General features: G+C 45.2%; 223 protein-coding genes, 18 tRNA genes, 7 rRNA genes, 1 other RNA gene, 3 pseudogenes and 1 riboswitch (2 of these 253 cut by a window edge). Of the genes and pseudogenes, 107 read left to right on the top strand and 145 right to left on the bottom strand.

The features are described 5' to 3' along the window. Both relA and rlmD read right to left on the bottom strand, forming a co-directional pair. Positions 1-1,802 carry the 5' portion of a GTP diphosphokinase gene (gene relA, locus AB8613_RS11210; RefSeq protein ID WP_060982689.1) on the bottom strand. Its footprint begins 421 nt before the window's first position, so only the first 1,802 of its 2,223 coding nucleotides appear in the window; its start codon is at positions 1,800-1,802; the stop codon falls past the left edge of the window. A gap of 135 nt (positions 1,803-1,937) precedes the next feature. Then, positions 1,938-3,257 (bottom strand): 23S rRNA (uracil(1939)-C(5))-methyltransferase RlmD, encoded by a 1,320-nt coding sequence (gene rlmD, locus AB8613_RS11205; protein WP_372383826.1) that lies wholly within the window; start codon positions 3,255-3,257, stop codon positions 1,938-1,940. A 165-nt stretch (positions 3,258-3,422) separates the two neighbouring features. Between rlmD and barA the strand changes: the two genes are divergently transcribed. Then, complete coding sequence (gene barA, locus AB8613_RS11200; protein ID WP_372383825.1) at positions 3,423-6,236, top strand: two-component sensor histidine kinase BarA; 2,814 nt, start codon at positions 3,423-3,425, stop codon at positions 6,234-6,236. 122 nt (positions 6,237-6,358) lie between these two features. Here the strand turns inward: barA and acpS are convergent, their stop codons facing one another. The 11 genes from acpS to rpoE all read right to left on the bottom strand — a co-directional run bounded on the left by acpS (position 6,359) and on the right by rpoE (position 15,630). Beyond that, complete coding sequence (gene acpS / locus AB8613_RS11195) at positions 6,359-6,739, bottom strand: holo-ACP synthase (RefSeq protein WP_048659396.1); 381 nt, start codon at positions 6,737-6,739, stop codon at positions 6,359-6,361. Between the two features lie 78 nt (positions 6,740-6,817). Next, positions 6,818-7,555 carry a pyridoxine 5'-phosphate synthase gene (gene pdxJ, locus AB8613_RS11190; RefSeq protein WP_048664490.1) on the bottom strand — a complete coding sequence of 246 codons (738 nt, stop codon included), beginning with the start codon at positions 7,553-7,555 and terminating at the stop codon, positions 6,818-6,820. Further along, the gene (gene recO / locus AB8613_RS11185; protein ID WP_372383824.1) at positions 7,552-8,280 is read right to left on the bottom strand and encodes a DNA repair protein RecO; all 729 of its coding nucleotides are present in this window, start codon (positions 8,278-8,280) and stop codon (positions 7,552-7,554) included. The genes pdxJ and recO overlap by 4 nt, the downstream gene beginning before the upstream one ends. Positions 8,281-8,382: 102 nt before the next feature. Continuing rightward, a complete protein-coding gene (era, locus tag AB8613_RS11180) occupies positions 8,383-9,354 on the bottom strand; it encodes a GTPase Era (RefSeq protein ID WP_017059042.1) in 972 nt (323 codons plus the stop codon). Next, positions 9,347-10,024 (bottom strand): ribonuclease III, encoded by a 678-nt coding sequence (gene rnc / locus AB8613_RS11175; protein WP_017059043.1) that lies wholly within the window; start codon positions 10,022-10,024, stop codon positions 9,347-9,349. The genes era and rnc overlap by 8 nt, the downstream gene beginning before the upstream one ends. A 26-nt stretch (positions 10,025-10,050) precedes the next feature. Next, on the bottom strand, positions 10,051-10,947 hold the full coding sequence (gene lepB / locus AB8613_RS11170; protein ID WP_017066013.1) for a signal peptidase I: 897 nt from the start codon (positions 10,945-10,947) through the stop codon (positions 10,051-10,053). A gap of 97 nt (positions 10,948-11,044) precedes the next feature. After that, positions 11,045-12,838: a translation elongation factor 4 gene (gene lepA, locus AB8613_RS11165; RefSeq protein ID WP_017059045.1), complete on the bottom strand. Its 1,794-nt coding sequence runs from the start codon at positions 12,836-12,838 to the stop codon at positions 11,045-11,047. 137 nt (positions 12,839-12,975) lie between these two features. After that, positions 12,976-13,446, bottom strand: coding sequence for a SoxR reducing system RseC family protein (locus tag AB8613_RS11160; RefSeq protein ID WP_048605807.1), 471 nt, complete (start codon positions 13,444-13,446; stop codon positions 12,976-12,978). Further along, positions 13,443-14,405 (bottom strand): sigma-E factor regulatory protein RseB, encoded by a 963-nt coding sequence (gene rseB / locus AB8613_RS11155; protein WP_327783509.1) that lies wholly within the window; start codon positions 14,403-14,405, stop codon positions 13,443-13,445. The genes AB8613_RS11160 and rseB overlap by 4 nt, the downstream gene beginning before the upstream one ends. Next, positions 14,402-15,025: an RseA family anti-sigma factor gene (locus AB8613_RS11150; protein WP_372383823.1), complete on the bottom strand. Its 624-nt coding sequence runs from the start codon at positions 15,023-15,025 to the stop codon at positions 14,402-14,404. The genes rseB and AB8613_RS11150 overlap by 4 nt, the downstream gene beginning before the upstream one ends. Positions 15,026-15,051: 26 nt before the next feature. Continuing rightward, complete coding sequence (gene rpoE, locus AB8613_RS11145) at positions 15,052-15,630, bottom strand: RNA polymerase sigma factor RpoE (RefSeq protein WP_008223963.1); 579 nt, start codon at positions 15,628-15,630, stop codon at positions 15,052-15,054. A gap of 389 nt (positions 15,631-16,019) precedes the next feature. Here rpoE and nadB point away from each other — a divergent pair, with 389 nt between their 5' ends. Beyond that, positions 16,020-17,636 (top strand): L-aspartate oxidase, encoded by a 1,617-nt coding sequence (gene nadB, locus AB8613_RS11140; RefSeq protein ID WP_048605812.1) that lies wholly within the window; start codon positions 16,020-16,022, stop codon positions 17,634-17,636. Between the two features lie 101 nt (positions 17,637-17,737). On the opposite strand, the gene AB8613_RS11135 is transcribed toward nadB, so the two are convergent. Both AB8613_RS11135 and AB8613_RS11130 read right to left on the bottom strand, forming a co-directional pair. Further along, positions 17,738-18,157, bottom strand: a complete 420-nt coding sequence (locus AB8613_RS11135) for a protein YgfX (RefSeq protein ID WP_315897542.1) — start codon at positions 18,155-18,157, stop codon at positions 17,738-17,740. Then, positions 18,105-18,365 (bottom strand): succinate dehydrogenase assembly factor 2, encoded by a 261-nt coding sequence (locus AB8613_RS11130; RefSeq protein ID WP_004735374.1) that lies wholly within the window; start codon positions 18,363-18,365, stop codon positions 18,105-18,107. Before AB8613_RS11130 ends, AB8613_RS11135 begins: the two co-directional genes overlap by 53 nt. A 166-nt stretch (positions 18,366-18,531) precedes the next feature. On the opposite strand from AB8613_RS11130, the gene ygfZ reads away from it, so the two are divergent. The 3 genes from ygfZ (at position 18,532) to AB8613_RS11115 (ending at position 20,738) form a co-directional block, all read left to right on the top strand. Next, complete coding sequence (gene ygfZ, locus AB8613_RS11125; protein ID WP_372383822.1) at positions 18,532-19,503, top strand: tRNA-modifying protein YgfZ; 972 nt, start codon at positions 18,532-18,534, stop codon at positions 19,501-19,503. 4 nt (positions 19,504-19,507) lie between these two features. Continuing rightward, positions 19,508-19,969: an aminoacyl-tRNA deacylase gene (locus AB8613_RS11120; RefSeq protein ID WP_372383821.1), complete on the top strand. Its 462-nt coding sequence runs from the start codon at positions 19,508-19,510 to the stop codon at positions 19,967-19,969. A gap of 562 nt (positions 19,970-20,531) precedes the next feature. Beyond that, the gene (locus AB8613_RS11115; RefSeq protein ID WP_009847660.1) at positions 20,532-20,738 is read left to right on the top strand and encodes a DUF1107 domain-containing protein; all 207 of its coding nucleotides are present in this window, start codon (positions 20,532-20,534) and stop codon (positions 20,736-20,738) included. 99 nt (positions 20,739-20,837) lie between these two features. Here AB8613_RS11115 and AB8613_RS11110 read toward each other — a convergent pair whose 3' ends face one another. Genes AB8613_RS11110 through AB8613_RS11100 form a run of 3 tightly spaced genes read right to left on the bottom strand, consistent with a single transcriptional unit; the run spans position 20,838 to position 23,851 of the window. Then, positions 20,838-22,061, bottom strand: coding sequence for an FAD-dependent 2-octaprenylphenol hydroxylase (locus AB8613_RS11110; RefSeq protein ID WP_123285262.1), 1,224 nt, complete (start codon positions 22,059-22,061; stop codon positions 20,838-20,840). Between the two features lie 11 nt (positions 22,062-22,072). Continuing rightward, the gene (ubiH, locus tag AB8613_RS11105; protein WP_123285263.1) at positions 22,073-23,251 is read right to left on the bottom strand and encodes a 2-octaprenyl-6-methoxyphenyl hydroxylase; all 1,179 of its coding nucleotides are present in this window, start codon (positions 23,249-23,251) and stop codon (positions 22,073-22,075) included. Between the two features lie 24 nt (positions 23,252-23,275). Then, complete coding sequence (locus tag AB8613_RS11100) at positions 23,276-23,851, bottom strand: YecA family protein (protein WP_019826273.1); 576 nt, start codon at positions 23,849-23,851, stop codon at positions 23,276-23,278. Positions 23,852-24,159: 308 nt separating this feature from the next. On the opposite strand from AB8613_RS11100, the gene zapA reads away from it, so the two are divergent. From zapA to serA, 5 genes are all read left to right on the top strand, one after another. Further along, a complete protein-coding gene (gene zapA, locus AB8613_RS11095; protein WP_004735366.1) occupies positions 24,160-24,468 on the top strand; it encodes a cell division protein ZapA in 309 nt (102 codons plus the stop codon). A gap of 11 nt (positions 24,469-24,479) precedes the next feature. Further along, positions 24,480-24,662: non-coding RNA, 6S RNA (gene ssrS, locus AB8613_RS11090), on the top strand. A gap of 6 nt (positions 24,663-24,668) precedes the next feature. Next, the gene (locus AB8613_RS11085; RefSeq protein ID WP_123924172.1) at positions 24,669-25,268 is read left to right on the top strand and encodes a 5-formyltetrahydrofolate cyclo-ligase; all 600 of its coding nucleotides are present in this window, start codon (positions 24,669-24,671) and stop codon (positions 25,266-25,268) included. Positions 25,269-25,369: 101 nt separating this feature from the next. Next, positions 25,370-26,026 carry a ribose-5-phosphate isomerase RpiA gene (gene rpiA / locus AB8613_RS11080; RefSeq protein WP_048605825.1) on the top strand — a complete coding sequence of 219 codons (657 nt, stop codon included), beginning with the start codon at positions 25,370-25,372 and terminating at the stop codon, positions 26,024-26,026. Between the two features lie 258 nt (positions 26,027-26,284). Next, the gene (gene serA, locus AB8613_RS11075) at positions 26,285-27,514 is read left to right on the top strand and encodes a phosphoglycerate dehydrogenase (RefSeq protein ID WP_050646169.1); all 1,230 of its coding nucleotides are present in this window, start codon (positions 26,285-26,287) and stop codon (positions 27,512-27,514) included. 112 nt (positions 27,515-27,626) lie between these two features. Here the strand turns inward: serA and AB8613_RS11070 are convergent, their stop codons facing one another. Both AB8613_RS11070 and AB8613_RS11065 read right to left on the bottom strand, forming a co-directional pair. Further along, positions 27,627-28,340, bottom strand: coding sequence for an oxidative stress defense protein (locus tag AB8613_RS11070; RefSeq protein ID WP_048611414.1), 714 nt, complete (start codon positions 28,338-28,340; stop codon positions 27,627-27,629). A gap of 111 nt (positions 28,341-28,451) precedes the next feature. Next, complete coding sequence (locus AB8613_RS11065) at positions 28,452-29,348, bottom strand: LysR family transcriptional regulator ArgP (RefSeq protein WP_055319632.1); 897 nt, start codon at positions 29,346-29,348, stop codon at positions 28,452-28,454. A gap of 142 nt (positions 29,349-29,490) precedes the next feature. On the opposite strand from AB8613_RS11065, the gene AB8613_RS11060 reads away from it, so the two are divergent. After that, positions 29,491-30,120 (top strand): LysE/ArgO family amino acid transporter, encoded by a 630-nt coding sequence (locus tag AB8613_RS11060; protein WP_372383820.1) that lies wholly within the window; start codon positions 29,491-29,493, stop codon positions 30,118-30,120. An 82-nt stretch (positions 30,121-30,202) separates the two neighbouring features. On the opposite strand, the gene mscS is transcribed toward AB8613_RS11060, so the two are convergent. From mscS to tkt, 5 genes are all read right to left on the bottom strand, one after another. Beyond that, positions 30,203-31,069: a small-conductance mechanosensitive channel MscS gene (gene mscS, locus AB8613_RS11055; RefSeq protein ID WP_146490594.1), complete on the bottom strand. Its 867-nt coding sequence runs from the start codon at positions 31,067-31,069 to the stop codon at positions 30,203-30,205. Positions 31,070-31,446: 377 nt separating this feature from the next. Beyond that, positions 31,447-32,523, bottom strand: a complete 1,077-nt coding sequence (gene fbaA / locus AB8613_RS11050; RefSeq protein WP_010435694.1) for a class II fructose-bisphosphate aldolase — start codon at positions 32,521-32,523, stop codon at positions 31,447-31,449. A gap of 155 nt (positions 32,524-32,678) precedes the next feature. Beyond that, positions 32,679-33,842, bottom strand: coding sequence for a phosphoglycerate kinase (locus AB8613_RS11045; RefSeq protein ID WP_048659410.1), 1,164 nt, complete (start codon positions 33,840-33,842; stop codon positions 32,679-32,681). A gap of 166 nt (positions 33,843-34,008) precedes the next feature. Further along, positions 34,009-35,058 carry an erythrose-4-phosphate dehydrogenase gene (epd, locus tag AB8613_RS11040; protein ID WP_032545610.1) on the bottom strand — a complete coding sequence of 350 codons (1,050 nt, stop codon included), beginning with the start codon at positions 35,056-35,058 and terminating at the stop codon, positions 34,009-34,011. Between the two features lie 214 nt (positions 35,059-35,272). Then, entirely contained in the window at positions 35,273-37,267 is a 1,995-nt protein-coding gene (tkt, locus tag AB8613_RS11035) for a transketolase (RefSeq protein WP_372383819.1), read from the bottom strand. A gap of 357 nt (positions 37,268-37,624) precedes the next feature. On the opposite strand from tkt, the gene metK reads away from it, so the two are divergent. The 9 genes from metK to AB8613_RS10990 all read left to right on the top strand — a co-directional run bounded on the left by metK (position 37,625) and on the right by AB8613_RS10990 (position 44,662). Beyond that, positions 37,625-38,779, top strand: a complete 1,155-nt coding sequence (gene metK / locus AB8613_RS11030; protein WP_017062234.1) for a methionine adenosyltransferase — start codon at positions 37,625-37,627, stop codon at positions 38,777-38,779. A 368-nt stretch (positions 38,780-39,147) separates the two neighbouring features. After that, entirely contained in the window at positions 39,148-39,945 is a 798-nt protein-coding gene (locus AB8613_RS11025; protein WP_017067802.1) for a DUF2189 domain-containing protein, read from the top strand. An 80-nt stretch (positions 39,946-40,025) separates the two neighbouring features. After that, a complete protein-coding gene (locus AB8613_RS11020; RefSeq protein ID WP_285954962.1) occupies positions 40,026-40,526 on the top strand; it encodes a SprT family zinc-dependent metalloprotease in 501 nt (166 codons plus the stop codon). Between the two features lie 151 nt (positions 40,527-40,677). Then, the gene (locus AB8613_RS11015) at positions 40,678-41,409 is read left to right on the top strand and encodes an endonuclease (protein ID WP_050644132.1); all 732 of its coding nucleotides are present in this window, start codon (positions 40,678-40,680) and stop codon (positions 41,407-41,409) included. A gap of 153 nt (positions 41,410-41,562) precedes the next feature. Beyond that, a complete protein-coding gene (gene rsmE / locus AB8613_RS11010; RefSeq protein WP_060982711.1) occupies positions 41,563-42,294 on the top strand; it encodes a 16S rRNA (uracil(1498)-N(3))-methyltransferase in 732 nt (243 codons plus the stop codon). A gap of 9 nt (positions 42,295-42,303) precedes the next feature. Next, positions 42,304-43,254: a glutathione synthase gene (gene gshB / locus AB8613_RS11005; RefSeq protein WP_061018824.1), complete on the top strand. Its 951-nt coding sequence runs from the start codon at positions 42,304-42,306 to the stop codon at positions 43,252-43,254. Positions 43,255-43,370: 116 nt separating this feature from the next. Next, positions 43,371-43,934: a YqgE/AlgH family protein gene (locus AB8613_RS11000; protein ID WP_048611435.1), complete on the top strand. Its 564-nt coding sequence runs from the start codon at positions 43,371-43,373 to the stop codon at positions 43,932-43,934. Positions 43,935-43,982: 48 nt separating this feature from the next. Further along, entirely contained in the window at positions 43,983-44,405 is a 423-nt protein-coding gene (gene ruvX, locus AB8613_RS10995; protein WP_048659417.1) for a Holliday junction resolvase RuvX, read from the top strand. Between the two features lie 98 nt (positions 44,406-44,503). Further along, on the top strand, positions 44,504-44,662 hold the full coding sequence (locus AB8613_RS10990) for a hypothetical protein (protein WP_186728038.1): 159 nt from the start codon (positions 44,504-44,506) through the stop codon (positions 44,660-44,662). Between the two features lie 70 nt (positions 44,663-44,732). On the opposite strand, the gene AB8613_RS10985 is transcribed toward AB8613_RS10990, so the two are convergent. Next, positions 44,733-45,842: a PilT/PilU family type 4a pilus ATPase gene (locus AB8613_RS10985; RefSeq protein ID WP_372383818.1), complete on the bottom strand. Its 1,110-nt coding sequence runs from the start codon at positions 45,840-45,842 to the stop codon at positions 44,733-44,735. 14 nt (positions 45,843-45,856) lie between these two features. Continuing rightward, a complete protein-coding gene (locus AB8613_RS10980) occupies positions 45,857-46,894 on the bottom strand; it encodes a type IV pilus twitching motility protein PilT (RefSeq protein WP_060982714.1) in 1,038 nt (345 codons plus the stop codon). Between the two features lie 26 nt (positions 46,895-46,920). Here AB8613_RS10980 and AB8613_RS10975 point away from each other — a divergent pair, with 26 nt between their 5' ends. From AB8613_RS10975 to hemW, 7 genes are all read left to right on the top strand, one after another. Next, positions 46,921-47,625 (top strand): YggS family pyridoxal phosphate-dependent enzyme, encoded by a 705-nt coding sequence (locus AB8613_RS10975; RefSeq protein ID WP_146490588.1) that lies wholly within the window; start codon positions 46,921-46,923, stop codon positions 47,623-47,625. Positions 47,626-47,707: 82 nt separating this feature from the next. Next, complete coding sequence (gene proC, locus AB8613_RS10970; RefSeq protein ID WP_146490587.1) at positions 47,708-48,526, top strand: pyrroline-5-carboxylate reductase; 819 nt, start codon at positions 47,708-47,710, stop codon at positions 48,524-48,526. A gap of 58 nt (positions 48,527-48,584) precedes the next feature. Then, on the top strand, positions 48,585-49,142 hold the full coding sequence (locus tag AB8613_RS10965; protein ID WP_017067798.1) for a YggT family protein: 558 nt from the start codon (positions 48,585-48,587) through the stop codon (positions 49,140-49,142). Positions 49,143-49,171: 29 nt separating this feature from the next. Then, positions 49,172-49,462, top strand: coding sequence for a DUF167 family protein YggU (gene yggU, locus AB8613_RS10960; RefSeq protein WP_372383817.1), 291 nt, complete (start codon positions 49,172-49,174; stop codon positions 49,460-49,462). 28 nt (positions 49,463-49,490) lie between these two features. Further along, on the top strand, positions 49,491-49,922 hold the full coding sequence (locus tag AB8613_RS10955) for a DUF4426 domain-containing protein (protein WP_372383816.1): 432 nt from the start codon (positions 49,491-49,493) through the stop codon (positions 49,920-49,922). Between the two features lie 48 nt (positions 49,923-49,970). Further along, the gene (locus AB8613_RS10950) at positions 49,971-50,570 is read left to right on the top strand and encodes an XTP/dITP diphosphatase (RefSeq protein ID WP_146490584.1); all 600 of its coding nucleotides are present in this window, start codon (positions 49,971-49,973) and stop codon (positions 50,568-50,570) included. Further along, entirely contained in the window at positions 50,570-51,757 is a 1,188-nt protein-coding gene (gene hemW, locus AB8613_RS10945) for a radical SAM family heme chaperone HemW (protein WP_372383815.1), read from the top strand. Before AB8613_RS10950 ends, hemW begins: the two co-directional genes overlap by 1 nt. 118 nt (positions 51,758-51,875) lie before the next feature. Here the strand turns inward: hemW and glsB are convergent, their stop codons facing one another. Further along, the gene (gene glsB / locus AB8613_RS10940; protein ID WP_146490582.1) at positions 51,876-52,796 is read right to left on the bottom strand and encodes a glutaminase B; all 921 of its coding nucleotides are present in this window, start codon (positions 52,794-52,796) and stop codon (positions 51,876-51,878) included. Positions 52,797-52,983: 187 nt separating this feature from the next. Next, positions 52,984-53,703: a tRNA (guanosine(46)-N7)-methyltransferase TrmB gene (gene trmB, locus AB8613_RS10935; RefSeq protein ID WP_004735468.1), complete on the bottom strand. Its 720-nt coding sequence runs from the start codon at positions 53,701-53,703 to the stop codon at positions 52,984-52,986. 165 nt (positions 53,704-53,868) lie between these two features. Here trmB and mutY point away from each other — a divergent pair, with 165 nt between their 5' ends. The 16 genes from mutY to AB8613_RS10855 all read left to right on the top strand — a co-directional run bounded on the left by mutY (position 53,869) and on the right by AB8613_RS10855 (position 60,117). Continuing rightward, positions 53,869-54,930 (top strand): A/G-specific adenine glycosylase, encoded by a 1,062-nt coding sequence (mutY, locus tag AB8613_RS10930; RefSeq protein WP_239716691.1) that lies wholly within the window; start codon positions 53,869-53,871, stop codon positions 54,928-54,930. 28 nt (positions 54,931-54,958) lie between these two features. After that, positions 54,959-55,231, top strand: coding sequence for an oxidative damage protection protein (locus AB8613_RS10925; RefSeq protein ID WP_010435637.1), 273 nt, complete (start codon positions 54,959-54,961; stop codon positions 55,229-55,231). A 69-nt stretch (positions 55,232-55,300) separates the two neighbouring features. Beyond that, positions 55,301-56,434, top strand: a complete 1,134-nt coding sequence (mltC, locus tag AB8613_RS10920; protein ID WP_060982721.1) for a membrane-bound lytic murein transglycosylase MltC — start codon at positions 55,301-55,303, stop codon at positions 56,432-56,434. 103 nt (positions 56,435-56,537) lie between these two features. Continuing rightward, a tRNA-Phe gene (locus AB8613_RS10915) sits at positions 56,538-56,613 on the top strand. A gap of 74 nt (positions 56,614-56,687) precedes the next feature. Further along, positions 56,688-56,763 (top strand) — tRNA-Thr (locus tag AB8613_RS10910). A 7-nt stretch (positions 56,764-56,770) separates the two neighbouring features. Then, positions 56,771-56,846: transfer RNA gene (locus AB8613_RS10905), tRNA-Phe, on the top strand. 56 nt (positions 56,847-56,902) lie between these two features. Further along, positions 56,903-56,978: transfer RNA gene (locus AB8613_RS10900), tRNA-Asn, on the top strand. A 71-nt stretch (positions 56,979-57,049) separates the two neighbouring features. Continuing rightward, positions 57,050-57,125 (top strand) — tRNA-Thr (locus AB8613_RS10895). 7 nt (positions 57,126-57,132) lie between these two features. Then, positions 57,133-57,208, top strand: a tRNA-Phe gene (locus tag AB8613_RS10890). 57 nt (positions 57,209-57,265) lie between these two features. Then, positions 57,266-57,341: transfer RNA gene (locus AB8613_RS10885), tRNA-Asn, on the top strand. Between the two features lie 390 nt (positions 57,342-57,731). Further along, positions 57,732-59,357: a methyl-accepting chemotaxis protein gene (locus AB8613_RS10880; RefSeq protein WP_061018839.1), complete on the top strand. Its 1,626-nt coding sequence runs from the start codon at positions 57,732-57,734 to the stop codon at positions 59,355-59,357. Positions 59,358-59,592: 235 nt separating this feature from the next. Further along, a tRNA-Phe gene (locus tag AB8613_RS10875) sits at positions 59,593-59,668 on the top strand. 56 nt (positions 59,669-59,724) lie between these two features. Continuing rightward, positions 59,725-59,800 (top strand) — tRNA-Thr (locus AB8613_RS10870). 24 nt (positions 59,801-59,824) lie between these two features. Further along, positions 59,825-59,900 (top strand) — tRNA-Asn (locus AB8613_RS10865). Between the two features lie 36 nt (positions 59,901-59,936). Then, a tRNA-Thr gene (locus AB8613_RS10860) sits at positions 59,937-60,012 on the top strand. A 29-nt stretch (positions 60,013-60,041) separates the two neighbouring features. Next, positions 60,042-60,117 (top strand) — tRNA-Asn (locus AB8613_RS10855). Positions 60,118-60,462: 345 nt separating this feature from the next. On the opposite strand, the gene AB8613_RS10850 is transcribed toward AB8613_RS10855, so the two are convergent. The 16 genes from AB8613_RS10850 to AB8613_RS10775 all read right to left on the bottom strand — a co-directional run bounded on the left by AB8613_RS10850 (position 60,463) and on the right by AB8613_RS10775 (position 76,191). Then, positions 60,463-60,858: a DUF2391 family protein gene (locus AB8613_RS10850; RefSeq protein WP_146491327.1), complete on the bottom strand. Its 396-nt coding sequence runs from the start codon at positions 60,856-60,858 to the stop codon at positions 60,463-60,465. 1,104 nt (positions 60,859-61,962) lie between these two features. Continuing rightward, a tRNA-Asp gene (locus AB8613_RS10845) sits at positions 61,963-62,039 on the bottom strand. Positions 62,040-62,069: 30 nt separating this feature from the next. Beyond that, a 5S ribosomal RNA gene (gene rrf, locus AB8613_RS10840) occupies positions 62,070-62,185 on the bottom strand. A gap of 41 nt (positions 62,186-62,226) precedes the next feature. Next, positions 62,227-62,303, bottom strand: a tRNA-Thr gene (locus AB8613_RS10835). 73 nt (positions 62,304-62,376) lie between these two features. Next, positions 62,377-62,492 (bottom strand): 5S ribosomal RNA (gene rrf, locus AB8613_RS10830). Positions 62,493-62,628: 136 nt separating this feature from the next. Further along, positions 62,629-65,522: ribosomal RNA gene (locus tag AB8613_RS10825) — 23S ribosomal RNA — on the bottom strand. Between the two features lie 366 nt (positions 65,523-65,888). Beyond that, positions 65,889-65,964, bottom strand: a tRNA-Ala gene (locus AB8613_RS10820). A gap of 14 nt (positions 65,965-65,978) precedes the next feature. After that, positions 65,979-66,055: transfer RNA gene (locus AB8613_RS10815), tRNA-Ile, on the bottom strand. A 67-nt stretch (positions 66,056-66,122) separates the two neighbouring features. Continuing rightward, positions 66,123-67,677, bottom strand: a 16S ribosomal RNA gene (locus tag AB8613_RS10810). Positions 67,678-68,085: 408 nt separating this feature from the next. Next, a 5S ribosomal RNA gene (gene rrf / locus AB8613_RS10805) occupies positions 68,086-68,201 on the bottom strand. Between the two features lie 112 nt (positions 68,202-68,313). Beyond that, a 23S ribosomal RNA gene (locus tag AB8613_RS10800) occupies positions 68,314-71,207 on the bottom strand. 346 nt (positions 71,208-71,553) lie between these two features. Further along, positions 71,554-71,629, bottom strand: a tRNA-Glu gene (locus AB8613_RS10795). Positions 71,630-71,695: 66 nt separating this feature from the next. Continuing rightward, a 16S ribosomal RNA gene (locus AB8613_RS10790) occupies positions 71,696-73,264 on the bottom strand. The 16S, 23S and 5S rRNA genes sit together here with 5 tRNA genes alongside, the layout of an rRNA operon. Before the next feature lie 624 nt (positions 73,265-73,888). Continuing rightward, positions 73,889-75,142, bottom strand: a complete 1,254-nt coding sequence (locus AB8613_RS10785) for an HD-GYP domain-containing protein (protein WP_285953147.1) — start codon at positions 75,140-75,142, stop codon at positions 73,889-73,891. Positions 75,143-75,225: 83 nt separating this feature from the next. Then, positions 75,226-75,633 carry a VOC family protein gene (locus tag AB8613_RS10780; protein ID WP_048605864.1) on the bottom strand — a complete coding sequence of 136 codons (408 nt, stop codon included), beginning with the start codon at positions 75,631-75,633 and terminating at the stop codon, positions 75,226-75,228. Positions 75,634-76,106: 473 nt separating this feature from the next. Next, positions 76,107-76,191 (bottom strand) — tRNA-Leu (locus tag AB8613_RS10775). 194 nt (positions 76,192-76,385) lie between these two features. Here AB8613_RS10775 and AB8613_RS10770 point away from each other — a divergent pair. Beyond that, a complete protein-coding gene (locus AB8613_RS10770; protein WP_048659251.1) occupies positions 76,386-76,862 on the top strand; it encodes an RDD family protein in 477 nt (158 codons plus the stop codon). A 63-nt stretch (positions 76,863-76,925) separates the two neighbouring features. Here the strand turns inward: AB8613_RS10770 and lptG are convergent, their stop codons facing one another. Together lptG and lptF are read right to left on the bottom strand one after the other, a co-directional pair. Beyond that, positions 76,926-77,996 (bottom strand): LPS export ABC transporter permease LptG, encoded by a 1,071-nt coding sequence (gene lptG / locus AB8613_RS10765; RefSeq protein WP_060983499.1) that lies wholly within the window; start codon positions 77,994-77,996, stop codon positions 76,926-76,928. Positions 77,997-77,999: 3 nt separating this feature from the next. Then, complete coding sequence (lptF, locus tag AB8613_RS10760; protein WP_146489810.1) at positions 78,000-79,100, bottom strand: LPS export ABC transporter permease LptF; 1,101 nt, start codon at positions 79,098-79,100, stop codon at positions 78,000-78,002. Between the two features lie 192 nt (positions 79,101-79,292). On the opposite strand from lptF, the gene pepA reads away from it, so the two are divergent. The 5 genes from pepA to AB8613_RS10735 all read left to right on the top strand — a co-directional run bounded on the left by pepA (position 79,293) and on the right by AB8613_RS10735 (position 85,505). Further along, entirely contained in the window at positions 79,293-80,813 is a 1,521-nt protein-coding gene (gene pepA / locus AB8613_RS10755; protein WP_017058936.1) for a leucyl aminopeptidase, read from the top strand. Positions 80,814-80,912: 99 nt separating this feature from the next. Continuing rightward, positions 80,913-81,362, top strand: a complete 450-nt coding sequence (locus AB8613_RS10750; RefSeq protein ID WP_372383814.1) for a DNA polymerase III subunit chi — start codon at positions 80,913-80,915, stop codon at positions 81,360-81,362. Between the two features lie 102 nt (positions 81,363-81,464). Further along, a complete protein-coding gene (locus AB8613_RS10745; RefSeq protein WP_372383813.1) occupies positions 81,465-84,338 on the top strand; it encodes a valine--tRNA ligase in 2,874 nt (957 codons plus the stop codon). A 220-nt stretch (positions 84,339-84,558) separates the two neighbouring features. After that, positions 84,559-84,963: a DUF2061 domain-containing protein gene (locus tag AB8613_RS10740; protein WP_017058933.1), complete on the top strand. Its 405-nt coding sequence runs from the start codon at positions 84,559-84,561 to the stop codon at positions 84,961-84,963. A gap of 47 nt (positions 84,964-85,010) precedes the next feature. After that, positions 85,011-85,505 (top strand): GNAT family N-acetyltransferase, encoded by a 495-nt coding sequence (locus AB8613_RS10735; protein WP_136979705.1) that lies wholly within the window; start codon positions 85,011-85,013, stop codon positions 85,503-85,505. A 49-nt stretch (positions 85,506-85,554) separates the two neighbouring features. Here AB8613_RS10735 and AB8613_RS10730 read toward each other — a convergent pair whose 3' ends face one another. Beyond that, on the bottom strand, positions 85,555-86,382 hold the full coding sequence (locus tag AB8613_RS10730) for a hypothetical protein (RefSeq protein ID WP_372383812.1): 828 nt from the start codon (positions 86,380-86,382) through the stop codon (positions 85,555-85,557). A gap of 125 nt (positions 86,383-86,507) precedes the next feature. Continuing rightward, positions 86,508-86,924, bottom strand: a complete 417-nt coding sequence (gene rraB, locus AB8613_RS10725) for a ribonuclease E inhibitor RraB (RefSeq protein ID WP_017058930.1) — start codon at positions 86,922-86,924, stop codon at positions 86,508-86,510. A 576-nt stretch (positions 86,925-87,500) separates the two neighbouring features. On the opposite strand from rraB, the gene arcA reads away from it, so the two are divergent. From arcA to AB8613_RS10700, 5 genes are all read left to right on the top strand, one after another. After that, positions 87,501-88,721, top strand: coding sequence for an arginine deiminase (gene arcA, locus AB8613_RS10720; RefSeq protein WP_019821481.1), 1,221 nt, complete (start codon positions 87,501-87,503; stop codon positions 88,719-88,721). A 156-nt stretch (positions 88,722-88,877) separates the two neighbouring features. Continuing rightward, positions 88,878-89,882 carry an ornithine carbamoyltransferase gene (locus AB8613_RS10715; protein WP_372383811.1) on the top strand — a complete coding sequence of 335 codons (1,005 nt, stop codon included), beginning with the start codon at positions 88,878-88,880 and terminating at the stop codon, positions 89,880-89,882. Between the two features lie 266 nt (positions 89,883-90,148). After that, the gene (pyrB, locus tag AB8613_RS10710) at positions 90,149-91,078 is read left to right on the top strand and encodes an aspartate carbamoyltransferase (RefSeq protein WP_004738679.1); all 930 of its coding nucleotides are present in this window, start codon (positions 90,149-90,151) and stop codon (positions 91,076-91,078) included. A gap of 12 nt (positions 91,079-91,090) precedes the next feature. Further along, positions 91,091-91,552 carry an aspartate carbamoyltransferase regulatory subunit gene (gene pyrI, locus AB8613_RS10705; protein WP_285953145.1) on the top strand — a complete coding sequence of 154 codons (462 nt, stop codon included), beginning with the start codon at positions 91,091-91,093 and terminating at the stop codon, positions 91,550-91,552. 136 nt (positions 91,553-91,688) lie between these two features. Then, a complete protein-coding gene (locus AB8613_RS10700) occupies positions 91,689-92,078 on the top strand; it encodes a RidA family protein (protein ID WP_004738682.1) in 390 nt (129 codons plus the stop codon). 112 nt (positions 92,079-92,190) lie between these two features. Here AB8613_RS10700 and AB8613_RS10695 read toward each other — a convergent pair whose 3' ends face one another. The 8 genes from AB8613_RS10695 to mlaF all read right to left on the bottom strand — a co-directional run bounded on the left by AB8613_RS10695 (position 92,191) and on the right by mlaF (position 97,670). Beyond that, complete coding sequence (locus AB8613_RS10695) at positions 92,191-92,916, bottom strand: 1-acylglycerol-3-phosphate O-acyltransferase (RefSeq protein WP_017058926.1); 726 nt, start codon at positions 92,914-92,916, stop codon at positions 92,191-92,193. Positions 92,917-93,068: 152 nt separating this feature from the next. Continuing rightward, complete coding sequence (gene murA, locus AB8613_RS10690; RefSeq protein WP_017058925.1) at positions 93,069-94,334, bottom strand: UDP-N-acetylglucosamine 1-carboxyvinyltransferase; 1,266 nt, start codon at positions 94,332-94,334, stop codon at positions 93,069-93,071. Positions 94,335-94,342: 8 nt separating this feature from the next. Continuing rightward, positions 94,343-94,597 (bottom strand): BolA family iron metabolism protein IbaG, encoded by a 255-nt coding sequence (gene ibaG / locus AB8613_RS10685; protein ID WP_017058924.1) that lies wholly within the window; start codon positions 94,595-94,597, stop codon positions 94,343-94,345. A 13-nt stretch (positions 94,598-94,610) separates the two neighbouring features. Next, on the bottom strand, positions 94,611-94,919 hold the full coding sequence (locus AB8613_RS10680; RefSeq protein ID WP_004735315.1) for a lipid asymmetry maintenance protein MlaB: 309 nt from the start codon (positions 94,917-94,919) through the stop codon (positions 94,611-94,613). Next, complete coding sequence (locus AB8613_RS10675) at positions 94,919-95,551, bottom strand: ABC transporter substrate-binding protein (RefSeq protein WP_372384818.1); 633 nt, start codon at positions 95,549-95,551, stop codon at positions 94,919-94,921. Before AB8613_RS10675 ends, AB8613_RS10680 begins: the two co-directional genes overlap by 1 nt. A 49-nt stretch (positions 95,552-95,600) precedes the next feature. Further along, positions 95,601-96,092, bottom strand: coding sequence for an outer membrane lipid asymmetry maintenance protein MlaD (mlaD, locus tag AB8613_RS10670; RefSeq protein WP_019821466.1), 492 nt, complete (start codon positions 96,090-96,092; stop codon positions 95,601-95,603). Between the two features lie 2 nt (positions 96,093-96,094). Continuing rightward, entirely contained in the window at positions 96,095-96,874 is a 780-nt protein-coding gene (gene mlaE, locus AB8613_RS10665; RefSeq protein WP_146489816.1) for a lipid asymmetry maintenance ABC transporter permease subunit MlaE, read from the bottom strand. 1 nt (position 96,875) lies between these two features. Next, on the bottom strand, positions 96,876-97,670 hold the full coding sequence (gene mlaF / locus AB8613_RS10660; protein ID WP_371714911.1) for a phospholipid ABC transporter ATP-binding protein MlaF: 795 nt from the start codon (positions 97,668-97,670) through the stop codon (positions 96,876-96,878). A 264-nt stretch (positions 97,671-97,934) separates the two neighbouring features. On the opposite strand from mlaF, the gene AB8613_RS10655 reads away from it, so the two are divergent. The 12 genes from AB8613_RS10655 to mgtE all read left to right on the top strand — a co-directional run bounded on the left by AB8613_RS10655 (position 97,935) and on the right by mgtE (position 107,208). Continuing rightward, a complete protein-coding gene (locus AB8613_RS10655; protein ID WP_019821462.1) occupies positions 97,935-98,900 on the top strand; it encodes a calcium/sodium antiporter in 966 nt (321 codons plus the stop codon). A gap of 34 nt (positions 98,901-98,934) precedes the next feature. After that, positions 98,935-99,906 carry an arabinose-5-phosphate isomerase KdsD gene (kdsD, locus tag AB8613_RS10650; protein ID WP_146489818.1) on the top strand — a complete coding sequence of 324 codons (972 nt, stop codon included), beginning with the start codon at positions 98,935-98,937 and terminating at the stop codon, positions 99,904-99,906. Beyond that, positions 99,906-100,463: a 3-deoxy-manno-octulosonate-8-phosphatase KdsC gene (kdsC, locus tag AB8613_RS10645; protein WP_372383810.1), complete on the top strand. Its 558-nt coding sequence runs from the start codon at positions 99,906-99,908 to the stop codon at positions 100,461-100,463. Before kdsD ends, kdsC begins: the two co-directional genes overlap by 1 nt. Next, on the top strand, positions 100,460-101,023 hold the full coding sequence (gene lptC / locus AB8613_RS10640) for an LPS export ABC transporter periplasmic protein LptC (protein WP_004735306.1): 564 nt from the start codon (positions 100,460-100,462) through the stop codon (positions 101,021-101,023). Before kdsC ends, lptC begins: the two co-directional genes overlap by 4 nt. Next, positions 101,004-101,498 (top strand): lipopolysaccharide transport periplasmic protein LptA, encoded by a 495-nt coding sequence (gene lptA / locus AB8613_RS10635; protein WP_060983516.1) that lies wholly within the window; start codon positions 101,004-101,006, stop codon positions 101,496-101,498. Before lptC ends, lptA begins: the two co-directional genes overlap by 20 nt. A 3-nt stretch (positions 101,499-101,501) precedes the next feature. Continuing rightward, positions 101,502-102,227 carry an LPS export ABC transporter ATP-binding protein gene (lptB, locus tag AB8613_RS10630; protein WP_061019134.1) on the top strand — a complete coding sequence of 242 codons (726 nt, stop codon included), beginning with the start codon at positions 101,502-101,504 and terminating at the stop codon, positions 102,225-102,227. Positions 102,228-102,281: 54 nt separating this feature from the next. Next, complete coding sequence (locus AB8613_RS10625; RefSeq protein ID WP_017058913.1) at positions 102,282-103,742, top strand: RNA polymerase factor sigma-54; 1,461 nt, start codon at positions 102,282-102,284, stop codon at positions 103,740-103,742. Between the two features lie 62 nt (positions 103,743-103,804). Beyond that, positions 103,805-104,092, top strand: coding sequence for a ribosome hibernation promoting factor (gene hpf, locus AB8613_RS10620; RefSeq protein ID WP_009847742.1), 288 nt, complete (start codon positions 103,805-103,807; stop codon positions 104,090-104,092). 1 nt (position 104,093) lies between these two features. Continuing rightward, positions 104,094-104,555, top strand: coding sequence for a PTS IIA-like nitrogen regulatory protein PtsN (gene ptsN, locus AB8613_RS10615; RefSeq protein WP_004738707.1), 462 nt, complete (start codon positions 104,094-104,096; stop codon positions 104,553-104,555). Between the two features lies 1 nt (position 104,556). Further along, on the top strand, positions 104,557-105,426 hold the full coding sequence (gene rapZ / locus AB8613_RS10610; protein ID WP_146489820.1) for an RNase adapter RapZ: 870 nt from the start codon (positions 104,557-104,559) through the stop codon (positions 105,424-105,426). Positions 105,427-105,428: 2 nt separating this feature from the next. Next, complete coding sequence (locus tag AB8613_RS10605; protein ID WP_017066670.1) at positions 105,429-105,704, top strand: HPr family phosphocarrier protein; 276 nt, start codon at positions 105,429-105,431, stop codon at positions 105,702-105,704. A 148-nt stretch (positions 105,705-105,852) separates the two neighbouring features. After that, positions 105,853-107,208: a magnesium transporter gene (gene mgtE, locus AB8613_RS10600; RefSeq protein ID WP_048605905.1), complete on the top strand. Its 1,356-nt coding sequence runs from the start codon at positions 105,853-105,855 to the stop codon at positions 107,206-107,208. A 125-nt stretch (positions 107,209-107,333) separates the two neighbouring features. Here the strand turns inward: mgtE and pmbA are convergent, their stop codons facing one another. Then, positions 107,334-108,677, bottom strand: coding sequence for a metalloprotease PmbA (gene pmbA, locus AB8613_RS10595; RefSeq protein ID WP_061019135.1), 1,344 nt, complete (start codon positions 108,675-108,677; stop codon positions 107,334-107,336). 118 nt (positions 108,678-108,795) lie between these two features. Here pmbA and yjgA point away from each other — a divergent pair, with 118 nt between their 5' ends. Continuing rightward, positions 108,796-109,320: a ribosome biogenesis factor YjgA gene (gene yjgA / locus AB8613_RS10590; protein WP_017069408.1), complete on the top strand. Its 525-nt coding sequence runs from the start codon at positions 108,796-108,798 to the stop codon at positions 109,318-109,320. Between the two features lie 102 nt (positions 109,321-109,422). Here yjgA and thiQ read toward each other — a convergent pair whose 3' ends face one another. The 5 genes from thiQ to mpl all read right to left on the bottom strand — a co-directional run bounded on the left by thiQ (position 109,423) and on the right by mpl (position 115,082). Continuing rightward, positions 109,423-110,127, bottom strand: coding sequence for a thiamine ABC transporter ATP-binding protein (gene thiQ, locus AB8613_RS10585; RefSeq protein WP_210446773.1), 705 nt, complete (start codon positions 110,125-110,127; stop codon positions 109,423-109,425). Then, positions 110,127-111,740 (bottom strand): thiamine/thiamine pyrophosphate ABC transporter permease ThiP, encoded by a 1,614-nt coding sequence (thiP, locus tag AB8613_RS10580; RefSeq protein WP_285953140.1) that lies wholly within the window; start codon positions 111,738-111,740, stop codon positions 110,127-110,129. The genes thiQ and thiP overlap by 1 nt, the downstream gene beginning before the upstream one ends. 112 nt (positions 111,741-111,852) lie before the next feature. Then, entirely contained in the window at positions 111,853-112,845 is a 993-nt protein-coding gene (gene thiB, locus AB8613_RS10575; protein WP_210446775.1) for a thiamine ABC transporter substrate binding subunit, read from the bottom strand. Between the two features lie 53 nt (positions 112,846-112,898). After that, a riboswitch (TPP riboswitch) is annotated at positions 112,899-113,018 on the bottom strand. Positions 113,019-113,061: 43 nt separating this feature from the next. Further along, positions 113,062-113,685: a flavin prenyltransferase UbiX gene (locus AB8613_RS10570; protein WP_099165086.1), complete on the bottom strand. Its 624-nt coding sequence runs from the start codon at positions 113,683-113,685 to the stop codon at positions 113,062-113,064. A gap of 38 nt (positions 113,686-113,723) precedes the next feature. Then, positions 113,724-115,082: a UDP-N-acetylmuramate:L-alanyl-gamma-D-glutamyl-meso-diaminopimelate ligase gene (gene mpl, locus AB8613_RS10565; protein ID WP_285953139.1), complete on the bottom strand. Its 1,359-nt coding sequence runs from the start codon at positions 115,080-115,082 to the stop codon at positions 113,724-113,726. A 270-nt stretch (positions 115,083-115,352) separates the two neighbouring features. On the opposite strand from mpl, the gene fbp reads away from it, so the two are divergent. After that, a complete protein-coding gene (gene fbp / locus AB8613_RS10560; protein WP_060983522.1) occupies positions 115,353-116,363 on the top strand; it encodes a class 1 fructose-bisphosphatase in 1,011 nt (336 codons plus the stop codon). A 92-nt stretch (positions 116,364-116,455) separates the two neighbouring features. Here fbp and AB8613_RS10555 read toward each other — a convergent pair whose 3' ends face one another. The 4 genes from AB8613_RS10555 to AB8613_RS10540 all read right to left on the bottom strand — a co-directional run bounded on the left by AB8613_RS10555 (position 116,456) and on the right by AB8613_RS10540 (position 122,767). Beyond that, positions 116,456-116,812 carry a DUF2799 domain-containing protein gene (locus AB8613_RS10555; protein WP_372383809.1) on the bottom strand — a complete coding sequence of 119 codons (357 nt, stop codon included), beginning with the start codon at positions 116,810-116,812 and terminating at the stop codon, positions 116,456-116,458. An 81-nt stretch (positions 116,813-116,893) separates the two neighbouring features. Further along, positions 116,894-117,250: a gamma-glutamylcyclotransferase gene (locus AB8613_RS10550; protein ID WP_285953138.1), complete on the bottom strand. Its 357-nt coding sequence runs from the start codon at positions 117,248-117,250 to the stop codon at positions 116,894-116,896. Positions 117,251-117,299: 49 nt separating this feature from the next. Next, a complete protein-coding gene (locus AB8613_RS10545) occupies positions 117,300-121,058 on the bottom strand; it encodes a translocation/assembly module TamB domain-containing protein (protein WP_285953137.1) in 3,759 nt (1,252 codons plus the stop codon). Further along, complete coding sequence (locus AB8613_RS10540; protein WP_146489827.1) at positions 121,055-122,767, bottom strand: autotransporter assembly complex family protein; 1,713 nt, start codon at positions 122,765-122,767, stop codon at positions 121,055-121,057. Before AB8613_RS10540 ends, AB8613_RS10545 begins: the two co-directional genes overlap by 4 nt. A 195-nt stretch (positions 122,768-122,962) precedes the next feature. On the opposite strand from AB8613_RS10540, the gene msrA reads away from it, so the two are divergent. After that, the gene (gene msrA, locus AB8613_RS10535; RefSeq protein WP_372383808.1) at positions 122,963-123,592 is read left to right on the top strand and encodes a peptide-methionine (S)-S-oxide reductase MsrA; all 630 of its coding nucleotides are present in this window, start codon (positions 122,963-122,965) and stop codon (positions 123,590-123,592) included. 109 nt (positions 123,593-123,701) lie between these two features. On the opposite strand, the gene AB8613_RS10530 is transcribed toward msrA, so the two are convergent. Next, the gene (locus tag AB8613_RS10530; RefSeq protein WP_019821424.1) at positions 123,702-123,902 is read right to left on the bottom strand and encodes a DUF1107 family protein; all 201 of its coding nucleotides are present in this window, start codon (positions 123,900-123,902) and stop codon (positions 123,702-123,704) included. Positions 123,903-124,155: 253 nt separating this feature from the next. On the opposite strand from AB8613_RS10530, the gene AB8613_RS10525 reads away from it, so the two are divergent. The 7 genes from AB8613_RS10525 (at position 124,156) to AB8613_RS10495 (ending at position 129,808) form a co-directional block, all read left to right on the top strand. Then, positions 124,156-124,707: a YtfJ family protein gene (locus AB8613_RS10525; RefSeq protein WP_372383807.1), complete on the top strand. Its 552-nt coding sequence runs from the start codon at positions 124,156-124,158 to the stop codon at positions 124,705-124,707. A gap of 90 nt (positions 124,708-124,797) precedes the next feature. Beyond that, on the top strand, positions 124,798-125,088 hold the full coding sequence (locus tag AB8613_RS10520; RefSeq protein ID WP_372383806.1) for a DUF2607 family protein: 291 nt from the start codon (positions 124,798-124,800) through the stop codon (positions 125,086-125,088). A 41-nt stretch (positions 125,089-125,129) separates the two neighbouring features. After that, positions 125,130-125,906 (top strand): DUF2796 domain-containing protein, encoded by a 777-nt coding sequence (locus AB8613_RS10515; protein ID WP_372383805.1) that lies wholly within the window; start codon positions 125,130-125,132, stop codon positions 125,904-125,906. Positions 125,907-126,045: 139 nt separating this feature from the next. Further along, positions 126,046-126,762, top strand: coding sequence for an ABC transporter ATP-binding protein (locus AB8613_RS10510; RefSeq protein WP_146489831.1), 717 nt, complete (start codon positions 126,046-126,048; stop codon positions 126,760-126,762). Beyond that, positions 126,759-128,018 (top strand): ABC transporter permease, encoded by a 1,260-nt coding sequence (locus AB8613_RS10505; protein WP_146489832.1) that lies wholly within the window; start codon positions 126,759-126,761, stop codon positions 128,016-128,018. The genes AB8613_RS10510 and AB8613_RS10505 overlap by 4 nt, the downstream gene beginning before the upstream one ends. 14 nt (positions 128,019-128,032) lie before the next feature. Then, positions 128,033-128,548, top strand: a complete 516-nt coding sequence (locus AB8613_RS10500) for a DUF3299 domain-containing protein (protein WP_061019147.1) — start codon at positions 128,033-128,035, stop codon at positions 128,546-128,548. Positions 128,549-128,899: 351 nt separating this feature from the next. Next, positions 128,900-129,808, top strand: coding sequence for a TIGR03899 family protein (locus tag AB8613_RS10495; protein WP_146489833.1), 909 nt, complete (start codon positions 128,900-128,902; stop codon positions 129,806-129,808). A 166-nt stretch (positions 129,809-129,974) separates the two neighbouring features. Here the strand turns inward: AB8613_RS10495 and cysC are convergent, their stop codons facing one another. From cysC to cysD, 4 genes are all read right to left on the bottom strand, one after another. Then, positions 129,975-130,595 (bottom strand): adenylyl-sulfate kinase, encoded by a 621-nt coding sequence (gene cysC / locus AB8613_RS10490; protein ID WP_146489834.1) that lies wholly within the window; start codon positions 130,593-130,595, stop codon positions 129,975-129,977. A gap of 24 nt (positions 130,596-130,619) precedes the next feature. Continuing rightward, positions 130,620-132,344 carry an SLC13 family permease gene (locus AB8613_RS10485; RefSeq protein ID WP_285953132.1) on the bottom strand — a complete coding sequence of 575 codons (1,725 nt, stop codon included), beginning with the start codon at positions 132,342-132,344 and terminating at the stop codon, positions 130,620-130,622. Between the two features lie 65 nt (positions 132,345-132,409). Then, positions 132,410-133,840: a sulfate adenylyltransferase subunit CysN gene (cysN, locus tag AB8613_RS10480; protein ID WP_372383804.1), complete on the bottom strand. Its 1,431-nt coding sequence runs from the start codon at positions 133,838-133,840 to the stop codon at positions 132,410-132,412. An 18-nt stretch (positions 133,841-133,858) separates the two neighbouring features. Next, the gene (cysD, locus tag AB8613_RS10475; protein ID WP_146489837.1) at positions 133,859-134,767 is read right to left on the bottom strand and encodes a sulfate adenylyltransferase subunit CysD; all 909 of its coding nucleotides are present in this window, start codon (positions 134,765-134,767) and stop codon (positions 133,859-133,861) included. Between the two features lie 450 nt (positions 134,768-135,217). Here cysD and AB8613_RS10470 point away from each other — a divergent pair, with 450 nt between their 5' ends. From AB8613_RS10470 to AB8613_RS10420, 11 genes are all read left to right on the top strand, one after another. Beyond that, positions 135,218-137,194, top strand: coding sequence for a bifunctional 2',3'-cyclic-nucleotide 2'-phosphodiesterase/3'-nucleotidase (locus tag AB8613_RS10470; protein ID WP_372383803.1), 1,977 nt, complete (start codon positions 135,218-135,220; stop codon positions 137,192-137,194). 327 nt (positions 137,195-137,521) lie between these two features. Next, positions 137,522-138,109, top strand: coding sequence for a DedA family protein (locus AB8613_RS10465; RefSeq protein ID WP_146489839.1), 588 nt, complete (start codon positions 137,522-137,524; stop codon positions 138,107-138,109). Then, positions 138,106-139,239 (top strand): ATP-grasp domain-containing protein, encoded by a 1,134-nt coding sequence (locus AB8613_RS10460; protein WP_146489840.1) that lies wholly within the window; start codon positions 138,106-138,108, stop codon positions 139,237-139,239. The genes AB8613_RS10465 and AB8613_RS10460 overlap by 4 nt, the downstream gene beginning before the upstream one ends. 19 nt (positions 139,240-139,258) lie before the next feature. Then, positions 139,259-139,801 (top strand): DinB family protein, encoded by a 543-nt coding sequence (locus AB8613_RS10455; RefSeq protein ID WP_146489841.1) that lies wholly within the window; start codon positions 139,259-139,261, stop codon positions 139,799-139,801. A gap of 2 nt (positions 139,802-139,803) precedes the next feature. Next, positions 139,804-140,553, top strand: a complete 750-nt coding sequence (locus tag AB8613_RS10450) for an NRDE family protein (protein ID WP_372304276.1) — start codon at positions 139,804-139,806, stop codon at positions 140,551-140,553. Positions 140,554-140,565: 12 nt separating this feature from the next. Beyond that, positions 140,566-141,003, top strand: coding sequence for a YHS domain-containing (seleno)protein (locus tag AB8613_RS10445; RefSeq protein WP_372383802.1), 438 nt, complete (start codon positions 140,566-140,568; stop codon positions 141,001-141,003). Positions 141,004-141,013: 10 nt separating this feature from the next. Beyond that, a complete protein-coding gene (locus AB8613_RS10440) occupies positions 141,014-141,457 on the top strand; it encodes a hypothetical protein (protein ID WP_372383801.1) in 444 nt (147 codons plus the stop codon). A gap of 12 nt (positions 141,458-141,469) precedes the next feature. Further along, positions 141,470-143,224, top strand: coding sequence for a lysophospholipid acyltransferase family protein (locus AB8613_RS10435; protein ID WP_372383800.1), 1,755 nt, complete (start codon positions 141,470-141,472; stop codon positions 143,222-143,224). A gap of 71 nt (positions 143,225-143,295) precedes the next feature. Continuing rightward, the gene (locus tag AB8613_RS10430) at positions 143,296-143,862 is read left to right on the top strand and encodes a Crp/Fnr family transcriptional regulator (protein ID WP_372383799.1); all 567 of its coding nucleotides are present in this window, start codon (positions 143,296-143,298) and stop codon (positions 143,860-143,862) included. A 57-nt stretch (positions 143,863-143,919) separates the two neighbouring features. Next, complete coding sequence (locus tag AB8613_RS10425; RefSeq protein WP_146489847.1) at positions 143,920-144,372, top strand: GNAT family N-acetyltransferase; 453 nt, start codon at positions 143,920-143,922, stop codon at positions 144,370-144,372. Further along, a complete protein-coding gene (locus AB8613_RS10420; RefSeq protein WP_372383798.1) occupies positions 144,372-145,250 on the top strand; it encodes a DMT family transporter in 879 nt (292 codons plus the stop codon). Before AB8613_RS10425 ends, AB8613_RS10420 begins: the two co-directional genes overlap by 1 nt. A 28-nt stretch (positions 145,251-145,278) precedes the next feature. On the opposite strand, the pseudogene AB8613_RS10415 reads toward AB8613_RS10420, so the two are convergent. Continuing rightward, positions 145,279-145,862, bottom strand: a pseudogene (locus AB8613_RS10415) (LysM-like peptidoglycan-binding domain-containing protein). Between the two features lie 213 nt (positions 145,863-146,075). Between AB8613_RS10415 and AB8613_RS10410 the strand changes: the two are divergent. Both AB8613_RS10410 and AB8613_RS10405 read left to right on the top strand, forming a co-directional pair. Beyond that, a complete protein-coding gene (locus tag AB8613_RS10410) occupies positions 146,076-146,696 on the top strand; it encodes an FKBP-type peptidyl-prolyl cis-trans isomerase (RefSeq protein ID WP_008220519.1) in 621 nt (206 codons plus the stop codon). A gap of 134 nt (positions 146,697-146,830) precedes the next feature. After that, complete coding sequence (locus AB8613_RS10405) at positions 146,831-147,325, top strand: DUF2780 domain-containing protein (RefSeq protein WP_327785114.1); 495 nt, start codon at positions 146,831-146,833, stop codon at positions 147,323-147,325. A 132-nt stretch (positions 147,326-147,457) separates the two neighbouring features. Here the strand turns inward: AB8613_RS10405 and AB8613_RS10400 are convergent. The 38 genes from AB8613_RS10400 to fkpA all read right to left on the bottom strand — a co-directional run bounded on the left by AB8613_RS10400 (position 147,458) and on the right by fkpA (position 170,379). Next, positions 147,458-148,629, bottom strand: a protein-coding gene (locus AB8613_RS10400; protein ID WP_210446792.1) for an IS3 family transposase whose coding sequence is annotated in 2 segments (ribosomal slippage) — positions 147,458-148,347 and positions 148,347-148,629 — 1,173 coding nt in all. Because the reading frame shifts where the segments join, the coding sequence is not laid out codon by codon here. A 197-nt stretch (positions 148,630-148,826) separates the two neighbouring features. Next, positions 148,827-149,207, bottom strand: coding sequence for a 50S ribosomal protein L17 (gene rplQ / locus AB8613_RS10395; protein WP_004729812.1), 381 nt, complete (start codon positions 149,205-149,207; stop codon positions 148,827-148,829). Positions 149,208-149,231: 24 nt separating this feature from the next. Further along, complete coding sequence (gene rpoA / locus AB8613_RS10390) at positions 149,232-150,224, bottom strand: DNA-directed RNA polymerase subunit alpha (protein ID WP_004729813.1); 993 nt, start codon at positions 150,222-150,224, stop codon at positions 149,232-149,234. A gap of 22 nt (positions 150,225-150,246) precedes the next feature. Beyond that, the gene (gene rpsD, locus AB8613_RS10385; protein ID WP_004738777.1) at positions 150,247-150,867 is read right to left on the bottom strand and encodes a 30S ribosomal protein S4; all 621 of its coding nucleotides are present in this window, start codon (positions 150,865-150,867) and stop codon (positions 150,247-150,249) included. A 31-nt stretch (positions 150,868-150,898) separates the two neighbouring features. Continuing rightward, a complete protein-coding gene (gene rpsK, locus AB8613_RS10380; RefSeq protein ID WP_004738778.1) occupies positions 150,899-151,288 on the bottom strand; it encodes a 30S ribosomal protein S11 in 390 nt (129 codons plus the stop codon). 19 nt (positions 151,289-151,307) lie between these two features. Next, positions 151,308-151,664 carry a 30S ribosomal protein S13 gene (gene rpsM / locus AB8613_RS10375; protein WP_004738779.1) on the bottom strand — a complete coding sequence of 119 codons (357 nt, stop codon included), beginning with the start codon at positions 151,662-151,664 and terminating at the stop codon, positions 151,308-151,310. Positions 151,665-151,812: 148 nt separating this feature from the next. Next, on the bottom strand, positions 151,813-151,926 hold the full coding sequence (gene rpmJ / locus AB8613_RS10370) for a 50S ribosomal protein L36 (protein ID WP_000868186.1): 114 nt from the start codon (positions 151,924-151,926) through the stop codon (positions 151,813-151,815). A 41-nt stretch (positions 151,927-151,967) separates the two neighbouring features. Beyond that, complete coding sequence (gene secY / locus AB8613_RS10365; RefSeq protein ID WP_004738781.1) at positions 151,968-153,302, bottom strand: preprotein translocase subunit SecY; 1,335 nt, start codon at positions 153,300-153,302, stop codon at positions 151,968-151,970. Between the two features lie 20 nt (positions 153,303-153,322). Next, on the bottom strand, positions 153,323-153,757 hold the full coding sequence (gene rplO / locus AB8613_RS10360) for a 50S ribosomal protein L15 (protein WP_004736758.1): 435 nt from the start codon (positions 153,755-153,757) through the stop codon (positions 153,323-153,325). A 5-nt stretch (positions 153,758-153,762) separates the two neighbouring features. Continuing rightward, positions 153,763-153,939: a 50S ribosomal protein L30 gene (gene rpmD, locus AB8613_RS10355; RefSeq protein ID WP_004736756.1), complete on the bottom strand. Its 177-nt coding sequence runs from the start codon at positions 153,937-153,939 to the stop codon at positions 153,763-153,765. A 7-nt stretch (positions 153,940-153,946) separates the two neighbouring features. Further along, on the bottom strand, positions 153,947-154,447 hold the full coding sequence (rpsE, locus tag AB8613_RS10350) for a 30S ribosomal protein S5 (RefSeq protein ID WP_017061307.1): 501 nt from the start codon (positions 154,445-154,447) through the stop codon (positions 153,947-153,949). A gap of 14 nt (positions 154,448-154,461) precedes the next feature. Further along, complete coding sequence (rplR, locus tag AB8613_RS10345) at positions 154,462-154,815, bottom strand: 50S ribosomal protein L18 (protein WP_004738784.1); 354 nt, start codon at positions 154,813-154,815, stop codon at positions 154,462-154,464. Positions 154,816-154,824: 9 nt separating this feature from the next. After that, complete coding sequence (gene rplF / locus AB8613_RS10340; RefSeq protein ID WP_017061308.1) at positions 154,825-155,358, bottom strand: 50S ribosomal protein L6; 534 nt, start codon at positions 155,356-155,358, stop codon at positions 154,825-154,827. Positions 155,359-155,368: 10 nt separating this feature from the next. Continuing rightward, positions 155,369-155,761, bottom strand: a complete 393-nt coding sequence (gene rpsH, locus AB8613_RS10335) for a 30S ribosomal protein S8 (protein ID WP_017061309.1) — start codon at positions 155,759-155,761, stop codon at positions 155,369-155,371. Between the two features lie 29 nt (positions 155,762-155,790). Then, complete coding sequence (rpsN, locus tag AB8613_RS10330) at positions 155,791-156,096, bottom strand: 30S ribosomal protein S14 (RefSeq protein WP_004738789.1); 306 nt, start codon at positions 156,094-156,096, stop codon at positions 155,791-155,793. A 16-nt stretch (positions 156,097-156,112) separates the two neighbouring features. Beyond that, complete coding sequence (gene rplE, locus AB8613_RS10325) at positions 156,113-156,652, bottom strand: 50S ribosomal protein L5 (RefSeq protein ID WP_004738790.1); 540 nt, start codon at positions 156,650-156,652, stop codon at positions 156,113-156,115. 24 nt (positions 156,653-156,676) lie between these two features. Beyond that, complete coding sequence (rplX, locus tag AB8613_RS10320) at positions 156,677-156,994, bottom strand: 50S ribosomal protein L24 (protein WP_004738792.1); 318 nt, start codon at positions 156,992-156,994, stop codon at positions 156,677-156,679. Between the two features lie 11 nt (positions 156,995-157,005). Then, entirely contained in the window at positions 157,006-157,377 is a 372-nt protein-coding gene (gene rplN, locus AB8613_RS10315; protein WP_004736740.1) for a 50S ribosomal protein L14, read from the bottom strand. Positions 157,378-157,539: 162 nt separating this feature from the next. Then, complete coding sequence (gene rpsQ, locus AB8613_RS10310) at positions 157,540-157,794, bottom strand: 30S ribosomal protein S17 (RefSeq protein ID WP_004736739.1); 255 nt, start codon at positions 157,792-157,794, stop codon at positions 157,540-157,542. Next, positions 157,794-157,985 carry a 50S ribosomal protein L29 gene (gene rpmC / locus AB8613_RS10305; RefSeq protein ID WP_004736737.1) on the bottom strand — a complete coding sequence of 64 codons (192 nt, stop codon included), beginning with the start codon at positions 157,983-157,985 and terminating at the stop codon, positions 157,794-157,796. Before rpmC ends, rpsQ begins: the two co-directional genes overlap by 1 nt. Then, a complete protein-coding gene (rplP, locus tag AB8613_RS10300; protein ID WP_004736736.1) occupies positions 157,985-158,395 on the bottom strand; it encodes a 50S ribosomal protein L16 in 411 nt (136 codons plus the stop codon). Before rplP ends, rpmC begins: the two co-directional genes overlap by 1 nt. A gap of 11 nt (positions 158,396-158,406) precedes the next feature. Beyond that, positions 158,407-159,105 carry a 30S ribosomal protein S3 gene (gene rpsC, locus AB8613_RS10295; protein WP_004736734.1) on the bottom strand — a complete coding sequence of 233 codons (699 nt, stop codon included), beginning with the start codon at positions 159,103-159,105 and terminating at the stop codon, positions 158,407-158,409. Between the two features lie 18 nt (positions 159,106-159,123). Next, positions 159,124-159,456 (bottom strand): 50S ribosomal protein L22, encoded by a 333-nt coding sequence (gene rplV, locus AB8613_RS10290; RefSeq protein ID WP_004736732.1) that lies wholly within the window; start codon positions 159,454-159,456, stop codon positions 159,124-159,126. A gap of 10 nt (positions 159,457-159,466) precedes the next feature. Then, positions 159,467-159,745 carry a 30S ribosomal protein S19 gene (rpsS, locus tag AB8613_RS10285; protein WP_004736729.1) on the bottom strand — a complete coding sequence of 93 codons (279 nt, stop codon included), beginning with the start codon at positions 159,743-159,745 and terminating at the stop codon, positions 159,467-159,469. Positions 159,746-159,764: 19 nt separating this feature from the next. Further along, a complete protein-coding gene (gene rplB, locus AB8613_RS10280; protein ID WP_010435149.1) occupies positions 159,765-160,589 on the bottom strand; it encodes a 50S ribosomal protein L2 in 825 nt (274 codons plus the stop codon). A 14-nt stretch (positions 160,590-160,603) separates the two neighbouring features. Continuing rightward, a complete protein-coding gene (gene rplW / locus AB8613_RS10275) occupies positions 160,604-160,906 on the bottom strand; it encodes a 50S ribosomal protein L23 (protein ID WP_004736765.1) in 303 nt (100 codons plus the stop codon). Continuing rightward, the gene (rplD, locus tag AB8613_RS10270) at positions 160,903-161,505 is read right to left on the bottom strand and encodes a 50S ribosomal protein L4 (protein ID WP_004738803.1); all 603 of its coding nucleotides are present in this window, start codon (positions 161,503-161,505) and stop codon (positions 160,903-160,905) included. The genes rplW and rplD overlap by 4 nt, the downstream gene beginning before the upstream one ends. 16 nt (positions 161,506-161,521) lie before the next feature. Further along, positions 161,522-162,151, bottom strand: a complete 630-nt coding sequence (rplC, locus tag AB8613_RS10265; protein ID WP_004736763.1) for a 50S ribosomal protein L3 — start codon at positions 162,149-162,151, stop codon at positions 161,522-161,524. A 14-nt stretch (positions 162,152-162,165) separates the two neighbouring features. After that, positions 162,166-162,477 carry a 30S ribosomal protein S10 gene (gene rpsJ, locus AB8613_RS10260; protein ID WP_004736761.1) on the bottom strand — a complete coding sequence of 104 codons (312 nt, stop codon included), beginning with the start codon at positions 162,475-162,477 and terminating at the stop codon, positions 162,166-162,168. 446 nt (positions 162,478-162,923) lie between these two features. After that, positions 162,924-164,108 carry an elongation factor Tu gene (gene tuf / locus AB8613_RS10255; RefSeq protein WP_010435158.1) on the bottom strand — a complete coding sequence of 395 codons (1,185 nt, stop codon included), beginning with the start codon at positions 164,106-164,108 and terminating at the stop codon, positions 162,924-162,926. Positions 164,109-164,255: 147 nt separating this feature from the next. Further along, a complete protein-coding gene (gene fusA / locus AB8613_RS10250) occupies positions 164,256-166,352 on the bottom strand; it encodes an elongation factor G (RefSeq protein WP_017061101.1) in 2,097 nt (698 codons plus the stop codon). A 165-nt stretch (positions 166,353-166,517) separates the two neighbouring features. After that, positions 166,518-166,988 carry a 30S ribosomal protein S7 gene (gene rpsG / locus AB8613_RS10245; protein ID WP_010435163.1) on the bottom strand — a complete coding sequence of 157 codons (471 nt, stop codon included), beginning with the start codon at positions 166,986-166,988 and terminating at the stop codon, positions 166,518-166,520. A gap of 106 nt (positions 166,989-167,094) precedes the next feature. After that, complete coding sequence (gene rpsL, locus AB8613_RS10240) at positions 167,095-167,469, bottom strand: 30S ribosomal protein S12 (protein WP_004737194.1); 375 nt, start codon at positions 167,467-167,469, stop codon at positions 167,095-167,097. Between the two features lie 182 nt (positions 167,470-167,651). Next, positions 167,652-167,927 carry a sulfurtransferase complex subunit TusB gene (tusB, locus tag AB8613_RS10235; protein ID WP_371713414.1) on the bottom strand — a complete coding sequence of 92 codons (276 nt, stop codon included), beginning with the start codon at positions 167,925-167,927 and terminating at the stop codon, positions 167,652-167,654. 8 nt (positions 167,928-167,935) lie between these two features. Further along, positions 167,936-168,292, bottom strand: coding sequence for a sulfurtransferase complex subunit TusC (gene tusC / locus AB8613_RS10230; protein ID WP_146492449.1), 357 nt, complete (start codon positions 168,290-168,292; stop codon positions 167,936-167,938). Then, the gene (gene tusD / locus AB8613_RS10225; RefSeq protein WP_146492448.1) at positions 168,289-168,678 is read right to left on the bottom strand and encodes a sulfurtransferase complex subunit TusD; all 390 of its coding nucleotides are present in this window, start codon (positions 168,676-168,678) and stop codon (positions 168,289-168,291) included. The genes tusC and tusD overlap by 4 nt, the downstream gene beginning before the upstream one ends. Beyond that, entirely contained in the window at positions 168,672-169,397 is a 726-nt protein-coding gene (locus AB8613_RS10220; RefSeq protein WP_004729851.1) for a transcriptional regulator, read from the bottom strand. Before AB8613_RS10220 ends, tusD begins: the two co-directional genes overlap by 7 nt. Before the next feature lie 205 nt (positions 169,398-169,602). Then, the gene (fkpA, locus tag AB8613_RS10215; protein WP_017061105.1) at positions 169,603-170,379 is read right to left on the bottom strand and encodes an FKBP-type peptidyl-prolyl cis-trans isomerase; all 777 of its coding nucleotides are present in this window, start codon (positions 170,377-170,379) and stop codon (positions 169,603-169,605) included. A gap of 131 nt (positions 170,380-170,510) precedes the next feature. On the opposite strand from fkpA, the gene AB8613_RS10210 reads away from it, so the two are divergent. Together AB8613_RS10210 and AB8613_RS10205 are read left to right on the top strand one after the other, a co-directional pair. Next, entirely contained in the window at positions 170,511-171,488 is a 978-nt protein-coding gene (locus tag AB8613_RS10210) for a WD40 repeat domain-containing protein (protein WP_372384817.1), read from the top strand. Between the two features lie 5 nt (positions 171,489-171,493). Further along, positions 171,494-171,721, top strand: coding sequence for a SlyX family protein (locus AB8613_RS10205; protein WP_009848930.1), 228 nt, complete (start codon positions 171,494-171,496; stop codon positions 171,719-171,721). 145 nt (positions 171,722-171,866) lie between these two features. Here AB8613_RS10205 and AB8613_RS10200 read toward each other — a convergent pair whose 3' ends face one another. The 5 genes from AB8613_RS10200 to kefG all read right to left on the bottom strand — a co-directional run bounded on the left by AB8613_RS10200 (position 171,867) and on the right by kefG (position 176,443). After that, positions 171,867-172,832 (bottom strand): isoaspartyl peptidase/L-asparaginase family protein, encoded by a 966-nt coding sequence (locus AB8613_RS10200; protein ID WP_372383797.1) that lies wholly within the window; start codon positions 172,830-172,832, stop codon positions 171,867-171,869. A 200-nt stretch (positions 172,833-173,032) separates the two neighbouring features. Continuing rightward, positions 173,033-173,623 carry a peptidylprolyl isomerase gene (slyD, locus tag AB8613_RS10195; RefSeq protein WP_017061108.1) on the bottom strand — a complete coding sequence of 197 codons (591 nt, stop codon included), beginning with the start codon at positions 173,621-173,623 and terminating at the stop codon, positions 173,033-173,035. A gap of 94 nt (positions 173,624-173,717) precedes the next feature. Then, positions 173,718-173,918, bottom strand: a complete 201-nt coding sequence (locus AB8613_RS10190) for a YheV family putative zinc ribbon protein (RefSeq protein ID WP_019825339.1) — start codon at positions 173,916-173,918, stop codon at positions 173,718-173,720. Between the two features lie 157 nt (positions 173,919-174,075). After that, the gene (gene kefB / locus AB8613_RS10185; RefSeq protein WP_086715746.1) at positions 174,076-175,872 is read right to left on the bottom strand and encodes a glutathione-regulated potassium-efflux system protein KefB; all 1,797 of its coding nucleotides are present in this window, start codon (positions 175,870-175,872) and stop codon (positions 174,076-174,078) included. Beyond that, positions 175,859-176,443: a glutathione-regulated potassium-efflux system ancillary protein KefG gene (kefG, locus tag AB8613_RS10180; protein WP_086715748.1), complete on the bottom strand. Its 585-nt coding sequence runs from the start codon at positions 176,441-176,443 to the stop codon at positions 175,859-175,861. The genes kefB and kefG overlap by 14 nt, the downstream gene beginning before the upstream one ends. Before the next feature lie 174 nt (positions 176,444-176,617). Here kefG and AB8613_RS10175 point away from each other — a divergent pair, with 174 nt between their 5' ends. The 6 genes from AB8613_RS10175 (at position 176,618) to crp (ending at position 182,436) form a co-directional block, all read left to right on the top strand. Beyond that, on the top strand, positions 176,618-178,540 hold the full coding sequence (locus AB8613_RS10175) for an ABC transporter ATP-binding protein (RefSeq protein ID WP_146492444.1): 1,923 nt from the start codon (positions 176,618-176,620) through the stop codon (positions 178,538-178,540). After that, on the top strand, positions 178,537-179,007 hold the full coding sequence (locus AB8613_RS10170) for a TIGR02444 family protein (protein ID WP_048605369.1): 471 nt from the start codon (positions 178,537-178,539) through the stop codon (positions 179,005-179,007). The genes AB8613_RS10175 and AB8613_RS10170 overlap by 4 nt, the downstream gene beginning before the upstream one ends. A gap of 275 nt (positions 179,008-179,282) precedes the next feature. After that, a complete protein-coding gene (locus tag AB8613_RS10165) occupies positions 179,283-180,275 on the top strand; it encodes a hydrolase (RefSeq protein WP_146492443.1) in 993 nt (330 codons plus the stop codon). Positions 180,276-180,404: 129 nt separating this feature from the next. After that, on the top strand, positions 180,405-180,617 hold the full coding sequence (locus AB8613_RS10160; protein WP_146492442.1) for a YheU family protein: 213 nt from the start codon (positions 180,405-180,407) through the stop codon (positions 180,615-180,617). Positions 180,618-180,694: 77 nt separating this feature from the next. Beyond that, positions 180,695-181,564: a phosphoribulokinase gene (locus tag AB8613_RS10155; protein ID WP_010435210.1), complete on the top strand. Its 870-nt coding sequence runs from the start codon at positions 180,695-180,697 to the stop codon at positions 181,562-181,564. 239 nt (positions 181,565-181,803) lie between these two features. Next, positions 181,804-182,436 carry a cAMP-activated global transcriptional regulator CRP gene (gene crp, locus AB8613_RS10150; protein WP_004729651.1) on the top strand — a complete coding sequence of 211 codons (633 nt, stop codon included), beginning with the start codon at positions 181,804-181,806 and terminating at the stop codon, positions 182,434-182,436. Positions 182,437-182,613: 177 nt separating this feature from the next. Here crp and AB8613_RS10145 read toward each other — a convergent pair whose 3' ends face one another. The 18 genes from AB8613_RS10145 to pilM form a co-directional block, all read right to left on the bottom strand. Next, entirely contained in the window at positions 182,614-183,405 is a 792-nt protein-coding gene (locus tag AB8613_RS10145; RefSeq protein ID WP_136974328.1) for a DUF1338 domain-containing protein, read from the bottom strand. A 264-nt stretch (positions 183,406-183,669) separates the two neighbouring features. Next, the gene (astD, locus tag AB8613_RS10140; RefSeq protein ID WP_285953314.1) at positions 183,670-185,127 is read right to left on the bottom strand and encodes a succinylglutamate-semialdehyde dehydrogenase; all 1,458 of its coding nucleotides are present in this window, start codon (positions 185,125-185,127) and stop codon (positions 183,670-183,672) included. Positions 185,128-185,166: 39 nt separating this feature from the next. Next, the gene (gene astA, locus AB8613_RS10135) at positions 185,167-186,186 is read right to left on the bottom strand and encodes an arginine N-succinyltransferase (RefSeq protein ID WP_123285401.1); all 1,020 of its coding nucleotides are present in this window, start codon (positions 186,184-186,186) and stop codon (positions 185,167-185,169) included. Positions 186,187-186,293: 107 nt separating this feature from the next. Then, positions 186,294-187,505 (bottom strand): aspartate aminotransferase family protein, encoded by a 1,212-nt coding sequence (locus AB8613_RS10130; protein WP_048662993.1) that lies wholly within the window; start codon positions 187,503-187,505, stop codon positions 186,294-186,296. A 464-nt stretch (positions 187,506-187,969) separates the two neighbouring features. Further along, positions 187,970-188,548, bottom strand: a complete 579-nt coding sequence (locus tag AB8613_RS10125; RefSeq protein WP_009848915.1) for an aminodeoxychorismate/anthranilate synthase component II — start codon at positions 188,546-188,548, stop codon at positions 187,970-187,972. Between the two features lie 200 nt (positions 188,549-188,748). Further along, on the bottom strand, positions 188,749-191,343 hold the full coding sequence (locus AB8613_RS10120; RefSeq protein WP_372383796.1) for an ExeM/NucH family extracellular endonuclease: 2,595 nt from the start codon (positions 191,341-191,343) through the stop codon (positions 188,749-188,751). A gap of 385 nt (positions 191,344-191,728) precedes the next feature. Further along, on the bottom strand, positions 191,729-192,745 hold the full coding sequence (gene trpS, locus AB8613_RS10115; RefSeq protein ID WP_210446805.1) for a tryptophan--tRNA ligase: 1,017 nt from the start codon (positions 192,743-192,745) through the stop codon (positions 191,729-191,731). A 151-nt stretch (positions 192,746-192,896) separates the two neighbouring features. Continuing rightward, positions 192,897-193,583 carry a phosphoglycolate phosphatase gene (locus AB8613_RS10110; protein ID WP_146492437.1) on the bottom strand — a complete coding sequence of 229 codons (687 nt, stop codon included), beginning with the start codon at positions 193,581-193,583 and terminating at the stop codon, positions 192,897-192,899. Between the two features lie 118 nt (positions 193,584-193,701). Further along, entirely contained in the window at positions 193,702-194,376 is a 675-nt protein-coding gene (gene rpe / locus AB8613_RS10105; protein WP_017068835.1) for a ribulose-phosphate 3-epimerase, read from the bottom strand. A gap of 204 nt (positions 194,377-194,580) precedes the next feature. Next, on the bottom strand, positions 194,581-195,426 hold the full coding sequence (locus AB8613_RS10100; RefSeq protein WP_017632098.1) for a Dam family site-specific DNA-(adenine-N6)-methyltransferase: 846 nt from the start codon (positions 195,424-195,426) through the stop codon (positions 194,581-194,583). 69 nt (positions 195,427-195,495) lie between these two features. After that, positions 195,496-197,013 (bottom strand): SPOR domain-containing protein, encoded by a 1,518-nt coding sequence (locus tag AB8613_RS10095; RefSeq protein WP_372383795.1) that lies wholly within the window; start codon positions 197,011-197,013, stop codon positions 195,496-195,498. 79 nt (positions 197,014-197,092) lie between these two features. Further along, the gene (aroB, locus tag AB8613_RS10090; RefSeq protein ID WP_017061124.1) at positions 197,093-198,181 is read right to left on the bottom strand and encodes a 3-dehydroquinate synthase; all 1,089 of its coding nucleotides are present in this window, start codon (positions 198,179-198,181) and stop codon (positions 197,093-197,095) included. Positions 198,182-198,206: 25 nt separating this feature from the next. Next, on the bottom strand, positions 198,207-198,725 hold the full coding sequence (gene aroK, locus AB8613_RS10085) for a shikimate kinase AroK (RefSeq protein WP_017061125.1): 519 nt from the start codon (positions 198,723-198,725) through the stop codon (positions 198,207-198,209). Positions 198,726-198,901: 176 nt separating this feature from the next. After that, on the bottom strand, positions 198,902-200,620 hold the full coding sequence (locus AB8613_RS10080) for a type IV pilus secretin PilQ (protein WP_372383794.1): 1,719 nt from the start codon (positions 200,618-200,620) through the stop codon (positions 198,902-198,904). Positions 200,621-200,655: 35 nt separating this feature from the next. After that, the gene (locus tag AB8613_RS10075) at positions 200,656-201,174 is read right to left on the bottom strand and encodes a pilus assembly protein PilP (RefSeq protein WP_210446842.1); all 519 of its coding nucleotides are present in this window, start codon (positions 201,172-201,174) and stop codon (positions 200,656-200,658) included. Next, positions 201,161-201,790, bottom strand: a complete 630-nt coding sequence (locus AB8613_RS10070) for a type 4a pilus biogenesis protein PilO (RefSeq protein ID WP_146492434.1) — start codon at positions 201,788-201,790, stop codon at positions 201,161-201,163. The genes AB8613_RS10075 and AB8613_RS10070 overlap by 14 nt, the downstream gene beginning before the upstream one ends. Further along, entirely contained in the window at positions 201,783-202,397 is a 615-nt protein-coding gene (locus tag AB8613_RS10065; protein ID WP_372383793.1) for a PilN domain-containing protein, read from the bottom strand. The genes AB8613_RS10070 and AB8613_RS10065 overlap by 8 nt, the downstream gene beginning before the upstream one ends. Further along, positions 202,381-203,406, bottom strand: coding sequence for a type IV pilus assembly protein PilM (gene pilM, locus AB8613_RS10060; RefSeq protein ID WP_285953307.1), 1,026 nt, complete (start codon positions 203,404-203,406; stop codon positions 202,381-202,383). Before pilM ends, AB8613_RS10065 begins: the two co-directional genes overlap by 17 nt. Before the next feature lie 151 nt (positions 203,407-203,557). Here pilM and AB8613_RS10055 point away from each other — a divergent pair, with 151 nt between their 5' ends. Continuing rightward, complete coding sequence (locus tag AB8613_RS10055) at positions 203,558-206,119, top strand: penicillin-binding protein 1A (protein ID WP_372383792.1); 2,562 nt, start codon at positions 203,558-203,560, stop codon at positions 206,117-206,119. Positions 206,120-206,230: 111 nt separating this feature from the next. On the opposite strand, the gene oxyR is transcribed toward AB8613_RS10055, so the two are convergent. After that, a complete protein-coding gene (oxyR, locus tag AB8613_RS10050; RefSeq protein WP_372057601.1) occupies positions 206,231-207,124 on the bottom strand; it encodes a DNA-binding transcriptional regulator OxyR in 894 nt (297 codons plus the stop codon). Here oxyR and AB8613_RS10045 point away from each other — a divergent pair. The 3 genes from AB8613_RS10045 (at position 207,123) to AB8613_RS10035 (ending at position 209,816) form a co-directional block, all read left to right on the top strand. After that, positions 207,123-207,302, top strand: coding sequence for a hypothetical protein (locus tag AB8613_RS10045; RefSeq protein ID WP_017096544.1), 180 nt, complete (start codon positions 207,123-207,125; stop codon positions 207,300-207,302). The genes oxyR and AB8613_RS10045 overlap by 2 nt on opposite strands. A 44-nt stretch (positions 207,303-207,346) precedes the next feature. Continuing rightward, the gene (locus AB8613_RS10040) at positions 207,347-208,075 is read left to right on the top strand and encodes a glutathione peroxidase (RefSeq protein ID WP_017061133.1); all 729 of its coding nucleotides are present in this window, start codon (positions 207,347-207,349) and stop codon (positions 208,073-208,075) included. A gap of 274 nt (positions 208,076-208,349) precedes the next feature. After that, complete coding sequence (locus AB8613_RS10035; RefSeq protein WP_210446814.1) at positions 208,350-209,816, top strand: dihydrolipoyl dehydrogenase; 1,467 nt, start codon at positions 208,350-208,352, stop codon at positions 209,814-209,816. A gap of 254 nt (positions 209,817-210,070) precedes the next feature. On the opposite strand, the gene AB8613_RS10030 is transcribed toward AB8613_RS10035, so the two are convergent. After that, a complete protein-coding gene (locus AB8613_RS10030) occupies positions 210,071-210,418 on the bottom strand; it encodes a RidA family protein (RefSeq protein WP_004737155.1) in 348 nt (115 codons plus the stop codon). A gap of 87 nt (positions 210,419-210,505) precedes the next feature. On the opposite strand from AB8613_RS10030, the gene AB8613_RS10025 reads away from it, so the two are divergent. After that, a complete protein-coding gene (locus AB8613_RS10025) occupies positions 210,506-210,754 on the top strand; it encodes a DUF3624 domain-containing protein (protein WP_146492428.1) in 249 nt (82 codons plus the stop codon). 253 nt (positions 210,755-211,007) lie between these two features. Here AB8613_RS10025 and argH read toward each other — a convergent pair whose 3' ends face one another. The 4 genes from argH to argC form a co-directional block, all read right to left on the bottom strand. Then, positions 211,008-212,882 (bottom strand): argininosuccinate lyase, encoded by a 1,875-nt coding sequence (gene argH, locus AB8613_RS10020; RefSeq protein WP_048659175.1) that lies wholly within the window; start codon positions 212,880-212,882, stop codon positions 211,008-211,010. A gap of 347 nt (positions 212,883-213,229) precedes the next feature. Further along, positions 213,230-214,441, bottom strand: coding sequence for an argininosuccinate synthase (locus AB8613_RS10015; RefSeq protein WP_017061137.1), 1,212 nt, complete (start codon positions 214,439-214,441; stop codon positions 213,230-213,232). A gap of 113 nt (positions 214,442-214,554) precedes the next feature. Then, entirely contained in the window at positions 214,555-215,343 is a 789-nt protein-coding gene (gene argB, locus AB8613_RS10010; protein WP_146492426.1) for an acetylglutamate kinase, read from the bottom strand. A gap of 12 nt (positions 215,344-215,355) precedes the next feature. Then, positions 215,356-216,360 carry an N-acetyl-gamma-glutamyl-phosphate reductase gene (argC, locus tag AB8613_RS10005; protein ID WP_372383791.1) on the bottom strand — a complete coding sequence of 335 codons (1,005 nt, stop codon included), beginning with the start codon at positions 216,358-216,360 and terminating at the stop codon, positions 215,356-215,358. 153 nt (positions 216,361-216,513) lie between these two features. Between argC and argE the strand changes: the two genes are divergently transcribed. The 3 genes and pseudogenes from argE to AB8613_RS09990 all read left to right on the top strand — a co-directional run bounded on the left by argE (position 216,514) and on the right by AB8613_RS09990 (position 221,428). After that, positions 216,514-217,650: an acetylornithine deacetylase gene (gene argE / locus AB8613_RS10000; protein ID WP_372383790.1), complete on the top strand. Its 1,137-nt coding sequence runs from the start codon at positions 216,514-216,516 to the stop codon at positions 217,648-217,650. Between the two features lie 224 nt (positions 217,651-217,874). Then, positions 217,875-220,539: pseudogene (gene ppc / locus AB8613_RS09995) on the top strand (phosphoenolpyruvate carboxylase). A gap of 349 nt (positions 220,540-220,888) precedes the next feature. Continuing rightward, a complete protein-coding gene (locus AB8613_RS09990) occupies positions 220,889-221,428 on the top strand; it encodes a PadR family transcriptional regulator (protein ID WP_010435321.1) in 540 nt (179 codons plus the stop codon). 148 nt (positions 221,429-221,576) lie between these two features. On the opposite strand, the gene metF is transcribed toward AB8613_RS09990, so the two are convergent. From metF to AB8613_RS09975, 3 genes and pseudogenes are all read right to left on the bottom strand, one after another. Beyond that, positions 221,577-222,476: a methylenetetrahydrofolate reductase gene (metF, locus tag AB8613_RS09985; protein ID WP_004729683.1), complete on the bottom strand. Its 900-nt coding sequence runs from the start codon at positions 222,474-222,476 to the stop codon at positions 221,577-221,579. Positions 222,477-222,773: 297 nt separating this feature from the next. Next, a complete protein-coding gene (locus AB8613_RS09980; protein ID WP_372383789.1) occupies positions 222,774-225,185 on the bottom strand; it encodes a bifunctional aspartate kinase/homoserine dehydrogenase II in 2,412 nt (803 codons plus the stop codon). 2 nt (positions 225,186-225,187) lie between these two features. Beyond that, positions 225,188-226,368, bottom strand: a pseudogene (locus tag AB8613_RS09975) (O-succinylhomoserine (thiol)-lyase). Between the two features lie 208 nt (positions 226,369-226,576). Here AB8613_RS09975 and metJ point away from each other — a divergent pair. Further along, positions 226,577-226,897, top strand: a complete 321-nt coding sequence (gene metJ / locus AB8613_RS09970; protein WP_004415993.1) for a met regulon transcriptional regulator MetJ — start codon at positions 226,577-226,579, stop codon at positions 226,895-226,897. Between the two features lie 207 nt (positions 226,898-227,104). Here the strand turns inward: metJ and AB8613_RS09965 are convergent, their stop codons facing one another. Further along, positions 227,105-228,412 (bottom strand): malic enzyme-like NAD(P)-binding protein, encoded by a 1,308-nt coding sequence (locus AB8613_RS09965; protein WP_146492423.1) that lies wholly within the window; start codon positions 228,410-228,412, stop codon positions 227,105-227,107. Positions 228,413-228,744: 332 nt separating this feature from the next. Continuing rightward, positions 228,745-228,963 carry a 50S ribosomal protein L31 gene (gene rpmE / locus AB8613_RS09960; protein WP_076656772.1) on the bottom strand — a complete coding sequence of 73 codons (219 nt, stop codon included), beginning with the start codon at positions 228,961-228,963 and terminating at the stop codon, positions 228,745-228,747. Between the two features lie 331 nt (positions 228,964-229,294). Here rpmE and priA point away from each other — a divergent pair, with 331 nt between their 5' ends. After that, positions 229,295-230,686: the 5' portion of a primosomal protein N' gene (priA, locus tag AB8613_RS09955; RefSeq protein WP_210446818.1), read on the top strand. Its footprint extends 810 nt past the window's final position; the window shows 1,392 of its 2,202 coding nt (coding positions 1-1,392); its start codon is at positions 229,295-229,297; its stop codon lies off the right edge, out of view.

The raw sequence follows: 230,686 nt of genomic DNA, 5'->3' as shown, positions 1-230,686 counted from the left end.
TCAACGCCCTCAACCACTACCGCGTCTTTCTTAGGACGACTCTGCTGTGCTGGCTTGTTTTCCGACTCAAGCAGTTTCTCTAGCGCTTTCTTGTCTTCTTCTTCCGCCGTCGGCTTATTCACCAACGCATTGATGTGATTAACCACTTGGTTAATGCGCAAGTCACCACTGCCAATACCAGCATAGAGTTCATCTGGCGTGTTGACGTTAAAGCGTCTTAGCGCGTATTGGTCTGCATCTTTTAGGGTTGCACCGACTTTCGCTAGTTCAACCTCAAGGATGTCTCGACCCGCTTCGAGGTTCTTCTCTCGGCTTTGCGCACGGAACCAAGCATTGATCTTCGCACGAGCCCGGCTTGAATGAACGAACCCTGTAGTTGGATTTAACCAGTCACGTGATGGGTTCGGTTCTTTTTGAGTGATGATTTCAACCTGATCACCCATCGATAATTTATGGGTAAACGGTACGATACGTCCCGCTACTTTTGCACCGATACAGCGGTGTCCAACCATCGAGTGGATGTGGTAAGCGAAGTCCAACGGAGTTGCACCCATAGGTAAATCGACGACATCACCGCGCGGTGTAAATGCGTATACGCGGTCATCGAATACTTGGCTACGAACTTCATCCAGCATCTCGCCAGAGTCCGACATCTCTTCTTGCCAATCGATAAGTTTACGCAACCAAGTGATTTTCTCGTCGTAACCACTGCGCCCGCTTGAAGCACCTTCTTTGTACTTCCAGTGCGCAGCCACACCCAACTCAGAGTCTTCGTGCATTTGCTTGGTACGGATCTGAATCTCAATGGTCTTGCCTTCAGGGCCCAGAACCACGGTGTGAATCGATTGGTAACCATTTGGCTTAGGGTTCGCCACGTAGTCATCAAATTCACTTGGTAGATGTTTGTATTTGGTATGAACCACACCTAGGCCGGCATAGCAGTCTTGAAGCTGATCGGCGATGATACGCACAGCACGCACGTCAAAAAGCTCATCGAAGTCCAAGCCTTTCTTCTGCATCTTACGCCAGATACTGTAGATGTGTTTTGGTCGACCGCTGACTTCAGCATTGATGTTTGAACGCTGCATTTCTGCTGTTAAATCATCAACGAAATCTGTGATGTATTGTTCACGAACGATACGACGCTCAGACAGCTGTTTCGCAATCTGCTTGTAGGTGTCTGGCTGCTGATAGCGGAATGCGTAATCTTCGATTTCCCACTTAAGTTGACCGATACCTAAACGGTTCGCCAGTGGAGCATAGATGTTAGAACACTCTTTTGCTGCCGCGCGACGTACAGCATCAGGCGCTTTTTTTACTTCAATAAGGTTACAGATTCGCTCAGCTAGCTTGATAACTACGCAGCGGAAATCATCCACCATCGCCAGTAGCATACGACGAACGTTATCAACTTGACCCGAGGCAGCGCTGCCTTCAAGAGTCACGTTTAACTGGCCTAAAGCCGCCATTTCTTCAACGCCATCAATCAACTTTACGGTTTCTTTACCGTAGCTTTCTTCAAACGCTTCGCGCTCAAAAACGCCGCTTGAGACGACGGGAAAAAGTTGTGCTGCAATTAAAGTGGCACGGTCCATGGACAGCGTAACCAAGATTTCGATCATCTCACGGCCACGCCAAAGCAACAGCGATGCTTGCTCGTGATCTTTTAATAGCTCTTCACAGTGACGATAAACTTTGATCAGTTTATTCGAGGTCTTTACGTCTTGATTCAGTGACGCAATCCAACTTTCTAGCTCAAACTGTTCGCTTGGGTTTAAATGTGCGCTTCGTACCGCAACCATCATGCCTTCCTAGTTATTATGTTTTATACCCAACTCAATATGACTAACTGGTTCCAAGTTAGTTCGACCATATTGATATCAGCGCAAGTTTCCCTGCGCCTTTGTGATTCATTTTTAAGCCTTATTTAGAGGCTTCTAAGCCTTAATAAAGAGAGCCATCGATTCTAGATGACTGGTGTGCGGGAACATGTCCAACATACCCAATTTGGCTAACTGATAACCTTGTTTTTCTAAGCTCTCAGAATCTCTAGCTAGAGTAGCAGGATTACACGAAACATAAACCACACGCTTCGCTCCTAACGCTGAAATTTGATCAACGATCCCACTCGCTCCCGCACGTGCCGGGTCAAGCAATACTTTATCGAATTTCTCTTTTGCCCAAGGCTGTGAAGATAAGTCTTCTTCAAGGTTAGTTTGGTAAAATTCCGTATTGCTTAACTGGTTTAACGCTGCGTTAGATGTGGCTTGCTGAACCATTTCATCAACGCCTTCCACACCAACCACAAACGCCGATTGTTGTGCTATAGGCAAACTGAAGTTACCTAGACCACAAAACAGGTCTAGCACTCGCTCATCCGCTTGAGGTTCTAGCCACTCAATCGCTTGAGCCACCATCTGCTGGTTGACCTTCTGGTTCACCTGAATGAAATGGTTTGGCTCGAAAGGTAAGGTAACACCCGTTTCACTATAGGTTGGCGCTTCACCAACCAAACGAACCAACTTATCGGTTTCAGGCATCGAATACAACGTCGCGCCTTCTTCTTTCGCTAACGCTATCAGCGCTTGTTCATCTTTTTCAACCAAAGGTTTGAGGTGGCGTAGCACCATAACAGGGCCAGTATCGCCCAACACCAATTCAACGTGTCCTAAAGACGTAAGGTTGTTGAAAGTGTTTAGTAAATTTTTCAGTTTTGGCAGCAATACATTGAGGCGAGGATCAAGCACGGCACAATCTGTGATGTTTTCAATCTGCTTACTCTGCTTCTTACGGAAACCGAACTGAAGCTGCTGTGTCTTCTTATCAACAAATAGGCTGATACGTGCGCGACGTCGATAACCGGTTTCATCACCTATAATAGGCTGTGCAACTTCAGTATTAGCCGTTTGGTATTGGCTCATCAGGTGCGTCAGAGATTGCGATTTATGCTCAACCTGAGAAGAATAACCGAGGTGCTGAAGGTGACAGCCACCACACTGATTAAAGTGCTTACAAAACGGCTTTAAACGCTGCTCGCTCGGCTTCAATAACTTGATAAGCTTAGCTCGCGAAAACTTACTTTTGCTCTCAGTAAGTTGAATAACCACCTGCTCACCGGGCAATGCGCCATCAATGAAAACTGGTTTATTCTTCTGATAAGCGATACCAGCGCCATTGTGATCCATTCGTTCAACCAAAACCGATTGATGCTTGGTCTCGAGTTGAGTTTTCTTTTTTGGTTGGAAAAAACGTGCCATTGCTTGTGCCTAATGTATCTTTTAATAAGTAATTGGTATCCAGGACTCACTATTATGTCTTGGAATCATTGTCGAACGTCACGGCTTTGATTAAGCTTACCGTTCACTTAACCGCCATTGTGTGCGTTATTTTCCCATATCCAGACCTCGATGTAATTAAAGAACATGACCAGATATGGCTTAAGAGCCCGTGTAATTACCTTAACTCTAGCTCCAACCCTGATTATTGGGTTGCTATTGAGTGCATTTTTCTCATTTAACCGCTATCAAGACCTTGAGGGGCAAGTGGTTAACACTGGTACTAGCATCATTGAACCACTTGCGATTGCGAGTGAATCAGGCATGAAGCTCGAAAGTCGAGAGTCTGTTCGTCAGCTTATTAGCTATGCACATAGGAAGAATTCTAAGTTAGTGCGTAGCATCGCGGTGTTTGATGAACGTCATGAGTTGTTTGTAACCTCAAACTTTCATCCTGACTTTGAAAGCCTGACTTATCCGAAAGATAAACCGATCCCGCATTTGAGCTCATCGAACCTGCTCGATAACACGCTGATTCTGCGAACGCCGATCATAGCCGAAGGCCAATACATCAATTCAGCCAACGGTCAGTCTCAAGCCAACCAAGCGATCGGTTATATTGCGATTGAATTAGACTTATCTTCTCTTCGATTGCAGCAATATCAAGAAGTGTTCTCTGCGTTCTTGGTGTTGATTCTGGGTCTTGGACTTTCTGGGGTATTTGCCTTCCGTTTGATGCACGACGTAACCCAACCGATCACACACATGAAAAACATGGTCGACCGAATTCGTCGTGGTCACCTAGATGTGCGTATCGAAGGCAAAATGCATGGCGAGCTAGACTCACTGAAAAACGGTATCAACGCGATGGCGGTATCGCTGTCAGAGTATCACGTCGAGATGCAGCACAGTATCGACCAAGCAACATCCGATCTACGTGAAACCCTTGAGCAGCTAGAGATTCAAAACGTTGAGTTAGACATTGCAAAGAAACGTGCTCAAGAAGCAGCTCGTGTTAAATCTGAATTCTTGGCTAATATGTCTCACGAACTGAGAACGCCGCTGAATGGGGTGATTGGCTTTACTCGTCAGATGCTCAAGACTCACCTATCGAACAGTCAAACCGATTACCTGCAAACCATTGAACGCTCGGCAAACAACCTGCTCAGCATCATCAACGATATCTTAGACTTCTCGAAACTTGAAGCCGGCAAACTGGCTCTAGAAAACATCCCATTTGAATTCCAAGCTAGCCTTGAAGAAGTAGTAAACCTTCAAGCAACCAACGCTCATGAGAAAGGCCTAGAGCTGACACTTAAGATCGACCCTAAAGTACCACCGGGCGTGGTGGGCGATCCACTGCGTATTCAACAGATCCTGACCAACCTAGTTGGCAACTCAATCAAATTTACCGAACGCGGCAACATTGATATCAGCGTTGAGCTTCGTTCACAAAGCGAAGACAGTATCGAGCTGCAATTCATGGTTCGTGATACCGGCATTGGTATCTCTGAGCGTCAACAAGCTCAGCTGTTCCAAGCCTTTAGCCAAGCCGATGCAAGTATCTCTCGTCGCTATGGTGGTACAGGCTTAGGTCTGGTTATCACCCAAAAACTGGTCAGCCAAATGGGCGGAGAGATCAGCCTAACCAGTCGTCTGCACCAAGGTTCAACCTTCTGGTTCACCTTAAGACTATCAACGACTGATATGCCAATGACTGAGCTAATAGAGACTCAGTGTCTACAAGACAAACAACTGCTGCTTATAGAACCAAATATGCAAGCGGCCTCAATTACTCAGCAAATCCTAACCCAAGAGGGCTTAGTGGTCACGTATCGTTCGGTTATGCCAGACGAGAGCACCTCGTATGACTACGTACTGCTGAACCTAGCCGCGAACCAAGAATATCAATTTGATACTGTGAGTGGTTGGGCGATAGGCGCGAAGAAGATTGCTCAAAACGTGATAATTGGTACACCAAGTACCGAGCTAGCGCTGGGTGAGCAGCTAATGAAAGAGGTCGATGTTCAGTGCATCACTAAGCCTCTTTCTCGTAAGAAGTTGCTGCAAACTCTGGTATCGAATCAAGCACCAACCTTGATTGCACCGGCTATTGAAACACATTCAGAAGAGAAGCTTCCGCTTACGGTATTGGCGGTCGACGACAACCCTGCCAACCTTAAACTGATCACTGCGCTGCTAAAAGAACGCGTAGAAACCGTCATCAGTTGTACCAGTGGTCAGCAGGCGATAGACAAAGCGACAGAGACTCAATTTGATATCATCTTCATGGATATTCAAATGCCACAGATGGACGGTGTGACCGCTTGTCAGAACATCAAAAAGCTGGCGAACAATGCAAACACGCCTGTAATTGCCGTTACCGCTCACGCCATGATGGGGGAGCGTGACCGACTACTTGACGCAGGTATGGATGACTATCTAACCAAGCCTATTGAAGAGCATGTGCTACAACAGGTTCTGATTCATTGGAGCCCAACCTCTGAGGTTGAGCACATCGAAAAAATAGATCCAGACCATCCCGCAGTCTCTGCTGAGATCGATAACGGCTCAGTATCAGAAGCTGAAGCCAGCGTGCACAAAAATATCATCATTGATTGGCAAGCGGCGATGAAACAGGCCGCCAATAAAGAAGACCTCGCACGCGATATGTTGCAAATGCTGGTCGACTTTATCCCAGAGGTTTATGAAGTAGCAGACAAAGCGATAGAAGACAGTGACTACCCAGTTGAAGAACTGATACACATCATTCACAAAATGCATGGCAGCAGCTCGTACAGCGGCGTACCAAGGCTAAAATCGGTGTGTGCGACGATAGAGAAAGAGCTGCGTTCTGGTACTTCTGTTGAAGAGATTGAACCTGAGCTTTTTGAACTTCAGGATGAGCTGGATAAGGTTCAAGCGACGGCTATTCACTACTTGAAACCAGTCAGTGATTAGATTGATTTAGCCTCAAACTCAAAGCAATAAAAAAGCAGAGCATATAAGCTCTGCTTTTTTGTTTAGCAGCGAGTCGAACGCTAGGTTTCGATTAACCTTAATAGGTAGTTATCGATAATCAATTATGATTCGAGCAACACCGTTGCCACAGCGTAGTGACGCTCATCCGAGATAGTCAGATGAATCGATGTTGTACCATTCGCCTCTGCGATTTCACGTGCTTTTTTATGCAGCCTCAGAACTGGCTTGCCATGCTCATCGTTTGAAATCTCAAAGTCGTGGAAGGTCACACCAAGCGCGATGCCCGTGCCTAACGCCTTAGATGCCGCTTCTTTTGCAGCAAAACGTTTTGCAAGGTAACGCCCTTTTTGCTTAAGTTGCTGGAATACTTCAAATTCAGAATCGGTCAAAATACGTTGAGCAAAAGCGTCACCACTTCGTGACAATGCCTTTTCAACACGTTCAATTTCTGCGATATCTGTACCTAATCCAACAACAGCCATGTTTACCCTACTACCAAACTTCTATCTATTAATTCTACTAATTAGTCGCTTACGACTTAACGCTTACTGTTTAGAAAACTAAGCGTTGTTGCGTGCTGTTTCCATCACGGCTTTCATGTCTGCAACGGCCTTGTTCAAACCATCAAACACTGCACGTCCCATGATTGAGTGACCGATGTTCAACTCGTAGATCTCTGGAAGAGCCGCAATCGGTGCTACGTTGTGGTAAGTCAGACCATGACCAGCATTGACTGTGATACCAAGATCGTCCGCGTAGCTTGCGCCTGCAGCAATCTTTTTCAGCTCGTCTTGTTGGTCTTCTTCTGTTTTAGCATCGGCATAATGGCCAGTGTGCAGTTCAATGAACGGTGCGCCACACGCTTTTGCTGCGTCGATTTGCTCACGGTCAGCATCGATAAACAGAGATACTTTAATGCCAGCAGCAGACAGTTTTTCCGTCGCCGCTTTGATCTTTTCAAGTTGACCAACCACGTCCAAGCCACCTTCAGTGGTCAGTTCTTCACGCTTCTCTGGAACCAGACAAACAAACTCAGGATTAGTATCGAGGGCAATTTGAACCATCTCATCCGTTACGGCCATCTCCAAGTTCATACGAGTTTGAAGAGTTTCAGCCAGAATACGTACATCGCGGTCAACGATATGACGACGGTCTTCACGCAGGTGAATAGTAATACCGTCAGCACCCGCACGTTCAGCAATTTCAGCTGCGTGTACTGGATCTGGGTATTTAGTACCACGTGCATTACGTAGTGTTGCAATATGGTCGATATTAACGCCTAAAAGGATTGAGCTCATTTTCCAATACTCCGTGCTCTAGAGAGGGCTATTGTTGGCATAAATAGCTCTCTACTTTTTAATGGTTTGCCGCCAAGATACGGCTTTAAGGCTATGCGTGTAAAGCGTTTTGCCGCTTTTAACTGCTCTTTAGTGATAAACCTACGTTCACTGATTGCGATTAGTTCATCGCCCATAAAAGTCAGGTTGTCTCGACGCACCGAAGCGATGAAACCTTTCTGCTCTCGATAGCGATAAGTCATGCTCGGATCAATCGCTTCACCAGTGCCCGCGCAGTGTAAAAAGTCGACGCCATAACCCATAGCGGATAATAGAGCCAACTCAAAACGACGCAGCGCTGGCTCAGGATTTTCATTATGCGCCAGCTCTGTTAAAGCATGAAGATAGTCGTGAAAAAGTGCTGGCATCGCCACTTCCGCCATCAATACACGACCGATTAGCTCGTTCACATACAGGGCTGAATACAGATTGATACCGGCGAGAGGGAGCCCCAAGCTAATCGGCTCAGCTTGGCGTAAGGTTTTCATCGAACCATTACCAGACCACTTAAGCAGTAGCGGTGTAAAAGGTTGTAATGCACCTTTCAAATTGGAACGCTTGCTGCGAGCGCCTTTAGACATCAACGTCACCCGACCGAACTCTTCGCTGAAGACGTCCAAGATCAGGCTCGACTCACTGTATGGTCGACGGTGCAACACAAAGCATCGCTGTAACCCTTCGCTCAATCACTTACCCTTATTACAGATACAAAAAGAGAGAGTTCGCACTCTCTCTTGGATTTATCTTCAGTTCAACTTTCTTAATCTCAGAAAGTGACGTTCAATATATTATAGATCGTCGATGTAACCTAACGAGCGAAGTGCACGCTCATCATCAGCCCAGCCAGATTTAACCTTGACCCAAGTCTCTAGGTAAACTTTACGGCCGAATAGCTCTTCCATATCGATACGCGCTTCACGACCAATCGTTTTGATCTTCTCGCCCGCTTTACCAATCACCATTTTCTTCTGACCTGTACGCTCAACAAGAATCAGAGCATTAATGTGGAAGCCATCGTTATCTGGGTTGTAATCGAAACGTTCGATTTCAACCGTTACTGAGTATGGTAGCTCGTCACCCGTAAAGCGCATCAGCTTTTCACGGATAATTTCAGAGGCCATAAAACGTTGCGAGCGATCAGTCACGTATTCTTCAGGAAAGTGGTGTGTAGCTTTAGGTAAATGTTCACGTACGTGCTTACGCAGTACATCAATGTTTTTACCTTGCTTCGCTGAGATTGGCACAACATCAATGAAGTCCATCTTCTTAGAGACTTCCATCATGTGTTGCATGACGTTAGTACGGTCTTGAACGTTATCTACTTTGTTGATGCAAAGTACAACTGGGAAGTCAGTCTTCTTCAGTTTGTTCAGAACCATTTCATCGTCGTCAGTCCAGTGAGTACCGTCGACAAGGAAGAATACTAGGTTCACATCACTCAGTGAGCTGTTCGCCGCACGGTTCATCAAACGGTTGATTGCACGCTTTTCTTCAATATGAAGTCCAGGAGTATCAACGAAGATCGCTTGGTAATCACCCTCAGTTTCCACGCCCATAATACGGTGACGTGTCGTCTGTGGCTTACGCGATGTAATTGAAATCTTCTGCCCCAGAATATGGTTCAGAAGCGTCGACTTACCTACGTTTGGGCGACCGACAATAGCGATGAAGCCACAATGTTGGTTTTCCGGTAGGCCTGTTTTTTTGCTATCAGATGAAAAGAATGCATCGATATCGAAATCTTGGTTGTTATCAGACATTGCTTAGTTGCTCTAATGCTGTTTCAGCAGCCGCTTGTTCTGCCTTGCGGCGGCTAGTGCCTTTACCGATAACAGGTTTATCCACACCTGCCACTTCACACTCAACCGTAAACTCTTGGTTGTGTGCTTCACCTTTAATATTAGTCACTGTGTAGACAGGTAGAGGATTTCTTCGACCTTGTAAAAACTCTTGTAGGCGAGTTTTCGGATCTTTTTGAGATACTCCAGGCTGAATAGCATCTAGGCGAGATTGGTACCAGCTTAAAATAATGCCGCGAACCGTCTCTGTATCACTATCTAAATAGACAGCGCCGATGATCGCTTCAACCGCATCCGCTAGAATAGAATCACGACGGAAACCGCCACTCTTCAACTCACCTGGACCTAATTTTAAGTAATCTCCTAGTTCGAATTCACGACCTAGTTCTGCCAATGTATGACCACGTACTAATGTTGCGCGCATGCGGCTCATATCACCTTCGTTTACCTTAGGGAAACGGTGGTAAAGATCATCAGCGATAACAAAACTTAAAATTGAATCGCCCAGAAACTCAAGACGTTCGTTATGTTTACCTGCGGCGCTGCGGTGAGTCAGCGCCAAGTGGATAAGATCGGCATCATTAAACTGATAGCCAATCTTTCTCTCTAGTTTATCAATTGGAGAATTCATGCTCTCTCGATGTGTTATGTGATCGATTAATGAATCCCACCGATGCGATTAAAACGCACACCAGTAGGAATCCATGTTGGAAGTACACTGTCTGAACCGCGTTCGAACTCGAAGCTGATCCAAATAGCAACAGCCTTACCAACAAGGTTTGCTTCAGGGACAAAGCCCCAGTAACGGCTATCGGCACTGTTGTCACGGTTATCACCCATCACAAAGTACTGGCCTTCTGGAACGACCCATTCGTTAACACCATTGCGAGGCTGATATGCTTGCACACGATCACGGCGTAATGGGTTAACTAAAATCTGGTGCTCTACGTCTCCAAGCTGTTCGTTCAGCTGAATCAGAGGCACACCATCTTGAATAAATTGGCTCTCTTCAACATTACTTAGTTTCACTGGTTCACAGCTACTTGTACCCTTCGCCTGAATACAGATCTCTTTACGACTGCTGTAGCGAATCGTGTCACCAGGCATACCAACAACACGCTTAATGTAGTCGATGTTTGGCTGAGGTGGGTACTTAAATACGATTGAATCGCCGCGTTCTGGCTTGCCTGTTTCTACCAATTGAGTGCGCCATACTGGGTCTTTTAGACCGTACGCGTACTTCTCTACCAAGATGAAATCACCAACCAAAAGGGTTGGCATCATCGAGCCAGAAGGGATTTGAAACGGTTCATAGATGAATGAACGCAAGATCAAAACAAATGCAATTACCGGGAAAATGGACACACTGTTCTCAACCCACCAAGGCTGAGCCGTAACTTTTGCGCTAGTTTCAGCGTCTAGGCCATTCGATTGTGCTTCAACGTCAGCAAGTTTTTGCTGGCGCTTCTTCGCCCACACAAACTTTTCCAACGCCCATACAATGCCGGTCACTAGAGTTACGATCACTAAGATAAGCGAAAATGTATTAGCCATTGATATCCCTTAAATTTCATTTCTTTAAAAATAACGAAAGTGAAAGAATAGCGAGCTACTCTTCCACTTTCAATTATTCGTTTACCGCTGGATAAAGTTAATCTTTTCCAACGTGAAGGATTGCAAGGAAAGCTTCTTGAGGCAGTTCAACGTTACCGATCTGCTTCATACGCTTCTTACCTTCTTTTTGTTTCTTAAGAAGTTTCTTCTTACGGCTGATATCACCACCGTAACATTTTGCGATTACGTTCTTACGCAGTTGTTTCACTGTAGAACGAGCAATGATGTGGTTACCAATCGCTGCTTGAATCGCGATATCGAACATCTGACGAGGGATGAACTCTTTCATCTTCTCTACCAGTAGACGACCACGAGACTGAGCAATATCTTTGTGCGTAATGATCGCTAGTGCATCAACTGTTTCGCCATTCAGCAATACGTCTACACGTACCATGTTTGATGGCTCGTAGCGTTGGAAGTTGTAATCCAATGATGCGTAACCGCGAGACGTTGACTTCAGACGGTCGAAGAAGTCGAGAACTACTTCTGCCATAGGAAGATCGTACGTCACAGCAACTTGGTTACCGTGGTAAACCATGTCTACTTGTACGCCACGCTTCTCAACACACAGTGTGATTACGTTACCTAGGTAATCCGAAGGTACCAGGATATTACAGCGTGCAATTGGTTCACGAATTTCTTCTAGGTCATTAACCGCTGGCAGTTTAGCCGGGCTATCAACGTAAAGAACCGTTTTATCTGTTTTTACAACTTCATACACAACTGTTGGTGCAGTCGTGATTAGATCTAGGTCGTATTCACGCTCGAGACGCTCTTGGATGATCTCCATGTGAAGCATTCCTAAGAAGCCACAACGGAAACCAAAACCAAGTGCTGCTGAACTTTCTGGTTCAAAGAACAGTGACGCATCGTTCAGGCTTAACTTGCCTAACGCGTCACGGAAGTTTTCGTAGTCATCAGATGATACAGGGAATAGACCTGCGTATACCTGAGGCTTCACTTTTTGGAAGCCAGGTAGACGTTCAGTGCTGCCGCCCTTTGCAAGCGTCAACGTATCACCAACTGGTGCACCTAGGATGTCTTTAATACCACAAACAACCCAACCTACTTCGCCAGTATTTAGCTCTGTAGTATCGATTTGCTTAGGCGTGAAGATACCTAGACGGTCAACACCCCATACTTGGTCTGTCGACATTACTTTGATCTTATCGTTCTTCTTCAGCTTACCGTTTTTAATACGAACCAAAGAAACTACGCCAAGGTAGTTATCGAACCAAGAGTCAATGATCAACGCTTGTAGAGGCGCTTCAGGATCACCTTCCGGTGGCGGGATTGCCGTTACGATGTTTTCTAGAACATCATCAACACCCAAGCCGGTTTTCGCAGAACAGCGAGTCGCTTCCATCGCATCGATGCCAACGATCTCTTCGATTTCTTCAGCAACACGTTCTGGTTCAGCTGCAGGTAAGTCAATCTTGTTCAAGATTGGCACTACTTCCAGTTCCATTTCAATTGCTGTGTAACAGTTTGCTAGAGTTTGTGCTTCAACACCTTGGCCAGCATCCACTACAAGTAGTGCGCCTTCACAAGCCGCTAGAGAACGAGATACTTCGTAAGAGAAGTCTACGTGTCCAGGAGTGTCGATAAAGTTAAGTTGGTAAGTTTCACCATCTTTAGCTTTGTAATCTAAAGTCACACTCTGCGCTTTAATTGTAATACCACGCTCGCGTTCTATATCCATAGAATCGAGGACTTGAGCTGCCATCTCACGTTCACTTAATCCTCCACAAACTTGGATTAAGCGGTCAGAAAGGGTCGACTTACCGTGGTCGATGTGGGCGATAATCGAAAAATTACGAATGTGCTTCATAGGCTTGGTGTGACTAAACTCTTTGAATAGGGATAATAAGAAAGCCGCGACGCGTCCAATCTACACTCAGCATTGGTGGCGGCATTTCAATCAAGTTGGCAGATTCTACCCAATTTAAGGGCAAGAAGCATCATAAATTAGACGAGAGACTCACCTAGGATTCGAATCAAGACGACTTCTTGCTTGGATTTGTCTTCCATGGGTTTGGCTAACCGCTTCGCTAAGGCAATCCCACCAGCAGTAAACAGTGCTGCACTTAAGATAACAATGCCCTCGCCCCCTTGAAGTAAGGGTTGCAACAAGAGTTGTCCAAAACCAGCACCAATCATCAGCATGAAAAGTGGGATTAGATAAACGATGGCTGCCGACTGAAGTAGGCTTTTTTCAGGAAAGCCAATTTCTACGATTTGCCCAGCTTTGACTAAGCTTTTAGTTTTAAGCTGCCAAAACAAAGATTTATTGCCAACAGCCTTGGTCACAATACCCGTGCCGCAACTTTTTTGAGAAGAGCAACTGCTACAACTGGTTTGTTGTTCGCAGCTCAGTTGAACAAAATATTGCTTACCTTTTTGTTCAACTGAGCTAACGGTCGCCAACGCGGTCATCATTGCGCTTGTACCGATTTATTGAATGTAACTGACTGAGCAATACGCTTTGCAGTTGCAGGCGGAATGTCACCAACCACAGAGATTTCTTTGTCGCCAATCACTAAGCTATGCAAGGTTCTACGCCCTTGACGTACCAACTGCCCTTTCAATGAATGTTCGTCTTTATCGGCGATATAAACCGAAAAGCTAAACAATCCATCACTGAAAAGCTGGCTTTCAACCATTTTATCTGTCGCTGCCATTTGATAACGGCTAAGCTCTTTTGACTTAAACCCTTCAGGAATCCAAGAGGCCTGCCAGTTAGTTTCACTCACTAAGCCTTCCGGCAATGATAAGACTTTCGGCAATTGAGCTTGGTTCAATCCCCCCATTGCCTCTGCAATCTTATCGTTCACCACGTAAGAAATAGTGCGGTACTGTTCAAGCACTTCACCGTCACGATCCAAAAGATCGGCACGCAAAGGAAGACTGGTTTTTTCATCGACCCAAACTACGTAGGAGTAACGAAGGCCATCTTTTGGCACGACGCGTAATACTTGAGTGGTGCTTCCCGCTTCACGAGAGCGTCCAACTTTTACAAAATCGTAGTACTGGTTCAGAGAGTCAATATCTCGGTTAATCATCGGAATAACAGGTGCAACCATACTGCCAGATTGGATAGTAAATGGCTCTGTACCCGGTTCGATGTAGCTAACTTCATTGCCGCGTCGAATAACTTCACGAACAGGACCACTTAGATAAACAAGGTGTGCAAGTTGTTGATCGTCGTTAACGGCATGACGATAAAGTAGAGGTTCAATACTGCTCTTCTTTATCAATATGTAAGAGAGTTCGTAATTTAGATGCTGACTGGCCTCGTTCATTTGATGCAACAAGGCCTTTGCAGTAGGTTCCTCTGCAAAGGCTGTTGGAGACATCAAGCTGAACAGTGTCAGTGCACTGACCAGGATTTTCTTCATTCAATGTCCGATTCTAGATGTGCATCTTGCATTGGCGATGCATCACTGTTAAGTCTTAGCTGCAGCTCATAATCTTCTAGCATTGCATGAACGCGTTTACGCTGCTCTTGCAAGTTAGCTTCCGATGCCGGCTTTTCAACAGAGTCACGCGTTAAGCTTACTGGTTCCGCAGAACCCGCAAATGGAATCGTCTGGAGTACAGGCAACTGCTCTGGTGCTGCAGGGTCGCTGCCACCATATTGTTGAACACCTAATACAACCACTAATGAAACACACGCTGCCACGGCAACTTGTCCAAACTGTTGTAACCAAGCCGGAAGGTGACGCTTCGCTTGCTGAGGTTTAGGCTGCTCTTCAATTGGAGCAACAGTAGGTTCAACATTCACTTGGTGCAGGTTCGGCATTGCACTATGTGCAGGCTCAGCTTCAAGCGCTGCTGCCACATTGTTAGCAATGTTCCAATCTTGAGTTTCTGGCGCATCCCCACGCATAACATCACCAATTAAATGGTAACTCTGCCAGGTATCCATGCTTTCTTGATCGGATTCGAGATCTACAATGAGAACTTTATCGATCGTTTCACCATCCATGAGTGCCGAAAGCTTTTCTTTATCAGCCATTATTTTCACCATAATTATTACAAGTTCTAGCGTTGCAAAAGAGGTTTAATTTTCTTTTCCACCGCTTCACGAGCTCGGAAAATACGCGAACGTACGGTTCCTACAGGGCAATCCATTACTTCTGCAATCTCTTCGTAGCTCAAACCTTCGAGCTCACGCAACGTCATTGCAGTTTTTAAGTCTTCTGGTAGCGCTTCAATCGCTCCAAAAACGACTTGTTTCAATTCTTTTGACAGCGTTAAGTTCTCAGGGTTCGATATTTCTTTTAACGCGCTGCCAGTTTCGTAATATTCTGCATCTTCTGCATCTACATCTGTTGCTGGCGGCCTACGGCTTTGGGCAACGATATGATTTTTAGCGGTGTTCACGGCAATTCGGTACAACCATGTATAGAAGGCACTCTCGCCACGAAAGTTAGGTATCGCGCGGTAAGCTTTAATAAAAGCTTCTTGTGCTACATCAGGTACATCACCGGAATTATTCACGTATCGAGAGATAAGATTACAAACTTTGTTTTGATACTTAACCACTAGTAAGTTAAATGCCTGCTTATCTCCACTCTGAACTCGCTCAATCAACACTTGATCGGTTAGCTGCTCGTTCATTCGAGCGGGTACTCCTATTGTTATAACCCTCACCTTCACAGATATGGGTACTAATTATGCGAAATGTAGTATTGACACCACCGTCTACAAGAGCACTATTGTGACTAAGCCAAATACCGAAAGTTCCAACTTTCTTAAAATTATTTGCCATTATTGTTTCACAATGTGATGTAATAAAAATAGCTATCCCTATCAATTTGGGGAAACTTGAGCAAAAGCAATGGTATTGAGCAATTAAATATTTCTAGATAGCTGTCTATATATTGATTTTGCATAGCGTTTAAGGATGACTCTGGAGAGATTATAACAGTCTTCCCCAAACTCCTAAAACAAGACAAAGTCAATTGAGAGTGGACAACTCGACTATAGCCCGGGATTTAATAAGTTTTATGAACGCAAACCGTGAACATCAGTGTGATGTATTAGTGGTAGGAAGTGGTGCGGCAGGCTTGTCATTAGCCTTACGCGTAGCAGAACATGCAAAAGTAATTGTATTAAGCAAAGGACCACGCAGCGAAGGATCGACGTATTACGCACAAGGTGGTATCGCCGCGGTGTTCGATGAGTCGGACAGTATTGAGTCTCATGTAGAGGATACTCAAATTGCTGGGGCTGGGTTATGTGAAGAAGATACAGTTCAATTCATTGCTGAAAATGCTAAAGAGTGTGTACAATGGCTGATTGATGGTGGTGTTCCATTTGATAAAGATGAGAACAGCACAGAAGGCCAACCAAAATATCACCTCACTCGAGAGGGTGGCCACAGTCACCGCAGAATCCTGCACGCTGCCGATGCAACCGGCATGGCGATGCAAACCTCGCTGCAAGATAACGTCAACAACCACCCAAATATCGAGATCTTCGAGCGCCACAATGCGCTGGATTTAATCACTGAAGATAAGATTGGTGGTTCGAAAGACAAGGTTATCGGAGCCTATATTTGGAACCGCAACCAAGAGCACGTTGAAACCGTGCGCGCTAAGTTTGTTGTATTAGCAACAGGTGGCGCTTCAAAGGTTTACCAGTACACCTCTAACCCAGATGTCTCTTCAGGTGATGGTATTGCTATCGCTTGGCGTGCAGGTTGTCGTGTCGCAAACCTCGAATTCAACCAATTCCACCCAACATGTCTATTCCACCCAGAAGCGCGTAACTTCCTTCTGACGGAAGCATTGCGTGGTGAAGGCGCTTACTTGCGTCGCCCTGATGGTTCAAGATTCATGAAGGACTTCGACGAGCGTGGTGAACTGGCGCCTCGTGATGTGGTTGCTCGTGCGATTGACTTCGAAATGAAGCGTTTAGGCGCAGACTGTATGTATGTAGACATCAGCCACAAGCCTGAAGAATTCATCACTGCGCATTTCCCAATGATCCACACTCGCTTGATGGACTTGGGTATAGACATGACTAAAGAGCCGATCCCTATCGTACCGGCTGCGCACTACACTTGTGGTGGTGTAATGGTTAATAAGCAAGGTCAAACCGATCTCACTAACTTGTATGCGATTGGCGAAGTGAGCTATACCGGCTTACACGGCGCAAACCGTATGGCTTCTAACTCACTGCTTGAGTGTGTGGTTTACGCATGGGCAGCAGCAAAAGATATCGTTGAGAACATCGACCAATCTCAACTGTGTGCAGAACTGCCAGCATGGGATGAAAGCCAAGTCACCAACAGTGATGAAGAAGTTATCATTCAGCACAACTGGCATGAGCTACGTCTATTCATGTGGGATTACATGGGCATTGTTCGAACGGATAAGCGACTAGAGCGTGCACTGCGTCGCATTCAGATGTTGCAGCAAGAAACTCATGAGTACTACAGCTACTTCAAGGTTTCGAATAACCTATTAGAACTGCGTAACTTGCTACAAGTGGCTGAGCTAATGGTTCGCTGTGCAATGCAACGCAAAGAGAGCCGCGGCCTGCACTACACGTTGGATTACCCTGAACTTGCAGAAGACAGTGGCCCAACGATTCTGACGCCAGAGAAACGCCAAGCATAATAATTGGTTAAACGAGCTTAGCGAATTAGTCATCAGCGAAAAGTAATTAAACGAAAGGGAGCCGAGTGCTCCCTTTTCTTTTGTCTAACGTTTTCTTTTATCTAGCGTGCTCGTTGTAAGTTCGCCAGAAAGTGACGATATTCATGCTCGCAACAGCTGTCGCGCCAAAGCAATACCGAGTGCCCGCACTCAAACTGCAATTTAACAAAGAACTGCGCCCAGATCTTATCAACAGACTTGAGTCGGTAAGTTCGCTCATTGAGTCGAATATCACCATCCTCTTTGTAATCAAACTTCCCATGGGCGCTGTTTAGAGTCACATGGTTGTTTCTGAACAAGCGGATCATTAAAGCTAAGCAATAAAGGCTGGCGGCAAGTGGAATAGAAGACAGGACGATGAAAAACAAAAGGCACCCAAAAATAGTGCCTTTTGCAAATAATGCGGAATACGAAGGGTTAAGCTGAAGCTTAACGAACCTTGCTGAGGTTGTGTGCGACAATTTTATCAACCATTGATGCATGACCTAGGTTTTCACTGCGTCCGTGTCCCATTACCCAAGTAAACAAATCTGGGTCATCACACTCTAATAGAGAAACAAACTCGCGCTGCTCCTGCTCTTGCAATGAATCAAAACACTCTTCGAAAAATGGCATGATGACTACATCAAGTTCTAACATGCCGCGACGGCAACCCCATTTAATTCGTGCTTTCTGCTCTGCAGTGTACATTGGCTATCCTCACCTATAATTTTCTTTCTCGGAGTGTAACAAGTCATACGCCCTGCAACTACTATGTGAGTCACAGTCCCTATCTAAGCTCACAAAAAAACCTAGGCTGACAAAGAAACAGAACCGGATTAACATAGAGCCAAATAAAATTCTTAGGAAAGATAAAATGGATTGGAAAAACACATTTCAGCCACTCGCTCATACGCAAAATGAATCGCTTCCAGAACTGATGATGACACACGTGTCAGACTGGAGCGCAATCACCATGATAGGCGATGACAGAAAGTCGTACCTACAGGGTCAAGTAACGTGCGATGTCGTCACTCTTTCTAATGATGAATCCACGTTAGGCGCACACTGTGATGCAAAAGGAAAGGTATGGAGCATCTTCCGCCTGTTCCATCACAATGGCGGTTACGCACTCATGCAGCCTAAATCTGCGATTGAAGTCGAGCTCGTTGAAATCAAAAAATACGCTGTGTTTTCTAAGGTTGATATTGAACAAACGACAGATGTTGTTATCGGTGTGATGGGCGCGTCTGCGGATCAATACATTGATTCTATTTCAGAAAGCCAAGGTAATGTGCGTACTATCTCTGGTGGTAGCGCGGTTAAAGTCTCTGACAATCGTTGGGCGCTGCTTATTACAGAAGAAGCTGCAGCAACCATAATCTCGAGTAGCTCAGCAGAAAAAGTATCAGAAGCACTTTGGCAATATCATGAAATTATTGATGCTCAACCGAACCTATCGAAAGCAGAGCAAAACGAGCACATTCCTCAAGCGCTTAATCTGCAAGCGATTGGCGGTATCTGCTTTTCAAAAGGCTGTTACACAGGTCAAGAAACAGTAGCTCGTGCTAAATACCGTGGCATGAACAAGCGTGAGATGCGCATTGTTTCAGGAACAACAGCAGAAGTATTGTCTCTAGAGAACCCTATTGAACTAGAGCGCAGCGTGGGTGAGAACTGGCGTGGTGCAGGTCGATTATTAAACGTATATCAATTTGCTGATAACAAAGCGATTGGTTTGATGGTATTGCCAAACAACCTTGATAATGATGTTCAGCTTCGATTGACTGCGCAACCTGATCAAGTATGGAATATCCTGCCACTGCCTTACAGCCTCGAAGACGAGTAATCACGTGGAAACACTGATTACACAATGGCTAGATCAACAGCAGGTGGATTATCGCCTGCTGATGCAAAGCAAACCAACCACTAACATTGAAGAAACCGCGCAAGAGCGAGGCATCGCCCCATCTCAAATGGTGAAGTGCATCCTGCTCAAGGATATGGGAAACCAATATGCGTTGGCCTGTACAGCAGGCGATCGCTCTGTCGATCCCAAGAAAGTACGCTCAGTGCTGAATTGCCGTCGAATGACCTGCGTATCACTCACCGATGTGGAATCCATCACCGGCTTTAAGGTTGGTTGTGTCGGTCCGCTTGCTCTAAAGAGGCACATGCCGATCATTTTTGATCCTTCCATTCAGAACAACTCAACCGTGACCATTAGCTCTGGTGATCGAATGGCAGGTGTTGCACTTGATCTCGAGGATCTTATGGCGTTATGCGCGCCAATCGTTGCAGAGATCAGTCGATGATCCATTCTAAGACGTAATTGATCGCAAACCTTCTTTAAATTTTTCATTAGATACATATTTAGTGTGAAGCTCGTCATAAGAAAAACACGCCAACATTAAATAGTTAATCAAAATAAAAGCATAAGTAGTCACAAAGTTAAATTTGCGTTATTGTGAATTTACTGACTAGCTATTAAGCAAATCAGTACAAGTGAATCCACTGAGTAACATCAGTATCCACTTTTGTGTAATGCATCTGTGACTATTCGCCCGTTTTAGACGGGCTTTTTTTTGTCCAAAATTTACAATTTGATTACACAAACAAAAAAATCCCGCCTATTCTTATACTTGTAACATTATCACTGCTTAATACCGAACAGGAAAGTTCACGGCAGTTCACTACTCAGTATTATTTTGGGGAGGAGCTCACGTAAAAATAGATATTTACTGAAGAAAGTGCTTAGAACAGCACAAATATCTAATTAACGTCAACTCTACTGCATATTACTCCATGCTTATCACAATTATTATCTCGGAGTTTTTCTATAATATGCAGGCTAGGTAAATATAAGGATAATTAAGAATGAGACTGTTTAAGCGCTATACACCGAGTATGATTGCTAAACATGTAAGTCGACTTTTCAAAGGACGAATCTACATTTACGGCGTAGGAAAATTTGAGTTTGATAACGGTAAGCTAGTGCTACCAGACCGAGCAGAAAAACGTCACTTTCAAACAGTGAAAGAAATAAATAGTGAAATCATGAAACTGCGCTGCGCGTACGCATGACCTGATTACCTACAGAATTAAAAACAAAAAGGGTTGGCATAATGCCAACCCTTTTTTCGTATCAATGATGATTCGATAAATCACCAGAACACTATGTCACTATCTATGAGTCACTGGTCGCTTAGCTAAGTCAGGAAGATTACCTGACAAACCCAGTGCGCGCTTCATGATCTCATCTTTCGCACCCGGTAATTGGCCAGCAAGCTTCATACCGATACCACGAATCAGCTTCTTAGCTGGGTTATCGCCTTCAAACAGATCTTTAAAGCCCTGCATTGAAGCTATCATCTTCGCAGCCTCTGCTTTTCTCCAGCGCTCGTAGCCGCGAAGATTACGCTTGGTGCCAATGTCCTCACCCGCAGACCATAGCTTTAACAGCTCTTGTGCTAAGCTTGCTGCGTCTAATAAGCCAAGGTTAACGCCCTGCCCTGCTAATGGATGAATGGTATGAGCAGCATCACCAACCAAAGCCACACGCTCTACCGCAAAGTCACGCGCATAACGCATGCGTAGTGGGAAGGCAAAACGCTCACCAACCACTTCGCACAGTCCGAGCTTTGAGTCGAACTCTGACGTTAGCTGTTTATTAAAATCAGCATCTGACATTGATACAAGCTTCTCGGCACGATTAGGCTCCGTAGACCAAACAATCGAGCTCATGTGGCTTGGTTGCATTGGTAGGAATGCCAATGGGCCTTGAGGTGTGAATATTTGACGAGCAACGCTGTGGTGCGGCTCTGTGGTTTTGATGTTCGCGACAATCGCACTGTGGCCGTAATCCCAATGTGTTAATGGGATATCTTGCTGCTTACGAACCCAAGAGTTTGCGCCATCTGCTCCAACAACCAGCTTAGCAGTCAGAGCTTGACCATTGTCCAATGTTAACCAAGCTTCACTTTCACCAATCGCCATCGTTTTACACGTTGCGGGCATATACAGGCTGACATTGTCTTGCTTCTTAACCTGATCAAGCAGCGCTAATTGAATCACACGATTTTCAACGATATGACCCAAGTTCGGCTGAGCCAAGCGTGTCGAGTCAAACTCAATACGAGCGAAGCTGTCTTGCTCCCACACTTCCATCGCTTGATATGGTGCAGCTCGTCTTTGTTCAATGCCTTGCCATGCCCCTAGGTTACGAAGAATAACTTCACTAGAACGACTCAATGCAGACACGCGTACATCAGGCAGCTCGCTCAGTCCTTCACTAGGCGCTCTGCCTTCAATGACAGCAATTCTTAGGTCACTGTCTTTCAAGGCAGCAGCAAGCGCTAGGCCAACCATGCCACCACCAACAATCGCGATATCAACACTTTGCATCATTATTTATTACCTTATCTTTCTACTAGGCCAAGCGTATGACGCAAAAGTGGACCTTTAAGTGGTGGAAGGTTATCTATTACGGCTAACCCAAGATTACGCCCAATGCGAGCGGTCATAAAATCGTTTGAGAACAGATGAACTAAGCTTGAAGTCAGCGTGATCGTTGCGTCTCTGTCTTGTTCTCTACGCTTTCTAAAGTTAACAAGACCATTGTAACGACCCACATCATCCAACTGGTGACATAACTCTTCTGCCAAGGAAGCCACATCTCGGATACCAAGGTTAAAGCCTTGCCCCGCAATTGGGTGGAGCGTTTGAGCGGCATTGCCAACAATAGCAAATCGATGAGAGATATTTTGCTGTCGATGACGAAGAATCAGTGGGTAACTAGCACGCTTGCCGACTTTCTCTAGTCGACCCAATCGCCAGCCAAAATCGTTCTGCAGCTGCTCAAGAAATTCGTTGTCGTTTAGCGTCATCACTTTTTGTGCTTGCTCTGGTGTCAAACACCAAACCAGCGATAAACGGTTGTCACTCATCGGTAATAGAGCAACTGGCCCATGGTGAGTAAAACGCTCAAATGCGCGACCTTGGTGAGGTTCACTCGCCACGATATTGGCAATCACAGCAACTTGCTCAAAGTCGTGCTCACTCAATGAGATATTGAGCTGTTGGCAACAGGTTGAGATTGCACCATCAGCTGCAACCAATAACTTAGTCGTTATGGTTTGCCCACTTGTCAGTTCAATCGTCGTCAACGCTTCTTCACGTTCAACTTTACTGACAGACTCAGGGCAAAGCATGGTAATTGCCGCTTCTGATTCAAGTTTCTGTTGATAGATTCGCCCCACATCGGCTAACTCGACCACGTAGCCAAGCGCATCTACAGCAAGCTCTTCACTGTAGATGTCTGTCATTCCGGCATGTCCTCTATCCGAAACATGGATATCTTTAATCGGGGTCGCTACTGGAGCGATAGATTGCCACAACTGCAAAGAATCCAGGATCTGCACCGTGCCATAGGACAAAGCAATCGAACGAGAATCAAACCCTGGATGAGCTTGATGATCAACCTGATAAGGCTCCACTACCGCAATCGACAATGAACCTTGGCTTAGGTGATTCAAAGCAAGGGCTAAGGTTGCCCCTGCCATTGCGCCACCAGCAATTACAACATCATACTGAGCCATCATAACCTCAAACCGGCCAACTAATTAATGAATGGTTGGCGCCGCATCTTCAGATGGGCGTGCACCGAATTCAGCATGAATCGTTAGTGCACACGCTTTTACGTGCTCAATAACGTGTTCTAGAAGTTGTGCTTGCTCTTCCAGATCATCTTCTTCATCAATGCCTAGCTTCGCCATCTCTTCAAGATCCGCCAACGCTTCTTTGGTGCCTTCAGACGCTTTGTTCAATTGAGCCCCAACAAGCCCCAAACCAGAAATGAAATGGTTAATCCAATCAGACACACCATCAGCAAGATCAAACACGCTCGCGCTTGCATCTTCATCCGGCAGTAACATAGACAGTTCCATACCTGAGCCTGTGATTTCACTGGTTGTAACTTTCAATGTTGCTTCCGCTAGCGTTAGCGCGCGATCTGGCCAGCCCATGCCTTCATTGGTGTAATCGAAGATCAGTGGTTGCCAGCTTTTATCTGCAAGGTTTAAGCCTCCGCTTAACATACCCGTTAATAAACCATGCATCTCAGCAGGGGTTACGGCTAGACTTGCCGATTGAAGTTCAGTCGCAACCGTTAGGTAGTCAGGTAAAGTAGTTTCGCTCATCAGATAGCTCGCTCAGTTATTCTTTATATCGATAGTATAATCGTACCACTTCACCCCAATTCTGGTAAGCATCGATCCCCAGCAATTGAAGGATGACTGACTATCAATTGTTCAATTTGCTGAATTACTGTGTGCTCAAGCTCTCATTTACAAACAGTCACTCTGAAAAGCTTGAATCTTAATAGCGGTTTACCTATAGTTTCTCCCTCAGAGGAGATTGCTTCCTCATCGGTACTTGCACTTTTTCTTTCTCAAAAAATGGCGAAGGGCAACAGCCTTAAAATAGCGCGTTAAAGAGTTCATCCATCATGAGTAATCAAGCGGTAGACGTTGAAATATTAGGAAAACTGACTCGAGTGAATTGTCCACCTGGGCAAGAAGAGTCATTGATTGCAGCGGCGGCCGATCTTGATAATCGATTGAAAGAGATGGCTGAACGTACTAAGGTAACCAATGAAGTGAAGCTGCTAACGATCGCAGCTCTGAATATTTGTTATGAGCTACAAACCAAGAAGTTTGAAGCAAACGACGAACAAAACGCACTGACCGAGCGAATGGAACAGCTCACGACATCACTTTCAGATGTCCTCAGTAAAGTTAAGCACGGACAGCAATAGCGTACACAAAATTTACCCTGGAGTGTTTGTCAGAGGATTCACGTCCCCGAGCCGATAAGCAATCCCTAAGGGTTAGTACTTGAGTGCTATTGAGCATGCTCGGTCCGCCGAGAAGCCTACGGTAATCATTGCTGATCCGCCTTGAACTCGCTGGTTCAAGGGCCATCTATTCTCAACGGCACTTTGGGGTATCCCTTCTTATGAAGACGCTCACACGCAGCGAATTTCGCAAACAGATCCGTATCAAGCGCAATGCCTTATCTGGCGACCAACAAACTCAATCCGGTATAGACTTAGTTAAGCAGTGTTCTCAACTCAATGAGATTCAGTCTGCTCAGCATATCGCTCTTTATATTTCCATTGATGGCGAACTCGATACCCAGCCTTTAATCGAATGGTTATGGGCGCAAGGTAAGCAAACTTATTTACCAGTATTGCACCCCTTCTCTGCCGGACACTTGCTGTTTCTGCACTACTCGCCAACAACACCGACGGTCTTGAATAAATACGGTATTGTCGAACCTCAGCTCAATCAGATGCTGGTTAAACCTTGCCAGCAACTCGACCTTATTCTTACGCCCCTTGTCGGCTTTGACTCTCAAGGGCATCGCTTAGGCATGGGCGGCGGATATTACGATCGCACCTTGGCGAAGTGGTTCGAGACGGGCAATGGCGCAACACCTATTGGCCTTGCTCACGATTGCCAACATGTCGATCGCTTACCAATTGAAGGTTGGGACATTCCGTTACCTAAAATCGTGACTCCGAGTAAAACTTGGCAATGGGAAAACAACCATTAAAGCGCTATAATCTCGCCGCAAACGTTAACCTCGATACCAAACGTTAACTTCAATACGCGAACGATTAATTCAAAGCGCAAGACCTTATTCAGGAGAATGGCATGACTCAAGATGAAATGAAAAAAGCAGCTGGCTGGGCAGCACTTCAATATGTTGAAGAAGGCAGCATTGTAGGTGTAGGTACTGGCTCAACAGTAAATCACTTCATCGACGCACTTGGCACAATGAAAGACAAAATCAAAGGTGCGGTTTCAAGCTCTGTAGCCTCTACTGAAAAACTAGAAGCACTAGAAATCAAAGTATTTGAGTGCAACGACGTATTCAAATTAGACATCTATGTTGATGGCGCAGACGAAATTAACGCTTCACGCGATATGATCAAAGGCGGTGGCGCAGCTTTGACTCGTGAAAAAATCGTAGCGGCTATCTCTGATAAGTTTGTGTGTATTGTTGACGGTACTAAAGCCGTTGATGTGTTGGGTAAATTCCCACTACCGGTTGAAGTAATCCCAATGGCACGCTCGTACGTTGCTCGTGAATTGGTTAAGCTTGGTGGTGACCCAGTTTACCGCGAAGGCTGCACAACAGATAACGGCAACGTGATCCTAGATGTGTACGGCATGGCGATCGAAAACCCGAAACAACTAGAAGATATCATCAATGGTATTGCTGGTGTGGTAACGGTTGGTCTGTTCGCTCACCGTGGCGCTGATGTGGTTATCACTGGCACGCCTGAAGGTGCAAAAATCGAAGAATAAATAATGGAAGATTGAGTTTTTCTGTTACTTCATTACATACGGTGCCCTAGGGCGCCGTTTTTTTTGCTTTATTGCTGTAAAATTATGTCTTATTCCGTAATTTTCTTACCCAAAACATTTTTTTGTTACTTTATTGTTCAGAAGACGCACAGGGAAAACGTTTGTCTCCTAACAAAGTGGTGAATTTGTTCCCCTTTCAGCCATTTTGTAGCACGTGCGCCGCATTTGCCCAACCTTTCCATTTTAAGGACGAGAACAATGGCCAAAGTTTCACTGGAAAAAGAAAAAATAAAAATTCTACTTCTAGAAGGTCTTCACCCTTCTTCTGTAGAAGTACTGCAAGCCGCTGGTTACACAAACATTGAGTACCACAAAGGCTCGCTACCGGAAGATGAACTTCTTGAAGCAGTTAAAGATGCTCACTTCATTGGTATTCGTTCTCGCACTAACATCTCCCAAGAAGTTATTGATGCAGCTGAAAAACTGGTTGCTGTTGGTTGTTTCTGTATTGGTACTAACCAAGTCAACCTTCAAGCAGCAGCAAAACGCGGTATCCCCGTGTTCAACGCACCGTTCTCAAACACTCGAAGCGTTGCTGAGCTCGTTCTTGGTCAGATTTTATTACTACTACGTGGCATTCCAGAAAAGAACGCCCTTGCTCACCGTGGTATCTGGAAAAAGAGTGCAGACAACTCTTACGAAGCTCGTGGTAAGCGTTTAGGTATTATAGGTTACGGTCATATCGGTACTCAGCTGGGTATTATTGCGGAAAACCTTGGTATGCGCGTTTACTTCTACGACATTGAAAACAAACTGTCTTTGGGTAACGCTACGCAAGTTCATACCATGACGGAACTGCTGAACAAGTGTGACGTAATCTCTTTGCACGTCCCTGAAACCAACGAAACAAAAGACATGATGGGTAAGGAAGAATTCGAGCGCATGAAGCCTGGTTCTATCTTTATCAACGCAGCTCGTGGCACGGTAGTCGATATTCCTGCTCTGTGTGGCGCTCTGGAGTCTGGTCACCTTGCTGGTGCGGCTATTGACGTTTTTCCAACAGAACCCAAAACCAATGCAGACCCGTTTGAGTCGCCATTAATGCAGTTCGATAACGTAATCCTAACGCCTCACGTGGGTGGTTCAACTCAAGAAGCACAAGAGAACATTGGTGTTGAAGTTGCTGGAAAATTAGCAAAATACTCTGATAACGGCTCTACACTATCAAGTGTTAACTTCCCAGAGGTATCACTACCACTGCATACTGGCACGTCTCGTTTATTACACATCCACGAAAACCGCCCAGGTATCCTAACTCAGATCAACACCATCTTCGCTGAAGAAGGGATCAACATCGCGGGTCAGTACCTACAGACTGCGGCTGATATGGGTTATGTAGTTATTGATGTAGAAGCCGACCGTTCTGAAGAAGCGCTACTTAAATTGAAAGAGATCGAAGGCACAATCCGCGCTCGTCTACTTCACTAAGTATCGAAGTCTATATACATAAAAAAGGCTCTCATAATGAGAGCCTTTTTAGTATTTGGCCTATCGTAGGTAATTAGATCATCATGATCCAAAACCTACTGTAGCCTTGTTATTACTCTTCGATCTGATAGATCACATTTACGCGATCACGAATGGTGATCGTTGAGTCTTCATAAGAGTTCGATTCTGTTCTTGCATCCATCGCCATTGAACGCATGAGCACTGGCTGAGAAGATTGTGCGTTATAGTCCACGCGCCATACATCACCTAGTTCACGCTCAAAACCACTCGCTAATGATTTAGCTTTTGATGTCGCATCTTTAATGGCTTCTAAGCGCGCTTGCTCTTGATACTTAGCTTGGTCGCGAACTTGAAGCTGGATGTTATCGATCTGATTAATGCCCTGGCCGATAGCAATATCCATATACTCGTTTAGATTGGCGAGTTCATTCACTTGAACGGTCACATTACGCGAGGCGCGGTAGCCAACCAGTTCCGGTTTACCATCTTTTGGATAGTGGTATTGAGGAGATAAATACAGGTTCGAGCTGTGTACACTCGCCTCATCGACACCCGCTTGGTGCAGCTTATTTAGAAAGCCCGTTACCACTTTATCAACAGTATTTTTAGCCTGTTCAGCGGTCATCGTCGATTCCACGACTCTCACAGAAAATGTCGCCATATCTGGTGTCGCGATCACTTCACCATAGCCTGTCGTTGAAATATGCGGAAAGGATGGAGAGTCTGCCAATGATGGAAAACTCACAGCACTCAACGCCGCAGTAAGAGTAAGAGACGTTGCTAACATCTTTGGTACAAGCTTCATTAGGTATGACCTATGCTAAACAAATGTACTTTCATCATAGAGCAATTTATCGTTTAGCCAATCCAGAGCACGCACTTCTAACAGAACTTTGACGCTGAAAAAACCAACAGCTTACTGAGGTAAGTGATTGTGAGCAAAACTTAATATCGCTTGGGATACCTCTTTTAACATCCCACTTTCGAGCTGCCAATGGTGCCAATAGATGCGATAAGACAGCAGAAAGCCAGGGGTAATATCAATCAGAGCACCAGACTCTAGCTCGTCGATGATCTGTAATCGAGGAATCAGACAGTAGGCAACCCCCGATAATGCTAAGCGCACGAATGCTTCTGAACTGCCGACTGTATGATTGATCACACTGTCTCTCGGTACGTTAAAATGATCATGCAGAAACTTCTTATGCAGATCATCGTATTGATCATAGGAAACCGCAGGCGCTTTGCTTAAAGTGGCGTAGTTTACGCCCTCTGCAAAGTAACGCTGATGAAAATCAGGGCTAGCCACACACACATAATCCATCCTACCAAGATAGTCGGCACTGCAGCCTGGAATCGCTTGAGACTCCAAACTGATTGCACCTGCCACCTCGCCACTTTTTATCTTTTCAATGGTTCTCGACTCACCATGAATCGCGAGGTTCAACTCGACTTGGCGAGATTTCATCACATCCGACAAAGCCGGTAGCAGCCATGTCGCCAAACTATCAGCGTTGGTGGCTATGGATATAGATAGTGGCTGAGTTCCTTCTTCATTCATCAACTCAGGTACAAGTTCGTGCTCTAACAACCGAACACGACGATATAAGCCCAGCAATTTTTTACCCGCAGGCGTTGGCCTAGGCGGGCTTTCTCTCACTAAAGCAGGCTGAGCCAACCACTTTTCCAGCTGTTTGATGCGCTGAGATATCGCCGACTGGGATATATATAACTGCTCAGCAGCCCTTTCGAAGCCACGTTGTTTTACTACGGCATCCAGTGCTTCTATCCATTTATAATCCAATCCGCGCATCAATTTGCTTCCTTTTTAAGCTATCTCACCACCACATTAGCAACTCTAATAATAGATTAAAATCATTAATTATACTTATTTAAAGGGGCGGAGTATCTTCGCCATATAGCACGTAAATATCGTTAAATAAGTGGAGGTTAAAATGAGTTTTTGGGTTTTATTACAAGGTTTTGGTCTAGGGGCAAGCATGATTATCCCTATTGGCGCTCAGAATGCGTACGTCCTAAATCAAGGGATAAAGCGCAACCACCATTTAACCACCGCGACAATCTGTAGCCTGCTCGATACCCTGTTTATCTCATTGGGTATCTTTGGTGGCGGTGCGATTCTGTCGCGAAATGAATTGCTACTCACCTCAGTGACGTTAGGCGGCATCGCTTTTCTAACCGTGTATGGTTTGTTATCACTGCGCAGTGCCTTTAAAGCACCCTCAAGCGAGGAGTCGAAAGGAGAGATACTGGCTCGCGGTAAGCGCACCGTTATTTTGGGTGCATTGGCGGTTACAGTATTAAACCCTCACCTCTATTTGGATACCGTGGTGATTCTTGGATCGATTGGCGGGCAGTTTGAAGGTAACGACAGAATTGCGTTTGCTATCGGGACCATCTTAGCTTCGTTCGTCTGGTTTTATTCTTTGTCATTGGGCGCAGCAAAGCTAGGTCCAACACTATCTAAACCGAATGTTAAGAAAGGCATTGATATCGCAGTAGCAACTATGATGTTTGCTATCGCAGCGGTACTCGCCAATGGACTTATTGAGCAGTATTGGTAGAAATAATCTGAAAATATAGCTCCAAGAAAAAAGGCGGATAACCTAAGTTATCCGCCTTTTTATTCAACTTGTCGAAGCTTTATTAGCCCTCAACTTTGTTCATGTGAACATCCATTTGTGGGAATGGAATTTCGATACCCTCTTTATCCAAGCCTTCTTTGATTGCTTGCATTAAGTCGAAGTAAACATTCCAGTACTCTGCAGTGCTAACCCATGGGCGAACCACGAAGTTAACTGAAGAGTCAGCAAGGGTGTGAACACCTACTTGAACGCCTGGTTCTTTCAACACGCGCTCATCAGATTCACAGATCTTAGTCAGTAGTTCTTTGGTCTTTTGTAGATCAGCACCATAAGAAACACCGATCATTAGGTCGATACGACGCGTGTCATGACGAGAGTAGTTCGTGATTGGGCTGCCGATAACGCTGCCGTTTGGTACCACAACCATTTTGTTATCAGGTGTTGTTAGAACAGTTTGGAAGATTTGAATTGAATCAACTGAACCCGCTACACCACCGATTTCCACGTAGTCACCAGACTTGAATGGACGGAATGCAACAATAAGTACACCAGCAGCAAAGTTAGATAGTGAGCCTTGCAGTGCAAGACCAACGGCTAAACCAGCCGCACCAATAACAGCAACTACAGATGCCGTTTGAACGCCTAAACGACCAAGTGCAGCAATTAAAACAATAACAAACAATAAGTAACGAACTAAACCGTGAATAAATTCCACAACCGCTCGGTCCATCTTCTTCTTCTGAAGAACCTTAGCCACGCTATTCGCTACAGCTTTAACAATTAGGTTACCAATAAATAAAATTATCAGTGCTGAAATAATATTTACGCCATATTGGATAAATAGATCTGAATTATTTGTTAACCACTGCTCTGCTTGAGATAAACCATCCACAAGCGGAGTTTCAATTACTGTCGAACTATCAGCCATAATGTGCATCCTCTATATAATATGCTATGGGCTAAACTGCCTTAAGCCTAATTTACCCTGCAATATAAGAAACAGTTCAATTACCGTTAAGTCATTGTGTTAAAAGTAAATTAAAGCCAAGTCCTTTTTATAAACTAAACCAAGTTCAGTTTTTCGGCACGATATCCTATCTTTGATAGATTGCAAAGTCATATTTATGTAAGCTTTTGAATTATTAAAACTTACCGATAAACACAAATACCGATAACTAAAAGACTACGAAATTTATTCACCGCACGCTAGGTTTTTCACATAATTAATACAAGTTTTTATCAGACATAAAAAAACCCGCTCAATGAGCGGGTTTTTAAAACTTAAAGAGTACTTAATTCAAAGAATTATAGTACGTCTACAGCGTTAAGGTCAGCAAATGCTTTCTCTAGACGAGCAACCATTGAAGCTTGACCAGCACGTAGCCATACGCGTGGATCGTAGTACTTCTTGTTTGGAGCAGCTTCGCCAGTTGGGTTGCCGATTTGACCTTGTAGGAAATCGAAGTTGTCAGCAGAGTACTGACGGATACCGTCCCAAGTTGCCCACTGTGTATCAGTATCGATGTTCATTTTGATAACACCGTAGCCGATAGACTCTTGGATTTCTGCTTCAGAAGAACCAGAACCACCGTGGAATACGAAGTTTAGAGCGTTAGGTGCGATACCGAACTTCTCTGCACAGTATGCTTGAGAATCACGTAGGATAGTTGGAGTAAGTACAACGTTACCAGCTTGGTAAACACCGTGTACGTTACCGAAAGAAGCAGCGATAGTGAAACGTGGGCTAACAGCCATTAGTTTCTCGTATGCGTATGCTACGTCTTCTGGAGAAGTGTAAAGCTCAGATGCGTCCATATCAGAGTTATCTACGCCGTCTTCTTCACCACCAGTACAACCAAGTTCGATCTCGATTGTCATGTTCATTTTAGCCATGCGCTCTAGGTACTTAGCACATGTTTCGATGTTCTCTTCTAGAGACTCTTCAGAAAGGTCTAGCATGTGAGAAGAGAATAGAGGCTTACCAGTTTGTGCGAAGAACTCTTCACCAGCGTCTAGTAGACCGTCGATCCATGGAAGAAGTTTCTTAGCAGCGTGGTCAGTGTGTAGAATAACTGGAACACCGTAAGCTTCAGCTACAGCGTGTACGTATTTTGCACCAGCTACAGCGCCAAGAACTTGTGCGCCTTGACCTTCAAGTTTAACGCCTTTACCTGCGAAGAATGCAGCGCCACCGTTAGAGAACTGAACAACTACTGGAGCTTTAACTTTAGCAGCAGCTTCTAGTACTGCGTTTACAGAGTCAGTACCAACAACGTTTACAGCAGGAAGAGCAAATTTGTTTTCTTTTGCTACTTCAAATACTTTCTGTACGTCATCGCCAGAAATCACACCAGGTTTTACAAAATCGAAGATCTTAGACATGGAAATAGTCCTATTTATTCTATCGTTTTAAGATTAAAAAACTTAAGTTCAAAAACTTGCAATCGTTTGCTCACAACTTATGCCATTCTAGCAAAAAAGTGTGATATTCAGCAAACGTTAAAAGGCGAGATTCGCATCTCGCCTTTCTAAATCAATTATGCTTTAGCACGCTCTTCAAGCATTGCTACTGCAGGAAGTACTTTACCTTCAACGAACTCAAGGAAAGCGCCGCCGCCAGTAGAGATGTAAGAAACGTCAGCTTTGATACCGAACTTGTCGATAGCTGCTAGCGTGTCACCACCACCTGCTACAGAGAAACCTGCAGACTCAGCGATTGCTTTAGAGATACCCGCTGTACCCGCTTCGAAGTTTTTGAATTCGAATACGCCTACAGGGCCGTTCCAAAGGATAGTTTTTGCATTGCCGATGATTTCAGCTAGTGCTGCAGTTGAATCTGGGCCAAGGTCGAAGATCATGTCGTCGTCTTGAACTTCAGAAACGTGCTTGATTTCAGCTTCTGCGTTTTCGTCAAATGCTTTAGCACATGCAACGTCAGTCGCTACTGGGATAGCACACTCTTTCATTAGCTTTTGAGCCGTTTCAACTAGGTCAGCTTCGTACAGAGACTTACCTACGTTGTGGCCTTCAGCAGCGATGAATGTGTTCGCGATACCACCACCAACAACAAGCTGGTCAGCAATTTTAGAAAGAGATTCTAGAACTGTTAGTTTAGTAGAAACCTTAGAACCACCAACGATTGCCACTAGTGGGCGAGCTGGGTTGTCCATTGCTTTACCAAGAGCTTCAAGCTCAGCAGCTAGAAGAGGGCCAGCACATGCTACAGGAGCGTAAGTACCAACACCGTGTGTAGAAGCTTGAGCACGGTGAGCTGTACCGAATGCGTCCATCACGAAGATGTCACATAGTGCAGCGTATTGCTTAGAAAGTGCTTCTTCGTTCTTCTTCTCGCCTTTGTTAAAGCGAACGTTTTCAAGAACAACTAGTTCACCAGCGTTTAGCTCTAGGCCATTTACGTAATCTTTCGCTAGCTTAACGTCGCAGTCTAGTGCGTCGTTTAGGTAGTTAACCACAGGAGCTAGAGAGAACTCTTCGTTGTATTCGCCTTCAGTAGGACGACCAAGGTGAGAAGTAACCATAACTTTTGCGCCAGCTTCTAGGCAAAGTTTGATAGTTGGTAGAGATGCTAGGATACGTGCATCTGAAGTTACTTTACCGTCTTTTACTGGTACGTTTAGGTCAGCACGGATAAATACGCGTTTACCTGCAAGTTCCAGGTCAGTCATCTTGATCACAGACATGATTTGTCCTCTCAAATTTAAATAAAAATAAAGTTTTGGAAACTCAGCAACCCTGCTAAGCCTATAAATTATTCAACTGGTAATTCTTTAACTACTAGTAATATGTGGACTCTTAGTATTTATTTCAAGCTAAAAAATAAATAATCCGCACATTTGCTTCTAGGTCTTACTTCTTGCCTTCAGAAGCTTGCATTGCGAGAACCGTATCCAGCATTCGGTTCGCAAAGCCCCATTCATTATCACACCACACTAGCATTTTTACTAAGTGGCCGTTGCTCACTCGAGTTTGTGAACCATCGACGATTGCGCTATGGGGATCGTGATTAAAGTCGATGGAAACGAGCGGCGCTTCAGTATAGTCAACTATATTGTGTAATGTACACTGGGACGCATTAACAATGGTTTGATTTACGTCATTAACTTTCACATTTGTATTAATTGTGACACTTAAATCCATCGCTGTTACGTTTACCGTTGGCACACGCACAGATATCGCTTCGAACTTGTTAGAAAATTTCGGGAAGATTCTTTCAATACCTTTATGCAATTTGGTATCGACAGGAATGATGGATTGGCTCGCAGCTCGAGTACGGCGAAGGTCGCTGTGGTACGCGTCGATCACTTGCTGATCATTCATTGAAGAGTGAATCGTTGTAATGGTACCGGACTCGATGCCAAAGGCGTCATCAAGAACCTTAATGATAGGAACAATACAGTTGGTGGTGCATGAACCGTTGGAAACGATTCGATGGTCGGCTTCGATGGTATCGTGATTCACACCATAGATAATGGTGTTATCAAGATCATTAGCACCAGGATGTGAAAACAGTACCTTTTTCGCCCCAGCAGCTATGTGCGCTAGACCGTCAGCTCGGCAACCGTAAACACCGGTACAGTCGAGTACAATATCCACCTCAAGATCACGCCAAGGCAACAACTCAATATCAGCAAGGTGCAAGATACGAATTGTGTCGAAGTCACCTTTATCTTCCGCACCAATGCCGTGATGGACATAGATGTGCTCTTGGTCGTTGGAGATCTTCTTACCGAAGCGGCCGTGACTGGTGTCGTACTGCAATAGGTGAGCCATAGCGTCAGGCTGAGCAAGCTCATTGACAGCTACTACTTTGATTTGTTGGCTTTTGCCACTTTCATAAACAGCGCGTAATACATTACGCCCTATTCTTCCAAATCCGTTTATCGCGACTTTTAGCATAGTTCCGTACATCTAACCAAAATTTCGTGCGACAGATGATAACTTAATCCTACCCAAAAGGCATTACTTGAATAACTCAGCCTACTTAGGACAGATTGTTCTGCTGCGTATAAAGATGAGTCTAGGAGAAAACAAATCCCAGAGACAAAAAACCGAGCTCAGCGCTCGGTTTTTTCCTTCATTTAACTGTTAGCACAAGGCCATCAGTCAATGATTATGCAAGAAGCTCTTTCGCAGTGTTTACTACGTTTTCAGTAGTGAAACCGAACATCTTGAATAGCTCGCCTGCTGGTGCAGATTCGCCGAACGTTGTCATACCGATGATCTTGCCACCGAAACCAACATACTTGTACCAGAAGTCAGCGATGCCAGCTTCTACTGCGATACGAGCAGTAACGTCAGATGGAAGCACAGACTTACGGTATTCAGCGTCTTGCTTATCAAACGCGTCGGTTGCAGGCATAGAAACTACGCGTACTTTCTTGCCTTCAGCTGTTAGTTCAGCAGCAGCGTTAACCGCTAGTTCAACTTCAGAACCTGTTGCGATAAGGATAAGCTCTGGCTTGCCTTCACAATCTTTCAGGATGTAACCACCCTTAGCGATGTTTGCTACTTGCTCAGCGTCACGATCTTGTTGTGCAAGATTTTGACGAGAGAAGATCAGAGATGTAGGGCCATCTTTGCGCTCGATTGCCAGTTTCCAAGCCACTGCAGACTCAACTTGGTCACATGGGCGCCATGTGCTCATGTTTGGAGTCAAACGTAGAGAAGCGATCTGCTCAACCGGTTGGTGAGTAGGACCATCTTCGCCTAGGCCGATTGAATCATGAGTGTAAACTTGGATATTCTGAACTTTCATCAGAGCAGCCATACGCATTGCGTTACGCGCGTATTCCATGAACATTAGGAATGTTGCGCCGTATGGTACGAAACCACCGTGCAGAGCGATACCGTTCATGATCGCCGTCATACCGAACTCACGTACACCGTAGTGGATGTAGTTACCAGAGAAATCAGCTGCTTCAAGAGACTTAGAACCAGACCACATGGTTAGGTTCGAAGGCGCAAGGTCAGCAGAGCCGCCCATGAACTCTGGAAGCATTTGACCAAACGCTTCTAGTGCGTTTTGAGATGCTTTACGTGAAGCGATGTTTGCTGGGTTAGCTTGAAGATCAGCAATGATTGCGTTTGCTTTCTCTTCCCACTCAGCTGGTAGTTCGCCGTTAGTACGACGTTTGAATTCTGCTGCTAGCTCAGGGTAAGCCGCTGCGTATGCGTCAAACTTAGCATTCCACGCAGCTTCTTTAGCCGCGCCTGCTTCTTTTGCATTCCACTCAGCTGCGATATCTGCTGGGATTTCGAAAGGACCGTGTTCCCAACCCAACGCAGCTTTAGTTGCTGTGATTTCATCAGCGCCTAGTGGAGCACCGTGACAGTCATGCGTACCCGCTTTGTTTGGCGAACCAAAACCGATAATAGTTTTAGTACAGATAAGTGTTGGGCGAGGATCTGCTTTAGCCGCTTCAATAGCAGCGTTGATAGCATCAGAGTCGTGACCATCTACTGCTGGGATTACATGCCAGCCGTAAGCTTCAAAACGCTTAGGTGTATCGTCAGAGAACCAACCTTCAACTTCACCATCGATAGAGATACCGTTGTCATCCCAGAAAGCAACCAGCTTACCAAGACCAAGCGTACCTGCTAGAGAACATGCTTCGTGAGAAATACCTTCCATCAGACAGCCATCACCCATGAATGCATAAGTGTAGTGGTCTACGATGTCGTGGCCTTCTTTGTTGAACTGCGCAGCCAGTGCTTTCTCAGCCATTGCCATACCAACAGCGTTAGTGATGCCTTGACCTAGAGGACCAGTCGTTGTCTCGATACCAGGAGCGTAACCGTACTCTGGGTGACCTGGAGTCTTAGAGTGCAGTTGACGGAAGTTCTTAAGGTCTTCAATTGAAAGCTCGTAACCTGCAAGGTGAAGCAGAGAGTAAATCAACATTGAGCCGTGGCCGTTAGACAGGATAAAACGGTCGCGGTCAGCCCACTCTGGGTTTGCTGGGTTGTGGTTCAAGTGGCCACGCCAAAGAACTTCAGCGATGTCAGCCATACCCATAGGTGCGCCTGGGTGGCCTGAATTTGCTTGTTGAACACCGTCCATGCTAAGTGCGCGGATTGCATTGGCTAGATCTTTACGAGAAGGCATGTCTGCTCCTGAGTACATAAGCGATTTAAAAAAGAGATAATTGCTAAAGTTTTCATTTTTATTAGCGCGGGTATTCTCTCAAACGACTATTGCTACTGCAAACGTTTTACTGGCATTTTAACGGTCATTTTTCGCAATTTTCGAACATTTACATCACTTAGCAATGGCTTACCCTGTTCAAGACGCAAACGTTTAGTTATGACATATCATAAAAAAGAGCTTGTAATTCGACCGCTGGAATTTAGAATAGCCGTCTAGATGTAGAAACACCTACAAAATATACTGTATTTAATGGCGGCGCTTCCTGACTTGCGACGCCATAAACTATTTACACCAAAAACTAAAAGTGGAGCTCTCATGGCTAAGCACCTATTCACTTCTGAATCTGTTTCAGAAGGCCATCCAGATAAAATTGCAGACCAAATCTCTGATGCTGTTCTTGATGCCATCTTGGAACAAGATCCAAAAGCACGTGTTGCTTGTGAGACTTACGTTAAAACCGGCATGGTTATGGTTGGCGGTGAAGTAACAACGTCTGCATGGGTTGATATCGAAGAAATCACTCGTGAAACAGTGCGTGAAATTGGTTACGTTCATTCTGATATGGGCTTTGACGCTGACTCTTGTGCTGTTCTTAACACCATTGGTAAGCAGTCTCCGGACATCAACCAAGGTGTTGATAAAGAAGATCCTAAAGAGCAAGGCGCAGGCGACCAAGGCATCATGTTTGGTTACGCGACTAACGAAACACCTATCCTAATGCCAGCTCCAATTACTTACTCTCACCTTCTTGTTAAGAAGCAAGCTGAAGTACGTAAGAGCGGTAAGCTTGACTTCCTTCGCCCAGATGCAAAATCTCAAGTTACGTTCCAATACGACCAAGGTAAGATCGTTGGTATCGACGCTGTTGTTCTTTCGACTCAACACTGCGATTCAGTAACAACACCTGACCTACGTGAAGCAGTAATGGAAGAGATCATTAAGCCAGTACTTCCTGCTGAGTGGATCAACAAAGACACTAACTTCTTCATCAACCCAACAGGCCGTTTCGTAATCGGTGGCCCAATGGGTGACTGTGGTCTAACTGGTCGTAAGATCATCGTTGATACCTACGGCGGCGCAGCTCGTCACGGTGGTGGTGCATTCTCTGGTAAAGATCCATCAAAAGTTGACCGTTCTGCAGCTTACGCGGCTCGTTACGTTGCTAAAAACATCGTTGCTGCTGGCATGGCCGACCGTTGCGAGATTCAACTGTCTTACGCTATCGGTGTTGCTGATCCAACATCTATCATGGTTGAAACGTTTGGTACTGAAAAAGTAGCTCACGAAATCATCATTGAAGCAGTTCGTCAAAACTTCGACCTACGTCCATACGGTCTTCAAGAGATGCTGAACCTTCTTCAGCCTATCTACAAGCAGACAGCGGCATACGGCCACTTTGGTCGCGAAGAGTTCCCTTGGGAAGCGACTGACAAAGCAGCAATCCTTGCGGACTTCGCTGGCCTAAAATAATTTAGCCACTGCGATTTGTTTCTTTAAAGCCCTTACTTCTTAGTAAGGGCTTTATTTTTATGTACTTACCGAACTCTCATTCACCATACTCTTCTCTAATACCCTTCTTTACCGTTAACCACTTAGTATAAAAAGCCACTGATAATTTGTGTTTTCTAACACTACTGACAATAGTTAAGGTAACTCCTAAGCGATCAAGCTCACATTTAACTTAAATTAATTCAGTCTGATAACGCTCGTTAAATGCACGCTAGAACAAAAACTAGGATGACAAAGAGCAATTTAGCTCAACCCCATAACTCTCACACAAGCCACATCGATGAGCCTTATGGAATTATAACTAGGACGTTATTTAACTAGGGGGATCTATGCCTCGTACCGCGCACCCATCCGAACTGAACGATAAAAAACACAAGGTCAGCGATAAGGATTACGCTCGCACCATTCCTTGCAACCAAATCAGTATTTCTGCACCCTTTCATTGGTTGTCGCTTGCTCTGCATGACTTAGTAAGAATGCCATTAATCAGCGCATTTTACGGATTGTGCTTTATGGGAGCGGCAATTGCGATTGTTCAACTTGTCCAATGGCAAGGAACACACTTGGTCGTAATGCCAAGCCTTATCGTGTACATGCTGATAGGGCCGTTTCTTGCTCTGGGCTTATATGACGCAGCCTGGGAAAGAGAAAAAGGCCACAACGCCAGCCTACTGCACTCGATGAAAGCCATTACTCGCAACTCCACCCACCAATGGGCCTTTGCGATTGTATTGATGGTTGCGATGATATTCTGGATGCGTATTGCTGCGTTATTGCACGCACTCTACCCTTCAGTGCAAGGTGCACCATTGGCTGAGTTCGCTCCCTTCTTAATTACGGGTTCTGTGATTGGTTTTGTTATCGCAAGCCTCATATTTAGCATCTCAGCATTTTCAATTCCGTTAATGATGGAGAGACGCGTTGATGTGATGAGTGCGATTTTCACTAGCTTTAATGCCGTGAAATCGAACATTCCTGCAATGGTGGTTTGGGCAAGTATTATTTGTGCCGGTATTTTGGTGGGTTTTGCCACCTACGGCATCGGAATGATCGTCACCATGCCGCTACTTGGTTATGGTACATGGCACGCTTATCACGAGATAATTAAGAAAAAACATCACGTGTAAAACATCGCTAGATCAACAAGCAATGTTATGATGAGGCCTTAGCTTAAACGCTGAGGCCTTTTATTTGGAGTTAACAACGTTTGTCTTACACCCCGCAACAACATCGAGCAAATAAGAAGTTGGCCGAGTGCCTAGCTATCGCTAATCAACATTTCTCCCGTGAATTCCCATGCCCAACTATCACTTACAAATTAAGAGGAAAGGCAGCGGGAAAGGCCTACCTTCAGCTTAATGAAATTAAGCTCAACCATGTACTCTTCGCCGAAAATGAAGATGCCTTCATTAACGAGGTGCTGCCTCATGAACTGGCACATCTGATCACACATCAAGTATTTGGACGAGTGAGACCTCACGGGAATGAGTGGAAATACGTAATGGAAAAGGTATTCAACGTACCAGCCAAAACAACCCACAGTTTTGAGATCACCTCTGTGCAAGGCAAGACCTTTGAATACCGCTGCAACTGCACGGTTTACCCACTTTCGATTAGACGTCACAACAAGGTATTACGTAACCAATCAAGCTACCGCTGCCAACAATGTAATCAAACCTTGGCCTTTACAGGCACACAACTCAGCTAGCACCCAATACTCGACACACGTGAGATTCAGTAACCTGCTCGTTTTTTTTCAGGAAATTGCACTCCACTGATTGGATGATTGAAATGTAATAGAGAAATCTATCACTTGAGTGCTAGACTGATGTTTATCATACTTTTATCAGTCTTTTTCTATGCAAAAACTCACCTTCAAAGCATTTGGCCTACCTGTGTCTTTTTACTTATCAATAGTATTTGGCCTACTGGTAACCCAAAGCGTTTTCGCCGCACCACCGAGCTCATTCTCCAAAGCAAAAAGAGAAGCGGTGAAGATTTATCTCGACCACCCGACTTCATTTTATTGTGGCTGTGACATTACATGGAAGGACAAAAAGAAAGGGATTCCCGACCTTGACGGCTGTGGTTATCAAGTCCGAAAACAACAAAAGCGAGCGAGTCGAATTGAGTGGGAACACGTGGTTCCAGCTTGGCAATTCGGCCACCAGCGTCAGTGCTGGCAAGATGGCGGGCGCAAGAACTGCACTCGCAATGACAAAATATTCAAGTCCATGGAAGCCGATCTCCACAACCTAACGCCAGCCATCGGTGAAGTAAATGGTGACCGTTCGAACTACAACTTCAGCCAGTGGAATGGAATGGATGGCGTGAGCTATGGCCAGTGTGAAATGCAGGTCAACTTCAAACAGCGTAAGGTTATGCCGCCAGACAGAGCAAAAGGCTCTATCGCGCGTACCTACCTTTACATGAGCCAAGAGTATGGCTTCAAGCTATCTAAGCAACAAACCAACCTGATGATGGCGTGGAACAAGCAATTTCCTGTCGACAAGTGGGAGTGTACTCGTGATGAGCGAATCTATGCCATCCAAGGTAATCACAACCCATTTGTTTACCCTGCTTGTAAATAACGTCGCTCGTACAATCAACATTCCTAACTATCTCAAACAAGAGTTTCAGAATTGCCCCTGAAACTCTTGCTCTACCCTTGTTTTTTCAACTAAAAGCATCCATGTTAGGCAGAGACAAAATACCCAAATGAACATATTTATAGGTTTACCAACATGAGAATCCCTCGTATCCATCACCCAGAACGCATTCATCAGTTAGGTTCACTCGCTTTAGGCGAAGATGCCGCGGGTCATGTTGGTCGTGTCCTTCGCATGAAAGAAGGCCAAGAAGTCCTTCTATTTGACGGCAGTGGCGCTGAATTCCCTGCGACGATAGCTGAAGTATCAAAGAAAAATGTCACCGTTAATGTTTCTGAACGCATCGAGCGCAGCAGCGAATCTCCGTTAGACTTACATTTAGGCCAAGTGATTTCACGTGGCGATAAAATGGAGTTCACGATTCAGAAATCGGTTGAGCTTGGTGTGAACACCATTACCCCTCTAATTTCTGAGCGCTGTGGTGTTAAGCTTGATACAAAACGCTTCGAGAAAAAACTCGCACAGTGGCAAAAGATTGCTATCGCGGCATGTGAACAGTGTGGCCGCAATACGGTTCCTGTCATTCGCCCAATCATGCAACTTGAAGAGTGGTGCAGCGAACCAAGTGAAGCACTAAAGCTAAACCTGCACCCTCGTGCAAAATACTCGATTAACACCCTTCCGGAACCCATCAACAAGGTGCGCCTACTGATTGGTCCTGAAGGTGGACTGTCCGCTGAAGAAATCGGCATGACAGAACAATATAAATTTGAAGAGACACTACTCGGCCCACGTGTACTTCGTACCGAGACAGCTGCTCTAACCGCAATTACTGCCTTACAAGTCCGTTTTGGCGATCTAGGCTAGGAGAAAGAAATGATCAAACTTGGCATCGTAATGGATCCAATTTCATCCATTAACATCAAAAAAGACTCTAGCTTTGCCATGATGCTTGAAGCTCAGCGTCGTGGTTATGAAATCCATTACATGGAAATGGATGATCTACACTTAGATCAAGGCGTAGCCATTGCTGACACTAAGGTTGTAGAACTAAAAGAAGATCCAAACGGTTGGTACGAATTCAAGTCAGAGCAGACAATCGCGCTATCTGATTTAGATGCAGTATTGATGCGTAAAGATCCTCCGTTTGATACTGAGTACATTTACGCGACCTACATTCTTGAGCGTGCTGAAGAAAACGGCGCACTGATCGTAAACAAGCCACAAAGCCTACGTGACTGTAACGAAAAGTTGTTCACGGCTTGGTTTCCAGAGCTAACACCAACTACCATCGTGACTCGTAAAGCTGAAAAGATTAAAGAGTTTCGTGAGAAGCATGGTGACGTGATCCTAAAACCACTTGATGGTATGGGTGGTGCATCTATCTTCCGCGTGAAGGAAGGCGATCCAAACGTATCTGTGATTATTGAAACACTGACGAACCACGGTCAAAACTACGCAATGGCACAAACCTTTGTTCCTGACATCAGCAATGGTGATAAGCGTATTCTTGTAGTTGACGGTGAGCCAATGCCTTACTGCCTAGCTCGTATTCCAGCTAAAGGGGAAACTCGCGGCAACCTAGCAGCTGGCGGTACAGGTGAAGCTCGTCCGCTAAGTGAAACAGACTGGGCTATCGCACGAGCAGTCGCTCCTTCACTAAAAGAGAAAGGCTTAATCTTTGTAGGACTTGATGTTATCGGTGACAAGCTAACAGAAATTAACGTGACTAGTCCTACTTGTATCCGTGAAATTGAAGCTGCTTTTGATATTTCGGTAACAGGTAAATTAATGGACGCTATCGAGCGTCGCATTAACGCTAAATAGCCTAAACTAAAGAAAGCCTTAGCTATTCGCAAACACGAAGTAAATAGGCACAGAATCAATGAGCGGCTTAACGCCGCTCTTTTTCCTTTACTGGGAACACACTGGCAGGAGGCTCTATGAATTTAACGAACCACTTTCTGGTTGCTATGCCCGGAATGAAAGACCCCTACTTTCAAAATTCGGTAATTTACCTTTGTGAACACAACGACGAAGGTGCGATGGGCTTAATGATCAACGCCCCTATTGATGTGACTGTCGGAAGCATGCTTAAACAAGTTGAGGTTGATTCTGAGCAGCCGAAATCCAACCAAGCAAGTCTTGATAAGCCAGTATTGAACGGTGGGCCGGTCGCAGAAGACCGTGGGTTTATTTTGCACAAACCTAAAGGCAGCTATCAATCCAGCATCAACATGACAGATCAAATCTCGGTAACAACCTCAAAAGATATCTTGATGGTGCTGGGCACAGAAGATGAGCCGATGAATTATTTAGTCGCACTTGGGTATGCAGGATGGGAACCGGGACAACTGGAAACCGAACTTACCGAGAACTCATGGTTAACCGTTGAAGCCGACCCGAAGGTCATCTTCGATACACCGATTTCTGACCGCTGGAAAGTCGCCGTGCAGATGTTAGGCATTAATGCGGCTCAGCTTTCAGCTGACGCTGGTCACGCCTAGCTCAAATCAGTATATAAACTCTCAAACACAGATTAATTGGGAAACCCCATGTCACGAACAATTATGGCATTTGACTACGGAACAAAAAGTATCGGTAGTGCGATAGGACAAGAAATCACGGGCACCGCAAGCCCTCTAAAAGCCTTTAAAGCCAAAGATGGCATCCCCAACTGGGACGATATTGAAAAGCAAATAAAAGAGTGGCAGCCGAACCTTATTGTAGTTGGCCTTCCTACCGACCTTCATGGTAAAGATCTAGCAACCATCACACCTAGAGCAAAGAAGTTTGCCAACCGCCTAAAAGGGCGCTTTGGTGTCGATGTTGAACTGCATGATGAGAGATTATCAACCGCAGAAGCAAGAGCTGACCTTTTTGACATGGGTGGCTATAAAGCATTAAGTAAGGGTAATGTGGACAATCAGTCCGCTGTTGTTATTCTAGAAAGTTGGTTTGAAGCACAATATTCTTAACGAAAATTAAGTGAGCAAAAATTGAACTAATTTGTGATCCCGCGCGAATTTCACGTCGTAATGTCGATGCAATTCAAAATCAGAACGTGGGAGTTCAAATGAAAATTTTTCTAGCAATCTTCGCCGCTCTAACCATTTCAGCATGCAGTTCAATGGGTGGTTCAGCGGGTTACACTGGCGAACAATATCCAACTAAAATTAAATTAGAGAAAGAGCGTGGCTACTCGAACGACAACAACCGTTTTGCTAATCACTAATTTATTCACTTTACAAAAAACCCGCATCTTAAGCGGGTTTTTTATTTGCACCAGACACTAGGCATTCAACCTAACCCATGTCTATCTTTACCCCGGCCAAAGCACCAGTCTCGTAGTCATCATCTCCACGTCTGGTTTTTAGCATCAAACGTAAGTCATTAGCAGAGTCAGCACTGTGAAACGCATCCTCTTCGCTGATCTTACCTGCTACAACTAAATCATACAAAGCTTGATCAAAGGTCTGCATACCAATCTCTTTCGATTTCGCCATTGTTGCTTTTAGCTCGTGCAGTTCACCGCGACGAATCAAGTCAGACACTCGGGGGCTGTTAAGTAAAATCTCAAACACACCATGACGCCCGCTGCCATTCTTATCACGGATGAGTTGCTGAGCGACGACACCACGTAGGTTCATCGACAGATCAAACAAAAACTGTTCTTTCTGCTCTTTCGGCACCAAGTGGAGAATACGCTCTAACGCTTGGTTAGCGTTATTGGCGTGCAAGGTTGCCATACACAAGTGACCAGTCTCAGCAAAAGTCATCGCGTATTCCATGGTCTCACGGCTACGAATTTCACCAATCAAAATCATATCTGGTGCTTGGCGTAACGAGTTCTTAAGCGCAACTTCATAGCTCTCAGTGTCAAGTCCAACCTCACGTTGCGTCACGATGCACTTTTTATGTTCGTGGACAAATTCAATAGGGTCTTCAACCGTCAATATATGACCGGAACGATTGGTGTTACGATAGCCTGTCATTGCAGCCATTGAGGTCGATTTACCAGAGCCAGTCGCCCCAACCACCAGCACAAGTCCGCGCTTAGCAATTGAAAGGTCCTGTAGTACATCAGGAAGCTTTAATTGCTCAAAGGTTGGGATGTTAGTCTCGATGCGTCGAATGACCGCTCCTGGTAGCTCTCGCTGAAAAAACGCACTGACACGAAAACGACCAAAATCACGCACAATAGCAAAGTTAGCCTCACGCGTTTGCTGATATTCATCGCGTCGATCTTGATCCATCATCGCGTCAAGCAACTGTCCGACCTGAGCCGAATTCAGCTTATCTCCTTGAGGTCGCAATTCACCATCAACACGAAAAAGGATAGGCGCATCAACGGTGATATAAAGATCCGATGCTTTTTGAGACAGCATCCCTTCAAGGATTTGATTCAATTCCATTTTGTTCACCTTGATTAAAACATTGAGGTTTCAATTTCGATCTTTCTCTCGACCTCTTCCGAATCAACCAAGCCTTGAGCCATTAGCTGCTTCGCATTTTGCTCCATGGTTTGCATACCATGTGCTGCACCCGTTTGAATGATCGAATACATCTGAGCAACCTTGTCTTCACGAATCAGGTTTCGGATCGCAGGTGTCGCCATCATGATTTCATGACACGCGATACGACCGCCACCAACACGCTTTAGCAGCTTCTGAGCAATCACAGAGCGCAACGACTCGGACAGCATTGAACGCACCATGTCTTTGTCGCTACCCGGGAATACATCGATAATACGGTCTATAGTTTTAGCCGCGGAGCTGGTATGCAAAGTACCAAAAACCAAGTGACCAGTTTCTGCTGCGGTTAGCGCTAAGCTAATGGTCTCTTGGTCACGAAGCTCACCCACAAGAATAACGTCTGGGTCTTCACGTAACGCGCTGCGCAGCGCTGCTTTAAAGCTGTGAGTATCACGATGAACTTCACGCTGGTTAACAAGGCATTTATTGTTGGTATGAACGAATTCAATTGGGTCTTCGATCGTCAGGATGTGTTTATTGTGGTTGCGGTTTACGTAATCAACCATCGCTGCGAGAGTCGTCGATTTACCAGAACCAGTAGGGCCAGTGACAAGCACTAAACCTTTTTCGTAGTTAGCAATCTTTTCAAAGATCTCAGGTGCACCTAACTGATCTAAAGTTGGGATCTCTACAGGGATTGTTCGAAAGACAGCTGAGCAACCACGTGCTTGGTTAAAAGCATTCACACGGAAACGGCCAACATTGGGTAATTCAAAAGAGAAGTCGACTTCCAATTTTTCTTCAAACTCACCGCGTTGTGAATCGCTCATGATCTCAAAAACCAAACGATGCACATCAGCATGACTCAAAGCTGGGATTCCAAGCTTCCTTACTTCACCATCTATACGTACCATTGGAGATACACCCGCAGAAAGATGTAGATCTGACGCGTTATGCTTTACACTAAAATCTAGTAACTCAGTGATATCCATTTATTTTCCCTTAAGTAAAGTCAGCTATGAGTAGTATTCAACAAAATATCGAACAAATCACCTCACAGATTCGCAGTGCTGAGCAAAAGTGCGGACGAGCTCCAGACTCCGTGCAACTTTTAGCCGTCAGCAAAACTAAACCTATTGATGCAATTCTAGAAGCCGCACTTGGAGGCCAAGTTGCCTTTGGTGAAAACTATGTTCAAGAAGGTGTTGATAAAGTAAAACACTTTTCAGAACAACATTCTAACCTAAATTTAGAGTGGCATTTTATTGGTCCAATTCAATCCAATAAAACCCGCCCAATCGCGGAAAGCTTCCAATGGGTGCATTCCATCGATCGCGATAAGATCGCACAAAGGCTTAATGATCAACGTCCAAGCGAACTTCCACCTTTGCAAGTTTTGATTCAGGTAAACACCAGTGGTGAAGAGTCGAAGTCTGGAACGTCAGAAGAGACAGTTTTTGCACTCGCGGAGTTGATTTCATCGCTCCCCAACCTCACTTTAAGAGGATTGATGTCGATTCCTGCAAACGTATCTGACTATCAATCTCAGCTTAATGCATTTTCTCAACTGGCAGAGCTTAAAGACAAGCTAGCCGCGAAGTATTCAGACATTGATACCCTTTCGATGGGGATGAGTGGTGATATGGATGCAGCAGTTGAGGCTGGTAGCACAATGGTTCGCATTGGAACGGCTATTTTCGGCGCTCGTGATTACGCGAAATAGCCGTTGTAAGTAACCAACGATAAGTACAAGTATTGATACCGCTTCGCCTTATCCGCGCAGCGACACGCTCAGGATTTTATATATGGAACATAAGAACATCGCCTTTATTGGGGCGGGAAACATGGTTCGCTCAATTGTAGCGGGCTTGGTAGCGAGTGGTTACCCAGCGCAAAAGATTACTGCTACAGCACCTTCAGAAACCAGAAGGCTGCCGTTAGAACAAGAATACGGCATCAATACCACCAGCGATAATATTACAGCAGCAGAGCAAGCAGACGTTGTGGTGTTATCAGTGAAACCACAAATGATGGCTAATGTATGTAACCCCTTACAAGATATCGACTTCAGTAACAAACTGGTTATCTCCATTGCCGCGGGTATTAGTGCGAATCGACTCAATGAGATGTTAAACTGCCAACTGAACCTTGTACGTGTGATGCCAAACACGCCATCACTGCTTGGTAAAGGGATGAGCGGTCTTTATGCTGATTCAACGGTCAGCCAAGATGATAAAGACTTCGCTTCTCAACTAATGCAAGCTGTAGGTGAGGTAAGCTGGGTTGAACAAGAGTCTGGCATCAACAGCATCATTGCGGCGGCGGGGAGTGCTCCAGCTTACTTCTTCCTGTTTATGGAAGCGATGCAAGCAGAAGCGGTCAACCAAGGCTTCGACCAAGAAACCGCTCGTAAATTAGTTCAGCAGTCTGCATTAGGCGCGGCAGAGATGGTGGTAGCGAATCCAAATACTGAATTATCTACACTGCGTGAACAAGTGACATCAAAAGGCGGCACGACCGCAGAAGCACTGCGCACGTTTAACGAACATCAACTATCAGACATCGTAGCAAAAGCCATGCAAGCGGCGGTTGCTCGAGCTGAAGAGATGGAAAAACTGTTTTAAGCATTTTGTCGCTTCAATTTATACCTAAGCGACAAGTAAATCCGAAAAAGGAAACAATATGAACTCGATGAGCTTTCTGATCTCGACCGTTTTTGATCTTTACATCATGGTTGTGATCTTGCGTATCTGGCTACAAGCATCACGTGCAGATTTCTACAACCCATTCTCACAATTCATCGTAAAAGCGACACAACCGGTTGTTGCCCCACTACGCCGAGTTATTCCATCAATTGGCAGCCTTGATCTGGCGACGGTTGTTTTTGCTTATGTGCTGTGTGTACTTAAGTTCGTTGCTCTAAACCTTATTATCTCTGGCGGCGCTGCCGTTTTCGATATTAGCTTCCTTATCTTTGGCGCACTTTCTCTGCTCAAAGCGGCTGGTGGTTTAATTTTCTGGGTTCTACTTATCCGTGCAATCCTAAGTTGGGTAAGCCAAGGTCGTAGCCCAATCGAGTACGTGTTCCATCAACTGACTGAGCCAATGCTAGTACCTATCCGCCGTATCCTTCCAGACATGGGTGGTTTCGACCTAAGCGTGTTGGTTCTGTTCATTGTTCTGCAATTTGCGAACTTCCTAATGGGCGACATGATTGGTCCTATTTGGTATCAGCTATAATTCAAGTACGAACATTAGGTACTTTGACGATGCCAAAAGCAGTTTGGGCCGAAGAAGAAGATATTATTCTTAGGCTCTATATCCAACCCAAAGCAAGCCGAGACAAGATTGTTGGCTTGCACGGTGAGGAACTCAAAATTGCCATTACTGCTCCACCAGTAGATGGCAAAGCCAATGCCCACTTAGCGAAATACCTAGCGAAACAATTTAAGGTCGCTAAAGGGCAAATTAAGATAGAAAAGGGAGAACTCGGTCGGCATAAGCAAGTTCGAATATGCTCGCCAAGCCAAATCCCAACCGAAGTCAAAGCCATCCTATGATGGCTTTTTGCTATTTATTGGAGTCACTATGCGTCTATGGATTACAGCACTACTCACCTCTCTTGTTGCCCTACCAAGTTCAGCAGGACAATTTAAAAACATTAAGGATGTCGAAGTTCACTACTCGGCTTTTAACTCGACATTTCTAACGGCTCAGGTAGCTAAGCAATACAAGCTTAAGCGAAATGGCTACTCAGCGATTCTGAACATCAGCGTGTTAGACAAAGCTTCCCTTGGCAAGCCTGCAACAACCGCTAAAATCACGGGAACAGCGAAGAACCTTGTAGGTAACACTCGCACGCTTAACTTCCGCGAGATAAAGGAAGGTGATGCGATTTATTACCTAGCTGAGTTCCCTGTAACACACGAAGAAAACATCACTTTTAATATCGATGTTAACGCAGGTTTGAAAGGCACAGGACCACTGCGCTTCACACAAAAATTCTATATAGAAGAGTAGCTTCAACCGTCACTTTTCTGTTCACTAACTTATTAGAGCCACATACCCATGAGTAAGATTGTTTTAGCCACAGGCAACCAAGGTAAAGTTCGCGAGATGGCAGATATTCTGTCTGAGTTTGGTTTTGACGTTGTCGCACAAAGTGAGTTTAACGTTTCAGAAGTCGCTGAAACAGGAACAACTTTCATTGAAAACGCCATCATCAAGGCTCGCCATGCTGCGAAAGAGACAGGGCTGCCAGCGATTGCTGACGACTCAGGTTTAGAGGTTGATTTCCTTAAGGGTGCTCCGGGCATCTACTCAGCGCGCTACTCAGGTGAAGGGGCTACGGATAAGCAAAACATTGAAAAACTGCTTGATGCCATGCAAGGTGTGGAAACTGAAAAGCGTACCGCTCGTTTCCACTGTGTGTTGGTACTCATGCGTCACGAAAACGATCCAACACCATTGGTGTGTCACGGTAAATGGGAAGGTCGTATTCTGACGGAAGAGCACGGTGAGAATGGCTTTGGCTACGATCCTGTATTCTTTGTACCAGAAGATAACTGTGCATCTGCTGAACTCGAATCTACACGTAAAAAGCAGCTTTCACACCGCGGTAAAGCCCTTGCTTCACTATTCGAAGCAATCAAAGAGCAAGCTCTGTAATGCACGATACAGCGCTTATACCACCAGCACTTAGTCTCTATGTACACATCCCATGGTGTGTACAAAAGTGTCCATATTGTGATTTCAACTCACACGCTCTTAAAGCCGAGATTCCTGAAAAAGAATACATTGATGCTCTGCTTGAGGATCTCGATACTGATATCGAGAAATACCAACTCAATGACGCACCTCGTCCACTGCACTCGATCTTTATTGGTGGTGGTACTCCGAGCCTATTCTCTCCAGAAGGAATTGGTCGATTGCTGCAAGGTATTGAACAACGCATCCCGTTCAAACCGGAAATCGAGATAACCATGGAAGCCAACCCTGGCACCATTGAAGCTGAGCGTTTTGCTGGTTATCAAAAAGCAGGGGTTAGTCGAATCTCGGTGGGCGTGCAAAGTTTTGAGCAAGAGAGACTGGAAAGACTTGGCCGTATTCATGGGCAAGATGAAGCGGTTAACGCCGCTCATTTAGCACATAAAATAGGATTAAATAGCTTCAACCTAGATCTAATGCACGGCTTACCGGATCAAAGCATTGATCAGGCCTTGGCTGATTTGGACAAAGCGATCGAGCTCGATCCTCCACATTTGTCTTGGTATCAGCTAACAATAGAACCTAACACCATGTTCTATTACAAAACGCCAAAGCTACCTGACGATGATGACCTTTGGGATATTTTCGACTTGGGTCATAAGAAACTCGCAGACGCAGGCTATGTGCAGTACGAAATTTCAGGCTACAGCAAGCCCGGCTATCAGTGTCAGCATAACCTTAACTATTGGCGCTTTGGCGACTACCTAGGTATTGGCTGTGGCTCTCATGGCAAGCTAAGCTTTGCTGATGGTCGCATTGTTCGCACGACTAAGATTAAACACCCTAGAGGCTATTTAGCGGCTTACCAGAACATGGTGAAGCCTTACCTATCTGATGAGTTTGAAGTGCCAAATGAAGACCGCCCTTTTGAATTCTTTATGAACCGCTTTAGGTTAATGGAAGCGTGTCCAAAACAAGATTTCGTTGATACAACGGGGCTTGATTTTGACGCTGTCCATTCAACGATTGAGTGGGCAAAAGAGCTAGGTTACTTGAATGAAACCGACACGCACTGGCAGATCACAGAAAAAGGGAAGCTATTCCTCAACGATTTGCTGGAAGCCTTTATGGCAGAAGAAGACGAATAGATTCGAGATTTATTGTGTAAGGGTTGGCTTTAGAGTCAACCCTTTTTGTTTTATGAACCCCTCTCGAAACGAAGCGCTCTATAGGACGAAATCTGTACTCGCATCTCGCACCTTTCTTCTAGAAAATAGAACGACCAATTCGCTCTGAAAGCAATTCCAACGCTTTAGTACCAGCAAGAGAGTTACCAGAAGGATCAAGCTCTGGAGACCATACAGCAATTGTCATCTCTCCCGGAACGATAGCGATAATACCGCCACCCACACCCGACTTACCCGGCATACCAACACGATAAGCAAACTCACCAGCTCCATCGTACAAACCACAAGTTGCAAGCAAAGCATTCAACTGCTTAGTTTGAACAGATGTGATGATCTCTTTCTTGGTTTGAACCGACACACCTTTGTTCGCCAAATAGCTAAAGGTTTTCGCCAAATCTACACACGTCATTTTAAGTGCACAAGCATGGAAGTAATTGTTGAGTACCGGAATAACATCGTTCTCAAAATTACCAAATGAACGCATCAAATAAGCAATGGCAGCATTACGATCGCTGTGCATCATTTCTGACGCCGCTACCACCTTGTCATACACAATATGAGTATCACCCGATAGCTGACGCACAAACTCTAATAAACGATGTCTCGGTGCTGACAGGCGGCTTTGTAGTAGATCAGCTACGACAATAGCACCCGCATTGATGAACGGGTTACGGGGGATACCATGTTCCATCTCAAGCTGAATCATAGAGTTAAAGGCTTGGCCAGAAGGCTCTTTGCCTACGCGTTGCCAAATTTCTTCAGGCTTATATAACACCATAGCTAAGGTCAGGCTCAAGGCTTTAGAGATGGATTGCACAGAAAAGGCTTCCTCTGCATCACCCGCTTGAATCACCTCACCTTCGTTTGTGTATACTGCAATCGCCAGTTTCTGGTTCGATACGCGTGCCAATGCAGGGATATAATCAGCGACCTTTCCCTGACCAATTAAGGGACGAACTTCGTCTAAGATCTCGGCCAAAATAGCTTGAGTTGGTTTCATGTGCGCTTACTTCTATATTGTTATTTTTGTAGGGGTGTAACGTTACTTTCTGTCCTTAAGCCTTTATAGCAATAAAAGCCTAAGGACAAAAAAGCCAACATTACAATAATGTTGGCTTTAATCAATCCCATAAAGTGTAGGGGTTAAATCCTAAGTCGGACTGCCCTTCACTTAATTTGATTCGGAGTTACTTAGTACGCTTGAACTTAATGTCCCAAACACCATGGCCTAAACGGTGGCCACGCGCTTCAAACTTAGTTAGTGGGCGCTCATCCGGACGAGGAATGTAATCACCATCTTCAGCGATGTTCTCGAAGCCTGGAGCTACGTTCATCACTTCAATCATATGTTCTGCGTAGTTTTCCCAGTCTGTTGCCATGTGGAAAATACCAGTATCAAGTTGAAGCTTACCGCGAACCATCTCTGCAAACTCAGCCTTAACGATACGACGTTTATGGTGACGAGCCTTGTGCCATGGGTCAGGGAAGAACAGTTGCAGTGTATGCAGGCTGCTATCTGGAATCATGTGTTCAAATACTTCTACAGCATCGTGACACATTACACGCAGGTTAGTTACGCCAGCATCGCGAGCTGTACCTAAACACGCACCAACACCCGGGCTATGAACTTCAATACCTAAGAAATTTTTCTCAGGTGCGTTCTTTGCCATTTCAACCAGTGATGCACCCATACCGAAGCCAATCTCTAGTACAACCGGGTTATCGTTGCCAAATACTTCTTTCCAGTTAAGAAGCTCTGGGTTGTAGTCGATACCCATTGTTGGCCAACATTCGTTCATCGCGTTCTCTTGGCCTTTTGTTAAGCGGCCTTCGCGGCGAACAAAACTACGGATCTTACGAACCAGTTTGCCGTCTTCAGTATATTCGTTAGTGGTCACTTCACTCATTGATTTTTGCCTGCACATTGATTAATCAAAGCGGGGATTATCCAAAGAATTGCCTCCGGTGCAAGTCTTTCCGTGGATAAATTCCCACACAATTTGTCTGTTTTACATCCAACGTTAAGTGTGGTGCAATTTCGCTTCTAATAATAGCAAAGCATAGAGCATGTCGTGACTCCTTTCGCAACCGCCATATTAAAATGGTATGACGCCTACGGGCGTAAAGAATTACCTTGGCAACAAAACAAAACCGCCTACACCGTTTGGCTATCTGAAATCATGCTTCAACAGACTCAAGTCGCCACGGTGATCCCATACTACCAGCGCTTCTTAGAACGCTTTCCAACGGTTATCGACCTAGCGAACGCCGAACAAGATGAGGTGCTCCACTTATGGACAGGGCTTGGTTATTACGCACGAGCTCGCAATCTACATAAAGCAGCCAAGATCGTTGCTGAGCAGTATGGTGGTGAATTTCCGCTTTCTATCGAAGAGATGAACGCGCTACCGGGAATAGGTCGCTCAACTGCAGCTGCAGTGCTGTCTTCCGTTCATAAGCTCCCTCATGCGATTCTTGATGGCAATGTAAAACGAACGCTTGCGAGAAGCTTTGCCGTTGAGGGTTGGCCGGGGCAAAAGAAAGTCGAGAACCAGCTTTGGGAATATGCCGAAGCACATACTCCGAAGAAAGATGTCGATAAGTACAACCAAGCAATGATGGACATGGGCGCGATGGTTTGTACCCGTAGCAAGCCTAAATGTACTCTGTGCCCGATTGAAAGCATGTGTGAAGCCAAGAAACTTGATAGACAACTCGATTTCCCGGGCAAGAAACCTAAGAAAGAAAAACCAGTAAAAGAAACATGGTTTGTGATTCTGTACCACGACAACCAAGTGTGGCTCGAACAGCGTCCTCAGTCTGGTATCTGGGGTGGATTGTTTTGTTTCCCTCAAAATGAAAACGCAGAGATCGAACATCAACTAGATCTTCGTTCGGTCAAAGACACTGAAACAAATTCGATAAAGACCATGATTGCGTTTAGGCACACTTTCAGCCACTACCACTTAGATATCACGCCAGTATTGGTGAAATTAGATAAACAACCAGATTTGATAATGGAAGGGACTAAAGGTCTCTGGTATAACTTATCAAAACCGGAAGAAATTGGCCTAGCTGCTCCAGTAAAGCTGCTTATTGAGAGCCTACCCTTTGAACTGAACGACGACGTTTGAATCAACGAACGCGATAAGAGGAACCACTATGAGCCGCACTGTATTTTGTGCTCGCCTTCAAAAAGATGCTGAAGGCCTAGATTTTCAACTTTACCCAGGTGACTTAGGTAAGCGTATCTTTGACAACGTGTCTAAAGAAGCTTGGGGACAATGGCAAAGCAAGCAAACCATGCTTATCAATGAAAAGAAGCTAAACATGATGGATCCTGAGCATCGTAAACTTCTTGAAACTGAGATGGTTAACTTCCTTTTCGAAGGTAAAGATGTCGTAATTGATGGCTATACTCCACCAAGCGAATAAGACATTTATTTAAGCAATTTTTAATGACATCATGGTTAACGCTGCGATGTCATTTTTGTATGAGGAACTATGAAAAAGCTAAGTTACTTCCTAACAGCCATGTTATTAACTGGCTGCAGCCGTGAATTTGTCGAAAGCATTTATGATGTGAATTACGAGCCGACCAACCGATTTGTAAGTAATTTGGCGGAGCTACCCGGTCAATTTGAAAAAGACACGGGTGCCCTAGATTCCTTGATTAATAGCTTTTCTGGTAACATCCAAAAGCGTTGGGGCAGCAGTGAAGTAAAGATGGCAGGTAAAAGTAACTATGTGAAATACATAGACAATTACCTAAGCCGTTCCGAAGTTAACTTTAGCAAAGGCCTGATAACGGTAGAAACCGTCTCCTCTACTGAGCCTAAAAAACACCTCAAAAACGCGATCATGACAACGCTTTTGACGCCAGATGATCCGGCGCATGTTGACCTATTCTCTTCCAAAAGCATCAAGTTAGAAGGTAAGCCTTTCCTCTACAATCAAGTTGTTGACCAAGATAAAAAGCCCATTCAATGGACATGGCGCGCCAACCAGTTCGCTGATTACCTGATCGCTAACAACCTAAAAACCAAAGAAGTCGACTTTAAAAAATCCTACTACGTTGAGATCCCAATGGTGGCCGATCACGCCAGTCAGCGTAGTTATCAATACGCCGACATCGTTCGACGAGCATCTCAACGTTATGACATTCCTGAAGACTTGATCTACGCGATTATCAAAACAGAAAGTAGTTTCAACCCCTACGCAGTGAGCTGGGCGAATGCATACGGTCTTATGCAGGTGGTACCTAAAACCGCAGGTCGAGATGTCTTTAAGTTAGTAAAGAACAAGCCAGGAGAGCCCAGCCCTGAGTATTTATTCAATCCAGAAAACAACATTGATGCTGGTACCGCATACTTTTACATACTCAAAAATCGTTATTTGAAAGATGTAAAACACCCGACAACGCTCGAGTACAGTATGATTTCAGCATACAACGGCGGCACTGGTGGCGTGCTCAATACCTTCAGTAAGGACAGAAAACGAGCAATGCGAGACTTAAACTCGCTGCAACCTAGCCAAGCGTATTGGGCACTTACTAAGAAACACCCAAACAAAGAGTCGCGCCGATACTTAGAAAAAGTAACAAAATTCAAGAAAGATTTTAACCAAGGCAAAACGTAAGCCTCACTTTTGAATAAAAAAACAACTAACGAACGTTTTTTTTAATTATTTTCAAAAAAGGTGTTGACGGTTATGCAGAAAATCCGTTTAATAGCGCTCCGTTGCCCGGATAGCTCAGTCGGTAGAGCAGAGGATTGAAAATCCTCGTGTCGGTGGTTCGATTCCGCCTCCGGGCACCACAATTTGATTTGTTGGTGTCGAAACTCTTTAACAGGGAGTAGCAACACGGACAAAAGCATAAAGAATTTAGTGTGCCGACTTAGCTCAGTAGGTAGAGCAACTGACTTGTAATCAGTAGGTCACCAGTTCGACTCCGGTAGTCGGCACCATTCTTTTGCCTCGATAGCTCAGTCGGTAGAGCAGCGGATTGAAAATCCGCGTGTCGGTGGTTCGATTCCGCCTCGAGGCACCATTATTTGGTACTTAACAAATAATGGTCTTTATAGACCTGATGTTGAGACAAGTAATTCCCCTTTAGTTCAGTTGGTAGAACGGCGGACTGTTAATCCGTATGTCGCAAGTTCAAGTCTTGCAAGGGGAGCCATTTTTAAAGAACTTCATTTTACATGAGGTTTTAGTTGAAGAGTTTAACTCTTTAAGCAAAGAATTTAGTGTGCCGACTTAGCTCAGTAGGTAGAGCAACTGACTTGTAATCAGTAGGTCACCAGTTCGACTCCGGTAGTCGGCACCATTCTTTTGCCTCGATAGCTCAGTCGGTAGAGCAGCGGATTGAAAATCCGCGTGTCGGTGGTTCGATTCCGCCTCGAGGCACCATTATTTGGTGCTTAACAAATAATGGTCTTTTTAAGACCTGATGTTGACACAAATAATTCCCCTTTAGTTCAGTTGGTAGAACGGCGGACTGTTAATCCGTATGTCGCAAGTTCAAGTCTTGCAAGGGGAGCCACATTCAAGAAAGCCAAGTCGAAAGACTTGGCTTTTTTTCGTTTGAACAAAAGCAAACTCTATTCAATATACACATTAGCCCAACATTAGCTCTTAATCAGTCCCGATAAATTAAGTTATATCCTTCCAATACTCTGACTAAAGTAGCTGATTCTAAGTTCTATAAAGCATCTCTATTTAAATGGAACCAACGCCTCCCAAAAGTTATCCCCCCTTAATTCCGTAAACCGTCATATCAAAACAAACAGAATCCCATTTCATTACTTTTTTTCTTCGAAAATTTAATCTCTATCATGTTTTGATATCTTTCTAATATCTGCCCTACACGACTTAGATTAAGATTCGATGAACTATACCTAATACTAATTATTGAATCGCTGCGCGGGGAAACATGAAACTAAAAACGCAAGCTTACTTATTATCGGGCATCATCTTGATCGCCCTGCTAGCACTGACGGCTACTGGTTTATGGACATTGAGAGTCGCGAGCAACATGGACAACAAAGCTCGCGTGACCGAGCTATTTAAGAGTGCATACAGCATCCTTACTGAAGTCGAAAAAATGGCGATTGATGGCACTCTAGAAGAAGAGCAAGCTAAGCAACTAGCTACTCGCCTTCTACGTAACAACATCTATAAAGATAATGAATATGTTTACGTAGCCGATGAAAACATGACGTTTGTCGCGACACCATTAGATCCTCAATTACACGGAACCAGCTTTAACGACTTTAAAGATGGCAACGGGAATAGTGTTGGTCAGCTAATCCAAAGAGTACTTGGTAATCGTACTGGCCAGATCATTGAGTACACCTGGACACAAAAACTGCCAGATGGAACGATTGAAGAAAAACTTTCTATAGCAGAGAAAACACCACATTGGGGCTGGGTTGTCGGCACAGGTATCGGGTTCAATGAAGTTAACGCTCGTTTCTGGTCTACCGCTCAATGGCAGCTGTTCCTTTGTGTCGTGATTGCTGGTCTTATTCTATCGAGCCTAATTGTATCTATTAAACGCATGCTAGCGCTTCTTGGTGGCGAACCTAAAGATGTAAGAGAAGCTGTACAAGCCGTAGCACAAGGTCGAATTCAAACCTCTTTCGAAACTCAGGCGACAGACGGCAGTATTTACCACGCCGTACAACAAATGAGTAAGTCACTGGCTGAGTTGGTATCAAACCTGGACGCTTCAATGCTAGCATTAAGGGGAGAACTGCAGCGCGTAGAAGACCGTGCTGGATCAATTGCTCAATTGACAGAGACCCAACAGCAATCAACAGAGATGATCGCGACAGCAATGACCGAGATGGCCTCTTCAGCCAATAACGTTGCTGATTCAGCTAGCGATACCGCGCGCAACACCGACGAGGCCGATAAACAGAGCCAGCATACCCAGCAACTGATTCACAACACAGTAGACAACATTCAAGGCCTAGCAGGCCAACTAGGCACAGCAAGTGAAGCTGTCGCTAACCTAGATAACGATGTAAACAACATTGCGAAAGTATTGGATGTGATTGGTGATATAGCGGAACAAACTAACCTGTTGGCACTTAACGCAGCCATTGAAGCAGCTCGAGCTGGCGAACAAGGCCGTGGATTTGCGGTTGTAGCAGATGAGGTTCGTAACCTTGCAGGTCGAACACAATCAAGCACCAAAGAAATTCAGTTAATGATTAATAACCTTCAAGACGGATCTCGCAACGCAATTCAAACTATGGAAGTTTGTGCTGCGACCAGTGAAAGCACCGTAACAGAGTCTCAAAACGCCTCTGAAGCACTACAACAGATTGTTGTCGCATTAGAGTCGATTTCATCAATGAGTCATCAAATCGCAACAGCGGCCGCTGAGCAGACTCAGGTGAGCGATGATATATCGAAGCGTATCAACATGATCGAAGAGAGCGGCAACCAACTGAGCAATGTCGTGACAGAAAGTCATAACAGTACCCAAACTCTCGCCTCCCTTTCTAATGAATTAGAAGCTTGGGTTAATAGGTTTGAAGTAAAACACTAAACTCTCTAGAAATTTTTCAAATAAAAAAGCACGTTTTCATACGTGCTTTTTTTATTTCGGCGCCCATTCAGTGTAGTTAACCGTAGTTTTACTATCTATTAGGGCATGCTAGACCTAGGTTTTTCACCCCAAATGAGCAAAAACAACCCACTAAGTATAGAAAAACATCAAACAATACTTTTTTTGCAATTTAATGTTGACCCAGAACGCGAAAACACGTTTAATACACCTCGTCGCCCGGATAGCTCAGTCGGTAGAGCAGAGGATTGAAAATCCTCGTGTCGGTGGTTCGATTCCGCCTCCGGGCACCACAATTTATTTGTTGGTGTCCTAGACAACAACAGTAAAGCACAAAGAAATATCATGTGCCGACTTAGCTCAGTAGGTAGAGCAACTGACTTGTAATCAGTAGGTCACCAGTTCGACTCCGGTAGTCGGCACCATTTCTTTAAAGCTTTAAGAATAATTCCCCTTTAGTTCAGTTGGTAGAACGGCGGACTGTTAATCCGTATGTCGCAAGTTCAAGTCTTGCAAGGGGAGCCAAGTTAATCATCAAGCATAAGCTTTTTGATTCATGATGCCGACTTAGCTCAGTAGGTAGAGCAACTGACTTGTAATCAGTAGGTCACCAGTTCGATTCCGGTAGTCGGCACCATTCTCTTGATTAGAGACTAAACAATCAATTCCCCTTTAGTTCAGTTGGTAGAACGGCGGACTGTTAATCCGTATGTCGCAAGTTCAAGTCTTGCAAGGGGAGCCAATTAAAAGAAGCCGCATCATTGATGCGGCTTTTTTGCATCTAAAGATCCTAACTTGTCAATACAACTACCTTCACATTTCAAATATCATATTCAATTCAGAAACCAACCGTTTTTATATCCATCCAAAGCTATAAACCTTCGGTACTTAACTCTCTTCAAAATCGCCCAACAATAAACGACACATTCACATAAGAGTCACTCATAGTACGTTACTACTCATTTTGTTATAGAGAAGATCAGTTGAAAAAAATCAATGCTAAGCCTGGAAATAAAAAAGCTAAATAACGAATCAAATAGGCGCTAGAAAAGCTCTGTAAGGCGCTTCAATCCAAATGATAAACAAGTCACTCTTTATCAAAACTATCCACTACAATAGCCCCCATAGAGGCTGGCATTGAAATAACAATCACTCTTTTGAACGATACAACTGGATCACTCAACAGAGGTAATTTGTCCAAGCAAGTCAGTACCAAAGCAACGACCAATGCCGTCATAACATAAGCAATCACTATTCTAAAAATAAACACCGGCAACCGTGTAACAACATCTTTTTGAAAGACATTCTCATACGTATAGAAGCCTAAGAACACCGAAGACAGTAAAAATAACAGCAATAGATTAGCGGTAGGTAAAGTCTCCCCTAACTTCCAAGCCTCTTCAGAAAAAGAAATTGGCACGGCCAAAGCAAAAGATCCCACAAAGATCTGGCTCGCATCTTCAAAGTTAAAACTCAATTTCATAGTTCGACCCATTAGGTTTAAGGCTTTATCTATTTCTTAAAATAATCACAATACTATCCGCCGATGACTTGGGGGATTTTCTATTCTTACTAAGCAAACAGTAATGACCCTTCTAATTTCATATTAGTCGCAATAACTAAAACATGGCTTGAACTAACCAGCAAGAAATCAATATGCTCAGAGCAAAGCGGTCAAACAACTAATTCATATCCAGTCAAATCGAAGAGAGGCCTGTAAACATCCTAAGATACCAACGCCTAAAACCAGAAAATCTCAAGCTGTTGGGTGATAAACATCACTGCACGAATACGAGGGATACTCTATTTCTTACATATCTGTCCAACAGCACTTTGGCACACAACCTAGCGCCTCTCACCTTCAAACTGAATCTAGACCACCTCCCCCTTTGAAATGCTTCGAACAAGACGCTTAATATCATATAGAGTGGTTTTAGCTCAATGCATAACCAATAGGATGAAGTCGACTAATTAAGGGCTATAGCGTTCTTAGCAGAAACATCCATGATAGATTCCTAATTACACATCAGAAATCCCCTCTAGACTCACAGATAAACAGAAGTCAGGTTTCGTAGCGAAGGGCTGTTAACTAATACTTGAAGTACACAAACATCTACAAACTCAAGGCACGTAGGATGAGTTGTAAGGCTTGTATAGTTTCAGATATTGAAATGGATACACTGAACATTAACCTAACTTACAACGTCGCATAGCTCGAGTATTTGAGTACTAAGCTTAAAGCTATATGCGTTTGAAACGCATGCTCGTTTCAAATCACAACTGGTGTTCAAAAAGACAAATGAAAAGACTCTAATCGTAGAGTTAGACTTTCTAATAAATTACAGAGTAATGGGAACACGTTGACTAGGAGTCATGAGTTACGCGCAAATCTTGTGTAAAAGTCATTCAATGGAAGGGCGAAACACTATAATTTAGATGCAAAAAAGCCCCGCTATTTCTAGCGAGGCTTCTTATAAATGGCAGAGGGCCTGGGGTCGCAGGCGAGTGGGGCTCGTTGGTCAAAGACAAAATTATCGACATCCAGAAACGACGAAAGCCTAGTCATAAGACTAGGCTTTCTAATAAGTGGCGGAGTGGACGGGACTCGAACCCGCGACCCCCGGCGTGACAGGCCGGTATTCTAACCAACTGAACTACCACTCCGCAGTGTCTATTCAGCTTAAAGCAATTTGAGCCTGACGATGTCCTACTCTCACATGGGGAAGCCCCACACTACCATCGGCGCTATTGTGTTTCACTTCTGAGTTCGGCATGGAATCAGGTGGGTCCACAATGCTATGGTCGTCAAACAAATTCTGTTGTTAACTTGAATAATCAAATCAACTAAATATGGTGCTGATACCCAGACTCGAACTGGGGACCTCACCCTTACCAAGGGTGCGCTCTACCGGGCTGAGCTATATCAGCAATTCAAGAACCGTTTAAAAACGACTCTGAAAACTTTTTGTCTTCACTTTTTAAAAGTGAAAATAAATTTGGTGCCTGGCGATGTCCTACTCTCACATGGGGAAGCCCCACACTACCATCGGCGCTATTGTGTTTCACTTCTGAGTTCGGCATGGAATCAGGTGGGTCCACAATGCTATGGTCGCCAAGCAAATTTTGCTTTTACTTTCAGCTTTTTAAAAACTGAAGGCAAAATAATCTGGAAAGCTTATCTAAAAGTTATTCTCTTCAAACTCATTCAAGCGTTTGGTATTTCTTTGAGTCCACAAAACCCCTTGGGTGTTGTATGGTTAAGCCTCACGGGCAATTAGTACAGGTTAGCTCAATGCCTCGCAGCACTTACACACCCTGCCTATCAACGTCGTAGTCTACGACAACCCTTTAGGACACTTATAGCGCCAGGGAAAACTCATCTCAAGGCTCGCTTCCCGCTTAGATGCTTTCAGCGGTTATCGATTCCGAACTTAGCTACCGGGCAATGCCATTGGCATGACAACCCGAACACCAGAGGTTCGTCCACTCCGGTCCTCTCGTACTAGGAGCAGCCCCTTTCAATTTTCCAACGCCCACGGCAGATAGGGACCGAACTGTCTCACGACGTTCTAAACCCAGCTCGCGTACCACTTTAAATGGCGAACAGCCATACCCTTGGGACCGACTTCAGCCCCAGGATGTGATGAGCCGACATCGAGGTGCCAAACACCGCCGTCGATATGAACTCTTGGGCGGTATCAGCCTGTTATCCCCGGAGTACCTTTTATCCGTTGAGCGATGGCCCTTCCATTCAGAACCACCGGATCACTATGACCTGCTTTCGCACCTGCTCGAATTGTCATTCTCGCAGTCAAGCGGGCTTATGCCATTGCACTAACCACACGATGTCCAACCGTGTTTAGCCCACCTTCGTGCTCCTCCGTTACTCTTTGGGAGGAGACCGCCCCAGTCAAACTACCCACCAGGCACTGTCCGTAATCCCGATTCAGGGACCAACGTTAGAACATCAAAACTACAAGGGTGGTATTTCAAGGACGACTCCACCACATCTAGCGACGCGGTTTCAAAGTCTCCCACCTATCCTACACATGTAGGTTCAATGTTCAGTGCCAAGCTGTAGTAAAGGTTCACGGGGTCTTTCCGTCTAGCCGCGGGTACACTGCATCTTCACAGCGATTTCAATTTCACTGAGTCTCGGGTGGAGACAGCGTGGCCATCATTACGCCATTCGTGCAGGTCGGAACTTACCCGACAAGGAATTTCGCTACCTTAGGACCGTTATAGTTACGGCCGCCGTTTACCGGGGCTTCGATCAAGAGCTTCGACCGAAGTCTAACCCCATCAATTAACCTTCCGGCACCGGGCAGGCGTCACACCGTATACGTCATCTTACGATTTTGCACAGTGCTGTGTTTTTAATAAACAGTTGCAGCCACCTGGTATCTGCGACTCTCGTCTGCTCCATCCGCAAGGGACTTCACTGATAAGAGCGTACCTTCTCCCGAAGTTACGGTACCATTTTGCCTAGTTCCTTCACCCGAGTTCTCTCAAGCGCCTTGGTATTCTCTACCCGACCACCTGTGTCGGTTTGGGGTACGATTCCTTACAATCTGAAGCTTAGAGGCTTTTCCTGGAAGCATGGCATCAATGACTTCACTACCGTAGTAGCTCGACATCGTATCTCAGCGTTAGTAGCGGTCCGGATTTACCTAAACCACCCGCCTACGTACTTGAACCTGGACAACCGTCGCCAGGCCCACCTAGCCTTCTCCGTCCCCCCATCGCAATTGTAAGAAGTACGGGAATATTAACCCGTTTCCCATCGACTACGCCTTTCGGCCTCGCCTTAGGAGTCGACTTACCCTGCCCCGATTAACGTTGGACAGGAACCCTTGGTCTTCCGGCGAGGGAGTTTTTCACTCCCTTTATCGTTACTCATGTCAGCATTCGCACTTCTGATACCTCCAGCAGCCCTTACAGACCACCTTCAACGGCTTACAGAACGCTCCCCTACCCCACATACCCTAAGGTACGTAGCCGCAGCTTCGGTGTATAGCTTAGCCCCGTTACATCTTCCGCGCAGGCCGACTCGACCAGTGAGCTATTACGCTTTCTTTAAATGATGGCTGCTTCTAAGCCAACATCCTGGCTGTCTGAGCCTTCCCACATCGTTTCCCACTTAGCTATACTTTGGGACCTTAGCTGGCGGTCTGGGTTGTTTCCCTCTCCACGACGGACGTTAGCACCCGCCGTGTGTCTCCCGGATAGTACTTACTGGTATTCGGAGTTTGCAAAGGGTTGGTAAGTCGGGATGACCCCCTAGCCTTAACAGTGCTCTACCCCCAGTAGTATTCGTCCGAGGCGCTACCTAAATAGCTTTCGGGGAGAACCAGCTATCTCCAGGTTTGATTGGCCTTTCACCCCTAGCCACAAGTCATCCGCTAATTTTTCAACATTAGTCGGTTCGGTCCTCCAGTTGATGTTACTCAACCTTCAACCTGCCCATGGCTAGATCACCTGGTTTCGGGTCTAATCCTAGCAACTGTACGCCCAGTTAAGACTCGGTTTCCCTACGGCTCCCCTAAACGGTTAACCTTGCTACTAAAATTAAGTCGCTGACCCATTATACAAAAGGTACGCAGTCACACCACGAAGGTGCTCCTACTGCTTGTACGTACACGGTTTCAGGTTCTATTTCACTCCCCTCACAGGGGTTCTTTTCGCCTTTCCCTCACGGTACTGGTTCACTATCGGTCAGTCAGTAGTATTTAGCCTTGGAGGATGGTCCCCCCATATTCAGACAGGATATCACGTGTCCCGCCCTACTCGTTTTCACTGATGATGAGATGTCGATTACGGGGCTATCACCCTTTACTGCGGCACTTTCCAGAGCCTTCATCTGTCTCATTAAAAGCTTAAGGGCTAATCCAATTTCGCTCGCCGCTACTTTCGGAATCTCGGTTGATTTCTCTTCCTCGGGGTACTTAGATGTTTCAGTTCCCCCGGTTTGCCTCCTGTTGCTATGTATTCACAACAGGATACTTACTTATGTAAGTGGGTTTCCCCATTCAGGAATCCCAGACTCAAAAGGTTATTACTACCTAATCTGGGCTTATCGCAAGTTATTACGCCTTTCATCGCCTCTGACTGCCAAGGCATCCACCGTGTACGCTTAGTCACTTAACCATACAACCCGAAAGGGTTTCTATTTGATTTCACTTTAAAAAGTGAAGACAAATAAGCGTATGGCAACTAACCAAGGTTTTTGGTTGTCATCAAGAAGGGTTAATTCTTGATGACTGTTTGCCGGACTCAATTTCGATTCAAACTAAGTTTGAATCACTCTTTATTTCCACTTTTAAAAAGTGAAGACAAAAAGCCAAGACACTTGAATGTGTTTGTTGTGTTTACCATAAAGGTAAACATTGAGAACTTTTAAATTTGATTGAATTACTCGTAAGTAATCAATCAGTCAGCTTTCCAAATTGTTAAAGAGCTTGATTCAATAAATTGAACCATTTTTAAAGACTCTCTTAAGAGAATACTTAAAGATGGTGGAGCTATGCGGGATCGAACCGCAGACCTCCTGCGTGCAAGGCAGGCGCTCTCCCAGCTGAGCTATAGCCCCATCTAGGTCGATATTGGTGGGTCTGAGTGGACTTGAACCACCGACCTCCCGCTTATCAGGCGAGCGCTCTAACCAGCTGAGCTACAGACCCAATATCGTCTCTTAACTTTTCTAAACCTAATCAATCTGTGTGGACACTTATCGTGAATATCTTCGTATAAGGAGGTGATCCAGCCCCAGGTTCCCCTAGGGCTACCTTGTTACGACTTCACCCCAGTCATGAACCACAAAGTGGTGAGCGTCCTCCCCGAAAGGTTAAACTACCCACTTCTTTTGCAGCCCACTCCCATGGTGTGACGGGCGGTGTGTACAAGGCCCGGGAACGTATTCACCGTAGCATTCTGATCTACGATTACTAGCGATTCCGACTTCATGGAGTCGAGTTGCAGACTCCAATCCGGACTACGACGCACTTTTTGGGATTCGCTCACTATCGCTAGCTTGCTGCCCTCTGTATGCGCCATTGTAGCACGTGTGTAGCCCTACTCGTAAGGGCCATGATGACTTGACGTCGTCCCCACCTTCCTCCGGTTTATCACCGGCAGTCTCCCTGGAGTTCCCGACATTACTCGCTGGCAAACAAGGATAAGGGTTGCGCTCGTTGCGGGACTTAACCCAACATTTCACAACACGAGCTGACGACAGCCATGCAGCACCTGTCTCAGAGCTCCCGAAGGCACACCTGCGTCTCCGCTGGCTTCTCTGGATGTCAAGAGTAGGTAAGGTTCTTCGCGTTGCATCGAATTAAACCACATGCTCCACCGCTTGTGCGGGCCCCCGTCAATTCATTTGAGTTTTAATCTTGCGACCGTACTCCCCAGGCGGTCTACTTAACGCGTTAGCTCCGAAAGCCACGGCTCAAGGCCACAACCTCCAAGTAGACATCGTTTACGGCGTGGACTACCAGGGTATCTAATCCTGTTTGCTCCCCACGCTTTCGCATCTGAGTGTCAGTATCTGTCCAGGGGGCCGCCTTCGCCACTGGTATTCCTTCAGATCTCTACGCATTTCACCGCTACACCTGAAATTCTACCCCCCTCTACAGTACTCTAGTTCACCAGTTTCAAATGCAGTTCCGAGGTTGAGCCCCGGGCTTTCACATCTGACTTAATGAACCACCTGCATGCGCTTTACGCCCAGTAATTCCGATTAACGCTCGCACCCTCCGTATTACCGCGGCTGCTGGCACGGAGTTAGCCGGTGCTTCTTCTGTTGCTAACGTCAAGAGATAGCGCTATTAACACTACCCCCTTCCTCACAACTGAAAGTACTTTACAACCCGAAGGCCTTCTTCATACACGCGGCATGGCTGCATCAGGCTTTCGCCCATTGTGCAATATTCCCCACTGCTGCCTCCCGTAGGAGTCTGGACCGTGTCTCAGTTCCAGTGTGGCTGATCATCCTCTCAGACCAGCTAGGGATCGTCGCCTTGGTGAGCCATTACCTCACCAACTAGCTAATCCCACCTAGGCATATCTTGACGCGAGAGGCCCGAAGGTCCCCCTCTTTGGCCCGTAGGCATTATGCGGTATTAGCCATCGTTTCCAATGGTTATCCCCCACATCAAGGCAATTTCCTAGGCATTACTCACCCGTCCGCCGCTCGACGCCCATTAACGCACCCGAAGGATTGTTAGTGTCGTTTCCGCTCGACTTGCATGTGTTAGGCCTGCCGCCAGCGTTCAATCTGAGCCATGATCAAACTCTTCAATTTAAGATTTTGTGACTCAACGAATACTGACTTCAAAACTAATATTCATTCGCTCTTTTCGAAAAAGGAACATGAACATGTAATTCTAAAGCTATTACCATTCCAACAGAATGGTAATGAATTGACTGTGCCAAATAACCGAAGTTATTTGTATTGGTCACTCAGTTCATTGAAATCAATTTTGATTCCGAAGAATCTGTTTTATCTAACGATAAAACGTTTTGATATTCATCAACGAGTGCCCACACAGATTGATAGGTTTAAATTGTTAAAGAGCTTTGCTTTCAGTGCCTTAGCACTTAAGCAGGACGCGTATAATACGCTTTCTACTTTGAAAGTCAACATAAAATACTAAGAAAACTTAGAACTCTATGGTGACTTGTCTACTTTGTAGACAAAGTCGAAATTAAAGCCTGGCGATGTCCTACTCTCACATGGGGAAGCCCCACACTACCATCGGCGCTATTGTGTTTCACTTCTGAGTTCGGCATGGAATCAGGTGGGTCCACAATGCTATGGTCGCCAAGCAAATTTTAAAATTCGGAAAGCTGCTTCTCTATTTAATAGAGCTATAAAAGTTATTCTCTTCAAACTCATTCAAGGTCTGTCTTTGAGTCCACAAAACCCCTTGGGTGTTGTATGGTTAAGCCTCACGGGCAATTAGTACAGGTTAGCTCAATGCCTCGCAGCACTTACACACCCTGCCTATCAACGTCGTAGTCTACGACAACCCTTTAGGACACTTATAGTGCCAGGGAAAACTCATCTCAAGGCTCGCTTCCCGCTTAGATGCTTTCAGCGGTTATCGATTCCGAACTTAGCTACCGGGCAATGCCATTGGCATGACAACCCGAACACCAGAGGTTCGTCCACTCCGGTCCTCTCGTACTAGGAGCAGCCCCTTTCAATTTTCCAACGCCCACGGCAGATAGGGACCGAACTGTCTCACGACGTTCTAAACCCAGCTCGCGTACCACTTTAAATGGCGAACAGCCATACCCTTGGGACCGACTTCAGCCCCAGGATGTGATGAGCCGACATCGAGGTGCCAAACACCGCCGTCGATATGAACTCTTGGGCGGTATCAGCCTGTTATCCCCGGAGTACCTTTTATCCGTTGAGCGATGGCCCTTCCATTCAGAACCACCGGATCACTATGACCTGCTTTCGCACCTGCTCGAATTGTCATTCTCGCAGTCAAGCGGGCTTATGCCATTGCACTAACCACACGATGTCCAACCGTGTTTAGCCCACCTTCGTGCTCCTCCGTTACTCTTTGGGAGGAGACCGCCCCAGTCAAACTACCCACCAGGCACTGTCCGTAATCCCGATTCAGGGACCAACGTTAGAACATCAAAACTACAAGGGTGGTATTTCAAGGACGACTCCACCACATCTAGCGACGCGGTTTCAAAGTCTCCCACCTATCCTACACATGTAGGTTCAATGTTCAGTGCCAAGCTGTAGTAAAGGTTCACGGGGTCTTTCCGTCTAGCCGCGGGTACACTGCATCTTCACAGCGATTTCAATTTCACTGAGTCTCGGGTGGAGACAGCGTGGCCATCATTACGCCATTCGTGCAGGTCGGAACTTACCCGACAAGGAATTTCGCTACCTTAGGACCGTTATAGTTACGGCCGCCGTTTACCGGGGCTTCGATCAAGAGCTTCGACCGAAGTCTAACCCCATCAATTAACCTTCCGGCACCGGGCAGGCGTCACACCGTATACGTCATCTTACGATTTTGCACAGTGCTGTGTTTTTAATAAACAGTTGCAGCCACCTGGTATCTGCGACTCTCGTCTGCTCCATCCGCAAGGGACTTCACTGATAAGAGCGTACCTTCTCCCGAAGTTACGGTACCATTTTGCCTAGTTCCTTCACCCGAGTTCTCTCAAGCGCCTTGGTATTCTCTACCCGACCACCTGTGTCGGTTTGGGGTACGATTCCTTACAATCTGAAGCTTAGAGGCTTTTCCTGGAAGCATGGCATCAATGACTTCACTACCGTAGTAGCTCGACATCGTATCTCAGCGTTAGTAGCGGTCCGGATTTACCTAAACCACCCGCCTACGTACTTGAACCTGGACAACCGTCGCCAGGCCCACCTAGCCTTCTCCGTCCCCCCATCGCAATTGTAAGAAGTACGGGAATATTAACCCGTTTCCCATCGACTACGCCTTTCGGCCTCGCCTTAGGAGTCGACTTACCCTGCCCCGATTAACGTTGGACAGGAACCCTTGGTCTTCCGGCGAGGGAGTTTTTCACTCCCTTTATCGTTACTCATGTCAGCATTCGCACTTCTGATACCTCCAGCAGCCCTTACAGACCACCTTCAACGGCTTACAGAACGCTCCCCTACCCCACGCACCCTAAGGTACGTAGCCGCAGCTTCGGTGTATAGCTTAGCCCCGTTACATCTTCCGCGCAGGCCGACTCGACCAGTGAGCTATTACGCTTTCTTTAAATGATGGCTGCTTCTAAGCCAACATCCTGGCTGTCTGAGCCTTCCCACATCGTTTCCCACTTAGCTATACTTTGGGACCTTAGCTGGCGGTCTGGGTTGTTTCCCTCTCCACGACGGACGTTAGCACCCGCCGTGTGTCTCCCGGATAGTACTTACTGGTATTCGGAGTTTGCAAAGGGTTGGTAAGTCGGGATGACCCCCTAGCCTTAACAGTGCTCTACCCCCAGTAGTATTCGTCCGAGGCGCTACCTAAATAGCTTTCGGGGAGAACCAGCTATCTCCAGGTTTGATTGGCCTTTCACCCCTAGCCACAAGTCATCCGCTAATTTTTCAACATTAGTCGGTTCGGTCCTCCAGTTGATGTTACTCAACCTTCAACCTGCCCATGGCTAGATCACCTGGTTTCGGGTCTAATCCTAGCAACTGTACGCCCAGTTAAGACTCGGTTTCCCTACGGCTCCCCTAAACGGTTAACCTTGCTACTAAAATTAAGTCGCTGACCCATTATACAAAAGGTACGCAGTCACACCACGAAGGTGCTCCTACTGCTTGTACGTACACGGTTTCAGGTTCTATTTCACTCCCCTCACAGGGGTTCTTTTCGCCTTTCCCTCACGGTACTGGTTCACTATCGGTCAGTCAGTAGTATTTAGCCTTGGAGGATGGTCCCCCCATATTCAGACAGGATATCACGTGTCCCGCCCTACTCGTTTTCACTGATGATGAGATGTCGATTACGGGGCTATCACCCTTTACTGCGGCACTTTCCAGAGCCTTCATCTGTCTCATTAAAAGCTTAAGGGCTAATCCAATTTCGCTCGCCGCTACTTTCGGAATCTCGGTTGATTTCTCTTCCTCGGGGTACTTAGATGTTTCAGTTCCCCCGGTTTGCCTCCTGTTGCTATGTATTCACAACAGGATACTTACTTATGTAAGTGGGTTTCCCCATTCAGGAATCCCAGACTCAAAAGGTTATTACTACCTAATCTGGGCTTATCGCAAGTTATTACGCCTTTCATCGCCTCTGACTGCCAAGGCATCCACCGTGTACGCTTAGTCACTTAACCATACAACCCGAAAGGGTTTCTATTTGATTTCACTTTAAAAAGTGAAGACAAATAAGCGTATGGCAACTAACCAAGGTTTTTGGTTGTCATCAAGAAGGGTTAATTCTTGATAATTGTTTGCCGGACTCAATGTGATTCAAACAAGTTTGAATCGAATACAAGACACTTGAATGTGTTTGTTGTGTCTACCATAAAGGTAAACATTGAGAACTTTTAAATTTGATTGAATTACTCGTAAGTAATCAATCAGTCAGCTTTCCAAATTATTAAAGAGCGAATCACTTCATAACGAAGTAACCATTTTTAAATATTCTCATCGGTTTTGGCTTCAAAGAACGCTTAAAGATGGTATCCCGTAGGGGAGTCGAACCCCTGTTACCGCCGTGAAAGGGCGGTGTCCTAGGCCTCTAGACGAACGGGACACTAAGATGCTCTAACTTTCTAAACCTAATCAATCTGTGTGGACACTTATCGTGAGTATCTTCGTATAAGGAGGTGATCCAGCCCCAGGTTCCCCTAGGGCTACCTTGTTACGACTTCACCCCAGTCATGAACCACAAAGTGGTGAGCGTCCTCCCCGAAAGGTTAAACTACCCACTTCTTTTGCAGCCCACTCCCATGGTGTGACGGGCGGTGTGTACAAGGCCCGGGAACGTATTCACCGTAGCATTCTGATCTACGATTACTAGCGATTCCGACTTCATGGAGTCGAGTTGCAGACTCCAATCCGGACTACGACGCACTTTTTGGGATTCGCTCACTATCGCTAGCTTGCTGCCCTCTGTATGCGCCATTGTAGCACGTGTGTAGCCCTACTCGTAAGGGCCATGATGACTTGACGTCGTCCCCACCTTCCTCCGGTTTATCACCGGCAGTCTCCCTGGAGTTCCCGACATTACTCGCTGGCAAACAAGGATAAGGGTTGCGCTCGTTGCGGGACTTAACCCAACATTTCACAACACGAGCTGACGACAGCCATGCAGCACCTGTCTCAGAGTTCCCGAAGGCACTAAGCTATCTCTAGCGAATTCTCTGGATGTCAAGAGTAGGTAAGGTTCTTCGCGTTGCATCGAATTAAACCACATGCTCCACCGCTTGTGCGGGCCCCCGTCAATTCATTTGAGTTTTAATCTTGCGACCGTACTCCCCAGGCGGTCTACTTAACGCGTTAGCTCCGAAAGCCACTCCTCAAGGGAACAACCTCCAAGTAGACATCGTTTACGGCGTGGACTACCAGGGTATCTAATCCTGTTTGCTCCCCACGCTTTCGCATCTGAGTGTCAGTGTCTGTCCAGGGGGCCGCCTTCGCCACTGGTATTCCTTCAGATCTCTACGCATTTCACCGCTACACCTGAAATTCTACCCCCTCTACAGCACTCTAGTTCACCAGTTTCAAATGCGGTTCCGAGGTTGAGCCCCGGGCTTTCACATCTGACTTAATGAACCACCTGCATGCGCTTTACGCCCAGTAATTCCGATTAACGCTCGCACCCTCCGTATTACCGCGGCTGCTGGCACGGAGTTAGCCGGTGCTTCTTCTGTAGGTAACGTCAAATCCATACGCTATTAACGCATGAACCTTCCTCCCTACTGAAAGTACTTTACAACCCTAAGGCCTTCTTCATACACGCGGCATGGCTGCATCAGGCTTTCGCCCATTGTGCAATATTCCCCACTGCTGCCTCCCGTAGGAGTCTGGACCGTGTCTCAGTTCCAGTGTGGCTGATCATCCTCTCAGACCAGCTAGAGATCGTCGCCTTGGTGAGCTCTTACCTCACCAACTAGCTAATCTCACCTGGGCTAATCTTAGCGCGAGAGGCCCGAAGGTCCCCCTCTTTGGTTCCTGTTCGTAATAAACAAAAACATTATGCGGTATTAGCTATCGTTTCCAATAGTTATCCCCCACACTAAGGCATATTCCCAGGCATTACTCACCCGTCCGCCGCTCGACGCCCATTAACGCACCCGAAGGATTGTTAGTGTCGTTTCCGCTCGACTTGCATGTGTTAGGCCTGCCGCCAGCGTTCAATCTGAGCCATGATCAAACTCTTCAATTTAAGATTTTGTGACTCAACGAATACTGACTTCAAAACTAATATTCATGTAAACATGAACATGTAATTCTAAAGCTATTACCATTCCAACAGAATGATAATGAATTGACTGTGCCAAATAACCCCTCTCTATATAGAAAGTAATTATTCGTATTGGTCACTCAGTTCATTGAAATCAATGTTGTTACCGAAGTAACTGTTATTACGCTCTTTCGAAAAAGAACCAATAACGTTTTGATATTCATCAACGAGTGCCCACACAGATTGATAGGTTTAAATTGTTAAAGAGCTTCTCTTCGTTGTGACTTACATCACTTCGGAAGAGGCGGCCATTCTAGCGATTTAATTCTCAGTGTCAAACACTTATTTGGAATTAATTCCTACTTTCTAAAAGTAGAAGCGAATCATCGCTTAAAGCTAGTTGCCTTACTAACATTCTTCGCTGAAGCCTTGTGGCGTCTGCCGTGTCAGTGAGGCGGCATTATAGAGATGCCGCTCATATTGGCAAGCAATAAATGCGTTTTTTATTAAAAAAAGAGGTTAAGCGACGACATTTCAACCAAGGGCTTATTTATACCATTTTCACCCCAAGTTTCGAACAAACTACCCACAACAACCTGTGGATAACTACTCTCCACTATCAAAAAAGTAAGATAAACGAGCCCTAGGGTTTAGATACTCTCGAACTTGTTCAGGTAACTTGCTTGGGTGAACGGCATTAACGATTTTGATCTCTTTAATAAAGAGGTCAATGATCGGGGCTTGAGTTCTTGGCACGCTAGGATCATAGATAAGTACATTTGGATAAAGCATATGCTTAGCGTTAACGGATATCACAATCCCAATCGAATCATTTGAAAGCTGTACTACGGTTCCTGGTGGGTACACTCCCATGAACTTAACCAACAGACCCAAGTTATCTTGGCTATATAGATGTTTACAGCTCTTATATAAGTGAGACAGCGCCAAATACGGGATCATTTGTTGAGATTGCGTTTTACCATGGCAAAGGTTATCGAATGCATTAGCCACAGAGACTATCTTGGCAAATTCATCAATCTCGTGTTCTTTTAAGCCCTCGGGGTAACCAGAACCATCATTCTTCTCATGATGTTGAGCGATCACCTTTTTAGCACTTTCAGGAAAGTCATCAATTCCTGCAACAATATCCGCACCATATTTCGTATGAAGCTTCAGGTAGTTCTCTTCAGGTATTGTCAGGGCGCTTTGCTTTCTTAGTATCGCGACTGGTATTTTGATTTTACCTACATCGTGAAACAGTGCTGCGAAGGAGAGCTCTTTCAATTGTTGTGTATTATAGCCTTTGGCCTTACCTACCATCAGTGCAACAACCGAAACGTTTAAAGTATGAAAGTAAATGTCTTCGAAATCCGCTTTAGTATTCATAAGATGCAAGGTAACGTTATCATCGCTCACTAGGGTTTCAACGATATCATCAACAAGAGCCTTAACCTCCCCCACCGCATCTAAAGGTCTGTTACGGATCTTAGTCATCACAGAGCGCATTCGAGCAAGCGAACGTTCAAACTCTCTCTCGCAATGACTCACCCTGCGACGGTAAGAGCTAAGGGTTTCGATACGCTCATGCTTATCTTTCCACATTCTTTCCGTTTCAAGGCTTACCTGTGAATCAATATCAACTTCTTGTTCACCGACGTGATTAACAGGTAGAGGCGAGGTATCACTTTGGCTCAGGTTTATATAGACGTGCTTAATCCCAAGATGTCGAATTACTTTTACTTGAGCGTCATCTTTGATTTTAAAGCTGTTGAATAAAAATGGGTGTTCATTCCATTTTACGGGGAGTCGTATATGCAGACCGGGCTGAATTCGATCTACGGTAATCTTTATGCTGCCCATTTTTATATATAATATTGATGATTAATCTCTATTTATAATTCTAATAAAACCAAGCAGCAATTTCACTATCCAATTTCACAGGTTCAACTTAAAGAATCACAGTGCACCATCCAGCGTATACCAAACTTATCTTCTACTTTGCCAAATCGAGCCCCCCAAAACGTATCTGCGAGTGGAGTCATTATCCGCCCTCCCTTCTTTAGCTTTTCAAAGATTTGTTCTTGAGTCGCGGTATCTTCAGTCACAAGAGATAGAGCGAGATTGTTACCTTCAAGCTCCTTGGCTTTAACGCCATCAGACATCATCAGCTTCATACCAAACGCTTCGAACTCAGCATGCATAACCCAATCAGGTTGAGCTCCCTCTATTACCTGTGGTGCATCACTGAAAAGTTGTTTCGATAAAACCACACCACCAAAACACTTATGATAAAAATCCAACGCTTCACTACAACGACCATCAAAAAATAAGTAAGGGGTTACTGTCAGCATATTTCTCTCCTCTGTTAATCCTTTAAACATAGACAATAGAATAGAGAATGACAGGTAACATCATGATTTAAGATGATTAATTCATTATCAGATCGAATAGCGAAGGGAAATTATGGGATTTAGGAATGAAACATCAAGATCTGTCTAATTAAAGAAGCCTTCTTGTCGCCACCGCGAAGGCAACGCTTCCTATACTCCAGATACAACAAAGCCCGACTTTCGTCGAGGCTTTATCATTTAAATATGGTACCGGTAGGCGACTTGACTGGGCTTGCATCTAAGCCGACACGCTGGATTTCAAATTCACATACGTCCCAACGACGAAAGGTCGCTATAAAAGCGACCTTTCTATATTTGGTACCGGTAGGCGGGCTGATTGGACAGGCATTCCTGCCGCCACCACGAAGGCAACGTTATCAGCTCTCCAGATACAACAAAGCCCCGACTTGAGTCGAGGCTTTGTCATTTAAATATGGTACCGGTAGGCGGACTTGAACCGCCACGCCCGAAGGCAACGGATTTTGAATCCGTCGTGTATACCAATTTCACCATACCGGCATTATCTTGGGGCATTGCCCTTTCGATGTTTGGCATTATACGTATGCGAACTGATGTGGCAAGTATAAAAACTTGAATTCATGTGTGTTTGCCGATAATTTCGCCACTAAGTCATAAGCTGTGCGTCATGTCTCTTTTCAGGCTAAGCCTTAAACTATATTCTGACGCCTCAATTTTTAAAGAAGTAATAACACATGACATCAACAAACACTCTGCCACCAGCAGGAGTCATGCGCCGATTTGGTGCCTTGTTCTATGACGCTCTGATCGTAATCGCTATTGAAATGTTGGCGGCTGGCGTCATTGTCGCTCTACTGCACGCGCTCATGGCTCTCGGCATTTTTAACCACAGCGGTTATGCCGATGTTAGTGACTTCTTAACCAACCATCCGATTTGGAGCCCTGCATACACCTTTTACTTGGTGGCCGTTTGGGTCTATTTCTTTGTGTTTTTCTGGACTAGAGCAGGTCAAACTCTCGGTATGAGAGCTTGGAAGCTGCGCGTTCAAAACAAAGATGGCTCAGCTATCACAGTAACTCAGGCGCTAATTCGCTTAGGTACTTCAGGTTTTGGATTGGCAAACTTGTGTGTTCCATTCGATCCTCAAAAACGTGGCTTTCACGATATCTGGGCAAAGACCGAAGTCGTTGTGTTACCACAAGCACGATAGCGTGATTTAAGTTAGCTCCAATTAAGATCAAAAAAGGAAGGCGTTAGCCTTCCTTTTTTCTAGTTACAGTTTTCGCCTCAAGAGCATGATGGCTATTCCAAGGAACACTACGCTCGGGGCTATTGCGCCAAAGGCGGGCGGTATTTGATAAACCAAACTCACCGGGCCAAAGAACTCACTGGATATATAGAAGGTAAAGCCAGCAATAACACCTGACAGTATTCTCGCGCCCATGGTTACACTACGCAGAGGACCAAAGATAAACGACAGTGCCATCAACATCATAACTGCGATCGAAATTGGCTGAGTTATCTTTCTCCATAATGCCAGTTCATAACGTGATGCATCTTGCTCTGAAGCTTTGAGGTAAGAAACATAATCATACAATCCACTTAACGACAACTCTTCTGGTTTAACCGTTACTATCGCGAGCTTATCTGGAGCGAGAGAAGTCTCCCAAGAATAAGTTGGTAAACTTTCTTTGGTAATTTGAAGTTCGTTTTCAAAAGACGTGATCTCTACATTCTTCATAGTCCACACGTTATCTCCAACGTAATCCACTTCCTCAGAGTAAATAGCAGTCTTTAGAGCCTTGTTCTCATCAAAGCGCCACATATTCATGCCATATAACTTCTGATCATCGATTTTAACAATGAAGATGAAGTCATTAGCATCACGAGCCCAGACACCACTTTGCGTCGAGATAATATTGCCACCAGCAATAGAGATTGTTCTTAAATCACGAGCCATCTTCTGCGCTTGCGGCGCACCCCATTGACCAAGCAATGTCACCACGATCATCAGTGGAATAGCGGTTTTAAGTACCGATAGGCCGATATCTAACTTAGAGAAGCCTGCCGCCTGCATTACTACCAGTTCAGAACTCGCAGCAAGCATACCTAATCCAATCAAAGCACCAAGCAATGCAGCCATTGGGAAAAACATTTCGATATCACGAGGGATACTTAACAAAACAAAATACAATGCTTGTAATAGATCGTATGTACCACGGCCAACTTTTCTCAGCTGCTCTACATACTTGATAATCCCAGAGAGACCAACAAACGTCACCAATACCAGCGACGTCGTTGCGATGATGGTTCTGCCTATATATAAATCGAGAATCTTAAACACGGCTTAAGCCAACCTCTTATTCTTGAATTTTTCTTTCAAACGCCTTACTGCCACGCTATCCATAAAGTTTGCACCAATCGCGACAAATAACAATAACGCATTAATTGGCCACATGCCGATTACCGCAGGAATACTGCCCTCTTCGATTGAAGACTTAGTTGCACTGATTGCTAAGAAATAGGTGAGATAAATCAGTATTGCTGGGCCGATTTTCGCAAAACGACCTTGTCGAGGGTTTACCGCAGATAGTGGCACGACAAGCATGGTCAACAATGGAATACAAAGTACCAAAGAAATACGCCATTGTAATTCAGCTTTCGCGCTATTATTCGGGTTGCCGATAAGATCAATTGTAGGGATAGCTTCCCAATCTCGACCTTTCTTCTCAACTTCACGTTGACCGATCAGACCTTCGTACTCTTCAAAATGTGTCACCATATAATCAAGACGTGTAGGCACACCTTCATGGCGAGTACCATCGTACATCACGATAACCTGGCGACCATCGCTGAGCTCTTTTACATCTCCCGACTTCGAGAACATCACACTTGGAAGTACTGAATCGCGCGGGCGCATTTGAGCAACGAACACATTTTCTAATTTATTACCGTCGATATCATCAATAAACACCACAGAAGAACCATCCGGTGTACCTTCGAATTTGCCTTTCGGTAATAAATCAACGCTGTTCTCCGCTGCCACTTCTTCATACATTTGTTCAACTTTGTCTTGTGACCAAGGAGATAACCAAAATGAGTTAAAGGCAGCAACTGTCGCCGTAATCAAAGCAAGGTAAAGTGCAGATTGGATCAGGAATTTATTACCAATACCGGTGGCGTTCATGACCACTATTTCACTTTCAGCGTAAAGGCGCCCAAAAGTGAGCAAAATACCAATATAGATACTGAGTGGAAGCATCAACAAGCCCATCGCTGGCATATTTAAGCCAACAATCGACAATATTAGACTCGCAGGGATATCACCATCAGAGGCGTCCGCTAAAACACTGATGAATTTTTGGCTGAGAAACACGAGAAAGAGAACAAAAAAGATCGCAAATTGGCTCTTGATTGTCTCGCGGATCAAATATCTAACAATAATCACGCTCAAATTACCTATACAAAACTTGTTTTTTTGATTGAATCACTATAATTTCCCGTTGAACCTTTTATTTTTTTAAATTTTTAGCTAAGTGTTAGCGTTCTTCTTTAAGGTTAGTTCCATTATAGGATCCAACAAGTAAGAACCCATTATCTAACATTTAGTTCGATTTGTCTTCAGGATGTAGGAGTACGCATGGAGTTCAGTGTAAAAAGTGGCAGCCCAGAGAAGCAACGCAGCGCATGTATCGTTGTCGGTGTATTCGAACCGCGCCGCCTTTCTCCAGTAGCCGAGCAATTAGATAAGATTAGTGATGGCTACATTAGTTCACTGCTTCGTCGCGGTGATCTAGAGGGTAAACCTGGCCAGATGCTACTACTGCATCAAGTACCTGGTGTACTTTCGGAACGTGTTCTACTGGTAGGCTGTGGTAAAGAACGTGAGCTAGGCGAGCGTCAATACAAAGAAATTATCCAAAAAACCATCAGCACACTAAACGAAACTGGTTCTATGGAAGCGGTATGTTTCCTTACAGAACTGCACGTTAAAGGTCGCGATACTTATTGGAAAGTTCGCCAAGCGGTAGAAGCGACTAAAGATGGTCTTTACACATTCGACCAATTCAAGAGCAATAAACCAGAAACTCGTCGCCCACTACGTAAATTGGTATTCAACGTACCAACACGTCGCGAACTGAGCCTTGGTGAGAAAGCAATTTCTCACGGCCTTGCTATTGCTTCAGGTGTAAAAGCGTCTAAAGATCTGGGCAACATGCCACCGAACATCGCAAACCCTGCGTACCTTGCTTCTCAAGCTCGTCGTTTAGCTGACGATTACGAGACAGTGAAGACCAAGATCATTGGCGAAGAAGAGATGGAAAAACTGGGTATGACATCATACCTAGCGGTTGGCCGAGGTTCTAAAAATGAATCCATGATGTCTATCATGGAATACAAAGGCGCTCCGGATCCAGATGCGAAACCGATTGTACTGGTAGGTAAAGGTCTGACTTTTGATTCAGGCGGTATCTCACTTAAGCCTGGTGAAGGTATGGATGAGATGAAGTACGACATGTGTGGTGCTGCGTCTGTATTCGGTACAATGAAAGCATTGGCTAAATTGAACCTACCAATTAACGTGGTTGGTATCCTAGCCGGTTGTGAAAACATGCCTGGCAGCAATGCTTACCGTCCAGGTGATATCCTAACGACAATGTCAGGCCAAACGGTTGAAGTATTAAACACTGATGCTGAAGGTCGCTTGGTTCTATGTGACGCTCTAACTTACGTTGAGCGTTTTGAACCAGATTGTGTTGTCGATGTTGCTACGCTAACTGGCGCATGTGTTATCGCTCTAGGTCACCACATCAGTGGCGTTCTATCGAACCACAACCCGCTTTCTCACGAACTTGTTAATGCTTCTGAGCAAGCAAGTGACCGAGCATGGCGTCTACCTATGGCAGACGAGTACCATGAGCAACTAAACAGCCCGTTCGCTGATATGGCGAACATCGGTGGTCGTCCTGGCGGCACAATTACTGCTGGTTGCTTCCTATCTAAATTTACTAAGAAGTACCACTGGGCACACATCGATAGTGCTGGTACAGCTTGGAAGTCAGGCGCAGCGAAAGGCTCGACAGGTCGTCCTGTCTCAATGCTAGTCCAATTCTTATTGAACCGCAGCGGCCAAGAGACTGAAGAGCAATCTTCAAAATAATAAAAAGGGCCTACGGGCCCTTTTTTAATAAGCGCTATTTGTTAGACCCTGTTAACCAAGTAACATTGATATCCACGATTTTCAGTTCGAGTATTAAGTATGCAGACTGCTACATTTTACATTGTGCCTTCAGACAGCCCGCAAGCCAACGAAGATGGTTTTGCTCACTATGTGCTGTTTCTTGCTCAGCACTTTGCGAAACAAGGCGCTAAACTTTATCTCAACTGTAATGACAAAGAACATGCCGAGTGTATTGCTGAAGTTTTCTGGCAAGTCGAACCCAGTGAGTTTATAGCGCACAACTTGGTTGGCGAAGGCCCGAAGTATTCAACCAACATCGAAATTGGCTATCAAGGCGTAAAACATAATTGGAATCGTCAGCTAGTAATTAATCTGGCCGATAATCATACAACCTTTGCGAACGCCTTTGCTCAGGTGATAGACTTCGTCCCTTGCGAAGAAAAAGCTAAGCAACTCGCTCGAGAAAGGTATAAAATTTACCGTCAGGCTGGATATCAGCTACAAACTATCGAGATTCAACATCCATAGTCAAACCTCATAGTTAAAGCTATCTTTGGATTTAGATTCAAGAAGCTTCACTTATGAAGTTTGACCACGATTAACCATTCACAGTATCCGTTTAAGAGCACTATGGAAAAGACATACAACCCAACATCAATCGAACAAGCTCTGTATAAGACTTGGGAAGAGAAAGGCTACTTTAAGCCACACGGTGACACATCAAAAGAAGCTTACAGCATCATGATCCCGCCACCGAACGTCACTGGCAGCCTACACATGGGTCACGCGTTCCAAGATACGATCATGGATACGCTTATCCGAGCTCAACGTATGAAAGGCAAAAATACCCTTTGGCAAGTGGGTACTGACCACGCTGGTATCGCAACTCAGATGGTTGTAGAGCGTAAGATTGCTGCTGAAGAAGGCAAAACAAAACACGACTACGGCCGTGAAGCTTTCATCGACAAGATCTGGGAATGGAAAGGCGAGTCTGGTGGTACTATCACTCAACAGCTTCGTCGCCTTGGTGCATCTGTAGATTGGGATCGTGAGCGATTCACTATGGATGACGGCCTATCGGCTGCGACTCAAGAAGTGTTTGTTCGTCTATACGAAGAAGACCTAATCTACCGTGGTAAGCGTCTAGTAAACTGGGATCCTAAACTGCACACTGCAATTTCAGATCTTGAAGTTGAAAACAAAGACAAAAAAGGTTTCATGTGGCACTTCCGCTACCCGCTCGCGAACGGTGTTAAAACGGCTGATGGTAAAGACTACATCGTTGTTGCGACTACTCGTCCAGAAACCATGCTTGGTGATACTGGCGTAGCGGTTAACCCAGAAGATCCTCGTTACAAAGATCTTATCGGTAAAGAAATCCTACTTCCTGTTGTTAACCGTCTTATCCCTATCGTAGGCGATGAGCACGCAGACATGGAAAAAGGCACGGGTTGTGTGAAGATCACACCGGCTCACGACTTTAACGATTACGAAGTTGGTAAGCGCAATAACCTACCAATGATCAACATCCTAACGTTCAACGCTGATATCCGTGATGCTGCTGAAGTATTCACAACCAACGGCGAAGAAAGCGATGTTTACTCAACAGATATCCCTGCTAAGTACCAAGGCATGGAGCGTTTTGCTGCACGTAAAGCTATCGTTGCTGAATTCGATGAACTTGGTCTACTTGAAGAGATCAAAGATCACGACCTAACAGTCCCTTACGGCGACCGTGGTGGCGTGGTTATCGAACCAATGCTGACTGACCAATGGTACGTGCGTACAGCACCTCTTGCAGAACCAGCAGTTAAAGCGGTTGAAGATGGTGAGATCCAATTCGTACCTAAGCAGTACGAAAACATGTACTTCGCGTGGATGCGCGACGTGCAAGATTGGTGTATCTCTCGTCAACTTTGGTGGGGCCACCGTATCCCAGCATGGTACGACAACGATGGCAAAGTTTACGTAGGTCGCACTGAAGAAGAAGTTCGTGAAAAGAACAACCTAGCACCTGTTGTTGTGCTTAAGCAAGACGACGACGTACTGGATACTTGGTTCTCTTCTGCACTTTGGACGTTCGGCACGCAAGGCTGGCCTGAAAACACTGAAGCAATGAAAACATTCCACCCATCAGAAGTACTAGTATCTGGTTTTGATATTATCTTCTTCTGGGTTGCTCGTATGATCATGATGACCATGCACTTTGTGAAAGACGAAGATGGCAAAGCTCAAGTACCTTTCAAAACGGTTTACATGACGGGTCTTATCCGTGATGAAAACGGCGACAAGATGTCTAAGTCGAAAGGTAACGTACTTGACCCAATCGACATGATTGACGGCATCGGCCTTGAAGAGCTAGTAGAGAAGCGTTGTGGCAACATGATGCAACCTAAACTGGCTGCTAAAATCGAAAAAGCAACACGTAAAACTTTCGAAAACGGTATCGAACCATACGGTACTGATGCGCTACGTTTCACTCTTGCTGCTATGGCTTCAACTGGCCGTGACATCAACTGGGACATGAAGCGTCTTGAAGGTTACCGTAACTTCTGTAACAAGCTATGGAACGCAAGCCGTTACGTACTGATGAATACAGAAGAGCACGATTGTGGCATGTCACAGTCTGTAGAAGACCGTGCAAACATGGAATTCTCTCTAGCAGACAAGTGGATTGAATCTCAGTTTGAAATTACAGCGAAAGAGTTTAATGCTCACCTAGACAACTACCGTCTGGACATGGCAGCAAACACGCTTTACGAATTCATCTGGAACCAATTCTGTGACTGGTACTTAGAGCTAACTAAACCTGTTCTTTGGAAGGGTACTGAAGCTCAGCAACAAGCGACTCGTTACACGCTTATCACGGTTCTTGAGAAAACTCTGCGTCTTGCTCACCCTGTTCTTCCTTACATCACGGAATCTATCTGGCAGAGCGTTAAGCCGCTAGTAGATGGCGTTGAAGGCGAGACAATCATGACTCAAGCGCTTCCTCAGTTTAATGAAGCTAACTTCAATGCTGAGATCGTTGACGACATCGAATGGGTTAAGACTTTCATCACTGCTATCCGTAACCTACGTGCGGAATACGACATTGCACCAAGCCAAGGCTTAGAAGTAATGATCAAAGTAGCGGATGAGAAAGACGCAGCTCGTATCGAAGCAAACAAGATCGTTCTAAACTCTCTAGCTAAACTAGACGATATTAAAGTTCTAGCTGATGGCGAAGAGACTCCAGCTTGTGCAACCAAACTGGTTGGCAAATCTGAGCTGATGATCCCAATGGCGGGTCTTATCGACAAAGATGCTGAGCTTGCTCGTCTAGATAAAGAAGTAGCTAAAACTCACGGCGAGATTAAGCGTATCGAAGGTAAGCTAGGTAACGAAGGTTTCGTTGCTAAAGCACCAGAAGCGGTTATCGCGAAAGAGCGTGAAAAGCTTGAAGGCTACCAAGAGACTCTTGTGAAGCTTGAAGAGCAAAAAGCGACCATCGCTGCGCTTTAAAACCGAGTGAACGAGAAGGCTTCGAACTTCTCGCTCTAAATAGAAAGGTTGGTCTTCGTGACCAGCCTTTTTTTATACCTCTGACTACTATGCTTCTCACTCTAGCCTCAATTATTGATAGGTTTCATCTATCAAATTAATTTCTACTTCCCATTATACTTAATGATAATAATTCTTAATAATAGGTCTATCGAAACAATACAACGATTGAGTAATTATCATGAAAAAGACACTAACCTTTGCTGCATTACATTTTACTATCGCATTTAGTGTCGCTTATGTACTAACAGGCGACATCCTAATTGGTAGCTTAATCGCTATGATTGAGCCCTCAGTGAATACTGTTGCCTTCTATTTTCATGAAAAGGCGTGGGCTCAAGTTCCTGCTCTTAAAGCTCGTCAGTGGATGACCAAATTAAAAACAGCAAGCTTTGCTACCATCCACTTTAGTGTTGCCTTTACCGTTGTCTACTTGTTGACTGGCGATGCCTTCATTGGCGGTGTGATGGCTTTGCTAGAGCCAACTTTGAATACAGTTGCTTACTACTTCCATGAGAAAGTCTGGTTACGTAAATCAGGTGACCAAATGGCACAGCAACAATTCTGTTTGCACCAACATGCTTAGTCACCATATATTGGGTCACATATTAGTGACCCTTTCATAGGCAGATCATGGAAAAAATTGCTGAGTTCACCCTTAGATCCATTACACCGCAAGACAACCCAAGCATCGCACAAGTCATTCGCCAAGTTTCGGCTGAGCATGGGCTCACAGAAGATAAAGGCTATGGCGTGGCCGATCCAACACTCGATGATATGTACTCTGTCTACAGCCAAGCAAATGCAATGTATTGGATTATCGAACACAACGGAAAAATCGTCGGAGGCGGTGGCTTTGCCCCTCTAGCAGGTAAACCCAATGTGTGTGAGCTACAAAAAATGTACTTCTTACCGCAAACTCGAGGGCATGGCCTAGCCAAGCGAATTGTTGCTTTGAGCTTAAAGCAAGCAAAACAACTTGGGTATCAACACATGTATTTAGAAACGACGGAGTGCTTAGGTGCTGCGGTCAAACTCTATGAGAAGCTTGGGTTTGAGCATCTTGACTCAGCTTGGGGAGAAACAGGCCACGACGCTTGTGAGGTTGTCATGGCCAAGTCGTTATAAGCAGAATGTGCCGCTATAGCGAGAGAAGATAGTGCTAAAATATACGAAGTTAGCGTAGAAAGTTACTGACGCAAGAAGTTGGGTTCAAGGCAACAAAAGAGCTCTCTTCTTGCCCATCAAGTACCACTTCTAATTGGTATAGATGCTTAGGGTTGGGCTTCTCAAGGTTAAATACCATAGGAGCTTCCACCTGAAACACAACGCCGGTATGTTCTGCGCGCACATCTATCGGCATTACGAGTGTCATGCCATTAAACTTGATGGATGCCGATATTAACCCTGGCTTTAGCGTTTGATAGATAACATCTACTTTGAACTCACAGCCACCGCCATGGTGCCAGATCTGCTCTGTGACAACTTGCTCTAGTTTGACGTTTCGAACGAACTGCAGGTATGGCGCTTGCCAGATTCCGATACGAGAATCCGATTTAGCGACAACCTGTGAAGATAGAGAATCCGATTTAGCGACAACCTGTGAAGATAGAGAATCATCCATATCCTCTTCAAGCAACAGGCTCTCTTCTTCTTCAAGGAAAAGGATCTCAAAACGGTTTCGGCCGGACTGCATATAAGGACGGATATCTTTACGGTATTCAGCTTGGCTACCATCACAATCAAACACAGCCACACCATTAAGTCGAACTTCAGCAAAGTAATCAACCCCAGCCATCACTAACTCAACAAGTGGGCACGCCAACATAGCGTCATCCACTTCGATGTCGTGCATCAGATGCCACTCTTGCTCTGCAATTTCGTTTTCACTCAAGCTATCAGGGAGCTTTGAGCTTAACGGAGCCGGAAAAGTGATGTCATCTTGTGGGATAGAGAGATCCGTCAGTGGCGAAATTTGCCAAAGACCATCGAGAAGTAACCGCATATCATTCCTTGAGCCAGATCAATTTTGACCGCATTATAATGAATGAATGCATTTAAAGACATTTATTTTTCTGAGGGTAAAAAAATGCCAGCTCGAGGCTGGCATTTTTTAAAATTGGGAAAGAATTACTCTTCGCCTTCATCATCTTCGTCTGGGTAGATAGCATCTTCACCTTCGTAGTAAGTGCCCCAACCGTCGTAGATAATGTCAAACTTCTCTGCAAGGTTCACAAGCTTCTCAACTTGCTCATCGATCGCTTCTGCATTCAGAGTACATTGCATCGTTGCATCACAACAAAGCAGCTTATTGCCATCTTCGTCTTCTGTCTCTTCAGCTTCAAGCACTTCAAAACCCATTTTGAATGCTTCAACAACCGCTTTTTCAAGCACATCGAAATCTTCAGCAAATAGGTGATGCTCGATATCGTATAGAGCTTCAGGATCGCTACCATCTTCAATTAATGCTGTAATGATGTCGCGAGTCTCTTCCTTTTGAAATTCAATTAATTCCGCTACTGATAGATATTCATCTTCGTGAGACATGTGTCTGCTCCAGAGTGTTGACTATGAAAAGATCAAATTTGATTGCCACGAAATATGGCACGGATCGTCCAGAAAAGCCACCCAGATCAGGCCTAGAAAGGTAAGTTTATCACGAGATCGCTGAGCCAATATCAATTCAAAAGTGAAATCAAAATCACAGAAACAAATTTTCAACATTTTATTAACTGACGTGTATTTTAGCATTTCGTTTTTATGGACACTTTAGGACTTATTGAATAAAACTTGCGTGATTAGTCACGTTAGGTGCATACGCTAAACCGCTTTTGGGGTGCATAAATCCTCAGCTTGTTATCAAAAAGTGCATAATAGTGAATAAAAAATCACGATTAATAAGCAAAATTCAATTCTAACAAGCCATGAATTGAGCATAGATCCTCAAAAACGTTGTTCTGTTCGATAGCCAGTTAATTGGAGTTTAATCTGCATAAAGTTAAGGATTTCAGATTTTATGACCAATAATCAGCCAAATACCTTGCATTAACTCAATCTGCAAAACTTGCATATTACGGACAAGCTTGTCATAAATAGACACTGGATTAATAGTAAGGATGCAAAATGAGTAAGCTGTACGTTGGCTCCGAAGTCGGTCAATTGAGACGAGTTCTCCTAAATAGACCTGAAAGAGCACTCACCCACCTCACCCCTTCAAACTGCCATGATCTTCTATTTGATGATGTACTTGCCGTTGAAGCCGCAGGTGAAGAACATGACGCCTTTGCAGAAACGCTGCGCAGTCAAGACGTAGAAGTGCTATTGCTGCATGACCTGCTCGTAGAGACGCTTGCCGTATCTCAGGCTCGTGAATGGTTGCTGAATACTCAAATCTCAGATTTCCGTTATGGGCCGACTTTTGCCCGTGACTTAAGAAACTACCTTGCTCAAATGGATAATGAACATCTAGCAACGATCTTACTCGGTGGCTTGGCCTACTCTGAGCTTCCTATCAAATCATCATCGATGCTGCCTAAAATGCATCGACCACTCGATTTCGTTATCGAGCCACTGCCGAACCACCTATTTACGCGAGATACCTCATGCTGGGTTTACGGCGGTGTGTCGCTAAACCCAATGATGAAACCGGCTCGTCAACGCGAAACAAACCACTTACGTGCTATCTATCGCTGGCACCCAGTGTTTGCCGGTCAAGACTTCATTAAGTACTTTGGTGATGAAGATCTGCACTACGACAACGCTAATATTGAAGGCGGTGACGTATTGGTTATTGGTAAAGGTGCGGTACTGGTTGGCATCTCTGAGCGTACGAAACCACAAGGTGTCGAAAACCTAGCGGCTAGTCTATTCAGATCAGGCCAAGCAACCGAAGTGATTGCTATCGATTTACCAAAACACCGCTCTTGTATGCACCTTGATACGGTGATGACACACATGGATATCGACACTTTCTCTGTCTACCCAGAGATTGTTCGCAAAGATCTAGACACTTGGCGCCTAACACCTAAAGAAAATGGCGAAATGCGTGTCGAAAAAGCTGAAAACTACCTCTCAGCGATTGAAGGCGCACTAGGCCTTGATCAACTGAAGATCATCACTACCGGCGGTGACAACTACGAAGCTGAGCGTGAACAGTGGAATGACGCTAACAACGTGCTGACGGTGAAGCCAGGTACAGTGATCGGTTATGAGCGTAATGTTTACACCAATGAGAAATACGACAAGGCGGGGATCGAAGTTCTAACGATTCCTGGCAACGAGCTAGGCCGTGGTCGTGGCGGCGCACGCTGTATGAGCTGCCCTATCGAAAGAGATGGTATCTAAGTCAAAGAGCTCAGTTAAACGGACTCAATAACTTATCTAGGCCAGTATTCATTTATTGGCCTTTTTTGTTAAAAAAATAAAATAAATATTCACAAATATAGCATTTTTATGTTTAACTGAGTTCTTCATTGATTCTATATTCGCAAGGAGCGAGAGATGGCCTTTAATCTTCGCAATCGTAACTTTCTAAAAATTCTCGACTTTACTCCTAAAGAGATTCAGTTTTTACTCGATCTGTCTGCTGATCTAAAAAAAGCTAAGTATGCAGGAACAGAGCAGAAAAAGCTTAACGGTAAAAACATTGCTTTGATCTTCGAGAAAGCATCAACTCGAACACGATGTGCGTTTGAAGTGGCCGCCTTTGATCAAGGTGCTCAGGTCTCTTACCTTGGTCCTTCTGGTTCTCAGATTGGTCAAAAAGAATCAATGAAAGATACGGCGCGTGTATTGGGACGTATGTACGATGGCATCGAATATCGTGGCTTTGGCCAGAGTATCGTTGAAGACTTAGGCGCTTATGCGGGCGTGCCAGTTTGGAATGGCTTAACCGATGAGTTCCATCCTACTCAGATTTTGGCTGATTTCCTCACTATGCTTGAGCATGGCCGCGGAAAACATCTGCACCAAATCAGCTTTGCTTATCTAGGCGATGCACGCAATAACATGGGTAACTCTCTGTTAGTCGGTGCCGCGAAAATGGGCATGGATATTCGCCTTGTCGCACCAAAAGCCTTTTGGCCAGAAGAACAACTTGTCGAAGAGTGCCAAGCCATTGCACAAAACACTGGTGCAAAAATAACGCTAACCGAAGACGTTGCTGAAGGCGTGAAAGGTTGTGATTTCCTATACACCGACGTTTGGGTTTCAATGGGTGAAGCCCCTGAAGCTTGGGACGAACGTGTAGCGGTAATGAAACCATACCAAGTGAATATGGATGTCATTAAGCTAACTGGCAATCCTCAAGTGAAATTCATGCACTGCCTACCCGCTTTCCATAACAATGAAACAGTGATTGGTCAGCAAGTCGCAGACAAGTATGGAATGAACGGTTTAGAAGTCACTGACGAAGTCTTTGAATCGGATTACTCAATTGTGTTTGATGAAGCAGAGAATCGCATGCACACCATCAAAGCGGTAATGGTTGCGACACTGGGCCAATAGCGAATATTGAAAGTAAACAAAAGCTTGATGTAATCGCTTGCGCTCACAAATTGAAAGCGTATAATTCTCGGCAATTTGTCTGAGAGTAGTGAAAATGACGCCAATCAATATTGTGATAACACATAGTAATATTGTGAAAACACCAAATATTGCTCGTAAGCTAAGATGCTTACCAGGCCGTCTATTCTGCTTTTCAGCACTTTTTTAAAGCCTCCCATTATGGGGGGCTTTTTTATGGCCAATACATTATTGTGGGGAAGAAGATCATGGCGAATTCGCTCTATCAAAAGCACATCATCTCAATTCCAGAGCTTTCTCGTGAAGAGCTAGAATTAATTGTTCAAACGGCAGGTCAGCTAAAGGCTGAACCAAACCCAGAACTCATCAAGAACAAAGTGGTTGCCAGTTGCTTCTTCGAACCTTCTACGCGAACTCGTCTCTCTTTTGAAACTGCGATTCAACGCATCGGTGGTGATGTGATTGGTTTCGACAGTGGTGGTAACACTTCTTTGGCAAAGAAAGGCGAAACGTTAGCGGACTCGGTACAGGTTATCTCTTCATACGTTGATGCTTACGTGATGCGTCACCCTCAAGAAGGCGCAGCACGTCTGGCTTCTGAGTTCTCAAACGGTGTACCTGTTATTAACGCAGGTGACGGCGCAAACCAACACCCAACACAAACGTTATTAGACCTATTCTCTATCGCTGAGACACAAGGTCGCCTCGACAACCTAAACGTTGCATTCGTTGGTGACCTTAAGTACGGCCGTACGGTTCACTCGTTGACGCAAGCACTAGCGAAGTTCGACAACATCTGTTTCTACTTCGTGGCTCCAGAAGCTCTAGCGATGCCAGACTACATTTGCGAAGAGCTTGATGAAGCGGGAATCAAGTACCAACTATTGACGGACATGGAAGATGTCATTCCTGAGCTTGATGTTTTGTACATGACTCGAGTTCAAAAGGAGCGCTTCGATGAGTCAGAATACGCACATATCAAGTCAGCATACATCCTAACGGCTGCTCTGTTAGAAAATGCACGTGATAATCTGAAGGTGCTACACCCTCTTCCGCGTGTTGATGAAATTACTGTCGATGTCGATAAAACACCTTACGCTTACTACTTCCAGCAAGCAGAGAATGGTGTTTACGCTCGTGAAGCATTGCTAGCCCTTGTTCTTAACGAAACGCTGTAGAGGAAAGATATCATGTCTAAAGAGACTCAATTAAAAGTTGAAGCAATCAGAAACGGTACTGTTATCGACCACATCCCAGCTAACATCGGGATCAAGGTGCTAAAACTGTTCGACATGCACAACTCTCACCAGCGCGTGACCATTGGCCTAAATCTGCCGTCTTCTGCACTAGGCGGGAAAGACCTACTCAAGATTGAGAATGTGTTTATCACCGAAGAACAGGCGAGCAAGCTGGCTCTTTACGCACCTCATGCAACAGTGAACCAAATCGAAGATTACGAAGTAGTTAAGAAGCTCCCCCTAGAACTTCCTGATCAAATCAACGACGTTTTCGAGTGTCCAAATACCAACTGTATTACTCACAATGAACCGGTTGAAAGCAGCTTTAAGATCTTTGAAAAGAAAGAAGATATTCGATTAAAGTGTAAGTATTGCGAAAAAGTATTCTCTCGCGAGATCGTGACAGAAAGATAACGCCATACGGCAACACTGACCGAATGTAAAAACTATCAAATACCTCGCCTATGCGGGGTATTTTGCTCTTTACCTATCCAAAATTTGAAGGCACACTGAAAATTGATTTTTATCTAATAACTGATGGAATAAACCAATGACTAAAGTACTTCACACAGAATCTGCTCCAGCTGCAATCGGCCCATACGTACAAGGCGTTGACCTTGGCAACATGGTACTGACTTCTGGTCAAATCCCAGTAAACCCAGCAACTGGTGAAGTATCTGCTGATATCGCAGAGCAAGCTCGCCAATCTCTAGACAACGTTAAAGCGGTTGTAGAAGCTTCAGGCCTAACTGTAAAAGACATCGTAAAGCTAACAGTATTCGTCAAAGACCTAAACGACTTCGGCACAGTAAACGAAGTTTACGGTAAGTTCTTCGATGAGCACGGCGTTGCAAACTACCCTGCACGCTCATGTGTTGAAGTAGCTCGTCTACCAAAAGATGTAGGTATCGAGATCGAAGCTATTGCAGTTCGCAAATAGTCTTTAGTACCTAAATCTATAGTAAGCGTCTGAGCATAAAGCTGAGTGTTTATCAGATACAAAAAAGGTTGCCCATTTGGCAACCTTTTTTATTATTCAGCGTTTTGCTCAATTACTTCTTGTTGAGCTCAACCACTTCTTTATCAAGCTCTTCCAACTTAGCGGCCATCTGCTCACGAGCTAGGTTAGCCAGTTCACGAACATTAGACTTGTCGTAGCCTTCAGTGCTGATTGGTGGCAACATTTCAACAATCACGTGACCATTGTTCCAACGGTTTAGCTTCACGCCACCTGTTGAGCTGCACACAATAGGGATGATTGGTAAGCCAGCACCAATCGCAGCATGGAATGCACCTGTTTTGAATGGCAGCAGACCACGACCACGAGAACGAGTGCCCTCAGGGAACATCCAAACTGAAACATCACTCTCTTTTAGACTAGTCACGACCTGATCAATCGTACCTACCGCTTTACTGCGGTTAGCACGGTCAATGAGGATGTTACCCGTCAACCAGTAAAGCTGACCAAATAGAGGCATCCATACTAGACTTTTCTTACCAACCGTCACCACTTTAGGCGTTACCGCTGATGAAATCGTGAATAGATCCCAGCTATTTTGGTGGTTCGCCACATAAACATGTTGGCCGCGAGAGTAGGCATCCTCTGGAATACGAAGCTCTAGCTTCATGCCGAAGATCTTCGACATGCGACCGAAATAACGGCCAAAGGTAAATACGTGTTTCGGGTTACGTGGACTTAATAAACAGTAGCCACAACCAAATACAAACATAAGAATCGCAAATATCGCCACTGCGAAAATACGTAATATTGCTATCATTTTGTTCCTCACCGACCGCCAAGTTAATTCATCTATTCATGCAAAAATGAGCAATAGATTTACTTGCGGCAAATACAACTATAAAAAAGCCGAAACCAAGGTTCCGACTTTTATGTTTTCATCTTACTAATTCATGAACCCACTAACCTAGGTTAGTTCGACTCACTAAATCGTGTAATGTTTGCGCCTAAGGCTGACAGTTTATCTTCAATCTTATCGTAGCCACGATCGATGTGATAAATACGGTCAACGATAGTTTCGCCTTGAGCTATACAGCCAGCGATAACAAGGCTCGCAGATGCGCGAAGGTCCGTTGCCATTACTTGAGCGCCGCTCAGTTTTTCCGTTTCACCACAGATAGCCGTGTTGCCTTCGATTTCCGCTTTTGCACCCATTCGCTGTAACTCAGGAATGTGCATAAAGCGGTTTTCAAAGATAGTCTCAGTGATAACACCACTGCCCTTCGCCATCATGTTAAGCAGAGTAAACTGTGCTTGCATGTCGGTCGGGAAACCAGGGTGAGGTGCTGTTACGATTTTCACCGCTTTCAGTTCACGACCCGTCATATCAAGGCTGATCCAGTCTTCTCCCGTTTCAACCTTCGCACCCGCTTCTTCAAGCTTCGCTAAGGCAGCTTCAAGAAGATGAGCGTTGGTGTTGCGACAAACCACTTTACCGCCAGAAACAGCAGCAGCAACCAAGAAAGTACCTGTTTCAATACGGTCAGCAACTACAGAGTGTTGACCACCACCAAGACGTTCAACGCCTTCGATAGTAATCGTATCTGTACCTGCGCCAGAGATCTTAGCACCTAGTTTGTTTAGGAAGTCAGCCGTATCAACAATCTCAGGCTCACGCGCTGAGTTATCGAGTACTGTTGTTCCTTCCGCTAGCGTTGCTGCACACATGATAGTAATGGTGGCACCCACACTTACTTTATCCATCACGATGTGCGCGCCTTTCAGACGGCCATCAACACTTGCTTTCACATAACCATCTTCCAACTTAATGGTCGCACCTAGTTGCTCTAGGCCATGGATATGCAAATCAACAGGTCGAGCGCCAATTGCACAACCGCCTGGAAGTGACACTTGACCTTCACCAAAACGAGCCACTAGAGGACCTAAAGCCCAGATAGAAGCACGCATTGTTTTCACTAAATCGTAAGGCGCACAAAATTCATTAATTTCGCTGCCATCAACATGAACACTACCGTTACGTGATACTTTTGCGCCTAAACGCTTAAGCAATTCCATCGTAGTATCGATGTCACGTAGGTGAGGAACATTACTAACTTCCACTGGCTCTTCAGCAAGAATTGAAGCAAATAAGATTGGTAGCGCTGCATTTTTTGCGCCTGAGATCGTCACTTCACCGCTTAGCGGCTTATCCGATCCAATAACTCGAAACTTTTCCATCATAAACCTTAAAGTGACATCAGTTTCTTATCACGTTCCCACTCTTCCGGCGTGAAAGCCTTAATAGAAAGAGCATGGATATCATTGCGTTGAATGTATTCCATTAGTGGGCCGTAGATTAGTTGCTGCTTCTTAACTCGATTCATGCCGTCAAAACATGGATCAACCGCAACAACTTCGTAATGACTGCCTTCACCTTTCACGAAAATTTCCTGAAGGTTCAGTGCTTCTGCTAATAATTCTTGTACTTTTGTGCTGTCCACAAATAGCTCCTGCCTAATTTTTTATGTGTTCTGCCATCATTGGCTGGATATTGCTCAATTGGAACAACGTTCTCAATTGTTCTGGCACGAAACTGAGCATTATATGACAGTTTTGATTTTTTGCATGCTCTAATAAGTGAATTAGCATCACCATTCCTGCTGAATCGACTCGATTTATATGGCTAAGGTCAATTTCAACGCTCGATTCCGTTGTTTGCCACTTTTCCAATATACGCCAGATTGCAGGGACACTGTCTCGGTCAATATCACCGAGCAGCTGATATTCTTTAGAGCTTAGTGCTTGCCATTGAGAATGGCTCATTATTTGTTACTCTCAAAACGAATCGGTTGTGCGGCTAATTTCTCTAGTTCGTCAGCAACTTGTAAGATGCCTTCTTGACGAATCTTAGTATTCCACTCCGATTGCTTGCTCGACAACAGGCTAATACCTTCGGCAACCATATCAAATGCTTTCCACTCGCCAGACTTTTTGTCTTTGCGAAGCTTAAATTCAAGCTTGATGTTTGGTCGCGGCGTATCGATGATATCGACCTTGATACTGGTAATACGGCTATCCGCTTTGATTTTTGGTTCTGGACCAAATTCAATCGTCTGATCTGTGTATTGAGTCAGCACTTGGGCATAAGAAGAAACCAGGTATTTACGGAAGGAATCGATAAACACGCCCACGTCTTTTCTATCCGCGCCTTTCAAGTTCGGTCCAAGTAACTTAAGTGCTGCATATTGTGCGTTCACATAAGGCATCAACTCTTCTTCCACAATGACCTTCAATAATTCTGGGTCTTGGTGGATGTTGTCTTGCTCACTCTTCAAACGATCAAATGCAACTTCTGCTACTTGAGTCATCATCTGGTACGGCTGAGTACGATCAATCGCTTCTGCAGCAAAAGCTTGAGCCGACATCAGAAAAGCGACGACTGTCAGAAACCACATCTTCAAAAAGTTATTAGTCTTCAATAATTTATTCGTCTTTAACATGTGCCTACTCCTTAGCTTCGCTATCATCAGAGCCACCAACGCTATACAGCACTTGTCCAATCAAATCTTCTAATACTAATGCCGATTTGGTGTCTTCGATAGAATCACCATCAACCAACATTTCTTCATCGTCAAAAATGAAGCCCGGAACCAAGCTGATGTACTGCTCACCGATTAATCCAGACGTTAAGATTTGCGCACTAGAGGTATCTGGAAATTGTGAGTACTTCCCATCAATAGACAATTCAACGACAGGAAGGTAGCTCTCGGTATCAAGCTCAATGCTTTTAACTCGACCAACAACGACGCCACCCACCTTCACTGGAGAACGAACTTTTAGGCTACCAATGTTGTCAAAGGTCGCTTTTAGATTGTAAGTATGGTTCGAACCAATGCCTTTTACGTCAGCGACTTGAAAGATCATGATTAAGATTGCGCAAATTCCGGCAATAACAAAGGTGCCGACCCATAATTCTAATTTTCGAGTTTGTTGCATGATTAATTCCCAAACATCAATGCGGTAAGAACAAAATCTAGCCCTAGTACCGCCAGAGAAGAGTGCACTACAGTGCGTGTGGTTGCCTGACTAATACCTTCTGAAGTCGGTACTGCATCATAACCATTAAAAAGTGCGATCCAAGTGACTGTGATAGCGAAGACCATGCATTTGATCATGCTGTTACCAATATCTCGGCCAAGCTCAACTGAAGACTGCATGGCAGACCAGAAGCTACCGTGGTCAATCCCTTTCCAATCAACACCAACTAACTGAGCCCCCCAAATCCCGACCGCCATGAAGATCATAGCGAGCAGTGGCATTGAGATAAGACCAGCCCAAAGACGTGGCGCAATAATGCGTTTAATAGGATCTACAGCCATCATTTCTAGGCTAGAGATCTGTTCCGTTGCTTTCATCAAGCCGATTTCAGCCGTTAACGCTGAACCTGCGCGGCCTGCAAATAGTAGCGCTGTCACCACTGGGCCCAACTCACGTAACAATGAAAGCGCGACCATTTGACCAAGGTTACCCTCAGCTCCGTAGTCGATTAACACCACATAACCTTGCAGGCTAAGCACCATGCCAATAAACAGACCCGAAACTAAGATGATAGCCAATGACTGAACGCCAACGCTATAAAGTTGTTTAACTAATAAAGGGAAATTTTTTAGTCTCGGAATGCCAAATAAAGCCCCAAATAACATTAGGCTTGCTCGACCAAATGACTCACAGACCGCAAGTGTGCGCTTACCGACACCCACAATAGTTTTAACAATCATATTAAAACAAATCCTTTTCTAGGCTCTTTGCTGGGAATCTAAATGGCACAGGGCCATCTGCTTCACCTTGCAAAAATTGTTGCACTCGAGGATCACTGTTGTTGTACAGATCGTCAGGTGAACCAGATGCAATAACTTTTCCATCAGCCATTAAGTAAACCCAATCAGCAATACTCATTACCTCAGGCACATCGTGAGAAACGATAATAGAGGTTAAATCCAAAGCTTGATTAAGATTACGAATCAGCTCGACCAATACACCCATAGTAATTGGGTCTTGGCCAACAAACGGTTCATCGTACATGATAAGCTCTGGATCCAATGCGATCGCACGAGCCAACGCCGCTCGTCTCGCCATACCACCGGACAACTCACTTGGCATTAATTGCGCCGCACCTCGTAAGCCTACCGCTTCAAGCTTAAGTAATACGATGGTACGAATGAATTTTTCATTAAGTTCAGTGTGCTCTCGCAGCGGAAACGCCACATTATCAAACACATTGAGATCCGTAAAAAGCGCACCAGATTGGAATAACATGCTCATTTTCTTACGTGCTTGATATAGCTTTCGACGTGATAATGCAGGAATATTGTCGCCATCAAACCAAACTTCGCCTTCATCTGGCGGTAATTGTCCACCAATCAAACGCAGCAAGGTTGTTTTACCAATCCCAGACGGCCCCATGATTGCGGTTATTTTGCCTTGAGGTACCTCTAAACTAATGTCATCAAAAATAACCCGCTCACCGCGTGAGAAGCTGAGGTTCTTAACTTTCACAAGCTCAGTGTTCAACATATTTTTGTTGTTTCCTTGCTTTAAAAAACGCCAATTATGGCTGCAATAATAATGAGTCTACTTTAGAATTAAAAGCACTGTTCAATTAATTCATATTAAACAGGAATCTATGCAGGGATTTGAAAGCATTAGAAAATTATCTATTGAGCTCTCTTTCTTGCCAGCTAACTGGAAATTAATTTGCCGAGTGACTTCCCTTTTATCTAGCAACAGGTCAAAATTAGCGGTTAATTCTCCGTTTTTATTAATTTTTTAGGAATCATCATGCTTGAAGCGATTGCGTTTCTTATTATCGGTCTAGGTTTTTTGGTGTGGAGTGCAGATAAGCTGGTTTACGGTGCCGCTGCTCTTGCTCGCAACTTCGGTATCTCACCACTAGTTATCGGTATGACGATCTTAGCAATGGGGTCTTCGGCTCCTGAAATGATGGTTTCAGCTACAGCAGCGCTTGATGGCAAAACCGATACCGCTGTAGGTAACGTATTAGGCTCAAACATCGCCAATATCGCGCTAATTTTAGGTATTACAGCCCTTATCAAGCCGCTATCAATCAGCTCAGGCGTAATTCGTCGTGAACTACCTTTGATGATAGGTGTCACTTTATTAGCTGGCGCACTACTTTGGGATAACCATTTGGGTTTCTACGAAGGCGTGTTGTTATTTGTTCTTTTCGGCGCTTTCTTGTTTGCCATGCTACAAATCAGCCGCAGTGAGAAAAAGAACGGTGATGCCTTCCTTGACGAGCAAGAATCAGAAATCCCAGAGGGCGTAAGCAACCCTAAAGCCGCAATGTGGGTGGTGATTGGTCTGATCATCCTGCCTTTAGCTGCTGATATGCTGGTTGATAATGCGGTAATCATCGCGAAATACTTTGGCATGAGCGACCTTGTGATTGGTCTAACCATCATTGCCGTAGGTACTAGTCTGCCTGAGCTTGCAGCATCACTAGCCGGTGTTATGAAAGGTGAAGATGATATGGCCGTGGGCAATATCATTGGTTCAAACGTATTCAACATCCTTGCTGTTATGGGTATCCCGGGCATCCTAAACCCTTCGATCTTGAGCGAGTTTGCGATGGGTCGCGACTTCTGGGTAATGCTGGGCGTATCGCTACTGCTTGTGGTCATGGCACTAGGGAAATCTCGTAGCGTGAATCGTATTGAAGGCGGCGTGTTAATCGTAACATTCGTTGTCTACCAAAGTTACCTACTAATGAACATGTCGGCTTAATTGTTGATTTAACTTCCCGTACTTGGAGTATTTGATGTCTCAGCCATTTGATTACCGCAGTGTCGCAAAACAAGTTTTGGAAACCGAAGTTGCAGGTCTCACTCAATTAGACCAATATTTTAATGATGATTTTTGTAAAGCTTGCGACCTTATCCTAAACAACAAAGGCAAAGTCGTTGTGATGGGCATGGGTAAATCAGGCCACATTGGCAATAAAATCGCAGCCACATTGGCAAGTACCGGGACATCGGCTTTCTTTGTACACCCAGGAGAAGCTGCACATGGCGACTTAGGCATGATCGAACCTGGTGATATTGTGATCGCAATATCCAACTCAGGCGAATCGGGAGAAATCCTAAGCCTATTCCCAGTATTAAAGCGTTTGAACATTAAGATCATCAGCATGACAGGTAAGCCAGCATCGAACATGGCGACCTTGTCTGATATCCATTTACAAATTTCAGTACCAGAAGAAGCATGTCCACTGGGCTTAGCGCCAACAACTAGCACTACTGCTACTTTGGTGATGGGTGATGCACTAGCCGTTGCACTTTTACAGGCTCGAGGCTTTACCGCTCAAGATTTTGCTCTGTCTCATCCAGGCGGCGCTTTAGGTCGTCAACTGCTGTTGAAATTAGACGACATCATGCACACAGGCGATGCACTTCCTATTGTTGCTCCGGATGCATTAGTAAGAGACGCTCTGTTAGAGATCTCTCAAAAAGGCTTAGGCATGACGGCTATCGTTGGGCAAGATGGTCAAATGGCCGGTATTTTTACCGATGGTGATTTACGCCGTATCTTAGATAAACGCGTTGATATCCATAATACTCAAATTGGCGATGTGATGACGCTAAACCCTACCGTTGCCGATCCAAACATGCTTGCAGTCGAGGGTTTAAACTTAATGCAAGCGAAGAGCATCAATGGCTTGATGCTATGCCAAGATGGCAAACTAGTTGGCGCCCTAAACATGCATGATTTATTGAAAGCTGGAGTAATGTAATGGCACAGACAGTCGAAACTCTATACGGCACTGTTGACTCAGGTGTATTTGCAATCGCAAAAGACATCAAACTCCTAATTTGCGATGTCGATGGCGTATTCTCTGATGGTCGTATCTACATGGGCAACAACGGTGAAGAGCTGAAGACCTTCCATACTCGTGACGGTTACGGCATTAAGTCACTGATGAATGCTGGCATTGAAATCGCGATCATCACTGGCCGTAAGTCTCAAATTGTTGAAAATCGAATGACTGCTCTCGGCATTAAGCTGATTTATCAAGGTCAAGACGATAAAGTTAAGGCATACCAAGATATTTGCGATAAGCTTTCAGTGAATCCTGAAAATACGGGTTACATCGGCGATGATCTGATCGACTGGCCTGTGATGGAAAAAGTTGGCTTGAAGGTCTGTGTAGCAGATGGTCACCCACTACTTGCAAAGCGTGCAAACTACGTGACAATCATTAAAGGTGGGCATGGCGCGGTACGTGAAGTCTGCGACCTTATTTTACAAGCAAGAAATGAACTCGACATGCATAAAGGTTTAAGCATATGAGTTTTACTCGTATTATCTATTTAATACTAATATTTATTGCCTCTTGGTCGACCTATTACCTGTACGACAAAGAGCAAACATCAACGATACAAGTAGCTCCAAATTTGGAGCTACCCGCGTTTAGTGGCAAAAGTCTAAACAACATTAGCTACGACGAAAGCGGTATTCGTAGCTATCAGGTTGAATCGACGTATTTAGAACACTACTCAGTGGTTGGCGATACGCACTTTCAAAACCCAGTTCTTTCGGTATTCCGTGAAGGGCACACGATTGAATGGCAAGTCACCGCTGATCGCGCGATTATGGATGAGAATCAAGTTGTCACTTTTTATGACAACGTCGTGGCAAAGAACCTGTTGCCAGAAGCCAGCTTCGATACAATGACCACAGATAAAATGGTTGTTGAGCTGCCTAGCCGAGATTTTTATTCAGAGACTCCGGTCCATATGATCGGTACATTTTTTGAAACTGAGGGGCAAGCAATGAAAGGTAACTTCGGTACCAACAATGCGACCCTCTTTAATTCTGTTCAAGGTAGATATGAAACTCTTACACCTTAGTTTATTCGCTTTGACCCTTGCGGCACCTAATGTCTATGCTCTGTCTTCGGATAGCGAGCAACCTGTCTACATTGACTCAGACAGCCAGCAATTGGATATGAAAAGTAACCAAGTAACTTTCCTTGGTGATGTGAACCTTAAACAAGGCAGCATCAACATCAATGCCGATAAGGTTATTGTTACTCGTAACGCCGTAAATGGTGAGATTGAAGAGATTCAAGGCTTCGGTAAGCCAGCAACCTTCTCTCAGCTTACTGACGACGGTAAGACACTCTACGGTGAAGCTGACGACTTACATTACCAGCTTGTTGCTGACAGACTGATCATGACCAAGAATGCGATGCTATCTCAAGATGGCAGCATCATCCGTGGCTCTAAGATTACTTACCAGATTGCTTCTCAAAAACTGGTTGCTGATAGTGATAGTAGCGAGCGTGTATCAACGGTATTACAACCAGCGGAAGTGAATAAGTAAACTATGGCTGTTCTTAAAGCAAAAAACCTAGCAAAAACCTACAGCAAGCGTAAAGTTGTTACCGATGTGAGCCTGCAAGTAGAATCCGGTCAGATCGTCGGTCTGCTTGGACCAAACGGTGCAGGTAAAACCACGTCTTTCTACATGATTGTCGGTTTAGTTGCGCGTGATGAAGGCACCATCAGTATTGACGATCTAGATATCAGTATCTTGCCAATGCACAGCCGTTCTCGTCTTGGTATTGGTTACCTGCCTCAAGAAGCTTCTATTTTCCGTAAGTTGTCAGTAGAAAACAACATCATGGCGGTTTTACAAACCCGTGATGAAATGACTAATGAACAGCGCCAAGATAAACTAGAAGACCTGCTAGAAGAGTTCCACATCCAACATATCCGCACCAGTAATGGTATGGCTCTGTCGGGTGGTGAGCGTCGTCGTGTTGAGATTGCTCGAGCACTAGCAGCGAATCCGCAGTTCATTCTATTAGATGAACCGTTCGCAGGTGTTGACCCGATCTCAGTTATCGATATCAAAAAAATCATTGTTCACCTACGCGATCGTGGCTTAGGCGTTTTGATTACCGACCACAACGTTCGTGAAACACTAGACGTATGTGAAAAAGCTTACATCGTAAGCCAAGGGCACCTGATCGCTGAAGGTACTCCTGAAGATGTTCTCAATAACGAACAAGTTAAACAAGTTTATCTAGGCGAACAATTCCGTCTATGATTATATAGAGAGTATCGAGAGTTCTAAGAATAATAACTAGGTAAGTCACACTGAATGAAACCCTCATTACAACTTAAGCTAGGCCAACAGTTAGCAATGACTCCTCAATTGCAGCAAGCGATTCGTTTGTTGCAATTGTCTACTTTAGATTTGCAACAAGAGATTCAAGAAGCACTTGAATCTAACCCACTACTCGATGTCGAAGAAGGCAATGAAGATACGCCAACATCGGAAGAAAAACCTAGCAGTGACGAAAAAGAAACAGTTGAAGCCACAGAGCAAGACTTACCTGATAGCTCAGACTTAATCGAAAAATCAGAGATTGGCAACGAACTGGAAATCGACACAACTTGGGAAGACGTCTACAGCGCAAACACCGGTAATACGGGTATTGCGATTGATGACGACATGCCGGTTTATCAAGGCGAAACCACTCAAAGCCTACACGATTACCTACTTTGGCAACTCGACTTAACACCATTCACTGACACCGACCGAAGCATCGCTTTTGCATTAATAGATGCCATCGATGACTATGGCTACCTCACTGTAACTTGTGAAGACATCCTTGAAAACTTCGACAATGAAGAGATCGAGCTTGATGAAATTGAAGCCGTACGTAAACGAATTCAGCAGTTTGACCCACTAGGTGTCGGCTCAGTAAATCTGCAAGATTGCTTGTTACTGCAACTGGCAACTTTCCCCCAAGATACTCCTTGGCTCAACGAAGCTAAGTTAGTACTTACTAGCCATATCGACCAACTCGGCAACCGCGATTACAAACTGGTTATCAAAGAAACCAAATTGAAAGAAGCAGAACTACGTGAAGTTTTGCAACTGATTCAACAGCTGGATCCTCGCCCTGGCAGTAAGATTACTCCGGATGAAACTGAGTATGTAGTTCCGGATGTATCTGTCTTCAAAGATCTTGGGAAATGGTTAGTGACTATTAACCCTGATAGTGTACCTAAGCTGAAAGTGAATCAGCAGTACGCAGATCTGGGTAGTAAAGGCAACAGCGCCGACAATCAATACATCCGCTCAAATTTGCAAGAAGCAAAGTGGCTAATTAAAAGCCTAGAGAGCCGAAATGAGACGCTACTCAAAGTTGCGCGATGCATTGTTGAACATCAACGTGATTTCTTCGAACATGGCGAAGAAGCGATGAAACCAATGGTTCTGAATGATGTTGCGTTAGCCGTTGATATGCACGAATCCACGATCTCTCGTGTAACGACTCAAAAATTCATGCACACGCCACGTGGTATCTTCGAACTCAAATACTTTTTCTCAAGCCATGTCAGCACTGACAATGGCGGTGAATGTTCATCTACAGCAATTCGTGCACTCATTAAGAAGCTTGTCGCAGCGGAAAATACCGCGAAGCCTCTAAGTGATAGTAAGATTGCTGCTTTACTGGCTGACCAAGGAATTCAGGTAGCTAGACGTACCATAGCGAAATACCGTGAGTCTCTGGGCATTGCCCCATCGAGTCAGCGTAAACGCCTGCTATAAGCTAATTTAGTCGCTATTTACTTAGTAACTATAGCCAGGCAACCAACTGAAAAGGAAAGTCTATGCAAATCAATATTCAAGGCCATCACGTTGATCTTACCGATTCAATGCAAGACTATGTTCACACTAAATTCGACAAACTTGAGCGCTTCTTTGATCATATAAATAGCGTCCAGGTTGTTTTAAAAGTTGAGAAAATCAATCAAATCGCAGAAGCTACCCTGCATATAAATCAGGGGGAAATCCATGCGACAGCAACTGATGAAAGCATGTATGCCGCGATTGATTCATTGGTTGATAAACTCGTCCGCCAACTCAACAAGCACAAAGAAAAGCTAAGTAGTCACTAACATGCAATTAAGCGAAGTACTTTCATTGGACTGCACCAAAAGTGCAGTCCAATGCACAAGCAAAAAAAGAGCCCTTGAGCTCATCAGTCAGATCGCAGCAGAAAGCTGTGGTCAAGATTCAACAGAACTGTTTGAGTGCATGTTGAGCCGTGAAAAAATGGGCAGTACAGGTATTGGTAATGGCATTGCTATTCCCCACGCTCGTATGAATGTCAGTGATAAAGCGATTGCTGTATTACTGCAATGCCAAGATCCCATCGAATTTGATGCGATTGATAACCGTCCTGTCGACCTACTATTTGCCCTGCTTGTTCCAAGTGAACAATGTAAGGAGCATCTAAAAACCCTTTCTTGTATGGCAGAGCGACTAAACGATAAGCAGACTCTGAAACAGTTGCGTAATGCTCAAAGCGATCAAGAGCTTTACGACATCATGATTCAAGTGCCAACTTGCGAGCAATAACATGCGGTTAATCGTTGTTAGTGGCCAATCAGGGGCCGGTAAAAGTGTTGCGCTACGAGTCCTTGAAGACTTGGGGTATTACTGTGTCGATAACCTGCCAGTAAACCTGCTCAACGACTTTGTCGAATCGGTACGTGAGATAAATCAAAACGTCGCGGTTAGCATTGATATTCGTAATCTACCGAAAGAGCCTCAATTAGTTACAGAGATGCTAGAACAGCTAGAGTCTGCCACTAATATTGATGTGAACGTCTTGTTCCTCGATGCGAGCAAGCAGACGTTACTCAAGCGCTACAGCGAAACACGTAGAATTCACCCTTTATCGATCGGCCAAGAAAAGCTCTCTCTTGAGCAAGCGATTGATTTAGAGAAGACACTCCTGACACCTCTCGCAGAGCAAGCATGCATTGTGATTGACAGTAGCGACTGCAACCTCTACGAATTGAGTGAAAAGGTTCGATTTAAAGTTGAAGGTCAAGAGAAGCAAGAGCTGATTATTGTCTTTCAATCTTTCGGTTTTAAGTATGGCCTGCCAAGTGATGCCGACTATGTGTTCGACGTTCGCTTTTTGCCTAACCCACACTGGGAACCCGCACTACGACCACTAACTGGGCTAGATGCACCAATTCACTCTTTTCTTGAAGAACACTCAGAAGTTCTTGAACTCAAGCAACAGATCCAAGGCTTTGTTGAACAGTGGTTACCAATGTTAGAGAAGAACAATCGAAGTTACCTGACGGTCGCGATTGGCTGCACTGGCGGCAAACACCGCTCGGTTTATCTAACTCAGAAAATTGGTGAGTACTTCGAGCAACTTGGCCATCAAGTCCAAATCAGACACGCCTCCCTAGAGAAGCACCAACAGGGCTAACCATGGAATTAACTCGAACTGTACTGATCCAAAATCGCTTGGGTCTTCACGCTAGAGCAGCCGTAAAGTTGGTTGAGCTTGCACAAAGCTTTGATGCAACCATCACTATCCATAGCGAAGAAGACAAAACAGCGACAGCTGACAGCGTAATGGGGCTACTTATGCTGGAATCAGCACAAGGGCAACATATTACTATTCAAGCTGCAGGCACCGACTCACAGCAAGCACTGGATGCCGTCTGTCATCTCATTGAAGACAAGTTTGATGAGGGTGAGTAGCGAAAACGCTTCACTCACAACGCCTAAGACTCAAACAACGAACCAACCAATATTAAATCTTAGTTCTATCTAAGTTTATGATTTAAATAAGCCCCAGAATTAAGTTACTATTCCAACCATTGTTAGAATAATGAGATAGGAGGAAAATATGGCAGAGCAATTAGAATTCGACCAAGCTCACCAAACCCTCCAAGAAGTCAGCGAAGCCCTAGAAAACGGCCGATTTGTTCACGTACGCCGACAACTTCAGGACATGGAACCTGAAGATATTGCACACCTTTTAGAAGCCTCCCCTCGCAAAAGTCGTGACGTACTCTGGCAACTCACCGATCCTGAAGACTACGGTGAAATTCTTGATGAACTAAACGAAGATGTCAAAGATGCTCTTGTGTCGAAAATGGCACCTGAGACCTTAGCAGAAGCAACCGAAGGCATGGAAACCGATGACGTCGCGTACGTACTTCGAAGCCTACCTGATGATGTTTCTCGCGAAGTCCTTTCTCAAATGGACTCTGTTGATCGTGCATTAGTTGAAACCGCCCTGTCGTACCCTGAAGATTCAGCGGGTGCGATCATGAATACCGACGTAATCACGATTCGTGGTGATGTCGATGTTGATGTTGTATTACGCTACATGCGTATGCGTGGCGAACTGCCCGATGCAACTGATGCACTATATGTTATTGATGAAGAAGAACGTCTTATCGGTAACCTATCGCTTACCACACTGGTAACGACTCAGCCTGATGTGGCAGTTTCCGAAGTGATGGAGGATGCCGACGAAGCGATCGCGGTTGAAACCAGCGCTTCCGATATTGCGAGCCTGTTCGAACGTCGTAATTGGGTTTCAGCGCCAGTAGTTGATAGCAATCAACACCTTGTTGGTCGTATCACCATCGATGACGTGGTTGATGTTATCCGTGAAGATGCCGAGCACTCAATGATGAGTATGGCGGGTATGGACGATGACGAAGATACCTTCGCACCAGTCGTAAAGTCCGCTCGTCGTCGTAGTGTGTGGCTTGGTGCCAACGTACTCGCGGCACTTGCTGCAGCATCGGTATCGAATATGTTTGAAGCAACGCTCGACCAAATGGCAGCGATTGCAGTACTGATGACTATCGTACCTTCAATGGGTGGTGTTGCTGGTAACCAAACCGTTGCTTTGGTTATTCGTGGTTTGGCACTCGGTCATATCGGTGACAGTAACAAACGCGAACTGCTACTCAAAGAGGCGGCCATCGGCTTCCTAAACGGCGTTCTATGGGCCGTTATCATTGGTGGTATCGTGGTGGCTTGGAAAGGTAACTGGATACTGGGAGGTATCATCTCAGCGGCGATGATGACTAACTTGATTGTCGCAGGTATTGCAGGTGTAACTATCCCAGTGATGCTGAAGAAAATGAATATCGATCCAGCCCTTGCTGGCGGTATGGCACTGACCACAGTAACCGATGTTATTGGCCTATCGGTGTTCTTAGGCTTAGCAACCATTCTTATTTAAATCATACTTATCTAGCGTGAATAAACAGATAGCCTATCTAAGACGATACGCTGAATACAAAAAGGGAGCCATCGGCTCCCTTTTTAATGCATCAGGTTTAAGTCTCATGTTTAGACTGAAGTAAATTACTCACCCGCGACTTTCATCGACTCAAGCAGGATAGAACCCGTTTGAATTTGCGAACGTGTTTCTACGTCGTTACCAACCGCTACAATCTGAGTAAACATGTCTTTTAGGTTACCCGCAATCGTCACTTCCGATACTGGGTATTGGATCTCTCCGTTCTCAACCCAGAAACCCGCAGCGCCACGAGAGTAATCACCCGTTACGGTATTAACGCCTTGGCCCATCACTTCCGTCACTAAGAAGCCTGTACCTAGCTCTTTTAGCATCTGCTCAAAGTTTTGACCGGTCGATTTAACAAACCAGTTATGAATACCACCAGCATGACCTGTTGGTGTCATATCCATTTTACGTGCGGCATAGCTCGTTAGCAGGTAAGTTGCTAACACGCCATCAGTGATGATTTCGCGATCTTGAGTGTAAACACCTTCGCTATCAAATGGGCTCGAAGCCAAGCCACGCAGGATATGAGGACGCTCTGATATATTGAACCAATCCGGTAGAATTTTCTGTCCTAGATGATCCAATAAGAAAGAGGATTTACGGTAAAGATTACCACCACTGATTGCCATCACAAGGTGACCGATCAGGCCAGTAGCAACATCGTTAGCGAACATAATTGGGTATTGGCCTGTTGGTAGCTTTTTCGCATCCAAACGGCTAATGGTCTTTTCTGCAGCTTCCTGACCTACACGCTCAGGCGTCCACAGCTCATCACGGTGACGTGCAACGGTGTAGCTGTAGTCACGTTCCATTTCACCGTTAGCGCCTTGTCCAATCACGCAGCAGCTCGTGCTGTGGCGGCTTGAAGCGTAGCTTGCTAGTAAGCCATGGCTGTTACCATAAACCTTAACACCGTAGTGACTGTCGTAGCTCGCGCCATCGCTTTGTTTGATCTTGTCGCTGTAAGCTAACGCTTGCTTCTCAGCAGCAATCGCAATCTCAGCGGCATAATCTGGGTTAGGCTCATCAGGGTGGAAAAGATCCAAGTCTGGAATTTCTTTTACCATGTATTCTTTTGCTGCAGGACCTGCAAACGGGTCTTCAGATGTGTACTGAGCGATATCAAGTGCGGCTGCTACCGTTTGGGCAATCGCCTTCTCGCTCAGATCAGATGTAGATGCGCTGCCTTTTTTCTGGCCGCGATAAACAGTAATACCAAGCGCACCATCACTATTAAATTCAACGTTTTCCACTTCACACATACGTGTTGAAACACTTAAACCCGTTGACTTAGTAATAGCAACTTCAGCGGCGTCGGCACTCACAGAGGCCATGTCCAACGCTTTTGCTACTGCGGCTTCTAGCTCAACTCTTTGCTGGGCGACTTGCTGTTTTACATCCATATCTATTCTAATTTTGTAGGTCAATATTACGTAGGATAACAAGAATTTCGCTTTCTCCCCAAGATTCTTGCTAAAATAGGCAATATATTCGTTTGAGATAGTGACATAGGCAGAAAAGATGGCTCGCAAAAACCAAAAAGCCCCATGGGAACCAGAAGAAGAAATCATCTGGGTAAGTAAGACAGAAATGAAAACCGACATGGAAGCGCTACAAAAACTGGGGGAAGAACTTGTTTCCCTGAAGCCTTCTGTATTAGACAAGTTTCCTCTGTCTGAAGATTTGGCACAAGCGATTAAAGATGCACAACGCTTTAAAAATGAAGCGAAGCGCCGTCAACTTCAATACATTGGTAAAGTAATGCGCAATGTTGATCCTGAGCCAATTCAAGCGGCTTTGGATAAAGTACGTAACAAGCACTCGCAAGCAACCGCTGAGCTGCACAAGCTTGAGCAACTGCGTGATCGTGTTGTTGCTGAAGGCGATGCTGCCATTTCAGAAGTCATGGACATGTACCCTGAAGCAGACCGTCAGCGTCTTCGTCAGCTAGCTCGCCAAGCTAACAAAGAGAAATCAGCGAACAAGCCAGCAAAGGCTTCTCGTGAGATCTTCCAAATCTTAAAAGAGCTAAAGCTAGAAGACTAATCTTTGTTGCTTTACTCTGTAAGATAATAAAAGACCTAGCGCATGCTAGGTCTTTTTGTTTTCGGTGTATTCAGTATCAAAACACATTCAATATCAAAACTATCACTCACCCGCTTTCACAAACGAACTGAGTTCTGGTTGTGGGTGGTCAGCGGTAAGCTCGGCTATTGAGTCTTCAACCAACACCTTCCCCAATGCGACAAACACAAACTTGTTCGCAATACTGCGAGCGTCACCTAAGTGGTGTGTCACCATCAAGACGGTGATGTTGCGCTCTGCCGCTAATCGTTTTACCAAGCTCAACATCTCTTCGCGTAGCAAAGGGTCAAGCGCAGAGAAAGGTTCATCAAGTAACCAAATATCGTGTGGTTGAACAAAACAACGCGCCAGTGCGACACGCTGACGTTGCCCACCAGATAATTGTTCAGGCAGCCTATCTAAGTACTCCGCTACACCCACCTGCGCAGCCGCTTGCTCAACGTCGAGCTTTTGGGTTGCCGTAAGCTTTAACCCCGGATGCAAGCCTAAGCCAATATTTTCACGCACCGTGAGGTGAGCAAATAGGTTGTGTTCTTGGAACAACATCGCCAGCGGGCGTTGGTGCGCTTCTTTGCCAATCAATGATTGTCCTGCCACCGAGATCTCACCCGATGTCGGCTCAATAAACCCAGCAACCAATGCAAGTAGCGTTGATTTACCCGCACCACTTGGTCCCATCAGAGCAACAATATCGCCCTGCTCAGCTTGGAAATCAAAACTAAACAACTCTTGGTGATAGTGGTAATCCACATCTTTCATCACTAACATCATCGGTTCCTTAACTTTTTAGCATTGAGATTTGAGGTTCGAGTAAATAAAAATTCAATGAAGCTAAAACTGCCCACACTCAACAGCAGCAGACTAACCGAAACAACGGCTGCGGCTTCCATCTGATAGCTGCCTAGCAATTGGAATAGGTACAAAGGCAGTGTTCTAAAGTCTTGGCTACCAAATAAGGCAATCGCACTTAAGTCGCCCATCGCCAGCATAAAGCTGATCGAGAAGGCTTGCGCCATCGGCTTACGTAATGCGCGCCACTCCACCAACCTAAAGCGAGTGAATCCTGTCATTCCTAAGCTTGCACACACATACTGGTACTGCTGAGACAAATGCAGCATAGGTTGAGCTAAGGTTTTAATTACGTAAGGCAGTGCCATTAAACTGTTGACGGCAATCACGATAAAGAAAGCCAAGCTGAACACATCGGTAAATGAGCGTAATAGTAGGAAGATACCCGTACTGATCACTAGCCCCGGAGTGACTAAGATAATAGTGCCAATCAGCTCGATTTTATCGGCTCGAAAGTTCTTATTCTGTAAGCGCCATGCTCTGCTGGTCAGTAGTATCGCGATACCAATACCAACCGCGATAACACTTGCTAATGACGCGACTTTAACCGAGGTCATTAATGCCGCCCAAAACGGCTCACTGCTGAGTACTGTCAGTGCTTGCGAGTTAATACCACTGACGATAACCATAGCTAATGGCGGCAATACCAGCATTGAGACTATGATGATCCAGAAGCTGTCCCAAGCTTTTGACCACCAGCTGTCCTTAACCAAATATTTCTCTTCCGCCAACTGGCTGGCCGTCACAGAAATAGGTTTCGATAGGCGTTGAATGCTGACCGCGAGCACTCCACACAGCAGCATTTGCCATATCGCAAGTAGCGCGCCAGCCTGCAGGTCAAAGTCGAATTTGATTGCTTGATAGATGGCGAGCTCAATGGTGGTCGATTTCGGACCACCACCCAACGCCATCACGGTAGCAAAGCTGGTGAAGCACAGCATGAACACTAAGCCACACACATGCGGTAATTGCTGCCTTAGCCTCGGCCATTCAACCCATTTAAATTTATTCCAATGGCTCATGCCTAAGTGAGCACAGAGTTTATGCTGCTCGGCAGGCACAGTATCTAACGCTTGCAAAAGTAAACGACTAGCATAAGGCAAGTTAAAGAAAACATGCGCCAACAAAATACCATTCAAGCCATAAATCGAAAATGGCAGTTCAATATCGAAGTTCGCCAAAAACTTAGCTAACCAACCACTATTACCATAGATCGCAAGTAAGCCAAATACACCGACTAACACCGGCAGGACTAAGGTGGACGCGAACAACCTTAACAACAAAGCGCGTCCAAAAAATTGTCTACGGCACAGCGCATGAGCAATAGGTATAGCAAAGCCAACACTCAGCACTGTTGAGAGTGTCGCTTGATAAAAGCTGAATTTCGTTACATGCCAATAGTAGGGATCGGACCATACTTGGCTGATATCAAGAGAAGGGGCATTGCTAAGCAATGCCCCAACTGCTGAAACCACGAAGGCGGTAATGAGTATCGCAACCCAGATCCCGACCTTAGGTGTTTTCTTTATCATAAATTGATTTTTTACCGTAAATGGTTCACTCCAAACATAACGAATGAACCTTTAAATACAGAAAGCTAGTTTTTTTAAAGTACGTTAGAAAGCTCATTTTTTAAATAGTAAGTTAAAAAGTAAGTGCGCTCTGCCACTCTCGGATCCAAGGCTTGCGCTTAGCGGCAATTTCTTCAGGCGTGAAGCTTAGCGCTTTCTGAGGAACCGTAAGTTGCTCGAACCCTTTTGGAAGCTCAATATCGGTCACTGGGTACATCCAGTTGCCTGTTGGCATCGCCGATTGGAATTCATTACTTAGGATAAACGCCATAAAATCATCAGCCAGTTTCTCGTTCTTACTGCCTTTAACTTTAGCGGCCACTTCAACTTGAGTGTAATGCCCTTCTTCGAAGCTTGCTGCTGCGTACTTAGAATCGCTCTCAGCAATAATGTGGTAAGCCGGAGACGTTGTGTAAGACAACACTAAATCCGACTCACCTTCTAGGAACATAGAATAAGCTTCAGACCAACCTTTGGTTACAGTCACTGTTTTCTGAGCAAGCTTCTTCCATGCTGCTGTCGCTTCATCACCGTATACCGACTTCATCCAAAGCATCATGCCTTGACCTGGTGTTGATGTACGTGGGTCTTGGTAGATAACCTTAAGATCATCTCGCAGCTCAACCAGTTCTTTCAAGCTCTTCGGCGGGTTTGCCAACTTCTCTTTGTTGTAAACAAAAGCAAAGTAGCCAAAGTCATAGGGAACAAAAGTGCTATCGTTCCAACCATTAGGAAGCGTTACTGATGAAGTATCAACATTATGCTCAGCCAATAAGCCCGTCGCTTTCGCTTCAGCCATCAGGTTGTTGTCGAGACCTAGCAAGATATCGGCTTTGCTATTGCCCCCTTCAAGACGTAAACGGTTCAGGATAGAGACGCCATCTTCTAGCGCGACAAAATTCACATCACAACCACATTTTTCTTCGAATGCTTTTTCAACGGCAGGACGAGGGCCCCAATCCGCAGCAAAAGAGTCATAGGTGTATACGGTCAAAGTATTGTCTGCAGCAAAGGCAGAAAAAGAGATCGCTGTAGTAACAGCAAGAGTAGTTAATGTGAATTTCACTGGACGCTCTCCATAGTCTGAGCGGCACAGGTTTGAGGGAGGAGAACGGTAGAGGTTGTTCCTAACTCAATTCCTACGCCAGCATTATCTGGTTCAGGTTTACGGGTCCCAAGCATCTGCTTGATCTCAGCTCGCATTCATTATTTGAATGGTTCGCTCCCCGATGAGTGTTCAGAATTGTAATTTGATTTTTAACAATAAGCTATCAAGTTTGGATCAATTACGTTGATCGTAGCCCCAACGTGGCACTAAACCTTGTTCGATACCAAGATGATCAAGAATACGCGCCACCATAAAGTCGACCAGATCTTCAATAGACTTAGGTTGGTGATAAAACCCCGGAGCCGCAGGCATGATCGTCACGCCCATGGTCGATAGTTTGTGCATGTTCTCTAGATGAAGCGTAGAAAATGGCGTTTCACGAACTACCAATAACAGTTGACCTCGCTCTTTCATGACCACGTCTGCTGCTCGCTCAATCAAGTTATCCGACAAGCCGTGTGCAATCGAAGCCAAACTTCCCGCAGAACATGGACACACTACCATCTGCTTAGGCGCTGCTGAACCAGAGGCAACCGGTGAGAACCAGTCGTCTTTGCCACACACCACAAGCTTTTCTGGGGCGCAGCCAAGGTGTTTAACCAAAGCTTGTTTCGCCGCATCCGGCCCAGCAGGTAACTTAAGCTCATGCTCGGTCGCCAATACCACTCGCGCAGCCGATGAAATCAGCAAATAGACCTGATAATCGGCCGCCAAAAGGCATTCAAGTAAACGTAGGCCATAAGGCGCACCGGATGCGCCAGTGAAAGCAAGAGTTATCGCTTTATCGTGTTTTGTCATGTTCTCAATTACTTCAAATTATAAGGTCGTGGATGCCGTTAGCCTTTGAGTGCCAATCCATCCAACAGTTTTTGGTGAATACCACCAAAGCCACCATTACTCATTACCAAGATTTGGTCACCCGCTTGTGCCTCTGAGACAATTTTAGCAACGAATGCATCCATGTCATCACTCACGTGTGCAGGTTGGTGACAAGCGTCTGCAACATCTTGAACCGACCAATCAATGTTACCCGGTTGGAATAAGTAGGTAGAATCCGCCTGCTTCAACGAATCAGCCAAGGTTTCTTTGTGCACACCACGTTTCATGGTGGCAGAACGAGGCTCTAAAACGGCAATGATCTTCTTAGTGTCGACCTTATTACGTAACCCGCCTAGCGTAAGTTCAATCGCCGTTGGGTGATGAGCAAAATCGTCATAAACAGAAACACCTGCCACCTCGCCTTTAAACTCCAAGCGGCGCTTAGTGTTAATGAAAGTAGCTAGTGATTCACACGCTAAGTCAGGAGTCACACCTACGTGTCGTGCAGCTGCTATCGCCATCAAGGCATTGTTTACGTTGTGGTCGCCCACTAAATCCCAGTTTACCGTTCCAACACATTCATTTTGGAAGTAGACCTCAAATTGAGAGCCGTCTTTGACTAACTTCTTAGCATCCCAATCGCCTTGCTCGCCGCTTGATTCAGTCTCACTCCAACAGCCACGAGATAGAACATCTTGAATAGCCACATCTTGTTTAGGTGAGAAAATACGGCCATTGCTTGGCACAGTGCGCACTAAGTGATGGAACTGACGTTTAATCGCCTCAAGATCATCGAAGATGTCCGCATGATCGAACTCTAGGTTATTCATGACCAAGGTTCTTGGGTGGTAATGGACGAACTTAGATCGTTTATCGAAAAAAGCACTGTCATATTCGTCAGCTTCGACCACGAAGAACATGCTTTCACCAAGGCGAGCAGAGATACCAAAGTTACCCAACACACCGCCAACTAAAAAGCCCGGTGCATAGCCACAGTCTTCCAAGACCCAAGCCAGCATGCTTGATGTCGTGGTCTTACCATGCGTTCCCGATACCGCCAACACCCAACGGTCATGCAGCAAGAATTCTTGCAACCACTGAGGGCCAGAGGTGTATCTAAGATTGTTATCCAATACATACTCAACACACGGGTTACCACGGCTCATCGCGTTACCGATAACCACGAGATCCGGCCTTGGCTCGAGTTGGCTAGGGTCGAACCCTTCAATAATGTCAATCCCTTGAGATTCCAACAAAGTGCTCATTGGTGGGTAAACATTCGCGTCACTACCGGTAACCTTGTGACCTAGTTGACGAGCCAATACCGCAGCACCACCCATAAAGGTGCCACAAATTCCTAAGATATGAATATGCATAAATTGCTTCCAAACGCTTGGCTAAATAAACGATGCCCTAATTAAAACGGCTTGCACTCATTATCATTAAATAGCGGTTAAAAGCGAGCGGCAATGCAAAACAAATTTAGTCGACATAGTAAGTGAGATCTGCGTCGCTTAGTTCATTACCATTAAAAAGATCTAGCCTTTAGAATTTAGGTAAGCGTCTAGATGAATAAAGCCCGTACAAGAGGCCAATTCTATAGTGCTCAAATCCCCCTAATATTCAGAGAAGTTTAAGGAAATAACATGTCTGAGATGCGCACCCTTGGTGAGTTCATTGTTGCAAAACAAAATGACTTCCCCCATGCAAGCGGTGATCTATCATCCCTTTTGTCATCAATTCGTCTTGCTGCAAAAATTGTTAACCGCGAAATTAACAAGGCAGGTCTTGTCGATATTACTGGCGCTGTTGGTACAGACAACGTTCAAGGTGAAGAGCAACAAAAGCTAGACCTGTACGCTAACGACAAATTTAAAGCCGCACTTGAAGCCCGAGACCAAGTTTGTGGTGTCGCGAGTGAAGAAGAAGACGAAGCCGTCGCCTTCAATAAAGAGCTCAACAAAAACGCAAAATACGTTGTACTGATGGATCCACTTGATGGTTCTTCAAACATCGATGTGAATGTATCGGTTGGTACAATTTTCTCAATCTACCGCCGAGTATCACCGATTGGTACTCCACCAACACAAGAAGATTTCCTACAACCTGGACACAAGCAAGTAGCTGCGGGTTACGTAATTTACGGTTCTTCAACCATGCTTGTTTACACAACAGGTGCTGGCGTAAATGGCTTCACCTACGACCCATCACTGGGTACCTTCTGTCTATCTCATGAAAACATGATGATCCCTGACGAAGGTAAGATTTACTCAATCAACGAAGGTAACTACATTCGTTTCCCTACAGGTGTTAAGAAGTACATCAAGTACTGTCAGGAAAGCGAACCAAGTGATAATCGTCCTTACACTTCTCGCTACATTGGTTCTCTTGTCTCTGATTTTCACCGTAACCTACTTAAAGGCGGCATCTACCTGTACCCAAGTACAGAAAGCCATCCTCAAGGCAAGCTGCGTCTATTGTATGAGTGCAACCCAATAGCCTTCATAATGGAGCAAGCTGGTGGTATCGCCTCCGATGGTGCCCAACGCATCATGGATATCAAACCAACAGAGCTACACCAACGTGTACCTTTCTTTGTCGGTTCGAAGAGCATGGTAAAAAAAGTAGAAGAGTTTCTTGAGCTTAACCCAGACTAAACCATTCGTTTATTTATAAAATTAACGTCATCAAAAAAGCCAGCATTCATATGCTGGCTTTTTGTTGTTCGCTGCGTTAAACAATCACCGAATTATTGAACGCTATACTTTGATTCAGCACCACGTTCGTAGTTGAAACGGAACCATTTATCGACGTCGTCACAAATCCCAAGGTAAGTCTCACCACGGCGCCCTAGCGCTCTCGGGTTTTGAGAACAATACTGAGTTTTACCCATTTCATAACCCTGACCATAAGCGCCATATAAGTCTGCATCAATGGATGGTGAAGACGCGGCTTCAGCCAAACTTGCTTCAGTCTGCTTGATTTTTCCTTTTAGCGCCATTTCTTCGCCAAAGCTCTGCCAATCGGCTGTGTTCATTGACGTTGGTGGCGGAGTTTGCGCACAACCAAATAACATTACTGATAGCACCAATAATAGATATTTCATAATTTCCTCCTAGTGGAAAAGACTAGCCTGTACATTGAGACTTTTAGCTATTGCGTCAGAATGCTTCCAGTAGTTCATTCACTATAGCGGGTTGTTCTGCTTACACCAGTCACCCGAAAGTATTTCTTTATTAGCTGTTAGATCAAGCTGATATAAATATACCCATGCTAATCCAAATATAGTCTCTATTTGCTCGCGACGATACTCAACAGGAACATCTTCTAGCCGATCGAGCGACTCCAAAATTTCGTCGTTAATGATATAGACCTCGCCAGCGACACTTTTCTTTCCGAAAATCATCGCCGGATACGCAACTAAATCAAAAAGTGCGTATTCCTCAGGTGTGTCAAACCTTCCTAAACACTCACACTGTTTTAAATAGTGGTGGTTCGATTGGTCTTTTCTCAATGTCCCATAAACAAAAATGAGGTGCTGCATACTCACTCCCTAGCATTCGTCATCCGCTAATCAATCACCGCTCAAAGTGTTACTCAAATTCAAATTGATAGAGAAGATCCACAGCACTGTCTAGACCCGATACTGCCTCAACGTAGAGATCCTGCATCAATCGATAACGAACGGTAAACTCGCCTAACGAGTTAAAGATACCCACACCATATTTCACCTGTAAACCTGGGAGAATATAGCCGCTTACCGTAACCTGAGAGTCATCCCCAGAGCCTGCTGTATCCAGTTGTAAATCTTGTACACCAAAGGCTTCGCCGATTTCGCCAACAACCTTACCACTCTTCGCCAAACTCAAACCGATCAAGGTTGTTGTCATCGAACCGCTCGACTCACCATCGATATCTTGGCCACGCAAAATATAAGACAGCGCGTTCGCTTGTGGCATCGCTGGATCAGAGTAAATCTCGATGGTCGGCTCTGTCGCAGGGCCTGTCACTCGAATACCTGCGGTCACATCATCCTGAGTATTATCAGGGTTACGAATCGCATTAATGGCTACATATGGCTGATCCGGTGGACCATTCATTAGAATTTTACCCTCTTCGATCAAGAGGTCTTGCCCGAATGATTGGTAAGTACCATCGACGATATTCACTTCACCAGTGATGAATGGGCCTTGGTCTTTTTGAGCTACATTGAGCTTACCAACCAAGTCGCCTTCAAGACCGAAGGCAGACAATTTAAAGTCATCACCAATGGAGATATTAATATTGGTCATCACATTGAATGGGATCGTATCTTCACTTTCAGGCTCAAGATCTTTGTTCAATATCACCTGATCGGAAGACACACCAACCGCTGACGGTGGTAAGTCTTCTACCACAATTCGTCCCCATGGTAGTGCTATGTCACCCGTAATTTTTGCCAGCTCGGGCGTGACATCAATAGTCATATCAGGTACGACCTTAACCTTGACCATCGGCGGGATATCAACCATCAACTCATCGGCAAAAACTCTAACGTTAGAGTGCCATGCTTTAAGATCTTGCCAATCTCCGGTTCCCTCAATATCAAGATGACCGTCAGGCGTTTCTACATTCGCATCCAGTTTTGCACTATAACCATCAAAGTCGAGATCGATACGGCCATCTTTCACATCAACAGGCGTCACATCGCCTTTGACTTGAATACCATCAACCGAGAACTGACCAAAAACTTGAGGGTGCATCAAAGAGCCTTTAACTTGAAGAACACTCTCAAGGTCAGCTTTCAATAGGCTGTACTCACCTAGGATTGGTTGCAAGAAATCGAGGTGGAACGTAGTCAGCTTAATTGCAGCATCGACCATTTTGTCTTCGACAAGAATATCCGGTAGCGACACCGTTCCAGACAGATCACCATTGTCGGAAACATCCAAATTAAAATCGGCATCCAGTTTGTTGTCTTTTAGCTGGGCATTCAATGCAACACTTTCCCAACCCAGTGTGATTGGCTCGCCAACTTGTTGAACAACCTGACCTTTCGGCATATCAACGCTTACCGTAACCTCAGGCTCACCTTGTTCAGACCACTTGGCATGAGCTTTAACATTCACTAAACCTTGCAGTTGCGTCTCTTTAGGAACAAAGGCTTTGATCTGCTCGAAGTCGAACTGGTTGATTGCAATCTTGGCCTCACCTGATTTTCCGGCGCGGATATCCTCATCCAGACACACACTCGAACTAGATTGTTTCCAACAGTGAGCTTGAACGTCGGCAAACTGCTTATCGACATCCGCCTTTATCGCGACAGGCTGGTCTAATACCCAAGGCCCCTGCTGAGTGGTGATTTTGACTCTGTCTAACGAGCCATCCCAAATAAGAGAAGGCTTCTGAATCAATTCTCCAGAGATAGCCAAGCTAGTCGACACGATGTCGGATATCACATCAAGTGTCACTGTGTGTTTCTTTTCGCCACCACTCACCGTAAGATCAATGCTTTCCACGCTTTGATCTTGATAGGTTAGGTTCTTAGCTTTTAATACAAGATCGGCTTGAGCTTCAGGCAATGGTAGGGGAACCACCGAACCATTAAGCGATAGGGATTCTAGTGTTGCTTCGTTATTCCAATCGACCTTATCAACATTAAGTGCAAGATCGACTTCAGGCTCTTTCGTGGGGCCGCTAAGTTGGATGTTACCAATCACTTGTCCTTTCAAGTCTGGAACACTTTTCACCAGCTCAGGGAAGTAAATATCAACGCCCATATCCCATTGCTTATCAAGCTGTCCCTGTGCCTTAATCGAGTTAACACCATGAGCCAAGCTCAAGCCGCTGGTTTGCAGTTTAGGCTCACCACTTGCACTACGATCCGACGCTGACAACTGACCTTCGATGTCCAACGGGTAATCACGCAAGATACCCTCGATATCAAGCTTAGGTAGCTCAATCGCCCAACCGCCCGCTTCCGTCAACTCACCCGAGGTGACTATGCTTCCGCTAATGTTACCCTCGGCTTCTGGCCACTGTAGGCCCGGTTGAATATCTTTGAGTGTCACGTCAGCTTGCCAGTTAACGAGACTCTTCCAGTTCGCTTTAACGACACCGTTAAGTTCACCGCCTAGCGTGTTCAGCTTTAGACGCTCGAGCTCAATCTGCTCAGTGGTACCTTTACCCTGTAGGTCGATGGCTAACGCAGGAATATCCTTACCATTAGCTTCGCCTTTGAGCTGCACATTAAAACCATCTAATGAGCCATTGGCTTTGAATTTATCAATTGCAGCTTGGTAATCGCTTTTTCCGGTAAGAGGCCATTGCGCTTTACCTCCCTCTAAAAGAAGGTCAAATGGTAGAGTTGGCTCTAGGGGTTGAATATCCCCAGACAGTTTTGCCTCAATCGATTCAGAAAACTGAGAATCTAGATGCAGTTTAGCCACGCTGCCTTGCGCCTTCAGCGACAGTTTCTGGCCAGCAAGGTCGGTTTCTTTCACCAAAGCATCTAAAGAAAGATCTAACGGGTAACCACCTTTAAGCTCAACCTTAGCCGCAAGATTAGCGCTTGCTTGTGGCATATCGAGGTCTAGAGTGGAAACATCTACCGTATGTTTACCTGCTCGAGCTTCTAGCCCAAGGTGGTTCACTACAATTGGGGTTTCTTGTTCTAAGGTGAAACGGTTGAGGTCAAAACGCTCCAGTACAACCTGTAAAGGAATCCAGACTTCAGGCAGCTCGATCGCTGTTTTAACGGTTGATTCTGGCTCTACCTTTTCGGTTTGCGGTTCTTTTGTCGACTCAGCAAGCTTAACTTTGAGGTCATTGAACAAGGTTGGCGATACCGTCAGCTTTTCACCCTGCATACTCAGAGCTGTGGAGAACAAGCTCCATTCAATTTCATGCCCCAAGATATTCAGTTTGATATCAGACAAAGCAATACGGTTGATCACTATTGGTAGTGGTGTTTTCACCGATGTTACGGGCGGTGTAGGCTCTGCTTCTTCTGTAGAAGCTGGCGGTAATTCAGTAAATGCGAAGTCCAACCCTTGAATAGCTAAACGATCGACACACAGCTTAGGATCGAGCAGACAGCGTGGATTAATAGCCAAGTTCAGCTTTTGAACCTTAGTATCGATATGAAGGCTATCATCTTTGAACTGGACATTATTAAGCGTAAAGCTTGGAAAAAGAGCGCCTTTAGTACTTTCCACTTTAAGTTGTGGCAATGCTTTTTCAGCGCCCCACAGCACGGTGTTCAACCCCGGATTGGTGAACAAAACAAAACCGAGCAAGGCTATCAACAATAGCAAAATAGACGTCAATGAAATCGAAGTCCATTTTATGCACTTACCCACAACGTTAATCATAATTCAGGCCCTAAACTAAAGTGCAGTTGGAACTCATCGCCTTTCTTCGCATCTAGGCCCCAAGCAAAGTCTAAACTCACAGGACCTACAGGAGAGGCCCAACGCACCCCGACACCGGTGCCGTGCTTCCACTCTGGCTTATCATTGAATGCATCACCAATATCGTAGAATGCAGCACCCCACCAGTTTCCAACTAAGCGGTATTGGTATTCAAACGAGCTGGTTGCCATGTATTTTGCGCCGGTTAGTGCGCCACTTTCATCTCGAGGAGAGATAGACTCATAGCCATAACCACGAATGCTATTATCACCACCAGCAAAGAATCTTAGAGAGGGAGACAGCTTTTCAAACTCGTCGGCAAAGTTACCGCCGAATTGAAGGCGAGTTAAACCGCGGTGATTATTACCAATGCTGCGAATCCATGCTGTTTGCCCTTGAAAACGCACCACCTTAGTTTCCGATAATAAGGTGTCATCAGCAGCCTCAACCATAATGGTTTGTTTATCGCCCCACATCGGCATCGACCCACCACGCGTTCGAGTTCGCGAGAAAGAGATACCCGGCAACACGAATTGCGCTAAGTCATCTTGCAAACCTTGTTCATAGTTTTCGACCAAGTATCGAATAAATACAGTACGTTGCCAGCCATTATCCAGACGCCAATATCTTTCTAAGGCTAAGTTTGACTCCAAACTTTTGGTATCTCGATTATCCAAATTCTTCATACCGTACTTAATTTGATAGTAGTCATTAAGCACGTCATCCAATGGGATTTTATAAGTCGCGGTAATCGTCTGCTCGGGCTTGGAGATCGACAGGCTACTATTAAAGCTATGACCTTTCTCGTTAACCCAAGGTTTCTTCCATTTTAGGGTGCCTTTTACACCAAGGTCTGTTGATACACCGATACCTGTTTCGATTTGGTTACGCGCTTGCGGAGCAAGGCTGACCTTCATCGGAATTTCACGGCCTTCGCCCAATTGGCTTAAATCAGGTTCAACAAAAACAGAAGAAAACCAATCCGTATTGGACAGGTTTTGGTTGTACTCACCGACTTTGGTTATCGAGTAAGGTTCGCCATCCTCAAATGGTTTGAGTGACTGCACCTTATCTTCTTCAATCTGGCTACCAGTAACCTGAGTGGTACCAAAGTGGTAGCGTATACCACTGTTATAATGAAGACGAACATAAGCTCGGTTTAATTCAGGGGCGACTTCTAGCTTACTGAGAGCATATGCCCCATCGAAATAGCCTTTCGCTAAGCCAAGGTTGCGTATCGACGATTTCAAAGAGTCATAATTACCATGATTCAAAATCGAACCTTTGGACAACTTACTCTTGGCAATCAAGGCTAAAAAGTCTGGATCATCTTTGGCTTCACCAGTCAGAACGATATCGGAAGTATAGATAACAACAGGCTCTCCCGCCTCAACCGTAACGGTCAACTCGGTATCATCTTCGGAGTGAGTAAACGTGATAATAGGTTGGTAGTAGCCTAACGCATTCAGGGCTTCTTTTATCATAGATTCCAAGCGAGACTGGAACCTTAATGAAACCGAATACTCTTCTTCAGGGATCGCACTAAGATAAGCATCAACATTATCCTCAAGCGCTCCATCCAGCCCTTTAATTTCAAGGGAAACATCAGCGAAAGCGAGCGTCGATGACAGTAGAGTGCCAATCAGAACTGGTAAAGTTTTTCTTATCATGTTTAATGGGTGAAGAAGTTATCAATACGTTAATAAGTGAAAAGAAATAATACCGCTAAAAAAGCATTGAGTCTGTAATAAATCCTGGAATAACACGGTCTAATTTAAAGACTTATTCAATCTTGACCAACCGTTAATATGAACCCACAGTAAATAAAAGCCAGCGCGGTAAACGTATGCGAAAAGGAATATAACATGCTAAACAAACAACAACTGGTTTCTGCAGCAACCGCACTACCGGGAAATGCTGACCCAATTCGAATCACTGAGCGCCATTTCGTTAACCAAACCGACCTGCTCGATACGCCTACGGGCTCTCAACAAGAAGTCCTGTTTGGTATGGGATGCTTCTGGGGAGCTGAGCGTTTGTTTTGGCAATTGGATGGCGTTATTTCAACATCCGTTGGTTACGCTGGCGGATACACAGCTAACCCCACTTATGAACAAGTATGTACTGGGCAAACCGGCCATACCGAAGTCGTTCGTGTCATATTTGATAGTGAACAAACCTCTCTAGCTCGAATACTTGAAACCTTTTGGGAGCGTCATGACCCAACTCAAGGAATGCGCCAAGGCAACGATTTAGGGACTCAATACCGTTCCGCGATTTACACCTTCAGTGAAGAACAACAATCTATCGCTGAGCACTCTAAACGTGAATATCAACGAGCAATAACTGAATCTTTAGGCAACGAGATCACGACGGAAGTTCTGCCTGCTGGAAAATATTTTTTCGCAGAAACCTACCACCAGCAATACCTAGCTAAAAATCCAAATGGGTATTGCGGGTTGGGTGGCACCGGTGTCTGCTTCCCTCCACAATAAAGTACAGCTCGACATACCAGCGAGAACGACACGCATTAAAAAAGGGCTTCCATTAAGAAGCCCTTTTCATTGTTAATCTATTCGGTGTAAACAAATCGATAAAGCGCAGTTACACCGGCAACGCTGCAATAGTACCGTTAACTTCTTTAAAAATAGTGAGCTTTTGTTTGTCTGAAACTTCAGGAAGAAGCACCTTGCCTTGGTCGAAGCGAAACTCCCCAACACCTTCAATAGCAAATTGGCCTTTGAACAGGACTTTAACGAAACGCGCCACTTGATGTGGACGGTAAGTAGAAAACTTTCTTAACATAATACAACCTCAATTCCATTTGAGTACTACAGTCACATACCTGAACAGCATCACTATTCAAAGCAGATTTAATCGCTAATTCCTTTAGCAAACAGCAAGATAATCTATTGTTCATCTCGATATTGATGCATTATACCTTTCGGTAACAAGCCTGCAACTTCTTTCCACGCCGTACGATAAAAAAGTTAAAGAGGCATTTTTCAAATTTCATATTATACTTCCTGTGCAAACCAATAAGCGGAACAAAAATATAATGAAAAACAAAACTCTACTGGCTTTTTTAGCCGCAGCCTCTCCACTCTTCGCCAATGCTCACAACCTATCTGTAGGTGCAACTCTGCCTGCTGTCGATGTTAGCAGTTATGGTGAAATCGTACTAAACGACGGAAACACCGGATATCAAGCTTGGGCAACCAACAATCTCCTAGGTAAAGTTCGTGTCGTTCAAGCTATTGCAGGTCGCAGCAGCTCTAAAGAGCTAAACGCACCATTGATGGCCGCCATTACCGCCTCGAAGTTCTCAGAAGACAGCTACCAAACCACCACCATCATCAACCAAGATGATGCTATCTGGGGTACGGGTTCTTTTGTTAAATCGTCAGCAGAAAGTAGCAAAGAAGAGTTTCCATGGTCTTCTATGGTTCTAGATGAAGACGGCGCCGTTGCGTCATCTTGGGCTCTGAAAGAAGAAAGCTCAGCGATTATCGTTCAAGACAAGCAAGGTAAAATCTTGTTTGTTAAAGAAGGTGCATTAAACGAAGCAGAAGTCACTCAAGTCATTGAATTGATTAAAGCGAGTCTTTAATAAGATATTCGCGTCTTTTTCGAGACCTAACCAAAGGATATTGTTATATTATAACAGTATCCTTTTTTAATTCTGTGGTTAATCATCCTGATGTGGCAAAAAACACCTAACAATGTGAAACGCAAAACAGGCTTCTTGCTTGGGCTTATGCTCATGTTAAGCGTGTTAGCCGCAACGCACATAGTAGATATCGCACCAGAACACCACACCTCACACCATTGTGAGCTGTTTTCGATAAATCAGTTTATTACGGCACACTCACTTCCACAGATCCCAGAGTTCCATTCGGAATTTACTGTCGCTATCACAGAGTCAGTTATTTCGTTACAACGCCTATATTTCGCTTATTTGGCACGCTCACCTCCTGTAAATATCGCTTAATTACCACTACTTTTTAATTAACCTTTATTCAGGAAAAAAACATGAAACCTACTATCTTAGCCGTTGTTATCGGCATGACTGTCTCTGCTAGTGTTCTAGCTAACGAAGAATTCCGCTCTCACGAAGCACACGTGCACGGTAAAGTTGAAGTGAACATCGCTCAAGATGGACAAGAGCTACTTGTTGAAGTGACAGCACCCGGTGCTGATGTGGTTGGCTTTGAGCATGCTCCAGAAACGGCTGAGCAAAAGAAAGTGTTTGAACAAGCTATCGCGCAATTAAACAAGCCAGAAGATCTATTTGGTTTCAATAATGCAAGTTGTACTCTGAAGTTCAAGTCAGTGACTAACACCTTGGAAGGCGATCATGATAACCATGAAGGCCATGACCATGCAGAACACGATCATAACGACCACAAAGGCCATGACCACGCAGAGCACGATCATGACGACCACAAAGGCCATGACCACGCAGAACACGATCATGATGACCACAAAAGCCATGACCACGCAGAACACGATCATGATGACCACAAAGGCCATGACCACGCAGAACACGATCATGACGACCACAAAGGCCATGACCATGCTGAGCACGATCATGATGACCACGAAGGCCATGACCACTCAGAAGGCGGCCACGGTGAGTTCACTGTCGAGTACCACTACCAATGTTCTGACATTGAAAAACTGGATACCGTGAATACTCAGTGGTTCTCTAAGTTCAGCAACACAAAATCAATGACTGTAAACCTGCTAACTGACAGTGCTCAAATTCAAGAAGTGCTTAACGCAGATCGTATTAGTTTTCGATTCTAATTAGTATTAGATTGAATTAAACGTAGATAAGCAGCCAAGTAAGTGTTCACTTACTTGGCTGTACAAACCGGTGTGCTCTGGGAATTTATTATTCTGATAACTGTCCAGTAGAGACACCGCTTTAATTATTGGAGCTAATATGTCTTTTGACAGTTCATCACTTGTGGTCAAACTCGAAAATATCAGCTTTCGTTGGAAGCCTGAATTGCCCCCAACGCTAGAGATCACCTCACTGCATATCCAAGCCCAAGAGCACCTTTTCATCAAAGGGCCTAGTGGTTGCGGGAAATCAACATTGTTAGGGTTACTGACCGGAATCAACCAAGCTGAACAAGGCGAAGTATCTATCCTTGGCCAAGATCTCACACAGCTAACACCTCGCCAGAGAGACAAATTCAGAGCCGATCATATTGGTTATATATTCCAACAATTTAACCTGCTTCCTTACTTGTCAGTCATCGACAACGTGACGCTTCCTTGTCAGTTTTCTAAGATTCGTAAGCAGCAAGTCACTAAAAGTCAGAACAGCCTGCAAGCCACCGCTCAAGAGTTGTTGCTCAGATTAAAGCTACCTCAAGCTCTCATGGACAAGCCCGTTACCGAGTTGAGTATTGGTCAACAACAACGTGTTGCTGCCGCTCGTGCTTTGATCGGCCAACCCAAAATCATTATTGCCGACGAACCGACATCAGCTCTGGATCATGACAACCGAGAAGCCTTTATCGAACTGTTGCTAGAACAAGCGAATCAGGCGGGTTCTACCTTGATCTTTGTTAGTCACGATCCAACACTAGAAAAACTGTTCACTCGAACCATAGATTTAAAAACCGTTAACCAAGCTAAGGTTGTCGTATGAAAGTAATTACTCACTTAGCCTTAAAAAGCGTACTCAACCGTAAAGCCACAGCCATTCTGACTATTCTCACCGTGGCGGTGTCAGTGATTCTCTTGCTCGGTGTGGAACGTGTAAGAACCGAAGCTAAGAGCAGCTTTGCGAATACGATTTCAGGTACTGACCTTATCGTCGGTGGCCGCTCAGGTCAGGTAAACCTGCTGCTTTATTCCGTATTTCGAATCGGTAATGCGACCAACAACATCGACTGGAAAAGCTATGAAGAATTTAGCCAGCACAACGCTGTAAAGTGGGCGATCCCAATCTCATTGGGTGATTCACATAAAGGCTTCCGCGTAATGGGCACTAACCATAGCTACTTCGAGAATTATCGCTATGGAAGTAAGCAACCACTTACTTTTCAGCAAGGTAAAGAGTTTAATCAGCTATTTGATGTCGTGATTGGTGCCGATGTCGCGAAGAAGTTAGATTACAAGATTGGTGATCACATCATTCTGGCGCACGGTATCAGTGATGTCGCCTTCAGTCGCCACGACAATCTGCCCTTCACCATTGTCGGAATACTCGCGCCAACCGGCACACCAGTAGATAAAACGGTGCATGTTTCGTTAGAGGCCATTGAAGCGATTCACGTTGGTTGGGAATCGGGAGCTAACCTCGGGCACACACCGGATGCTGAAGCGCTAAAGCAACGTGACTTCCAACCAAAGCAGATTACCGCGATGATGATTGGCCTTAACTCGAAGATCCAAACCTTCGCACTGCAACGAGAAATCAATAACTACCGCCAAGAACCTTTGAGCGCCATTATGCCGGGCATTGCACTTCACGAATTGTGGGGAATGATGGCAGTGGCAGAGCAAGCACTGCTGATTGTTTCAGGGTTTGTTGTAGTCGCGGGACTGCTAGGGATGCTGAGTAGTCTACTCACTAGCTTGCAAGAAAGACGTCGAGAGATGGCCATTCTGCGTGCGATGGGTGCCAGACCTCGTCATGTGTTTGGTTTACTGATCAGTGAAGCCAGTGCGCTAACCTTCCTTGGCATTACATTAGGTGTTGCGGTGTTGTTTGCTCTGATCGCAGTGGTTGCTCCTATTGTGCAACAAAGTTATGGTATCAACATATCGATATCCGCAATCACACCTCATGAGTGGAAACTGCTTATGTTGGTGCAAGTTGCCGGAATCATTATCGGCTTTATTCCCGCTTTCAGGGCTTACCGTCAGTCATTATCTGATGGCATGACCATTCGAATCTAAAATAGGAACCTACGATGCAACGCAAATTCCTCCTGATATTTGGGCTACTTCTGTTCCCATTTATCAGCACAGCTCACGCTGAAACCACTCAGAACGACGAATCGGTGTTAACACTTGATTGGATTGATTTGATTCCAGAATCAGAGCGTGCTCAACTAGATTCATTTGGCATGCCGATGGTTGACCACAATAGTATGGACAAACCTCAACAATCGACACTTGGTGCTGTTCGCCCAGAACTGAATGGCAGCACAGTAAAGATTCCTGGTTTTGTGATTCCATTGGAAGGTGATGAGAATATGATCACTGAGTTTCTGCTAGTACCCTACTTTGGCGCATGTATCCACGTACCACCGCCACCACCGAACCAAATCATCTACGTGAAGTTCCCGAAAGGTGCACCAATACAGCAGTTATGGGATGTGATTTATTTAGTCGGTACGCTGAAAACTGAGTCGATCAGCCATGACTTAGCGCAAACCGGTTATCTTATTGAAGGTACTGCGATTGAAGAATATGACGACATGTAGTCATTAGAAGGGTGGCTCAAGGATGAGCTGCCGTCACTGAACGAGTGATATCATTCAATAACAGTTTAATAACGATAATTTTCTTCTGAATTACGCAATGTAATTAGATAAGTAAGCTAGCACAGCGACATAAGTCGCGAGTAATAACCCTATACAAAGCTGTTTCTTCAGCTTGTTATCATTGACTTGATTCATAACTCCTCCTTGAGAACTACAACAAATTTAACATTTTATTATCATTAGCAACAGTAAAATTTTGTTGAAACCTTCAACTCTGCACGCAAAATCTAGCCACCAATAAGATAAAGAGTTACATTTTAGACAGTTAAGTCGTTTCCTTAGGGTACTCTTATGTCAGAAACCAAACAGCCAGTGATCATCGAGCATGCTAGCGATACACAGCACAAGCATGAGAAAAAGCCTCATATTGCCGACAGTGCCAGCAGAATGCTGCACATCGCACAAAGCTTCGGCCTCGATTCTTTAATTAGTCACAATGCAAAGCCAAACGATAGAGGTGAGAGTACCCTTATCGAACGGGCACTATTGCGAGAGAAAAAACGTAGAGAGCTTCGCCAAAAGAACCTAGAACAGATTCTAAAGTTGGCGCACTCTTCATGTAAGGATGAAGCGGCTGGAGACCCGGATCAGGACTGGCTGTACCGCTTTTTCGATATGGCACAAGAGATCCACAATACATCGATGCAAAGGCTATGGGCTCAAGTACTGAAACGAGAGGTCACTAACCCAGGCTCGACGTCGATGAAGGCGCTTCAGATCTTAAAAGACATGACGCCAAAGGAAGCACTGACCCTACAAAGAGCTGCATCACTGGGTTGTAGCTTTGGTAGCGATAACAGCAGAAAGCTCTTACTCGGCTTCAAATCTCACGCAGGACTATTTAGTTTTGGCAAAAGGGACACCACCAACACCATCAACCTTGGTGGGCATAACCTTCCCTACTCTAGTCTGCTCCATTTGATTGAACTCGGTATCATTCTGGGCACTGAGTTAGAGTCTGGAGAAATTGATTTCGATCCAGCTCTGCACCTAACCTATCAAGGTAAGAGTATGTCACTGGCACCGTTATCAAAAGGGGTGAAGCTGGTTTACTACCGATTCAGCCCAACAGGTAATGAGCTTTGTACCTTACTTGGCAACAAGCCAAACACGCAGTATTACGACCAATTGATTGCGCTATTAAGCCAAAAATTCACGGTTCAGACAGAAGTAAAAAGCAGCGTGAATTACACCGTCTAGACAATCGACGGTGTAAAAAATAGACGGTGTAAAAAGTGAAGTGTATTGAGAAGAATAAAGAGAATCTAAAAGGTAGGTTTCTTGTCTCGGTAAACCAAGGCTGCACTACTTATCAGTCATGAATAAAACGATAAGCAAGTTGGCAGCCTTAGTCATACCAACGATCTCAATTGGCTAAAATATTTCGCTTCTCCAACGCATCAATACACAACTCTACCAATTCATCGATCGTCTTCTCTCCTGCTGGTAGATCAATCTCAGGGTTCTCTGGCGCTTCGTAAGTCGAACTAATCCCTGTGAAGTTAAGAATTTCTCCCGCACGTGCTTTCTTATACAAACCTTTAGGGTCACGCTGTTCGCAAACCTCTAATGGCGTATTAACGAACACCTCAAGAAACTCGCCTTCAGGTAATAAATCTCGCACAAGTTGTCGTTCCGCTTGATGTGGAGAAATAAAAGCAGACAGCACAATTAAGCCTGCATCTGCCATCAATTTAGCAAGCTCGCCAATACGACGAATATTCTCTCGACGATCTTGTTCAGAGAAGCCAAGGTCGCTACATAAGCCATGACGCACATTGTCACCATCCAATAAGTAAGTATGGTAACCAAGCTGTGCCAAGCGATTTTCTAATGCTCCAGCGACTGTCGATTTACCAGAACCAGACAACCCCGTGAACCAGAGCACGGCTGGCTTTTGTGATTTCAGATCCGCGCGAAATGTTTTATCAATCGAGTGTTGATGCCACACAACATTCTCATCTTTAGGTTTGAGTACTGCGGTCATAATTAGTCCTTTAAATAAACAGCATTAAAATGGGAAAAAATAAGGAATTAGGGTCAATACCAAACCCGAATAAACAATCGAGATTGGAATACCAATACGTAGATAATCCGTTAAATGGTAATTACCTACGCTATAAACAAGTAAGTTGGTTTGGTAGCCGTATGGAGAGATAAAACTGGCACTGGCACCAAACAGTACCGCCATAATGAACGGCATAGGGTCAACTCCATAGCCTACTGCCATACTGTAGCCAATCGGAAATGAGAGTGCTGCGGCCGCATTATTGGTCACCAGCTCAGTCAGAACCAAGGTCATAAAGTAGGTCGCAACTAACGCACCGAATACGCCCCAACCATTAAATGCCTCCATGAACATCAGCCCCATGCGCTCAGACAAACCCGATGAAATCATCAGTTGGGCAATAGAAAGTGCAGACCCCACGATCACTACAATATCGACTGGGAAACGGCGGCGGAGCTCACCCAGCTGTACCACGCCAAATGCCACCAGCAACAGTAGAAAACCAGCTAAGCCTTTGATAATTGGCACTGCGTCAACCAGAGCGAGGCCAATCACACTGGCAAAACCAAGCAACACGAACGTCGACTTATCTGCATCAAGCTTGGCACTCGAATCTAAGTCATTCATCAACACAAACTCTTTGTTGTGTTGCTGACGCTGCTCTTCAAAGCGTTTGCCGGGAACCAAAATCAAAGTATCACCAGCGGTCAATATGATGTTTCCAAGACCACCTTCAAGGCGTTCATGGCCACGACGAATAGCAACCACAACCGCATCGAAACGGTCTCTAAACTGACTGGTTTTTAATGTTTTATTACAGAAGCTTGCCGACGAGCTCACTACAACTTCAACAAAACTCTGACCATTCAAATGATGCTGACCAAACAGGGTTAAACCTTGAATTTCTTGTAGTGTCGCCACACTCTCGACATCGCCACAAAACAGCAATCGATCACGAGCTTGAAGAATAAAATCAGGGTCAATCGATGCCGTGGTCTTACCGTCGCGAATCACTTCTGCTAAGAACAGTTTTCTCAATGCTCGAAGGTTATTCTCACTTACACTACGGCCAACTAGCGGTGAGCCCGGCTCCACTCTTGCTTCTAAGAAGTAAGGCAGATCGTCCTGCGACCCATCATCGTAGCTGGGTAAGAAATAGCTCAGAGGGATAAGGATCAATACGCCACCGACCAAAACCGCTAAACCGATCAAGGTAGGTGTGAAAAAGTTTAAGCTTGGCAAACCCGCATCTTCAACAAAGCTATTGATGATCAAGTTGGTAGAGGTGCCGATCAATGTCAGGGTTCCACCTAAAATGGCAGCGTATGACAAAGGGATAAGTAGTTTAGATGGCGCATGTTGTTGATTACGTTTGATCGCTCCGATCAAAGAAACAACCACCGCCGTATTATTAGTAAAAGAAGAAAGTAACGCTGTGGAAATACCTAACTTCGCAACCACAGTACCTAGCCTACCTTCAGAGATATTGCGGCTAACCCAGCTGATTAAGCGAGTTTTCTCCAACGCACTTGATGCGAGGATCAGAAGAATTAAAGTCAGTAATGAGGAGTTAGTGAAATTATTGGCTAAGCTCGACAAGTCGATCATACCAGCCATAAAAGCAATAAACGCCGCGCCAGCAAAGATAAAGCTTGGCTTAATACGGGTAACGAGCAGGCAAGTAATGATGCCGAGCAAAATCGCTAATACAAATCCTTGTTGCCACATATACCCGTCCTTTATGGCGGAAACGATCGGTTTCCGCCTGATTCAATAAGCTGTTACTTGGTCGTTTATGACTTCAGTAGTTGGCTTAAATCTTTGGCATCCCAATGAGGGAAATGTTTGCGAACCAATGCGTTGAACTCAAGTTCAAATGCAGAGAAGTTACCGACTTGCTGTTCAACAGAGTCCAAACGGTCTCGAATCAAACCCGCACCAACCGTCACGTTGGTTAGTCGGTCGATAACGATGAAACCACCGGTATCAGCACTCTCACGGTATTTATCCAGCGCGACAGTCTCGTTCAGTGACCATTCACACAAGCCAATGCCATTCAGTGGCAACTCATCGACAGCGTGAGTCGACAGGTTGTTGATGTCATATTGGTGACGAACCGTTTCAACCTGACCGACAGTTTTCTTGCCTGCGATCTTGATGTCGTAAGCTTTGCCCGGTTGCAACGGTTGCTCTGTCATCCACACGATGTCAGCCAATACGTGGTTAGTAGATTCAATCTGAGCGTTTTCCAGCACAATCAAATCACCGCGACTGATATCGATCTCATCTTCAAGGGTCAGCGTTACCGCTAAACCCGCTTGCGCAGATTCCAAATCACCATCAAAGGTCACAATGCGTGCAACTTTAGAGGTTTTGCCAGACGGCAGCGCCTTGATTTCATCACCGACACTCACGCGGCCAGAAGCCACAGTGCCTGCAAAACCGCGGAAGTCTAAGTTAGGGCGGTTTACGTACTGAACTGGGAATCGGAATTCACCTGCAGAACGTTTTTGGTCGATGTCGACATTCTCTAACACTTCTAATAGAGATGGGCCTTCGAACCATGCTAGTTCTTTACTTGGTGCAGCAACGTTGATGCCTTCAAGCGCTGAAACTGGCAAGATCTGAATGTTAGTTTCGCCTTCTAGGTTTTCAGCAAACTCTAGGTATTCATCGCGAATTTCTTCAAAACGATCTTGTGCGTAATCCACGAGATCCATCTTATTTATAGCGACAATGAAATGCTTCAAACCAAGCAGGTTAGAAATAAACGAGTGACGACGTGTTTGATCCAGAACGCCCTTACGAGCATCAATTAAGATCACCGCTAGATCACAGGTTGAAGCACCTGTTGCCATGTTGCGCGTGTACTGCTCATGCCCTGGAGTATCAGCAATAATGAACTTACGTTTTTGAGTCGAGAAGTAACGGTAAGCCACATCGATCGTAATTCCTTGCTCACGTTCAGCCTGCAGGCCATCAACAAGCAGTGCCAAATCAGGTTTCTCACCTGTCGTACCCACTCGTTGGCTATCCGAGTGAACGGCTGCTAGCTGATCTTCATAAATCTGTTTTGTATCATGGAGCAAGCGACCGATTAACGTACTTTTACCGTCATCTACCGAGCCACAAGTTAAAAATCTAAGCATAGATTTATGCTGATGCTGACTTAGATAACCTTCAATCCCTAGTTCAGCCAATTCGGCTTCTACTGCACTATTCATTTTTCTTTCCTTAGATTCTTAGAAATAACCTTGGCGCTTTTTCAGCTCCATAGAGCCCGACTGATCATGGTCAATCGCTCGACCTTGACGCTCACTAGACGTCGCCACCAGCATCTCTTCAATAATGCCTGTTAGCGTATTCGCCTCAGATTCAACCGCTCCGGTTAGTGGGTAACAGCCTAAAGTACGAAAACGAACGCTTTTCTCTTCAATTACTTCACCTTCTTGCAGCTCCATTCGCTCATCATCAACCATGATCAGCATGCCATCACGCTCAACAACTGGGCGTTTATCAGAAAGGTAAAGTGGAACGATATCGATACTCTCTAGATAGATGTATTGCCAAATATCCAGTTCAGTCCAGTTTGACAGAGGGAATACGCGAATGCTTTCGCCCTTATTTACCTGACCGTTGTAGGTGTGCCACAACTCTGGACGTTGGTTTTTTGGGTCCCATGTGTGGTTCTTATCGCGGAATGAGTAAACACGCTCTTTCGCTCGAGATTTCTCTTCATCACGACGCGCACCACCGAAAGCAGCATCGAACCCATACTTGTTTAACGCCTGCTTAAGGCCCTGAGTTTTCATGATGTCAGTGTGCTTCGAAGAACCATGTACGAATGGGCTACAACCCATCTCGATACCTTCAGGGTTCTTATGTACTAAAAGGTCAAAACCATACTTTTCTGCTGTGCGGTCACGAAACTCAATCATCTCGCGGAATTTCCAATCCGTATCAACGTGTAATAATGGGAATGGAATCTTGCCTGGGTAAAACGCTTTGCGAGCTAAATGAAGCATCACAGAAGAATCTTTACCGATGGAGTACATCATCACTGGGTTATCAAACTCAGCCGCCACTTCACGGATAATATGAATACTTTCCGCTTCGAGCTGTTTTAAGTGGGTTAAACGTTCTTGGTCCATTTCAGTGCTTCCTTTAAGGCTCGCGTTACGAGCAATTCATTACTTGGTCTTGCCAAGCATGGGATTTAACTCATCCACTTGAGTGAATGGGAGTATTGGCACTAGAAGAAAACAGAAGCTTCGTGTTGAGCTATCCTTGCTATTCATCTGCCTGATACGTCCTTGATATAGGCATTATGACGAGCCTCTCATATTACTGGAAATTCTAAAATTTCATTTTTTATTCGAAAAGCTGATAAGGGATTGAATTTATCGATAAGCAAGTGAAATGAATGGACTAATATAATTGATACCAATTGCGCATCGATTGAGCAGCTTTGGGAGGCGTCTTGCAGAACACCATAAAGTAATCGATCTAAGTCACGAATTAACATTCGTTGTAATCATTGTTTCATTCCATTTTGTTACATTACGCAACGAATTTTCTACTATCCACTTTGGAGCTACAAAATGAAAGTTGCAATGAAACCTTTGTCATTGGCTGTACTTGCGGGTCTTGGTTTGACTCTAGCAGGCTGTACAACAACACCAGATACCGATGAAGTGATTAAACTACGTGTCGTAGAGACAACGGACATCCATACCAACCTAATGGATTACGATTACTACAAAGACAAGCCATCGAAAAAAATCGGCTTAGCACGTACTGCAACTTTAGTAAAAGAAGCTCAAAACGAAGTAACCAACAGCGTATTAGTTGATAACGGTGACTTGCTGCAAGGTAGCCCAATGGGTGACTACATGGCAGACAAAGGCATCGTTGCAGGTGAAGTTCACCCTGCATACAAAGCAATGAACCAACTAAGCTATGACGCAGCAAACATCGGTAATCACGAATTCAACTACGGTCTTGAGTTCCTAGAAGAGTCTATCAACGACGCTGATTTCCCATACATCAGTGCTAACGTTTACGACGCAGAAACCAAAGAGCACTACTTCACGCCTTACATCATCAAGACACACACGTTTGAAGATACAGCTGGCGTAGAACATGAGATCAAAGTGGGTTACATCGGTTTCGTTCCACCACAAATCATGACGTGGGATAAGAAGAACCTTGAAGGTAAAGTTACTGCTCGTGACATCATTGAAACCGCTAACGAGTTAGTGCCTCAAATGAAGGCTGAAGGTGCAGACGTTATCGTTGCAATCCCTCACTCTGGCGTGTCTCAAGACCCATACAAAGCTGGCGAAGAAAACTCTACGCTTTACCTTTCTGAAGTAGAAGGCATTGATGCTATCGCATTCGGTCACTCTCACGCGGTATTCCCAGGTAAAGGATTCGACAACATCCAAGGTGTTGATAACGAAAATGGCACCATGAACGGTGTTGCGGCAGTCATGCCAGGTCGTTGGGGTAGCCACGTGGGTGTTATGGACTTAACACTTGCACAAAAAGACGGTAAGTGGGAAGTGGTTAAAGGCCAATCAGAAGCACGCCCTATTTACGACAAGGTTGAGAAAAAATCGCTTGCTGCAGCTGATGAAGGCATCGTAACAGCACTAGAAAAAGACCACGCAGGTACGCGTGAGTTTGTTAACCAACCAATTGGTAAAGCAGACGATGTGATGTACAGCTTCCTATCTCTAGTACAAGACGATCCAACAGTACAAATTGTTAACCTTGCACAAAAAGATTACGTTGAGCAGTTCATCCAAGGCGATCCTGACCTAGATGGTACGCCAGTACTTTCAGCAGCTGCACCATTCAAAGCGGGCGGTCGTAAGAATGACCCAGCTAACTTCACTGAAGTTGAATCTGGTCAACTGACATTTCGTAACGCAGCTGACTTGTACCTTTACCCGAACACTCTAGTGGCGATGAAGGTAACAGGTCACGAAGTAAAAGAGTGGCTTGAGTGCTCTGCTGGTCAATTCAACCAGATCGACGTGAACTCAACTGCACCACAACAGCTGATCGAGTGGGATAACTTCCGTACTTACAACTTCGATGTTATCGACGGTGTTGATTACCAAATCGACGTAACTCAACCTGCGAAATACGATGCAAACTGTAAAGTGGTTAACCCTGACTCACAGCGTATTGTTGGTCTAACTTACCAAGGTAAGCCAATCGACATGAAGCAAGACTTCCTGATCGCAACCAACAACTACCGTGCATACAGTGCTAAGTTCCCAGGTACAGGTGAAGATTTCATCGCATTTGATGCACCAGATGAGAACCGTACTGTTCTTGCAAACTACATCTCTCGCGTAAGCAAAGAGCAAGGTCAAGTAAGCCCAACTGCTGATAACAACTGGTCATTTGCGCCAATCAAAACAGATAACAAGCTAGATATCCGCTTTGAAACATCGCCAAGCGAGAAAGCAGCAGAGTTCATCAAAGAGAAGGGTCAATACCCGATGAAACGTGTTGCGACTGACGATGTTGGTTTCGCTGTTTACCAGATTGACCTAACTAAATAGATTACCCAAGTAATTAATAGTTAACCTTCTAAAGGCTGAGTCTCACGACTCAGCCTTTTTGTTTTCAAACAACTTAAGCAATTGAATAGCAGATAGATTATTTATGAACCTCTAATAATTCGTCACTCTCAAACTGCTTTTAAAATCACAGCCTCTTATCGCGTTCCCTCATCGAAACATACTAAGTTGATACCCAACGGCGCCCAACCAGATTAAAAAAGCTGCAATTCGTTGTAAGTTTTTCTCGGCTCTTCCTGTCTATTTAATTTACCACACTCAATGAATAGCTATTAAGGCATTCATCTATAGGATAGATAAGGACATTTGATGAGCACCGTCGAGAGCATTCAAGCATGGTTACACTCAGGAGAGGAGTCGCTGCTATGGCTGATGCTTGGCATTATCGCGCTTTCTTACCTGCTTGAAGATCTTGCGATTGTTACGGCGGCAGGTTTAGCAACACAAGGACTGATTCTTCCTCAATATGCGTTGCTTGCCATTTTCATCGGCATTGCCACAGGTGATCTCGGTCTCTATTACCTAGGTAAATCAGGAAATTATTTCCGAGGCGTTCGTTACAAAGCCCTCACCAACCGATACTTTCGTGCACTTCGCACTAAATTACGTCAAAACGCTTTCAGCAGTCTTTTTGTCATCCGCTTTATTCCAGGGCTTCGTACCGTCGGATTTACCTTAAGTGGCTTTTTCGCAATCCCACTGCCTACTTTCTTGTTTGCCGTTATTAGTGCCACTGCGATCTGGACTGGCATTGTCTTCTCTGCCATCTACTATTTAGGGACATCAGCGTGGCTGCAAGCCTCTGAATATCAATGGATCATCATCCCGTGTGCCATCGCTTTACTGTTTATCGGTAATCGATTAATGAATAAAACCTACTCTAGAGGATTATCATGAGTTCACCGCAAGATATTCGCATCATTCCCGCACATCAAATCAATGCAGGCATGCCTTTGCTTGAAAAAGATACCGTGCGCAGTGTCTCTCCTTATGAGTTTCTTCCAACTTGGTTCTTCTACACACCAGTGGTGATTCAAAGCCTGATGCAAGGGTTACGGCACTTTGACTGGGCGCTACCGCTCATTGCCAACCCAAGCATCAAGTTAAGCGGCATGGTCGGCGAATCAAAACACGAGATATTAAGCCTTGCCGGATCTTCAAGTCAGCGTTGGATCTCTCCGTTTATCACCCTCACCAAAACGGATCTCAGCGGTAAGAAACAAGCTGAAGATGCACGCAGCGCACTCATACAATCAGATCTTGATTTCCCGATTGTAGCTAAACCAGATCTTGGCTGTCGAGGCGTTGGCGTCAAGCTAATCAACACACAAGATCAACTTGAGCAATATGTTGAATCTTTCCCAAATAATGCTCGCTTTCTACTGCAAGAAAAGGCGCCTTATCAGGCAGAAGCTGGCGTTTTCTATGTTCGTTACCCAAACAAAAAGCAAGGCGAGATCATCTCGATCACACTCAAATATGCGCCAATGGTGATGGGTGATGGCAAGTCGACAATCAAACAGTTAATTGAAAATAGCCCGCGTGCTGGGCAGCTCAGTCACCTCTATCTGCCAAGACATCAAGATAGATTGGATCAAGTGCTCGCAGAGGGCGAAGAGTTCCAACTCGCGTTCGCAGGTAGCCATAGCCGTGGCTGCATCTTCCGCGATGGCAATCAATACATTACTCAGGCTTTAACTGAACGTTTAGACGAGATATTCGATGACTTCGATGGTTTTCATTTTGGCCGACTCGACGTCAAATTCAAGGACATGCACAGCTTAATGAACGGCGAGGATTTCACGATCCTTGAGGTCAATGGCGCAAGCAGTGAGGCTGGGCATATCTGGGATCGCAACACACCGCTGCGAGAGATATTTTCTACGCTACTTCTGCAATACCGCATTCTTTTTGATATTGGCGCTCAGCAAAAACAACGAGGCCATAAAACTCCTTCTTTCAAGAGCTTATTCGCTGCGTGGCAAGAAGAGCGACGTCTTGTTCAACAATATCCGACCACTGACTAACTTTGTACGAGGACAATGAATGAACCCCATAGCCCAACCGAGCGCCCTCACTTCTTTCTCTCCTAGTATCAAGGGAGCGGTAGAGATATTGAATCAGGGTTTAGAGTTTTTGTTAACGATATCTGACAGCGACTACCTGACACGAGCGAATCCGCACGTCACAAGCTCTATTGGTGAGCATACTCGCCACACGCTCGATCTTTTTCATGCGCTTATTTTAAAAGAGAACGCGACCGTTGATTACAACACTCGTCGCCGTGGTCACCCTGTCGAATTCGACAGGTCAATCGCAGTAAAAGAGATCCATTACGTGATCAACTGGCTTGAACGATTAGACCGCAGAGATCTCGAAGCGCCTATCATGATCCAAACCGAGGTTTCGATGGATGTTCAGGTGTTTGCAAGCCTACCTTCTACGCTAGAAAGAGAAGTCACCTTTGCTGCGCTGCACGCCAATCATCATTACGCGATGATCAAGGTGATCACGACCTTTCTTGATGTCGAAACATGCAACACCTTTGGTTATGCCCCAACCACCAGCAGCTATCTGAGGGAGCAATAATCATGTGTTCAGTATCTTGGCTGCTTGAAGACAATGGCTATCAGGTCTTCTTTAATCGTGATGAACAAAAGACACGGGCACTGGCGATGCCACCTAAACAATATCGAGTTAACGGCGTCGATATCATCATGCCACTCGACCCAACCGGCGGTGGTAGCTGGATCAGTATCAATGAGTTCGGGCTTTCGTTATGCCTACTCAATAACTATCAAGGCATAGTGCCTGTTGGACCTTTAGTCAGCCGTGGTTTACTACTCAAGAATCTATCATCGAGTCGTAACATCAGTCAGCTCTCTGAAGCATTTCATCAGCTCGACCTGCACTCTTTTGCTCCATTCACCTTGTTGGCTTTCGCGCCGAATTTAACTCAGAACAATGGTTTGGTTATCGCCTACATGTGGGATGGTATTCAACAGCACATCGTCGACACCGATTCTCCACTCTTCTCATCCGGTGTTGATTTAGAGCGAGTGCAAGCCTACCGACAAGCAAAATACGATCAGCTTATGACAACAGGAAAGAATCAGCAGAACTTACTTCAATTTCACTCTCACCATCATAGCGAACAGCCTCATTTAGCAACCTGTATGCATCGCGAAGACGCACATACGGTGAGCTTTACACACTTACGCAATCTACACGGCCAAGCCTCTATGTTTTATGCACCCGGCTCGCCTTGTGAACCCATTAAGCCATGCCAGATAAATCAACAGCGTTTTACCTTCGATTTATCACCCGTAATCAATCTATAGATGGAGTCCATCATGAGAAAACTATTAACCATGGTCATGCTACTTATTAGCCCGTACGTATTTGCCGCCGATGAAATCTACACAGGGTTCTTTAGCAGTAAGGCGCTCGATGGCTACGATACTGTGGCTTATTTCACTTCAGGTAAGCCCATTGAAGGCAGTAAAAAATTCAGCACCGAGTACAAAGGCGCGGACTGGTATTTCTCTTCTGAAAAGAATCTGACTTTATTTGTTAATAATCCTGAAAAGTATGCCCCTCAATATGGGGGTTATTGCGCTTGGGCTGTTTCAGCAAAAAGTGACTTTGCACCCGGTGACCCAAACCAATGGACAATTGTTGATAACAAGCTTTACCTCAACTACGACCAAGAGATTAAACAGCGTTGGGAACAAGACCGAGCACAGCATATTCAAAAAGCCGACACCGTTTGGCCGCAACTGATCAAATAAGGGAATAACCATGACATTCACTCCAGCTAAACATATTCCTGCGGCATTTATCGCTTTCGTATTTGTTCAGTCGCTGTTTTTTAAGTTCACAGGCTCATACGAGACTGAGCATATCTTTGGCACCTTGGCGACATGGTCTGGCTTAAGTTGGTTCGGTTCATTTGGCGGCTACTTGATTGGGTTCGCTGAATTGATTGCGGCCATTTTGCTGTTTACTCGTTGGCATGGCCTGGGTGCCATCATGAGTGTGGGGGTTATGAGTGGCGCGATATTTTTCCATCTGTTTACGCCGCTCGGTATTCAAATGCCTGAGTTTAACGCAGCGGGTGAAATTGTCGGTTATGACGGCGGATTACTGTTTGGCATGGCATGCCTAGTATGGCTTTGCGGTGCATTTTTAAGTGTAAAAGATTTCAAGAATCAAGACGGTTTCCTAAACAACTTTAGTCAATAAGGTAGCTTCATTATGATTGATAGTCCTTTTCGTTTACCACGCTACACGCCTTTTGGTTTAGGTGAGTCTGTTGTCGAGTGGGCAACTGGGCTATCTAAGCTAGATAAGCTCTATCAAGATAGACCTGATGAGTTATCTAGCTTTGAATTCATGCATCACACCTTGTCAGCATTGAATATCGACTATTCCGTTTCAGCAGGCGCCACTGATAATATTCCCGAACAAGGGCCAGTAGTCATTGTGGCTAACCACCCACTTGGTGCGATTGAAGGTGTAATCCTTGCTGATCTCGTAGGATCGGTAAGGAAGGATGTGAAGGTGTTGGCGAATGAGTTGCTCAAGCGATTGCCTGAACTGGATGATCTTTTCATTGGGGTCGATGTCTTTAACAGTAAAGAATCGAAACGCACCAATGCTAAAGCCATTCGAGATGCCAATCGTCACTTGTCCGATGGCGGACTTTTGATTGTGTTCCCTGCGGGCGAAGTATCGAGTTACCGTAAAGGGGCAAAAACACTGACAGACATCGAATGGAGCAAATCGGTTGCCAAGTTCGTCAAACGTCATCAAGCCACTACGGTTCCTATCTTCATCAATGGTAAAAACAGTGAGCTTTTCTATCAAGCTGGCCGTGTCCATCCGCTATTAAGAACAGCTCTACTCGGGCGCGAACTTCTTAATAAGCAAGCGACTACTATCTCTATCTCTATTGGCTCGTCGATTCCGTATTCAGAGATAAAATCGTTTGAAAAAGAGATGGATATCGTCAACTATCTGCGACTCAATACCTATCTGATGAGTCAACAAGATAGCCTTAGCACAGCAGTCCATGCCCCATCTTTTGACACTCAAGTGATAACGCCAATCTCACCAGAAGTATTGTCAATCGAGATTAATTCGCTCCCTGAAGAGATGAAACTGCTCGAGCAAGGAGACTTCGAGGTCTACTGTACGCCAAGCCAATCTATTCCTAACTTAATGCGCGAAATTGGTCGAGTGAGAGAAGAGAGTTTCCGAGAAGTCGGAGAAGGCAGCGGGCTTGCCTGTGATTTAGATGAGTATGACCTTTACTACCATCAACTGTTTGTTTGGAATAAAACCAAGGCTGAATTAGTGGGTGCATACCGACTTGGTATGGTCGACAAGCTAATCGCTGAGCACGGGCTTGATAAGCTCTACTCTCGTAGCCTGTTTAACTACAATCAAGAGTTCATTGACACCCTAGATAATAGTATTGAACTTGGGCGATCCGTAGTGAGTAAGCCTTATCAGAAGAGCCTTAACTCACTATTACTATTGTGGAAAGGTATCGCGGCCTTCGTGTATCGTCACCCTAAATACACTCACCTATTCGGCCCTGTCAGTATCAGTAATGATTACAGTCATAATGCGCGTCTGTTGATTGCGACGACCTTATCCATACACCATTACGATGAACAAAAGGCGAATCTGGTTTCTCCTTCGTCACCACTCAATACCAGTAATAATGTGTTCTGGCAGAATCACCTGCTATCGTCATTGGCGAGTGTCCCTCTGCTTTCTAAAGTGTTGGCTCGTATGGAGCAAGGGAAAGGCCTACCGGTACTGCTACGCCAATACTTAGGGATGAACGGTAAACTTGTGTGCTTTAACGTCGACCCATCTTTTAATGATGCTTTGGATGGCTTGATTGTGGTTAATCTTAAGAAAGTACCTTTGAAAACTCTAGGTAAATACATGGGAAGAGAACTCGCTCAAGATTATCTAGAACAGCACGCTCGACGTTGATTTAGCCTGCTCTGTACCTACACTCAAATAAGTGCGATGATTTCGGCACTTATTTGGGTTAGGTTATTTTCATGCACACCTCTTTTATCGAACAACTACAAAGCTTCGACTTCTCTGAAAGTCAGATTGAATCTCTATTAGCCGTCGCGAAACCGCTTGAACTGCCAACAAGACATATACTCATCAATCAAGGTGAAATGGCGAGCTCAATCTACTTTGTACTTGAAGGCTTGTGCCATGCTTGTTACCTCACCGACGACGGTAAGCAATACAGCAAAGAGTTCTATTGGGAGCAAGATTGGATCATTGGATTTGAGAGTTTGATAAAGAACCAAACGTCTCCTTACCTATTAGAAACGCTGACTCCCATCACAATGTTAGAGCTGCCAATGAATGCGGTTATCGAGTGGCGTGCATCAAATAATCCTTTGTATTTAAAGCTATTAGAAACTCAACTGATGCATAAGGAAAACAAAGAACGCTTCATGCTGCTCTACACACCAGAGCAACGTTATCAGCTGTTCTGCGAACACTATCCCGACCTTGAACAGCGCTTGAACGACAACCAAATTGCCGCTTACCTAGGAATAACTGCAATCAGCCTTAGCAGAATTAAAGGCCGAATTAACAATAGTTAATGCCAACAATCATCGCGCATAGTACATTCAGAACATCGATAACCTCTGGATGTAAACATGATCACTTGGCACTCAATTCCCTTTTCTGAACTCTCAACACATCAGCTTTATCAACTACTTAAATTAAGGGTCGATGTATTTGTTGTCGAGCAAACTTGTCCTTACCCTGAGCTCGACGGTAAAGATACACTCGCGGGTGTTGAGCACCTGCTTGGCTATTCTGATGAAGAGTTGGTCGCGTGTGCACGCTTATTACCACCAGGCACCTCTTACGACAATACCAGCATCGGCCGAGTAGCAACTAAACAATCAGCGAGAGGTGGTGGCTTGGGGCATCAATTAGTAAAAGAAGCATTAACACGCTGTGAGGATCTTTGGCCTAATACGGCCATTGATATTGGTGCACAAGAGCACCTAAAAGATTTCTATGCGAGCCATGGATTCAAGACAATCTCTGATATGTACTTGGAAGATGATATTCCACACGTAGACATGAGATTAGAGAAGTAATGTCGAATATCACTGTCGGTATCCTACTGCTGATTGCAGGTAACCTGTTTGCCTCGCTCTCTGACGTAGCCGTGAAATTATTGAACGGCGAAGTACCGCCTCTTCAGTATATTTTTTTCCGTCAGCTGATATCCCTGTTGCTCATTACCCCTTTGTGGCTACAACAGAAAAAAGAACAACGACGCTTACAACAAGCTAAAGTGACCTTTATTCGAGGACAACTGATCCTAATCGGCAGCGGATGTATGGTGGTCGCGATCACCCACTTGTCTTTGGCTACCGCCAACGCAGTATTTTACGTCGCCCCCCTGTTGATGTTACCTCTCTCTATGTTGCTGTTGAAAGAGCAACCGGCACTTGGCAAGGTTATCGCCACGACCATAGGTTTTATTGGTGCATTAATTGTATTGAGGCCATCACAATTTCATTGGGCAGCACTGTTTGCGTTAGGCACAGCGCTGACGCTCGCACTGTTCAATGTATTGGTAAGAAAGCTTCCTAGCGAACAAACGGTGGTCACTACGCTGTGGTGGACAACCTTATTCTCTATTCCTGCATCATTGATACTGTGCTTCCTATACTGGCAACCGGTATCTGTCGAACACTTGGGATACATCGCCCTGAGTGCAACACTGATATTGAGCTACAACGGCCTTGCGGTTGCTGCCTATCAAAAAGCACACTCTAGCCAAATTGCTTTGGCTGAGTATTCAGGGTTAGTGTTTGTCGCGTTGATCGGTGCTATATGGTTCAATGAGATTCCAGACACATTAACCTTTATTGGAATTATGCTGATCATCTTACCGCTGGCCCCTTTCAAGCGACCAAAAAAAGAGCTAATGCTTAGCTCTTTTCTATTGTCTATCTATGCCTGGTGAAATGCTTTAACTCAGGACCACTATTCATCTATTTACTGCGACCAAAGCCGCCATCAGATAAACGGAAGAACATTACCGAAGTGTCGCCTTTTTCTAACTGAAGAATGTCCAGCTGCCCGGTCTCGGCAAGTTTGAATCGAACTAATTGGCCTTTACGAATCTGACTTAGTGGTTTGTCTGAGCCTTCAATACGCACTAGCGCGTTCAAGTCCGACAACGGTAAATCGTTGTTTCGAAAAACCTGTGCTAACGTATCCCCTTGCTTTACGAGGTACTCCTGCCAATTGTTGTTACTCAGTTCTGATGAACTGCTCTTGGCATTTTGCTGTTCGCTTAAACCAACGGTGTTTATCTCAAGCTCAACGCGCGATGTTGTTGGCGCAGCGTCTACTTTAGGTTCTGGTAGCGGCACAAAAGTAATATCAGTACGATCGGAAAAATCACCATCAACAGTCTTTGGTGTAACTTCGGCAATGACCCCCAAGTTTGCACGGTTGAGGTTTTCATTTTCTTCATATCGATCGAACTCAACTTCTCTTTGACCTGATTCAGTCGATCCTTGAATTCTGCTAAGTGGTCAACTTTCTGTTTTTTCTTTTGACGACGATTCATACCACTGCGTCCTATACATTGAATAACTACAGTATAAAAACCAAAGTACCAACAGTATAGATCTTTCCGCTACAACAGAGACCAAAGCAAGAAAATTGACATAGCTGTGATTTGGACACGGTAAAGCGTAAGTGATCAGGGGCTAGCCGTTTCTTCACGCTGCTAATACTGGTATTCTTACCCTTTTCGTACTGACAAAAAGAGTGACTTTTCATGTCTGAAGTAAAATTTGAAACTGTAGAGCAAAAAGCTAGCTACGGTATCGGTCTACAAATGGGCCAACAACTTGCTGGTTCTGGTCTTGAAGGCCTAAACGTTGACGCAATCGCTGCTGGTATTGCAACAGCTCTAGTTGGTGACATGCCAGCTATCGAAGTTGACGAAATCAACAACGCACTACAAGAGCTACACACTCGTGGTGAAGCTGCACGTCAAGAACTAGCTAAAGCTGCTGCTGCTGACGGCGAAGCTTTCCTAGCTGACAACGCTCTTCGTTCAGAAGTAACAGTTCTTGAGTCTGGTCTTCAGTACGAAGTACTAACTGAAGGTACTGGCGAAATCCCTACTGCAGACAAGCAAGTACGTGTTCACTACCACGGTGAACTAACTGACGGTACTGTTTTCGACAGCTCTGTATCTCGCGGTCAACCTGCTGAATTCCCAGTAACTGGCGTAATTCAAGGTTGGGTACAAGCTCTACAAATGATGCCTGTTGGCTCTAAGTGGAAGCTATACATCCCTCAAGATCTAGCATACGGTGAGCGCGGCGCAGGTGCTGCAATCCCACCATTTGCTGCTCTAGTATTTGAAGTAGAACTTCTAGCAATTCTTTAATTTTTATAAAATCCTATAGTAAAACAAAATACTATAGGCAAATAAAATTGAAATAATCCAACGGCGATGTGACTACATCGCCGTTTTTCGTTTATAGTGAAAGAGTAAATTACTTTATTACTTAAGGACGAATAATGAAGAAAGTACTCATCACAGTTTTAAGCAGCCTTGCTGTTGTCTCTTGCGCTAGCACTAGCGACTCAGAACAAACCAGTTCATCATCAGATACCAATTATTCCCAACTATCACAAACTGCACTAATGGCAGCAGTGAATATGTGGTCTCAACAGAATGAAACAACACCTCTTGCAGATACTGTCGCTGACCAAGCTTCTGTTACCAGCGATCAAGCAATTGGCGGCATCGGTTCAATGTTGGCCCTTGCACAAAATTCACTTGGCACAGCCGACAACAAAGAACTCGCGACACTTATTCCTGGCATGTCGACTCTTGAGTCAACTGGACTATCATCACTACTTAACTCGCAAAGTGCGGTTGAAAGTGCCTTCACAAGTCTAGGAATGGACTCATCGATGGTTTCAACATTTGCGCCAATCGTTCTTCAAGCACTGCAGTCGCAAGGCGCAACAAGCGGTCTAATGGATTCACTTGCTGCTGTATGGCAATAATAGCTAATTATTAATAGCTAGTATGGAAATCTGATAAGGGCACTTCGGTGCTCTTTTTTATGCGTGAAAGAAAAGATATTTGAGATACGAGATACGAGATTGATATGGCCCCTAAAAAGTAGACACAGGGGTTTAGTTGATTAGTTCAAAGTCCATGGGACTCACTCCACCTAGAGTCCCATGTCTTCTTACTGGATTATAATAGGTATCGATATAAATTCGACTTTGCATCGTCATTTCTTGTCGTGAAAGCTGATCTAAGTTGTTCATCCACTCTTTCTTATATTGCGCAAAGAAACTTTCGGAACAAGCGTTATCCCAACAGTTTCCTTTTCTCGACATGCTGACTTTAATCTTTCGTTTACGGTGCCAACGGATCGTCTCCAACGCTCGATACTGTATACCTTGATCGGAGTGAAACAAAAGCTCGTGACCTAAGGGCTGCCTTTGTTCCCAAGCCTTATTCAGGCTTCTTAGCACTAACTTTGCGTTATTAATACGACTTGTCGACCAACCGATCACTTTGCGTGAAAACAAATCTAAGACGACGCACAGGTATTGCCAACCATCAGTACAGCGCACCTGAGTGATATCTGACACCCAAACTCGATCGGGTTTATCCACCTTAAATTGACGGGCAAGAATGTTATAGGCAGGTATAAGCGTATTTTGTCTTGGCGCTCGTCCATATCGCTTCTTGCTCGCGCAAGAGCGATAGCCCATATTCTGCAAAAGCCTCTGTACTCGCTTTTTATTACAAATAAAGCCGTTAGCGACTGCTGCTTCCCAAAGCTTTCGATAGCCTGGAATACAATACTGAGCTTCGCTTTCTCTCCTCAAGTAGTGACTTAAAGACTCATTGTCTGTCTCTCGCTTCGATGGTTTCCTTGTTAGCCACTTGTAATAACCCGCTTTAGAAACGCCCAACCATTGGCATAGTCGAATGACAGGAAGCTTCACACTGGCCTTCTTAAGGATATACTCGAACCTTATTCTTTTTGGCTGTCGAAGAAAGCCTTCGCTTCCTTTAAGAAATCATTCTCCAGCTCTGCCATCTCAAGCTTCTTTTTCAATTGACGGATCTCTTTCTCCAGTTGTGTAACGGATGTTTCGGGACCGTGGTTAGGTATTGGGAGGGAGTTAGTCTTCTTCGACGTCATTTGGCATCTCCATTTAGAAAGTAGCACCGGCGATATTCCTAAGGATAGTGCTACTGACTTAACGGTGTCAGAAGAATCGAGAGATCGCTGAACAGCTTCTCGTTTAAATTCGTCTGTATATTGTCTTTGTGATTTTACTTTCATGACACTTAATACTCTGTATTAAGTGTCTACTTTAATGGGGTCACATCAGATACGAGATATTTTTGAAAAATGGAGCAGATAAGACAAGCAAAAATGCCAAACATCGTGGTGCAATTACTTAGTATAGATTTCCTTATTCTACAGATACAAAAAAGCCGAGCTAATGCTCGGCTTTTGTATTAAGAATCTAGTATAGATTACTCAGCAGCTTCTTCAGCAGCTGGGCGGTCTACAAGCTCAATGTAAGCCATTGGAGCTTTATCACCAGTACGGAAACCACATTTAAGAATGCGAGTGTAACCACCTTGGCGAGCCGCGAAACGCGGGCCTAGTTCATTAAATAGTTTTGCCACAACTTCGTTATCACGAGTGCGAGCAAATGCAAGACGACGGTTAGCAACACTGTCTGTCTTAGCTAGGGTAATCAATGGCTCAATTACGCGACGTAGTTCTTTTGCTTTAGGCACGGTAGTTTTAATAACTTCGTGACGAACAAGAGAGCTAGCCATGTTGCTGAACATCGCTTTGCGATGACTGCTGTTGCGGTTGAGTTGACGACCACTTTTACGATGGCGCATGACCTAATCCTTCTAACTTTTCGATTAATCTTCAGCGATTGACGCTGGTGGCCAGTTTTCTAGACGCATGCCTAGAGACAGACCACGTGAAGCAAGCACATCTTTAATCTCTGTAAGAGATTTCTTACCAAGGTTTGGCGTTTTAAGTAGCTCAACCTCAGTGCGCTGTACAAGATCACCGATGTAGTGAATCGCTTCTGCTTTCAAACAGTTAGCAGAGCGAACTGTTAGTTCAAGATCGTCTACAGGACGTAGTAGGATAGGATCGAATTCTGGCTTCTCTTCCTTCTCCTCAGGTACACGTACATCACGAAGATCTACGAACGCATCCAGTTGTTCAGCTAAAATAGTAGCTGCACGACGGATTGCTTCCTCAGGTTCTAGAGTACCGTTCGTTTCCATATCGATAACAAGCTTGTCTAAATCGGTACGTTGTTCTACACGTGCCGCTTCTACAGCGTAAGCGATTTTATCAACCGGGCTGTAAGTAGCGTCAACTAGTAGACGACCGATAGGACGCTCATCTTCTTCAGTATGGATACGAGCTGAAGCTGGAACGTAACCACGACCACGTTCTACTTTGATACGCATAGCGATCTCAGCATTGTCATCCGTTAGGTGACAAATTACGTGCTCAGGGTTAGCGATCTCTACATCACCATCGTGGGTGATGTCACCTGCAACAACAGGGCCTGAGCCTGATTTGTTCAGTGTAATAAACACTTCATCTTTGCCTTCAGCAACGCGTACAGCCAAACCTTTAAGGTTTAGAAGGATTTCCAGGATATCTTCCTGAACGCCTTCTTTAGTGCTGTATTCGTGTAGCACACCTTCGATTTCAACTTCTGTTACGGCACAACCCGGCATAGAAGATAGAAGAATGCGGCGAAGAGCATTACCTAGAGTGTGGCCGAAACCGCGCTCTAATGGCTCAAGAGTTACTTTCGCGTGTGTCGTATTGATCTGTTCAATGTCAACAAGACGCGGCTTAAGAAATTCTGTTACAGAACCCTGCATTGTGTCCTCTCTTTTTTTAACCTTACTTAGAGTAAAGTTCGACGATCAAGTGTTCATTGATGTCAGCTGATAGGTCAGAACGCTCAGGCATACGCTTGAATGTACCTTCCATTTTGCCAGCATCTACTTCAATCCAAGTTGGCTTTTCACGTTGTTCAGCAACTTCTAGAGCCGCTTTAATACGAGATTGCTGTTTAGCTTTCTCGCGGATAGAAACAACGTCGTTTGCCGCTACTTTGAAAGAAGGAACGTTTACAACTTTACCGTTAACTAGGATAGACTTGTGGCTAACTAGTTGACGAGATTCAGCACGAGTAGCGCCAAAGCCCATACGGTAAACTACGTTATCAAGACGACCTTCAAGAAGCTGAAGCAGGTTTGCACCTGTGTTGCCTTTAAGACGTGCAGCTTCTTTGTAGTAGTTGCGGAATTGTTTTTCTAGAACGCCGTAGATACGACGAACTTTTTGCTTCTCACGAAGCTGAACGCCATACTCAGATAGACGACCGCGACGAGCGCCGTGTACACCTGGTGCGTTATCAATTTTACACTTGGTATCGATCGCACGGACACCAGACTTAAGGAATAAGTCAGTACCTTCGCGACGGCTAAGCTTCAGCTTAGGACCCAAATATCTTGCCATGATCTTTCTCCAATATTCCTAGAAACGAAACTTAAACGCGACGTTTCTTAGGTGGACGACAACCGTTATGAGGGATTGGTGTCGCATCAACAATGTTAGTGATACGGAAACCAGCAGCGTTCAGTGCACGAACAGTAGATTCGCGACCTGGACCTGGACCCTTAACCATAACTTCCAAGTTCTTTAGGCCATATTCTTTAGCCATTTCACCACAACGCTCAGCTGCAACTTGTGCTGCGAACGGAGTAGATTTACGAGAACCACGGAAACCTGAACCACCTGCTGTAGCCCATGCAAGAGCGTTGCCTTGACGGTCAGTGATAGTTACGATTGTGTTGTTGAAAGAAGCATGAATGTGCGCTACGCCATCAGCTACTTGCTTGCGTACGCGCTTACGCGCGCGAGTTGGTTGTTTTGCCATTGTACTCTACCTTATCCGACTATTTCTTGATCGGCTTGCGCGGACCCTTACGGGTGCGAGCGTTGGTTTTAGTACGCTGTCCACGTAGTGGTAGACTGCGACGATGACGAAGACCGCGGTAACAGCCAAGGTCCATAAGACGCTTGATGTTCATCGATACTTCACGACGTAGATCACCTTCTACAGTGTACTTAGCTACACCATCACGCAGTTGATCGATCTGCTCTTCAGTTAGTTCACTGATCTTAGCATCTTCAGCAATACCCACTTCAGCTAGAATAGCTTGAGAGCGAGTTTTACCGATACCGTAGATTGCAGTAAGTGCAATTACAGAATGCTTATGATCAGGAATGTTAATGCCGGCTATACGGGCCATTATTCACTCCTAAGGGGTTCATAAAAGAATTATCCGCAGCAAAGCCCGTTATGGATACGCTGCGGCATACTACTTCTTTTGCACGCAAAAGGTAGGCCGAGGAATATACTCGACTCTACCTTGTATTTCAAGTAAAAATTTCTGCTAATTAGCCTTGGCGTTGCTTATGCTTTGGCTCACTGCAAATCACGCGAACGACACCGTTACGCTTGATAACTTTACAGTTACGGCAGATTTTTTTAACGGAAGCACGAACTTTCATTGCTAAACTCCGTAAATGGAATCGAAATAATTACCACCGAATTAACGGCCGTAACCTTTCAGATTCGCTTTCTTTAACACAGAATCATACTGTTGTGACATCAGATGAGTCTGTACCTGTGCCATGAAATCCATGATAACTACCACTACGATTAGTAGTGATGTGCCGCCGAAGTAGAAACGAACGTTCCACGCGACCATCATGAATTCAGGAATCAGACATATAAAAGTAATGTATAGAGCGCCCGCAAGGGTTAGTCTAGTCATCACTTTATCGATATATTTCGCTGTCTGCTCACCTGGGCGGATACCGGGTACGAATGCACCAGACTTCTTCAAGTTATCAGCTGTTTCACGTGGGTTAAACACCAACGCTGTATAGAAGAAACAGAAGAAGATGATAGCTGCTGCATAAAGCATTACATACAAAGGTTGACCTGGGCTAAGAGCTAATGACACGTCAGTTAACCAACCGAACGCGCTGCTTTCACCATTTTGACCAAACCACTGCGCTAATGTTCCTGGGAACAAAATAATACTTGATGCGAAAATCGCTGGAATAACACCTGCCATATTAATCTTAAGAGGCAAGTGAGAGCTTTGTGCTGCAAAAACTTTACGACCTTGTTGACGTTTCGCATAGTTAACGACGATACGGCGTTGACCACGTTCCATGAAAACTACGAAGTAAATAACAGCAAAAGACAATACAGCAATCAACAGCAGAAGAAGCACATGCAATTCACCTTGACGCGCTTGCTCGATTGTTTGACCGATTGCAGAAGGCAATCCAGCAACAATACCTGCAAAAATCAGAATGGAAATACCATTACCGATTCCTCGCTCAGTGATTTGTTCACCTAACCACATTAAGAACATGGTACCAGTTACTAAACTCACGGTAGCAATAAGCGTAAACATGGTTTGGTTGATAACAACCAGATTGTCGACCATGTTTGGTAAGCCTGTTGCGATACCAATAGCTTGGAATGTTGCAAGTACAAGCGTGCCGTAGCGTGTATATTGGCTTATCTTACGACGGCCTGCTTCACCCTCTTTCTTGAGTTCCGCTAACGCTGGATGAACTACAGTTAGCAATTGGACTACGATCGATGCCGAAATGTACGGCATGATACCCAATGCTAATATAGATGCACGCTCAAGAGCACCACCGGAGAACATGTTAAACATTTCAACGATGGTACCTTTTTGCTGATCGAACAAATCGGCAAGTACAGCTGCGTCAATACCAGGGATCGGCACAAAAGAGCCGGCTCGGAATACTAAAAGTGCACCAATTACGAATAATAAGCGCGACTTTAGTTCACTTAAGCCGCTCTGAGCACTACGAAAATCTTGTCCTGGTTTCTTAGCCATCTGTACCTCGTTCCTCGAGATTATTCCTCGATTTTACCGCCTGCAGCTTCGATTGCAGCTTTAGCGCCTTTAGTCACGCGTAGACCTTTAACAGTCACAGCTTTGCTTAGGTCACCAGAAAGAACGATCTTAACAAATTCGATGTTCTTAGTGATAACGTTAGCAGCTTTAAGGCTGTTAAGATCAACTACGTCACCTGTTACTTTCGCTAGCTCAGCTAGGCGAACTTCAGCAGACACTAGGCTCTTACGAGAAGTGAAACCGAATTTAGGTAGACGTTGTTTTAGAGGCATTTGACCGCCTTCAAAACCTGGACGAACAGAGCCGCCAGAACGTGACTTTTGACCTTTGTGACCGCGGCCACCTGTTTTACCAAGGCCAGAACCGATACCACGACCTACACGCTTCTTAGAAGGTTTAGAGCCAGCAGCCGGTGATAGAGTATTCAAACGCATTCTGATTACTCCTCAATCTTAACCATGTAGTAAACCTTGTTGATCATACCGCGTACGCACGGAGTATCTTCAAGTTCTACTGTATGGTTGATGCGACGAAGACCTAGACCTTTAAGACACGCTTTGTGCTTAGGTAGGCGACCAATTGAGCTTTTAGTTTGAGTTACTTTAATAGTTGCCATCGTGTGCTTACTCCGAAATAGATTCAACAGTTAGACCACGTTTAGCAGCAACCATTTCTGGTGACTTAACGTCTACTAGAGCACCAATCGTTGCACGAACGATGTTGATCGGGTTCGTTGAACCGTATGCTTTAGAAAGTACGTTATGTACGCCCGCAACTTCAAGTACAGCACGCATTGCACCACCGGCAATAACACCTGTACCTTCTGCAGCTGGCTGCATGTAAACTTTAGAGCCCGAATGACGACCTTTCACCGGGTGGTGAAGAGTGCCTTCGTTAAGCGATACTGTAACCATGTTACGGCGCGCTTTTTCCATTGCTTTTTGAATCGCAGCAGGTACTTCACGAGCTTTGCCGTAACCGAAACCTACGCGACCGTTACCGTCACCAACTACTGTTAGTGCAGTAAAGCTCATGATTCGACCACCTTTAACCGTCTTAGATACACGGTTAACTGCGATCAGCTTTTCTTGCAAATCATTAGCTTGTTGTTGTTCTTTAGCCATCTTCCAACCCTACCTTAGAATTTCAGACCAGCTTCGCGAGCAGATTCTGCTAGCGCCGCTACTCGACCGTGGTATTGGAAACCAGAACGATCAAATGCAACTGAAGCTACGCCTTTTTCAAGAGCGCGCTCAGCAACAGCTTTACCAACTGCTTTAGCTGCATCAACGTTACCAGTGTTCTTAACTTGCTCACGGATCGCTTTTTCTACAGTAGAAGCAGCTGCGATAACCTCAGAGCCGTTTGCCGCGATAACTTGTGCGTAAACATGGCGAGGAGTACGGTGTACTACCAGGCGAGTTGCACCAAGTTCTGCAATCTTACGACGTGCACGTGTAGCACGACGGATGCGAGATGCTTTCTTATCCATAGTGATACCTTACTTCTTCTTAGCTTCTTTAGTACGCACATTTTCATCTGCGTAACGAACACCTTTGCCTTTGTAAGGCTCAGGAGCACGGTAAGAACGAATGTCAGCCGCAACTTGACCTACTACTTGCTTATCGCAACCAGTAATGATGATCTCAGTTTGGCTAGGGCACTCAGCTTTAATACCTTCAGGTAGAGCGTGCTCTACTGGGTGAGAAAAACCAAGAGTTAGAGCTACAGAGTTGCCTTTCATAGCAGCACGGTAACCAACACCCTTAAGAGTTAGCTTCTTAGTGAAGCCCTCAGTAACACCCATAACCATGTTATTAACTAGAGCGCGAGCTGTACCAGCTTGTGCCCATGCGTTAGTAACACCTTCTTTCGGACCGAAAGTTAGGTTGGTTTCTTCCTGTGCAATAACTACGGCGCTGTTAAGAACGCGAGTAAGCTCACCTTTGCTACCTTTTACAGTAACTTCTTGGCCGTTTAGTTTCACCTCTACGCCAGCTGGAATAGCGACAGGTGCTTTAGCAACACGAGACATAATCTACTCCTTAAGCTACGTAACAGATGATTTCACCGCCAAGACCTGCTTTACGAGCAGCACGGTCAGACATCAGACCCTTGGAAGTAGAAACAACTGCAATACCAAGACCACCCATCACTGTAGGTAAAGAGTCTTTATTTTTATAAACTCTTAGACCAGGACGTGATACACGCTTGATTTGCTCGATTACAGGTTTAGCTTGGAAGTACTTAAGAGTAACTTCTAGCTCAGGTTTTGCTTCGCTGTTAACAGCGAAGTCTACGATGTAACCTTCAGCTTTAAGTAATGCAGCAATTGCAACTTTAAGCTTTGAAGAAGGCATTTTTACAGCAACTTTGTTTGCTGCCTGACCGTTACGAACTCGGGTCAGCATATCCGAAATCGGATCTTGCATGCTCATAAGATTTACTCCAAATGATTAAGTGGCAATTACCAGCTAGCCTTACGAAGACCCGGAATCTCGCCTTTCATGCAAGCTTCACGAACCTTAATGCGGCTTAGACCGAATTTACGTAGGTAACCGTGTGGACGACCAGTTTGGTTGCAACGGTTGCGCTGACGTGATGCACTTGAATCACGTGGAAGAGATTGCAGTTTAAGAACCGCATTCCAACGATCTTCTTCAGATGCGTTTACATCGCTAATGATAACTTTTAGCGCAGAACGCTTTTCAGCGAACTTAGCTACTAGTTTTGCACGTTTAGCTTCACGTGCTTTCATTGATTGTTTAGCCATAACAGTAACCCTACCCTTACTTACGGAATGGGAAGTTAAAGGCAGCCAGCAGAGCTCGGCCTTCCTCATCGGAACCCGCAGAAGTCGTGATAGTGATATCAAGACCGCGGACACGATCGACTTTATCGTAGTCGATTTCCGGAAAGATGATTTGCTCGCGAACGCCCATGCTGTAGTTACCGCGACCGTCAAAAGACTTAGCGCTAACACCACGGAAATCACGTACACGTGGAAGTGCGATAGAGATTAAACGCTCTAAAAATTCCCACATGCGCTCACCACGCAAGGTTACTTTACAACCAATTGGGTAGCCTTCACGAATTTTGAAACCAGCTACAGATTTACGCGCTTTAGTGATAAGTGGCTTTTGACCAGAGATCGTTGCCATATCAGCTGCTGCGTTTTCTAGCAGTTTCTTATCGTTGATTGCTTCACCAACGCCCATGTTTAGGGTGATTTTCTCAATCCTAGGGACTTGCATGACGCTTGTGTAGCTGAACTCTTTGGTAAGCTCAGCGACTACAGACGACTTGTAGTAATCATGCAGTTTCGCCATAGTAGAACTCCAAATTACTTCTAATTAGTTAGAAACAGTTTCGCCGTTAGATTTGAAGAAACGAACTTTCTTGCCATCTTCGATACGGAAACCGATACGGTCTGCTTTACCAGTAGCCGCGTTAAAAACAGCAACGTTAGAAGCATCAATAGCTGCTTCTTGTTCAACGATGCCACCTTGTTGACCTAGAGCCGGAACCGGCTTTTGGTGTTTCTTAACAAGGTTGATGCCTTCAACGATAACTTTACCAGTTGTCAGAACCTTAGTTACTTTACCTTTCTTGCCTTTATCTTTACCAGCAAGAATGATTACTTCGTCATTACGACGGATTTTAGCTGCCATATTGCCGCTCCTTACAGAACTTCAGGTGCTAGTGATACAATCTTCATGAATTTCGCGTTACGAAGTTCACGAGTCACAGGACCAAAGATACGTGTGCCGACTGGTTGCTCAGTAGTGTCATTTAACAATACACAAGCATTACTGTCGAAGCGAATGACAGAACCGTCTGGGCGACGAACGCCTTTACGGGTGCGCACTACTACCGCCTTCAGAACATCACCTTTCTTTACTTTACCGCGAGGAATCGCTTCCTTCACTGTAACCTTGATGACGTCACCGATATGTGCATAACGGCGGTGAGAGCCACCCAGAACCTTAATACACATTACCTTGCGCGCGCCAGAGTTATCTGCTGCGTCAAGTGTACTTTGCATCTGGATCATTGTTAGTGCTCCGCTAAATATTAAAACTAGACCCTCTCGGGTCGGGCTGCCTCTTTAAAAGGGACGCGAATTGTACCACCCTTTTTTTAAATTGGGTAGACAAAAAACAAGCGGCTCCAAAAAATTATTTGGAGCCGCTTATAAGTTATAGAATTACAAAGATTAAATCTTCGCTTTTTCTAGAACTTTAACCAATGTCCAAGACTTAGTCTTAGACAGAGGACGACACTCAGCGATTTCAACTTTGTCGCCTAGGCCACAAGTGTTGTCTTCGTCGTGTGCGTGTACTTTAGTCGTGCGTTTGATGAACTTACCGTAAATTGGGTGTTTTACAGTGCGTTCAATAGCAACAACGATAGACTTGTCCATCTTGTCGCTTACTACACGGCCTTGCTGGATGCGGTTAGTTTCGCTCATTATGCGCCTGCCTTTTCAGTCAAAACAGTTTTCACACGTGCGATGTCACGGCGTACAGCTTTTAGAGTATGAGTTTGCTGTAGTTGACCAGTTGCAGCTTGCATGCGCAAGTTGAACTGTTCACGTAGCAAATTCAATAGCTCAGCGTTAAGCTCTTCAACGTTCTTTTCGCGTAGATCTTGTGCTTTCATCACATCACCTGCTTAGTTACAAAAGTAGTTTTAACAGGCAGTTTACGTGCCGCTAGGCGGAACGCTTCACGTGCCAACTCTTCAGGTACGCCATTCATCTCGTACATAACTTTGCCTGGTTGGATTTGAGCAACCCAGTACGCAACTGAACCTTTACCTTTACCTTGACGAACTTCAAGAGGCTTTTCAGTAATCGGCTTGTCTGGGAATACACGGATCCAGATTTGACCTTGACGCTTAATGTGACGTGTCATAGCACGACGTGCCGCTTCGATTTGACGTGCAGTCAGACGACCACGGCCAACAGCTTTAAGACCGAATTCGCCGAAGCTTACTTCAGTACCTTTAGCTAGACCACGGTTACGACCAGTCATAACCTTGCGGAACTTAGTACGTTTTGGTTGTAGCATCGTTCGACTCCTTACTTACGGCCTTTACGCTGCTTCTTAGGCTTATCGCCTTTTGGCTCTACTGCGTTAGCAGCTGGCATACCGCCTAGAATCTCACCTTTGAAGATCCAAACTTTAATGCCGATCACACCGTATTGAGTGTGAGCCGAAGAAGTTGCGTAATCAATGTCTGCACGTAGAGTGTGTAGAGGCACACGGCCTTCACGGTACCACTCAGAACGTGCGATTTCAGCACCGCCAAGACGGCCGCCTACTTGTACTTTGATGCCTTTAGCGCCTAGACGCATAGCATTTTGTACCGCACGCTTCATTGCACGACGGAACATAACACGACGCTCTAGTTGAGACGCGATGCTATCAGCTACAAGCTGACCATCTAGCTCAGGCTTACGTACTTCAGCGATGTTAATTTGCGCTGGTACACCTGCGATTTTAGCTACAGCTGCGCGTAGCTTCTCTACGTCTTCACCTTTCTTACCGATAACAACGCCAGGACGAGCAGTGTGAATAGTCACACGGATGCTCTTAGCTGGACGCTCGATAACGATACGAGATAATGATGCTTTTTGTAGTTCCTTTGTAAGGAACTGACGTACCTTGAAGTCGCCGTCTAGGTTGTCAGCGAATTCGTTGGTATTAGCAAACCATGTAGCATTCCAAGGCTTAACGATGCCAAGACGAATACCATTAGGATGTACTTTCTGACCCATTGCTTACTCTCCTAGTCTTTAGCGATCTGCTACAACAATAGTGATGTGGCTTGAACGCTTCAAGATACGATCCGCACGACCTTTAGCACGAGGCATAATACGCTTCATGATAGGGCCCTCATCTACGAAGATTTTAGCGACATTTAGATCGTCGATATCTGCACCTTCGTTATGTTCCGCGTTAGCGATAGCTGACTCAAGAACCTTCTTAACTAATACAGCAGCTTTTTTGTTGCTGAAAGTTAGAATTTCTAGAGCTTGGTCTACCGACTTACCGCGAATTTGGTCTGCAACTAAGCGAGCTTTCTGTGGAGAAATACGAGCAAAGTTATGTTTAGCTAAAGCTTCCATCATCTACTCCTTATTTCTTCTTAGCTTTCTTATCTGCAGCATGACCGCGATAAGTACGAGTTGGTGCAAATTCGCCCAGTTTGTGACCGATCATTTCTTCGGTAACGAAAACTGGAACGTGCTGACGACCATTATGGACAGCGATGGTCAAACCAATCATTGTTGGGATGATCATTGAGCGACGGGACCAAGTCTTAATAGGCTTTTTGTCTCCGCTTTCCACCGCTTTCTCTACCTTCTTCAGCAAGTGTAGGTCAATAAAAGGACCTTTCTTGAGAGAACGTGGCATGGCGATTCCTCTTTATAAATTATTTAGTGCGACGACGTACGATGTACTTGTCAGTGCGCTTGTTCTTACGAGTCTTGAAGCCCTTAGTAGGAACGCCCCAAGGAGAAACTGGGTGACGACCACCAGATGTGCGGCCTTCACCACCACCATGTGGGTGATCCACCGGGTTCATTACTACACCACGTACGGTTGGACGTACGCCGCGCCAGCGTGAAGCACCAGCTTTACCAAGTTCACGTAGCATATGCTCAGAGTTACCAACTTCACCGATCGTTGCACGACCTTCAGAAAGTACTTTGCGCATCTCACCAGAACGTAGACGGATAGTTACGTATGCACCATCGCGAGCGATGATTTGAGCATAAGCACCAGCCGAACGAGCTAGTTGAGCACCTTTACCAGGCTTAAGTTCAACACAGTGTACAGTAGAACCTACTGGGATGTTGCGCATCGGCAGAGTGTTACCTGCTTTGATTGCAGCATCTACGCCAGATTGAATCTGGTCGCCTGCGTTAACACCTTTAGGTGCAATGATGTAACGACGCTCACCGTCTGCGTACAGAACTAGAGCGATGTTAGCACTACGGTTTGGATCGTATTCTAGACGCTCAACTTTCGCTGGGATGCCATCTTTAGTACGTTTGAAGTCAATTACACGGTAATGGTGCTTATGACCACCACCGATGTGACGTACTGTAATACGACCGTTGTTGTTACGACCACCGTTCTTAGAGTTTTTCTCTAGAAGTGGTGCGTATGGCTTACCCTTGTGTAGGTCAGCGTTAACAACTTTAACGACGTGACGACGACCAGGGGAAGTCGGCTTACATTTAACAATAGCCATTTTTACTACTCCTGTTATTCCGCGCCGCCAACGAAGTCAAGATCTTGACCTTCTTTCAAAGTAACGTAGGCTTTTTTCACGTCTGAACGACGGCCTTCACGCATACCTTGACGTTTGGTCTTACCCTTTAATACAAGAGTATTTACAGACTTAACTTCAACTTCAAATAGCTTTTCTACAGCTGCTTTGATCTCTTTCTTAGTTGCATCTTTAGCTACTTTGAAAACGATAGTGTTCGCTTTCTCAGCTGCCATAGTTGCTTTTTCAGAGATGTGCGGAGCACGTAGAACTTTTAAGATACGCTCTTCAGTGATCATGCTAGCATCTCCTCAACTTGCTTAACTGCGTCAGCAGTCATTAGAACCTTGTCGAAAGCGATTAGTGATACTGGATCAACACCAGCAACATCACGTGCATCTACTTTGTATAGGTTACGAGCAGCTAAGAATAGATTTTCATCTACTTCGCCAGTCACAATCAGAACGTCGCTTAGCTCAAGCTCTTTAAGCTTAGCTACAAGTTCTTTTGTTTTTGGTGCTTCTACAGAGAAGTTATCAACAACGATTAAACGCTCTTGACGAACTAGCTCAGAAAGAATGCTCTTCATAGCACCGCGGTACATTTTTTTGTTTACTTTTTGGCTGTGATCTTGTGGTTTCGCAGCAAAAGTAACACCACCTGTACGCCAGATTGGGCTACGAATTGTACCAGCACGTGCGCGGCCAGTACCTTTTTGACGCCATGGCTTAGCGCCACCGCCAGATACTTCAGAACGAGTCTTTTGAGCACGAGTACCTTGACGAGCACCTGCTGCATATGCAACAACTACTTGGTGTACAAGAGCTTCGTTGAAGTCACGTCCGAAAGTAGTCTCGGAAACAGTTAGTGCATCAGCACCTTTAACCATCAATTCCATTACTTACTCCTAGACGTTATGCTTTAACAGCAGGTTTTACGATCACGTTTCCGCCTGTTGAGCCCGGTACTGCACCTTTAATAAGGAGTAGATTGCGCTCAGCGTCAACACGTACGATCTCTAGGTTTTGAGTCGTTACACGCTCAGCACCCATGTGACCTGCCATTTTCTTGCCTTTAAACACGCGGCCTGGAGTTTGACATTGGCCAATTGAACCCGGTGCGCGGTGAGACAAAGAGTTACCGTGAGTCATATCTTGAGTAGAGAAGTTCCAACGCTTGATAGCGCCTTGGAAGCCTTTACCTTTAGATGTACCAGTAACGTCTACTTTTTTAATTTCGTTGAAAAGTTCTACGTTTAGCTCAGCGCCAACTTCAAACTCTTCGCCGTTTTCTAAACGGAATTCCCAAAGACCGCGACCTGCTTCTACACCCGCTTTCGCGAAGTGACCAGCTTCAGGTTTAGTTACACGGTTAGCTTTCTTAGCACCAGTAGTTACTTGGATTGCTGCGTAGCCGTCTGTCTCAAGAGTTTTAACTTGAGAAATACGGTTCGCTTCAACCTCAACAACAGTTACTGGGATAGAAACGCCTTCTTCAGTAAATACGCGGGTCATACCCACTTTACGTCCGACTAGACCAATCATTATTCTTATCTCCCTTAACCTAGGCTGATTTGAACATCAACGCCAGCTGCAAGATCAAGACGCATTAGAGCATCAACAGTTTTATCTGTTGGCTCAACGATGTCGATCAAACGCTTGTGAGTACGGATTTCGTACTGATCACGTGCATCTTTGTTGACGTGTGGAGAGGTAAGAACAGTGAAACGCTCTTTACGAGTAGGAAGTGGAATAGGACCACGAACCTGTGCGCCAGTACGTTTTGCTGTTTCAACGATTTCCGCAGTTGAAGCATCGATTAGCTTGTAATCAAACGCTTTAAGGCGGATACGAATACGTTGGTTCTGCATGAGACAGAGCTCCAATTATTAAAAATTACACAAACAATATCGCCACTCAAGCCCGATAAAACGAGAGAATGCCGATTGATTTATGTGAAACCGTAGCATCCAAAATTAGGACGCATTGTCAGTTAACTTTTGAAGCAAACAAAAAGTTTACTATTTTTATTAACCGCGAACATAAGCTGAGTATACATTACTAGGTAAGACCTACTCCTCAGTGCTCATTGGTTCACAACCAGCGTTAGCCAGTGCGATGCATTATACAGATCACACTTTAGTATGCAAGTAGTGTTGGAAAAATAATCGGAATTTATTGGAAGTTGGTTTTGTATCGAGAGGGAAGAAGATAGATGGAAGGTAATATTTCTTTCGAGAAAACAAAAGGGAAGCCGAAGCTCCCCTTTTCAGATGCGTGCTCTTCTAATGAAGAGTGTGCAAAAATCTAAATGCTATTAAGCGAAGATTTTAGCTACAACACCAGCACCAACTGTACGGCCACCTTCGCGGATTGCGAAACGTAGACCTTCGTCCATTGCGATTGGAGCGATTAGCTCAACAGTCATTTGAACGTTGTCACCTGGCATTACCATTTCTACGCCTTCTGGTAGAGTGATGTCGCCTGTTACGTCAGTTGTACGGAAGTAGAACTGTGGACGGTAACCTTTGAAGAAAGGAGTGTGACGGCCGCCTTCGTCTTTAGAAAGTACGTATACTTCAGACTCAAACTTAGTGTGTGGGTTGATAGAACCTTTCGCAGAAAGTACTTGACCACGTTCAACGTCATCACGCTTAGTACCACGTAGAAGTGCACCAACGTTCTCACCTGCACGACCTTCGTCAAGCAGTTTACGGAACATTTCAACACCAGTACAAGTAGTAAGAGTAGTCTCTTTGATACCAACGATTTCTACTTCGTCACCTACACGTAGGATACCGCGCTCGATACGACCAGTTACAACAGTACCACGACCTTGAATTGAGAATACATCTTCAATTGGTAGTAGGAACGGTTGGTCAACTGCACGCTCTGGCTCAGGGATGTAAGAATCTAGTGCTTCTGCAAGCTCAACGATCTTGTCTTCCCACTGCTTCTCGCCGTTTAGTGCGCCAAGTGCAGAACCTTGGATAACTGGTAGGTCATCACCTGGGAAGTCGTATTCAGAAAGAAGTTCACGAACTTCCATCTCAACTAGCTCAAGTAGCTCTTCGTCATCAACCATGTCACATTTGTTCATGAATACGATGATGTAAGGGATACCAACTTGACGACCAAGTAGGATGTGCTCACGAGTTTGAGGCATAGGGCCGTCAGTCGCAGCAACAACTAGGATACCGCCGTCCATTTGTGCAGCACCAGTGATCATGTTTTTAACATAATCCGCGTGTCCTGGACAGTCTACGTGTGCGTAGTGACGTGCTGGAGTGTCGTACTCAACGTGAGAAGTTGCGATTGTGATACCGCGCTCACGCTCTTCTGGAGCGTTATCGATAGATGCGAAATCTTTAGCAACACCGCCGTATACTTTTGCAAGAGTAGTACAGATAGCAGCAGTTAGAGTTGTTTTACCGTGGTCAACGTGGCCGATAGTACCAACGTTTACGTGCGGTTTCGTACGTTCAAATTTTTCTTTAGACACAATCGTGTTCCTTCCTAGTTATGATTCGCCACGTTCATTATTGAGCGAGACGCGCCAGAAATTGCTATTTTATGCGCCAACTCTCGTTAGCGCAATATTTGGACGCATTGTTCTTTCAAAAAATGAAAAAAAATGCCTTCCTTTTGTTTAACCACGCTCTGCAATGATTGCTTTTGCAACATTGTTAGGCACTTCAGCGTACTCACTAAACTCCATAGAGTAAGAAGCACGACCTTGTGTCGCAGAACGTAAATCAGTTGCGTAACCGAACATGACAGACAACGGAACTTGTGCACGAATTATCTTCAGGCCAGCTGTCCCCTCGTCCATACCTTCGATGATGCCGCGACGACGGTTAATATCGCCAACAACGTCACCCATCCAGTCTTCTGGAGTAGTTACTTCAACTTTCATCATAGGCTCAAGCAAAACTGGTTGCGCTTCAAGTGCACCCGTTCTGAAAGCCATAGAGGCAGCGATTGTAAACGCCATCTCACTTGAATCTGTTTCATGGTAAGAACCATCATATAGTGTAGCTTTGATATCCAAAACTGGATAGCCAGCAAGCACACCATTGTTCATCTGCTCTTCAACGCCTTTAGCAACTGAAGCGATAAACTCTTTCGGTACGATACCATTGGCAATTTCATCCACAAAGACAAAGCCTTCGCCAGCTTCTGATGGTTCCAGTTTCAGCCATACGTGACCGTACTGACCTTTACCACCATGTTCACGGATAAATTTACCTTCCGCTTTCGCAGTACCACGAATAGTCTCACGGTAAGCCACTTGCGGGTTACCAACGTTGCAGTTGACGCTAAATTCACGCTTCATACGGTCAACGATGATATCTAAGTGTAGTTCACCCATGCCAGAAATCAGAGTCTGGCCAGTTTCCGCATCCATATCAACGCGGAACGATGGGTCTTCCGCTGCTAGTTTACCTAGAGCGATAGTCATTTTATCTTGATCAGCTTGAGAGCTTGGCTCTACAACGATCTGAATAACTGGGTCTGGGAACTCCATGCGCTCAAGAACAATCTTATGGTTCTGGTCACAAAGGGTTTCACCAGTAGTCACATCTTTCAGACCAATAATGGCTGCGATGTCACCTGCTCGTACTTCTTTTACTTCTTCACGCTTGTTTGAGTGCATTTGAACAATGCGACCTAAGCGTTCACGTTGTTTCTTCACAGAGTTGTAAGCTGTTTTACCGCTTTCAACAACACCAGAGTAAACACGGATGAAAGTTAAAGTACCAACGAATGGGTCTGTTGCAATCTTAAATGCTAGCGCTGAGAACGGTTCTTTGTCGTCTGCGTGACGCTCTGCTTCATTCTCATCTTCATCGATACCTTTAATTGCAGGGACATCGACTGGAGAAGGAAGGAAATCAACAACTGCATCTAGAACAGCTTGTACACCTTTGTTTTTGAATGCACTACCACAAGTAGCGAGTACGATTTCATTATTAAGGGTACGAGTACGAAGACCTTGTTTGATTTCAGCTTCTGTTAGTTCACCTTCTTCAAGGTACTTATCCATCAGCTCTTCATTTGCTTCTGCAGCAGCTTCAACAAGTTCTGTACGATATTCTTCAGCCATTTCTTGCATGTCTGCAGGAATATCTTCGTACGTGAAAGTCATGCCTTGGTCAGCTTCGTTCCAGTTAATTGCCTTCATCTTGATAAGATCGACAACGCCTTGGAAATTTTCTTCAGCACCAATGTTCAGTTGAATTGGAACAGGAGTTGCGCCTAGACGGTCCTTGATCTGTTCAACTACGCGCAAGAAGTCTGCGCCGGTACGGTCCATTTTATTAACGAAAACCATACGTGGAACTTGGTACTTATCAGCTTGACGCCACACTGTCTCTGACTGAGGTTCAACACCAGATGAGCCACAGAACACAACAACTGCACCATCAAGTACACGCAGAGAACGTTCAACTTCGATTGTGAAGTCAACGTGTCCAGGAGTGTCGATGATGTTGATACGGTGGTCCGAGAACTGAGCTTCCATACCACGCCAAAACGTAGTGGTTGCTGCTGAAGTGATCGTAATACCGCGCTCTTGCTCTTGCTCCATCCAGTCCATGGTTGCTGCACCATCGTGAACTTCGCCGATTTTGTGAGAAAGACCGGTATAGAACAGAATACGTTCACTTGTGGTTGTTTTACCTGCATCTACGTGAGCAACGATACCGATATTACGGTATTGCTCTATAGGAGTTTTACGAGCCACGGTTGAATCCTCTTATTAGAGACTTAGGGACTATTGCTATGCCTAGATTATGCGTTAAAGCGATGCTTCGCTAAAAATTGCTTGCCCTAGAAATAGCAATAGTTCCTAGCATAAGCATAGGAACTAAAGAAGTGCTGCAAGGAACCTTGCAGCACTAAAAAGGTATTACCAACGGTAATGTGCGAACGCTTTGTTTGCGTCAGCCATGCGGTGAACGTCTTCACGTTTCTTAACCGCAGTACCTTTGTTCTCAGACGCGTCTAGCATTTCAGCAGCTAGGCGTTGAGCCATAGATTTTTCACCACGCTTACGCGCAGCTTCAACTACCCAACGCATAGCAAGAGCGTTACGGCGAACCGGACGAACTTCTACAGGTACTTGGTAAGTTGAACCACCTACACGGCGAGATTTAACTTCTACCGCTGGGCGAACATTTTCAAGAGCTTCTTCAAATACAGCTAAGTGGTCTTTACCAGACTTCTCAGCCATTGAATCTAGTGCAGTGTAAACGATTTTTTCTGCAGTAGATTTCTTTCCGTCAACCATAAGGATGTTAACGAATTTTGCCAGCAATTCAGATTTGAACTTAGGATCTGGAAGGATCTTACGCTGACCTATTACGCGACGACGTGGCATGGATATTCTCCGTTGTCTTCTTCAGGTTTTTTCCAAAACTTTTCAGAATAATAAATAAAATAGTGTTTGGCCTTACTTAACGCTTTCTTTAAAAAAAGAAAATGCATTAAGACTTAGGACGTTTCACACCGTACTTAGAACGACCTTGTTTACGGTCGTTAACGCCAGCACAGTCTAGCGCGCCGCGAACAGTGTGGTAACGAACACCCGGAAGGTCTTTTACACGACCGCCACGGATTAGTACAACACTGTGCTCTTGAAGGTTGTGACCTTCACCACCGATGTACGAAGTTACTTCGAAACCGTTGGTTAGACGTACACGACATACTTTACGTAGTGCCGAGTTAGGTTTTTTAGGTGTAGTAGTGTAAACACGAGTACATACACCACGTTTTTGTGGGCACGCTTCTAGTGCAGGCACGTTGCTTTTAACAACTTGCTTTACACGAGGCTTGCGAACCAACTGGTTAATAGTTGCCATTAACTAGCTCCTGAAATTTACTTGAAAGTAAGCTTTGTGAAAAATCTATCCCTAATCACAAGTCGTAATTAGGGACGCAAAATTCTATTCAGCAGTGGGAGGTGTGTCAAGAAATATACAGATCTTTTTTAGCCGTCTAGAGCTCAGGATGGTCTAATTTTAACCAAACTGATAAAAGACGCTTACCAAGTCACTGATTTGTCGTTCAAAACCGTCAGTTTAACGAAGCCATCGAAATCAACTTGATCAATGGTACTTGAGACAAGTCGTTGTAAACCTCGGCTATCGAGATCTGGTTTTAACACCGACACCTGCTCTACTACGCAGATTTGAGTGAATAACTCATGATTAGGAAGGCAAACATACACTGCATCTTCCACCAAAAGGAACTGGTCCTGTGGCTGAGAATAGGTCAATGCAAGTTTAAGTTTGTCGACTGATTTTACGATATGAAGCATAGCGTCCCCTAGAAAGTCAGGATCTGTTGGCACTGAGCTAACTTCTGCGTTAACTCGTCGGCTTCAACGGTGGTCACATCGATTAGCAGGTTGTCTGCTGAAAGACCAAACTGACTCAGACTACGCTGACACACATACACCTGTTCGATGTCGTACAGGTCCATAAGTTTGAATGCAGAGATATAGTCACGCGATAGTGTTTCGTCGGGCTGCTGCGCCTTGAGAAGCTGTGTCACGCCATCGCCAACAAAGAACACGGCGATATCGTCACTGTAAGCGGACGCAGCAAGTAATGCGTCTAACCCTTCTCTACCCGCAGCGGTCGTATGAGGGAAACTGTTAAATATAAAGGCTAACTTTCTCAAAACTGCACAACCCTATCTTGCGTTAGTAGCGCTTCCGATAAGCTCCCTAATCCGGCCTGAGTAAATCCCGTGGCTAGGTTAGAGGCACTTAGTTGATGTTGCTTTGCTTCTTCAGAGCTAATCACTCCGCGTCTTAGCGCAGCTGCCACACAGGTTTCAAGGCTAACATCGTGTTCATCAGCCAGCTTTTGCCAAGCAGAAGCTAAATCAAATTCATCGTTAGCCGGTACAGTAAGGTCCGAGCCGTTACTGACGCCATCTTGATAGAAGAATACGCTGTGAAGTTTGTGACCCTGTTGAATCAGAGCCACGGCAAACTGGTAGGCACGTCTTGCTGATTGTGAGCCATAGACCGGCCCATTAACTAGGAGTGTATAGCTTAGCAACCCTCTTCATCCTCTGTTTTACGTTGGCGGATGTATAGGTACACGGTGTGCTTAGAGATGTTCAGTCGCTCAGCAACGCGGTTAATCGCGTCTTTAATATCGAAAATACCTTTGTCGTACAGCTCCATCACGATCTGACGATTCTTAGTATTGTTCGATACCGATTTGTCAGCGTTAATTTCTTCAATGGTGCGTTCAACCGTTTGGTCAACAAGTTCTTCAACGTCACTAGCAAAGTTAACCGATGATGCGGCTTCGTCTGCGTCTTGCGTAGGCATGAAAGATTGCAGTACTTGTGAGAATGGCGCGTCTAGGTTGACGTTAATACACAGTAGACCAATCACTCGGTCTTCACCGTTGCGGATAGCAACCGTGATCGACTTCATCAACACTCCGCCTTTAGCGCGAGTGAAGTATGAACGTGAGAAGTTACGCTTAGAACCTTCAATATCTTTTAGCATCTTCAATGCAAGATCGGTGATCGGCGAGCCAACCTGACGACCTGTATTTTCGCCGTTGGCAATTTTAATCGCAGAAGTATTGAGGTCTTCTAAAGAGTGCAAAACGATTTCACAAAACGGACCAATAAGGCTCGCAATACCGTCAACAACGGCCTCATAAGATCTTAGAATGATTTTATCGTGTTCACTGAATGGCATAACGTGGACTGATTCCATTTCAAGTAACACATCTGCATTGACTGTTTCTGTAGTAGTCACTTATTCCTTACCTTCGTGTGAAAAATCAACAAATTTATGTAAGTTTATCAGAAAATTTTAATTGCACACCTAGCTAACATTGCAACTAGTGATTTAGAACAAGTTTAAAAATCAAATACTCATCTTCAAATCATAAAAAAAGCCTAACTCAAAGTTAGGCTTTTTATTCAATCAACGTATTTTAGTACGAGGCTTTTAACCGATATTACTGTGCAGGAGCTGCTTCAGCGTTATCGATGTTTAGTAGTTCAACTTCGAATACTAGCGTTGAGTTAGCAGGGATAGTCGGTGTGTCTTGCTCACCGTATGCTAGCTCTGGCGGGATAACGAACTTGTACTTAGAACCAACTTGCATTAGTTGTACGCCTTCAGTCCAGCCTGGGATTACGCGGTTTAGTGGGAATGTTGCTGGTTCGCCACGATCGTAAGAGCTGTCGAACTGAGTACCGTCTGTTAGCGTACCTTTGTAGTGTACTTGAACGGTATCAGTGTCTTTTGGAGAAGCGCCTTCACCAGCAGTCATTACTTGGTAAAGTAGACCAGATTCAGTTTGCTTAACGCCTTCAGTTTTAGCGAACTCAGCACGGAAGTCATCACCGGCTTTCTTCACTTCTGCAGACTTTTCTGCCGCTTGTGCTTGCATCGTTTCAGCAACACGCTTGTCTAGAGCTTCAAGAGCTGCGCGAGTTTCTTCTTCGTTAAGTGCTGTTTTCTCTGCGAATACGTCTTCGATACCTTGAAGAACCATATCTTTGTCTAGGTTGATACCTAACTCGCTTGGCTTATCAATGCTTGTGCTTAGGTAGTTAGCGAAAGATACACCGATTGCGTAAGCCGCTTTGTCATCTTCTGTTTTAAAGTTTACTGCTTCAACTTTAACTTCTTCTACCTGTGGAGCTTCTGCCTTTGGTTCTTCTTTCTGACAACCAACTGCTAGCATAACCGTTGCGGCAAGCAGTGATACTTTTAAAACTGATTTCATTGAATTCTCCAATTAATGGCCAAGCCATTGGTTATTGTGCACAAATCTAATGATTAGATTGGTGTGAATACGTTAGTTATAACAATATACTAGTCATATGTCTTTCGACACAAACCGGATTATTAGATGTGATGCGAATATTTTTCCACTCATTGCTATGTACAATTGTCATCACCTTGTTAAATGGTTGCTTTTTCTTCCAAGATGATGAGCAGCGTTGGGAAATTGAGCCCAATGGTGCCACCAGCTTTGCACTCAGCAGAGATGGACGCTTCGCCCTGCTCTACTCTCAGCAAAAGCAACTGCTCCTTTGGGACCTCGCCGAAGATCAAGAGTTGGCTCAACTTGGTCCACAAGACCAGTTAGAAAACCAAGTATCGCGTATCCGTATCTCGGACAATGGCCGTTTTGCCATTACCGCTAGCCAGATGAACTTCGCCGTTTGGGACTTATCTTGGACACAAGCTGAAGGGCTATGGTCTATCTCCGATGGCTTAATTCGCGATGTCGATATCTCTAGCAATGGTGAAAAAGTACTGCTTGGCCTTTCTAATGGCAAAGCCATCTATGTGGACTTAGTCACCGGACGCCGTCTGGAGTTCCTCGCTCACCGAGAAAAAGTGAATTCCGTGTCCCTTTCATCCAATGGACGTTACGCCTTATCGGGGGGTAACGACTACAAAGCCTATCTTTGGGATACCCAGTCGGGCTTGGTATTGCGCACCTTTGAGCATGAACAAAGAGTAGTACGAGTCGCGCTACAACGCGATGGCGAGCTGGCTTTTACTTCTGACGGCGGCAATCAAGCGATGATTTGGGATCTTGAAACGGGCGAACCTCAAGCGCAATTGAACAGCTGGTCTCGACAGTTGATTTTCTCGAGTGCGCGTTTTTCTGATGACGGCAGCATGTTGGTTACGGGCACGCCATCCAGCCAAGTGAGTGTGTGGAATACTCAGAATGGCAAACGAATTTCTCGCCACGATGCTGAGCCACTAAAAGATGCTCGCCCTCCTCGTGCGGTAGTGTATGATGCAGCCTTTGATGATAAGAACCGTGTGATATCGGGCACCTCTGCGGGCATTGCCCAAGCTTGGAATGTGGATTAAGAACGATGACAGAAAAGCGAGTTGAACAACTAGAAAGCCGCGTAAATGACCTAGAGTGTCAATTAGCTTTCCAAGAACAGACCATTGAAGAACTCAATGAAGCACTTAGCCAACAACAGATGTTGATCACGAGAATGCAAGACCAGATGAAGTTCGTGGTCGGCAAAGTGAAGAATATGGATGGCTCTAATCTAGCTGACGCATCAGAAGAGACGCCACCTCCACATTATTAAGTGCAGTTCAAAATAACGAGCTGGTTCTAACTACGCATATCGTTAGAAATCTTAAAATAAAAGGGCGACAGATATCATCTGTCGCCCTTTTGTGTATTAAGTATGTGTGAAGTATAAGCTAACGTTAAATTAAGCCGATACACACTTAATCATCAGCATAGATTTTAACTTCCACTCTGCCTTCGGTATCAACACTTGCACGATACATCCCAGAGCTGTTCATACCAAAATGAATATCACCTTGCCCATCAACCGCAATCAAACCGCCTTCACCGCCCATGGTTTTTAATTCACCTTGAATGATGGTTTCACAAGCCGTATGCACATCTTCTTTTAGATAACGCATTCGTGCTGCCACATCACTGGCGACCATCTTACGTAGGAAGAACTCGCCCATCCCGGTTGTTGAAACGGCAACGTTGCCATTTTCAGCGATGGTTCCTGCACCAATAATCGGAGAGTCACCCACACGACCGTATTTCTTATTGGTCACGCCACCGGTACTAGTGGCCGCCGCTAAATTGCCCGCTTGGTCTAATGCAACAGCTCCCACCGTGCCGTACTTTTTATCATCTGGATATTTCTGAACTTGTTGTTCGTCGTATTTCGCTTCAGACAGAGCAAAGATGCCTTTCTCTTTCATCGACTGAAGTTGGTCATAGCGGCGCTCAGTAAAGAAGTAATCTTGCTCAGTAAAGGTGTAGTCATGCTCAAACGCAAACTTCTCGGCACCTTCACCAATCAGCAACACATGGTCGCTTTTCAGCATCACATCACGCGCAAGCTCAATCGGGTTTTTGATATGGCGAACTCCCGCAATGGCACCCGCATCCATTTCGCTGCCATGCATCACAGAGGCATCCATCTCAACAAATTCATCGTGAGTTAAAACCGAGCCTTTGCCTGCATTAAAATGCGAGCTGTCTTCCATCACCTTGACTGACGCAACCACCGCATCCAGAGCATCACCACCCGCTTGCAATATTTGATAACCAGCCAAAACCGATTTTTCCAAAGCCTCGGTAATACCCGCTTTTAATTCATCGCTCATTTGCTCTCGCAAGATGGTTCCTGCACCACCATGAATGGCAATTGAAAAAGGCTGTGACATACAAACTCTCCATTGACGTCGTCTTATAATATTGTGCTATCAATACCACATCCATGATTCTATGTCTGATAGCGAAAACCAAACTTTTGCGAATGCTTGCCGGGTAGATAAAAGCGAGGCCAAAAAGCTAGACTCCTAAACGCAAAAAGCCTCCACAAGGGAGGCTTTCAAGATTCTTAGACTAAACCGTTAATTCGGTATTAGTGAGAACCACAGCTACCACCGCCGCAGCAGCCGTCTTTCTTCTCTTCACCGTGGTCATGGCCTTCGCCACCACAGCAACCGCCTTCGTGGTCATGATCGTGGTCGTGACCGCCACAGCCGCCTTCTTGGTGTACGTGACCGTGTTGAACTTCTTCTTCAGTCGCTTCACGGACCGCTACAACTTCAACGTCAAACGTTAGAGTTTGGCCAGCTAGCATGTGGTTACCATCAACAACAACTTCGTCGCCATCTACTTCAGTAACTTCAACTGGGATTGGACCTTGATCAGTATCCGCAAGGAAACGCATGCCAACTTCGATTTGCTCCACACCTTGGAATACGTCAGCAGGAACACGTTGAACTAGTGCGTCGTTGTGCTCGCCGTAAGCGTCTTCTGGAGTAACAGTTGCAGAGAACTTGTCGCCAGCTACTTTGCCTTCAAGCTCTTTTTCAAGACCTGTAATTAGGTTGTTGTGACCGTGAAGGTAATCTAGTGGAGCTTCTGCAGTTGATTGGTCAACTACTACGCCATCTTCAAGTTTCACTTGATATGCAACACTAACTACTACGTTCTTTTCAATTTTCATGAGAGCTCCAAGGAGGTTTGGACTAAGCTCGAACAGTTGAGCTTAGGAAAAATTCTGTACCCGGATATTATGGGGATCAATTGACGAAACTCAATCATTCTGGCTTAAAAATACCGATCATTTCTTGATTCGCGTGTTCAGATTTCTCTACAGTTTTCGGTTTACGCTGTTCTGTGAAGTCACAATCGACACATTCCACCAGCTCTATATTATTTTCAATCCACCAACGGAGTGTGTCTTGAGTACTACAACTTGGGCAGCTTGCCCCTGCGATAAAGCGTTTTTTCTGTTTCACGTTGATATCCTTTACTACTCTGGATCCGCAGTTCTTCTACTCTAGATCTATTTAAGAAAAAGCAGAGACCACGTTTATTATTAGATTGGTTCTCTAGACTATTATTTCTAAGCTCAAGCTCTATCTCTAAACTCAAGCTATTAGCTCTCAATTCGAGCTACTGCCAATAGTTTCGAGATTGGTGATCGTTTTCCATCTCATGTCCAAAGATCTCTTCAAGTTCTTTACGAGCCTCTTTCGCTCTTTGGGCTAACTCAGCATCTTCGTTATGCTGAGGCAGTAACTCTTTCAGCATACCATTATCCAACTTTCTAAAGTGTGCTTCTGCTCGCTTCGCTTTATATGGATGCATGCCAAGTTCAGTCAATGTTTGACGGCCTAAATCCAGTGCCCCAAGGAAGGTTTCACGAGAGTAGTTACTCACACCGTGGTTAAGTAATTGATACGCTTCAACACGACTTCGGGCACGCGCTAAGATCTTTAAACGTGGGAAGTGCTGCTTACATAGATCAACGGTTTTCATTATTTCATCGGGAGAGTCAGTACACAACACAATGGCCTCTGCCTTATCAGCTCCCGCAGCTCGTAATAGTTCAAGGTGAGTCGAGTCACCGTAGAATACCTTGTAGCCGAACTTTCTAAGGATGTGTATTTGGCTGGCATCACTTTCAAGAACGGTGATGCGAATCTTGTTGGCGTACATCAAGCGGCCAATGATCTGACCAAAACGACCAAAGCCTGCAATGATCACTCGAGGGCTGCGATCGACAACATCCGAAGACATTGCGTTCTCACTGATTTGATTAAGTTGACGAGCAAAGAATCGGTCTTGCAGCTTGAGCATCAATGGCGTGGTTACCATTGAAAGGCTCACAACCACCAATAAGAACGACACTTGTTCGCCACTTAATATGCCCTGCGCACTCGCCGCGGTAAAAATAACGAAAGCGAACTCACCACCTTGGCTGAGAATCATCGCCATTCGGCTACGGGCTTTGGGCTGAGTACCAAAGATTCGAGCCAGCGCATACAGCACTAAGCCTTTCAATACGACCAATGCAGAAACGGCAATCAGTATCGCGAATGGGCTTTCAGCGAGTAAACCTAAGTTCACCGCCATCCCCACAGAAATAAAGAACAAACCAAGCAATAACCCTTTGAATGGGTCGATGGCGATTTCAAGCTCATGTCGATATTCACTTTCAGCCAGAAGTACGCCTGCTAGGAAAGTACCCAATGCCATCGACAAGCCTATCTGTTGCATGATTACGGCAATACCAATTACCAATAACAGCGCTGCGACGGTGAACAATTCACGTACGCCACTCATTACTACGTATCGGAATAGCGGTCTCAACAAGAAATGGCCACCGACCAGTAAACCAATCACGCCACCCAGCATCCAAAGCATGTCAGCCCAGCTGCCGCCGGTATTCCCCGCAAGCAGAGGCAGCATAGCTAGCATTGGTATAACAGCGATATCTTGAAAAAGTAGTACTGCAAAGCCTGACTGACCTGCTTCTTTGCCACCAAGTTCTCGCTCTTCAATAACACGCAAGGCAATCGCGGTCGAAGACAGTGCTAAGCCCATACCTATTACTAGACTCGTTTGCCAAGTTAAACCGAACATACAGGCGATAGCGGTGATGATCAGAGTGGTAATCAGCACTTGCGCGCCACCTAACCCGAGGATGGGGGCTCGCATCTGCCACAGTTTTTTGGGGTTAAGTTCTAAGCCAATCAGAAAGAGCAGCAGTACCACCCCGAATTCGGAGAAGTGCAGAATCGCCTCTACGTCACTGATTAAGCCAAGTCCCCACGGGCCAATCGCTACACCAGCTAATAAGTAACCGAGTACTGACCCCAAGCCAGCTCGCTGCGCAATAGGAACCGCAACCACAGCAGCCGCTAAAAATATAACGCTACTTTGTAGAAAATCATTAGTCAGAGCCATCATCTGCTCCTATATCTTGTAGCGGGTCTCGCAACCAATTTCGATACGCTTCTGCGTGTTGGTAACGCGTCATATCGGTGACATTACGTGCCCAGTGTAAAACCAAAGGGGATATCCAATTCATCTGACACAAAGCCGCGGTTAGCTCGAATGGTTGCAAAATCTCTTGTAATGGATATTTATTATAGCCTGCGGCACCAAACGCCTCTTCTTTACCACCAGTAGTAATCACACTGCGCCAGTATTTGCCCTTAAGTGCGCTTTGCTCACCAAATGCAAAACCCTTACCTAACACGCGATCAAACCACTCTTTCAACAATGAAGGACATGAATACATAAACAAAGGGTGTTGGAACACAATCACATCATATTCAAGCAGCAATTCATGCTCGGAAGGCACATCAATAAAGAAGTCCGGATAGATGGCGTAGAGATCGTGAATTTTGACATTCCCAAGTGACTCTATCTTTTTAACCATGATCTGGTTAGCGATAGAGGTTTGCGGCTCTGGGTGCGCATAGATGACCAGCACCTTTGGCACGGGTTTGTCTGTCGAGGGAGTATTACTCATTCCTTTGAAACATTCCTTTGAAAGCTAAACGGTGGCAAGGCCACAAGAATTTAAGCAAAAGTTATTAATATGTTATTGGCATCATAACGCAAATTGCATTGTGATCGACTTTTATCTGGTTTCAGCCTACTATGCAGGCGTCTGTTCACCTCTAATTTCTATGCTACTTCAATTATGATTACTTTCTCTGATATTCAATTGCTACGCGGCGGTAAGCCACTCCTCGACCAAGCATCTGCGACTTTTCACCCCGGCGACAAGATCGGTTTGGTTGGTAAAAACGGCTGTGGTAAATCTACGCTATTCGCCTTAATTAAGGACGAACTGTCTATTGATGCAGGCTCATTCAGCAAACCTGCCCATTGGGAAATGGCTTGGGTTGCCCAAGAAACACCAGCATTAGAAAGAACAGCAATTGAATACGTGATTGATGGCGACCGCGAATATCGTGGCCTTGAAGATCAACTAGAGAAAGCTGAACAAGCCGACAACGGCACCTTGGTAGCAGAAATTCACGGCAAGATTGAGACCATAGGTGGTTACAGCATCAAAGCGCGAGCTGCGGAGTTACTGGACGGCTTAGGCTTTAGCCAAGAACAAATGGCATGGAACCTGACTCAATTCTCAGGTGGTTGGCGCATGCGTTTGAACCTAGCGCAAGCTCTACTGTGTCGCAGTGACCTACTGCTACTCGATGAACCAACCAACCACTTGGACTTAGACGCAGTAATGTGGCTAGAGCGTTGGTTACAAAGCTACCCTGGCACGCTAGTACTTATCTCGCACGATAGAGACTTCTTAGACCCTATCGTCAACCGCATCGTGCATGTTGAAAATCAACAGCTCAATGAATACACGGGTAACTACTCATCGTTCGAAAACCAGCGAGCGCAAAAGCTGATTCTGCAACAAGCAATGTACCAAAAGCAGCAGAAGCAGATGTCTCACATGCAGAGCTACATTGACCGTTTCCGTTACAAAGCATCAAAGGCTCGCCAAGCGCAAAGCCGTATTAAAGCACTAGAGAAAATGGAACAAGTGCTACCTGCTCAGTTTGATAACCCATTCAGCTTTGAGTTCAGAGAACCAGACGCACTACCAAACCCAATCATGATGATGGACGAAGTATCTGCAGGCTACGATGACAATCTGATTCTAGAAAAGATTCGCTTGAATCTAGTACCAGGCAGCCGTATTGGTCTACTTGGTCGAAATGGTGCAGGTAAATCAACATTGATTAAACTGCTTTCTGGCGAACTGAAACAGCAAGGCGGTGAACTGAGCTATTCTCAAGGCGTTAAGATTGGTTACTTTGCACAGCACCAATTAGAAACCCTGCACCCTGAAGAAACACCGCTACAACACATGATGCAGATTGCCCCAAAACACACCGAGCAGCAACTGCGTGATTACTTAGGTAGCTTTGGCTTCCAAGGTGAAAAAGCACTGGATAAAGTGGCACCATTCTCAGGTGGTGAAAAAGCACGTTTGGTATTGGCACTGCTGGTATGGCAAAAACCTAACCTGTTGCTACTCGATGAACCAACCAACCACTTGGATCTCGACATGCGTCAAGCGCTGACTTTTGCCCTGCAGACGTTTGAAGGCGCAATGGTTATCGTATCGCACGACCGTTACCTACTGCGTGCAACTACCGATGACTTGTATTTGGTACACGACCGTCAAGTGGCACCGTTTGATGGCGACCTTAGCGATTACTACAAGTGGCTGACCGAACAGCAGAAAGTTGAGCGCAAAGAAGCACAAGCATTGGCACCAGCAAAAGACGGTGCCAACAGTGCAGCAGCGAAAAAAGAGCAAAAACGTAAAGAAGCCGAGTTCCGTAAACTGACGGCACCACTACGTAAAAAGCTCACTCAATTTGAAAAGCAGATGGATAAGTTAACGCTATCTCTCGAAGAAGCTGAGCAAGAATTATCCGACACTTCACTGTATGAAGCTGAAAATAAGGCTAAACTGAATAAAGTACTCGCTCTCCAAGCGAGCAGTAAGTCACAGCTAGAAGAAGTTGAAATGGATTGGATGTCCACTCAAGAAGAGCTTGAGCAGATGGAACAGGATATGGATAGCTTATGAGCCCAGAGCACGCCCCAATATCACTAACACTGGAACGACTATGGCAATTTAGCCTTCAGTATTACAGTGTGCGCGGTGTAAAGGATGCGTGCCTAGCTTTGCAAAACCAGTTCCACGGCAACGTCAATCTACTGCTGCTTCTCAAATGGCTTGATGAGCAGCAATTGTCTTTTGCTGAAGAAGAATGGCACAAGGTACAACAATGCTTGAGCCGATCTGAAACCCTGCTTCATAGTTATCGAGAGTTGCGTAAACACCTCAAAGCACACGTTGTCGACTCACTATACCGTGAAGCCTTGCAGTTTGAGTTACAGCTTGAAAAGCAACAACAGTCCGATCTCGTCGACTGTATAAACTCCCTACAGCTTTACGCTAACCAGCAATCACCGCTCGCTTTTCAGTACTGTCGTTTATTAGGAGCAGAAAACCTCTACGACGCTTTTTCTGAACCAGCACCTCAACCCTAGCTCATTCTCTTTCCTTTTTATTCAATCAAGATCCAAGCTTAACTGCGCCCTGTCTCTCTTCATGTGCATGCGCTGACTAATACGCACAATGAAGTGTTTAACGCACCTAACATTGATATTATTCAACCGGTTACTCATGGCCTGTTTTTGTATCTCATATAAGAGAAAGCCTTGCGCTTATGCCGAGAATCAACCAAGCTCAAATAAAAACGTGGGCGTTTCGTTACAAGCTCAACACGTTATCAAAGCCCATAAAAGAAGCATGGATCGTTTTTATGACAATATTTACCGCAGCCGCTGGTCTCTCTAATCCGCACTTACAAACCTTAGTGCCACGGTTTATTAGAAAACAGGCGCTGTTTCATCCTCACTGGCAAACCTTAGAAACTCCCGATGGTGACTTTCTTGATCTTGCTTGGAGCGAATCACCAGACGGTGACAACCCAAGCAATGATGCTCGAAGTAACAAGCCGATATTCGTTCTATTCCATGGCTTAGAGGGAAGCTTTGAGAGCCCATACGCCAATGGACTGATGAATGCATTTGCTAAAGATGGTTGGTTATCGGTAATGATGCACTTCAGAGGCTGCAGCGGAAAACCCAATCGCCTGGCTCGCGCTTACCATTCAGGTGAGGTCGAAGATGCGCGCTTTTTCCTAAGACACCTGCACGCTCAGTTTCCGAATAACCCAAAGGTGGCGGTTGGCATCTCCTTGGGCGGAAACATGTTGGCGAACTATTTGGCGGAATACGCAGATGACCCACTGTTGTCCGCAGCAACGATAGTCTCTGCACCTTTTGATTTGGCCTGTTGTTCAAGTCGCATAGAGCGCGGCTTCTCGAAGTTCTATAAGAAGTACCTGCTTAACTCACTCAAATCGAATGCCTTGAAAAAGGTGAAGCTGTTACAAGAGAAACTCGGCATCACGGCTGAATCCATCAAGAAGATCGACAAGCTGTATGAGTTTGATGAACGGGTTACTGCGCCCCTGCACGGATTCAAAAACGCGCAAGACTACTACGCACAGTGCTCAGCTCTTCCTAAGCTCAATAAGATAAAGCTACCGACTCAGATCATCCATGCTAAAGACGATCCTTTCATGACCGATGATGTGATTCCTAAGTTCGTTCTGCCGGATAACATCGATTATCGCTTGTTTCAGAAAGGCGGCCATGTTGGGTTCATCACAGGTAGCACACTCAAACCACGATTCTGGTTAGAAGAAGCCTTACCTGCGTATTATGAAAGTATCCAAGGTTCAGTATAACGACGAAGCCTTGCTAAATATAAACGCGAAACCTTGATAAGATAGCGCAGCCCCAAACTGGGGTTGTACTAAAAACACCACTAAACACACTCATCAACATATCAATGAACATAAAAGAGAGAAGTATTTATGATCATCCCATGGCAAGACATCGCGCCAGAGACACTAGAAAACCTCATTAGAGAATTCGTGCTGCGTGAAGGCACAGACTATGGCGACGTTGAGATCTCACTGCAAAACAAGATTGATCAGGTGAAACATCAATTAGCTTCTGGTGACGTGAGCATCGTGTTTTCCGAACTGCACGAGACCGTTGATATCCAGGTGACAAAACGCTTCTAGGCTGCGCTTAGAAAGGAGCCGTGTTATAGTGGAAAACGATTGCTAACAAGTAAGTTACTCAAACGACAAGGGTTGTCATGTCCGCTAAACATCCAATTATTGCGGTGACGGGTTCATCTGGAGCCGGCACCACCACTACCTCAGAAGCCTTCCGCAAAATGTTCAATATGATGGACGTGAAGGCTGCTTGGGTTGAAGGGGATAGTTTCCATCGCTTCACTCGACCAGAAATGGATGTCGAGATCCGAAAAGCGCGCGAACAAGGTAAGCACATCAGCTACTTTGGTCCACAAGCCAACGACTTTGGTGCGCTAGAAGAATTCTTCCGTAAATACGGTAACGAAGGTACAGGTAAGGTACGTAGCTACCTACACACCTTCGATGAAGCCGTGCCTTACAATCAAATGCCGGGCACCTTTACACCATGGCAAGAGATCCCTGAAAATTCCGACGTGATGTTTTACGAAGGCCTGCACGGCGGTGTGGTTGATGGTGACATTAACGTTTCTCAACACGTCGATTTGCTGATCGGCATGGTGCCAATTGTAAACCTAGAATGGATCCAAAAATTCGTTCGTGATACCCGCGATCGTGGCCACTCACGCGAAGCAGTAATGGACTCCATTGTTCGTTCAATGGATGATTACCTTAACTACATTACCCCGCAATTTTCGCGTACTCACATCAACTTTCAGCGTGTTCCAACCGTAGATACATCGAACCCACTTAACGCCAAAGGGATTCCAAGTTTAGACGAAAGCTTCGTTGTTATACGTTTGCGTGGCATCAAAAACGTCGATTTCCCCTACCTTCTGGCTATGATTGATGGTTCGTTTATGTCTCGTCATAACACGCTAGTGGTGCCAGGAGGCAAGATGAGTTTTGCTATGGAACTCATTGTGAGGCCAATCCTACAACAGCTCATCGAAACTGGAAAAATAGGTTAACAAAACGGCGTTCTGGTTGATTACTTTTCATACCGTGATCATGTGCACAATTTTGCGTAAAAAATCGTAGCTTGGTCACGATTAAAATCAAGAAATAGTACCTGAAAAAGGATACTATTCTTAAACGAAACACAAGATAGCTTGCAGCACTCAACGAGTGCTCTTATCCTACAAGTCAATCCAGGCTTAGCTAAAATACGGAAAGCAGCAAGCATACCCTGCAGAGGAAGTGAGATATTATGGTTCTAGGTAAACCTCAAACCGATCCAACATTAGAGTGGTTCCTTTCACACTGTCATATTCATAAGTACCCTTCAAAAAGTACTTTGATTCATGCTGGTGAAAAGGCAGAAACCTTGTACTACATCGTTAAAGGTTCTGTGGCAGTTCTTATCAAAGACGAAGAAGGTAAGGAAATGATTCTTTCTTACCTAAACCAAGGCGACTTCATCGGTGAGCTTGGCTTGTTCGAAGAAGACCAAGAGCGTACTGCTTGGGTTCGTGCTAAATCTCCTTGTGAAGTAGCTGAGATTTCTTTCAAGAAATTCCGTCAACTTATCCAAGTGAACCCAGATATCCTAATGCGCCTTTCAGCGCAAATGGCAAACCGTCTACAAGTAACTAGCCAAAAGGTTGGTGACTTAGCGTTCCTTGACGTAACAGGTCGTATCGCTCAAACGCTACTAAACCTAGCGAAACAGCCAGATGCAATGACTCACCCTGACGGCATGCAAATCAAGATCACTCGTCAAGAGATTGGCCAGATCGTTGGTTGTTCTCGTGAGACAGTTGGTCGTATCTTGAAGATGCTTGAAGAGCAGAACCTAATTTCTGCACACGGTAAAACTATCGTGGTATACGGTACTCGTTAATCTCGATTAACTGAGCCAAAAATTTGAAAGCCACCAAATGCGAATTTGGTGGCTTTTTTGTTTTCTAAAGATCTAGAGAGCAGATGCGAATGGGACACTTACAACTTCCAAACACAAACACTCTCGAAGCGAAGCGTACCCGCATCTCTAGGGCAAAGCCCGTGCTCGTATCTTTCTTTAACCGTTGGTGCTTTCGAAGATCTTATCCGCCGATGCAGCGACAAAACCGGTATAAAGCTCACCATTCGCCATTGCATAACGCTTAGCAAACTCATAGAAGCCACCAGGAATCATCTCATTGCCTTCAATAAATGCCACTGGGACTTTGTCTGCCATGGTGGATGATTGCTCTAATAATACCTCTGGAGAGCCTTTCACCTCACCGCCTGATGCGTTAATCGTAAAGCCAGCATCATTCAGGTAATCATTCACTGCTTGTACTTCATCGAACTTGTTCAGTTGATTGACACTTACCGTGAAGTGGTTAGCACCGTAACCGTGAGCCGCTAACCAAGAGGCGTATTCGCTCTCTTTTGCTAGTACTTGGAAATCAGCGAAGCTCAAATCCCATTGGCGACCGCCAAACAAGAATTCATGACCTTGCAGCTTGCTAGCATCGACTTGCTCAACTAACTTAGCAACGATCTGTTGTAGCTCACTTGAGCACTCTTCTACCTTCAACTCACTGATGAACACTTTTGGTTGTTTTGGGTCTGGGTGTTCGTAATGCTTCGCGACTAGCTTCTTGCTCTCAAACAGGTAGTCTCCACACGCCTTGTAACCCAGTTCAAGGAAAGGTTTAGCTAGTGTTTCAATACCGAGAGGGGCAACATTAAAAGTACGCAGTGCAATATGGTCGTTGATCAGCGCTTCATCTTCTTTCAGCAAGTGATGCACTTTCTCAGCCGATGGACACAGCCTGTGAATGTAATCGTCCCATAGTGATTTAAAGAGTAGATCGGGCGTCATGGTGACTCCTTGTCAGAGGTTCTAGCAAGCTAGTAATTTGGATTAGAAAGGGAGAGGCTGGACACAGAGTCAGCAGCCATCAGCCTGTGACATATTTGTTCTATTATTATCTACCGCCCAATCTAGGTGTCGGACGTGATGGAAAAGGAAGCGATAACACCACTTCCTTATTTCAAACTTAACGAATGAGCCTAGTACTCATAAGCCTAAGTCAAAAAGTCTTTAGCTTATAAACCTATGACTCATCAATCTATTGTTTAGAAACTAAAGCTCAATGCCCGGGCTAAACGTAGCTGGCAGTTGAGTTTCACCACCTTCCATTGAAGCCATTGGGTAAGCACAATAGTCCGCCGCATAGTAAGCACTTGGACGTAGGTTGCCAGAAGCACCCGGGCCACCAAATGGTGCATCACCACTTGCGCCTGTGAGTTGGCGATTACGGTTAACAATACCCGCGCGGATATGGTCTACGAAGTATTCCCATTCAGAATCGTCTGTAGATACTAAGCCAGCAGACAAACCAAAGCGTGTGTCGTTAGCTAACTCAACCGCTTGCTCTAGCGATTGGTAACGAACCACTTGTAGTAATGGGCCGAAGTACTCTTCATCAGGCAGTTCAGCAATGTTGGTTACATCGATAATACCCGGAGTAACAAATGCCGCTTCACCCGCTTTTGCTTCAACCAGACTCACACCGCCTAACGATTGCAGATTCGCTTGCGCGTCCAGAATGAACTTAGCGGCAGCTTCAGATATTTGTGGCCCCATGAAGGGTGCAGGCTCAGCGAATGGCTGATCAACACGAACCTTCAAGGTCGCAGCAACGAGCTTATCCAGCAGTTGATCGCCCTTCTCTCCAACAGGAACATACAAGCGACGTGCACATGTACAACGTTGACCCGCACTGATGAAAGCCGATTGAATAATGGTATAAACCGTCGCGTCAGCATCACCAAACTGGTCACTGATTACCATAGGGTTGTTACCGCCCATCTCTAGCGCCAGCATCTTGCCCGGTTGGCCCGCGAATTGACGATGTAGGATATGACCGGTATTTGCACTACCTGTGAACAGCACGCCATCAAGACCTTTAGCATCTGCTAGTGCGATACCTGTCTCTTTAGCGCCTTGTACTAGATTGATTACGCCAGCAGGAAGACCCGCTTCTTGCCATAGCTTCATTGCAAACTCACCCGTCCAAGGTGTCTGCTCTGAAGGCTTAAATACCACGGTATTACCCGATAGCAGAGCTGGAACAATATGACCGTTAGGTAGGTGACCTGGGAAGTTGTAAGGACCAAATACCGCCATCACGCCTAGTGGACGATGACGAAGTACAATCTGGTTGCCAGCTGCTTCACGTGAAGCTTCACCGGTACGCTCATGGTAAGCACGAATGGAAATAGCAATCTTACCCGCCATCGCTCCCGCTTCAGTACGAGTTTCCCAGATCGGTTTACCCGTCTCTTTTGCGATGATTTGCGCAATTTCTTCGCTGTTCTCTTTTACCTTCTCAGCAAAGTTCAACACGATCGCTTCACGCTCTGCAAAGCTCAGTTTTTTCCAAACCAAGAAGGCTTCACGAGCTGCTGCCACTGCAGATTCAACCTGTGCTGGCGTTGCGCTATCACCCTGCCACACTACTTCATTATTGTATGGGCTTACTGATGTCATGGCGTCACCTTGACCTGCCACCCACTGTCCTGCTATCCACTGAGTCATACTTCTATCCTTAAAATCTTCGACAGATAATCGCTGCTCTTACTGAGCCAACATGCGAACGAATTCGCCTTCTTTTACTTCAAGAGCGCTTGCTACTTCAGATGATAAAATCACTGTGTCGCTTGCTTGGTCATACGCGCCTTTCGCGGCTACTGCGCGGAAGTTCTCAAATGATGTATTCCCAATTAGGAAGTCTTTAGAGCTTGAGTGCTCTGCAATTTTCACCTGAGCTCTAATCGCATGACGCACAGATTCGATGTTTCTTAAATCACACTCAACCGTTGGGCCTGCATCAAAGATATCGACATAGCCACGGTTGGTGAAACCTTCACGTTCCAACAACTTAAGTGCAGGGCGCGTATTGTCATGAACCTCTCCGATCACCGCCTGAGCTTCTTTGCTCAGTAGGTTCACATAGATAGGTAGCTTCGGCATAAGATCAGCAATGAAGCCTTTCTTACCAATACCGGTTAGATAATCAGCAAGTGTGAAATCAATCGAGAAGAAGTGTTCTTGCAGCCATTGCCAGAAAGGAGAATTACCTTCGGCATCCGATACCCCCCGCATCTCAGCAAAAATTGTTTTCGAGAAACGCTCTGGGTGTTCAGCCATCAGTAGGAATCGGCACTTCGACATCAAACGACCGTTCAAACCACCACGGAAGTCAGGGCGCAAGAATAACGTGCAAATTTCACTGCATCCGGTGTAGTTATTACCAAAAGTCAGTAGCTTAACCACGTTATTAACGCCAAGCTTTTGCGATGAATGAACCACCTTGCTGATGTGATAAGAGTAAAACGGTACATCCCAGCCAATCGAGGCTTCGATACCCGTGGTACCTGCAACTTCACCCGTTTCGGTATCAAAGCCAACCATTAGGTAGCCTTCATCACCGGGTTCAGTCACGTCTGGTTTAGCAAAGCTGTATTCAGAGTGAGTAATACGGTTAGTTAACAGTTCTTCGTTAACAGGAAGAGATGTGAATCCGTGACCAGATTCAACCGCGCAAGTATGCAGCGCATCGTAATCAGATAATTTTATTGGGCGAACAACTAGCATCAATATTCCCTCCAGATGCAAAATAGGCCCAAAACCAGAAGCTTGGGCCTTTAGCAGAACGTCATGGGATCGCTCTATTGGCGATCATTCCTATGACGCCGCTCAGGCTAAACTAGCGTAGCGATTGCTTTGTCTAGTTTTGATAGGCCTTCTTCAATTTCTTGTGTAGTAATGACCAGTGATGGCGTGAAACGAACCACGTTTGCACCAGCAACCAGTACCATCAAGCCTTGTTCGCCTGCTGCTACTAATACGTCACGTGCACGGCCTTGCCACTCTTCGTTAAGCGCAGCACCTAGTAGTAGGCCTTTGCCACGAACTTCACTGAAGATTTGGTACTTGTCGTTAATCTTAGCAAGACCATCACGGAACAATGCTTCGCGCTCTTTCACGCCAGCTAATGTTTCAGGTTGGCTAACCACATCAACAACCGCTTCTGCAACAGCACACGCCAGTGGGTTACCACCGTAAGTAGAGCCATGCGTACCGACTTTTAGATGTGTCGCTAATTCAGTCGTCGTGAGCATTGCACCAATAGGAAAACCACCACCCAGTGATTTAGCAGTGCTCAAGATGTCTGGTGTTACACCTAGACCTTGGTAAGCATAAAAGTTACCAGTACGGCCGTTACCGGTTTGTACTTCATCAAAGATAAGTAGTGCATTGTGTTTGTCACACAGTTCACGAACTGTGTTCACGAATTCAGAGGTTGGTGAGATGATACCGCCCTCGCCTTGCAGAGGTTCCATCATGATTGCACAAGTGCGATCAGAGATGTGCGCTTCTAGTGCTGCAATATCATTGTAAGGAAGGTGAGTTACATCGCCCGGTTTAGGACCGAAGCCATCAGAGTAAGCTTCTTGACCACCAACCGTTACGGTAAAGAAAGTACGACCGTGGAAACCTTGTTTGAATGCAATGATTTCAGATTTCTCAGGACCGTGAACATCCGCCGCCCAACGACGAGCTAGCTTTAGAGCTGCTTCGTTCGCTTCCGCGCCAGAGTTTGCAAAGAATACTTTTTCTGCAAAACATACGTCTGTTAGCTTTTTCGCTAGACGCAGTGCAGGTTCGTTGGTCATCACGTTACTTAGGTGCCAAATCTTGTTTGCTTGCTCAGTAACTGCGTTAACCATTGCCGGGTGACAGTGACCCAAACAGCTCACAGCGATACCACCAGCAAAGTCGATATACTCTCGGCCTTGTTGGTCCCAAACGCGTGCGCCTTCCCCTTTTACCGGGATCATTTCCATTGGGTTATAACAAGGCACCATCACCTCATTAAACAGACTACGTTCTACTTTATTTTCCACTGTCATCGTACATTCCTTCTCGATACCGCAAGCTTCGCAAATAAGCGTAATGGTTCATAAGTGAGACAAAGATATTTTGTCTCGCCATAATCCCGCTGCAGCATTATATTTACATTTAATTAACCTTTTCAATAGTAGATTATTCTTTAGCCATCCCTAACAACCAGCTAAACGTCACTACCTATGACTATTTATGCATCAATTAATCTGTTTTATGAAGCTTTTTTTACCTAAACGTATAACCAGCAATAGCAAAGCCTTACTGGCACAGCGGTATATAGGGTTCGAGAGGAAATAAGGCGAATAATTTTGCATAGGCTAAAAACTTAGCGAAGCGAGAGAGAAATGTTATAAAAAGTGATCGGCGTCAGAGGGAGAGAGGCGCGTAAAGCCCGAATTTAAACGCTTAACGAATAGGCTGATAGGTTTAACTGGCTTATTTAGACGGAGAAAGAGTCAAATTTAAACACTTAGCGTGCTAGGAAGTTAGCGAGAAGCTGGTGTCCTTGCTCTGTTTTAATCGATTCAGGGTGAAATTGTACCGCATCAATCGGCAAGGTTTTGTGTTGATAACCCATGATCTCATCCATGCTGCCATCTTCAAATTCCGTCCAAGACGTCAGTTCAAAGCAATCTGGTAGCGTGCCATTTTTCACCACGAGTGAGTGGTAACGTGTCACGGTCAATGGGTTGTTCAATCCTTGAAAAACACTCTTACCATTGTGGCGTATCGGAGAGGTTTTACCGTGCATCACTTGTCTGGCTCTCACCACTTCACCACCAAACACTTGAGCGATGGCTTGATGACCAAGACACACACCTAAGATCGGCAACTTACCCACGAAGTGTTCAATGACTTGCAGAGAGATTCCCGCATCATCCGGTGTACAAGGACCCGGCGAGATAACAAGGTGACTAGGATTCAGCGCTTCGATACCTGCGATATCAATCTCATCGTTGCGTACAACTTTTACAGTTACCCCTAACTCACAGAAATACTGATACAAGTTATAGGTAAAGGAGTCGTAGTTATCGATGATAAGTAACATGGGTCGAAATCGTTTGCTAAATACTAAAGGATTGGGAGATATAGGGGCGGTATTGTGCAATACCCATAGCGAAAGGCAAGTGGAAACTGCATTTCGCCAATAATTAAGGCCAACCTAGGTTGACCTTAATTGTTTACAGATAGCCTTAAGTTATCTGAATTGGCTTGCTTGTATGGCTTGCCAAGCTACTGACGATTTAGCTACTTGCGACGACGCCACATTGCTAGGCCAAACAATGACATCAACGCACCTAAGCCGAATGAACCGCCGACTCTGAGCTCAAGAACCGCAGGATCATGATCCGATGAACGGAAGTGATCCTGGTACTTAGGCAGGTCGCCTTTGTACTCTTCGTTGTAGTCAAACAACGTCGATTCACCACCGTTAATGTGCCAGTCAGTTGCATCCACCACCATGTCTTTCAGGCTATCGCTGATCAACAGGTGATCCAGTGCGCCCACTTCGTCATTGTATGAGTAGCTCCAGCTGTCTGGGTGCTTTTGAGCCACTGCATTAATGTAGCCGTAGTTCTTAGTAATTACCGCACCGCTGTCACCAAACTGCTCAACGCCGTCAATGTAAGTGTTACGCGCCGCTTTGATTTGCTTACCGTATTTCTCTTCAGAGTAATCCGTCAGTACCAGCATTGGATCTTCCATGCCATACGAGTTCATATCACCCAGAATCACTTTATGGCCTTCAATGCCGTCTAGCGCTTCACCCAGTGCAACAGCCGCAGCAACACGGAAGTTCTCACATGAACCTTGCTTATCGGCATCTACACCACCTTGACCGCCTTGCTCAACAGGGGCAGCATCTTCCCAACACTTAGAACCTTTCGATTTAAAGTGGTTAATCGCTACAGTCAGTTTCTCTTTGGTGCCCTTCACCTTAAAGGTTGGTGCCAATGAGTCACGTTGGTAGTTCTTACCGTCTTCAATCACCTTGCCAGAATCGTCTAACACTTCTGGTGCTTGTTGGCTTGGCATCGCGATAACGCGGCTGTCTTTAAGCTTAACCACCTTCTTACGGTAAATAACACCCGTTGTAATGACATCAGTACCAATCGAGTCCATCTCGTCGGTTACGCCATCTTCATTAGAATCAACAGCCACAAAGGTATATCGGTCTTTCTTACGCTCAATGCGATCATTCAGCTGGTTAACAAGCTGTTGAATAGCCGAACCTTCACCAAAGCCGTTGTTCTCAATTTCCATCAAGCCGATGATGTCAGCATCCAAGCGAAGAATCGCGTTTACAATCTTCTCTTGTTGTACTTCAAACTCAGTGATGGTGTTTGCACCACGGTTATTGCCATGCTGGTTCGCATCACCACCAAATGGAGAGTTGAAGTAGTTCAGTACATTAAAGGTCGCAATACGTAAGTCGCCTTCATCCATATCTGGTTTGTCGGTACGCGGGTCGTTGCGAACGAAGTTTTCAGCGGTGATCTGGTTAGTCGTGATGAGGCGGTACTCGCCATAGCTGTAGGTCAACACGCCTTCTAGACCAACAATAGTGTCATCAATACGGATATAGTCTTCCGTTGAGCCATCTTGGTCGATGTCGGTACGACCAAAATCTGGGTAGAAAGGCACCTGTCCATCACCCGATTTTTGATCGGTTTCAACGAAAAGACGGCGGTCTGCGTTGTCTTCAGTTTGCTGCTTCGCTTCGTCAGAACCTGCTGCAAAAAGCTGGTTCGGCTGCATGTTAATACGCTCATGTGCCAATACCATGTTGTTACGACGACCTGCGTAGTCATAACCAAAGGTGCGTGTCACACGCATATCAAGTGCTTCAGTTGTTTTCACCAACATGCCTTCGTAGCGCTCAAGCGTTGCTGCGAAGTTCTCGTCACTGTCTAAGGCTTCAATCGCTGTCGCTTCTGGCGCCTGCTGCTCACCCTGCTTGAGCCATTGATTGTTTTCAACTTTAAGCTGAGTGTGGCTGTAGTATTCTTGAACCTTACCTTTCACACACACCACATCACCGGCTACTAGCTCTGAGCTCGACTGGTTGGTATGAATAAATAGGCCTTCAGAAGTGCTTGAGTTGAAATCATCCTCAAGTGCTTGCAGGTAGAAGCCCTTGGTTAGGCCTGTTGTCACCGCACTTACCACACCTTTAACAAAGTATTCATCATCGGTGATGTACGGGTAGCCATCAATGAACGGTGATGTTGCACCCTCACCTTGGATTTCTTGAATGGTGGTGAATACTGGGTCAGAGCCATCTTGTGTACAAGTAAACGCTTCTGGCAGTTCAACACTGTCTAGTGAACCTAAACCTTCAATGCTATCTTTTGGTAGCGATACCCATTGCGAAGCATCGAATGTTGCCGAAGGGGTTTGTGTCGCTCGAACCAAAGTAACATCTTTACCCCAGTCGACATCGCCCATCAAACCAACAACATCATGTACCGAACCGTCTGAATTCAAGATAGCTAACGGGTCGTCACCGTTATGATTAGCGATAGAAGCATTAATGATGTCAGCTTGAGCTTTTATCTCATCACTCGCACTAGAATGTGCGACCACAAGTACTTCACCGGGCGCTAAAACGTGGCCATCCAAAGGTAAAGTGGCACCCCATGATCCGTTGCCATTCGCAGATTTCGCCAACGAGTAACCATCTAAATTAATGCTGCTATCGCCGTTATTGGCGATCTCAACCGCTTTGTTGTAGCTGCCGCCTTCCACATATTGTGAAATAAACAAATCAGCGTGTGCGCTTGTGGTTAACAAGCTACCAATTGCCACTGCTAGCAATGAAGGTTTGTGCAAAAGAGCCATCCGTTTCACCTGAGTTCATTGAGTTATAGTCACTGCCACCTATGGGCAGTCATGTATTTTGTGGTAACTATCAGGTTTATTTATGAAAGGAATAAGTCAGTTGGCAAGAAAATGAGGAACTTATCACTTTGGAATCATCAATTGTTTGGCACGTTATATATTTCCAACATATATAGAAACGAGCATAATTTTATAAAGCCCGAGAGGGCCAAATAAGATCATCTGCACAACATTAAAGCCACGAGTGTGCTAGCCAAATACTGCGTAAATTATCAATTCAAACAAAGGGTTTTCGGGGAGGGCAAATGGAATGGGCATTAAAAAGCCCAAAGTAAACAAAAGTTACTTTGGGCTCAAATTCTCAAGCGAGTTATTTTAGTTCAATCTATGGGCGAGTAACAAAACCTACTGCTTCGTATGCTTTTTTCAGAGTCACAGCAGCACGCTCAGAGGCTTTTTCAGCACCCGCTTTCATTACTGAGTCCATGTAAGCGCGGTCAGCACGGATACGATGGTATTCAGCTTGAATCGGCTCAAGCATCTCAACTAATGCTGCGCCTACATCTTTCTTGAATGGACCGTACATTTCAACGCCTTGGTACTGCGCTTCGATCTCTTCAAACGTTTTACCCGTCGCCGCAGAGTAAAGACCCATTAGGTTAGAGATACCCGCTTTGTTTTCCCAATCGTGGGCAATGCGTGGTGGTGTTTCTGCATCCGTTTGCGCTTTGTTGATCTTCTTGATGATCGACTTAGGCTCTTCTAGCAGAGTAATCACATTCTTACGGTTGTCATCCGACTTAGACATCTTCTTCGTCGCATCTTGCAGGCTCATTACACGTGCATTCACTGTTGGAATGTAAGGTTCAGGCACTTGGAAGATTGGTGTTTCAGGGCCGTAGATGTTGTTAAAGCGAGTTGCGATATCACGCGCTAGCTCTAAGTGTTGTTTCTGGTCGCTACCTACAGGCACTTGGTGAGCGCCGTAAAGCAAGATATCTGCAGCCATCAACACTGGGTAGTCGTATAAGCCTACGTTTACGTCGTTTGAGTGACGTGCAGACTTATCTTTAAACTGAGTCATACGGCTCAGTTCACCCATTTGCGTGTAACAGTTAAGAAGCCAACCAAGTTGAGCATGCTCTGGTACGTGTGACTGAACAAATAGCGTGCTCTTCTTTGGATCAACACCGACAGCAAGACAGATTGCTAGTGCGTCTAGAGTCGCTTCATGCAGTGCTTTCGGGTCTTGGCGAACCGTAATTGCGTGAAGGTCTACAACACAGTATTGGCAATCGTAATCATCTTGCATCTGTTGCCATTGACGTAGAGCACCCAAGTAGTTACCGATACTTAGTTCACCAGATGGTTGAACACCACTCAATACGATGGGCTTGCTCATGGTTTTAATTCCTTTGCTTATTCGCTAAGTTTATTGAACGCTTAGCTTCTTAACTTAAATATAGAAAAGCCGCACAGCTCTTTCTGCGCGGCTCATCCAGTGTACTCATTGATAAGTATTTTGCTAGTGGGTTAGCTAACTTTTGTACGCTTTATGCTGAAACTAGAACGACATCTAGTAATTGAGCAACGTTATCCGCCACATAGTCAGGGTTTGATGCTGAAATTGGCTCGCCGTGGTTGTAGCCGTAAGTCAGACCAAATGAGTGGCAACCCGCATTCTTCGCCGCTTTGATATCGTTGCTTGAATCACCAACCATCAACATCTCTTCCGCTTTCACGTTGTGCTTTTCTAGCAACCAGTTCAGCGCTACTGGGTTCGGTTTTTTCTCTGGGAAAGAGTCTCCGCCCAACACATCAACAAAGTACTTATCGATACCGTGTTGCGCCAGAACGTCGGGTACAAACTTCGATGGCTTGTTGGTCACAAGCGCCATAGTGAAACCCGCTTTATGTAGTTCAGCTAGCGTCTCTTTTACTGATGGGTAAAGGTGGCTCAGCTTATGGCCGCCCTGCTCGTAGAAATCATCAAACAGGATGCGTGCTTTCTTCAGCAGCTCAGGCTCTAGGCTTGGGTCAACCGCAAGGTTGCGGCTGAGTGAACGCCCGATAAGCACGTCAGCACCATTACCCACGTAGTCGCGAACTTGTTCTTCACTCACTGAAGGGAAACCCAGTTCCTGACAAGCTTGGTCAGCGGCGACAGCCAAATCAGGCACGCTGTCTAACAAGGTTCCATCCAAATCAAAGGCGATCAGTTTTATTGAGCTTAATGACATCTTACTTTCCTATTAATTATATTCGTCTTATGTGTTGAGCGATAAGACGTAAAAAAGGGGCCAATGAGCCCCTTTATCTAAATTTTTGATTTTAGGTCAACTGACCCTAGTTCTACTTTTATGCGTTAACTTTTGCAAGCTCTGCACGCATCTCATCAATCACTTCTTTGTAATCTGGTTGATTGAAGATAGCTGAACCTGCGACGAACATATCTGCTCCCGCTTCTGCGATTTCACGGATGTTATCAACCTTCACGCCGCCATCAATCTCAAGGCGAATATCACGACCTGATTCGTCAATTAGCTTACGAACTGCACGTAGCTTATCAAGCGTGTGAGGAATGAAAGATTGACCACCAAAACCAGGGTTCACAGACATTAGTAGAATCATGTCTACTTTGTCCATGATGTAATCTAGGCAAGACAGAGGTGTTGCTGGGTTAAGAACGACACCCGCTTTACAGCCGTGTTCTTTGATTAGCTGTAGAGTACGATCGATGTGTTCTGATGCTTCAACGTGGAAAGTAATCATTGATGCGCCAGCTTTTGCAAACTCAGGCACGATGCTGTCGACTGGTTTAACCATTAGGTGAACGTCGATAGGAGCAGTAATGCCGTAGTCGCGCAGCGCTTTACAGATAGGCGCGCCAAAAGTCAGGTTAGGTACGTAGTGGTTGTCCATCACATCGAAGTGCACAACATCAGCACCAGCTGCGAGTACTTTTTCTACGTCTTCACCAAGACGAGCAAAATCTGCAGACAAAATCGATGGAGCGATTAGAAAATCTTTCATACCAAACCTCTTAAGAGTGAGTAAATTGCGAATGTCACCGCCTTAGTGAGCTCTCATACACAAATACAAGACTCAAGCCCAAGACTATTTGGTGTGCAATTCTACCTAAGCACCTAAGCAGATCCTAGCAGTTCGAAAGATTAGTTTAAGAAAGTATCCGTTGGTCACTCAATTTAATGAGTTTAGCGGTGATTCTGACCAGTACTATTCCGCTGATACGTGTTGCTGGTTTTTCTCTTTATGGAAAAGCGCCAGTAACTCATCAACTTTATTACGCCCAGCGCCGTTACGGCTGATGGTGCGCTTCACCTTCACCACGTTCAGTTCCGCACCATGATATAAGCGACGCGTTAGTGTCGTATCGTGGTTTGAAATCAAAACTGGAATACCACGTTCCATTGCGGCTTTTTCAGCGACATCAGCCAAGGCTGCCTGATCATCTAAGCTGAAGCCATTACCTGCGTAAGAGGTAAAGTTAGCGGTATTTGATAGCGGTGCGTACGGAGGGTCACAGTAAACCACGCAGCCTTTGCGAGCACGGCTAAAGGTTTCATGGTATCCCTCACAGACGAAGGTGGCCTTTTTCGCTTTCTCAGCAAAAAACTCCAGCTCTGCTTCTGGGAAGTAAGGTTTTTTGTAAGAACCAAACGGAACGTTAAAACCGCCCTTCTTGTTGTAACGACACAAGCCATTGAAGCCAAAACGGTTCATATACAAGAAGGCAAGCGAACGATACATGACGTTGTCGGTATCGTTGAACTGAGCACGAATATCTAGAAAGGCTTCTTTGCGATTATTTTCAGGACAGAACCAGCGCTTCGCTTCCGTGATATAGGTTTCAGGATCGGTTTTAAGTAGATTATACAGGTTGATAAGATCGGGATTGATGTCTGCAAGCAGGTACTGTTCAAAGTCAGTATTCAAAAATACTGAGCCGGCACCGACAAACGGTTCTACCAATTTACGAGCAGGTGGCAGGTGACGTTGGATGTCTTCAACTAGGCCATATTTACCACCAGCCCATTTTAGAAAGGCACGCTGCTTTTTCATTTACTGCTCTATCTATCAACTCAAAAATAAGGCTGCGGAATGTAACATATTTTGAGGCTAAGCTCAGGGTTATTTCGCACGTTCTATCTCTCGATGTACTTGATTCATCGATTTTGCCCAAGGTTCCAACTGTTGAAGTGGTTTTGATAACGCACTTACCGCATCTCGCGCCACTTGAATCGTTGGGTAATCTTGATAAGTGATAATAAACCACTTGGTGTCGTTACGAAGTGTTGGGTAAATACGAACCTTGTTCTCAAGGTCATACTCTTCAATGAAAGATTGTACGTCTTCCAATGAAGTCATCGCACTCAACTGCAAGGTATACGCGCGCGGCGAGATAGCTTGTAACTCTTCACGAGCAAATGAGAAGGTGATCTTTTTGGTCGGCGGTGTTGAGTCAGTTAGGTCTGATTCTTCATCGACTGTTGGTTGTGGTTCGGCTTGTGCAGAATCAGGTTGCACGCTAACCGCTGCAGCTGTGTTTTCTTCAACTTCAGCATCAATCGCACTGGTATCCGCACTCTCAGGTTTATCATCAAGCAGAGCATCAACCACGTCAGAGGTGATCACAACACGCTGCTGATCTTGTTCGACTTCTCCAACACTCGCGGTATCTTCAACGACAGTCGGTGGCAGAGACGAACTATCATCATCGGCACCTTGGTAACTCATGTCGGTTTCAGCTTCCGAATCAACAGAACCATCGACGCCAGTTTGTTCAGTGCCACTTTCCACTTCAAAGGTTGGAATAGCCGTCTGTTCAATCGGTGCGATAAGCGACTGCGCTTTATCGTCTGGTGTTGGTTGACTGAACATCCACCAATAACCACCACCAATTAACAACAATAACAAAGCCACCACGATCGCGATATTGATGGGTGAGCCAATGATTGAGCGAATAATAATCCTTTTTTCCACTTTCAATTCTCCTAAAGCCATTAACTCGCCGGGCAGAGGTTGCGCTTTACTAAACGCACGTCGCACGCGAGTTTCAGACTCATCATCAACATATCTAATCACCAGTGATTCAAAGAAATGTTCAGCTTCTGGTTGCGAAAGGTCATCGATCTCAAGATCGATAGGCTTGTGTTGTTGACCGTAACTCAAACGCGTTAACAACGTATCTAAGTGGCCAGGTTCCGAGAAGAGAACGATATTGATCGTCCATTGAGGGTTTGATTGAGCTTCTAGTACCAACATCCATAATTCGGATACCAATAGCTCAGAAAGTCGTTGGGCATCATCAACGACGATAACCACACTGCACGGCTCTCCATCCAGTAACCTTGTCAGGCTATCTGATAAAGAATCATGTTGATTAAACAGCGGGTCAGAAACAATTTGGCTAAGAATAAGTGCGCGACGTTGTTGATCGTCCTGGCTTGGATGACAAAGCAGTAAACACTGATTTTTTTCTGTCGACCATGCTTCAAGATAACGCTGAGCCAACCAAGATCGGCCAGAGCCAACTTTGCCAGCAACCGTCACAAGGTTTGAACCAAAGTTAGTCAAAAGCTGTAAGCGCTCTAGCAGCTCAACTTGAGACTCTAACTCCAATACTCTTAATTCATGAGCCAAACTCATTGGGGATCCCTACTGATAAGATCGATCAGTAAAACGCTTCAGTTGCCTAGAGTTTAGCTAGGCAACCTCACAACCAAATTTAAAGAGTACGGCAGAAATCGATCGCTTGTTTAATGATGTCTTGAGGCACATCAGCAACCACTTCAGCAGTACCAATACTTGTTGGTAATACCAAACGTAATTGACCAGACAGCACTTTTTTATCGCGCATCATATGCTTCATAAAGTCTTCAAAAGACATGCTTTCTGGCGTATGGATTGGTAGTTTCGCATTCTTGAGTATAGAAATAATTCGCTCAAGTTGCTGCTGAGAGATCAGCCCCTGTAATTGAGCTGTTTTAGCTGCCATTACAGTGCCTGACGAAACAGCTTCACCATGTAGCCAATTACCATAGCCTAGTTCTGCTTCAATCGCATGACCAAATGTATGACCTAGGTTCAATAACGCTCTGATTCCTGACTCTTTTTCATCTAGAGCCACCACTTCAGCCTTAATTGCACAACAACGAGCAATCGCGGTGATCAGTGCTTCTTCATCAAGTTGATAAAGTTTCTCTAGATTCTGCTCCAACCAATCAAAGAAGGCTTCATCGTAAATGATGCCGTATTTGATCACCTCAGCAATGCCCGCTGCAAACTCACGCTCTGGAAGCGTTGATAAACAGTTGGTATCGATGATCACAGATTTCGGTTGGTAAAAAGCACCGATCATATTCTTACCAAGAGGATGGTTTACTGCGGTTTTACCACCAACAGAAGAGTCCACTTGAGAAAGAAGGGTCGTCGGGATTTGAATGAAATCAATACCGCGTTGGTAACAAGAGGCAGCAAAACCGACCAAGTCACCGATTACACCACCACCTAAAGCAATCACCACCACATCGCGGCTGTAATTTCCTTCAAGCATGTAGCTCATCACTGAATTGAACGTTTCAAGGGTTTTGTACTGTTCACCGTCTGGCAGCTCAAGAAGAGATGTCTGACAGCCGACTTGATCCAATAGCGATAAAATTTTATCAGCATAAAGAGGCGCTACTGTCACATTACTGATAACAACAACTTTCTGCTTACCTGATAAAAAAGAAAGGTACGCCGGGTCTTCAAATAACCCGGCGCCAATAGAGATAGGGTAGCTACGCTCAGCTAGATTGACCGTAATCCGTTCCATGGGTTTGCTCTCCGAAAAAATGAACTTAACGTTCTTCTAGCATTTTTACGATCTGGTTGGCTACCACTTTTGCACTTTGGTCGTCAGTACGAACTGTGTAGTCCGCCACTTCTTCGTATAGTGCGTTGCGAGATACAGCTAGATCTTCTAGCACATCACGCGGGTTGTCTGTTTGAAGTAGAGGGCGTTTCTTGTCGCGGTTAGTGCGAGCAAGTTGCTTTTCAATTGTTGTCTCTAGGTATACAACAATGCCTCGTGCAGATAGACGGTTACGGTTTTCTTTGCTCAACACTGAACCACCACCTGTCGCAAGAACAATACCTTGTTCTTCTGTCAGATCATTGATTACAGATTCTTCGCGCTTACGGAAACCTTCTTCGCCCTCAACATCAAAAACCCATGCGATGTCTGCGCCAGTGCGCTCTTCGATCACAGTGTCAGAGTCTAGAAACTCCATATGAAGTTGGGAAGCTAGGTGTCTACCAATTGTACTTTTGCCGGCGCCCATTGGGCCAACAAGAAAAATATTGCGTTTCTCAGCCATGTTTTTAGCAGTAATTTACAACGTTAATTCAATGACATCGCCACAAGGTAGGTCAGTACAAGTACTGAAATTAAAAGGCCCGTGGCACCGATTCCTCACAGATAATTCGTGATAAGACCCGAAATTATCAAGGTTAGGTGCCACTAATGCAACTTTATTTTTAATCTAATTGTTCATTACTGAATCACAACTTTAGGTGTGACAAAAATAAGCAGTTCACTTTTACCCACATTTTCATAGCTGCGACGGAACAATGCACCCAAAACTGGCAGGTCTCCTAACAGAGGAACTTTATCCACCGTACTGCTCACGCTGTGTTGAAATATCCCGCCAAGCACGATAGTTTCACCATTATTAACAAGCACTTGCGTACCTATTCTTTGCGTATCAATTGCGACCGCCTCACCGGTTCCGGTTTTTACCACTTGCCCTGGTCTATCTTGAGTCACGCTCAAATCCAATACCAAACGATTGTCGGGCGTGATCTGCGGTGTCACCTTAAGACTCAACACGGCTTTCTTAAACGCGACCGACGTAGCGCCACTTGAAGAGGACTCTAAATAAGGAATTTCAGTACCTTGCTCAATATAGGCGGGCTTTTTATTGGTGGTGATTAAGCGTGGGCTCGAAATAATTTCAGCTTTCGACTCTTGTTGCAGTGCTGACAATTCAAGATCAAGCAAGGTATCCGAACCCAACTTGGCTACCTGAAACGCAATACTCGAAGCGTTCGGCGATGTTGCTCCTAAATTTACGTTGAGATAGTCATCAATCACGCTGCTGCCGCTATCGTCGTCATACGGCGTAATCGCTGATGGGTGGTTACCTTCAATTGAACCGCCAACGGTGAAGCTTCCGTTGGTTGATGAAACACCCCAGCGCACACCAAGCTCATCCAGGTTACCCTCGGTAACAGTGACGATACGCGCCTCTATCTGTACTTGCTTCACTGGAATGTCTAACGATTCAATGATGCCTCGGATCACGGCAATGTTTTCTTCCAGCTCACGAATGAGTAGTGAGTTGGTGCGCTCATCAATGGTAATTGAGCCACGATCGGACAACATACTGACCGCGCCTTCACCGCCAATCATGTCGGCAATGTCGGTGGCTTTAGCAAAGTTAATCTTGATGATTTCCGACTTAAGCTCCCCTAACTCCTCTTCCAAGCGAGATTTCTCTAACGCTTGTTGCTCTCGAAGATCGAGTTCCGCTTTCGGCGCGACCAAGATAACATTGCGATCAACACGCTTATCCAAGCCTTTAACTTGCAAGATAATGTCGAGAACTTGCTGCCAAGGTACGCCATCTAAACGTAACGTCAGGTTTCCGGCTACCGAATCAGACACCACGAGATTGAAATCGTTATAGTCGGCAATCAACTGCAGGACATTTCGTACTGGGATATCTTGGAAGTTAATCGATATCAGCTTGCCCTCTTTCTCTAGAACGCTTTTTTCTTTGGTCACTTCATCAATAACCGGTTTGCTGATCACCACCTCAATAAAGCGCCCCTTTAGATTATATTCATACTGATAGTCATTGCTAATCGTCGCTAGAAGCCGAGTGCTTGGTGTCTCTTTGTAGACCTCAATACCTTCAACCAAGGTGGCGAAGTCTTTCACATCCAGTAGGTAAAGCTTGTCATCATCAACCTGAGTATTGATTAACTCGATACTTAACCCTTCCTGAGCACGTTGAACATCCACCACAGCGGTACTGGTCGCCAGCTCAATGATGATGACGGCGTCTTTATCCTTGTTCACTCTAAAATCAATATTCTCTAATTTATTAGGTAAGCTCTCGGCATAGCTGAGCACGCTAACAACCAACATCACAGACACAGCAAAACCTTGTAGAGCCTTGCTTACTAATCTACTTATTCCTTTAATCATATTTACATCTCATATCCACATCATGTGACATTGGTTTACTTCAGAGCCAGCCTAACGTTGCGCTTATGCCAACAACCTAAGCCATCTGGAAGAGTTTCATTAATCTGAACGTACTGGCTCGTCACCTTAGTAACTCGGCCATTGTTTAAGCCGATAAACTGGCCTTTCTTGACGTTTACCACGTTGCCTTTGGGTGTTTGCACTAAGCCAAATACACTTGTTCCGCTTCCCATGACGCCTCTTAAACGAAGCTTACTCAACGGGTACTTCTCTAACTTGCCATTACGAGAACGAGCGCTGGGTTGCCAACAGTCTTTTTTCACCAAGGGTTGATTTTGCACAATGGCTTCTTTAGGCAGTTCAAAGGGAGGACGAAAAGCTTGGCGCTGATAGGTCGCCGCCGTGAATTCAGTTGCTGGGACAAGTTGCTCAACGTCTTTTCTGGCCTTGGCTTCAACTTGCGCGACAAAGTCTGGCAGTGAGTCTTGATTAGCCTTGCAGCCTGATAACGCAAGCAGCAACACGATTGAGTAAAACGCACTATTGGGTTTCATCATTGACCTCCGATTTAAACTGGTAGGTATAAGCTCGAACCCTAAAGTGCAGCGTGCTGCTTTCTTGACTGACTCGCTGCCAATTCACATCATCAAAGCTGATAATGCGCGGCAGCTTGGCGATGGCAGCAGAAAAGTCACCAATCTCGTGATAGTCACCTGTCAGCTCAATATTGAGAGGCAATCGATAGAGGAACTCCTTGTTCTGCTTTTGCCCCCAATCAATTCGCGTGAAGGTCAGCGAGTTATCCAAGCCGAGCTCATTCACTGACGCCAACATACTGGCCAGTTCTTTTTGAACGGGCAGCTGCTCTAACAAGTAATCGTAACGGCTGGTTAACTCCTCTAATTGGCTCTGGAGTTTAGGTAAGGCTGCAACCTTATTCGCCTTTATTCGCAAGGTCGTTTTTAAGGTGTGCTCCTGTTGCTTCATCTGTTGCAGTTCATCGTCGAGCGGCAGCACATAAAGCCAAGTGCCAACACCTTGGATTAACACTATCAACACCAGAATCACGAGAAGCTGAGGCAACAATGGCCATTCGGTGATCTCATCAACATCGAGATCTTGCAAGCTCATCCTATTTTGCCAACTAATCCTATTTTGAAGGTTAGCCATGATGTGCCCCCTTCTCTTTTCTGCTCGCGGCAGTGCTCTCTGCGGTTGTGTTTTCTAAAGACACAGGGCTGAACACAAAAGAGACCTTGAAGGTCTGAAACTCTTTATTGAAGCGTTTGCGGTTATGAACGATAGAGTGCATCTCAACCCCTTTCAGAGAATCTGAACGCTCGAGGTTATCCAACATCGTGGCGAGACGAGCCGTACTGTCGCTGATACCCGACATTTCAATCTCCTGACCATTCATCTTTATCTTGTCGACATATACACCCTCAGGAATCAGCTCCGGCATTAGGTTCATGAAGTCGGTGGTCTTATTGCGGCCAAGCTGTAAAGACTCCACCACATCTAGTCGAGTGAGAATGGCTTTGTGCTCTTGTTCGGCGACTTTTAATGACTGAATCTGTCGGTCGAGCTCAGCGATGTATTGATTGAGATAGTTAAGGCGCGCTTGCTGCTTGGCTTGTTGGTCGTGAAAATAGTTACCGACCGCCCATTGCCCACCAAGCGCAATGATGACACCGAGAATGACCAGATGAACAAAACGCTTCTTATGCTGAGCACGAATCTCATCACGCCAAGGCAGCAGGTTAATTTGATGCAACATGCTTTTCTCCCTGCCACTTGAGTCCACTCATCGCCATACCCGCGGCAATGCCAAAGTGTTGCCAGTCCATTGGCAGTCGACGTCTCTTGGCGACCTTGTTCTCAAACAGAGACAAAGGATTCAATGACTCACAGCTCAGCTGAAAATGGCGCTCTAGCTCTTCGGTTACCATAGGAATGCTGGCACCCTCACCCATCAGCCAGATCCCAGAGATAGGTTGCTGCGCATTTCCCGATGAATAAAGCTGTAATTGACGCTTGAGCTTCTCAATCAAATTAACAATGAATTGATGGGTATCTTCAGCCGTGCCGAGCACACCTTCTGTATCACTTGGGTTATCCGAACTGCGAAGATCTTGAGTACCAAAAGCGATGTCTTTATAGAAAGGCACTGAATTCTGCGGGATAACTCCTAGCGACGTTTGGTCGATGCCAACATCCACCAGCAGCCAGTTTTTCTTTTCGGGATACAGACGCGAGGCTAGTTGCCAGATATTGAGCAGCCCATGTGCCTGTGTATCTACCACCACAGGTTTAAAACCAGCCTTAGTTAATGCATAAGCTCGGCTATCCACCACTTCCTTACGAGTGGCGTATACCTGATAACTGCTTGTCGAACCTTTACCAAATCGTTTGTCTTCCAGCTTTACAAAATCTAAACTCAGCTCCTCGATAGGAAAGGGAGATTGATGGGCGAAGGTTTGATAGATAGAAAACTCTTTTTCTCTGTCTTCTAACTCACTCTCTATTTGCAGTACTTTGCTGATCACCGTGTTATCAGGTACCGAAATGGCGACGTTGCGACAGCCAAAAGGCAGTCCTTTCCTAAGTTCTTTAAGTTTCTTAACAGTTTTCTGATACTCCAAAGTATGGTTAGCTGTAAAAATGTCGTCCGAAATCGGCAGCTCTTTGTATCCCACTAGGGCATACAACTCCCCCACGGGTTTTAGTACCACGGCTTTGATGCTGTGATGATTTATATCTATACCTGTAATTAATGATGAACCCATGTGACCTAGCTCCTGAAGTGCCAAGCATTTCGTTGATTATCTAGGGGTTGTGATTATTAGTTAAATAAGCGTTAATAAACGAAAGCTAAGTTTTTAGCCTAGAGTACAAGGGTTTGCTGCTTATCAGCCTTAACTAATCAGGGATTATCCGGTGAAGTTCATAAAGCGATTATTCATATTTACATTGATTTGCATGATTCTTGGAGTCAGTACAATTTTCGGGTTTTATTATTACGTAAAACCAGAGTTGCCTGATGTTGCCACTTTGCGCGACGTAGAACTCCAAACGCCGATGCAAGTCTTCAGTCAAGACGGTAAGTTGATCTCTCAATTTGGTGAAAAGCGTCGTAACCCGGTGACTTATGACGAGATTCCTCGCCACTTAGTTGAGGCTCTGATTGCCACCGAAGATAGCCGTTTCTACGAACACCCAGGTATTGACCCAATCGGTATTACTCGTGCAGCGATCGTGGTTGCTATGTCGGGTTCTGCAAAACAAGGTGCGAGTACCATTACTCAGCAGCTTGCGCGTAACTTCTTCTTATCTAATGAGAAAACGTACATGCGTAAGATTAAAGAGATCTTTATTGCGATCCACATTGAGCAACTGCTTAGCAAAGAAGAGATCATGGAGCTGTACGTAAACAAGATCTTCCTTGGCCACCGCTCATATGGCTTCGGCGCAGCAGCGCGTGTTTACTTCGGTAAAGATCTTCCAGATCTAACCCTAAGTGAGCTAGCTACGCTTGCAGGTATGCCAAAAGCACCATCAACAATGAACCCTATTTATTCTGTCGAGCGCGCGACTAACCGTCGTAACGTTGTATTACGTCGTATGTTAGACGAGAAATACATCACTCAAGCAGAGTTTGATGAAGCTCGCAGTGAAAAGCTGATCTCGAAGTACCATGGTGCAGAAATTGAACTGAGCGCACCGTATGTTGCAGAAGTTGCACGTGCTTGGATGGTGGAACGCTATGGCGAAGCCGCTTATACATCAGGTATGAAGGTCTACACCACCGTTGATTCAAAACTGCAAAAAGCAGCGAACCAAGCAGCGATTAAGAACCTGCTTGGCTACGATGAGCGTCACGGCTACCGCGGTGCTGAAAAAGTCTTATGGCAAACCGAGCAATCAGCTTGGGACCACGACAAGATCGTTAAACACCTTAAGTCTCAGCCAACCTATGGTGACCTAGTCCCTGCGGTTGTAACTTCAGTTGACTCGAAAAGCGCTCAGGTTTGGGTTAAAAACCAAGGTGAAGGCACAATTGAATGGCAAGGCATGAACTGGGCACGTAAGTTCCTAACAGACAATCGCCAAGGCCCTGCTCCATCTCAAGCAAAAGAGATTCTAGCTGTTGGTGAACAAATCTGGGTTCGCCATGAAGCCATTACAGGCAATGAAGTCTCTGAAGAGCCGACAGCTGAGTCAACAACGGCAGAATCAGAAACGCCGATTGTATGGCGACTAAGCCAAGTACCTAATGCGAATACCGCATTTGTTGCAATGAACCCGAACAACGGCGCGGTATTGTCGATGGTCGGTGGCTTTAACTTTGTTCACAACAAGTTCAACCGTGCAACGCAATCTATTCGTCAGGTGGGTTCTGGTATCAAACCATTTATCTACTCAGCAGCGATTGAGAAAGGCTTAACGCTAGCCTCACTAATCAACGATGCACCGATTAACCAATGGGATAAGAGCCAAGGTACAGCATGGCGACCAAAGAACTCGCCACCTACATACGTTGGCCCGACTCGTTTACGTATTGGCTTAGCTCAATCGAAAAACGTAATGGCGGTACGTGTGCTGCGTGAAGTTGGCTTAGATGATACTCGTAACTACCTAACTCGTTTCGGCTTTGATATTGATGAAGTACCTCGTTCTGAAACTATCGCGCTAGGTGCTGGTAGCTTAACACCTATGAAAGTAGCGCAAGGTTACTCAGTATTCGCTAACGGTGGTTACTACGTTGAACCTTTCTACATCAGCCGCGTTGAGACTCCATTTGGCGAGACTGAGTTTGAAGCGACACCGAAAGTGGTGTGTAAAGAAGATTGCAAACAGACGATTACCGCAGATCCAATGGCGGATGAGTTTGCAGAGCAAGATGTGGATGCCAAAGTACAATACGCACCTCAAGTTATCTCTGAACAGAACGCATTCCTTGTTCGTGAAATGATGTACAGCAACATCTGGGGTGGCGGTGATTGGAGCGCTGGCACTGGTTGGAACGGTACTGGTTGGCGTGCGCAGCCGTTGAAGCGTCGTGACATTGGCGGCAAAACGGGTACCACCAACGATTCAAAAGATACTTGGTACAGCGGCTACGGCCCTGGCATGGTTGCAACGGTATGGGTTGGTTTTGATAACCACAACCGCAACCTAGGCAGAACCAAAGCGAACTCGAACCTTGGTAAGAATCAGATTACTGGTGCAGAAGCTGGCGCGAAAACAGCAGAACCTGCATGGGTTGATTTCATGGGTACGGCGTTAGCGGGCGTTCCTGCTGAGCGTAAAGAGCTTCCAGAAAACATCGTTCGTGTTCGTATCGACCGTGAGACTGGCTTACTGACCAACAAGTTCGATAGCTCATCAATGTTCGAGTACTTCGAGAAAGGCACAGAGCCAACCGAATACATCACTGAACGTTTCAATGACGACATCTACTCAACCTCATCAGGTGAAGCAGTAGAAGAGCTGTTCTAACTAGGGTTTGTTGAACCTAGTAACATGAACCAATAAAAAGGGTTGATATGCATTCATATCAACCCTTTTTTTATATCTATATCTGACCAGACTAGGCTCTAAACTCAAGCACTAAGCCGTCTTCTCCAGTTGAGTTCGAATCGTCTCAGCCAATTGCTCGAAACGTCCCTTCAATGGAGAGCCCGGACGGTAAGCCACGACAATTCGACGTGAAGGTGTTGGATTCACCGCAGGTACGTAACACACACCATCTTTCTGCTTTTCCTTTGGCACCGATAACTGAGGTAGCAAGGTAATGCCCGCCCCCGCCGCGACCATGTTACGTAGCGTTTCTAAGCTGGTTGCTTTAAAACGCTCATCATCTTTTGCACCCGCAGCAAAACAGAACCCTAGGGCTTGGTCTCTTAAACAGTGACCGTCACCTAACGCCAATACGGTTTGTCCATTGAGCTGCAGCATATCAACGGTGTCCTGCTGAGCCCACTCATGGTCACATGGAACCGCGACACTTAATGGTTCGTCATACACATCAATCTCTTTGAACACTGCAGTCTCATCAACCGCAGCTAGTACCAAGCAGTCCAGCTTGCCATCTTCAAGCTGGCTCACTAATTGATGAGTTTGGGCTTCATGCAGGTATAGCTCTAACTCAGGAAAGCTCTCTTTCAGGTGAGGGACAATCTTAGGCAGAATGTAAGGACCCACGGTTGGGATGAAACCAATGTGCATTGGTCCGGTCATCGCTTCACCGTGTCCACTCGCCATATCCTTAAAAGTTTTCACTTCATTGAGAATACGCTTGGCTTGTTCAACAAGTTGTAACCCTGATTCTGTAAATATTACCTTCCTTGGACTACGCTCGGTTAACTGAAGTCCAATTTCATCTTCTAGTTTGCGTATTTGACCGCTTAGTGTCGGCTGACTGACAAAGCACGCTTCTGCCGCTTTTCGGAAGTGTTTATGCTCTGCGAGCGCCACCAAGTATTCAAAGTCACGAATGTTCATGATCAGTCTCTTACCTCAGGTTTTAATAAGAACAAGGGTTCTAATAGAAACATTTAAAAGAAAAATGCTCTTGATAGAATTTACCTATCAAAACCATAACATTAAACGATTAGAGCTATCAAAGGATTTATCTAATAATGGGCTCAACGAAACGAAACAGAGCGAAGAAAAACGTTAAGCTCTGATAGAACAAAATTAAAAATACTATTTAAGGAAATCAATATGTTTGCATCTAAAGAAGGTCAATCAATCCCTCAAGTAACATTCCCAACTCGCCAAGGTGATGCATGGGTTAACGTAACGACGGAAGAGCTATTCAAAGACAAGACAGTTATCGTGTTCAGCCTACCAGGTGCGTTTACACCAACATGTTCGTCAAGCCACCTTCCTCGTTACAACGAGCTACACTCTGTATTCAAAGAGAACGGTGTTGATGACATTCTGTGTGTTTCAGTAAACGACACATTCGTAATGAACGCTTGGAAAGCAGACCAAGAAGCGGAAAACATCACATTCATCCCAGATGGTAACGGTGATTTCACAGACGGCATGGGCATGCTAGTTGAGAAAAACGACATCGGCTTCGGCAAACGTTCATGGCGCTACAGCATGCTGGTTAAAAACGGCGTGGTAGAAAAAATGTTCATCGAAGAAGACGTACCAGGCGACCCGTTCAAGGTTTCTGATGCTGATACTATGCTTAACTACCTTGCTCCAGAGCACAAAGAGCAAGAGTCAATCACAGTATTCACTAAGCCAGGCTGTCCTTTCTGTATGAAAGCAAAACAGAACCTAATCGACAAAGGTCTGAACTACGAAGAAGTAGTTCTAGGTAAAGATGCAACAACAGTAAGCCTACGTGCAATCTCTGGTCGCACTACCGTTCCTCAAGTATTCATCGGTGGCAAACACATCGGTGGTAGCGAAGAACTAGAAACTTTCCTAGGCTAATCGCTTCATCGCCGATATAGACTTAGAATTATCAGCTAACCCACCCTCTTGTGGGTTAGCCATTCCAAACGCTCTTATCTGAGTTTTGGAAAAAAGAATATAGCTGGTGACTCGCCTGTCTTTTACTAACCTATAGTTAGCAATAAAAGCAGAGTCACAAGCTAAACCTAATAAAACAGAATCACAAAACTGACCCACTATCCTGACTCTCAAAAAATCACCAGAGTTGGAGAGGTTCGTTCAAACAAAATTTAGCCATTGCGAGAAAATTATTATGAAACAAGTCAATGTAGATGTAGCAGTTATCGGGGGCGGTACGGCAGGTTTAGGTTCTTACCGCGCTGCAAAAGCACACACTGACAGTGTCGTGATGATTGAAGGCGGCCCTTACGGTACAACCTGTGCTCGTGTTGGTTGTATGCCATCTAAACTGCTTATTGCAGCTGCAGAAAGCGTACACCAAATTGAGAAAGCTCCGGCTTTTGGCGTTCACCCACAAGGCAATATCGTGATTAACGGCCGTGAAGTGATGGGCCGAGTAAAGTTTGAACGTGACCGTTTTGTTGGTTTTGTTTTAGAAGGCGTTGATGAAATCCCAGAGCAAGACAAGATCTCTGGTTACGCAAAATTTTTAGACGACAACACGCTGCAAATTGATGACCACACGATTGTGACGGCTAAGCGTATTGTTATCGCGACAGGTTCGCGCCCTGCATACCCTGCCGTTTGGAATGAACTTGGTGACCGCCTGATCATTAACGATGATGTGTTCAGCTGGGATGACTTACCAGAATCGGTTGCCGTATTTGGCCCTGGTGTTATTGGCCTTGAGCTTGGTCAGTCACTACACCGCTTAGGTGTGAAGACCAAACTGTTCGGTTTGGGTGGTCAAGTTGGCCCAATAACCGACCCAGAGATCATGGCGTATGCAGATAAAGCCTTCAATGAAGAGTTCTACCTAGATGCCGACGTGAAAATCGAAAGCATGAAGCGTATTACCACTGAGTCAGGTGAACCACGTGTCGAAATCCAGTTCATCAATAAGCAAGGTGAGCTAGAAACTAACGTCGTTGAGTACGTACTGGCAGCAACAGGCCGTCGTCCTAACACTGATAAGCTTGGCCTAGAGAATACCTCTCTTGAGCTTGATGAACGTGGTGTTCCAATCGCAGACCACTACACGCTACAAACATCATTGCCATCAGTATTCATTGCGGGTGATGCAAGCAACCAACTGCCTCTGCTACATGAAGCAGCAGACCAAGCACGCATTGCGGGTGATAATGCAGGTCGCTTCCCTGAGATTCGCGCAGGCCTGCGCCGCTCTAAAATCTCTGCGGTATTCTCTGACCCACAAATCGCGATGGTTGGTGAAACATACAAAGAGATCATAACCCGCTTAGGCACATGTGGTTGTTTCGCAACGGGTGAAGTGTCTTTCGAGAACCAAGGTCGTTCACGAGTGATGCTACGCAACAAAGGTATTCTGCACGTTTACGGCGAGCAAGGTACAGGCCGTTTCCTTGGTGCTGAGATGATGGGACCAAACGCAGAACATTTGGCTCACTTACTCGCATGGGCACACCAGAAAAAGATGACGGTTTCTGAAATGTTGGATATGCCATTTTACCACCCAGTAATTGAAGAAGGTGTACGAACAGCGTTACGTGACCTGAATGCGAAACTGCACCTTGGTCCAGAGATGGTGAAACACTGTCTAGATTGTGGCCCTGGTTGTTAATCTCAGGTCATTGAGACAGGTAGCAATTTAATCTGTAAACAAAGACTAGATACTAAAAAGGAAAGCCATTGGCTTTCCTTTTTGTTTTTGGTAACGAGCAAATAATAGATTCCCGACCACGCTCCTTCGTCACTACCGGGAATGACGTTGATTTATTTATGCATCTAAACCAAAACTTAATCCGTCATTCCAGCACTGAGAGGCGAAGTATCTGGAATCTCTTAAACCGTTACTTATTGCTAAATGCGAGAGAATTACTTCTCAGCTGCAATCACAGAGATCTCAACCAGTAGTGCCTCACGAGCCATGTCGCCAGTCACACATGCGCGAGCTGGAGCGTGACCTTCTGGAACCCATGCATCCCATACTGCGTTCATTTCTTGGAAGTCTTTCATGTCTTTCAAGTAAATGGTTGCTGACAGCATGTGCTCTTTGTCGCTGCCTGCTTGCTCAAGTAACGCTTCTACTTTATCCAGCATCGTCTGTGTTTGCTCTGTAATGCCTTTTGTTGCATCCGCACAAACTTGGCCACATAGGTAGATAGTACCGTTGTGTTTAACAATACGGCTCATGCGTTGCTTGGTTTCTTGGCGCTCAATCATCGATCTTCTCTCTCTATGTCACCGTGATCCAATATCTTGTGACGTGGTATTATCAGGGCAATAAGCATAACGCGAATCAAGCCCAAGATGACATGTCTTCATTGCAATAAAAATGAAAAAATCTTCAACAAACTCGGTCGTTGCCAACGTTGTATGAATCAGCTCACGGTGTTGTCGATATTAAGTTGGGGAGTATGGTGGCTGTTTTTCAGGGAAGACCCAAAAACCATCAACGCCATCGCTTTGATGATGGCAGCTTTCGCATTCAGTGGCTTATTGTCGTTGCATTGGATAATGAAGTTTTTGGTGCTGCCTTTAAGGAACAAAAAGCGTTAGCAGCAGTGTTTGTTAGATAGGCAATAATGGTTAGATGATAGGTTCAATACTCCGATAATTGGTCACAACAATCGAACGAGTATAATTTCCCAAACAGCAGATAGAAAAAAGCCCCAGAACCAATCGATTCTAGGGCTTTCTTAGAAAATTCTAAGAAAAAGCAGTGGTACTTTAATAGACCGGGCTTTTCTTAGTTTGTTCCCAAAAAAGATCAGATTTTTGATCTTTTTTTAGGGACTATAAAATCAATGCCTTATGCAACATTCACCTTAGCAATTATCTGCTCGACCAAGTTCACTTCCAACGCCACTTCATCACACGCATGTTGACGAGGGCACTGGTCACAATCTTTCAATACCTTCTCAGGTAGCAGAGATTTCGATGTCGGTAAGAAGTCATGCTTCATAAAGAACTCAGGAGTACGAGTCAGTACGAACACTTTCTTGATTGCCATTTGGCGAGCCTTCTCAACAAGGTGCTGCACGATTGCAGTCCCCTGCCCTTGACCTTGCCAGCCAGCTTCAACACCCAACGAACGAATTTCCGCTAAGCCAGAGTCATACACATAAAGTGATGCACAACCTGTCACTTCACCATGATGTTCTGCGACAGCGAATGAGCCAATATCACGCACCAGTTCATTACGAGAGCGAGGCAGGTTTTCACCCATGTTCGCCCAGTAAGCCACCATGCCTTCCAATGCTTCAATGTCAGTCAAACGAGCAGGACGAACCTTAACGATAGAGGTGTCACGCTGCGCCAAACGTTTCTCAGCTTGGTCTACTGCGTAAGCCACTTGCTGTGGTGATACACCACCTAGTGCGCTACGTTTTTCAAGACACGATTCAATGGTCAGGATGTCATATACATCCTCTTCAATCACCTCAGAGAACTCTTTCATCTCTGCGATGGTTAATTCTTCTAATGCGCAGCCTTTCGCAATCGCCGCCACTACCGTCACACCAACAATATGGTGAGCTTCACGGAAAGGAATGCCTTTCGCTACTAAGTAATCAGCCAGTTCCGTAGAGTTCGCATAACCTTGCTTAGCTGCTTCAAGTGTACGTTCGCCGTTCACTTTAATGCCGTCAAAACAAAGTGCAGCCATTTCCATACAGTCATTCCAAGTATCTAAAGCGTCGAATAAACCTTCTTTATCTTCTTGCATGTCTTTGTTGTACGCCAAAGGCAGAGCTTTTACTGTCATCATCATTGCAGCTAATGAACCGTATACACGGCCCGTTTTGCCACGGATAAGCTCTAGCGCATCTGGGTTTTTCTTTTGTGGCATCAGAGATGAACCTGACGTCACGGTGTCTGCTAACTCGATGAAGTTTGATTCACCAGAGTTGTAGAAAATCATATCTTCTGCAAGACGCGAAAGGTGAAGCATAGAGATAGAAGCGATCGACATCAGCTCCATCACATGGTCACGGTCAGATACAGAATCTAGAGAGTTGCGCGTTGCACGACGGAAACCTAAATTGTGAGCTAACTCTTCACGGTCCATCGGGTAAGCGGTTCCTGCAAGGGCACCAGAACCCAGCGGACATGTATCTAGACGCTTAATCGCATCATTCAAACGTGAATAGTCACGCTCAAGCATTTCAACGTAAGCCAAGCACCAGTGAGCAAAAGTTACCGGCTGGGCACGTTGTAAGTGAGTGTAGCCAGGCAGCACGGTTTCTTGATGCTGAGAAGCAACATTCACCATCTGGCTTTGCAGGCGATCCAACGCCAATAGCAGTTGGTTACCTTGCTGACGACACCATAGTTTCAGGTCTGTCGCCACTTGGTCATTACGAGAACGGCCAGTGTGAAGCTTTTTGCCCAAGTCACCGACTTTGCCGATAAGTTGTTGCTCAACCCAGCTGTGAATATCTTCTGCATCAGAACGTAGAATCTGTTCAGGATCTTCCATCACCTCAAGTTTTAGCTCATTCAGCGCTAACTCAAGCTTCTGTTGCTCTTCTTCTGTTAATACGTTGACCGACAATAGAGCTTTAGACCAGGCAATTGAGCCCACAATGTCTTGCTCAGCCAATCGGTAATCAAAACGAAGAGAATCGTTAAAATCTTTGAACCGGGTGTCTGCTGCTTGGGTAAATCTACCGCCCCATAATGCCATTGTGTATCTCCTAATTGCACAGTGCTCACTGTTTTTGCAAATGATAATTCTGATTAAGATTCAGTATTTTTCTGATGGTTTAAACTTACGGCAATTCAAAATGAAAATAAAGTATTAATTCATTATTTTCACATATTTATTCACCGCAAATTGAATCCATTGATTATTTTCAGCGTGGAGCGCGAATTATATGCCATCACATAGTAAAAACCGAAGCTGATTTATTAGACGATTAGAAAGTAAAAAGCCCACTCACTAATCAATAGTGAATGGGCTTTGCATAATCATGTCTGTTTACTGGCCTTCAATATTTCAGTGAAGGCTAGCTCACTAACTCATTGTTAGCATTACTTTTGGCTATTCAGAGCACGGATACGGCTTGATAGAGAGTAAAGACGGATGAAGCCTTCAGCGTGGCTTTGGTCGTAAACTTCATCTTCACCAAAAGTAGCAAACTCTTCAGAGTATAGGCTGTTGTCAGAACGCTTCTGAGTTACCGTTGCATGGCCTTTGTAAAGCTTGATAACCACTTCACCATTCACGTCTTGAGCTAGCTCTTCTGTCGCTGCAAGGATTGACTTACATAGCGGAGTGAACCAACGACCATCGTATACAAGGTGAGAAGCCTTAACACCTAGCTCTTCACGGAATTCGAATGCCGCCTTATCAAGAACCAGTTGCTCTACTGCACGCAGTGCTTCCATCATGATTGTGCCACCTGGAGTTTCGTAACAACCACGAGACTTCATGCCAACAAGACGGTTTTCTACGATATCGATACGACCAACACCGTGCTTAGCACCTTTCTCGTTTAGGTAAACCAGTGCGTTGTATGGCGTCATTGTTTCGCCATCAACCGCAACCACTTCGCCTTTTTCAACTTTAAGCGTCACTGTTTCAGATTCGTTTGGCGCTTGCTCTGGGTCTACAGTCCAAGCCCAGCAATCTTCGTTAGGTGCATTCCATGTGTTTTCAAGAACGCCACCTTCTGTTGAGATGTGCCATGCGTTTGCATCACGCGAGTAAATCTTAGTAAGAGAAGCCGTACAAGGGATGTTACGCTCTGCTAGGTAATCTAGACACTCTTCACGACTCACTAGATCCCATTCACGCCAAGGTGCAATTACGTGTAGGTCCGGGGCTAGTGCAGCGAATGCGCCTTCAAAACGAACTTGGTCGTTACCTTTACCTGTACAGCCGTGACACAGTGCGTCTGCACCTACTTTACGTGCGACTTCAACCTGTGCTTTCGCGATGATTGGACGAGCCATCGACGTACCTAGTAGGTATTTACCTTCGTAGTAAGCGCCCGTTTTCAGCGTTGGGTAGATGTAGTCAGCAACCATCTCTTCTTTAAGGTCTGCGATGTAACACTCAGATGCACCAGACGCTTTTGCTTTCTCTTCGATACCAATCAACTCTTCGTCGCCTTGACCAACATCAGCAACAAACGCAACCACTTCACAGTCATAGTTCTCTTTCAACCATGGAATGATTACGGATGTGTCTAGACCGCCAGAGTAGGCTACTACAACTTTCTTTACGTTAACTTTGCTCATTTTCTTTCTCCTAGTTTCCATACTGCACATGGCGGTCAGCGTTGGAAATGACTTCATAATTATATGTTTATTTAATTTGTCTAAATTCTTTAAGCAGTGACTCGTTGTGAGACCTACTGAGGTAAAAACTGTGTTCCTATGCTTTTACCTGAAAACAGTTGTGTTAGCTTTTCTGGGTATCGCCAAGTGGCAACTTCGATTGGTCGTCCAAGGTCGTTAGCGGCTTCTAGTGCGGCTTGAACCTTAACGATCATGCCATCGGTAATCACTTTGCCTGTAATAAGGTCATCAGCTTGCTGTTGATTAAGGCTTGGAATGAGGTGGCCTTTGCCATCCAACACACCACTTACATCAGAAAGAAGCACCAGTTCAGCATCAAGTGCGCCAGCAACGGCAACCGCAGCTTGGTCGGCATTGACGTTCATCAGTTGGCCTTGTTCAGTTAGGCCAATTGAACTGATGATTGGCAGTGCGCCAGCATTAAGAATCGCTTGCAGGACGGTTGAGTCGCCCGGCTCCGCTTTTCCTACTGCGCCCAGCTCAGGGTTCAATTCGCTCACTTTGCATAAACCACCATCTGCAAGGCTCAAACCAACGGCATTGATACCATCTTTAATTGCCTGACCTTGAAGTAGTTTGTTGGCCGTGCCCGCTAGTGCACCAGCGATCACAGGGATCTGGTCATAAGGAGTAACACGTAGCCCTTCTTTCTTAACCGTTTTTAGGTTTAGCTTACTCATCAAATCATCAACAAGGTAACCACCACCGTGAACGATCACGATAGGACGCTGTGCCTGCTGTTGGTAAGCTGAAATAGCACCAAATAACTTGCTGAGTGTTTCACCACAAGATAGCGCAGCGCCACCTAACTTTATGATTAATGGTTGATTATTAAGGCTCATATCTAGATTCCTTTACACTAACGCAGTTAATGGCGCAAAACCATAACGTAAATTTAAACACTGCATCGCTTGGCTAGATGCACCCTTTAATAAATTATCAATCGCTGAAACAACGATGATGTGCTGACCTTGGACCTTCCAACCTAAGTCGCAGAAAGGCGTCTGTTCTACATCTTGAATTCTTGGCAGTGTCTCTTCGAGTAACCTCACTGCAGGTTTATCTTGGTAAGCTTGCTCAAAGGCATCTTGTATCTGTTGTTCTGTCACGCCTTCAGCCAGTTTCATGGTGATGGTCGCTAAAATACCGCGCTTAAAGTTGCCGAGGTGCGGAGTGAAAATCACATCACACCCTAAATGTGCGGCCATTTCAGGTTGATGACGGTGATTGAAGACGCCATAAGCTTGCAGGCTCACTTCGCAGAAGCTGTTAACCATGGTCGCCTTACGACCTGCTCCTGTAACACCACTGGTTGCGTTAATCACAGGCCATTGGTTCTCGTCCAGTAACTTAGCTTCAACTAAAGGCTTAATCGCCAGTTGTGATGCCGTTGGGTAACAACCTGCGACTGCAACAAGCTGAGCTTCTTTTATTTCTTGTTCGTTCCATTCAGCTAAACCGTAAGCTGCTTTGTCTAACCATTGTTCGTGTTGATGTTCAAAACCGTAGAACTCTTGGTAAAAGTTCTCGCCTTTAACTCTGAATGCACCCGATAGGTCGAACACTTGGCAATCGTTCTCTAGAAAGATTGGCGCTAGGTCATGACTGACCTCATGTGCCGTTGCTAGAAAAATCACATCGGACTGTTTAGCCACTTCTTCCGGATTCGTTAGCGGTTGTACTGGCATATCAATCAAACCAGCTAACTTACCGTGCAACGCCGCAATAGGTTTACCTGCGTCTACACTATTGGCTGAGACATACAAACCTGATAGCGTGAGCTCAGGGTGTCTGTTTATCATTAGAGCCAGTTCTGCTCCTGTGTAGCCGCTTGCGCCAATGATCGTGGTTTTCAACATCTCAACACATCCATTCTTGAGGTAAGTTACTTTTCAAATTTGACTATTCATACTTAATTTTTAGCTTTATTTGATTTCTTATGCATTAAATATGATTTAATATGTGTTTTACCGACTTATAGTTTTCCTGTCAATAGTAGAAGTGAAGATATTATGCAATTACCGAGTTTCCTTGAGGTCTATAAAGGCCTTATTTCCACAGACTCTATTAGCTCGACTGATCCAAGCTGGGATCATGGCAACGAGAAAGTGATCGAAAAGATGGCACAATGGTTCAAAGACTTAGGCTTTAGCGTTGAGGTCGTGGAAGTCGAGCCCGGCAAGCATAATATGGTCGCAAAAATGGGGGAAGGCGAAGGTGGCTTGCTACTAGCAGGACACAGCGACACCGTGCCATTCGATGAAGGGCGTTGGAATTTCGACCCTCACGCATTGACAGAACACAACAATCGCTTCTACGGACTAGGTACCGCCGATATGAAAGGCTTTTTTGCTTTTGTGTATGAAGCGGCTAAAAAGATGGATTGGAGCAAGCAAACCAAACCACTTTATGTACTGGCAACCTGTGATGAAGAGACCACCATGTTAGGTGCGCGTCATTTCACTGAAAATGCGCCGTTTAAGCCGGATTACTGCATCATTGGTGAACCAACCAGCCTTGTGCCTATTCGTGGTCATAAAGGTCATGTCGCCAATGCCGTGCGAGTAACCGGTAAATCAGGTCACTCTTCAGATCCTGCATTAGGTGTCAACGCCATCGAAATCATGCATGAAGTGCTGTTTGCTTTGATGCAGCTGCGTGACAAGTTAGTCAAAGAGTATCACCACCCGGGTTTCGCGATTCCAAGTCCGACGCTAAACCTGGGGCATATTCACGGCGGTGATAGCGCTAACCGAATCTGTGGCTGTTGTGAACTACATTACGACGTTCGTCCTTTACCAGGCATCAGCTTAGATGGGTTGGATAACATGCTGCGCAGCGCACTCAAAGAAGTGGAAGCAAAATGGCCGGGCAGAATTGAGATTACGCCACTACACGAACCTATCCCGGGTTACGAGTGCCAACACGACCATCCATTTATCGGTGGCATGGAATCAGTTTGCGAAACTGAATCACAAACCGTGAACTACTGTACAGAAGCACCTTTCCTTCAAGAACTTTGCCCAACCTTAGTTTTGGGTCCAGGCTCAATCGACCAAGCCCACCAGCCGGATGAGTTCTTAAGCTTCGATTTTATCGACCCAACGATTGATGTTCTGAGTAAATCGATCCGTAAATATTGTTTCTAGTTATTACTAGCTATCCGATATTTTTGTATAAAAGTCACCCGAAAAGGTGGCTTTTATTCTGTTATCCCGAACACAGCCTGATCTTGTAATTAAATTTCACTTTATTCCGAAGTATTGAAAAATTTACTTCTCCCGCATTTCTAAACCTAATAATTGCAAACTTAGAATGCTTTATTTGACTAGATACAGCAGTTTTCGCTAGATTGTGTACTTAACAAGGAACAATGGATGTAATTTTTTTACGAGGCAGGATGACAATGAACGAGAAATACGCCGCTCTCAAGAGTAACGTAAGCATGCTGGGACGCTTGCTAGGTAACACAATCCAAGATGCACATGGTGACGTTATCTTAGAGAAAGTGGAGACTATCCGTAAACTTTCCAAATCCGCCCGCGCAGGCAACAAAGCTGACCGTGACAGCCTAGTTGAAGAAATCAAAAACCTGCCGAACGAACAACTCACTCCTGTTGCTCGTGCATTTAACCAATTTCTCAACCTCACCAACATGGCAGAGCAGTACCACACGATCTCTCGCCACTGTGAGGAGCATGTTTGTGAACCAGACGTGCTGCAATCTCTATTTTCCAAATTAAATCAGAATGACATCAGCAAGCTAGACGCGGCACAAGCCGTTCGCGACCTGAACATTGAACTCGTTCTAACGGCACACCCAACAGAAATCACTCGCCGTACCATGATCAACAAACTGGTTAAGATCAACGAGTGTCTATCTAAATTAGAATTAAGCGACCTATCACACAAAGAGCGCGTGAAAACAGAACGTCGCCTAGAGCAACTTATCGCTCAAGGTTGGCACTCTGATGTAATTCGTCAGCAACGCCCGACTCCACTTGATGAAGCTAAATGGGGCTTTGCGGTTGTCGAAAACTCGCTTTGGGAAGCTGTGCCAGATTTCCTACGTGAAATGGACGGCCGACTAAAAGGTTACCTTGGTGAAGGCCTGCCAATCGATGCTCGTCCAGTACACTTCTCATCTTGGATGGGCGGTGACCGCGATGGTAACCCATTCGTAACACACACCATCACTAAAGAAGTACTGCGCCTATCTCGCTGGAAAGCCGCAGACCTTTACCTAGGCGACGTGAACGAGCTGATTACCGAACTGTCGATGACTAAGTGTAATGATGCCGTTCGTGAACTAGCGGGGGACGAGCACAGAAGCTTACCGTGCAATCCTAAAGAGCCTACGAACTCTGCTGAACAACACGTTAGAAGTGCTTGATGCGAAACTGCATGATGCGGAAGTACCAAAGAAAGAAACACTACAGAACATCGACCAACTTTGGACACCGCTGTACGCGTGTTACCAATCGCTGCACGAATGTGGCATGGGCGTAATCGCGGACGGTTCTCTGCTTGATACCTTACGCCGCCTAAAAGCATTCGGTGTACACCTAGTGCGTCTCGATGTTCGTCAAGAAAGTACACGTCACTCAGATGTGCTGTCTGAACTGACTCGCTACCTAGGCATTGGCGATTACGACCAGTGGAGCGAGCAAGACAAGATCGCTTTCTTAACCAATGAATTAAGCTCAAAACGCCCACTACTTCCTCGTGATTGGGAGCCATCTGAACAGGTTAAAGAGGTTTTAGACACCTGTAAGGTCATTGCTGCTCAACCTCGTGAAGCGTTTGGTGCTTACGTTATCTCTATGGCTCGTACTGCATCGGATGTACTGGCTGTTCACTTGTTGTTGCAAGAATGTGGTTGCCCATACCGCATGGACGTATGCCCGCTGTTCGAAACGCTAGACGACTTGAACAACTCAGAAGCAGTAATGAAGCAGCTAATGAGCATCGACTTGTACCGTGGCTTTATCCAGAACCACCAAATGGTGATGATTGGATACTCTGACTCAGCAAAAGATGCTGGCGTAATGTCTGCAGGCTGGGCTCAATACGATGCGATGGACAAGCTGGTTAAGGTTTGCGACGAAGAAGGCATTGAACTGACTCTATTCCACGGCCGTGGCGGTACGGTTGGTCGTGGTGGTGCTCCAGCGCACGCTGCTCTTCTTTCTCAGCCACCTAAGAGCTTGAAAGGCGGTCTACGTGTAACTGAACAAGGTGAAATGATCCGCTTTAAACTTGGCTTGCCAGATGTTGCGGTAAACAGCTTCAACCTATACGCAAGTGCGATTCTAGAAGCGAACCTTCTGCCGCCACCAGAGCCTAAACAAGAGTGGCGCGACCTAATGGAAGTGCTGTCTCAAGTCTCTTGTGAGGCTTACCGTAACGTGGTTCGTGGTGAAGAGAAATTCGTACCTTACTTCCGACAAGCGACGCCTGAACTGGAGCTAGGTAAACTGCCTCTTGGTTCTCGCCCTGCTAAGCGTAACCCGAACGGCGGCGTAGAAAGCCTACGTGCGATTCCATGGATCTTCTCTTGGAGCCAAAACCGTTTGGTACTTCCTGCATGGTTAGGCGCGGGTGAAGCGATTCAGTACTCTGTAGACCAAGGCCATCAAGCTCTGCTTGAAGAGATGTGTCGCGAGTGGCCGTTCTTCTCTACCCGTCTAGGTATGTTGGAAATGGTGTACTCGAAGTGCAACATGGAAATCGCTAAGTACTACGACCAACGTCTTGTTGACGAAGAGCTATTACCGTTAGGTGAATTGCTGCGTGAACAGCTGCAAAAAGACATCAAAGCAGTGCTGAATGTAGAAAATAACGAGAACTTGATGCAGAGCGACCCTTGGGGACTTGAATCAATTCGCCTACGTAACATCTACGTTGAGCCACTAAACATGCTTCAAGCAGAGCTGCTTTACCGTACTCGTAAGTGTGAAACACCACCAGCAGAGCTAGAAGAAGCGCTAATGGTGACGATTGCAGGCATTGCAGCAGGCATGCGAAATACTGGTTAATTAGTGATTCCTACTATTCAATAGACAAAAGGTCGCCTAGTGCGACCTTTTTGTTTCACAAAATAAGCAATACTGAGTTTTTTGTCAGTTTTTTGGGTTATTTTGTCCATGTATTCTACTTTATGCTTATTATTTAGATATACTACTGCTCCGCTGCGGAAACACTCCAAAAAAATAATCTGCAGCAACTTGACCAATAAACTGGTCAACCTAGGTGATAAACGGCTTTGTAAGGTGACATAACCAACCGATGAGTTGGTGCTACTTAGACATAACCAATATAACGTGCCATTAGAAGCACACTTGTTGTTTAAGTATTTGTTTACTGTTTACCATTTGGATTTCAGACATGTCATTACCACACGTAATTCTAACCGTTTTAAGTACACGCGATGCTACTGGTTACGATATCACAAAAGAATTCTCCGCAAGCATTGGTTACTTCTGGAAAGCTAGCCACCAACAAGTTTACCGCGAGCTAAATAAAATGGCTCAGAACGACCAGGTAACTTGCGTGCTTGAGCCTCAAGAAGGCAAACCTGATCGTAAAGTTTACTCTATCACCGATGCTGGCCGTGGCGCGCTAGGTGAATGGTTTGAACAACCAACTGCACACCCAACAGTTCGTGACGAGTTCTCAGCTAAGCTAATGGCTTGTGCTGTACAACCTTCTGACGCTTACCGTGTACAACTTGCTGAACTAGTAGAAGAGTCTCGCAAACTGGTTTCTCACTACAAAGAAATCGAAGCAGCTTACTACGCAACGCCATCGACACTAGATAAGCAAGCACGTCTTGAACGTCTAACACTTCGTCGTAACCTACTTATCCGTGAAGCATGGATTGTATGGGCTGAAGAAGTACTGCTTGAACTTGGCGCTCTAGCTTAAGCTAGAAGCTAGAAGCTAGAAGCTAGAAGCTAGAAGCTAGAAGCTAGAAGCTAGAAAAGCAAAAGGCTTGAACTCTATGAGTCCAAGCCTTTTTTGTATCTATAGGATTTGAAAGTTTGCAGCCAGAGGCTGTTTACAAACGCTTTAATTACAGCGCAGCAACCTGTGGGCGAACGCCTAACGTATGGCAAAGTGCGTAGGTCATTTCTGCACGGTTTAGCGTGTAGAAGTGGAAATCTTTCACACCTTCACGGCTCAGCGTACGAACCATATCGATCGCTTGGCTAGCACCAACTAACTGACGAGTGGTTGGATCATCATCCAAACCTTCAAATTGCTTCGCCATCCAACCTGGTACTTTTACGTTGTTCATCGCAGCAAAGCGCGACGCTTGCTTAAAGTTAGACACCGGTAAGATGCCCGGTACAATCTCAACATCCACACCAGCCGCTACACAACGGTCACGAAAACGTAGGTAGCTTTCTACATCAAAGAAGAACTGAGTAATTGCACGGTTAGCACCGGCATCCACTTTACGCTTTAGGTTAATAAGATCTGATTGAGCGCTTTTTGCTTCAGGGTGAACCTCAGGGAATGCCGCTACTGAGATATCAAAATCGTGGCGAGATTTAAGTAACTCTACTAGGTCAGATGCGTACATCTCTGGCGCACCACCACCTGCTGGAATATCACCACGTAGCGCAACAATACTCTCGATACCATTCGCCCAGTAATCGTCAGCGATTTGAATCAGCTCTTCGCGGCTCGCATCAATACACGTTAGGTGCGGTGCAGCCACTAGGCCGGTTTGGTTCTTAATTTCTTTAATGATTGAGTGGGTACGATCACGCTCACCCGAGTTTGCACCGTAGGTTACCGATACAAATTTTGGTTGAAGTGTTTTAAGACGGTGAACAGAGTTCCACAGGGTCTCTTCCATCTTCTCACTGCTTGGTGGAAAAAACTCAAATGACACATTGATGTTGTCAGAAAGCTCAGCGATATTCTGATTTAAAGCGTCGATATGACTAGCGTGTGTGTATCCCATCTTACTCTCCCTGTGGCAAAAGCAACCACTAAAAACTCAAATCCTTAAACGACGTTTAGACGTCTATATGTCTGTAGAATGTATTGAATACGATTTAATGTCAACAGATCCATTATGAATTTTTCTCAAGTAGATCGTGAGTAAAACTCAAGTCGCTAGATCGATCGCAAAGCAGAAATAATGCAGAAAAAAGGCTGAAAAACACATCGTGCTTTCAGCCTTATTTATCTTAGTGAATAGTATGCCATTTACGTACTAAAACAATTGATCTAAGTATTAAACCAACCGATCTGAGCATCAGAACAGACTAGACATTCTGTTTAGGTCAGATTGAATTGCACCAGCCGTTACTTCACGACCAGCACCCGGGCCACGAATAACCAATGGATTATCTTTGTACCATTTGCTCTCAATCGCAAAGATATTATCGCAAGGCAGCAAGTTCGCTAGAGCGTGTTCTTTAGACAGAGCTTCAACGCCTACAGTTGCTTTGCCGTTCTTCTCTAAACGCGCGACGTAACGCAGAACTTTCTGTTGCGAATGTGCTTTTTCTAAACGTTCAGCCAACTCTTCACTCAGCACAGAAGCCTTATCAAAGAAGTCATCAACTGATAGCTCTTGCAGCTCTGCAGGTACGAGAGATTCTACTTTTACGTTTTCAGGTTCGATATCCAAACCCGACTCACGCGCCAGAATCACCAGCTTACGCATCACATCTGAACCATCTAGGTCAGCACGCGGGTCTGGTTCAGTCAGGCCTTGTTGCCATGCTAAGTCGACTAACTCGCTGAACGGCACCGTGCCATCAAACTGCTGGAACAACCAAGACAGCGTGCCAGAGAAAATACCCGACAGCGCAATGATGTCATCGCCACTTTCACGTAGGTCACGTACCGTGTGGTTAATCGGTAAGCCTGCACCCACTGTCGCGTTGTACAACCAATGACGGCTGATCTTAGCGAAAGCATCTTGTACTTGATGGTAATACTCACTCGATGCAGAACCAGCCACCTTGTTCGCCGAGATCAGGTGGATACCTTGTTGTGCAATTTGCAGGTACTTTGCTGCAAGCACAGGGCTTGCGGTGACATCGAGTACCACAGCTTCATCGTAACCCTGAATAGACCCCAAACGCTCTAACCAGTCGTTACCATTGTTGGCAATCGCTTCATCATCAAAACGCTTGCTCACCGAGGTCGCATCAATGCCTTGATCGTCGAACCAATAAGTTTGGCTATCAACTACCGCAACCAACTCAAAGTTCATTCCACGACGCTTTTCAAGTTCCGCTTTTTGCTCTGCAAACAGGCTTAACCAGCTTGAACCAATATTGCCCTTGCCACATAAAGCAATCGCAACACGCTTCTGCGCTTGGAATAGTTGAGAGTGAATACCTTTCACTAGGCTTGATGTTTCACTCTTACGAATCACAGCCACTAAGCTCAAGCCAGAGTTCGCTTCCGAGATGAACTCAACTGGCGAGCTCTTAAGCTGCTGGTAGAAACCGTAACAATGGTTCGGGTTCTTAGTCACGCCAGCACCCACGGCAGCAATCAAAGAGAAACCCTCTTTTAGCTTAATCTCAGCTTCAATCGCATGGTCTTGTAGATATTCTAATGCACCACCAGCGATCTCTTCCGTATAGGCAAGACGCAAGCAGTGTTGATCCGGTTCAAGCTCATAAGCCAGCGGCTCCAGTTGAGCGCGTTTAAGCCCTTCAAGCACTTCACTCTCTAGACGATCGAAATCATGGCCGTGACCAAAGGTCAGCTGCACGATAAGAACTTCATCCAGAGAAGTAATGATTTTGGCGCCACGCCCCGATGCCAGTACACGCTCTATCTGTGTAGAGCCCGCCTCCGGCTGATAGCTGCAGCGTAAGCTGAGATCCATAGCACTTTGAGCCACAGGCTGTAGCGTTCGACTGTGAAGCACTGGAGCCGCTAAACGAGCTAATTCACTGGCCTCATCAAGACGAAGCAGAGGTAGTAAGCACGCATCCGATACCAAACGAGGGTCTGCGCTGTAAACGCCCGCTACATCACTCCAAATTGTTACGCGTTCAACCTCAGCCAAAGCACCAATTACAGTTGCTGAGTAATCCGAACCGTTACGGCCGAGTAGAACCGTTTCACCCTCAGTATTTTGAGCCATAAAGCCAGTAATAACGACACGGCAATGGGCATGCTGCGCCAAAGCTTCTTTAATCAGAGGATAAGAACGTGCGCGGTCAACTTCAGGTTGAGCACCTACTTCTGCACGCAAAAAGGCACGAGCATCTTGAGCAACCGCTTGTAAATCATGTTGGCACAACAAAGCGGCTAACAGACGTGAAGACCAAACCTCACCGTGTCCTAGCACTTGTGCTTTTTGCGCTTCGCTTAGAGGAGCCGTTAACTCACCCAAAGCGGTAAATTCTTGCTGAATAGTGGCCGTTAGCTGAGCCGCAGACTCACCTTCAAGCAGCGCTTCAATCAGCTCAAGTTGGAACTGACGAAGTGCTTGCAAACATTCGTGAGCGATACGACCATCTTTATCGAGCGCTTCAACAAACTCAATCAAGCGGTTAGTTGTTTTACCCGCTGCCGACACCACGACCAAGTCAGTGGCTGATGAGTATTCTCTAAGAATGTTGACCACGCGCTGGTAACACTCAGGATTCGCTAAGCTGCTACCACCAAATTTATGTAGCTGGCGAAAGGTTGCCATTATTAACCCTCCCCTTCAGCAATAAAGCCTTGTGTCTTTTCAAACGCTTGCTTGAGGTCATCAATCAAGTCTTCTGCATCTTCAAGACCAACAGAAAGACGCAGTAACTGTTGAGAAACACCCGCTTCTGCCAGCGCTTCTTCGCCCATTGCACGGTGAGTCATCGAAGCAGGGTGACAAATCAAGCTTTCCACACCACCCAGCGATTCCGCCAAAGAGAACAGCTCTAACTTATCAACAAAGTATTTAAGCGCCTCGAATGAGCCCGCAAACTCAAAGCTCAGCATTGAACCAAAGCCAGACTGCTGCTTCTTCGCGATATCATGACCCGGATGTTCAGGAAGGCTTGGTGGTAAATCGTGCCGACGAGCTCTTGCTGCTGCAGAGACGCCAGAATTTCACGTGAGCTTTCTTCGTGAACTCGCATACGCGCACCTAGCGTACGAATACCACGTAGAGTCATGTAGCTATCAAATGGTGTGCCGGTCGCACCAATACAGTTGCCCCACCATGCTAGCTCTTCAGCGTGCTCTTCAGTTTTCGTGACGACAACGCCACCAATAACGTCCGAGTGTCCGTTGATGTACTTGGTGGTTGAGTGGATAACAAAATCCGCACCCAGTTCTAAAGGCTTTTGGAACACTGGAGTCAAAAACGTGTTATCGACAGCAACCAGAGCACCAACCTCTTTCGCTTTACGGCAAGTTTCTGCAATATCAACCACACGAACCAAAGGATTCGATGGTGTTTCAATTAAGATCAACTTTGGCTTAAGCGCGATCGCCGCATCCAGCGCCGCTTGATCCGATTGATCAACGAACAGAACTTTAAAGTCACCTTTGAGTGAGCGAGTGTTAAACAGACGGTAAGTACCGCCGTAGCAGTCGTGTGGTGCGATAATAAGATCATCGCCGCCTAGGAAAGCAGAAACCCATAAGTTAAGCGCCGAGGTACCACAATTAGTGACAACCGCGCCTTTACCCGATTCAAGCTCAAACAGTGCCGTTTCTAATAAACCGCGATTTGGGTTACCAGAACGGGTGTAATCGTACTTTGGCACTTCACCAAAAGCGGGAAACCCATAGTTAGTCGAAAGATAAATAGGTGGGACAACGGCATGGTGTTGCGTGTCTGACTCGATACCAGTACGTACTGCGATGGTTGCTGGCTTCCGGCTGCTCATAGGTGCTTCCTTACAAGTTTTGCGTCTGAGAATCACAGCTGCTTGTCGGCATTTTGCGGCTGTGTTAGATATATGTTATTCACTTTACTTTCATAAACGTGAGACGTCAACACTTCTAGACGTCCATATGTCTTTGCTTATGGCGGTAAATCCCGCTAAAATCACCACTATTAATTTATTCTAACAACTAAAGTGATGAAGGTACGCAATGGCCGACTGGAATGGTGAATACATAAGCCCATATGCTGAGCATGGAAAGAAAAGCGAACAAGTAAAGAAGATTACAGTTTCTATCCCTCTAAAAGTGTTAAAGGTTCTAACTGACGAGCGTACTCGCCGCCAGATTAACAACCTACGCCATGCAACAAACAGTGAGCTACTGTGCGAAGCCTTTCTACATGCGTACACAGGCCAACCACTACCAACGGATGAAGACCTTCGTAAAGACCGTCCTGACGATATCCCTGCTGAAGTGAAAAAGCTGATGACAGAAATGGGCATCGAGTTCGAAGCGTTTGACGAAGAATAAAAACAACTCAGTCACTGCCTTCATTATTGATTCGCTCTAGCTGAACCCTATTTATCACACCGCGCATTGTTTTTTATGACTGCGCTGTGAATGATAGACATAAAAAAACCGACTCCAGATGAGTCGGTTTTTTATTATTCTTTTCGTCTCGATAACGAAACGACGATACCAGAAGATTATGTCATCCAGTCTCTATGCCATATGCTTCTATGCCATGTAGTTAGCAGGCATCTCGATACGAGCTACGCCAGATTCAACAGCCGCTTCTGCTACTGCTTTTGCTACGCGAGGAAGTAGACGTGGGTCCATTGGCTTAGGAATGATGTAACCCTTACCGAACTCCAGTGCAGTCTCGCCCGCAGCTGCTAGTACTTCAGCTGGAACTTCTTCTTTCGCCAGTTCACGAATCGCTTTAACCGCCGCTAGCTTCATTTCGTCATTGATTTCGCTCGCACGCACGTCTAGTGCACCACGGAAAATGAATGGGAAACAAAGTACGTTGTTTACTTGGTTAGGGTAATCACTGCGGCCTGTACCCATGATAAGGTCAGAACGAACTTCGTGAGCAAGCTCTGGCTTGATCTCTGGATCTGGGTTTGAACATGCAAACACAACTGGCTTATCAGCCATCAGCGTTAGAGCTTCTGCTGGAAGCAGGTTAGGACCCGATACACCCAAGAACAGGTCAGCGCCTTCGATAACATCTTCAAGCGTACGCTTGTCGGTATTGTTTGCGAACAGCTCTTTGTATTCGTTTAGGTCATCACGACGAGTGTGGATCACACCTTTACGGTCAAGCATGTAGATTTTTTCACGCTGAGCGCCACACTTAATCAGTAGTTCCATACAAGCAACCGCAGCTGCGCCAGCACCTAAACAAACGATCTTACACTCTTCAAGTTTCTTACCTTGAAGTTCGATCGCGTTCAGCATACCCGCTGCTGTCACAATCGCAGTACCGTGTTGGTCATCGTGGAATACCGGAACATCACAACGTTCAATCAGGCGACGTTCAATCTCAAAACAGTCTGGTGCTTTGATGTCTTCCAGGTTAATACCGCCGAATGTATCTGCGATATTCGCAACCGTATCAACGAACTCATCGATTGTGCGGTGTTTTACTTCAATATCGATAGAATCTAAACCAGCAAAACGCTTAAACAGGAGCGCTTTACCTTCCATAACAGGTTTAGAAGCAATAGGACCAAGGTTACCTAGGCCAAGAATCGCTGTACCGTTAGAGATAACTGCAACCATGTTGCCTTTACCTGTGTACTTATAAACGTTATCGACGTTCTGTGCGATCTCGCGAACAGGCTCGGCTACGCCTGGGCTGTATGCAAGTGCTAGGTCTTCTGCAGAGTTTGCAGGCTTCGTCAGTTCTACGGCAATTTTGCCAGGAATTGGGAACTCATGGTAATCAAGAGCTTGCTGACGGAATTGTTCTTGAGGCGATAACGATTTTTCAGATGATAACGCTTGAGAGGATTGAGCTTGGCTGCTGTCTTCAGACATAGGTGTAGGTTCCTAGGGTATTATTATTTGGGGGATCTTGTTCATGTTAATGGATGTACTTCAAAGTTCCTAGGTGGTTGAAGCCTCTGTCTCATTAAAAAACGAGATTTCACTACTAATAAGACCAGTGAGCAGTTGAAATTACTGTCGCTTGTTGAACTTTCGAGCTGAATTTGGTGAAGAGAGGTACGCAAGGAATTGCCCTGCAATAGAAAGGTAGGCACCTTATCGTTAGGCGGGATTGAAGCTTGAATGAAAGTCACTGCTTTCTCAAATTACAGGCAACAAAAAAGGACACCGAAGTGTCCTTTTTCATGTCTAAATAGCGAGAATTACTTCTTGCTAGAAAGAGCACCGAAACGCTTGTTGAAGCGATCAACACGGCCGCCAGTATCTACGATACGTTGCTTACCAGTGTAGAACGGGTGACATTTGTCACATACGTCTAGGTGGATTGATTCTTTTGCTAGCGTTGAGTTGAACTCAAATGTGTTGCCGCAAGAACAAGTTGCAGAAACTGCTTTGTATTCTGGGTGGATTCCAGCTTTCATGGGATAACCTCAAGTAGGCCGTGTCGCTATACGATTCTAAGCCGCACACCACACGTAGTTTAAAAAAGAAATAAAGACACCGCATCGACACAAAAGAGTGATGAAGCCATACCTTTAAGGCGCAGTATAGTAATGAATCTAAAAGGCAGGATCAACTGATTTGATACATTTTTCACCAATTCTCTCTTTATTTCCTTTATCGCCCTGAGATTTCGAGCTGTCGTTGTCTGTATACGTTAACTCGCCGCCTTCATCCAAACTGCTTCTCGAATTTAACCGCCTTATCCTTTAGACTGTTCGCTCTCGTCAACTCAGATAAAGCCGTCCCTTTATGCGTCCAATGATTGCCCGCGTGGCACTGCCTGTTCCACTCGACAAGCAGTTCGATTACAAGATTCCTAGCCATCTATTTCCGATTATTGGTGGACGAGTCTCTGTGCCTTTTGGACGACAAACCTTAACCGGTATTGTAACGGCTCTGGTTAACGAATCTGAATTCGAGCTAGACAAGCTCAAACCCATTAAAGCCCTATTAGACAATCAGCCTGTTTGGCCGGAATCTGTCTATTCACTGTTAATGTGGTGCAGTCAATTTTATCAGTACCCTCTTGGCGAGACCTTTGCTAACGCCCTTCCGAGCGCTCTAAGAAAAGGCAAAGCCGCCGACTTCGCAACGCTGGTTGAGTGGCAGTTAACGCCATCAGGCAAAGACCAACTGATGCAAGGTTTTGGTCGCGCAGTCAAACAAGCCAAAGTGATGCACATGCTTGAGCACGGCCCCGTACCCCATCAAGAGTTCATTGATGAAGAAGTTGGCAGCGCCGTACTCAAGACACTAGAAGAGAAAGGCTGGATTGAATCGGTAGAGAAAAAGCCGAAGCGTCAGGCGTGGCCAGTTGATCTTGAAAACGACCAAGACAAACCTAAGCTCAATGCTGAACAAGCCATCGCGATTGCGACCGTAAATAGCCAAACCGACTTTGGTTGTTTCCTGTTAGAAGGCGTTACTGGCTCAGGTAAGACCGAGGTTTACCTGAATATGATTAAGCCGATTCTCGATCAAGGTAAACAAGCGTTAGTACTCGTGCCTGAGATTGGCCTCACCCCTCAAACGATTAACCGCTTTAAGCGACGCTTTAATGTGCCTGTTGAGGTTATCCACTCAGGTTTAAACGATTCTGAGCGACTGAATGCTTGGTTATCGGCGCGTGATAAAATAGCGGGCATCGTGATTGGTACCCGTTCGGCTCTGTTCACGCCGTTTGCGGATCTGGGCATTATCATTGTCGATGAAGAACACGACGCGTCTTATAAACAACAAGATAGCCTGCGCTACCACGCTCGAGATGTGGCGATCATGCGTGCTCATAAAGCACAGATTCCAATAGTGTTAGGCTCGGCGACTCCGGCCTTTGAAACACTGCACAACGCTCAGATTGGTAAATACAGTTATCTCACCCTTACTTCACGTGCGGGTGTCGCACTGCCGACCACCAATAAGGTATTGGATGTTAAAGGAGAATATCTAGAAAGTGGCTTGTCTGCGTCGTTGATTGCAGAGATGCAAAGACACCTCAAAGCAGGTAACCAAGTGATGCTGTTCCTCAATCGCCGCGGGTTTTCTCCGGCATTGATGTGTCACGATTGTGGTTGGACAGCCGAGTGTAAGCGCTGTGATGCGTACTATACCTACCATCAATACAGTAATGAAATGCGCTGCCAC

Source organism: Vibrio sp. BS-M-Sm-2, from assembly GCF_041504345.1.
GTDB classification, from domain to species: Bacteria; Pseudomonadota; Gammaproteobacteria; order Enterobacterales; family Vibrionaceae; genus Vibrio; species Vibrio satsumensis.
This window is presented reverse-complemented; position numbering and strand designations above follow the sequence as displayed.

Bases quoted from the DNA above. Each gene is read 5' to 3' on its own strand.
- rlmD (WP_372383826.1), bottom strand. From the start codon at position 3,257: ATGGCACGTTTTTTCCAACCAAAAAAGAAAACTCAACTCGAGACCAAG.
- barA (WP_372383825.1), top strand. From the start codon at position 3,423: ATGACCAGATATGGCTTAAGAGCCCGTGTAATTACCTTAACTCTAGCT.
- acpS (WP_048659396.1), bottom strand. From the start codon at position 6,739: ATGGCTGTTGTTGGATTAGGTACAGATATCGCAGAAATTGAACGTGTT.
- pdxJ (WP_048664490.1), bottom strand. From the start codon at position 7,555: ATGAGCTCAATCCTTTTAGGCGTTAATATCGACCATATTGCAACACTA.
- era (WP_017059042.1), bottom strand. From the start codon at position 9,354: ATGTCTGATAACAACCAAGATTTCGATATCGATGCATTCTTTTCATCT.
- rnc (WP_017059043.1), bottom strand. From the start codon at position 10,024: ATGAATTCTCCAATTGATAAACTAGAGAGAAAGATTGGCTATCAGTTT.
- lepB (WP_017066013.1), bottom strand. From the start codon at position 10,947: ATGGCTAATACATTTTCGCTTATCTTAGTGATCGTAACTCTAGTGACC.
- lepA (WP_017059045.1), bottom strand. From the start codon at position 12,838: ATGAAGCACATTCGTAATTTTTCGATTATCGCCCACATCGACCACGGT.
- AB8613_RS11160 (WP_048605807.1), bottom strand. From the start codon at position 13,446: ATGATGACCGCGTTGGCGACCGTTAGCTCAGTTGAACAAAAAGGTAAG.
- rseB (WP_327783509.1), bottom strand. From the start codon at position 14,405: ATGAAGAAAATCCTGGTCAGTGCACTGACACTGTTCAGCTTGATGTCT.
- AB8613_RS11150 (WP_372383823.1), bottom strand. From the start codon at position 15,025: ATGGCTGATAAAGAAAAGCTTTCGGCACTCATGGATGGTGAAACGATC.
- rpoE (WP_008223963.1), bottom strand. From the start codon at position 15,630: ATGAACGAGCAGCTAACCGATCAAGTGTTGATTGAGCGAGTTCAGAGT.
- nadB (WP_048605812.1), top strand. From the start codon at position 16,020: ATGAACGCAAACCGTGAACATCAGTGTGATGTATTAGTGGTAGGAAGT.
- AB8613_RS11135 (WP_315897542.1), bottom strand. From the start codon at position 18,157: ATGCATCAATGGTTGATAAAATTGTCGCACACAACCTCAGCAAGGTTC.
- AB8613_RS11130 (WP_004735374.1), bottom strand. From the start codon at position 18,365: ATGTACACTGCAGAGCAGAAAGCACGAATTAAATGGGGTTGCCGTCGC.
- ygfZ (WP_372383822.1), top strand. From the start codon at position 18,532: ATGGATTGGAAAAACACATTTCAGCCACTCGCTCATACGCAAAATGAA.
- AB8613_RS11115 (WP_009847660.1), top strand. From the start codon at position 20,532: ATGAGACTGTTTAAGCGCTATACACCGAGTATGATTGCTAAACATGTA.
- AB8613_RS11110 (WP_123285262.1), bottom strand. From the start codon at position 22,061: ATGATGCAAAGTGTTGATATCGCGATTGTTGGTGGTGGCATGGTTGGC.
- ubiH (WP_123285263.1), bottom strand. From the start codon at position 23,251: ATGGCTCAGTATGATGTTGTAATTGCTGGTGGCGCAATGGCAGGGGCA.
- AB8613_RS11100 (WP_019826273.1), bottom strand. From the start codon at position 23,851: ATGAGCGAAACTACTTTACCTGACTACCTAACGGTTGCGACTGAACTT.
- zapA (WP_004735366.1), top strand. From the start codon at position 24,160: ATGAGTAATCAAGCGGTAGACGTTGAAATATTAGGAAAACTGACTCGA.
- AB8613_RS11085 (WP_123924172.1), top strand. From the start codon at position 24,669: ATGAAGACGCTCACACGCAGCGAATTTCGCAAACAGATCCGTATCAAG.
- rpiA (WP_048605825.1), top strand. From the start codon at position 25,370: ATGACTCAAGATGAAATGAAAAAAGCAGCTGGCTGGGCAGCACTTCAA.
- serA (WP_050646169.1), top strand. From the start codon at position 26,285: ATGGCCAAAGTTTCACTGGAAAAAGAAAAAATAAAAATTCTACTTCTA.
- AB8613_RS11070 (WP_048611414.1), bottom strand. From the start codon at position 28,340: ATGAAGCTTGTACCAAAGATGTTAGCAACGTCTCTTACTCTTACTGCG.
- AB8613_RS11065 (WP_055319632.1), bottom strand. From the start codon at position 29,348: ATGCGCGGATTGGATTATAAATGGATAGAAGCACTGGATGCCGTAGTA.
- AB8613_RS11060 (WP_372383820.1), top strand. From the start codon at position 29,491: ATGAGTTTTTGGGTTTTATTACAAGGTTTTGGTCTAGGGGCAAGCATG.
- mscS (WP_146490594.1), bottom strand. From the start codon at position 31,069: ATGGCTGATAGTTCGACAGTAATTGAAACTCCGCTTGTGGATGGTTTA.
- fbaA (WP_010435694.1), bottom strand. From the start codon at position 32,523: ATGTCTAAGATCTTCGATTTTGTAAAACCTGGTGTGATTTCTGGCGAT.
- AB8613_RS11045 (WP_048659410.1), bottom strand. From the start codon at position 33,842: ATGTCTGTGATCAAGATGACTGACCTGGAACTTGCAGGTAAACGCGTA.
- epd (WP_032545610.1), bottom strand. From the start codon at position 35,058: ATGCTAAAAGTCGCGATAAACGGATTTGGAAGAATAGGGCGTAATGTA.
- tkt (WP_372383819.1), bottom strand. From the start codon at position 37,267: ATGCCTTCTCGTAAAGATCTAGCCAATGCAATCCGCGCACTTAGCATG.
- metK (WP_017062234.1), top strand. From the start codon at position 37,625: ATGGCTAAGCACCTATTCACTTCTGAATCTGTTTCAGAAGGCCATCCA.
- AB8613_RS11025 (WP_017067802.1), top strand. From the start codon at position 39,148: ATGCCTCGTACCGCGCACCCATCCGAACTGAACGATAAAAAACACAAG.
- AB8613_RS11015 (WP_050644132.1), top strand. From the start codon at position 40,678: ATGCAAAAACTCACCTTCAAAGCATTTGGCCTACCTGTGTCTTTTTAC.
- rsmE (WP_060982711.1), top strand. From the start codon at position 41,563: ATGAGAATCCCTCGTATCCATCACCCAGAACGCATTCATCAGTTAGGT.
- gshB (WP_061018824.1), top strand. From the start codon at position 42,304: ATGATCAAACTTGGCATCGTAATGGATCCAATTTCATCCATTAACATC.
- AB8613_RS11000 (WP_048611435.1), top strand. From the start codon at position 43,371: ATGAATTTAACGAACCACTTTCTGGTTGCTATGCCCGGAATGAAAGAC.
- ruvX (WP_048659417.1), top strand. From the start codon at position 43,983: ATGTCACGAACAATTATGGCATTTGACTACGGAACAAAAAGTATCGGT.
- AB8613_RS10990 (WP_186728038.1), top strand. From the start codon at position 44,504: ATGAAAATTTTTCTAGCAATCTTCGCCGCTCTAACCATTTCAGCATGC.
- AB8613_RS10985 (WP_372383818.1), bottom strand. From the start codon at position 45,842: ATGGAATTGAATCAAATCCTTGAAGGGATGCTGTCTCAAAAAGCATCG.
- AB8613_RS10980 (WP_060982714.1), bottom strand. From the start codon at position 46,894: ATGGATATCACTGAGTTACTAGATTTTAGTGTAAAGCATAACGCGTCA.
- AB8613_RS10975 (WP_146490588.1), top strand. From the start codon at position 46,921: ATGAGTAGTATTCAACAAAATATCGAACAAATCACCTCACAGATTCGC.
- proC (WP_146490587.1), top strand. From the start codon at position 47,708: ATGGAACATAAGAACATCGCCTTTATTGGGGCGGGAAACATGGTTCGC.
- AB8613_RS10965 (WP_017067798.1), top strand. From the start codon at position 48,585: ATGAACTCGATGAGCTTTCTGATCTCGACCGTTTTTGATCTTTACATC.
- yggU (WP_372383817.1), top strand. From the start codon at position 49,172: ATGCCAAAAGCAGTTTGGGCCGAAGAAGAAGATATTATTCTTAGGCTC.
- AB8613_RS10955 (WP_372383816.1), top strand. From the start codon at position 49,491: ATGCGTCTATGGATTACAGCACTACTCACCTCTCTTGTTGCCCTACCA.
- AB8613_RS10950 (WP_146490584.1), top strand. From the start codon at position 49,971: ATGAGTAAGATTGTTTTAGCCACAGGCAACCAAGGTAAAGTTCGCGAG.
- hemW (WP_372383815.1), top strand. From the start codon at position 50,570: ATGCACGATACAGCGCTTATACCACCAGCACTTAGTCTCTATGTACAC.
- glsB (WP_146490582.1), bottom strand. From the start codon at position 52,796: ATGAAACCAACTCAAGCTATTTTGGCCGAGATCTTAGACGAAGTTCGT.
- trmB (WP_004735468.1), bottom strand. From the start codon at position 53,703: ATGAGTGAAGTGACCACTAACGAATATACTGAAGACGGCAAACTGGTT.
- AB8613_RS10925 (WP_010435637.1), top strand. From the start codon at position 54,959: ATGAGCCGCACTGTATTTTGTGCTCGCCTTCAAAAAGATGCTGAAGGC.
- mltC (WP_060982721.1), top strand. From the start codon at position 55,301: ATGAAAAAGCTAAGTTACTTCCTAACAGCCATGTTATTAACTGGCTGC.
- AB8613_RS10880 (WP_061018839.1), top strand. From the start codon at position 57,732: ATGAAACTAAAAACGCAAGCTTACTTATTATCGGGCATCATCTTGATC.
- AB8613_RS10850 (WP_146491327.1), bottom strand. From the start codon at position 60,858: ATGAAATTGAGTTTTAACTTTGAAGATGCGAGCCAGATCTTTGTGGGA.
- AB8613_RS10785 (WP_285953147.1), bottom strand. From the start codon at position 75,142: ATGGGCAGCATAAAGATTACCGTAGATCGAATTCAGCCCGGTCTGCAT.
- AB8613_RS10780 (WP_048605864.1), bottom strand. From the start codon at position 75,633: ATGCTGACAGTAACCCCTTACTTATTTTTTGATGGTCGTTGTAGTGAA.
- AB8613_RS10770 (WP_048659251.1), top strand. From the start codon at position 76,386: ATGACATCAACAAACACTCTGCCACCAGCAGGAGTCATGCGCCGATTT.
- pepA (WP_017058936.1), top strand. From the start codon at position 79,293: ATGGAGTTCAGTGTAAAAAGTGGCAGCCCAGAGAAGCAACGCAGCGCA.
- AB8613_RS10750 (WP_372383814.1), top strand. From the start codon at position 80,913: ATGCAGACTGCTACATTTTACATTGTGCCTTCAGACAGCCCGCAAGCC.
- AB8613_RS10745 (WP_372383813.1), top strand. From the start codon at position 81,465: ATGGAAAAGACATACAACCCAACATCAATCGAACAAGCTCTGTATAAG.
- AB8613_RS10740 (WP_017058933.1), top strand. From the start codon at position 84,559: ATGAAAAAGACACTAACCTTTGCTGCATTACATTTTACTATCGCATTT.
- AB8613_RS10735 (WP_136979705.1), top strand. From the start codon at position 85,011: ATGGAAAAAATTGCTGAGTTCACCCTTAGATCCATTACACCGCAAGAC.
- AB8613_RS10730 (WP_372383812.1), bottom strand. From the start codon at position 86,382: ATGCGGTTACTTCTCGATGGTCTTTGGCAAATTTCGCCACTGACGGAT.
- rraB (WP_017058930.1), bottom strand. From the start codon at position 86,924: ATGTCTCACGAAGATGAATATCTATCAGTAGCGGAATTAATTGAATTT.
- arcA (WP_019821481.1), top strand. From the start codon at position 87,501: ATGAGTAAGCTGTACGTTGGCTCCGAAGTCGGTCAATTGAGACGAGTT.
- AB8613_RS10715 (WP_372383811.1), top strand. From the start codon at position 88,878: ATGGCCTTTAATCTTCGCAATCGTAACTTTCTAAAAATTCTCGACTTT.
- pyrB (WP_004738679.1), top strand. From the start codon at position 90,149: ATGGCGAATTCGCTCTATCAAAAGCACATCATCTCAATTCCAGAGCTT.
- pyrI (WP_285953145.1), top strand. From the start codon at position 91,091: ATGTCTAAAGAGACTCAATTAAAAGTTGAAGCAATCAGAAACGGTACT.
- AB8613_RS10700 (WP_004738682.1), top strand. From the start codon at position 91,689: ATGACTAAAGTACTTCACACAGAATCTGCTCCAGCTGCAATCGGCCCA.
- AB8613_RS10695 (WP_017058926.1), bottom strand. From the start codon at position 92,916: ATGATAGCAATATTACGTATTTTCGCAGTGGCGATATTTGCGATTCTT.
- murA (WP_017058925.1), bottom strand. From the start codon at position 94,334: ATGGAAAAGTTTCGAGTTATTGGATCGGATAAGCCGCTAAGCGGTGAA.
- AB8613_RS10680 (WP_004735315.1), bottom strand. From the start codon at position 94,919: ATGAGCCATTCTCAATGGCAAGCACTAAGCTCTAAAGAATATCAGCTG.
- AB8613_RS10675 (WP_372384818.1), bottom strand. From the start codon at position 95,551: ATGTGGTTTCTGACAGTCGTCGCTTTTCTGATGTCGGCTCAAGCTTTT.
- mlaD (WP_019821466.1), bottom strand. From the start codon at position 96,092: ATGCAACAAACTCGAAAATTAGAATTATGGGTCGGCACCTTTGTTATT.
- mlaE (WP_146489816.1), bottom strand. From the start codon at position 96,874: ATGATTGTTAAAACTATTGTGGGTGTCGGTAAGCGCACACTTGCGGTC.
- mlaF (WP_371714911.1), bottom strand. From the start codon at position 97,670: ATGTTGAACACTGAGCTTGTGAAAGTTAAGAACCTCAGCTTCTCACGC.
- AB8613_RS10655 (WP_019821462.1), top strand. From the start codon at position 97,935: ATGCTTGAAGCGATTGCGTTTCTTATTATCGGTCTAGGTTTTTTGGTG.
- kdsD (WP_146489818.1), top strand. From the start codon at position 98,935: ATGTCTCAGCCATTTGATTACCGCAGTGTCGCAAAACAAGTTTTGGAA.
- kdsC (WP_372383810.1), top strand. From the start codon at position 99,906: ATGGCACAGACAGTCGAAACTCTATACGGCACTGTTGACTCAGGTGTA.
- lptC (WP_004735306.1), top strand. From the start codon at position 100,460: ATGAGTTTTACTCGTATTATCTATTTAATACTAATATTTATTGCCTCT.
- lptA (WP_060983516.1), top strand. From the start codon at position 101,004: ATGAAACTCTTACACCTTAGTTTATTCGCTTTGACCCTTGCGGCACCT.
- lptB (WP_061019134.1), top strand. From the start codon at position 101,502: ATGGCTGTTCTTAAAGCAAAAAACCTAGCAAAAACCTACAGCAAGCGT.
- AB8613_RS10625 (WP_017058913.1), top strand. From the start codon at position 102,282: ATGAAACCCTCATTACAACTTAAGCTAGGCCAACAGTTAGCAATGACT.
- hpf (WP_009847742.1), top strand. From the start codon at position 103,805: ATGCAAATCAATATTCAAGGCCATCACGTTGATCTTACCGATTCAATG.
- ptsN (WP_004738707.1), top strand. From the start codon at position 104,094: ATGCAATTAAGCGAAGTACTTTCATTGGACTGCACCAAAAGTGCAGTC.
- rapZ (WP_146489820.1), top strand. From the start codon at position 104,557: ATGCGGTTAATCGTTGTTAGTGGCCAATCAGGGGCCGGTAAAAGTGTT.
- AB8613_RS10605 (WP_017066670.1), top strand. From the start codon at position 105,429: ATGGAATTAACTCGAACTGTACTGATCCAAAATCGCTTGGGTCTTCAC.
- mgtE (WP_048605905.1), top strand. From the start codon at position 105,853: ATGGCAGAGCAATTAGAATTCGACCAAGCTCACCAAACCCTCCAAGAA.
- pmbA (WP_061019135.1), bottom strand. From the start codon at position 108,677: ATGGATGTAAAACAGCAAGTCGCCCAGCAAAGAGTTGAGCTAGAAGCC.
- yjgA (WP_017069408.1), top strand. From the start codon at position 108,796: ATGGCTCGCAAAAACCAAAAAGCCCCATGGGAACCAGAAGAAGAAATC.
- thiQ (WP_210446773.1), bottom strand. From the start codon at position 110,127: ATGTTAGTGATGAAAGATGTGGATTACCACTATCACCAAGAGTTGTTT.
- thiP (WP_285953140.1), bottom strand. From the start codon at position 111,740: ATGATAAAGAAAACACCTAAGGTCGGGATCTGGGTTGCGATACTCATT.
- AB8613_RS10570 (WP_099165086.1), bottom strand. From the start codon at position 113,685: ATGACAAAACACGATAAAGCGATAACTCTTGCTTTCACTGGCGCATCC.
- mpl (WP_285953139.1), bottom strand. From the start codon at position 115,082: ATGCATATTCATATCTTAGGAATTTGTGGCACCTTTATGGGTGGTGCT.
- fbp (WP_060983522.1), top strand. From the start codon at position 115,353: ATGTCTGAGATGCGCACCCTTGGTGAGTTCATTGTTGCAAAACAAAAT.
- AB8613_RS10555 (WP_372383809.1), bottom strand. From the start codon at position 116,812: ATGAAATATCTATTATTGGTGCTATCAGTAATGTTATTTGGTTGTGCG.
- AB8613_RS10550 (WP_285953138.1), bottom strand. From the start codon at position 117,250: ATGCAGCACCTCATTTTTGTTTATGGGACATTGAGAAAAGACCAATCG.
- AB8613_RS10545 (WP_285953137.1), bottom strand. From the start codon at position 121,058: ATGATTAACGTTGTGGGTAAGTGCATAAAATGGACTTCGATTTCATTG.
- AB8613_RS10540 (WP_146489827.1), bottom strand. From the start codon at position 122,767: ATGATAAGAAAAACTTTACCAGTTCTGATTGGCACTCTACTGTCATCG.
- msrA (WP_372383808.1), top strand. From the start codon at position 122,963: ATGCTAAACAAACAACAACTGGTTTCTGCAGCAACCGCACTACCGGGA.
- AB8613_RS10530 (WP_019821424.1), bottom strand. From the start codon at position 123,902: ATGTTAAGAAAGTTTTCTACTTACCGTCCACATCAAGTGGCGCGTTTC.
- AB8613_RS10525 (WP_372383807.1), top strand. From the start codon at position 124,156: ATGAAAAACAAAACTCTACTGGCTTTTTTAGCCGCAGCCTCTCCACTC.
- AB8613_RS10520 (WP_372383806.1), top strand. From the start codon at position 124,798: ATGTGGCAAAAAACACCTAACAATGTGAAACGCAAAACAGGCTTCTTG.
- AB8613_RS10515 (WP_372383805.1), top strand. From the start codon at position 125,130: ATGAAACCTACTATCTTAGCCGTTGTTATCGGCATGACTGTCTCTGCT.
- AB8613_RS10510 (WP_146489831.1), top strand. From the start codon at position 126,046: ATGTCTTTTGACAGTTCATCACTTGTGGTCAAACTCGAAAATATCAGC.
- AB8613_RS10505 (WP_146489832.1), top strand. From the start codon at position 126,759: ATGAAAGTAATTACTCACTTAGCCTTAAAAAGCGTACTCAACCGTAAA.
- AB8613_RS10500 (WP_061019147.1), top strand. From the start codon at position 128,033: ATGCAACGCAAATTCCTCCTGATATTTGGGCTACTTCTGTTCCCATTT.
- AB8613_RS10495 (WP_146489833.1), top strand. From the start codon at position 128,900: ATGTCAGAAACCAAACAGCCAGTGATCATCGAGCATGCTAGCGATACA.
- cysC (WP_146489834.1), bottom strand. From the start codon at position 130,595: ATGACCGCAGTACTCAAACCTAAAGATGAGAATGTTGTGTGGCATCAA.
- AB8613_RS10485 (WP_285953132.1), bottom strand. From the start codon at position 132,344: ATGTGGCAACAAGGATTTGTATTAGCGATTTTGCTCGGCATCATTACT.
- cysN (WP_372383804.1), bottom strand. From the start codon at position 133,840: ATGAATAGTGCAGTAGAAGCCGAATTGGCTGAACTAGGGATTGAAGGT.
- cysD (WP_146489837.1), bottom strand. From the start codon at position 134,767: ATGGACCAAGAACGTTTAACCCACTTAAAACAGCTCGAAGCGGAAAGT.
- AB8613_RS10470 (WP_372383803.1), top strand. From the start codon at position 135,218: ATGAAAGTTGCAATGAAACCTTTGTCATTGGCTGTACTTGCGGGTCTT.
- AB8613_RS10465 (WP_146489839.1), top strand. From the start codon at position 137,522: ATGAGCACCGTCGAGAGCATTCAAGCATGGTTACACTCAGGAGAGGAG.
- AB8613_RS10460 (WP_146489840.1), top strand. From the start codon at position 138,106: ATGAGTTCACCGCAAGATATTCGCATCATTCCCGCACATCAAATCAAT.
- AB8613_RS10455 (WP_146489841.1), top strand. From the start codon at position 139,259: ATGAACCCCATAGCCCAACCGAGCGCCCTCACTTCTTTCTCTCCTAGT.
- AB8613_RS10450 (WP_372304276.1), top strand. From the start codon at position 139,804: ATGTGTTCAGTATCTTGGCTGCTTGAAGACAATGGCTATCAGGTCTTC.
- AB8613_RS10445 (WP_372383802.1), top strand. From the start codon at position 140,566: ATGAGAAAACTATTAACCATGGTCATGCTACTTATTAGCCCGTACGTA.
- AB8613_RS10440 (WP_372383801.1), top strand. From the start codon at position 141,014: ATGACATTCACTCCAGCTAAACATATTCCTGCGGCATTTATCGCTTTC.
- AB8613_RS10435 (WP_372383800.1), top strand. From the start codon at position 141,470: ATGATTGATAGTCCTTTTCGTTTACCACGCTACACGCCTTTTGGTTTA.
- AB8613_RS10430 (WP_372383799.1), top strand. From the start codon at position 143,296: ATGCACACCTCTTTTATCGAACAACTACAAAGCTTCGACTTCTCTGAA.
- AB8613_RS10425 (WP_146489847.1), top strand. From the start codon at position 143,920: ATGATCACTTGGCACTCAATTCCCTTTTCTGAACTCTCAACACATCAG.
- AB8613_RS10420 (WP_372383798.1), top strand. From the start codon at position 144,372: ATGTCGAATATCACTGTCGGTATCCTACTGCTGATTGCAGGTAACCTG.
- AB8613_RS10410 (WP_008220519.1), top strand. From the start codon at position 146,076: ATGTCTGAAGTAAAATTTGAAACTGTAGAGCAAAAAGCTAGCTACGGT.
- AB8613_RS10405 (WP_327785114.1), top strand. From the start codon at position 146,831: ATGAAGAAAGTACTCATCACAGTTTTAAGCAGCCTTGCTGTTGTCTCT.
- rplQ (WP_004729812.1), bottom strand. From the start codon at position 149,207: ATGCGCCATCGTAAAAGTGGTCGTCAACTCAACCGCAACAGCAGTCAT.
- rpoA (WP_004729813.1), bottom strand. From the start codon at position 150,224: ATGCAGGGTTCTGTAACAGAATTTCTTAAGCCGCGTCTTGTTGACATT.
- rpsD (WP_004738777.1), bottom strand. From the start codon at position 150,867: ATGGCAAGATATTTGGGTCCTAAGCTGAAGCTTAGCCGTCGCGAAGGT.
- rpsK (WP_004738778.1), bottom strand. From the start codon at position 151,288: ATGGCAAAACAACCAACTCGCGCGCGTAAGCGCGTACGCAAGCAAGTA.
- rpsM (WP_004738779.1), bottom strand. From the start codon at position 151,664: ATGGCCCGTATAGCCGGCATTAACATTCCTGATCATAAGCATTCTGTA.
- rpmJ (WP_000868186.1), bottom strand. From the start codon at position 151,926: ATGAAAGTTCGTGCTTCCGTTAAAAAAATCTGCCGTAACTGTAAAGTT.
- secY (WP_004738781.1), bottom strand. From the start codon at position 153,302: ATGGCTAAGAAACCAGGACAAGATTTTCGTAGTGCTCAGAGCGGCTTA.
- rplO (WP_004736758.1), bottom strand. From the start codon at position 153,757: ATGCGTTTGAATACTCTATCACCGGCTGCTGGCTCTAAACCTTCTAAG.
- rpmD (WP_004736756.1), bottom strand. From the start codon at position 153,939: ATGGCAACTATTAAAGTAACTCAAACTAAAAGCTCAATTGGTCGCCTA.
- rpsE (WP_017061307.1), bottom strand. From the start codon at position 154,447: ATGGCTAAAGAACAACAACAAGCTAATGATTTGCAAGAAAAGCTGATC.
- rplR (WP_004738784.1), bottom strand. From the start codon at position 154,815: ATGGATAAGAAAGCATCTCGCATCCGTCGTGCTACACGTGCACGTCGT.
- rplF (WP_017061308.1), bottom strand. From the start codon at position 155,358: ATGTCTCGTGTTGCTAAAGCACCTGTCGCTATTCCAGCTGGCGTAGAG.
- rpsH (WP_017061309.1), bottom strand. From the start codon at position 155,761: ATGAGCATGCAAGATCCGATTTCGGATATGCTGACCCGAGTTCGTAAC.
- rpsN (WP_004738789.1), bottom strand. From the start codon at position 156,096: ATGGCTAAACAATCAATGAAAGCACGTGAAGCTAAACGTGCAAAACTA.
- rplE (WP_004738790.1), bottom strand. From the start codon at position 156,652: ATGGCGAAACTGCATGATTACTACAAGTCGTCTGTAGTCGCTGAGCTT.
- rplX (WP_004738792.1), bottom strand. From the start codon at position 156,994: ATGGCAGCTAAAATCCGTCGTAATGACGAAGTAATCATTCTTGCTGGT.
- rplN (WP_004736740.1), bottom strand. From the start codon at position 157,377: ATGATCCAGATGCAAAGTACACTTGACGCAGCAGATAACTCTGGCGCG.
- rpsQ (WP_004736739.1), bottom strand. From the start codon at position 157,794: ATGAGCGAAACTAACCGCATCCAGCAAGGCCGTGTAGTAAGCGACAAG.
- rpmC (WP_004736737.1), bottom strand. From the start codon at position 157,985: ATGAAAGCACAAGATCTACGCGAAAAGAACGTTGAAGAGCTTAACGCT.
- rplP (WP_004736736.1), bottom strand. From the start codon at position 158,395: ATGCTACAACCAAAACGTACTAAGTTCCGCAAGGTTATGACTGGTCGT.
- rpsC (WP_004736734.1), bottom strand. From the start codon at position 159,105: ATGGGTCAGAAAGTACATCCTAATGGTATTCGTCTTGGCATCGTTAAG.
- rplV (WP_004736732.1), bottom strand. From the start codon at position 159,456: ATGGAAGCTTTAGCTAAACATAACTTTGCTCGTATTTCTCCACAGAAA.
- rpsS (WP_004736729.1), bottom strand. From the start codon at position 159,745: ATGCCACGTTCTCTCAAGAAAGGTCCTTTTATTGACCTACACTTGCTG.
- rplB (WP_010435149.1), bottom strand. From the start codon at position 160,589: ATGGCTATTGTTAAATGTAAGCCGACTTCCCCTGGTCGTCGTCACGTC.
- rplW (WP_004736765.1), bottom strand. From the start codon at position 160,906: ATGATCACTGAAGAGCGTATCTTAAAAGTTCTACGTGCTCCGCACATC.
- rplD (WP_004738803.1), bottom strand. From the start codon at position 161,505: ATGGAATTGATGGTTAAAGGTGCTGATGCACTAACTGTTTCCGAGACT.
- rplC (WP_004736763.1), bottom strand. From the start codon at position 162,151: ATGATTGGTCTAGTCGGACGTAAAGTGGGTATGACCCGCGTATTTACT.
- rpsJ (WP_004736761.1), bottom strand. From the start codon at position 162,477: ATGCAGAACCAACGTATTCGTATCCGCCTTAAAGCGTTTGATTACAAG.
- rpsG (WP_010435163.1), bottom strand. From the start codon at position 166,988: ATGCCACGTCGTCGCGTAATAGGTCAGCGTAAGATCCTTCCAGATCCT.
- rpsL (WP_004737194.1), bottom strand. From the start codon at position 167,469: ATGGCAACTATTAACCAGTTGGTTCGCAAGCCTCGTGTAAAGCAAGTT.
- tusB (WP_371713414.1), bottom strand. From the start codon at position 167,927: ATGCTTCATATCGTAAAATCAGTCGACAAACTTAAACTTGCATTGACC.
- fkpA (WP_017061105.1), bottom strand. From the start codon at position 170,379: ATGAAATCAGTTTTAAAAGTATCACTGCTTGCCGCAACGGTTATGCTA.
- AB8613_RS10210 (WP_372384817.1), top strand. From the start codon at position 170,511: ATGCGAATATTTTTCCACTCATTGCTATGTACAATTGTCATCACCTTG.
- AB8613_RS10205 (WP_009848930.1), top strand. From the start codon at position 171,494: ATGACAGAAAAGCGAGTTGAACAACTAGAAAGCCGCGTAAATGACCTA.
- AB8613_RS10200 (WP_372383797.1), bottom strand. From the start codon at position 172,832: ATGTCACAGCCTTTTTCAATTGCCATTCATGGTGGTGCAGGAACCATC.
- slyD (WP_017061108.1), bottom strand. From the start codon at position 173,623: ATGAAAATTGAAAAGAACGTAGTAGTTAGTGTTGCATATCAAGTGAAA.
- kefB (WP_086715746.1), bottom strand. From the start codon at position 175,872: ATGGCTCTGACTAATGATTTTCTACAAAGTAGCGTTATATTTTTAGCG.
- kefG (WP_086715748.1), bottom strand. From the start codon at position 176,443: ATGAGTAATACTCCCTCGACAGACAAACCCGTGCCAAAGGTGCTGGTC.
- AB8613_RS10175 (WP_146492444.1), top strand. From the start codon at position 176,618: ATGATTACTTTCTCTGATATTCAATTGCTACGCGGCGGTAAGCCACTC.
- AB8613_RS10170 (WP_048605369.1), top strand. From the start codon at position 178,537: ATGAGCCCAGAGCACGCCCCAATATCACTAACACTGGAACGACTATGG.
- AB8613_RS10165 (WP_146492443.1), top strand. From the start codon at position 179,283: ATGACAATATTTACCGCAGCCGCTGGTCTCTCTAATCCGCACTTACAA.
- AB8613_RS10160 (WP_146492442.1), top strand. From the start codon at position 180,405: ATGATCATCCCATGGCAAGACATCGCGCCAGAGACACTAGAAAACCTC.
- AB8613_RS10155 (WP_010435210.1), top strand. From the start codon at position 180,695: ATGTCCGCTAAACATCCAATTATTGCGGTGACGGGTTCATCTGGAGCC.
- crp (WP_004729651.1), top strand. From the start codon at position 181,804: ATGGTTCTAGGTAAACCTCAAACCGATCCAACATTAGAGTGGTTCCTT.
- AB8613_RS10145 (WP_136974328.1), bottom strand. From the start codon at position 183,405: ATGACGCCCGATCTACTCTTTAAATCACTATGGGACGATTACATTCAC.
- astD (WP_285953314.1), bottom strand. From the start codon at position 185,127: ATGACTCAGTGGATAGCAGGACAGTGGGTGGCAGGTCAAGGTGACGCC.
- astA (WP_123285401.1), bottom strand. From the start codon at position 186,186: ATGCTAGTTGTTCGCCCAATAAAATTATCTGATTACGATGCGCTGCAT.
- AB8613_RS10130 (WP_048662993.1), bottom strand. From the start codon at position 187,505: ATGACAGTGGAAAATAAAGTAGAACGTAGTCTGTTTAATGAGGTGATG.
- AB8613_RS10125 (WP_009848915.1), bottom strand. From the start codon at position 188,548: ATGTTACTTATCATCGATAACTACGACTCCTTTACCTATAACTTGTAT.
- AB8613_RS10120 (WP_372383796.1), bottom strand. From the start codon at position 191,343: ATGGCTCTTTTGCACAAACCTTCATTGCTAGCAGTGGCAATTGGTAGC.
- trpS (WP_210446805.1), bottom strand. From the start codon at position 192,745: ATGAGCAAGCCCATCGTATTGAGTGGTGTTCAACCATCTGGTGAACTA.
- AB8613_RS10110 (WP_146492437.1), bottom strand. From the start codon at position 193,583: ATGTCATTAAGCTCAATAAAACTGATCGCCTTTGATTTGGATGGAACC.
- rpe (WP_017068835.1), bottom strand. From the start codon at position 194,376: ATGAAAGATTTTCTAATCGCTCCATCGATTTTGTCTGCAGATTTTGCT.
- AB8613_RS10100 (WP_017632098.1), bottom strand. From the start codon at position 195,426: ATGAAAAAGCAGCGTGCCTTTCTAAAATGGGCTGGTGGTAAATATGGC.
- AB8613_RS10095 (WP_372383795.1), bottom strand. From the start codon at position 197,013: ATGAGTTTGGCTCATGAATTAAGAGTATTGGAGTTAGAGTCTCAAGTT.
- aroB (WP_017061124.1), bottom strand. From the start codon at position 198,181: ATGGAACGGATTACGGTCAATCTAGCTGAGCGTAGCTACCCTATCTCT.
- aroK (WP_017061125.1), bottom strand. From the start codon at position 198,725: ATGGCTGAGAAACGCAATATTTTTCTTGTTGGCCCAATGGGCGCCGGC.
- AB8613_RS10080 (WP_372383794.1), bottom strand. From the start codon at position 200,620: ATGATTAAAGGAATAAGTAGATTAGTAAGCAAGGCTCTACAAGGTTTT.
- AB8613_RS10075 (WP_210446842.1), bottom strand. From the start codon at position 201,174: ATGAAACCCAATAGTGCGTTTTACTCAATCGTGTTGCTGCTTGCGTTA.
- AB8613_RS10070 (WP_146492434.1), bottom strand. From the start codon at position 201,790: ATGGCTAACCTTCAAAATAGGATTAGTTGGCAAAATAGGATGAGCTTG.
- AB8613_RS10065 (WP_372383793.1), bottom strand. From the start codon at position 202,397: ATGTTGCATCAAATTAACCTGCTGCCTTGGCGTGATGAGATTCGTGCT.
- pilM (WP_285953307.1), bottom strand. From the start codon at position 203,406: ATGGGTTCATCATTAATTACAGGTATAGATATAAATCATCACAGCATC.
- AB8613_RS10045 (WP_017096544.1), top strand. From the start codon at position 207,123: ATGATCAGTCTCTTACCTCAGGTTTTAATAAGAACAAGGGTTCTAATA.
- oxyR (WP_372057601.1), bottom strand. From the start codon at position 207,124: ATGAACATTCGTGACTTTGAATACTTGGTGGCGCTCGCAGAGCATAAA.
- AB8613_RS10040 (WP_017061133.1), top strand. From the start codon at position 207,347: ATGTTTGCATCTAAAGAAGGTCAATCAATCCCTCAAGTAACATTCCCA.
- AB8613_RS10035 (WP_210446814.1), top strand. From the start codon at position 208,350: ATGAAACAAGTCAATGTAGATGTAGCAGTTATCGGGGGCGGTACGGCA.
- AB8613_RS10030 (WP_004737155.1), bottom strand. From the start codon at position 210,418: ATGATTGAGCGCCAAGAAACCAAGCAACGCATGAGCCGTATTGTTAAA.
- AB8613_RS10025 (WP_146492428.1), top strand. From the start codon at position 210,506: ATGACATGTCTTCATTGCAATAAAAATGAAAAAATCTTCAACAAACTC.
- argH (WP_048659175.1), bottom strand. From the start codon at position 212,882: ATGGCATTATGGGGCGGTAGATTTACCCAAGCAGCAGACACCCGGTTC.
- AB8613_RS10015 (WP_017061137.1), bottom strand. From the start codon at position 214,441: ATGAGCAAAGTTAACGTAAAGAAAGTTGTAGTAGCCTACTCTGGCGGT.
- argB (WP_146492426.1), bottom strand. From the start codon at position 215,343: ATGAGCCTTAATAATCAACCATTAATCATAAAGTTAGGTGGCGCTGCG.
- argC (WP_372383791.1), bottom strand. From the start codon at position 216,360: ATGTTGAAAACCACGATCATTGGCGCAAGCGGCTACACAGGAGCAGAA.
- argE (WP_372383790.1), top strand. From the start codon at position 216,514: ATGCAATTACCGAGTTTCCTTGAGGTCTATAAAGGCCTTATTTCCACA.
- AB8613_RS09990 (WP_010435321.1), top strand. From the start codon at position 220,889: ATGTCATTACCACACGTAATTCTAACCGTTTTAAGTACACGCGATGCT.
- metF (WP_004729683.1), bottom strand. From the start codon at position 222,476: ATGGGATACACACACGCTAGTCATATCGACGCTTTAAATCAGAATATC.
- AB8613_RS09980 (WP_372383789.1), bottom strand. From the start codon at position 225,185: ATGGCAACCTTTCGCCAGCTACATAAATTTGGTGGTAGCAGCTTAGCG.
- metJ (WP_004415993.1), top strand. From the start codon at position 226,577: ATGGCCGACTGGAATGGTGAATACATAAGCCCATATGCTGAGCATGGA.
- AB8613_RS09965 (WP_146492423.1), bottom strand. From the start codon at position 228,412: ATGTCTGAAGACAGCAGCCAAGCTCAATCCTCTCAAGCGTTATCATCT.
- rpmE (WP_076656772.1), bottom strand. From the start codon at position 228,963: ATGAAAGCTGGAATCCACCCAGAATACAAAGCAGTTTCTGCAACTTGT.